Annotated in this window: 211 protein-coding genes (1 of these 211 cut by a window edge); 128 read left to right on the top strand and 83 right to left on the bottom strand. The window is 36.8% G+C overall.

The genetic code is table 11. The annotated features are described in order from the left end of the window. The 3 genes in view from C0T34_RS01060 to C0T34_RS01050 are tightly spaced (at most 10 nt apart) and all read left to right on the top strand, a layout consistent with a single transcriptional unit that may run on beyond the window. A protein-coding gene (locus tag C0T34_RS01060) for a YdbH family protein (protein ID WP_109849571.1) crosses the window boundary here: on the top strand, positions 1–315 show its end. Its footprint begins 2322 nt before the window's first position; the window shows 315 of its 2637 coding nt (coding positions 2323–2637); its start codon lies beyond the left edge, outside the window; it ends in the stop codon at positions 313–315. Beyond that, positions 312–518: a YnbE family lipoprotein gene (locus tag C0T34_RS01055; RefSeq protein WP_098942690.1), complete on the top strand. Its 207-nt coding sequence runs from the start codon at positions 312–314 to the stop codon at positions 516–518. The genes C0T34_RS01060 and C0T34_RS01055 overlap by 4 nt, the downstream gene beginning before the upstream one ends. A gap of 10 nt (positions 519–528) precedes the next feature. After that, entirely contained in the window at positions 529–861 is a 333-nt protein-coding gene (locus tag C0T34_RS01050; RefSeq protein WP_109849570.1) for a YdbL family protein, read from the top strand. 82 nt (positions 862–943) lie between these two features. On the opposite strand, the gene C0T34_RS01045 is transcribed toward C0T34_RS01050, so the two are convergent. The 5 genes from C0T34_RS01045 to C0T34_RS01025 all read right to left on the bottom strand — a co-directional run bounded on the left by C0T34_RS01045 (position 944) and on the right by C0T34_RS01025 (position 6183). Next, positions 944–1495: a type 1 fimbrial protein gene (locus C0T34_RS01045; protein ID WP_098942694.1), complete on the bottom strand. Its 552-nt coding sequence runs from the start codon at positions 1493–1495 to the stop codon at positions 944–946. A gap of 26 nt (positions 1496–1521) precedes the next feature. Continuing rightward, positions 1522–3891: a fimbria/pilus outer membrane usher protein gene (locus C0T34_RS01040; protein WP_109849569.1), complete on the bottom strand. Its 2370-nt coding sequence runs from the start codon at positions 3889–3891 to the stop codon at positions 1522–1524. Further along, complete coding sequence (locus C0T34_RS01035) at positions 3881–4576, bottom strand: molecular chaperone (protein ID WP_109849568.1); 696 nt, start codon at positions 4574–4576, stop codon at positions 3881–3883. The genes C0T34_RS01040 and C0T34_RS01035 overlap by 11 nt, the downstream gene beginning before the upstream one ends. Before the next feature lie 77 nt (positions 4577–4653). Next, complete coding sequence (locus C0T34_RS01030) at positions 4654–5202, bottom strand: fimbrial protein (RefSeq protein WP_162556803.1); 549 nt, start codon at positions 5200–5202, stop codon at positions 4654–4656. Between the two features lie 357 nt (positions 5203–5559). Further along, positions 5560–6183, bottom strand: a complete 624-nt coding sequence (locus C0T34_RS01025; RefSeq protein ID WP_109849567.1) for an FMN-dependent NADH-azoreductase — start codon at positions 6181–6183, stop codon at positions 5560–5562. Between the two features lie 233 nt (positions 6184–6416). Here C0T34_RS01025 and hrpA point away from each other — a divergent pair, with 233 nt between their 5' ends. After that, positions 6417–10313 (top strand): ATP-dependent RNA helicase HrpA, encoded by a 3897-nt coding sequence (gene hrpA / locus C0T34_RS01020; RefSeq protein ID WP_109849566.1) that lies wholly within the window; start codon positions 6417–6419, stop codon positions 10311–10313. 242 nt (positions 10314–10555) lie between these two features. Here hrpA and C0T34_RS01015 read toward each other — a convergent pair whose 3' ends face one another. Together C0T34_RS01015 and ydgH are read right to left on the bottom strand one after the other, a co-directional pair. Continuing rightward, a complete protein-coding gene (locus tag C0T34_RS01015; protein WP_098942706.1) occupies positions 10556–11950 on the bottom strand; it encodes an amino acid permease in 1395 nt (464 codons plus the stop codon). Positions 11951–12216: 266 nt separating this feature from the next. Further along, the gene (gene ydgH, locus C0T34_RS01010) at positions 12217–13170 is read right to left on the bottom strand and encodes a DUF1471 family protein YdgH (RefSeq protein ID WP_098942708.1); all 954 of its coding nucleotides are present in this window, start codon (positions 13168–13170) and stop codon (positions 12217–12219) included. Between the two features lie 386 nt (positions 13171–13556). On the opposite strand from ydgH, the gene pntA reads away from it, so the two are divergent. Both pntA and pntB read left to right on the top strand, forming a co-directional pair. Next, entirely contained in the window at positions 13557–15086 is a 1530-nt protein-coding gene (gene pntA / locus C0T34_RS01005; RefSeq protein WP_098942710.1) for a Re/Si-specific NAD(P)(+) transhydrogenase subunit alpha, read from the top strand. Positions 15087–15097: 11 nt separating this feature from the next. After that, positions 15098–16486 carry a Re/Si-specific NAD(P)(+) transhydrogenase subunit beta gene (gene pntB / locus C0T34_RS01000; RefSeq protein ID WP_098942712.1) on the top strand — a complete coding sequence of 463 codons (1389 nt, stop codon included), beginning with the start codon at positions 15098–15100 and terminating at the stop codon, positions 16484–16486. A 70-nt stretch (positions 16487–16556) separates the two neighbouring features. Here pntB and uspE read toward each other — a convergent pair whose 3' ends face one another. Both uspE and C0T34_RS00990 read right to left on the bottom strand, forming a co-directional pair. Next, positions 16557–17507: a universal stress protein UspE gene (gene uspE, locus C0T34_RS00995; protein ID WP_036912992.1), complete on the bottom strand. Its 951-nt coding sequence runs from the start codon at positions 17505–17507 to the stop codon at positions 16557–16559. Positions 17508–17648: 141 nt separating this feature from the next. Further along, a complete protein-coding gene (locus C0T34_RS00990; RefSeq protein WP_036912995.1) occupies positions 17649–18407 on the bottom strand; it encodes an FNR family transcription factor in 759 nt (252 codons plus the stop codon). Positions 18408–18980: 573 nt separating this feature from the next. Between C0T34_RS00990 and C0T34_RS00985 the strand changes: the two genes are divergently transcribed. The 12 genes from C0T34_RS00985 to ahpF all read left to right on the top strand — a co-directional run bounded on the left by C0T34_RS00985 (position 18981) and on the right by ahpF (position 34304). Next, on the top strand, positions 18981–21371 hold the full coding sequence (locus tag C0T34_RS00985) for a DMSO/selenate family reductase complex A subunit (RefSeq protein ID WP_109849565.1): 2391 nt from the start codon (positions 18981–18983) through the stop codon (positions 21369–21371). After that, a complete protein-coding gene (locus C0T34_RS00980) occupies positions 21368–21997 on the top strand; it encodes a DMSO/selenate family reductase complex B subunit (RefSeq protein WP_098942716.1) in 630 nt (209 codons plus the stop codon). The genes C0T34_RS00985 and C0T34_RS00980 overlap by 4 nt, the downstream gene beginning before the upstream one ends. Beyond that, the gene (locus C0T34_RS00975) at positions 21994–22866 is read left to right on the top strand and encodes a DmsC/YnfH family molybdoenzyme membrane anchor subunit (protein ID WP_098942718.1); all 873 of its coding nucleotides are present in this window, start codon (positions 21994–21996) and stop codon (positions 22864–22866) included. The genes C0T34_RS00980 and C0T34_RS00975 overlap by 4 nt, the downstream gene beginning before the upstream one ends. Positions 22867–22880: 14 nt before the next feature. Continuing rightward, entirely contained in the window at positions 22881–23765 is an 885-nt protein-coding gene (locus C0T34_RS00970) for a 4Fe-4S binding protein (RefSeq protein WP_098942720.1), read from the top strand. A 127-nt stretch (positions 23766–23892) separates the two neighbouring features. Then, positions 23893–24918, top strand: coding sequence for an NAD(P)H-quinone oxidoreductase (locus C0T34_RS00965; RefSeq protein WP_098942722.1), 1026 nt, complete (start codon positions 23893–23895; stop codon positions 24916–24918). A 516-nt stretch (positions 24919–25434) separates the two neighbouring features. After that, the gene (locus C0T34_RS00960; RefSeq protein WP_098942724.1) at positions 25435–27273 is read left to right on the top strand and encodes a tyrosine decarboxylase; all 1839 of its coding nucleotides are present in this window, start codon (positions 25435–25437) and stop codon (positions 27271–27273) included. 425 nt (positions 27274–27698) lie between these two features. Beyond that, positions 27699–28496 carry a PadR family transcriptional regulator gene (locus tag C0T34_RS00955; RefSeq protein WP_109849564.1) on the top strand — a complete coding sequence of 266 codons (798 nt, stop codon included), beginning with the start codon at positions 27699–27701 and terminating at the stop codon, positions 28494–28496. Further along, positions 28489–28644 carry a hypothetical protein gene (locus C0T34_RS18195; protein WP_164530186.1) on the top strand — a complete coding sequence of 52 codons (156 nt, stop codon included), beginning with the start codon at positions 28489–28491 and terminating at the stop codon, positions 28642–28644. The genes C0T34_RS00955 and C0T34_RS18195 overlap by 8 nt, the downstream gene beginning before the upstream one ends. Before the next feature lie 674 nt (positions 28645–29318). Beyond that, positions 29319–30842, top strand: coding sequence for a carbohydrate porin (locus tag C0T34_RS00950; RefSeq protein ID WP_109849563.1), 1524 nt, complete (start codon positions 29319–29321; stop codon positions 30840–30842). Positions 30843–31172: 330 nt separating this feature from the next. Then, on the top strand, positions 31173–31823 hold the full coding sequence (locus C0T34_RS00945) for a hypothetical protein (protein WP_231039347.1): 651 nt from the start codon (positions 31173–31175) through the stop codon (positions 31821–31823). Between the two features lie 282 nt (positions 31824–32105). Continuing rightward, positions 32106–32669 (top strand): alkyl hydroperoxide reductase subunit C, encoded by a 564-nt coding sequence (gene ahpC, locus C0T34_RS00940; protein ID WP_006536680.1) that lies wholly within the window; start codon positions 32106–32108, stop codon positions 32667–32669. A gap of 69 nt (positions 32670–32738) precedes the next feature. Then, positions 32739–34304, top strand: a complete 1566-nt coding sequence (gene ahpF / locus C0T34_RS00935; RefSeq protein WP_109849562.1) for an alkyl hydroperoxide reductase subunit F — start codon at positions 32739–32741, stop codon at positions 34302–34304. 131 nt (positions 34305–34435) lie between these two features. On the opposite strand, the gene C0T34_RS00930 is transcribed toward ahpF, so the two are convergent. Then, complete coding sequence (locus C0T34_RS00930) at positions 34436–35425, bottom strand: tyrosine-type recombinase/integrase (RefSeq protein WP_109849561.1); 990 nt, start codon at positions 35423–35425, stop codon at positions 34436–34438. Between the two features lie 66 nt (positions 35426–35491). Then, the gene (locus tag C0T34_RS00925) at positions 35492–35791 is read right to left on the bottom strand and encodes a helix-turn-helix transcriptional regulator (protein WP_109849560.1); all 300 of its coding nucleotides are present in this window, start codon (positions 35789–35791) and stop codon (positions 35492–35494) included. Positions 35792–35892: 101 nt separating this feature from the next. On the opposite strand from C0T34_RS00925, the gene C0T34_RS00920 reads away from it, so the two are divergent. Genes C0T34_RS00920 through C0T34_RS00910 form a run of 3 tightly spaced genes read left to right on the top strand, consistent with a single transcriptional unit; the run spans position 35893 to position 36639 of the window. Next, entirely contained in the window at positions 35893–36153 is a 261-nt protein-coding gene (locus C0T34_RS00920) for a Cox family DNA-binding protein (protein WP_099432912.1), read from the top strand. Next, on the top strand, positions 36150–36341 hold the full coding sequence (locus C0T34_RS00915; RefSeq protein WP_109849559.1) for a hypothetical protein: 192 nt from the start codon (positions 36150–36152) through the stop codon (positions 36339–36341). Before C0T34_RS00920 ends, C0T34_RS00915 begins: the two co-directional genes overlap by 4 nt. After that, a complete protein-coding gene (locus tag C0T34_RS00910) occupies positions 36331–36639 on the top strand; it encodes a hypothetical protein (RefSeq protein WP_109849558.1) in 309 nt (102 codons plus the stop codon). Before C0T34_RS00915 ends, C0T34_RS00910 begins: the two co-directional genes overlap by 11 nt. Positions 36640–36643: 4 nt before the next feature. On the opposite strand, the gene C0T34_RS00905 is transcribed toward C0T34_RS00910, so the two are convergent. Then, a complete protein-coding gene (locus C0T34_RS00905) occupies positions 36644–37093 on the bottom strand; it encodes a hypothetical protein (RefSeq protein ID WP_109849557.1) in 450 nt (149 codons plus the stop codon). 199 nt (positions 37094–37292) lie between these two features. Between C0T34_RS00905 and C0T34_RS00900 the strand changes: the two genes are divergently transcribed. From C0T34_RS00900 to C0T34_RS00885, 4 genes are all read left to right on the top strand, one after another. After that, positions 37293–37514, top strand: a complete 222-nt coding sequence (locus tag C0T34_RS00900) for a hypothetical protein (RefSeq protein WP_109849556.1) — start codon at positions 37293–37295, stop codon at positions 37512–37514. Further along, entirely contained in the window at positions 37507–37728 is a 222-nt protein-coding gene (locus C0T34_RS00895) for a TraR/DksA family transcriptional regulator (RefSeq protein ID WP_066745392.1), read from the top strand. Before C0T34_RS00900 ends, C0T34_RS00895 begins: the two co-directional genes overlap by 8 nt. 76 nt (positions 37729–37804) lie before the next feature. Then, positions 37805–40465: a toprim domain-containing protein gene (locus C0T34_RS00890; RefSeq protein WP_109849555.1), complete on the top strand. Its 2661-nt coding sequence runs from the start codon at positions 37805–37807 to the stop codon at positions 40463–40465. A 626-nt stretch (positions 40466–41091) separates the two neighbouring features. Then, the gene (locus C0T34_RS00885; protein ID WP_109849554.1) at positions 41092–43842 is read left to right on the top strand and encodes a restriction endonuclease; all 2751 of its coding nucleotides are present in this window, start codon (positions 41092–41094) and stop codon (positions 43840–43842) included. A gap of 497 nt (positions 43843–44339) precedes the next feature. Here C0T34_RS00885 and C0T34_RS00880 read toward each other — a convergent pair whose 3' ends face one another. Together C0T34_RS00880 and C0T34_RS00875 are read right to left on the bottom strand one after the other, a co-directional pair. Next, a complete protein-coding gene (locus C0T34_RS00880; RefSeq protein ID WP_109849553.1) occupies positions 44340–45368 on the bottom strand; it encodes a phage portal protein in 1029 nt (342 codons plus the stop codon). Next, positions 45368–47122 (bottom strand): terminase ATPase subunit family protein, encoded by a 1755-nt coding sequence (locus tag C0T34_RS00875; protein WP_109849552.1) that lies wholly within the window; start codon positions 47120–47122, stop codon positions 45368–45370. The genes C0T34_RS00880 and C0T34_RS00875 overlap by 1 nt, the downstream gene beginning before the upstream one ends. Positions 47123–47291: 169 nt before the next feature. Here C0T34_RS00875 and C0T34_RS00870 point away from each other — a divergent pair, with 169 nt between their 5' ends. The 23 genes from C0T34_RS00870 (at position 47292) to C0T34_RS00760 (ending at position 64278) form a co-directional block, all read left to right on the top strand. Continuing rightward, the gene (locus tag C0T34_RS00870) at positions 47292–48101 is read left to right on the top strand and encodes a GPO family capsid scaffolding protein (protein ID WP_109849551.1); all 810 of its coding nucleotides are present in this window, start codon (positions 47292–47294) and stop codon (positions 48099–48101) included. 15 nt (positions 48102–48116) lie between these two features. After that, positions 48117–49235 carry a phage major capsid protein, P2 family gene (locus C0T34_RS00865; RefSeq protein WP_109849550.1) on the top strand — a complete coding sequence of 373 codons (1119 nt, stop codon included), beginning with the start codon at positions 48117–48119 and terminating at the stop codon, positions 49233–49235. Further along, positions 49235–49906 (top strand): phage terminase small subunit, encoded by a 672-nt coding sequence (gene gpM / locus C0T34_RS00860; RefSeq protein ID WP_109849549.1) that lies wholly within the window; start codon positions 49235–49237, stop codon positions 49904–49906. Before C0T34_RS00865 ends, gpM begins: the two co-directional genes overlap by 1 nt. Positions 49907–49980: 74 nt before the next feature. After that, positions 49981–50436, top strand: coding sequence for a head completion/stabilization protein (locus tag C0T34_RS00855; protein ID WP_071233981.1), 456 nt, complete (start codon positions 49981–49983; stop codon positions 50434–50436). Beyond that, a complete protein-coding gene (locus tag C0T34_RS00850) occupies positions 50436–50642 on the top strand; it encodes a tail protein X (protein WP_109849548.1) in 207 nt (68 codons plus the stop codon). Before C0T34_RS00855 ends, C0T34_RS00850 begins: the two co-directional genes overlap by 1 nt. Positions 50643–50661: 19 nt before the next feature. Beyond that, positions 50662–50976: a phage holin family protein gene (locus C0T34_RS00845; protein WP_109849547.1), complete on the top strand. Its 315-nt coding sequence runs from the start codon at positions 50662–50664 to the stop codon at positions 50974–50976. Next, positions 50963–51373, top strand: a complete 411-nt coding sequence (locus C0T34_RS00840; RefSeq protein ID WP_204100972.1) for a M15 family metallopeptidase — start codon at positions 50963–50965, stop codon at positions 51371–51373. Before C0T34_RS00845 ends, C0T34_RS00840 begins: the two co-directional genes overlap by 14 nt. After that, entirely contained in the window at positions 51370–51873 is a 504-nt protein-coding gene (locus tag C0T34_RS00835; protein WP_109849545.1) for a lysis protein, read from the top strand. Before C0T34_RS00840 ends, C0T34_RS00835 begins: the two co-directional genes overlap by 4 nt. After that, positions 51848–52288, top strand: a complete 441-nt coding sequence (locus tag C0T34_RS00830) for a phage tail protein (RefSeq protein ID WP_071233985.1) — start codon at positions 51848–51850, stop codon at positions 52286–52288. The genes C0T34_RS00835 and C0T34_RS00830 overlap by 26 nt, the downstream gene beginning before the upstream one ends. After that, positions 52275–52913: a phage virion morphogenesis protein gene (locus tag C0T34_RS00825; protein ID WP_109849544.1), complete on the top strand. Its 639-nt coding sequence runs from the start codon at positions 52275–52277 to the stop codon at positions 52911–52913. Before C0T34_RS00830 ends, C0T34_RS00825 begins: the two co-directional genes overlap by 14 nt. A 67-nt stretch (positions 52914–52980) precedes the next feature. After that, entirely contained in the window at positions 52981–53367 is a 387-nt protein-coding gene (locus tag C0T34_RS00820; RefSeq protein WP_109849543.1) for a hypothetical protein, read from the top strand. A gap of 120 nt (positions 53368–53487) precedes the next feature. Further along, entirely contained in the window at positions 53488–54114 is a 627-nt protein-coding gene (locus C0T34_RS00815; RefSeq protein WP_109849542.1) for a phage baseplate assembly protein V, read from the top strand. Further along, positions 54111–54449, top strand: coding sequence for a GPW/gp25 family protein (locus C0T34_RS00810; protein WP_109849541.1), 339 nt, complete (start codon positions 54111–54113; stop codon positions 54447–54449). Before C0T34_RS00815 ends, C0T34_RS00810 begins: the two co-directional genes overlap by 4 nt. A gap of 1 nt (position 54450) precedes the next feature. Continuing rightward, complete coding sequence (locus tag C0T34_RS00805) at positions 54451–55359, top strand: baseplate assembly protein (RefSeq protein WP_109849540.1); 909 nt, start codon at positions 54451–54453, stop codon at positions 55357–55359. Continuing rightward, positions 55352–55963, top strand: a complete 612-nt coding sequence (locus C0T34_RS00800) for a phage tail protein I (protein ID WP_109849539.1) — start codon at positions 55352–55354, stop codon at positions 55961–55963. The genes C0T34_RS00805 and C0T34_RS00800 overlap by 8 nt, the downstream gene beginning before the upstream one ends. Beyond that, positions 55953–57575 (top strand): phage tail protein, encoded by a 1623-nt coding sequence (locus C0T34_RS00795; RefSeq protein ID WP_109849538.1) that lies wholly within the window; start codon positions 55953–55955, stop codon positions 57573–57575. Before C0T34_RS00800 ends, C0T34_RS00795 begins: the two co-directional genes overlap by 11 nt. Before the next feature lie 95 nt (positions 57576–57670). Continuing rightward, positions 57671–58843 carry a phage tail sheath protein gene (locus tag C0T34_RS00790; RefSeq protein ID WP_109849537.1) on the top strand — a complete coding sequence of 391 codons (1173 nt, stop codon included), beginning with the start codon at positions 57671–57673 and terminating at the stop codon, positions 58841–58843. Between the two features lie 3 nt (positions 58844–58846). After that, positions 58847–59362 (top strand): phage major tail tube protein, encoded by a 516-nt coding sequence (locus tag C0T34_RS00785; RefSeq protein ID WP_109849536.1) that lies wholly within the window; start codon positions 58847–58849, stop codon positions 59360–59362. Positions 59363–59366: 4 nt separating this feature from the next. Then, complete coding sequence (locus C0T34_RS00780) at positions 59367–59729, top strand: phage tail assembly protein (RefSeq protein ID WP_239450311.1); 363 nt, start codon at positions 59367–59369, stop codon at positions 59727–59729. Positions 59730–59794: 65 nt separating this feature from the next. After that, positions 59795–59863, top strand: coding sequence for a GpE family phage tail protein (locus C0T34_RS18430; protein ID WP_244212977.1), 69 nt, complete (start codon positions 59795–59797; stop codon positions 59861–59863). Continuing rightward, the gene (locus C0T34_RS00770) at positions 59856–62717 is read left to right on the top strand and encodes a phage tail tape measure protein (protein ID WP_109849535.1); all 2862 of its coding nucleotides are present in this window, start codon (positions 59856–59858) and stop codon (positions 62715–62717) included. Before C0T34_RS18430 ends, C0T34_RS00770 begins: the two co-directional genes overlap by 8 nt. Further along, positions 62717–63181: a phage tail protein gene (locus tag C0T34_RS00765; protein WP_109849534.1), complete on the top strand. Its 465-nt coding sequence runs from the start codon at positions 62717–62719 to the stop codon at positions 63179–63181. Before C0T34_RS00770 ends, C0T34_RS00765 begins: the two co-directional genes overlap by 1 nt. Then, positions 63181–64278, top strand: a complete 1098-nt coding sequence (locus C0T34_RS00760; protein WP_109849533.1) for a phage late control D family protein — start codon at positions 63181–63183, stop codon at positions 64276–64278. Before C0T34_RS00765 ends, C0T34_RS00760 begins: the two co-directional genes overlap by 1 nt. A 29-nt stretch (positions 64279–64307) precedes the next feature. Here C0T34_RS00760 and C0T34_RS00755 read toward each other — a convergent pair whose 3' ends face one another. Beyond that, on the bottom strand, positions 64308–66026 hold the full coding sequence (locus tag C0T34_RS00755; protein ID WP_162556802.1) for an RNA-directed DNA polymerase: 1719 nt from the start codon (positions 66024–66026) through the stop codon (positions 64308–64310). A 111-nt stretch (positions 66027–66137) separates the two neighbouring features. Between C0T34_RS00755 and C0T34_RS00750 the strand changes: the two genes are divergently transcribed. Next, positions 66138–66356, top strand: a complete 219-nt coding sequence (locus C0T34_RS00750) for an ogr/Delta-like zinc finger family protein (protein WP_109849531.1) — start codon at positions 66138–66140, stop codon at positions 66354–66356. 46 nt (positions 66357–66402) lie between these two features. Here C0T34_RS00750 and C0T34_RS00745 read toward each other — a convergent pair whose 3' ends face one another. Next, positions 66403–66606, bottom strand: coding sequence for a hypothetical protein (locus C0T34_RS00745; protein WP_109849530.1), 204 nt, complete (start codon positions 66604–66606; stop codon positions 66403–66405). Between the two features lie 263 nt (positions 66607–66869). Here C0T34_RS00745 and C0T34_RS00740 point away from each other — a divergent pair, with 263 nt between their 5' ends. Then, complete coding sequence (locus C0T34_RS00740) at positions 66870–68009, top strand: MBL fold metallo-hydrolase (protein ID WP_109849529.1); 1140 nt, start codon at positions 66870–66872, stop codon at positions 68007–68009. Between the two features lie 441 nt (positions 68010–68450). Here the strand turns inward: C0T34_RS00740 and catA are convergent, their stop codons facing one another. Next, complete coding sequence (gene catA, locus C0T34_RS00735) at positions 68451–69092, bottom strand: type A chloramphenicol O-acetyltransferase (protein WP_098942732.1); 642 nt, start codon at positions 69090–69092, stop codon at positions 68451–68453. A gap of 276 nt (positions 69093–69368) precedes the next feature. On the opposite strand from catA, the gene C0T34_RS00730 reads away from it, so the two are divergent. Continuing rightward, positions 69369–69860 carry a hypothetical protein gene (locus C0T34_RS00730; RefSeq protein ID WP_109849528.1) on the top strand — a complete coding sequence of 164 codons (492 nt, stop codon included), beginning with the start codon at positions 69369–69371 and terminating at the stop codon, positions 69858–69860. A gap of 75 nt (positions 69861–69935) precedes the next feature. Here the strand turns inward: C0T34_RS00730 and C0T34_RS00725 are convergent, their stop codons facing one another. From C0T34_RS00725 to C0T34_RS00715, 3 genes are read right to left on the bottom strand one after another with little or no spacing between them, the layout of a single operon-like run. Continuing rightward, positions 69936–72449, bottom strand: coding sequence for a PEP/pyruvate-binding domain-containing protein (locus C0T34_RS00725; protein ID WP_109849527.1), 2514 nt, complete (start codon positions 72447–72449; stop codon positions 69936–69938). After that, complete coding sequence (locus C0T34_RS00720) at positions 72433–73314, bottom strand: phosphatase PAP2 family protein (RefSeq protein WP_109849526.1); 882 nt, start codon at positions 73312–73314, stop codon at positions 72433–72435. The genes C0T34_RS00725 and C0T34_RS00720 overlap by 17 nt, the downstream gene beginning before the upstream one ends. After that, entirely contained in the window at positions 73308–74417 is a 1110-nt protein-coding gene (locus C0T34_RS00715; protein ID WP_098942738.1) for a 1-acyl-sn-glycerol-3-phosphate acyltransferase, read from the bottom strand. The genes C0T34_RS00720 and C0T34_RS00715 overlap by 7 nt, the downstream gene beginning before the upstream one ends. A gap of 143 nt (positions 74418–74560) precedes the next feature. Between C0T34_RS00715 and C0T34_RS00710 the strand changes: the two genes are divergently transcribed. The 4 genes from C0T34_RS00710 to C0T34_RS00695 all read left to right on the top strand — a co-directional run bounded on the left by C0T34_RS00710 (position 74561) and on the right by C0T34_RS00695 (position 79052). Beyond that, entirely contained in the window at positions 74561–75046 is a 486-nt protein-coding gene (locus C0T34_RS00710; RefSeq protein WP_098944080.1) for a GNAT family N-acetyltransferase, read from the top strand. Positions 75047–75239: 193 nt separating this feature from the next. Continuing rightward, positions 75240–76148: an AEC family transporter gene (locus C0T34_RS00705; protein WP_109849525.1), complete on the top strand. Its 909-nt coding sequence runs from the start codon at positions 75240–75242 to the stop codon at positions 76146–76148. A gap of 110 nt (positions 76149–76258) precedes the next feature. Continuing rightward, a complete protein-coding gene (locus C0T34_RS00700; protein ID WP_109849524.1) occupies positions 76259–77527 on the top strand; it encodes a hypothetical protein in 1269 nt (422 codons plus the stop codon). Between the two features lie 73 nt (positions 77528–77600). Beyond that, positions 77601–79052 (top strand): AMP nucleosidase, encoded by a 1452-nt coding sequence (locus C0T34_RS00695; protein ID WP_109849830.1) that lies wholly within the window; start codon positions 77601–77603, stop codon positions 79050–79052. Between the two features lie 90 nt (positions 79053–79142). Here the strand turns inward: C0T34_RS00695 and C0T34_RS00690 are convergent, their stop codons facing one another. Then, positions 79143–80135, bottom strand: a complete 993-nt coding sequence (locus C0T34_RS00690) for a tyrosine-type recombinase/integrase (protein WP_098942746.1) — start codon at positions 80133–80135, stop codon at positions 79143–79145. Between the two features lie 339 nt (positions 80136–80474). After that, complete coding sequence (locus tag C0T34_RS00685; protein WP_098942748.1) at positions 80475–81509, bottom strand: isoaspartyl peptidase/L-asparaginase; 1035 nt, start codon at positions 81507–81509, stop codon at positions 80475–80477. Positions 81510–82358: 849 nt separating this feature from the next. Here C0T34_RS00685 and C0T34_RS00680 point away from each other — a divergent pair. The 4 genes from C0T34_RS00680 (at position 82359) to C0T34_RS18090 (ending at position 87966) form a co-directional block, all read left to right on the top strand. Then, positions 82359–83432, top strand: a complete 1074-nt coding sequence (locus C0T34_RS00680) for an HlyD family efflux transporter periplasmic adaptor subunit (RefSeq protein WP_098942750.1) — start codon at positions 82359–82361, stop codon at positions 83430–83432. Between the two features lie 8 nt (positions 83433–83440). Next, positions 83441–86197 (top strand): ribosome-associated ATPase/putative transporter RbbA, encoded by a 2757-nt coding sequence (gene rbbA / locus C0T34_RS00675; RefSeq protein WP_192940925.1) that lies wholly within the window; start codon positions 83441–83443, stop codon positions 86195–86197. Then, positions 86198–87325, top strand: coding sequence for an ABC transporter permease (locus C0T34_RS00670; protein WP_098942754.1), 1128 nt, complete (start codon positions 86198–86200; stop codon positions 87323–87325). It begins immediately after the preceding gene. Between the two features lie 455 nt (positions 87326–87780). Beyond that, the gene (locus C0T34_RS18090; RefSeq protein WP_162556801.1) at positions 87781–87966 is read left to right on the top strand and encodes a hypothetical protein; all 186 of its coding nucleotides are present in this window, start codon (positions 87781–87783) and stop codon (positions 87964–87966) included. 38 nt (positions 87967–88004) lie between these two features. Here C0T34_RS18090 and kdpE read toward each other — a convergent pair whose 3' ends face one another. The 9 genes from kdpE to dmsA form a co-directional block, all read right to left on the bottom strand. Beyond that, a complete protein-coding gene (gene kdpE, locus C0T34_RS00665) occupies positions 88005–88688 on the bottom strand; it encodes a two-component system response regulator KdpE (protein WP_098942760.1) in 684 nt (227 codons plus the stop codon). Beyond that, positions 88685–91423 carry a two-component system sensor histidine kinase KdpD gene (kdpD, locus tag C0T34_RS00660; protein ID WP_098942762.1) on the bottom strand — a complete coding sequence of 913 codons (2739 nt, stop codon included), beginning with the start codon at positions 91421–91423 and terminating at the stop codon, positions 88685–88687. The genes kdpE and kdpD overlap by 4 nt, the downstream gene beginning before the upstream one ends. A gap of 1 nt (position 91424) precedes the next feature. Next, positions 91425–92021 (bottom strand): potassium-transporting ATPase subunit KdpC, encoded by a 597-nt coding sequence (gene kdpC / locus C0T34_RS00655; protein WP_098942764.1) that lies wholly within the window; start codon positions 92019–92021, stop codon positions 91425–91427. Positions 92022–92031: 10 nt separating this feature from the next. Then, positions 92032–94089: a potassium-transporting ATPase subunit KdpB gene (kdpB, locus tag C0T34_RS00650; protein WP_109849523.1), complete on the bottom strand. Its 2058-nt coding sequence runs from the start codon at positions 94087–94089 to the stop codon at positions 92032–92034. Positions 94090–94100: 11 nt separating this feature from the next. Beyond that, positions 94101–95804, bottom strand: coding sequence for a potassium-transporting ATPase subunit KdpA (kdpA, locus tag C0T34_RS00645; protein ID WP_109849522.1), 1704 nt, complete (start codon positions 95802–95804; stop codon positions 94101–94103). A gap of 282 nt (positions 95805–96086) precedes the next feature. Then, positions 96087–96698: a Tat proofreading chaperone DmsD gene (gene dmsD / locus C0T34_RS00635; RefSeq protein WP_109849521.1), complete on the bottom strand. Its 612-nt coding sequence runs from the start codon at positions 96696–96698 to the stop codon at positions 96087–96089. Positions 96699–96869: 171 nt separating this feature from the next. Further along, positions 96870–97727: a DmsC/YnfH family molybdoenzyme membrane anchor subunit gene (locus tag C0T34_RS00630; RefSeq protein ID WP_098942772.1), complete on the bottom strand. Its 858-nt coding sequence runs from the start codon at positions 97725–97727 to the stop codon at positions 96870–96872. Between the two features lies 1 nt (position 97728). Next, entirely contained in the window at positions 97729–98346 is a 618-nt protein-coding gene (locus tag C0T34_RS00625) for a DMSO/selenate family reductase complex B subunit (RefSeq protein WP_023582154.1), read from the bottom strand. A gap of 11 nt (positions 98347–98357) precedes the next feature. After that, positions 98358–100793, bottom strand: a complete 2436-nt coding sequence (dmsA, locus tag C0T34_RS00620; RefSeq protein ID WP_109849520.1) for a dimethylsulfoxide reductase subunit A — start codon at positions 100791–100793, stop codon at positions 98358–98360. A 676-nt stretch (positions 100794–101469) separates the two neighbouring features. Between dmsA and C0T34_RS00615 the strand changes: the two genes are divergently transcribed. The 13 genes from C0T34_RS00615 to C0T34_RS00555 all read left to right on the top strand — a co-directional run bounded on the left by C0T34_RS00615 (position 101470) and on the right by C0T34_RS00555 (position 113992). Continuing rightward, entirely contained in the window at positions 101470–102840 is a 1371-nt protein-coding gene (locus tag C0T34_RS00615) for a sucrose-specific PTS transporter subunit IIBC (protein ID WP_098944081.1), read from the top strand. Then, positions 102841–104247 (top strand): sucrose-6-phosphate hydrolase, encoded by a 1407-nt coding sequence (locus tag C0T34_RS00610; RefSeq protein WP_109849519.1) that lies wholly within the window; start codon positions 102841–102843, stop codon positions 104245–104247. 73 nt (positions 104248–104320) lie between these two features. Then, positions 104321–105331 carry a LacI family DNA-binding transcriptional regulator gene (locus C0T34_RS00605; RefSeq protein WP_109849518.1) on the top strand — a complete coding sequence of 337 codons (1011 nt, stop codon included), beginning with the start codon at positions 104321–104323 and terminating at the stop codon, positions 105329–105331. A gap of 82 nt (positions 105332–105413) precedes the next feature. After that, positions 105414–105680 (top strand): AraC family transcriptional regulator, encoded by a 267-nt coding sequence (locus C0T34_RS00600; RefSeq protein ID WP_098942781.1) that lies wholly within the window; start codon positions 105414–105416, stop codon positions 105678–105680. Positions 105681–105810: 130 nt separating this feature from the next. Beyond that, complete coding sequence (locus tag C0T34_RS00595; RefSeq protein WP_226892290.1) at positions 105811–106524, top strand: AzlC family ABC transporter permease; 714 nt, start codon at positions 105811–105813, stop codon at positions 106522–106524. Next, positions 106521–106835 carry an AzlD domain-containing protein gene (locus C0T34_RS00590; RefSeq protein ID WP_098942783.1) on the top strand — a complete coding sequence of 105 codons (315 nt, stop codon included), beginning with the start codon at positions 106521–106523 and terminating at the stop codon, positions 106833–106835. Before C0T34_RS00595 ends, C0T34_RS00590 begins: the two co-directional genes overlap by 4 nt. 312 nt (positions 106836–107147) lie before the next feature. Further along, positions 107148–108392 carry a ribokinase gene (locus C0T34_RS00585; RefSeq protein WP_109849517.1) on the top strand — a complete coding sequence of 415 codons (1245 nt, stop codon included), beginning with the start codon at positions 107148–107150 and terminating at the stop codon, positions 108390–108392. Then, a complete protein-coding gene (locus tag C0T34_RS00580) occupies positions 108392–109336 on the top strand; it encodes a tripartite tricarboxylate transporter substrate binding protein (RefSeq protein ID WP_072068128.1) in 945 nt (314 codons plus the stop codon). Before C0T34_RS00585 ends, C0T34_RS00580 begins: the two co-directional genes overlap by 1 nt. Positions 109337–109367: 31 nt before the next feature. After that, a complete protein-coding gene (locus C0T34_RS00575) occupies positions 109368–109805 on the top strand; it encodes a tripartite tricarboxylate transporter TctB family protein (RefSeq protein WP_109849516.1) in 438 nt (145 codons plus the stop codon). Between the two features lie 15 nt (positions 109806–109820). Next, on the top strand, positions 109821–111311 hold the full coding sequence (locus C0T34_RS00570; RefSeq protein ID WP_109849515.1) for a tripartite tricarboxylate transporter permease: 1491 nt from the start codon (positions 109821–109823) through the stop codon (positions 111309–111311). A 147-nt stretch (positions 111312–111458) separates the two neighbouring features. Beyond that, complete coding sequence (locus tag C0T34_RS00565; RefSeq protein WP_109849514.1) at positions 111459–112454, top strand: dihydroxyacetone kinase subunit DhaK; 996 nt, start codon at positions 111459–111461, stop codon at positions 112452–112454. 2 nt (positions 112455–112456) lie between these two features. Further along, positions 112457–113062, top strand: coding sequence for a dihydroxyacetone kinase subunit L (locus C0T34_RS00560; RefSeq protein WP_231039351.1), 606 nt, complete (start codon positions 112457–112459; stop codon positions 113060–113062). A gap of 18 nt (positions 113063–113080) precedes the next feature. Then, positions 113081–113992 (top strand): dihydrodipicolinate synthase family protein, encoded by a 912-nt coding sequence (locus tag C0T34_RS00555; protein WP_109849513.1) that lies wholly within the window; start codon positions 113081–113083, stop codon positions 113990–113992. Between the two features lie 121 nt (positions 113993–114113). Here the strand turns inward: C0T34_RS00555 and C0T34_RS00550 are convergent, their stop codons facing one another. From C0T34_RS00550 to C0T34_RS00535, 4 genes are all read right to left on the bottom strand, one after another. Next, positions 114114–115082, bottom strand: a complete 969-nt coding sequence (locus tag C0T34_RS00550; RefSeq protein ID WP_098942793.1) for a threo-3-hydroxy-L-aspartate ammonia-lyase — start codon at positions 115080–115082, stop codon at positions 114114–114116. Beyond that, positions 115075–115476, bottom strand: a complete 402-nt coding sequence (locus C0T34_RS00545; protein WP_109849512.1) for a RidA family protein — start codon at positions 115474–115476, stop codon at positions 115075–115077. Before C0T34_RS00545 ends, C0T34_RS00550 begins: the two co-directional genes overlap by 8 nt. A gap of 78 nt (positions 115477–115554) precedes the next feature. After that, positions 115555–116379: a hypothetical protein gene (locus C0T34_RS00540; protein WP_162556800.1), complete on the bottom strand. Its 825-nt coding sequence runs from the start codon at positions 116377–116379 to the stop codon at positions 115555–115557. 80 nt (positions 116380–116459) lie between these two features. Beyond that, positions 116460–117875: an MFS transporter gene (locus tag C0T34_RS00535; RefSeq protein WP_109849510.1), complete on the bottom strand. Its 1416-nt coding sequence runs from the start codon at positions 117873–117875 to the stop codon at positions 116460–116462. Between the two features lie 93 nt (positions 117876–117968). On the opposite strand from C0T34_RS00535, the gene C0T34_RS00530 reads away from it, so the two are divergent. Next, positions 117969–118619 carry a metalloregulator ArsR/SmtB family transcription factor gene (locus tag C0T34_RS00530; protein ID WP_109849509.1) on the top strand — a complete coding sequence of 217 codons (651 nt, stop codon included), beginning with the start codon at positions 117969–117971 and terminating at the stop codon, positions 118617–118619. A gap of 87 nt (positions 118620–118706) precedes the next feature. Here C0T34_RS00530 and glgP read toward each other — a convergent pair whose 3' ends face one another. The 6 genes from glgP to C0T34_RS00500 all read right to left on the bottom strand — a co-directional run bounded on the left by glgP (position 118707) and on the right by C0T34_RS00500 (position 129502). Beyond that, on the bottom strand, positions 118707–121157 hold the full coding sequence (gene glgP, locus C0T34_RS00525) for a glycogen/starch/alpha-glucan family phosphorylase (RefSeq protein ID WP_109849508.1): 2451 nt from the start codon (positions 121155–121157) through the stop codon (positions 118707–118709). 45 nt (positions 121158–121202) lie between these two features. After that, the gene (gene glgA / locus C0T34_RS00520) at positions 121203–122636 is read right to left on the bottom strand and encodes a glycogen synthase GlgA (RefSeq protein WP_109849507.1); all 1434 of its coding nucleotides are present in this window, start codon (positions 122634–122636) and stop codon (positions 121203–121205) included. Further along, positions 122633–123982 carry a glucose-1-phosphate adenylyltransferase gene (gene glgC, locus C0T34_RS00515; RefSeq protein ID WP_109849506.1) on the bottom strand — a complete coding sequence of 450 codons (1350 nt, stop codon included), beginning with the start codon at positions 123980–123982 and terminating at the stop codon, positions 122633–122635. The genes glgA and glgC overlap by 4 nt, the downstream gene beginning before the upstream one ends. Before the next feature lie 21 nt (positions 123983–124003). Continuing rightward, on the bottom strand, positions 124004–126073 hold the full coding sequence (glgX, locus tag C0T34_RS00510; RefSeq protein ID WP_109849505.1) for a glycogen debranching protein GlgX: 2070 nt from the start codon (positions 126071–126073) through the stop codon (positions 124004–124006). A gap of 1 nt (position 126074) precedes the next feature. After that, positions 126075–128258, bottom strand: a complete 2184-nt coding sequence (glgB, locus tag C0T34_RS00505) for a 1,4-alpha-glucan branching protein GlgB (RefSeq protein WP_109849504.1) — start codon at positions 128256–128258, stop codon at positions 126075–126077. 365 nt (positions 128259–128623) lie between these two features. Further along, positions 128624–129502: a LysR substrate-binding domain-containing protein gene (locus C0T34_RS00500; RefSeq protein WP_204100971.1), complete on the bottom strand. Its 879-nt coding sequence runs from the start codon at positions 129500–129502 to the stop codon at positions 128624–128626. Positions 129503–129649: 147 nt separating this feature from the next. Here C0T34_RS00500 and C0T34_RS00495 point away from each other — a divergent pair, with 147 nt between their 5' ends. Next, positions 129650–130375, top strand: a complete 726-nt coding sequence (locus tag C0T34_RS00495) for a sulfite exporter TauE/SafE family protein (protein ID WP_306423612.1) — start codon at positions 129650–129652, stop codon at positions 130373–130375. A 29-nt stretch (positions 130376–130404) separates the two neighbouring features. On the opposite strand, the gene C0T34_RS00490 is transcribed toward C0T34_RS00495, so the two are convergent. Further along, positions 130405–131022, bottom strand: coding sequence for a TetR/AcrR family transcriptional regulator (locus tag C0T34_RS00490; RefSeq protein ID WP_109849501.1), 618 nt, complete (start codon positions 131020–131022; stop codon positions 130405–130407). Positions 131023–131107: 85 nt separating this feature from the next. On the opposite strand from C0T34_RS00490, the gene C0T34_RS00485 reads away from it, so the two are divergent. Beyond that, positions 131108–131866 carry a DJ-1/PfpI family protein gene (locus tag C0T34_RS00485; protein ID WP_109420030.1) on the top strand — a complete coding sequence of 253 codons (759 nt, stop codon included), beginning with the start codon at positions 131108–131110 and terminating at the stop codon, positions 131864–131866. Positions 131867–131947: 81 nt separating this feature from the next. Beyond that, positions 131948–132547 carry a sugar O-acetyltransferase gene (locus C0T34_RS00480; protein ID WP_098942821.1) on the top strand — a complete coding sequence of 200 codons (600 nt, stop codon included), beginning with the start codon at positions 131948–131950 and terminating at the stop codon, positions 132545–132547. Between the two features lie 52 nt (positions 132548–132599). On the opposite strand, the gene C0T34_RS00475 is transcribed toward C0T34_RS00480, so the two are convergent. Beyond that, positions 132600–133367 carry a GNAT family N-acetyltransferase gene (locus tag C0T34_RS00475; protein ID WP_109849500.1) on the bottom strand — a complete coding sequence of 256 codons (768 nt, stop codon included), beginning with the start codon at positions 133365–133367 and terminating at the stop codon, positions 132600–132602. A 9-nt stretch (positions 133368–133376) separates the two neighbouring features. Then, positions 133377–133844 (bottom strand): FAD-binding oxidoreductase, encoded by a 468-nt coding sequence (locus C0T34_RS18270; protein WP_098942825.1) that lies wholly within the window; start codon positions 133842–133844, stop codon positions 133377–133379. A gap of 504 nt (positions 133845–134348) precedes the next feature. Between C0T34_RS18270 and leuE the strand changes: the two genes are divergently transcribed. After that, positions 134349–134996 (top strand): leucine efflux protein LeuE, encoded by a 648-nt coding sequence (gene leuE / locus C0T34_RS00465; protein ID WP_109393784.1) that lies wholly within the window; start codon positions 134349–134351, stop codon positions 134994–134996. 79 nt (positions 134997–135075) lie between these two features. Here the strand turns inward: leuE and C0T34_RS00460 are convergent, their stop codons facing one another. After that, on the bottom strand, positions 135076–136098 hold the full coding sequence (locus C0T34_RS00460; protein WP_231039352.1) for an ArsR family transcriptional regulator: 1023 nt from the start codon (positions 136096–136098) through the stop codon (positions 135076–135078). A 321-nt stretch (positions 136099–136419) separates the two neighbouring features. Between C0T34_RS00460 and C0T34_RS00455 the strand changes: the two genes are divergently transcribed. From C0T34_RS00455 to yqfB, 3 genes are all read left to right on the top strand, one after another. After that, positions 136420–137028, top strand: coding sequence for a DNA-3-methyladenine glycosylase (locus tag C0T34_RS00455; protein ID WP_098942829.1), 609 nt, complete (start codon positions 136420–136422; stop codon positions 137026–137028). Positions 137029–137105: 77 nt separating this feature from the next. Then, positions 137106–137960 carry a bifunctional DNA-binding transcriptional regulator/O6-methylguanine-DNA methyltransferase Ada gene (ada, locus tag C0T34_RS00450; RefSeq protein ID WP_098942831.1) on the top strand — a complete coding sequence of 285 codons (855 nt, stop codon included), beginning with the start codon at positions 137106–137108 and terminating at the stop codon, positions 137958–137960. A 56-nt stretch (positions 137961–138016) separates the two neighbouring features. Further along, complete coding sequence (gene yqfB, locus C0T34_RS00445) at positions 138017–138337, top strand: N(4)-acetylcytidine aminohydrolase (protein WP_098942833.1); 321 nt, start codon at positions 138017–138019, stop codon at positions 138335–138337. A gap of 58 nt (positions 138338–138395) precedes the next feature. Here the strand turns inward: yqfB and C0T34_RS00440 are convergent, their stop codons facing one another. Next, positions 138396–140141 (bottom strand): ABC-F family ATP-binding cassette domain-containing protein, encoded by a 1746-nt coding sequence (locus C0T34_RS00440; protein ID WP_109849499.1) that lies wholly within the window; start codon positions 140139–140141, stop codon positions 138396–138398. A 730-nt stretch (positions 140142–140871) separates the two neighbouring features. Here C0T34_RS00440 and ddlA point away from each other — a divergent pair. Together ddlA and C0T34_RS00430 are read left to right on the top strand one after the other, a co-directional pair. Further along, complete coding sequence (gene ddlA, locus C0T34_RS00435; RefSeq protein ID WP_098942837.1) at positions 140872–141972, top strand: D-alanine--D-alanine ligase; 1101 nt, start codon at positions 140872–140874, stop codon at positions 141970–141972. Between the two features lie 25 nt (positions 141973–141997). After that, positions 141998–142384, top strand: coding sequence for a VOC family protein (locus tag C0T34_RS00430; RefSeq protein ID WP_098942839.1), 387 nt, complete (start codon positions 141998–142000; stop codon positions 142382–142384). Between the two features lie 229 nt (positions 142385–142613). On the opposite strand, the gene C0T34_RS00425 is transcribed toward C0T34_RS00430, so the two are convergent. After that, positions 142614–143702 carry an alpha/beta hydrolase gene (locus C0T34_RS00425; RefSeq protein WP_162556799.1) on the bottom strand — a complete coding sequence of 363 codons (1089 nt, stop codon included), beginning with the start codon at positions 143700–143702 and terminating at the stop codon, positions 142614–142616. Positions 143703–144254: 552 nt separating this feature from the next. On the opposite strand from C0T34_RS00425, the gene C0T34_RS00420 reads away from it, so the two are divergent. The 4 genes from C0T34_RS00420 to C0T34_RS00405 all read left to right on the top strand — a co-directional run bounded on the left by C0T34_RS00420 (position 144255) and on the right by C0T34_RS00405 (position 147957). Then, positions 144255–144632 carry a lysozyme inhibitor LprI family protein gene (locus tag C0T34_RS00420; RefSeq protein ID WP_226892293.1) on the top strand — a complete coding sequence of 126 codons (378 nt, stop codon included), beginning with the start codon at positions 144255–144257 and terminating at the stop codon, positions 144630–144632. Positions 144633–144840: 208 nt separating this feature from the next. Continuing rightward, complete coding sequence (locus tag C0T34_RS00415; protein WP_109849497.1) at positions 144841–145374, top strand: hypothetical protein; 534 nt, start codon at positions 144841–144843, stop codon at positions 145372–145374. Between the two features lie 216 nt (positions 145375–145590). Then, entirely contained in the window at positions 145591–146391 is an 801-nt protein-coding gene (locus C0T34_RS00410) for a MetQ/NlpA family lipoprotein (RefSeq protein WP_098942845.1), read from the top strand. A gap of 282 nt (positions 146392–146673) precedes the next feature. Next, a complete protein-coding gene (locus C0T34_RS00405) occupies positions 146674–147957 on the top strand; it encodes a cystathionine gamma-synthase family protein (RefSeq protein WP_109849496.1) in 1284 nt (427 codons plus the stop codon). A 65-nt stretch (positions 147958–148022) separates the two neighbouring features. On the opposite strand, the gene C0T34_RS00400 is transcribed toward C0T34_RS00405, so the two are convergent. Continuing rightward, the gene (locus C0T34_RS00400) at positions 148023–148580 is read right to left on the bottom strand and encodes a GNAT family N-acetyltransferase (RefSeq protein ID WP_098942849.1); all 558 of its coding nucleotides are present in this window, start codon (positions 148578–148580) and stop codon (positions 148023–148025) included. Positions 148581–148801: 221 nt separating this feature from the next. Here C0T34_RS00400 and C0T34_RS00395 point away from each other — a divergent pair, with 221 nt between their 5' ends. Both C0T34_RS00395 and C0T34_RS00390 read left to right on the top strand, forming a co-directional pair. Continuing rightward, complete coding sequence (locus tag C0T34_RS00395) at positions 148802–149647, top strand: helix-turn-helix domain-containing protein (RefSeq protein ID WP_098942851.1); 846 nt, start codon at positions 148802–148804, stop codon at positions 149645–149647. 132 nt (positions 149648–149779) lie between these two features. After that, positions 149780–150316: a metallophosphoesterase gene (locus tag C0T34_RS00390; RefSeq protein WP_109849495.1), complete on the top strand. Its 537-nt coding sequence runs from the start codon at positions 149780–149782 to the stop codon at positions 150314–150316. A 98-nt stretch (positions 150317–150414) separates the two neighbouring features. Here C0T34_RS00390 and ydeE read toward each other — a convergent pair whose 3' ends face one another. After that, positions 150415–151602, bottom strand: a complete 1188-nt coding sequence (ydeE, locus tag C0T34_RS00385; protein ID WP_109849494.1) for an efflux MFS transporter YdeE — start codon at positions 151600–151602, stop codon at positions 150415–150417. Between the two features lie 302 nt (positions 151603–151904). On the opposite strand from ydeE, the gene accA reads away from it, so the two are divergent. Both accA and C0T34_RS00375 read left to right on the top strand, forming a co-directional pair. Then, positions 151905–152867 (top strand): acetyl-CoA carboxylase carboxyl transferase subunit alpha, encoded by a 963-nt coding sequence (gene accA / locus C0T34_RS00380; protein WP_088495584.1) that lies wholly within the window; start codon positions 151905–151907, stop codon positions 152865–152867. A 78-nt stretch (positions 152868–152945) separates the two neighbouring features. Then, the gene (locus C0T34_RS00375; protein ID WP_109849827.1) at positions 152946–153833 is read left to right on the top strand and encodes a LysR family transcriptional regulator; all 888 of its coding nucleotides are present in this window, start codon (positions 152946–152948) and stop codon (positions 153831–153833) included. A gap of 3 nt (positions 153834–153836) precedes the next feature. On the opposite strand, the gene C0T34_RS00370 is transcribed toward C0T34_RS00375, so the two are convergent. Next, positions 153837–155339: an MFS transporter gene (locus C0T34_RS00370; RefSeq protein WP_109849493.1), complete on the bottom strand. Its 1503-nt coding sequence runs from the start codon at positions 155337–155339 to the stop codon at positions 153837–153839. Positions 155340–155490: 151 nt separating this feature from the next. Between C0T34_RS00370 and C0T34_RS00365 the strand changes: the two genes are divergently transcribed. Both C0T34_RS00365 and C0T34_RS00360 read left to right on the top strand, forming a co-directional pair. Continuing rightward, complete coding sequence (locus tag C0T34_RS00365) at positions 155491–156087, top strand: TetR/AcrR family transcriptional regulator (RefSeq protein WP_098942861.1); 597 nt, start codon at positions 155491–155493, stop codon at positions 156085–156087. Positions 156088–156100: 13 nt separating this feature from the next. Further along, positions 156101–156760 (top strand): MFS transporter, encoded by a 660-nt coding sequence (locus tag C0T34_RS00360; RefSeq protein ID WP_239450310.1) that lies wholly within the window; start codon positions 156101–156103, stop codon positions 156758–156760. Between the two features lie 64 nt (positions 156761–156824). Here C0T34_RS00360 and fhuB read toward each other — a convergent pair whose 3' ends face one another. The 10 genes from fhuB to C0T34_RS00310 form a co-directional block, all read right to left on the bottom strand. Further along, positions 156825–158792, bottom strand: coding sequence for a Fe(3+)-hydroxamate ABC transporter permease FhuB (gene fhuB / locus C0T34_RS00355; RefSeq protein WP_109849492.1), 1968 nt, complete (start codon positions 158790–158792; stop codon positions 156825–156827). Then, complete coding sequence (locus C0T34_RS00350) at positions 158782–159690, bottom strand: iron-siderophore ABC transporter substrate-binding protein (protein WP_098942865.1); 909 nt, start codon at positions 159688–159690, stop codon at positions 158782–158784. The genes fhuB and C0T34_RS00350 overlap by 11 nt, the downstream gene beginning before the upstream one ends. After that, positions 159681–160463, bottom strand: coding sequence for an ABC transporter ATP-binding protein (locus C0T34_RS00345; RefSeq protein ID WP_109849491.1), 783 nt, complete (start codon positions 160461–160463; stop codon positions 159681–159683). Before C0T34_RS00345 ends, C0T34_RS00350 begins: the two co-directional genes overlap by 10 nt. A 74-nt stretch (positions 160464–160537) precedes the next feature. Further along, positions 160538–162622 carry a TonB-dependent siderophore receptor gene (locus tag C0T34_RS00340; protein WP_109849490.1) on the bottom strand — a complete coding sequence of 695 codons (2085 nt, stop codon included), beginning with the start codon at positions 162620–162622 and terminating at the stop codon, positions 160538–160540. 290 nt (positions 162623–162912) lie between these two features. Further along, the gene (locus C0T34_RS00335) at positions 162913–164511 is read right to left on the bottom strand and encodes an ABC-F family ATPase (RefSeq protein ID WP_088495593.1); all 1599 of its coding nucleotides are present in this window, start codon (positions 164509–164511) and stop codon (positions 162913–162915) included. 260 nt (positions 164512–164771) lie between these two features. Then, the gene (locus tag C0T34_RS00330; RefSeq protein ID WP_109849489.1) at positions 164772–165398 is read right to left on the bottom strand and encodes an NAD(P)H-binding protein; all 627 of its coding nucleotides are present in this window, start codon (positions 165396–165398) and stop codon (positions 164772–164774) included. A gap of 6 nt (positions 165399–165404) precedes the next feature. Continuing rightward, positions 165405–165896 (bottom strand): heme utilization cystosolic carrier protein HutX, encoded by a 492-nt coding sequence (gene hutX, locus C0T34_RS00325; RefSeq protein ID WP_098942873.1) that lies wholly within the window; start codon positions 165894–165896, stop codon positions 165405–165407. Positions 165897–165935: 39 nt separating this feature from the next. Next, a complete protein-coding gene (gene hutW / locus C0T34_RS00320) occupies positions 165936–167255 on the bottom strand; it encodes a heme anaerobic degradation radical SAM methyltransferase ChuW/HutW (RefSeq protein WP_109849825.1) in 1320 nt (439 codons plus the stop codon). 40 nt (positions 167256–167295) lie between these two features. Continuing rightward, a complete protein-coding gene (locus C0T34_RS00315) occupies positions 167296–168123 on the bottom strand; it encodes an ABC transporter substrate-binding protein (RefSeq protein WP_269816359.1) in 828 nt (275 codons plus the stop codon). A gap of 53 nt (positions 168124–168176) precedes the next feature. Further along, positions 168177–170315, bottom strand: a complete 2139-nt coding sequence (locus C0T34_RS00310) for a TonB-dependent receptor (RefSeq protein ID WP_109849488.1) — start codon at positions 170313–170315, stop codon at positions 168177–168179. A 318-nt stretch (positions 170316–170633) separates the two neighbouring features. Here C0T34_RS00310 and C0T34_RS00305 point away from each other — a divergent pair, with 318 nt between their 5' ends. Both C0T34_RS00305 and C0T34_RS00300 read left to right on the top strand, forming a co-directional pair. Then, a complete protein-coding gene (locus C0T34_RS00305; protein WP_109849487.1) occupies positions 170634–170849 on the top strand; it encodes a hypothetical protein in 216 nt (71 codons plus the stop codon). 69 nt (positions 170850–170918) lie between these two features. Next, positions 170919–171389: a YaiI/YqxD family protein gene (locus tag C0T34_RS00300; RefSeq protein ID WP_098942878.1), complete on the top strand. Its 471-nt coding sequence runs from the start codon at positions 170919–170921 to the stop codon at positions 171387–171389. Between the two features lie 88 nt (positions 171390–171477). Here the strand turns inward: C0T34_RS00300 and C0T34_RS00295 are convergent, their stop codons facing one another. Continuing rightward, complete coding sequence (locus C0T34_RS00295; RefSeq protein ID WP_098942880.1) at positions 171478–172716, bottom strand: TerD family protein; 1239 nt, start codon at positions 172714–172716, stop codon at positions 171478–171480. Positions 172717–172888: 172 nt separating this feature from the next. Here C0T34_RS00295 and C0T34_RS00290 point away from each other — a divergent pair, with 172 nt between their 5' ends. Then, positions 172889–174289, top strand: a complete 1401-nt coding sequence (locus tag C0T34_RS00290) for an amidohydrolase (RefSeq protein ID WP_109849824.1) — start codon at positions 172889–172891, stop codon at positions 174287–174289. A 361-nt stretch (positions 174290–174650) separates the two neighbouring features. Beyond that, positions 174651–176303 carry a DUF4139 domain-containing protein gene (locus C0T34_RS00285; protein WP_239450308.1) on the top strand — a complete coding sequence of 551 codons (1653 nt, stop codon included), beginning with the start codon at positions 174651–174653 and terminating at the stop codon, positions 176301–176303. Between the two features lie 90 nt (positions 176304–176393). Here C0T34_RS00285 and C0T34_RS00280 read toward each other — a convergent pair whose 3' ends face one another. Beyond that, on the bottom strand, positions 176394–177011 hold the full coding sequence (locus tag C0T34_RS00280; protein ID WP_235365393.1) for a LysR substrate-binding domain-containing protein: 618 nt from the start codon (positions 177009–177011) through the stop codon (positions 176394–176396). Positions 177012–177069: 58 nt separating this feature from the next. Between C0T34_RS00280 and C0T34_RS18185 the strand changes: the two genes are divergently transcribed. After that, positions 177070–177240: a hypothetical protein gene (locus C0T34_RS18185; protein ID WP_204100970.1), complete on the top strand. Its 171-nt coding sequence runs from the start codon at positions 177070–177072 to the stop codon at positions 177238–177240. A 273-nt stretch (positions 177241–177513) separates the two neighbouring features. Further along, complete coding sequence (locus C0T34_RS00270) at positions 177514–178266, top strand: DUF4184 family protein (RefSeq protein WP_109849484.1); 753 nt, start codon at positions 177514–177516, stop codon at positions 178264–178266. 83 nt (positions 178267–178349) lie between these two features. On the opposite strand, the gene mnmH is transcribed toward C0T34_RS00270, so the two are convergent. Further along, the gene (mnmH, locus tag C0T34_RS00265) at positions 178350–179435 is read right to left on the bottom strand and encodes a tRNA 2-selenouridine(34) synthase MnmH (RefSeq protein ID WP_098942885.1); all 1086 of its coding nucleotides are present in this window, start codon (positions 179433–179435) and stop codon (positions 178350–178352) included. A gap of 317 nt (positions 179436–179752) precedes the next feature. Between mnmH and C0T34_RS18265 the strand changes: the two genes are divergently transcribed. The 4 genes from C0T34_RS18265 to C0T34_RS00245 are packed head-to-tail and all read left to right on the top strand — an operon-like array spanning position 179753 to position 184345. Then, entirely contained in the window at positions 179753–179989 is a 237-nt protein-coding gene (locus C0T34_RS18265) for a YtcA family lipoprotein (RefSeq protein WP_237585704.1), read from the top strand. Between the two features lie 3 nt (positions 179990–179992). Continuing rightward, the gene (gene mdtN / locus C0T34_RS00255) at positions 179993–181033 is read left to right on the top strand and encodes a multidrug transporter subunit MdtN (RefSeq protein ID WP_098942889.1); all 1041 of its coding nucleotides are present in this window, start codon (positions 179993–179995) and stop codon (positions 181031–181033) included. Then, on the top strand, positions 181023–182876 hold the full coding sequence (locus C0T34_RS00250; RefSeq protein ID WP_098942891.1) for an FUSC family protein: 1854 nt from the start codon (positions 181023–181025) through the stop codon (positions 182874–182876). Before mdtN ends, C0T34_RS00250 begins: the two co-directional genes overlap by 11 nt. Then, positions 182876–184345 carry a TolC family protein gene (locus C0T34_RS00245; protein WP_109849483.1) on the top strand — a complete coding sequence of 490 codons (1470 nt, stop codon included), beginning with the start codon at positions 182876–182878 and terminating at the stop codon, positions 184343–184345. The genes C0T34_RS00250 and C0T34_RS00245 overlap by 1 nt, the downstream gene beginning before the upstream one ends. A gap of 81 nt (positions 184346–184426) precedes the next feature. Here the strand turns inward: C0T34_RS00245 and C0T34_RS00240 are convergent, their stop codons facing one another. Beyond that, complete coding sequence (locus tag C0T34_RS00240) at positions 184427–185515, bottom strand: linear amide C-N hydrolase (RefSeq protein ID WP_226892380.1); 1089 nt, start codon at positions 185513–185515, stop codon at positions 184427–184429. Positions 185516–185619: 104 nt separating this feature from the next. Here C0T34_RS00240 and C0T34_RS00235 point away from each other — a divergent pair, with 104 nt between their 5' ends. Then, a complete protein-coding gene (locus tag C0T34_RS00235; RefSeq protein WP_098942897.1) occupies positions 185620–186033 on the top strand; it encodes a DUF6122 family protein in 414 nt (137 codons plus the stop codon). 27 nt (positions 186034–186060) lie between these two features. On the opposite strand, the gene C0T34_RS00230 is transcribed toward C0T34_RS00235, so the two are convergent. After that, positions 186061–186273 (bottom strand): DMT family transporter, encoded by a 213-nt coding sequence (locus tag C0T34_RS00230; protein ID WP_239450318.1) that lies wholly within the window; start codon positions 186271–186273, stop codon positions 186061–186063. Here C0T34_RS00230 and C0T34_RS00225 point away from each other — a divergent pair. The 4 genes from C0T34_RS00225 to C0T34_RS00210 all read left to right on the top strand — a co-directional run bounded on the left by C0T34_RS00225 (position 186251) and on the right by C0T34_RS00210 (position 190315). Further along, a complete protein-coding gene (locus tag C0T34_RS00225; RefSeq protein ID WP_109849481.1) occupies positions 186251–187135 on the top strand; it encodes a LysR family transcriptional regulator in 885 nt (294 codons plus the stop codon). The genes C0T34_RS00230 and C0T34_RS00225 overlap by 23 nt on opposite strands. A 225-nt stretch (positions 187136–187360) precedes the next feature. Then, positions 187361–188713, top strand: coding sequence for a molecular chaperone (gene yegD, locus C0T34_RS00220; RefSeq protein WP_098942903.1), 1353 nt, complete (start codon positions 187361–187363; stop codon positions 188711–188713). Between the two features lie 140 nt (positions 188714–188853). Beyond that, the gene (locus C0T34_RS00215; protein ID WP_098942905.1) at positions 188854–189879 is read left to right on the top strand and encodes an aminotransferase class I/II-fold pyridoxal phosphate-dependent enzyme; all 1026 of its coding nucleotides are present in this window, start codon (positions 188854–188856) and stop codon (positions 189877–189879) included. A 172-nt stretch (positions 189880–190051) separates the two neighbouring features. After that, on the top strand, positions 190052–190315 hold the full coding sequence (locus C0T34_RS00210; RefSeq protein WP_098942907.1) for a DUF3811 domain-containing protein: 264 nt from the start codon (positions 190052–190054) through the stop codon (positions 190313–190315). Positions 190316–190570: 255 nt separating this feature from the next. Here the strand turns inward: C0T34_RS00210 and xylB are convergent, their stop codons facing one another. The 4 genes from xylB to C0T34_RS00190 all read right to left on the bottom strand — a co-directional run bounded on the left by xylB (position 190571) and on the right by C0T34_RS00190 (position 196076). Next, positions 190571–192025, bottom strand: coding sequence for a xylulokinase (gene xylB, locus C0T34_RS00205; RefSeq protein ID WP_109849480.1), 1455 nt, complete (start codon positions 192023–192025; stop codon positions 190571–190573). Between the two features lie 72 nt (positions 192026–192097). Continuing rightward, positions 192098–193414, bottom strand: a complete 1317-nt coding sequence (gene xylA, locus C0T34_RS00200; protein ID WP_109849479.1) for a xylose isomerase — start codon at positions 193412–193414, stop codon at positions 192098–192100. 10 nt (positions 193415–193424) lie between these two features. Then, positions 193425–194900 (bottom strand): Na+/H+ antiporter NhaC, encoded by a 1476-nt coding sequence (gene nhaC, locus C0T34_RS00195; RefSeq protein WP_098942911.1) that lies wholly within the window; start codon positions 194898–194900, stop codon positions 193425–193427. A gap of 6 nt (positions 194901–194906) precedes the next feature. Next, positions 194907–196076 (bottom strand): MalY/PatB family protein, encoded by a 1170-nt coding sequence (locus C0T34_RS00190; RefSeq protein WP_109849478.1) that lies wholly within the window; start codon positions 196074–196076, stop codon positions 194907–194909. Positions 196077–196264: 188 nt separating this feature from the next. Between C0T34_RS00190 and C0T34_RS00185 the strand changes: the two genes are divergently transcribed. Then, complete coding sequence (locus C0T34_RS00185) at positions 196265–197431, top strand: XylR family transcriptional regulator (protein WP_098942914.1); 1167 nt, start codon at positions 196265–196267, stop codon at positions 197429–197431. Positions 197432–197550: 119 nt separating this feature from the next. Next, on the top strand, positions 197551–198249 hold the full coding sequence (locus tag C0T34_RS00180; protein WP_109849477.1) for a hypothetical protein: 699 nt from the start codon (positions 197551–197553) through the stop codon (positions 198247–198249). 60 nt (positions 198250–198309) lie between these two features. On the opposite strand, the gene C0T34_RS00175 is transcribed toward C0T34_RS00180, so the two are convergent. After that, complete coding sequence (locus C0T34_RS00175) at positions 198310–198600, bottom strand: VF530 family protein (RefSeq protein WP_098942917.1); 291 nt, start codon at positions 198598–198600, stop codon at positions 198310–198312. Between the two features lie 749 nt (positions 198601–199349). Here C0T34_RS00175 and C0T34_RS00165 point away from each other — a divergent pair. From C0T34_RS00165 to C0T34_RS00150, 4 genes are all read left to right on the top strand, one after another. Then, positions 199350–199664 carry an antibiotic biosynthesis monooxygenase gene (locus C0T34_RS00165; RefSeq protein WP_109849476.1) on the top strand — a complete coding sequence of 105 codons (315 nt, stop codon included), beginning with the start codon at positions 199350–199352 and terminating at the stop codon, positions 199662–199664. Positions 199665–199741: 77 nt separating this feature from the next. Beyond that, positions 199742–200434, top strand: a complete 693-nt coding sequence (locus tag C0T34_RS00160) for a helix-turn-helix transcriptional regulator (RefSeq protein ID WP_109849475.1) — start codon at positions 199742–199744, stop codon at positions 200432–200434. 206 nt (positions 200435–200640) lie between these two features. Further along, on the top strand, positions 200641–200997 hold the full coding sequence (locus tag C0T34_RS00155) for a DUF4186 domain-containing protein (protein WP_098942923.1): 357 nt from the start codon (positions 200641–200643) through the stop codon (positions 200995–200997). Between the two features lie 633 nt (positions 200998–201630). Then, a complete protein-coding gene (locus C0T34_RS00150; protein WP_109849474.1) occupies positions 201631–202752 on the top strand; it encodes a cupin domain-containing protein in 1122 nt (373 codons plus the stop codon). Between the two features lie 163 nt (positions 202753–202915). On the opposite strand, the gene arsC is transcribed toward C0T34_RS00150, so the two are convergent. The 3 genes from arsC to C0T34_RS00135 form a co-directional block, all read right to left on the bottom strand. Beyond that, complete coding sequence (gene arsC / locus C0T34_RS00145; RefSeq protein WP_098942927.1) at positions 202916–203341, bottom strand: glutaredoxin-dependent arsenate reductase; 426 nt, start codon at positions 203339–203341, stop codon at positions 202916–202918. A gap of 10 nt (positions 203342–203351) precedes the next feature. Then, positions 203352–204641, bottom strand: coding sequence for an arsenic transporter (locus C0T34_RS00140; RefSeq protein ID WP_109849473.1), 1290 nt, complete (start codon positions 204639–204641; stop codon positions 203352–203354). A 73-nt stretch (positions 204642–204714) separates the two neighbouring features. Beyond that, complete coding sequence (locus C0T34_RS00135; protein WP_098942931.1) at positions 204715–205050, bottom strand: metalloregulator ArsR/SmtB family transcription factor; 336 nt, start codon at positions 205048–205050, stop codon at positions 204715–204717. 259 nt (positions 205051–205309) lie between these two features. Here C0T34_RS00135 and dhaT point away from each other — a divergent pair, with 259 nt between their 5' ends. Further along, positions 205310–206473, top strand: coding sequence for a 1,3-propanediol dehydrogenase (gene dhaT, locus C0T34_RS00130; protein WP_098942933.1), 1164 nt, complete (start codon positions 205310–205312; stop codon positions 206471–206473). 77 nt (positions 206474–206550) lie between these two features. On the opposite strand, the gene C0T34_RS00125 is transcribed toward dhaT, so the two are convergent. Further along, a complete protein-coding gene (locus tag C0T34_RS00125; protein ID WP_098942935.1) occupies positions 206551–206853 on the bottom strand; it encodes a hypothetical protein in 303 nt (100 codons plus the stop codon). 61 nt (positions 206854–206914) lie between these two features. Between C0T34_RS00125 and C0T34_RS00120 the strand changes: the two genes are divergently transcribed. Beyond that, positions 206915–207439 carry an AAA family ATPase gene (locus C0T34_RS00120; protein ID WP_109849472.1) on the top strand — a complete coding sequence of 175 codons (525 nt, stop codon included), beginning with the start codon at positions 206915–206917 and terminating at the stop codon, positions 207437–207439. Positions 207440–207461: 22 nt separating this feature from the next. On the opposite strand, the gene tehA is transcribed toward C0T34_RS00120, so the two are convergent. Further along, the gene (gene tehA, locus C0T34_RS00115; protein WP_109849471.1) at positions 207462–208448 is read right to left on the bottom strand and encodes a dicarboxylate transporter/tellurite-resistance protein TehA; all 987 of its coding nucleotides are present in this window, start codon (positions 208446–208448) and stop codon (positions 207462–207464) included. A 229-nt stretch (positions 208449–208677) separates the two neighbouring features. On the opposite strand from tehA, the gene osmB reads away from it, so the two are divergent. The 4 genes from osmB (at position 208678) to C0T34_RS00090 (ending at position 210924) form a co-directional block, all read left to right on the top strand. After that, entirely contained in the window at positions 208678–208899 is a 222-nt protein-coding gene (gene osmB, locus C0T34_RS00110; RefSeq protein WP_006536908.1) for an osmotically-inducible lipoprotein OsmB, read from the top strand. Between the two features lie 528 nt (positions 208900–209427). After that, on the top strand, positions 209428–210177 hold the full coding sequence (gene ydfG, locus C0T34_RS00100) for a bifunctional NADP-dependent 3-hydroxy acid dehydrogenase/3-hydroxypropionate dehydrogenase YdfG (RefSeq protein ID WP_088495659.1): 750 nt from the start codon (positions 209428–209430) through the stop codon (positions 210175–210177). Between the two features lie 100 nt (positions 210178–210277). Next, the gene (locus C0T34_RS00095; RefSeq protein ID WP_088495660.1) at positions 210278–210634 is read left to right on the top strand and encodes a DUF1283 family protein; all 357 of its coding nucleotides are present in this window, start codon (positions 210278–210280) and stop codon (positions 210632–210634) included. A 53-nt stretch (positions 210635–210687) separates the two neighbouring features. Then, complete coding sequence (locus tag C0T34_RS00090) at positions 210688–210924, top strand: DUF1161 domain-containing protein (protein WP_109849469.1); 237 nt, start codon at positions 210688–210690, stop codon at positions 210922–210924. A 281-nt stretch (positions 210925–211205) separates the two neighbouring features. Here C0T34_RS00090 and bioD read toward each other — a convergent pair whose 3' ends face one another. The 3 genes from bioD to C0T34_RS00075 form a co-directional block, all read right to left on the bottom strand. Further along, positions 211206–211877, bottom strand: coding sequence for a dethiobiotin synthase (bioD, locus tag C0T34_RS00085; protein ID WP_075673816.1), 672 nt, complete (start codon positions 211875–211877; stop codon positions 211206–211208). Positions 211878–212072: 195 nt separating this feature from the next. Next, complete coding sequence (locus C0T34_RS00080) at positions 212073–213284, bottom strand: ROK family transcriptional regulator (RefSeq protein ID WP_098942944.1); 1212 nt, start codon at positions 213282–213284, stop codon at positions 212073–212075. Positions 213285–213412: 128 nt separating this feature from the next. Continuing rightward, positions 213413–214327, bottom strand: coding sequence for a LysR family transcriptional regulator (locus C0T34_RS00075; protein WP_088495664.1), 915 nt, complete (start codon positions 214325–214327; stop codon positions 213413–213415). 125 nt (positions 214328–214452) lie between these two features. On the opposite strand from C0T34_RS00075, the gene C0T34_RS00070 reads away from it, so the two are divergent. Next, positions 214453–215736 carry an MFS transporter gene (locus C0T34_RS00070; RefSeq protein ID WP_098942946.1) on the top strand — a complete coding sequence of 428 codons (1284 nt, stop codon included), beginning with the start codon at positions 214453–214455 and terminating at the stop codon, positions 215734–215736. Between the two features lie 450 nt (positions 215737–216186). Further along, complete coding sequence (gene tus / locus C0T34_RS00065) at positions 216187–217116, top strand: DNA replication terminus site-binding protein (protein ID WP_109849468.1); 930 nt, start codon at positions 216187–216189, stop codon at positions 217114–217116. An 8-nt stretch (positions 217117–217124) separates the two neighbouring features. Here tus and C0T34_RS00060 read toward each other — a convergent pair whose 3' ends face one another. Continuing rightward, complete coding sequence (locus C0T34_RS00060; protein WP_098942950.1) at positions 217125–217484, bottom strand: hypothetical protein; 360 nt, start codon at positions 217482–217484, stop codon at positions 217125–217127. 80 nt (positions 217485–217564) lie between these two features. After that, complete coding sequence (fumC, locus tag C0T34_RS00055; protein WP_098942952.1) at positions 217565–218962, bottom strand: class II fumarate hydratase; 1398 nt, start codon at positions 218960–218962, stop codon at positions 217565–217567. 580 nt (positions 218963–219542) lie between these two features. On the opposite strand from fumC, the gene C0T34_RS00050 reads away from it, so the two are divergent. Next, positions 219543–221222 carry a YdgA family protein gene (locus C0T34_RS00050; RefSeq protein WP_109849467.1) on the top strand — a complete coding sequence of 560 codons (1680 nt, stop codon included), beginning with the start codon at positions 219543–219545 and terminating at the stop codon, positions 221220–221222. A gap of 85 nt (positions 221223–221307) precedes the next feature. Here C0T34_RS00050 and C0T34_RS00045 read toward each other — a convergent pair whose 3' ends face one another. Continuing rightward, positions 221308–222276: a hypothetical protein gene (locus tag C0T34_RS00045; RefSeq protein ID WP_109849466.1), complete on the bottom strand. Its 969-nt coding sequence runs from the start codon at positions 222274–222276 to the stop codon at positions 221308–221310. A gap of 675 nt (positions 222277–222951) precedes the next feature. On the opposite strand from C0T34_RS00045, the gene add reads away from it, so the two are divergent. Both add and C0T34_RS00035 read left to right on the top strand, forming a co-directional pair. Further along, positions 222952–223953 (top strand): adenosine deaminase, encoded by a 1002-nt coding sequence (gene add, locus C0T34_RS00040; protein WP_109849465.1) that lies wholly within the window; start codon positions 222952–222954, stop codon positions 223951–223953. A 137-nt stretch (positions 223954–224090) separates the two neighbouring features. Further along, a complete protein-coding gene (locus C0T34_RS00035) occupies positions 224091–224543 on the top strand; it encodes a hypothetical protein (protein ID WP_098942960.1) in 453 nt (150 codons plus the stop codon). 95 nt (positions 224544–224638) lie between these two features. Here C0T34_RS00035 and C0T34_RS00030 read toward each other — a convergent pair whose 3' ends face one another. Further along, positions 224639–225628, bottom strand: a complete 990-nt coding sequence (locus tag C0T34_RS00030; RefSeq protein ID WP_109849464.1) for a bile acid:sodium symporter family protein — start codon at positions 225626–225628, stop codon at positions 224639–224641. Between the two features lie 22 nt (positions 225629–225650). Further along, positions 225651–226694 carry an oxidoreductase gene (locus C0T34_RS00025; RefSeq protein WP_109849463.1) on the bottom strand — a complete coding sequence of 348 codons (1044 nt, stop codon included), beginning with the start codon at positions 226692–226694 and terminating at the stop codon, positions 225651–225653. Positions 226695–226825: 131 nt separating this feature from the next. Between C0T34_RS00025 and C0T34_RS00020 the strand changes: the two genes are divergently transcribed. From C0T34_RS00020 to rsxC, 4 genes are all read left to right on the top strand, one after another. After that, positions 226826–227293 (top strand): DUF2569 domain-containing protein, encoded by a 468-nt coding sequence (locus tag C0T34_RS00020; RefSeq protein ID WP_088495674.1) that lies wholly within the window; start codon positions 226826–226828, stop codon positions 227291–227293. Positions 227294–227387: 94 nt separating this feature from the next. Beyond that, complete coding sequence (gene rsxA / locus C0T34_RS00015; protein ID WP_006536930.1) at positions 227388–227969, top strand: electron transport complex subunit RsxA; 582 nt, start codon at positions 227388–227390, stop codon at positions 227967–227969. Continuing rightward, positions 227969–228595 carry an electron transport complex subunit RsxB gene (gene rsxB, locus C0T34_RS00010; RefSeq protein ID WP_006536931.1) on the top strand — a complete coding sequence of 209 codons (627 nt, stop codon included), beginning with the start codon at positions 227969–227971 and terminating at the stop codon, positions 228593–228595. Before rsxA ends, rsxB begins: the two co-directional genes overlap by 1 nt. Then, the coding region (rsxC, locus tag C0T34_RS00005; protein WP_109849462.1) for an electron transport complex subunit RsxC at positions 228588–230686 on the top strand (2099 nt) is incomplete at its 3' end. The genes rsxB and rsxC, both read left to right, overlap by 8 nt.

Genomic DNA, 230686 nt, shown 5'->3' with positions numbered 1-230686 from the left:
ACATTAAGACTTGATAAAGATTTCGTTGATTCAATTGATGATAACAATATGTCAGCCGGTGTTGCTATGGCATGGTTGCGTTATCTAGAGATCAGTCGTTCTTGGACGCGTGTTAATTTAAGCAATTTGGGTGAGTTAGTGCTAGAGGCTGAAATTCAGGGAACGAATCCTTTAGAGGATAAACGCCGTCAGGTTAATCTAAATTATCGACATGAAGAAAATGTCTTCCAATTATGGCGAAGTTTACGATTTGGTTCACAATTGGAAGAGTGGTTAGAAAAAAGCTTATCAGATTTAGGGAGTGAGTCAGAGTGAAACCATTATTCTTAAAAAAACTATTTTTATTAACGGCCATGGTAATGGGAATATCAATGTTAACAGGATGTATTCGATTAGAAGTCGCGACACCTGATAAACCTATAAATATTAATATGAACGTAAAAATTGAACATGAGATTAATGTAAAAATAGACAGACAAGTTGAAGATCTCTTAAAAAATAACAGCGCCATTTTTTAAAGGGTAAATGATGAATTATAAAAAATATCTCTTAAGTCTTGGGCTAATAATAGCTTTAACTGGTACAAATGCTATCGCATTAACACTTGATGAAGCGAGATCACAAGGGTTAGTAGGGGAAACCTTCAGCGGTTATATTGAACTTGTGCAAATAAATAACAAACAAGCGCAACAACTTGTAGATGAAATCAATCAAGCCAGAAAAGCAAAATATGTTGAAGTTGCTAAAACTAACCAAGTAACACCAGAATCAGTGGCTCGACTTGCGGGTGAAAAATTAGTCGCAAGAGCTAATGAAGGTGAGTTTGTTAAAGGTATTAATGGTAAATGGGTAAAAAAATAGTAACGCCTTAAATAAGCATTTCATTTCGTTAAAAGCACGAACTATTATAAATAGCTATCGTGCTTTTTCATAATTGCAATTACTAACTATCGTCAAATGTAACAACATCATCATTTATTTTTATAGTAAACTGAATATTGGATTGTATATAACCGGGTTTTGGGGATATATCATCTTTTTTTACATAATTAGCAAAAAAATAAAACTCAACTTCTCCATCAATGAGATCCTCAACAAACTCATTCTCTTTATTAAGATCTAGTGGTCTTTGTTCTTCATTATATAATAATTGAAATGCAATATTAGCACTTGCACTATCGTCAGTGATCTGGTTTTTTAAATAACCGGTATTATTATCAATGCTTGAATTTTCAATTTTTAAACGAACTTCGCCATAGCTTTTAGAACAGTCATTTATAGTAATAATAATGATGTGGCTGTCAGTATCGGATAATGTTCCCGCTTCATGTGATGAAAAATCATTTTCATTAATAGAAATCTTATCGCTAATGTTTTCATAGATGTAATCAATATCACAACTTAAAGGAATTTCATGATCACCACGTCTAGGCGCTGATGATAGTGAAAAAGAGATAAGTAGTAACGTAATTATTAAATAGATAGTTTTTTTCATATTTTTCTTAATAGAGATAACTTAGTTTAAATACAATTGATTTCTTTTTTTATTAGTGTGGTGTTCTTTTCATTATCATCAATTTCATAATTAAATTGACACTGTTTATCTTCTCCCCATTTTACTTTTACTAATCCATTCTCTGTAATACCAGAAAGAAAAATAATATTATTTTCCGATACTAACCCATGCGAGATAATATTACCGTTTTTATCGAATGTGGTGACTGTCGATGCAAAGGGAAGTGGGGTTGTTGATTTAAAAATAATACGATAACCAATTTTTATTGGGAAAGTTATTTTAGATACTGCGCCTAATGTGGGAATAATATTTTTACTATAAATCTCGGTTTCTGCTTGTTGCGGTAATGTCGTTGCATTTAATTTAATATTATTTATTCGATAAGGTGTTATGTTATTTAAAATTAGATTTCCAAAAATATCTGTTTTCGCTTTTGTTGAAAATGACGTTTTAATTCCAGATATTCCTTGAGTATTAATCAGTGCAAATGTTCTACCTAAACGAGGCGTAAGAGTAATACCATTAGAATGAAAGACAAATCCTCCATTAATAGAAACATTGTAATTATAACTATCTTCCATTTTGTTCATATTAAATGTGTAATATTGATAGTTGTTTTGATAACGGGCATTGGTAGAAAAATGGTTGGATTTTCTTTTCTCATCATAAGTGTGTTGATAATTTACTGAATATCCTAAATTATAGTTAAGCAGAGTACCTCCAATATTGGTTGTGTTGATATAATGTTTTTTCTTATTTTGATAATTTGTTTGATTATTAAACCAATGATAGTGATCACTATTATTACCTAATGGCATATGGAGATTGAGCGAGAAGGAGTGATCAAAAATAGATTTGTTTTTTTTAAAGTCATATTTAAGGTTATAATTTATTTTATTTATTGAAGATGAAAAATAAGTGCCTAACTCAAAGTTTTTAGATGTATTTTCATATGTTTTTTCGTGATACTGAAAAGAAAGATAACCTAAGTCATTAATGTTTTGTGATACAGAAACAGAATAATTTCTTTTAACGTTGTCTTTTTTTTGAAAATTATTTAAATAATGATAAAAAGATATTCCAGAAGTAAAGTAAGTTTGTGTTTTTGACATGCTTTTTTGATAACGAAATTGATACTTTAATTTATCTCTGCTATTTTCATAACTTAGATCTGTTGCTAAACCACCCAATATACCTAAATCAAGAGATAATCCAGATAGATAATTCATATGGTCATATCGTTTTTTTATTGCGCTATATGAGGTGATCTTTTGACTAAGACCATATGAAAACTCACTTAAAAGGAAAATAGAATTTTCTTTATGGCTATTCTTGGCTAATGTACCGGAAATAAAATTATATTGATAACTACCTTTATTTAGTTGATTAGGCAATGATGTGAAATAATGTGTTGATATTTTTATTCTTCCATCTGCTTCTTTAACTTCTAAACTGAGTTTCTCACTTCCTAAAATAGGTAATGAATTTATAATAAAAGGACCTGGGGGAACGGTACTTTCATAAATAACTTTGTCACCTTGTTTAATCACCACTTGAGCTTCAGTATCAGCAATTCCTTCAATAATAGGTTTGTTAGCATAAAGATTATTACTTGAAATTAAATTATTGGATATTAATTGAAAGCCAATTATTTTATCAGTTGGTAATATTCGTGTTGTGGGTGAAAATTTACCTCCATAAAAAAGAGCAGAAAAAGAATTAATTTGACGATAGGTGTATATTGATGAAAGCTTTGATTGATAACGGTTTTTATTCCAATAAAAGCTGTTCTGACTGCGTATGCGCCAAGCATTAAAATTAAGGCCTGTTTGTAAATTCAGTTTTTGATCTAGCGCTTTATTTTGATGATGTCTAATTGAATAGGAATATTGACTAAATAGTGCAGTGATCCCATTATTCCAATCTTTTTTATCAGTAATATAACTTTCTTTTTTTATTAATGCTTTTTGTGGAATAATTAAATTTAATTTTTGATTTGAAAAAGAGTATTTAAAATTAATTGAATGTTCAATTAAAGGAATTATATCTTGATATTCTTTTTTTATTGAATAAAAATCAATATTAATACCAAGAGAAATTAAATCATTAACAGAGAGACAAGGAGTTAACTTATTGTCTATACTTTTAAAGTAAAGAAGTTTTGTTGTTTTTTTTCTATTGTTGATATGAATTATAGAATGATAAAAACCTTCAGGCTTTTTGTTTTCAAGTAATTGTTTAATCGTTTCTTTATCAATGTTAGAAAATGAATGAGCATAAATAGAGAGTGAGCTATCTTGAGCTATACTATGTTTGTTATAAATAGAAATTAAAATAAAAAATGCTATTTTTATTTTCATATGATTAATAATCATTAATAACTTCCTTATCTACTACCTCTGTTTCTATACCATATTGATTAAATATTTTCCATTTTACGATCCCGTTTCCCGAAATTTCTTTTTTTGTATTATATTTTTTAAAGGGCGGGAGCGTTTTACTTTCAGTAATTGTTAAACTATCATCATAAGAAATTGAAGATAGAGTAATAAAATAAGGTGTAGGATTGTTTATAATAAATTCATTGTTTTTATTTTTTAAAAACTCAATTTTTTTATAAGCATCTTTTGCATCTTTTTCTATTGACACAGGTCTATATATTAAGTTGTATACGGAATTTACAGAAACATGTAACATATTTTTATTGCTGTCGGAGTTTAATAGGATTGGTATTCTTTTAATGTTTATTCTATATAATGCTTCTCTGTCTTCTTCTTTTATTTTATCTATTTTAAATATTTTTAAAGAAAAGTTTTCATCTTTTTCTATTTTAAAAAGAGGTGGGGTTACCATAAAAGGAATTTCATTACTATTTTCTTTATCATAATGTGTAATCCAGCTTTGTATAAAATAATCATTATCTGTTTTATTATTTATTTCAATGATTTCTTGATTGATGCTTTCAATAAAAATAAATTTATCTTTATTTATTTCTATTGATGATTGACTATATGTAGGAAAGATAAAAAATAAGGTGAGAAATTTAAATTTTTTAAACATATTCTTTTGCTAGTTAAAGTAGAAAGTATAAATATTAAAACAAAGCTGGTATACCAGCTTTGTTGATTTATGGAATTTTAATCTACAGCAATATCACTATATATAACATCAAAAGTTAAAGTGGATGATACTAAACCTGGTGTCGCATCTAGCCCATTAGGTTTTATATAGTTAACGTCAAATAAGAATTGTGCGCTGTGATCTTCTTTATTTACATTTGATTTAAATTCTTTAGGTTTTTTATTACTTAATTCAATAATGTTTTTATCAGCATCAAAAATTGCAATATCAACATTGCTACCGTTATCAGCTAAATTTTTTAAAAGTCGTTTAGTTTGTTGAGGTATTTGTAATTGTATACTATTAATGTTTTCGGCACAGTTAGTAAATTGAATCGAAAGGGGTTGAGCTGGAGTGTTGGCAATATGATCATCACCAAAATTATTTGCTTGAACAGGCGGTAACTCAATGGGTTGTATTTCATCTAGTTGACATCTTGGAATTGGCGTAACAGAACCCTTAATTGTAATTGTTCCTACATTTTTTTCTGTATATTCAGCAGCATTTGATTGAATTGATAAAAAAGTCGTAGATAGAATAAATAATGAGAGTATGTTTTTTTTCATCGAAAGTTCCATTTATTGAATTAAGGAAATTATTTAATTACTTCTATATTAATTAAAGCGATTAAATCTTATTAATTTATTTTTTATAAATCAAATCGGTTTTTTATATGAATATTTATTTATAATATGAATAAAAGAATAAACCATAAAATATGGCTATTAAAATAATCTTTATTTTGTTATTAATTTGATAATTTGATTAAATTTGGTTTTTCTTGCTATTAAAGTTTTTAAATTATAAATTAGAAATGATTTTTTTATAAAAGAAGAATTAGCATATCTTTGTATTTGATGAAGTATAAAATTTAGATATAAAAAAAGCACCTAAAGTAGGTGCTTTAAGAAGAATATAAATTATTATTTTACTGTAATGCTTCTTGAGTTAATAACAGCATCAATTTCTTTTTGTGCTTGTAGGTGAGATTGTTGTGCGTATTCTTCACCATATGCGGTACCTTCAGCCATAATAAACTGTACGTCATTGATACCGATAAAAGCTAAAAATTGTTTTAGGAATGGAACAATAAGATCAGAAGGTTGATCTTTATGAACACCACCACGACTGGTTAATACAATCGCTTGTTTATTTTCAAGCAAGCCAACAGAACCCGCTTCAGTATATTTAAACGTTTCACCAGCGCGAGCGATAAAATCAATATAATGTTTTAATTGAGCCGAAATTGAAAAGTTATACATTGGTGCAGTAATCACTATCATATCGTGAGCTTTTAATTCACTAATTAACTCATCTGATAATGCTCTGGCTGCTTTTTGTTCATCCGATAGCATCGCTGTTTCTTTGCCAAAAGCAAATAGCGTTGCTTGGTCTAAAGTAGGCACAGGATTTTTAGCGAGGTCACGTACTGTAATTAAGTCATCTTTATGATTACTTTGCCAATTTTCAATTAAGTAATCGGCCATTTTATTACTGTGCGAATAGCTATCTAAAATACTGGATTTCAGTACAAGGATCTTTTTCATTATTTTCTCGTGGTCTATAACATGTTCTATTTATTTAAATTTATTAGTTGGTAGTAGTTTACCCGATCTTTAAAATATCACATCACAATCCTTTGAATATGCTATTCAAAATTATTGATTATATAAAATTATATACTAATAAATTTAATCAAGCCTTTATGTGCCAATAGTCGGTTGTGATATCATACGGGCATTAGTTTTGATTAGAATAACCTCATAAAGGATAATAAAAGGTGACATTATCATCTGCCACGCTCTATCAAGAAATAGAGCAATTATCGTTGCGGGAGCAGCAACGATTAAGAAAACGTCTACGTGGCGTCGCTAAAATTAATAATGAAGAGTCTAAACAAGCGGTATTAAGTGCAATTAAAGACGATATTACAACAGCACAACAGATGATAATTCGCCGTCGTGCCAATTGTCCTGAAATTACTTACCCAGAAAACCTTCCTGTTAGCCAAAAGAAAGATGCCATCTATAATGCAATAAGAGATAACCAAGTCGTTATTATTGCAGGAGAAACTGGCTCAGGTAAAACAACACAGATCCCTAAAATCTGTCTTGAGTTAGGACGAGGGGTCAAAGGTTTTATTGGTCATACTCAGCCTCGCCGTTTGGCTGCACGGTCAGTAGCTGAACGTATTGCTCATGAGTTAAAAAGTACGTTAGGAGGATCTGTAGGTTATAAGGTTCGCTTTAGTGATCATGTTGGCGATAATACTCTTGTCAAGTTAATGACAGATGGTATTTTATTGGCAGAATTACAGCAAGATAAGCTGTTACTTCAATATGACACTATCATTATTGATGAAGCCCATGAACGCAGTTTAAATATCGATTTTATTCTTGGCTATTTAAAACAGCTATTACCTAAACGCCCTGATTTAAAAGTTATTATTACTTCTGCAACCATCGATCCTGAACGTTTTTCTAAACATTTTAATCAAGCACCTATTATTGAGGTGTCAGGTCGAACTTATCCTGTTGAAGTTAGATATCGTCCTATTGGTGGTGACGAACTTGATAGTGATAAGGATATGACTGATGGTATTGTTGATGCTATTGATGAATTAAGCAGAGAAAGTGCGGGTGATATTCTTATTTTTATGAGTGGTGAGCGCGAAATTCGCGACACTGCTGATGCGTTGAATAAATTACAACTTCGCCATACGGAAGTATTACCTTTATTTGCCCGTTTATCTAACAGTGAACAGAATCGAATATTTCATCCTCATAACGGTAGACGTATTATTTTAGCGACTAACGTCGCCGAAACGTCATTAACTGTACCCGGTATTAAGTACGTTATTGATACCGGCTTTGCGCGTGTTAGCCGTTATAGTTATCGTACTAAAGTACAACGGCTTCCAATTGAACCTATTTCTCAAGCTTCGGCAAATCAAAGAAAAGGGCGTTGTGGTCGTGTTTCTGACGGTATTTGTATTCGTCTTTATTCAGAAGATGATTTTATTTCTCGCTCTGAGTTTACTGATCCTGAAATATTAAGAACTAATCTTGCATCTGTTATTTTACAAATGACGTCGATAGGGTTAGGTGATATTAGTGCTTTCCCATTTGTGCAGCCACCGGATAAACGCAATATTCAAGATGGTGTTCGTTTATTAGAGGAACTAGGCGCGTTACAAAACGAAACTGACCACAATGGTGCTTATCGTTTAACTCCAATGGGGAAACAACTTGCACAACTTCCTATCGATCCTCGTTTAGCGAGAATGGTACTTGAAGCGCGTAAATATGGCGCAGTGAAAGAGTTGATGGTCATTACATCAGCACTTTCGATTCAAGATCCGCGCGAAAGACCAATGGATAAACAGCAAGCCTCTGATGAAAAGCATCGACGCTTCCAAGATAAAGACTCTGACTTCTTATCTTTTTTAAATATGTGGGATTATTTAAAAACTCAGCAAAAAGAGTTGAGTCAATCTCAATTTAGAAAATTGTGTCGCCAAGAATTCTTAAACTTTATGCGAGTAAGGGAATGGCAAGATGTTTATACACAGTTGCGACAAGTTGTTAAAGAGTTAGGGTTCCCTGTTAATAGTGAGCCTGCTGATTTTAGAAGTGTTCATGTTGCGTTATTAAGTGGCTTGTTGTCACATATTGGACAAAAAGATGCAGATAAACAAGAATTCACTGGCGCAAGAAATGCCCGTTTTTCTATTTATCCTGGCTCGGGCTTATTCAAAAAACCACCGAAATGGACAATGGTGGCAGAGCTAGTCGAGACGTCTCGTCTATGGGGAAGAATTGCGGCACGCGTTGAACCTGAATGGATAGAACCTATCGCTGAACATTTGGTGAAACATCAATATAGCGAACCTCATTGGTCAAAAGCGCAAGGCGCTGTAATGGCTAATGAAAAAGTCACCTTGTATGGTTTACCGATTGTTGCTTCTCGACCTATTAATTATAGTCAAATTGATCCACTTTTATGTCGTGAGCTTTTTATTCGCCACGCGTTAGTGGAGGGAGATTGGCAAACTCGCCATGCATTTTTCCGTGACAATTTAAAATTACGCACAGAAGTTGAAGAGTTAGAGCATAAATCTCGTCGTCGAGACATTCTTGTCGATGATGAAACAATGTTTACGTTCTACGATCAACGAATACCTCAGGATGTCGTTTCGTCTCGTCATTTTGATAAATGGTGGAAAGAGGCACAAAAGGCATCACCTGATCTGCTTAACTTTGAAAAAAGTATGCTTATCAAAGATGATGCTAAACGTGTTAGTGCGCTAGATTATCCAAATTATTGGCACCAAGATAATTTAAAATTACGCTTAACCTATCAATTTGAACCGGGTACTGCGGCTGATGGTGTCACTGTTCATATTCCATTACCTATTTTGAATCAGGTAAAAGACGAAGGTTTTGACTGGCAAATTCCAGGTATTCGCCATGAATTGATTGTAGCTTTAATTAAGTCACTACCAAAACCTATCCGTCGTAATTTTGTACCAGCACCTAATTATGCTTCTGCATTTTTAGAGCGTGTACCTCAAGTTGAAGGTGATTTACTCGATAGGCTTGAAAAAGAGTTGCGCCGTATGACAGGAGTGACTGTCGATAGAGAAAGCTGGCAGCTTGACCAAGTCGCTGATCACTTAAAAATGACATTCCGTGTTGTTGGCGAAAAAAATAAAACGCTGGCAGAAAGTAAAGATCTCAATAAATTAAAAGAGAACTTAAAGGAAAAAGTGCAAGAAACATTATCAGCAGTCGCCGATGATGGTATTGAACAACAAGATTTACATATTTGGAGTTTTGGTGATTTGCCTCAGCGTTATGAGCAAAAACGGGGTGGCTATTCAATGAAAGCTTATCCTGCACTCGTGGATGAAAAAAACAGTGTGGGTATTAAGCTTTTTGAAACAGAATCTGAACAGCAAGCTTCAATGTGGGAAGGGATAAGACGATTATTATTATTAAATATTCCGTCACCTATTAAATATCTGCATGAAAAATTACCTAATAAAGCAAAACTTGGTCTTTACTTTAACCCTTATGGCAAAGTGTTGGAGCTGATTGATGATTGTATTGCTTGTGGTGTTGATAAACTGATGTCGTCTTATGGTGGTTTAATTTGGCAAGAAGATGAATATCAAAAACTGCAAGAATATGTCAGAGCTGAGCTAAACGATGCTGTGGTTGAAATAGCAAAACAAGTTGAAGCGATTTTAACTCAAGTATTTGCTATTAATAAGCGTTTAAAAGGGCGGGTGGATATTAGCGTTGCTTTTGCATTATCTGATATTAAAGCTCAACTTGGTCAGTTAGTTTTTCCTGGTTTTGTAACCTCTCATGGATGGAAACGCCTTGCGGATATTCCTCGTTATTTGAGTGCAATTGAAAAACGAATGGAAAAACTAGCTATTGATCCTAATCGCGATCGGGCGCAAATGAGTCGAGTTGAAAATGTTATTCAGCAGTGGCAACAGTGGTTAGGTAAACTAACCGAGAAACAAAAGCAGCAAGAAGAAGTGCAAAATATTCGTTGGATGATAGAAGAGCTAAGAGTAAGCCTATTTGCTCAACAGATAGGGACTCCATATCCAATATCAGATAAACGCATATTGCAAGCGATGGAACAAATTAGTTTTAATTAATCAAACTATTATATATTTAGACCCACGGGAATTTATGCTTCTCGTGGGTTTTTTATTACCTTGCTAATTAATAGTTACCCATATATTAGTTACAACATACTATATGATTCTTGATTTATACACACTTAACCATCCGTGTAAAAAATAACAGCTTGTCAGGGAAATTTTTTGACTTAAGTGGAATTTTCTTGAAGAGAAGAGAGGTTGAGAGGTACTGTTTTTCAGCACCCCTCAGATTATCTTTAGTAAATAGTTAAGTAACCCAATGCTGGAATAGCGCCAAATAAGACAAGAGCTAACAGAATTTTCTCACTTAAGAGTAGCGGTTTTTTATCTTTATACTGTTTGCGTGTATATAAAAACATCAGAATACCTGGTGCATACAGAACAACAGAGAGTAATAAATTAATGACACCTGATGCATAAAGTAACCATAAACCATATAAACTTGCCGGTATGGCAATTAACAATAAAGCACGACTACTGCGAGCAACTGCTACTTTAAATAAAAATGCACCTACGAGGAAGTAAGGAACCAGGATCATCTCTGATGCAATAGTCAGTAATGTGTTGTAGTTACTTCCTGTCAGCCAAATTAAAACTAAAGAGAATTGAACAGCACAATTGGTAAACCATAACGAAGCTGAAGGAGCATCATTTTTATTCTGCTTCCCTAATTGTTTCGGGAAAGAGTGATGTAGTGCGGCAATATATGGTACTTCCGCGGCCATAATTGTCCAGCTTAAATAAGCACCACATACAGAAAGAATAAGGCCTGCTGCAATAATTATCTCGCCCATGTTACCAATAAGTTGAACAAGTAGTGGTGCCATTGATGGGTTTTTCATCGCGGCCAATTCTGCTTGGGTAACTAAACCTTGTGATAACAAAGTCACAAGAATATAGATAATCAATGCGATGACAACGGCAAGTACTGTTGCTAAACCAACATCACGACGGTTTTTAGCTCTTGCGGAAACAACAACTGCGCCTTCAATACCAATAAATACCCACAGCGTGATCAGCATGGTATTTTTGACTTGATCCCAAACTGGGACACCTAGATTTACACCTTTAAAATCAAGGGTAAATATATCCATATTGAAAGCTAATAGGGAGACAATAACAAATAATCCTAAAGGAAGTAGCTTTGCCATTGTTGCCATTAAATTAATACTGGCTGCAGTTTGAACACCCCGTAGAACAAGAAAATGAACAACCCAAAGTAAGATTGACTCACCAATTAATGCTTGCCATGTATTTCCATCACCAAAAATGACGTTCTCTTGTGTGTCTGTAAAAAAACTAAAGGCAGCAAAGACAATAACAAGATAAGAAACGTTAGCAACGACAGCACAAACCCAATAACCCCATGCTGAACAAAAACCAATGAACTCACCAAATCCTTCTTTCGCATAGGTAAAAATACCACCATCAAGATCAGGTCGAAGGCGAGAGAGGAGTAATAAAGATGTAGCAAGAAAGAGGATACCAATGCCTGTTATCACCCAGCCAATAATCAATGCGGCAGGGCTGGCAACTTCGGCCATATTTTGAGGCAAACTGAATACACCTGCACCAACCATTGAGCTTAATACTAATGCGGTGAGTGATATTAAGCCAAGTTTCTTATTCAAGGATAATTACCTACATGATTAAAATTGTAAATAAATAGCGTATTTTCTTGTTTTTTGGTCAGTAAATAGAATAAATATGAATATCTCAAATTTAAATAAAGATAAAAACACTAAAAAACAGCGAGATTTTACGGAGAGTTGACTTGGTTGTCTATGCATTAAATCATAAAAATTATTCACTTTTACAAAAATAATGTCTGATTGATTAAATTTTGCATAAAAAAAACCTTGCATCTGCAAGGTTTTTATCAATAGGAAATTTTTTATTACTTGAATAGGTCTGCCGTAATAGTGACTGTACCGCCATCACTTTGCCATTCATTGGTAATATGGTAATACTTAGCGCCTTTTGCTGCTGCACGCTTAGCAACCTGATACGAGATTTCTGGTGAGTTTACAAAGTATCCACTAAAAGTAATGGTATCAAAAGGATCCATTAATGCAGCAGCTGCTTTGTTAACTTCTTGAATTTCAGTGCCATCTGGTAAAGTTACAGTGTAACGACCGCTTGCACCAGAACTTTGCGTTTCAGCAAAGGTACCTACGCTTCTATCAAAATCAGTGTTTGATGCAAGACCTGGTTTCTCAACTTTATTGGCAGCGGCTCCACCTTCTGCAATAAGTGCGCGACCTGCATCAGAATCATAAGGAACAACCGCTTCTGGTGCTTGAATAGCCCGTTTAGGTGCATCTTTTTTGTAGATATAAGCTGTTACTTCTTGGTTACCACCATCATTCGTTGATACGTTACGAACAATAAAGAATGATGCTGCACCTTTTTTGGCTGCTGCTTTTGCAATTGCGTCGTTAATATCAGGGGTTGTAGGGTAATAACCGCGGATAGAAACTGTATCAAATGGTTGTAGCAGAATTGCTTCAGGTTTTGGTAGCTCTTTTACGCCATGAAAAACGCGATAGCTTTCTTGATCTGCTTTGGGTGCATCTTTATGGTATAGATCAGCAGTAACACTCATGTTGCCGCTATCACTAATATCATCTAGGCCTTGAATATAGAAACTATCAGCGCCGACTTTATCCGCACGACGAGATACCGCATCAGCGGCTTCATAAATAGCGTTAAAACGACCGATAACTGTAATTCTTTCAAATGGTTTTAGTTCTGCAGCTTGTTCGGGTGTTAATTCCTGAGCAGCCTGCGCAACAGTGATATTAGTTAAAGACAACATCGCTGCTGCGATGACTGAAGTTTTCAGCTTCATACAAAATCCTTCCGCCTTGCGCAATTAATATTGGTCATGTGCTGAACGTCGTGGTTTATCACATAGGGATTAATTATTACATGTAATAATAGCATTTGTCGCATTATTTTATTTAGCGAATCACCACAGAGTCAAATGGCCAGTATATGTTACCAGATATTTACCTGAATATAGTGAATAATTCATAAATATGCCTTTTCGACTAAAATGATCCAATTAAGTTCAATTTTAGCTTTACACAGATATAGATTATTGGTTTTATTTTCAGTAGGTTATTAGAGCTCCGATTAATGACATGCATATTATTATTTTTAACATTTTTTTTGCATGAATGTGAAGTTAACGGAGAAATTTTAACAGATCTCTATGGATAAGAAGGGAAAATTATGCGAATTGGTATACCCAAAGAGCGACTTTCTAATGAAACAAGGGTTGCAGCTACACCAGCTACAGTGACTCAACTCATAAAATTAGGATTTACAGTCGCAGTTGAAAATGGTGCAGGTATTGCCTCAAGCTTCGAAGATAAAGCTTATCAGGAAGCCGGTGCCGAGATCCTCGCTCTTCAAAATGTTTGGGAATCAGATATTATTTTGAAGGTAAATGCGCCGCTAGATAATGAAATAGCGTTGCTACAAGATGGTGCAACACTGGTGAGTTTTATTTGGCCAGCTCAAAATGTAGCATTGCTCGAAAAGTTAGCTGAAAAGAATATTAACGTTATGGCAATGGATAGTGTTCCACGTATTTCTCGTGCACAATCCCTTGATGCGTTAAGTTCAATGGCAAACATTGCAGGTTATCGCGCCGTTGTAGAAGCAGCCCATGAATTCGGAAGATTCTTTACTGGGCAAATTACTGCTGCAGGTAAAGTACCACCAGCTAAAGTGATGGTTATTGGCGCGGGTGTTGCAGGTCTTGCTGCAATTGGTGCGGCAGGAAGCCTCGGCGCAATTGTTCGTGCATTTGATACTCGTCCTGAAGTGAAAGAACAAGTTCAAAGCATGGGGGCTGAATTCCTCGAGCTTGATTTTAAAGAAGAAGCAGGCAGTGGTGATGGCTACGCTAAGGTAATGTCAAAAGCATTTATTGATGCTGAAATGGCATTATTTGCAGAACAGGCAAAAGATGTTGATATCATCATTACAACGGCATTAATTCCGGGAAAACCCGCTCCTCGTTTAATTACGAAAGAGATGGTCGATTCGATGAAGCCGGGAAGTGTTGTAGTTGATCTTGCCGCTCAAAATGGTGGTAACTGCGAATATACCGTGCCTAATGAAGTCTTTACGACGGAACATGGCGTAAAAATCATTGGTTACACTGATTTAGCCGCTCGTTTACCTGCACAGTCATCTCAGCTTTATGGTACTAACTTAGTTAACCTACTGAAATTATTGTGTAAAGAAAAAGACGGTAATATCAATATCGATTTTGATGATGTTGTTATTCGTGGGGTGACCGTTATTCGTGCTGGTGAAGTAACATGGCCTGCGCCACCAATTCAAGTTTCAGCGCAACCTAAAGCAGCTCCTGCTGCAAAGCCACAAGAAAAACCCGTTGCTAAACCAGTTTCACCTTGGAAGAAATACAGTTTATTAGCGATAGCTTTCTTATTGTTTGCATGGCTTGCAAATGTTGCACCGAAAGAATTTTTATCACACTTTACGGTATTCGCACTTTCTTGTGTTGTAGGTTATTACGTTGTTTGGAATGTAAGTCATTCATTACATACACCATTAATGTCAGTTACAAACGCAATTTCAGGCATTATCGTCGTCGGTGCTTTACTCCAAATTGGTAGTGGTGGCTGGGTTAGCCTATTTTCGTTTATCGCAATATTGATTGCGAGTATTAATATTTTTGGTGGGTTTACTGTTACTCAACGTATGTTGAAAATGTTCCGTAAAGGATAAGGGAGACAATTATGTCCAGCGGAGTTGTTACAGCGGCATATATTGTCGCCGCAATATTATTTATTTTCAGCCTTGCCGGCTTATCAAAGCATGAAACCTCTAAACAAGGTAACTACTTTGGTATTGCAGGGATGGCAATTGCACTGTTCGCAACCATTTTCGGGCCTTATGCTGGTAATGTGGGTTGGATCATTATTGCAATGGTAATCGGTGCTGTTATTGGTATTCGTTTAGCTAAAAAAGTCGAAATGACTCAGATGCCAGAATTGGTCGCAATTTTACACAGTTTTGTGGGTTTAGCGGCGGTTTTAGTCGGTTTTAACAGTTATCTTGACCACAATACAGCAATGGACCCTGTAATGGTAAATATTCACCTAACAGAAGTCTTTTTAGGGATCTTCATTGGTGCTGTTACATTTACGGGTTCAATTGTCGCTTATGGTAAATTAAGTGGAAAAATGTCATCTAAACCGATGATGTTACCTAATCGCCATAAATTAAATCTTGCAGCTTTAGTTGTTTCTTTCTTATTGATGGTTTGGTTTGTTAAAACTGACAGTGTTGGTTTACAAGTTTTCTTAATCATCGTAATGACTGTGATTGCCTTGGCGTTTGGTTGGCATTTAGTTGCATCAATTGGTGGTGCGGATATGCCAGTTGTTGTTTCGATGCTGAACTCTTACTCCGGATGGGCTGCTGCTGCTGCGGGCTTTATGTTAAGTAATGACCTGTTGATTGTAACAGGTGCATTAGTGGGTTCTTCAGGTGCAATCCTTTCTTATATTATGTGTAAGGCGATGAATCGCTCTTTTATTAGCGTAATAGCTGGCGGATTTGGTACTGATGGCTCAGCTTCAACAGAAGAAGGTGAAATGGGCGAGTACCGCGAAACAACCGCTGAAGAAGTGGCTGATATGCTGAAAAACTCCACATCGGTTATTATCACTCCTGGTTACGGATTGGCGGTTGCTCAAGCACAATATCCTGTACATGATATTACTGAAAAATTACGTCAGCGTGGTGTGAAAGTGCGTTTTGGTATTCACCCAGTAGCAGGGCGTTTACCGGGCCATATGAATGTGTTGTTAGCAGAAGCCAAAGTACCTTATGACGTTGTATTAGAAATGGATGAGATTAATGATGATTTCTCTGACACTGATACGGTTTTAGTTATTGGTGCTAACGATACAGTAAACCCAGCGGCACAAGATGATCCAAACAGCCCAATTGCAGGTATGCCAGTATTAGAAGTGTGGAAAGCGCAGAATGTTATTGTGTTTAAACGCTCAATGAATACAGGTTATGCAGGGGTTCAAAATCCGCTGTTTTTTAAAGAGAATACACAAATGTTGTTTGGTGATGCTAAAGCCAGTGTGGATGCAATTTTAAAAGCGCTGTAATAGATACAAATAGTGAATAGTAAAAAGCCAGTCAAAAATTGACTGGCTTTTTTAATGGATACTTCAACAATTAATCGTGATCACTATCAACAGTAATAGGGCAAGTAAACCCGTCCGGTTTAATAGCTAACAAATCACACTTAATATGATCAATAAGTTGTTCTGCTGTATTTCCTAAGAATGCAGCAGATAGGCCAGTTCTTCCTAATATACCTAAAACAACAATCCCAGCATTTAGCTCTTCACAAACTTGAGGGATCACTTGCTCTGGTAATCCTTCTTTAACATGTGTTTTCTCTTCTGGGATACAGAATTTCTGGCGTAGCTCTTTCATCGCAATAAGATGCTGACCACGTAATGCATTGTTATAAAGATTTGGATCAAAATCAGGCAGCTCAATCGCAATATTAATAGGCGCAACAGGGTAGGCGCTAAGTAAATGGACATCAGGATCTTTTTGTATGCGATGAGATAAGTCGGTTGTTAGCTCAATCAGTTTTAGATTAAGCGCGTCATGATAAGATTCTTCATTTGATAAATTTGCGGCGACAACGATCGTACCGTATTCAGGCCACTCTTTATCTTTGACCATCCAAACAGGGCAAGGGCATTTTCTAAGCAATTGCCAATCAAGCGGGGTAAAAATAAGCGAACCTAATTTATCATGTTGGTGAGCCATTTTAATCAGTAAGTCATGTTGATGTGCAACGACTTCTTCAATAATTGCTTCATAAGGGCGATTATGCCAAATGACTTTGATATCAATCTCTATACCGGCTTCAAGGTAATAGCGTGCTTGTTGTTTGATCCAAGCTGCCTTTTGGCTGATAACACCTTTGCGCATTGCATTGCGTTCATCGGGAGATAAAAGGGTTGTCATGTCATAAGAGAGATCATAAACAGGTAGAAAAGCTTTTATCCGCCCACCATTACGCTGAACGATATAGACAGCACGACGAAGTGCTGGTTGGTCATCTTGGTTAGGATCAATGACAACGAGAAGGTTTTGATATTTTTCCATTGTAATATCCTCTTTAGGGCTGGATTTATCCATCTACAATTTAAAGATAACCCAAGAAGATAAAATGCAATAGCATAAAATAGAAAACGGGGCACAAATTTGTGTGCCCCGTTATAAAATTAGCATGTGAAATGTAACAGATTAAACTTCAACTGATGAAGGAAGCTTGCCTGCAAGTTCACTTAACAATGTACTATCTTCGATAGTAATGTATTTGCCTTTAACGCTTAACATGCCACTTTTTTGGAAGCGACCAAGTAAGCGACTAATCGTTTCAACGGTTAAACCTAAGTAATTACCGATATCACCACGAGTCATGGTTAAACGGAATTCACGAGGAGAAAAACCGCGCTGTGCGAAGCGACGAGAGAGGTTATAAATAAAAGCAGCCAGACGTTCTTCTGCATTCTTTTTCGAGAGCAGTAAGATCATTTCTTGGTCACCTTTGATTTCACCACTCATTAGGCGCATCATTTGTTGACGTAAGTTAGGCATTTTGCCTGACAGGTCATCCAAAGTTTCGAATGGAATTTCACAAACCATAGATGTTTCTAAAGCTTGTGCGAAACTTGGGTGTTCAGTATTAATAATGGCGTCAAAGCCAACCAAATCACCAGCAAGATGAAATCCTGTTATTTGCTCGTCGCCTTCTTCCGTAATGGTATAACTTTTAATTGTACCGGAACGTATGGCATAAAGTGATTTCAGCTCATCACCTGCTTTAAACAAGGTTTGACCTTTTTGGATGGGCTTTTTACGCTCGATAATATTATCGAGTTGATCAAGCTCATGCTCGTTTAAAGTAAACGGGATGCAGAGCTGGCTAATACTGCAATCCTGACAATGGATTGCACAACCGCCAGATTGGATTCGGCGAACGACGCGTTTTTCTGGGATCATAAGCTTGCTCATTACAAATAAAAATATTGATATGCGTCAATTTTAACACATATTGCAGTAATTAGTAAGGGGAATAACGATACGTGTGGAAATAATTCTGAATGTAACAAAACATGTATCTTGATAAAAACAATGTTTTGCTTAAAGGTCTATTTAGAACAATTTGCGCTAACCCTATACTCAATTGGTATATTATTCGATTTTCTAACGAAGTCATAGTGCTATTACTAAATTATCCTTGTCAAAAGCCAAAAATGAAGAGGCGCTTCAATATTTTCTATCTTTATATTGACATTTTATTTACGGCTTTACCTTAAATTCGTGTTTTTTTTTGCATAACTCTTTATTTTTATAACAAAAAATTAGGTAAAGTTAACTAGATGTATTTTTGATACAACTTAATGCTACCTTGAATTAGCTTTTCCTTATAAAAAGTGGGGGATCTGCAAAGAAGTGCGAAATATTGAAACATTCTATTACCTCTTTAGTGGTATTGATGTACATCAATGAGGGTTTACCACTATATCCTATCATTTTTACTTATGAGAGTTGTTATGTGAGAATGATAAGTTAATGAAAAAAATAGAAAAAAGCGAGAAAAACAAAGGAACGATGTCACTAAGTCGCCGCCACTTTGTTCAAACGAGTGCTGCATTAGTTACGGTGCCATTTTTCGCACGAAATGCACAAGCTAATGTAGATGAAAGTTTGCCTATTGCAAAAATGGACGGAAACCCAGCTACCGTTGTAGCAACATGTAGTACTTTTGACTGTGGTGGTAAGTGCGATATTCGCGCCCATATAAAAGAAGGGATTGTCACTCGGATCACAACAAGACCTGATAATGAACTTGATGAATCAATGCCTATTATGAGAGCGTGCGTGCGCGGCAGAGGCTATCGTAAATTTTCTTATCATGCAGACAGACTAAAATACCCAATGAAACGCGTGGGTAAACGTGGTGAAGGTAAATTTGAACGTATTTCATGGGATGAAGCCACAACGCTTATTGCAGAAAATATTACACGTTTAACCGAAAAACATGGTGCAGCAAGCCGTTTCTTAACCGTCAATACCGCTGTAACAGGGGGGATCTTCTCTGGTGATACCATGATGAAGAAACTCTTCAATTTAACAGGTGGATACTTACCTTATTATCACTCTGTTAGTTTAGGGAATACGGTCAAAGTAACCCCTTATACTTACGGTATATCCAAAACAGGCAGTTCACTCGATACACTTGAAGATACGCCACTGGTGATTTTATGGGGTCATAACCCTAATGAAACCATTTTTGGTCACACAAACCATTATTTTCAAAAAATGAAAAATAAAGGGACCAAGTTTATTGTAGTCGATCCTCGTTATTCAGATACGGCTCAATCTCTTGCTGACCAATGGATACCTCTTTTACCAACAACAGATAATGCCTTAATGGATGCAATGATGTATGTCATTGTCACCGAAAACCTTCATGACAAACCTTTTATTGATAAATATGTCGTTGGTTTTGATGAAGAACATATGCCAGAAGGTGTTCCTGCTAATGAGTCCTTAGTGGCTTATTTAACAGGTCAAAAAGATGGAATAGAAAAAACACCTGAATGGGCAGAAAAAATTACTCGAGTACCCGCAAATACCATTCGTCAACTGGCACGCGAATATGCCATGACAAAACCAGCAGCCTTAATTCAAGGTTGGGGCCCTCAACGCCATATTTGTGGTGAGCGTAGTGCTCGTGGTTCAACATTACTCGCTACAATTACTGGAAATGTGGGTAAAAAAGGGGCATGGGCGGCAGGTTACGGCGGTATTGGTAATCGTCAATCTATACGTGGCCCGAATGTTGGGAAGAACCCAATTAAAGCGCAAATTTCCATCATGAATTGGATGCAAGCGGTTGATGATGCAAGCCAAGTACGTGTTGAAGATGGTCTTTTAGGTGTTGATAAACTCGATACCAATATCAAAATGATATTTTCTTTAGCAGGTAACTATTTAGTTAACCAAAACCCAGATGTAAATGCGGCAGCGAAATTATTAGCAGATGATTCAAAAGTTGAATTTATTGTTGCTAGTGACTTATACCTGTCTCCATCTGCAAAATATGCCGATCTAGTTTTACCTGAAACCAGTTTTCTAGAACGTTGGAACATTGGTAATACTTGGGGAACGGGTAACTATTTTCTTCTATCTGAAAAAGTGGTTGAGCCGGCTTTTGAACGTCGTTCTGATTATGAGTGGATAACAGACGTTGCAGAAAAAATGGGAGTAAAAGAGGCGTTTACTGAAGGTCGAAGTGAAAAAGAGTGGATAGCTCATCTTGTTGATACCAATAAAGAGCGTTTCCAAGATAGATCTGACTTCCCTAATTTTGAAGAGCTAATAAAAACACGTCGTTATCTTTTCAAAGATGAACCTTTTGTTGCCTTTGAAAAAAATATCAATGACTTTACGAATAACCCATTCCCAACGCCATCAGGAAAAATTGAGATTTTTTCTAAGCGTCTTTATGACATGAATAATCCAGATATTCCGGCTTTATCTCATTATGTACCTGCTATTGAAGGACCTGAAGATAAGTTAACAGCAAAATATCCATTGCAAATGCTAACTTGGAAAGGAAAAAATCGTGCAAACTCAACACAATATGCAAATCCTTGGTTACAAGAAGCACAACGCCAAGAAGCATGGATAAATCCAATTGATGCTGAAAATAGAGGTATCAAAAATGGCGATATGGTGCGTATCTATAACGACAGGGGAATAACTCAAATCCCAGCATTGGTTACACAACGCATTATTCCAGGTGTGGTGGGATTGCAAGCCGGTGCATGGTGGACACCTGATGAAAATGGTGTTGATCATGGTGGATGTCCTAATGTTTTAACATCAACACGAATGACACCATTAGCCCATGGTAACTCGCATTTAACCGTTTTAGTTGAGGTAGCCAAAGCATGAGTGACTTTAAAGAATATGCACCTGTGAGTGATGAACAGCTCGGTTTCTTTATTGATTCCTCTCGTTGCTCTGGTTGCAAAGCTTGCCAAGTGGCATGCAAAGACAAAAATAACTTGGAAGTAGGACGCCGTTTTCGCCGTATTTATGAAGTAAAAGGCGGTGGCTTTGCACCAACAGGACAAGGCGGTCTGGTTAATAATGTTTTTGCTTATACATTAACCATATCTTGTAACCACTGCGATTCACCTGTCTGTGTGAAAAATTGCCCAACTACCGCAATGCATAAGCGTGAAGACGATGGCATTGTTCGTGTGGATACCTCTAAATGTGTCGGTTGTGGATATTGTGCTTGGTCATGTCCTTACGGCGCACCACAAATGAATGAAGAAACTGGGCAGATGTCAAAATGCGATTTTTGCATCGATTTATTAGCCGAAGGCAAAAATCCAATTTGTGTTGATACCTGTCCGCTAAATGCGATTAAGTTTGGCAAAATTAAAGATCTAAGAGCGAAGTATGGGCATTTAAACCAAGTTCAAGGATTACCCGATTTTACGATGACCAATCCGAATTTAGTTATCAAACCTCATACTGGTGCGACGAAAAAGGAAGGAGTTAAAGCATGAGTGAATGGCCATTAGTTACCTTTACTTTGTTCGTCCAAAGTTCTGTGGGTGTGACAATTTTTACCGCACTTTATTTTTGCTGGCTAGAAAAAGAAATTGGTAATCAAAGAGCAACTGTTGCTATGCGTCCTGTATTATTAACAGCCACTATTTTAGGTTGCTTAGGATTATTAGCTTCAACTTTACACATGGGATATCCATGGAATGCTTTTCATGCATTACGCCATATCTCTTCATCATGGCTAAGTCGTGAAATCATATTTGCTGCAGTTTATCTTGGTGCATTATGCCTTTATACCTTAGTGATTTTGATAAAAGGGCATATGAATAAAACTATTCTGGCAATTATTGGTTTGCTTGGCATCATTGATATATTCTGTATGGCATCATTGTATTACAACACTTCAATGCTGACATGGATGCATGCAAATACCTATTTTATGTTTATAGGGGCATTATTTGCAGCAGGTGCGGTTATTGCACTATCAATAACAGGGTTTCGTGTTAAAGCATTTGTGAATGATGAATTAGCAAAAAAGGTTGTAATAAGTGCATTAGTCGTTGTTTTCCTTGCGGTAACAATACGTATGGCTGTACAGCCGTTCTATTTGGAATGGATGTCAGCAGTCATTTCAACAAATGATGCAATAACATTCCCTCATACGCCTATCATTGCGTATAATGAAACATTCGGATTAAGAATATCTGCATGGCTTATGTCAGTTCTTGGTATTTTAATGATGGGATACAGTGTATGGAAATATCGCAATGCTGTATTTACTTCAGGATTGCGTATGATATTAGCAAGTAGCGCAATAATACTGATTGCAGAAATTCTTAATCGTTTTGCATTCTTTATTGTTAAGTAGTGGAGTAGTGATGTATGAGGCGTTTTATTAAGGTGGATCTTCCTCCTGAACCAATTATTAATGATAAATGTGTTAGAAAACGCCTCAAACAAAGCCTATGTGATAGTTGCTCCAAAGTTTGCCCTGTAGGCGCTATCACTTTTGCTCACTTAGATGTAAAAATAGACAATGAACTCTGTTTTCAATGTGGTAATTGTCTATTTACTTGTCCCGTTGATGCGATAGAAAATATCGCGCCTCATGAAAGAACACATCAAGATAATTACCTTGTTGTTAATCATGATGAACCGTTAGCAAGTACAGAAGAATTATTAGTATGGCATCGCCAATATCAAATTAGAGGCATGAAAATAGCACAGCCTCTAGTGGATAAATGGCTTCCTGTTTTAGCAAACTTAAATCTTCAATTAAAAACGTTACAAGAGCCTATTTGGCAATTGGTTATTACAGAGCCCACTGATATTGATAGTGGGCGTCGCTTTATGCTTTTTCGTCAAAAACTAGATGAAAAACCACTCAATAAAAATCAAGTAAGAACAGGGTTAAATGCAAGAAAGCAACTTTATCCTGAAGACAGTTGGTTCCAAATTCAGCTAGATAAAGACGGTTGTATTCTTTGCTCTGCCTGCGCCAAAGTGTGTGATGAAGGTGCGATTGAACTTGAAAATAATATATTTACACTTGATGAAAAGCGCTGTACAGGTTGCATGAGCTGTGAAGTGGTGTGTTTTCCTAAATCTATTCATATTAATGAACAAGTTGCTAAAAATAACGAACCCATACACTATCATTATTATGATGCTCATTGTGAAAAATGCCGTTTAGCATTTTTATCATGGACGCCAGAAGCAAAATTGTGCCCGATTTGTATACAACATCAGAAGCAAGGTTGGTTATAATCTCTCTTAAATACACTAAGTTATTTATTGCTTCATAAGGCAATACCCTGATTAAAATCAGAAATAGGGTGTTGATTTTGCTTATTTATCATTAAATTTCGAGTGTAGCTAAATAAAATGGGAGTATATGATGAAAACAACTGTTTTACCTGCGAATATGTTAGAAATTGCCATCACAGAGCCAGGTGATATAGATAAATTACAACCTCAATTATCACCGATACCTCCACTTCCCCCACATTATCTTTTGATCAAAGTTGGTGCTTCTGGTGTTAATCGCCCCGATATTTTTCAACGTCAAGGTAGTTATCCGCCACCAGCTGATGCTTCACCTATTCCAGGTCTTGAAGTTGCTGGAGAAGTTGTCGCATTAGGTGAAAACTGCACTAAATGGCAACTGGGAGACAGAGTTTGTGCTTTAGTTGCTGGTGGTGGTTATGCTCAATACTGTATTGCGCATGAAGACATCGCGTTACCGTCAATGAATTTAACGGATATTGAAGCAGCTGCATTGCCTGAGAATTTTTTTACCGTCTGGGCTAATTTATTCCAGTTAGGAAAACTAACACAAGGTGAATCTGTTCTTATTCATGGCGGAACCTCGGGAATTGGTTCAACAGCCATAATGCTGGCTCATACAATAGGTGCGACAGTTTATACAACGGTTGGCTCTGAAGAAAAAGCAGCCGTAGCTCGTGATCTTGGTGCTGATTATGTCATTAACTACAAACAAGTCGATTTTGCTAAAGAAATTCCTATTTTAACTGAAGGAAAAGGCGTTGATGTCATCCTTGATATTATTGGTGGGGATTACGTAGAAAAGAATTATCAAGTTGCCGGGAAATTTGGGCGAGTTATACAAGTGGGCATGATGAAAGGAATGCCTAAAAATTTAAATATGATGCCAATGATGATTAAGCGTTTAATTCACACCGGTTCAACGATGCGATCCCGTTCAATAGAAGAAAAGGCACAAATAGCGCAAGAGCTAAAACAACAAGTGTGGCCACTTATTGCTGAAGGGAAAATTAAGCCAATCATTAATGCTACGTTCCCATTAAAAGAAGTGGGAAAAGCACATCAATTAATGGAGTCTGGTGATTTAATTGGTAAAGTGATGCTTGAAATTTTACCTTATAACAAAAAAGAGTAAAAATAAGAGTAATTAAAACTTATTTGATATAAGAGTAAGAAATAATTTTTCTTCCTAAAAAGCGAATATTCCGAAAAACACATGTTCAATATTTCATGTGTTTTTTTATATATTGAAGAAAAAATGAATTACATTTAAATAAATAAACGCCTATTTTAGATAAGTAACTTGATATCTATTCTTAATAACAGATATTAAGCGACAGAATTATTCGTTGATTCTAATTAGGGTAGGTTTAAGTATTGACCTTAGCAAAAATAATATCATATCTACAGAAATATAACTTAAATCAAAATTGATAATAAGTTAAAGAAACTAACAAATAAAGCTAAATCATTTATCCTCAAAATGTCAGTTACTTAAATTAAATTGGAAAAATATTAACTAATATCAATAAAATAAAGAAGATTCTTACTCATCATGTAGTATATCATTTGAATAAAGGTTAATTATTAACGATCAGTAAACATAATTCTCATTAAAACAGATAATAAAAATTTATATATAGGTGCGATGATGGCAAATTACAAACAAACCTGTCTGAGTGCTACAGAGCGTGTATACCATACCCGAACCGTTGATACCCTTACATGTTATCATCGAGAGATGGCAAAAATATTAATGAATAGTGAGTATTCTTTTCCTAAAGAAAATAAAGTGAAAAGAAATAATAGCGAGTGTTTAGACGCTAAAATAAAAAGTAATACTATTGAAAAAAAAGCAGTAGATAATGCTTATGAATGTATTTTAGAGACTTTAAAACAGCAAAATAGTTATAGTCAATCTGATATTGAACCTTATTTTTCCCATCATCAATCACAAGTGATGCAATTGGCGAAATTCGGCTATCTTTCAGCATTAGTTTACAATTCAGATAATGTTTTTAATAACTATTCACCCTTACTAAAAGAACAAGAAAAGAAAATTACAGATGATCTCTGTAGGTTAATTGGTTTTTCATCCGAAGATGCATTTGGTCATATCACAACAAGTCATACTCTTGCTTGCTATGAAATATTATGGGCGCTTAGAAATTTAAAAACATTACCTATGGCAATTGCTCGTCATCCAAAATCACGAGATTTGGTTGCAGATAAAAAAGCATTTGAGTTATTCAATATGTCTGTCACGGATATTTTAGCAATAAGTGAACAACTCAATGAGCGTGGGATTTTTGATGATGTTAGTCATTTAACATGCCGAGGAACGGGCATGACAAAAACAATGCATTTAGGAAAACTACTTGTTCCTGTTTCTCGGTTTGAATTTTGGAAAAAAGCAATGGATATACTGGGGTTAGGGTATGACAACCTTATTGCATTGCCTATTGATGAAACATTTAAAACTGATATTGAAAAAACACGTAGTATTGTTTTTCGTCTGATTGAACAAGGTGAGCCAATTCTTGGTGTTATAGGAATATTAGGTGCACCGTCTTATGGTTGTGTTGATAAGTTAAAGCCTCTTTTCGAACTAAGAAAAGAGTGCGAAGAAAAATACAACAATTCATTTTATATCCATATTGATGCATCTCAATTTGGTTATATGAAAAGCTTATTTCTTGATGATAACTACGATCTTATCCCTTATCAGATTCTGTGTAAGAAATTAAAAAAAGAAGCCCCATTACTTGAGTTGACACCCGAAATATATGAAAGTATCACACAACTTTCTCTCGCTGATTCAGTCTCTTTTGAACCGTTTCAAGCTGGATTTTCACCATATCCTACGGGTGTAGTATGTATTAAAGATGCGCGTATTAGTCGTTTTTTAACAAATCCCCCTAGATTATGCCCAGAGCAAGCGGATGATGCTCCTAAAATTGATGGTATTCAATCCGCACCAGCAGTAGCGTCGATGTGGAGTGTGCATCAACTCTATCCTTTTACTTCATCTGGATATGGAAAATATGCACAAATTCAATGGGAAACGCGCGTCAAACTTGAGCAATTTTTTAATCAAGCAACGGCTTTCGAAAAAGAAGGTGAGCACTATTATATTCGTGTTTTATCTGCATCTGACTTTAATAAACTAAATTTTGCGATTGTAAGAAAAGGAAATAAGGATTTAGAAACGCAAAATGACCTTAATAAAACAATCTATGAAAACTTGGTTATAAAAAGTCATCATAAACAAGATTTAAGTTTGTTAACGCTTTGTGCTCGCAATAGTGATAATGCACCAGCACAGTTTTGTTCTGAGTGCGATTTTGATAACAATGAGTGGGAAACTATCAAACACTTAAATTTGTTACAGTTGACTATAAAAAGTACTGAAACCTGTGATGAACAACAGATTGAGGCTGGATATCAATATATTAAGAACGTGGTTTTATCAGCATTAGATAATAAGTAGTGATATCTCGTTTTTGTTATATTTCCTACAATTAAAATAAATTTTATTAAAAAGTGAAGTAGTGGGTTATTACTCATTATCTTCGCTTTTTTTTAAATAGCAACAGGTGACAGTGTCACTTATGTTGTTCTAAAAATGGTTGGCTATTTCATGTGATTTTTAAGCTGACAATACCTATTTTTTATTCTTCTCTATTAATTTCCTTCTTTTATTTTCACTGATAGCACATAAAAGCAAGCTAGAGAATGAGAATCATTCATAATTAAACTAATGCTTTAAAAATTTAATCATAAATAAATCATATTGTTAATGATGGAACTGATTTAGATGTACATTTAGATATATCTAAAGCTTGATCATTTAGATATATCGGATTATATTGCACTACATGAATTCGATATATCTAAAACAATGAGGGAATATTTATGATGATTCGAGCATTAAACTCACTTTATCAACAGCGTGCTGAAAATGGTAGTCATGGACATGGTCACGGAAAAGGGCGTTGTGGTAGTAAAGGTAAACATAGCCAACACCAAGAACATCACAGTGAACATTGTTGTCATGGTGAACACGGTCATGGACATGAAGGTCGTGGTGAACATGGTCATGGACACGAGGGACGAGGTGAATGCTGCCATGGAGAACATGGTTCTGAAGGGCGGGGAAAACAACGTGGTCGTGGATGTGGTAGCAGAGGGAAAGGTCAAGGTCGCCAATTAAAACGTATGTTTGATCATGGTGATTTACGAGTTCTGTTACTTAGCATGATCTCAAAAAAACCAAGTCATGGCTATGAAATTATAAAAGAAATAGATGAGGCTTCTTCAGGATTATATGTACCTAGCCCAGGTGTTATTTATCCAACGCTAACACTACTTGAAGAGCAAGATCTATTACTTGCTACGATTGCTGAAAAAGGTCGTAAAAACTACAGCATTACACCTGAGGGTGCTGCATTTTTAGCAGAACATCAGGAAATAGATGCCAATATTCAAAGAAAACTGGCTTATGCTAGAGATTTATCTCAAAACGCAGGTGGTGTTTCTGAGGAGATTGAATCTGCTGTTGGTAAATTAAAAGCAGTTTTACGCCATAAATTAGTGTTAAAAGAGCTCTCTGTGGAAAGAGCTGGACGTATTGCTTCTATTCTTAATGAAGCAGTTGAGAAAATTGAAGCTATTAATGAGGCATTGATCTCAGAGGAAAGGGAAGATGAATAAAACAGATACTCAGCTACAAAATTCAAGAAGAAATAATGAAATAGACAAAGAAGATTTGGAAAATAATCCAGCAGTAAAAGAACAAATTTGCCCTAAAATGCCAGTTTCTTACTTTCGTAGAGCGTTACGTAAACCTGGTAGAATATGATAATGATGGACAGAGGTTATAATGATATGACCTCTGTCAGTTCTTCTCCTTCCACCATATTAGCTTACCTTTATAGTAAGGTGTCTAAATAATAGAAGCTAATAACACCGTTATAAAATTACTCTCTTCAGATCTTAACTATCTTTTGCTTAGTTTAAACCTTACTTAATAAATCACTTTATTTTCTTTCTATACTCCTATTTTTGATGGTTATTTGTGTCTTTTTTCTTAGGTTATTGTACCAACCTCAAAAAAATCACAAATGATTATGGAAATGTTCCATATTAACGATTATTTTATGTAGGCTAGTGAACCCATTAAAAAATTTGAAAACTTAAACCAGAAATATGCTGAAATAACAATAAATTAAATACCAAATCAAAATAATAAATGTTTGTAAGTACTTAAACGAGAATAAGTACCTCAGTTCAAACATAGTCTTACTTATGATACTGGAAGTTAATCAGTAAAAATAATGGCAAGGTAATGAAGATATTGGTTTATTTATTGTTAAGAATAGAATTAACGATGCGAATAACCGATTGATATTTATATAATATTATCGAATAAAAATAACAATACGCTTATTAGATAGAACGATCGATTAACCAAATTGATTATTCTGTATTTGCCGTACCTGTTAAACCAACATTTGCTAACTTAGGAATATTCGAATGAAAGTAAAAGCATTATCTGTTGCGATAAGTTTAATACTCGCTACGCCATTATGTGCAAACGCACAAACTGACATAAGTGCAATTGAAGCAAGGTTAAATACTCTTGAACAACGTGCAACCGCCGCGGAAGCTAGAGCCACCGCAGCAGAACAAAAAGTGGCTCGCCTTGAGCAATTAATTAATTCCAACAGCTTATCTCAAGAAAAGAAAGCAATGAATCATGTTACAACCGTCAACATGGAGCAACGCATTGCTATATTAGAAAAGCAATCTGATGAGGCTCAAACAAAAGTAAATATTGCACAAACCCAACTTAATGAAATCCAACAAAAACAATCCTCTCAGCTTGCTAGTACAAAAAATAAAGAAGGTACAGGCTTTTTCTCTACCAATACAAATTGGGGGGATCTCAAATTGTACGGTGACGTGGAATATAATATCGATGCTACTAGTAAGAAAGGGCAACTAACATCGATGAGAATGATGCCCGGCAATCAAAAAGATTTTGATGATAATGAAAAATGGTCACTTAATGGGCGTATTTTAATCGGTGTGGATGGTGAGCGAGAATTGAAGAACGGTAATTATGCTGGTTTTCGTGTTCAGCCAATGGCTGACATGACGGGTAAAATGAATCTAGATGATGCTGTTTTCTACTTTGGTCAACGTGATAAATGGCAATACAAAATTGGTCGTTATGAAGCTTACGACATGTTCCCACTAAATCAAGACACATTTGTTGAGTATTCAGGTAATACAGCAAATGATTTATATGGTGATGGTTTTGGCTATATCTATATGATGAAAGAAGGGCGAGGTCGTAGTAGTGATGGTGGCAGCATGATGGTTAATACACACTATAACGACTGGTATTTTGAGCTAAATGCTTTAGTTGAAGATGGAACTTCTGTTTTTAAAGATAATGAATATCATGGGCGTAAACTTGATAACCGCAAAAATGTTATTTATATGCGTCCTGTTGTTGCATGGCAGAAAGACAAATTAACTATTGCGGGAGCAATAGATGCGAACGTGATAAGTAAAGCTTATGGCTATGATGATGAAAATGGAAAATTCCAAGATCAATCGCGACGTACAGGTTATGGCTTAACTGTAAAATGGGACACTTTAGCTGATGATCCTATTAACGGCATTGTTGCAAATTTAAGTGCTGCTTATCTTGATGCTAAAGGTGAAAATGATTTTTCTATTGGTAGTAATGTCTTATGGCACAAATTTCAACTTGGTTATATTTATGCTCATAATGATATTAAAGCTTATTATCAAAAAAGCGGAAATAGCAGTGGTCAAAATGACACCTATTTAACGCTCAATCCTGGAAAGTACAATATCAACACTGTATTTACTTCTTATGAACTACCAAATATTTTAGATATGGATAATTTTAAAACCTATTTAGGTGCTTATTATTCGCGTATAGATGGTAAAGGCGATATTAATGTACATAGCAGTGATAAAGATCGTTACGGTGCCCGTATCCGCTTTAAATATCTATTTTAACCTTACTTTTATACTCAAAGTTAGCGATTAGCTTCATATATAAAGACTTCAAAACACAACGTACTGTTGGTTAGTTGGAGTCTTTTTTCTTATATAATGTATAGAGTCATTAAATCTATTCACTAGATTATTTTTTCGAACTTACCACTCTTTATTTTCTGAACCTTGGTTATTTCTAGTTGTGAGACCTCTCGAATTTTTGAATTTTTCTTTATTAGGTAACTGATTTTACGGGTGCTTTTGTTTTATTTCCTGCCATAATCGGTTTAACGTTTACAGACGCTTAAATAGCGTATTAAGTACGGATGATATTTATCAGGAAATAATTCAATGTCTTTCTATATACAAAACAGTAATTCAAATAACGATAAAACCTATAAGAAAAGTAGAACAAAAATACTATTAATAGGCTTAGCCTTAATTCCTTCATTTGTATTTGCTAATGACCTTTCTCAATTGCCACAAAAAGAACGCGTAGCTTATTTTACTCAGGCCCAGCAAGCAGGGATCACAGGTGTTGCAATTAAAACCAAGCCTGTATTAGCAAGGCCAGCCAAAGAAAGTGAGATTATCACCACAATAATTAAAGGTGAAGGGGTTGAAACCGTTTCAGAACCAGCAAAAGTCGGTGATTGGGTAGTACAAAATATTTGCCCAGAAACAGGTAATGAGGAGATCTTGGTAAGAAAAGCAAAATTTGCTCAGCGTTACAATCCCGCAGAGAAAAGTGAAATTAATCTAGCATCTTATCCTAGTGGTTATCAGCCTTTTATCCCCAAAGGCATTGAGATGAATTACTTTATCGTTCCTGAATCTACACCTCCATTTGCAATGAAGGCACCTTGGGGAGAATTGCAACGTTTCCAATCGGGCGATGCGGTTGTGCAATCCACAAAGGATAACCAAGATATTTATCGTATTCAAAAGGCAGCATTTGAGTGTACTTACACTATTCTAAAACCTGCAAAATTAGCACAGTAATATTAAATTTATCTACGAGAGCTTGAATATTAATTTTATAATTCATGTAGTTATAACTGTATTGTTACTGAAGGTAAGGATATTAAATAGAAAGAGTGGTTAATAGAAAGTAGGCGAAATTTGATTGTTGTGCATTTGCTTTAATAGCTACATTTCGTTAACCTATCTCTATCAATTTCTTCAACTCATTAGGTAAAACCTATTGAACTGATAGCAGGAATGTATTAGCTATTCTCAAGTGGAATAGGTACATTAGACCCATACCAAACAGGAGGAAATACAATGTCTTTAATTAATACCCCAATCAAACCATTCAAAAACATGGCATTTAAAGACGGTCAATTCGTAGAAGTGACTGAAAAGGACGTCGAAGGCAAATGGAGCGTTTTCTTCTTTTACCCTGCAGACTTCACTTTCGTGTGCCCAACTGAATTAGGTGACTTAGCTGATCATTATGCTGAGTTCCAAAAAATGGGCGTAGAAATTTACTCAGTTTCTACTGACACGCATTTTACCCATAAAGCATGGCACAGTAGCTCAGAAACTATCGGTAAAATCAAATATGGCATGATTGGCGACCCAACTGGCGCATTAACTCGTAACTTCGAAAATATGCGTGAGAATGAAGGCCTTGCTGACCGTGGTACTTTTGTTGTTGACCCACAAGGTATTATCCAAGCAATTGAAATCACAGCTGAAGGTATTGGCCGTGATGCATCAGACCTGCTGCGTAAAGTTAAAGCTGCTCAGTATGTAGCTAGCCACCCAGGCGAAGTTTGCCCAGCAAAATGGAAAGAAGGTGATGCAACTTTAGCTCCATCACTGGATTTAGTTGGCAAAATCTAAATAAGAATTAAGCCACTAAAAAGTTATTTATCGGGTGTTTCGGCACCCGATTTTATTGAGGGTGCAAAAATGTTAGATAATAATTTAAAAGCTCAATTGAAAGCTTATTTAGAACGATTAACCCAGCCAGTTGAGTTAGTAGCAACATTAGACGACAGCAAACATTCTGCTGATATCCAAGCGCTATTAAAAGAAATCGAACCATTATCCGATAAAGTCACTTATCGTGAAGATAATAACGCTAATGTACGTAAACCATCTTTTCTTATTACCAACCCAGGGAAAGAAACAGGTGTTCGCTTTGCAGGCTCGCCATTAGGTCATGAATTTACTTCATTGGTTTTAGCATTATTGCAAACCGGTGGTCACCCATCAAAAGAAGCACAAGAATTACTTGAACAAATTCGTCAGTTAGACGGTGAGTTTCATTTCGAAACCTATTATTCGCTCTCTTGTCATAACTGCCCTGATGTTGTTCAGGCATTAAACTTAATGGCGATTTTAAATCCGAAGATCACACATACTGCGATTGACGGAGGCATGTTCCAAAATGAAATTCAGGAACGTAATATCATGGGCGTTCCTGCTGTATTCTTAAATGGTAACGAATTTGGTCAAGGTCGCATGACCTTAGCTGAAATTGTTAATAAAGTAGACAGCAATGCAGAAAAACGTACTGCAGAATTGTTAAATCAAAAAGATGCATTTGATGTATTGATTGTGGGTAGTGGCCCTGCTGGTGCATCAGCTGCTGTTTATTCTGCTCGTAAAGGTTTAAATACAGGTCTTATTGGTGAACGTTTTGGTGGCCAAGTTCTTGATACTGTTGATATTGAAAACTATATCTCAGTACCGAAAACCGAAGGTGCAAAACTTGCTGGTGCATTAAAAGCCCATGTTGATGATTACCAAGTGGATGTGATTGATAGCCAAACTGTTAGTCGTTTAATTCCGGGAGCATCAGAAGGGGAATTACACAAAATTGAAACGGCGTCAGGTGCAATTTTAAAAACTCGTAGCTTAATTATTGCGACAGGTGCTCGCTGGAGAAATATGAATGTTCCCGGTGAAAATGAGTACCGTACTCGTGGTGTAACTTATTGCCCACACTGTGACGGCCCACTGTTTAAAGGTAAAAGAGTTGCTGTTATTGGTGGTGGTAACTCAGGTGTTGAAGCTGCAATTGACTTAGCTGGCTTAGTTGAACACGTAACAGTATTAGAATTTGCTTCAGAAATGAGAGCAGATGCGGTATTACAGAAAAAATTACGTAGCTTAGGCAATGTAGAAGTTATCTTAAATGCGCAAACCACAGAAGTGTATGGCGATGGCACTAAGTTAACTGGCCTAAAATACAAAGATCGTACTAATGATTCTATGCACGATATTGCATTAGCAGGTATTTTCGTTCAAATCGGTTTATTACCTAATACACAGTGGTTAGAAGGTACTGTTGAGCGTAATAAGATGGGTGAAATTGTTGTTGATGCCCGTGGTGAAACTAATATCAAAGGTGTATTTGCTGCTGGTGACTGTACAATAGTTCCTTATAAGCAAATCATTATCGCAGCTGGTGAAGGTGCTAAAGCCTCACTTAGCGCTTTTGATTACTTAATTCGCACAACGGCAAAATAAGAAAATCAAAGATAATCAATAAGTTATAGAGAAAGGCATCTTTTTTAAGATGCCTTTTTTTGTACATAAAATCATCAAAAAGGGCTGAAAAGTGCCCCTAAGTGTTCAAGTGTGGACAATATGTGGACACTCTAAACCAGTAATTCTGTACTACCTTTCAAGGGGTTATATTGAATGGCATCTTGTAAGAAGTCTGGCGCAAAGTGTGCATAGGTCAACGTTTGTTGCAAATTAGTGTGTCCTAAGATGCGTTGTAACGTAATAATACTTCCGCCGTTCATCATAAAATGGGTGGCGAATGTATGGCGCAATGCGTGGGTTGCTTGACCTAATGCCATACTGGGCTTCACTTTTTTAATTGCTCTACGAAACATGTGATAAGACGTTTCAGTAAAGAGCAATCCTGATTTCTTTGTACAAATCATGTCAGCAACAGCTTGAGAAATTGGCACAATTCTTGGCTTATTGGTTTTGGTGTACGTAAATCTCACCTTATTTTGGATCACATGTTCACGTTTTAGTTTGAGCGCTTCACCCCAACGGGCGCCAGTGCTTAAACAGAGAACGGCAACTTTTAGGTTGTCACCTTCCAATAATGCTAATAATTGCTGAATTTCATTATCTGTTAGATATGACATTTCAGTCGTTTGCTGTTTTAACCGTGATATTCCTTGAACGGGATGTTTACTTAAAAAGAAATCCGTTTTTTTAAGCGCCGTAAACATACCGCTGAGTGCTGAGATATCCCTATTTATCGTTGAGGCTTTTACGCCAGAAGCGAGTCTAAGCTCACGATAGAGTACCAATTGCTTATCGGTTAATTGGCAAACAGGGGGATTATTCAGTGATTCAGCAATACGCCTCACTCTTAGGTGTGTCATTCTTCCATAAGGTGTATTTTTGCCGAACACTTCCCACCAAATATCAATTAAATCGCTAAGAGGGCGAATATCGGTTGATGTTTCTACCCAATCTTTTGTTTGCTGATTAGCTAGTGAATAACGTTCAAATAAAATAGCTTCTTGCTTCTTTTCAAAGCGTCGTCTGATCCGTTTTCCGTGACGGCCAGCCGGTCTAATGTCCACTTCATATTGACCATTTTCGAGTTTCTTAATTGTCATAAGAAAGCCCTCCAATGGAACAAATGCTTTGCGAATCAATAAATTCACAAAATGCTTGATGTATTGTTATCCAATTTTCTTGTCTGAGCGGGATGATTGCGTGCTGTCTTGCCCACTGTGTGCGAGTGCCGGTGCGATTTGCCCAGCATCAGGATTAACTTCATCGAACATAAACCAGTCTCGATACTTTCTAAATTGTGGGTGCTTAAAGAATTTCATTGCCGATTCTAAAGACATTTTAGCTTTTCCACTTTCATAACCATGATAAGTAACATAATTAATACCAACCAAATCAGCCGCTTGTTTAACATTTAGTCTTTCTGATTCACGTATCAGTTTTAGTTTTTCGTTATCGTACATTGACATTATATAAGAGATCTCTTATTTTATAAGAAAGTTGATACCTCCTTGCCGTGAGGCAAAGAGTCCGAAAGCGCTATAAAGCGCCTGACATAAGAGGGTAGCAGATGAGAGAGAAAATCGTAAGTCTGTCAGATGGCGTGACTGAGGAAAAATTTGCTGAATTAATCGGTAAGCCGGCGAGTGCAGTTGCTGATATGCGCAAAGCAGGAAAGTTACCCATTATTCAAATGAAAAGACCAGGTTCAAGTAGAGCCGAAAACTATGTCTATCTGCCTGCATGGAATAACGGTTTAAAGATGGCTTATGAATCTTTACCAAAAGAGATGCGTGACGGTTGGTTAGTGTGGTTAGGGCTGAAATCATGATACGACAAATAACTGAGCATAGTTTTCTGTATCGTGGCTTTACGATTATTAAGTTACCACGAAAAGCAATGAATCCAGTTACTCGTTATCACGTTTGGTTAGATGATCAGTCATTCGGTAAGTTTGATGCAATGGCTGAGGCGGTTAAATATATTGATGGGTTAAGGAAAGCTAAAAATGAAAAATAATTCAATCGTTAAGAATACACAAAATGGGGTATATATTTGTATTGAAGATAAATATTCACCAATAAATAGTATTGTTTTTGAATTATCACAACTGATACATTTCATTCCAGTTAATAATATTGGTAATACAGTTTTAATTTCTGTAAGTGGAATGGCTGACTTTAGTCCAAGTATTCCGTTTGCAAAATTTTTAAGTTTTTTTCGTTATATCATTGAGCAAAGTCAGAAACTAAATAGCCACTCACATTTATTTACGATAACAATAAATAAAGATTTGTCTTGTGAATGGCAATGTTAGTTAATTAAAAATATTTACGGCGTGCAGATGGATGTAAATCACCAATATCAAATTTAGAAGAGAATTCTTTTGAAAAATGCATATTGGGAATTAATACGCCAGCAGAATCGACAATAGGGGATGAAATGATTTCATTTTTAAATATTTCAGCTTTTAAGCGAGCTGTCTCATATGAAGGAAGATGCGTTTCTTGCTTTATAACTAAGTTAGTTATGCCGTTGAAATCAGAGAGTGCGATCCAGTGCCAACCATTGGATGTTTCTTCAAATTTAAAATATATCAGGCTCTTATCGTCACAGACATCTAAATCAGCTTGCTCAGTATATAAAATAGTTTCTTCTAAATTATCAATGGATTCCATTCTAGAAGAAAAAGCTGGACTAGCTATTTTTAAATCATTATATACCAGCTCCCAATAAGAGCTTTGTTTAATTGCATTAACATAAAATTTCATTGGATTTCCTTTTTTGCAATGGTTTTTATGCCTGTTTCCTGTCAAGAAATTGCAGGCATAAAAAATATACCATACACCATGTTTCCGATCATGGATAAAAAATCGGTTCAAACGATTTAATTAGATTATCAATATTTAGAAATTAAATAATGACCTTTATCGGTCAGGGCTTTTTATTACCTAAAAATGAGGTTTTAAAATGAGAAATATTCCAGAACCTATATTTACACCTGTGGCTGAAAATATAAAAGCAAATAGAGAAGATGAACGTAAATCATTAATAAATCATTTTGCCGATCGCCAGCGTCAATTAGCCGACAAAGTATTAATAGATAAATTAGATTACGCGCAGGTTCATCAGTTATTAATTGATGAGGCAGATAAATTGGAGTCAGAAGCAGGAGAACTTAATTATGTCTGATGCAGTTGATCGTGCCAATGAATATGCAGAGCTAGTGCTGGAACAGAATATTCAAGCAACGAGAAAGGCAATAAAGAGTGTATCGGCGTTTGAATGTGAGAATTGTGATCATCCAATACCTCAAGCCCGTCGCCAAGCAGTCATAGGCTGCACATTATGTATTGATTGCCAAATATTGCTTGAGCTAAAAGAAAAACATTATCACAGCATATGAGAATCATTTTCTATAAGTAAATAAAAAGCACACAACCTGCGGGATAGGCAGTTATTGTGTGCTCTAAGGTTATCTCATGAAATCATACCATATTCAGGCGTTATTGCCTCGTCTTATACACGACTTTCAATTCAAAGAGCAAAATGGTTATTTGCGTCAAGGTATTTGCCCAAGCTGTAAGAAAAAAGAGTTATTTACTTCCATTGAAATGCCGTTTGTATTGCGTTGTGGCCGTGAGAATAAATGTGGTGCTGAATTGATCGTAAAAGAAATTTATCCCGATATATTTGACGATTGGTCAACTCATTACCCTAAGACACAGCAAGCACCCAATGCGGCAGCAGATGCCTATTTACAGCACGCTAGAGGGTTGAATATTGAGCCATTAAAGGGGCTTTATTCCGAGTCTAGTTATCATGCTAATGGTTTAGGTGCTGCAACAGTTAAATTTGCGTTACCAGAGGGCGCATATTGGGAACGTATTATTGATAGACCATCAAGATTTGATCGTAAAGCTAACTTTTTTGGTTCTTATAAAGGGCATTGGTGGTCATTACCTCAACAAGATTTAACACAAGCTAAAGAGATTTGGCTTACTGAAGGTATTTTTGATGCGCTAAGTCTTATTCAAAATGGTATGGCAGCGGTTTCACTGATGACTTGCCATAATTATCCTGAAATTGCTTTGGCCAAGTTAAAAATAGAAATTGGTAGCAATAAAAAACCGTTATTGATTTGGGCATTAGATAATGGCGCAGCTGGCGAACGGGCTATGAGAAAGTTTGTGGCGCGTAGTCATGAGGAAGGTTGGAAAGCCACTGCCGCCAGACCAGCAGAAGTTGATAATGGGAACGATTGGAATGACTTGCACATGAAAGGCAAGTTAACTGAACGAGATATGGCTCGTTATCGTTATTATGGGAAGTTGCTGTTAGCTTCTACTGCGTTTGAAAAAGCACGTTTAATGTTTAATTGGACGGAGCGTTCAGAGTTTGATTTTCAACATGATAACCGTTTGTTTTGGTTTAAGTTAGATATCGACAAAATGATGAAGACGATTGAGCGTATTCATGATGCAGAGCCTGATTTAGATGAAGATGAAGCCAGACAAAAAGCCGTTAAAGAGTCTGGCACCGTAATTGAAATAGCCAACTGTTACCCCACGCCATTATATTTCCAAAAATCGGTAGAGACCGATGAATCATGGTATTACATCCGTGTTGATTTTCCTCGACAGCCACAAGTTAAAGCGACTTTTACCGCCTCACAATTAACAAGTGCCAGTGAATTTAAAAAGCGTTTATTACATGTGGCAAAAGGGGCGGTTTATACAGGTACAACTTTACAATTAGATCGTATTTGCAAACAGGCATTGCCTGATATCAAAGAGGTGATCACTCAAAATTATGTGGGATATAACAAAGAATATGGTGTATATGTATTTAATGATGTGGCAATACAAGATGGTAAGTGTTTTACGCTGAATGAGGAAGATTATTTTTCTTTAAATAAACTCGATATTAAGACGTTAAGCCTTAGTCCATCATTATCTATTAATACGGATTTTAGTGAATTTGATACCAGTTGGTTAGGCTCTCTTTGGGAGGCTTTTGGTGTAAAAGGCTATGTCGTATTAGCGTTTTGGGTGGGTTCTCTTTTTGCTGAACAAATACGAAAAACACATAAGAGCTATCCTTTTTTAGAGATTTGCGGTGAACCAGGTTCAGGTAAAAGTACATTAATTGAATTTTTATGGCGCTTATGTGGTCGTGCTGATTATGAGGGGTTTGATGCATCAAAATCGAGTGTTGCAGCTCGAGGGCGTAATTTTTCACAAATTAGTAATTTACCGGTGTGCTTAATTGAAAGTGATCGCGTACAAGATAACGCAAAACTAAAAGCGTTTGATTGGGAAGAGTTGAAATCTTTGTACAACGGACGTGCGACTCGTTCATTAGGCGTAAAAAACAGTGGTAATGAGACTTACGAGCCGTTATTTAAAGGCAGTATTGTGATTGCACAGAATGCCGAGATTAATGCCTCACGAGCTATTTTAGAGAGGATTATTCATCTTTATACTGATAAGGCTGAGCAAAGCGTAGAAACCCGTTATGCTGCCATTGCTCTTGAGCGTTATCCTATTGAGAAACTTTCAGGTTTTTTACCTAAAGTATTAATGAAAGAAGCTGCAATATTAAAACAATACAATGAGCGTGTAGATGATTTGCAGGCGCAGTTATTTGCGGATAAGACGATTAACCATGAGCGGATAGCCAAGAACCATGCACAGTTAATCGCATTATTGGAAACATTAGCATTGGTATTGCCAGTAAAAGACGCACATATCCGACAAACGCGTAACTTTATTATTGAGTTAGCTAAACAACGTGTTCAAGCCATTCAGTTGGATCAACCGCCAGTTATGGAATTTTGGGATATGTTTGATTATCTACAAGATAATGAGCCATTTGGTGTTAATCATAGTATTGAACAGGGCGTTTATGCAGTGAATTTCAACCATATTGCGCAGGTTGCCAGTGAACACAGGCAATCAATGTTATTAAATACGGATATTAAAAACTTACTAAAAGCAGGACGTATGCGTAAGTTTGTGGGTATTAAGACCGTGAGGAGTGTAGTAAACAGTCAATTTAATAATTCACTTGCGATAGGGAGTGCGCTAAAAAGACCTGAAGTAATTAAGTGTTGGGTATTTCAGGAAAACAGCGAGAGTTAGTTTCTCCTTTCATTCATCTAAAGGCTGCCGATGTGCAGCCTTTCTTTTATCTATAGAGAATCATCAAGTAATTATCATAATTACCAAGAACAACAAAATAGAGAAGATATAAATATTTGTACAATAAATATGCATTGTTTAATCTCTTTTATATAAATAGAGAATTTGTGGGAGGGGTTCGGAAAGCGGTTACAATGGTTACAAAATTAAAGTTGGTTTATATCATATTGATTAAACGTAGAAATATAGAGATTAGGAAAGGTTACAAATGGGTTACTTTGTAGTTACGTGTAACCGTTTAAAGAGGTTACAAATTAAAAATATAACTTATTGTTTTATAAGGATGTAACTTTTTAACCTTTGTTTTGTAACCCGTTGTAACCTGTAAAAAGTTACAACGGGGTTGTTTATAATCAGTGGGTTAGATGTTGTTTTGGTAGTGTGTAACCGATGTAACCGGTTTCCGAGAGGGGGACTAAAGTAATATAAAAATTTTTGTTAATACTATGTATTAGTAGATTAGTAAAAATATTTTATATGAAGTTAGTATAGTGATTTATTTTAATTTAAATACTTTATAATGCTGCGATAACTAGCCGACTATTGACAGAGGTATTGAGAACTATATGAAAGTAGAAGTTGCTTTACAAAAGTCATCTTCAGCAAAGGAAAGAGGTGATCTACTTGAGTCTCTAGCTGAAACATTACTTATGGCACAGTCATATGAAGTGATAAAGGAAATCAGGTTTACGGCAGTAGAACTTGATTTACTATGTCGACATAAAATTAGTGGGAAAGAAATATATGTGGAATGTAAAGCGTATAGAGATAAAAATATTGATGCTAATATTTTAAAAAATCTTGCTGGAACTCTTGTTTTTAAAGATTATGATGAAGCATGGTTAATATGTACAAGTGAGTATGGTAAAGAAGCTAAGGGTTTTATCGAAGAATGGAAAAAAAAGCCTAAAGAACAATCAACAAAGCTTAGTTTTTATGAACCAAATCACATAGTAAATTCACTTGTAAGTTCTGGAGTTATAAAAAAACAACCTGATGATTTAGCTACAAATTACATGGGAAGCCCAAACTTAATCGGAGAATGGGTATTACTTATAACAAAATATGGGCTTTTCTGGGTTACAGCTATTTTAGCCGGGGGACTTCCTTCAGGTGTATTATGTTACTACGCTAAAAACAATGAACTAGTTGAAGATTTGGAGCTTTTAAATGAATTAGCTGATACAGATACATCTTTAAATAACTTAGATTTTAAATTACCTAAAAGTCCCAAATCAAAAGTTTATGACGTAGAGGCTAATAAGTTAGTAAGCGTTGTTGAAGTTCAAACTGGTGAAGCATGGAGTGATTATCGTCCTGCAAGACCAGAAGACTTTGTTGGTAGAATAAAAGAAATTAATGAAATTTTTGAATTTTTTAAAAAAGTAAAAGAAGAAAAAACGAATACTAGAATTTTTGCTATTACAGGAAATTCTGGTATGGGAAAAAGTTCACTAATTGCAAAATTGAAAAATAAAGCGAGTAATTATCAAAATAAAAATAAGTATTATATATTTCCTGTTGATATTAGAGCCGCTACAGGTTCAGAGTATATATATTCGTCTCTGCTAACTGCATTGAAAAGTGCACAAAATAAAGGTTTTGGAGACCAAAGTATTCAATTAGTACTTTCCGATGTTAGCAATCCATTAAATTCAGAATCAATTCAATCTTATTTAGAGTCATTAAAATTAAAAAATCAATTAATCACACTAGTATTTGATCAATTTGAAGAGTTATATTCTAAACCAGAGCTTTATGAAGTGTTTGATAAGGCTAAAGCATTATTGCTGAATGCGGCTGCAATTAAATTAAATTTTTGTTTAGGTTTTGCTTGGAAAACAGATAGTAATACTCAGAGTGAACATCCTGCATATTTCTTTTGGCATCAGTTATCTGATTATCGCATAACAAAAAAATTAGCTCCATTTTCTGATCGTGAGTCAAACTCAGTAATAAACTTACTTGAAAAAGAAATAAAAGATAAACTACATAATGATTTACGGCATAATCTTGTAGCTAGTAGCCAAGGCTATCCATGGTTATTAAAAAAACTCTGTATTCACTTATATGATAAAATCCAAAATGGTATAAATCAAACAGAACTATTAGAAAATAAGCTTGATGTTGCTAGTTTATTTAAAGAAGATATGGAATCATTAAATCCAGCAGAATATAGTTGTTTGAAATTGATCGCCCAACGAGCCCCTGTTGATTGGTTTGAGATTATTGAAATTTCAGGTCCTGATACTATAAGCTCTTTGATAAATAGACGATTGATTATAAAAAGTGGGGATCGATTGAATGTGTATTGGGATATTTTTAGAGAGTATATTTTAACGGGAACTGTTCCTATCATATCACTCAGATATCTTCCATCCACAGATTTTTCTTCTTTGTATAAAGTTTTAAAATGTTTAAATCATAATTCAAAATTATCTGTGCAAGATTTAGTGGCTAAAACAAAATGGTCGGAAGGGACAATTCAAAATATTGGTTCAGATATGATCATGTTTGGAGTGGCCATTAGAGAAAGTGGTTTATATTCATTGAGTGAAGATGTGACCGTTTGCAATGAAATAGATATTTTAAAGATCATAAGAGATAAGTTTTCTAGGCATGCTTTTACCCTTGCTATGAAAGATAAAGCTACGCACTCAGTTGCTAATGCAAATGCTTTGATTGAGTTATTAAAACAGTTATATCCTGATAATAAATATGCTGAAAAAACATGGCGAGCTTATACTATTAGACTTTGTAGATGGTTAGAATTATGCGGTTTTATTGAACCATCTAGTTATGGTTGGTTTTATAAAGATCAAGGTAAAGTCGTTACAGAACGAATAAATTCAGAACGAAAACGTAGAAAAGGTAATATATTTACGGCTCCAGCATCTCCAGAACTTACATTGGAAGCTTTAAACTGGCTTATTGAAAAAGGTTCAATAAATAGAAATAGTGAGAAACCGAAAGGGTATCGAAACGCACTAATGGTATTAAAACGATTTGAGTTAATTTATGTTGAGAATGGTAAATATCAAGTTGACAATGAGAGGCTTGAAAAATTTTCTGAAAAAAGAGAAGTACTTTGGGTTAGCGCCAGTACTGAGCAAACACTTTTAGATGTAATAAAATTATTTGAAATAGCCCCTCAATTGTCAGGAAAAGAAATTGGTCAGTTTATTTCTGATAAATATGATCTATATTGGACTGAAGCATCAAAAATTAGAAACGGAGGCGCCCTTAGAAAATGGGCTTTATGGTTATCTAAAGGTAAGAATAATGCTGATGTTCCTATATTTACAAGTAAAAAATAAACATTAGAACGGACTAGTGTACGTTTAACACGAACATTGTGTTAAACGTATCTTTATAAAAATACTTAGTGAGTAAAAAGGAATAAATTTGCACAATTTCCTTTCAAATAGATTCCTTACCTAAGCCCATACCTAGCTTATATTCAACCAACCGCACGCCTGCATAAAAACCGATACATTTAGTGCGCGGGCGTGGCGGGGTCACGATTGCGTTTTGAGGGGGTTAAAAACATTATCCCTCGCAAATTTCCAGCTCGCAGAGCGATTAAAACAAGAAAAAGACATCTGAATACCAAATAAATTACATGCGCTTAAAATGGATTGTAGGCGCATTTAATACAGGTTTGAGAGGGTGAAAATTAGGCGGATTCGCCTTATCAGGGTGTAAACGGTATAATAGAATTGGGTCACTATTATTATTAGTCAGACCGATACTTATACCTTACAGGTAAAAAAATACCGCCAGTGTCGGCGGTATTGTTCTTTGTGCGGTGATGTTACTCATCATCCAATGTGTACTTATCAAACTTAATCACTTCTTCACCTAGCCAATCATTAATCTGTAATATCTTGCTTTGCAGTGGCGCCAACTCATTACGAAAGAAAACCTTTGCCGCTTTTTCTACGTCACCAAAGCCACCGGTATTCTGTGGAATGATCCCCATCATTTGAGGCGGTACGCGGTGTGCTGCTAACATATCGTCACGGCTAACATTCTTGATATTAAGAAATTCATCTTTGGCCGCAATCTCACTTAGCGGAATAACTTGTACGCCGTCTTTCTTGCCATTCGGTGCGTGGATAAACAAGTTACGGAAATTGCCGGGACCTTTTGAGTTTTGCATTGCTTTACGGATTTTATCAATATCACTTTGGTTTTGTGATGCGTCACTGACGTATAAAATAAATCCGGCATGGCTACCATTGCGATAATACTTAAGGCGGAACAGAGTAGCCGCTTCATTAAGTAACACTGACATGGTGGACGCCAGATATTCCGGCAAGCCGTATAACTCTTGATTTAAATCGGGTTCATATAACTGAAACACGCTACCGGGTTTAAACTCATAAGGTTGTGAGTCATAGCCGTAACGCACAAACCAATAACTATCATCGGCAACACCACGGCGGGTATATTTGGCAAGGGAGGGTGTGAGCTTTAATAAATTACCCGCCATGTTATTACGACGTTCAAGATAGGCATTACCAAAAGTTAAGAAGTCGAGCGCAAACCGGCTAAAGTCTAACTTAGAGAGAAAACGGTTAGGTTGGAAGGTACTCACTAAGATATTACGTTTCACATAAATCGCACTGCTATGATGAGTCGCCGCACGAAACAGTTTTGATAACCCATCAAAGCTAATCGGTGGCTCATACCAATTATCAATTTGCGCACACTCCAGATAATCAAAAATTTCTCGTTTATCTAATACCGGAACGGGATCACCAAAGGTAAAGGCTTCCATGCTGTTATTGGCGGTTGCCGTTTGTTGTGCTTTAAAACTTTTTTTATTTTTACGGCTCATCAATAAATCTCCACAATGTTATTACTGTTCTCGGTGGTGCCAGTTAATGGTTCGTTGAATAGGGCGTGCATCGTTGCCCATGCAAGGTCAGCATGTCCGCTTTCTTCACTGCGTGAGGCTTCATAAGTAGGGCGGTTACCGCTTCCGGTGGTGGTACGACGAATGGAAGTAAAAGACTGAATGATATCAACGCACTGTGCGTCGAACTCTAAACGCCCGTGACTAATCACATCATAGGCTTTAATGACTAAGGCATTTTTGACATTCGGGTTATAAATAAACTCACGCGCAGCAGGAAAAAACTGAATGACATTCTGATAAACACCATGACCCAAACCAGTGGTATCAATGCCCATATATTCAACATAGAAACGTTCAGTGATTTTTTTAATGGCGTCAGCTTGCGCGCGAAAATCCATACCACGCCATTGATGGCGTTCTAATATGCGGAATTTCCCTCCTGGTACTTTAGGCGGAGCGATAACCACACAACCGGCACTATCACCATTTTCACCACCTTTGCTTGGGTCATAACCTACCCAAACCGGATCATAACCGTAAGGGCGTAGCGCTAATGGTTGAATGTCATCCCACACCTCCCAACTGTCCACCATGCAATTTTGCATCATGTTAAAGTTGAATAGGGATTCGATATCATCCATAAAGTGACACATTAACAGGTTGTTATATTCGTCTGGGCTATACTCTTTTTTGAGTTGCTCTAAATCGAATAAATCACAACCGCCCCGTAACGCATCTTCAATATTGACGATTTGTCGCCATTGTCCATCCTCACATAAACGCCCATTCACTAACGCTTCATGTGAGATATCAATATCAACTCTGTCTTCTTTTTTGCGTCCGCGGTTATACAGTTTGCCCGACCAAAAGGGGTACGCTTCATGGCTCATGGTTGACGGTGTTGAAAAGTAGGTTTGTCGCCAATGTTTTTGTATGGCCATACCCGAAGTGACTTTGCGTAACTCCTGAAATTTAGGTATCCAAAAGGTTTCATCAAGATATAAATTACCATGATAACTTTGTGCTGTGCGGGCATTGGTGCCAAGAAAATAGAGCGTTGCACCGTTACTTAACATCAGCGGGTCACCTTTTAACTCAACATCAACCTCCAATGCCATTTTGATAATGTATTCACGGAACATATAGGCTTGCGCTTTACTGGCGGAGAGGAAAACCTGATTACGTCCGGTGGTCAGGGCATCAATAAAGGCTTCTCGCGCAAAGTAGAATGTTGCGCCGATTTGACGGGATTTTAAAATATTGCGGATGCGGTGATGACCGGCGCGATACCACACCTTTTGATATTCAAACAACGTATCACGAAAGATATCTTCCAGTTTTTCAACTTGTTCTTCTGAAAAGAAATTTTTCTCTGGCTGACGGCGTTCGCCTTTGTTTCGGTTAGCAATCTTAGGGTTAAGGTCTGTTTCATTACCGCCGTTTTGATATTTTCTGATCCGCGCCATGCGTTCAAGTTGACGCCCTAACAAGTCGATTTCTTTAAAATCTTTGCCTTCTTTGCTCTCTTTTAAAATCAGATTGCAATAACGTGCTTCAACGGTTAACTCTGCGCGCTCGGTAGGGTTAATTTCATCCCAATTATCACGACGTTTCCAACTGTGAATAGTGGACGCCTTTTCGCCGAGCGATTCCGCTATGCGAGCAATGCGATAACCTGAAAAATACAGGTGCATTGCTTTTTTTCGGTTATCAAATGTTTCTGTAATAGCCATTGCACAATCACTGTTTCTTGCTTAAGTTACGGCGAGTCTATCAACCGTCTGGAACGGATCCGCTGGCTTCCTTTTGTGCCATTCCTCAAACAAGCCTTATTCATTGTTTAACGCCCCTTTTAACCGACAACATACAGACCAACGAATAAACGGCAGTCTGGAGTAGTGCATGTCGAAGAAATCAAAACCGGTTCGTCTTTGTGTTGAAGGGGCGACAACGGACGGGCGTCGAGTTGACCGTGAATGGTTAACCCAAATTGCGAAAAACTTTGATCCCGCGGTTTATGGTGCGCGAGTTAATATCGATCACTATAACTATTCATGGGCACCACGCTTTGGTGATGTGGAATCGGTGTATACCGAGGAAATCAAAGAAGGGGCGCTGGCGGGTAAGTTGGCATTATATGGTGTGATCAATCCGACACCTGATTTAATTGAACTCAATAAAAAACGTCAAAAAGTTTATACCTCTGTCGAAATTAATCCGAGTTTTTCAGATACCGGCGAAGCCTATCTGGTCGGTCTTGCTGTGACCGATAACCCTGCCAGTTTAGGCACTGAAATGTTGCAATTTAGTGCCAATGCACAAAGTAGCCCGCTTTCAGAGCGCAAACAAAGCAAAGATAACGTCTTTACTGCTGCAGAAGAAACGCATCTTGAATTTACTGACGAAAAACCTGAAAACGATAAGCCGGGTCTTTTTAGCGTTATTAAAGAGATGTTTTCTAAAAAGCAACACAGTGATGATGCGCGATTTACCGATGTGCATCAGGCGGTAGAGTTGTGCGCGCAAGAAGTACAAACCCTTTCAACAGAAGTGACCGCATTAAAAAACGCAGACCAAAGCGAAGCGGTAAAAGCACTTACGCAACAACTCACGGAATTAAAAAACCAATTTGAAAATACAGACGCCTCGTTCTCACATCGCCCGCCGGCAACGGGTGGCGAAAATAACGGCGAAGTGCTGACGGATTGCTAAGGTAACTAACAAACCATGAAAAAAGAAACTCGTTTTAAATTTAATGCGTATATGACGCAACTCGGTAAAATTTACGGTGTTAGCGCCCAAGAGTTTAGTGATACCAAAGTACCGATTGAACCGTCTGCTGCTCAAAAATTAGAAACTACGATCCAACAATCGGCGGAGTTTTTAACGCACATTAATATTGTGCCAGTTGATGACCAAGTGGGTGAAGCTATTGGTTTAGGTATCGGTTCGACTATTGCAGGAACCACTGACACAACAGCAAAAGACCGTGAAACAAGCGATCCGATTAAGCTGACAAAGAACAGCTATCTTTGCCAGAAAACCAATTACGACACCCATCTGGATTATTCAAAAATTGATATGTGGGCGAAGTTTACCGACTTTCAAACCCGTATCCGTGATGCGATTATCCGCCGTCAGGCATTAGACCGCATTATGATTGGTTTTAATGGTACGCACCGTGCCGATAACTCTGATCGTAAAAAATATCCCTTACTGCAAGATGTGAATTCAGGTTGGTTACAGAAAGTCCGTGAGCGTGCGCCTGAACATGTGATGGGCAGTATTACGAAAGACGGTACAACAACAGCTGAACCGGTTTATGTTGGTGAAGGGCGTGCGTATCAAAATTTCGATGCGTTAGTCCAAGACACCATTGATAAGGCAATTGATCCAGAATATCAGGACGATACGGGGCTTGTTGTAATTTGCGGGCGTAAATTGTTAGCAGATAAATACTTCCCATTGGTCAATAAAGACCAAAACAACAGCGAAAAACTGGCGGCGGATACCATTATCAGTCAGAAACGTATCGGTGGTTTACCAGCTGTACGTGCGCCGTTCTTCCCTGATAATGCCTTTTTTATTACTCGTCTTGATAACTTGTCGATTTATTTCCTTGAGGATTCTCGTCGTCGCCAAGTGCTGGATAATGCAAAACGCGATCGCATCGAAAACTACGAGTCAGTGAATGAAGATTTCGTGGTTGAAGATTTCCGCGGTGTGGCATTGGTTGAAAATATTGTTTGCAAAGATGCCGAAGAAACACCACCCGAAACCACTGACGGTACAGACAACAGCGCAGTAACAGAAGAAGCATCGGCTGAAAATAAAAAGGCGAAATAATGGCGTTATCTCCGTGGGAAAAACACCGCATGAGCCTAAGCGCGCAACAGTCCACCCAATTGGGTGGGCATGTGAGTCGCAACACGAAAGGCTATCACATGATGCTGTTACGTCTTGCGACAGATAAAAAAGAGCTAAAACATTTTCAGTCACGCGAACGCAAAGAAGCTTATAAACGCAAGATATTAGCCAATTATCAACCGTGGGTTGATGGGGCGCTGTCCGGTGGCAGTGGTGTGCAAGATGATGTCTTAATGACCATCTTGCTTTGGAAAATTGATGCGGGTGATTATGAGGGGGCGTTAGATATTGCCGTTTATGCATTAGCTAATCGTTTAGTGATCCCCGGTGTTAACCGCACCACGGGCACCGTGATTGCAGAAGAAATTGCCGATTCAGCCATGCGAGCGTATGCCGTGAAATCACCGGTATCTTTAGCAACGTTAGAGCGTACACGCGCCCTTACTGATGATGAAGATATGCCCGATGAAGTGAGAGCAAAACTCTATAAAATCTTAGGGTTAGTGCTACGCGATAATAATCGACCACAAGAAAGCTACTGCGTATTAAGTCGAGCCTTAGAGTTAAATATTAATGTCGGAATAAAAACCGAATTAAAACAACTTGATAAAGTGCTAAAAGCCCAGCGTGACGCTGAAAAAGCATTGTGACACCACGTCAGGGCGGCACGGAAAAAGCCACTCGCTTTCTTTCGTCCACCGCCCACCTATTTTAAGGTTTTCTTATGGATTATGTTTCTGCTAACCCTGTGCCACAAAAAGACGAAACCATTAAAAATAATGGCTTTTTTCCTGATATTCAAACTCGTGATTTTCAATTGCAAACTCGCGTCGATGGCACAGTGACTCCAGAACGACTGAAAAGCACGTTACTGAACGCCATGATTGAAGTGAATCGCGAGTTGTATCAGTGGCGCATTGGTCAATCTGCGAAAACATTAAAAGACGTGCCCGCTGAACAAATTAATGGTGAAAGTGAACTGATGATTTTATATCAGCGCGCGGTGTTCTGTTTTGCAAAAGCCAGTTTAATCGAACGTTATCGCGATATTGATACTACCGCACAAGGTAATAAAAAAGCCGACACCATGACGCCAGTAATTGATGAAGTGTGGCGTGATGGTCAATGGGCTTTACAACGTATCAAAGGGGAAACCCATAACACGGTGGAGCTTATCTAATGCGGATCTACACCCAACAAGGGGATACCGTAGATGATATTTGTTGGCGTTACTTTGGTCAGTCATCCGGCATGATTGAGCAATTGTTAGAAGCTAATCCGGGGCTGGTTGAATGGGGGGCAATATTACCCACCGGCACCGCGATTGAGTTACCTGATACGCCCAAACAACACAGCACCACACCGATTTTACAACTTTGGGATTAACCCCTTTAAGGGGGAAGGTATGAAGAAGATGCCCTATAAAGATCCAAGTAATATTAATTGGTTTACCGCCTTAATAATTGCCGGCATGGCGGTTTTTGGTGGTATTGCCAGTTATGCCAATAAAATAGTGAAAGGGGAGCCGTTCCGCTTTGCCATTTTACTTGCACAAATCGTTGTCTCCATGTTTTCAGGGGCATTGATTTTATTCGGTGCAAGTTATTTTCAGTGGCAACCTGAGATTGCCGGCGGTATAGCGGGCATGGCGGGTTGGATGGGGTCTGCATTTATTAGCGCAGTCGGAAAGTTATTCTTAAGGAAGGTTGCCGGTGAGTAAATTTATCTTCAGTCAGCGCAGTGAAAATAACCTTATTGGTGTTAACCCGCTATTAGTAAAAATTGCTTATCGTGCATTAGCCATTTCTACGGTGGACTTTGCGGTGACAGAAGGTGTCCGCACACTTAAAAAGCAAAAAGAAAACGTTAAAAAGGGCGTTTCCAAAACATTAAACAGCCGTCATTTAACAGGGGATGCGATTGATATTTTACCTTCTGCGATTAAACCGGGGATGGAATGGCAAGCACATTTTTTTGAGCCGGTCTTAATGGCGTTTAAACAAGCCGCAGAGGAAGAAGGGGTGATATTACGTTTTGGTAAAAACTGGAAAAGTGATCCCAGCTTACCCATTGAAACTCGTTTCCCTGATTACCCTCATATCGAGATCCCACGATGAAAATGAACGTACTGCTTATTATTGTCGCGGGTGTGATGGGCTTGCTACTGATATTTAAGTTTGATGCCTTGCTCACTGAGAATAGCCAGCTTAAGGGTGACAACCTCGCCCTTAAACAAAATGTTATCAGTCATCAAGACGCTATTGAACGCTATCAGAAAGAACTTACCCGTTTATCCGAACTGGATAAACAACACACAAAGGCGCTAACCGATGAAAAAAATAATATTAGCCGGCTTAATGATGAGTTGCACAATAATACTAAGCGGGTGTACATCAAAGCCGATTGCCCCAACCCCGATAATCACACCACCGCCACCGCCGGCATGGGTGATGCAACCTCCGCACGACTTACCGAAACAGCTCAACAAGATTATTTACGTCTCCTCGAAATGATGGCGGAGAATAAGGCACAAACAGAATATTTAATTGATTATACAAACCGATTATTACAATACATCAATGAGTTAAACCATGAAAAAGCCTGCAAACCTACGTGATACTTTAATTAAAAAGGTCGCTTATTTAGGCGAAAATCCCGATAGGCTATACACCTTTATTGATGGTGGGGCGATTGTGGCAACGGGTGCAAGCAGTCAATCTTATGAGTATCAATACAATCTCAATATTATTATTGATGATTATCCCGGAGACCAAGATGTGTTAATGGCGGTGATCATTGGTTGGATTGAACAACACCAGCCTGATATTTTCCTCAATCCCGATAAACGCCAAAGCCATTTTACCTTTGATGCCTTTATTGATAGCAACCAAACCGCCAGTATTAGCATTGATTTAAAGCTGACTGAGCGTGTCCTCGTTAATGTGCAAGCGGGTAAATTGGTTGTCGGTGCAGTTGAAGAGCCGACTGATCCGTTTGAGAGTTGGGAGAGTGTGGCTCATGAACGCCGATGATTTCAGCCCGTTAACCCAAGCATTAGCCGCCATGTTGGCAAAAGCATCACCCAATGAACGTAAAAAATTAGCCCGTGAAATTGCCCGTGATTTACGCAAAAGCAATTTACAACGTATTCGTGCGCAAAAAAATCCCGATGGAACCGCATTCACCAAACGCAAAGCCTCAACGGTTACCGTATTGCGAGGAATGAAATTTGTCTGGAAAGGACAACCCCGCAGTTTAAAAAATTGGCGATTGCGTAAAACGAAAAAAGGTGAGGTGATCACCGGTTACGATTTGGAAAAGAAAGCCGAACGCAGTTTTTATAAGCGCGATATTCTGCGTTTTATTGAAGTAAAAAAAGACAAAATCAGCACCGCAAAACCCAATAAACAGACTCGCATGTTTAAGCGTCTAGCCACCGCCCGTTATTTGCGAATGTCAGCAAATGATAAAGGTGTGGATCTCTTCTTTGCCCCTCAAGTTGCGGGCATTGCTGCCGTGCATCATTACGGTTTAAAAGAGCGTGTGCGGGGTAAGTCATTAGAAATTCAATACCCTGAACGAAAGCTATTAGGCTTTTCACCGGCGGATATTAAACATATCGAAAATCAATTACTGACATTCCTCACAAATCACTAAGTCAAACTGGAATAAATTTTTCTTATCCTTATATTGATAAATGTTTCTAATTAATAAAGGGTGATAAATGATGTCTATTGAAAAATTTAATGCTAATGTTCAATACGATGATTACAAAGGTACAACGGCTGCTGATAAACAAGATATTAATGATGTTTATAAATACTTGGAAAAGAAGCAACAAAGAAATAAAAATGAGTTTATCGTGGGTATTTCTTTATACGCACATGATCTAGCTTTAAATCCTGCCTATGAGTTATCTGTTAGATTTTTTTTATCCGATTTACAAGGTGAAAGTGATGTTCCAACACTAATAAAATCAAAAAATCCATTGAGTGTAAAAGAAGTAAAGATTGATATGTCATATAGGGAGTTTTTCCAATTATTTAAACGATTTAATTTAACCTTATCTCCTAAAGCTTTATTAGAAAATAAAGAGATTGATATTATTTAATACAAAAATGGCTCTTTAATAATAAGAGCCATTTTTTGTATTCCTTTCCCGTTAATTGTCCTGTCTTTGAAACAATCCCAACCCCGTGAATTTTTTTATTTCCCGTTGCACATTGCGAGTATGAATATCGCAGAACTTATCCGAAAAATACAAAACTTGATCCGTACTGGCGTTGTGATTGATGTCAGCGCAGAAAAAGGGTGTCGAGTTAAAACGGGCGACAATGAAACCGACTGGCGCCCGTGGCTTACTGCACGTGCTGGTAATTCGCGTTCATGGTGGGCGCCCAGTATTGGCGAACAAGTGTTATTACTTTCTATTGGTGGTGACTTAACTACCTCGTTTGTGTTACCGGCAATATTTAGTGACGATTTTTCAGAGCCATCAAGCTCATTAACCGCCCATCGTCATGAGTATGAAGATTGTGCCGTGATTGAATATGAGCCAGCAACCGGGGCGCTAACGGTTACAGGAATTAAAACTGCCGTGATTGAAGCCAACGAGTCGGTCACGGTCACATCCCCCGACATTACGTGTGTCGCGACAAGCAAAATCACCCTTGATACACCTACTGTTATTTGCACCAACAACTTAACCACGGGATCACTGACAGTACAAAAAGGTGGCACGATGACTGGCAATATTACCCATAGTGGCGGACAAATGTCCTCTAATGGCGTGGTGGTCTCAACCCACACACACGGTGGTGTGCGTACCGGTGACGGTAATTCAGGACTACCGCAATGAACTATCTCGGCATGAATGCACAAACCGGTGAACGCATTACCGATATTGAGCACGTTCGCCAGTCGGTGAGAGATATTTTTAACACCCCCATTGGTAGCCGATTGATGCGCCGTGAATATGGCAGTTTGCTTGCCGATTTAATTGACGGCCCTGTTAACGCCAAGATGCGATTGCAATTAATGTCGGCGTGTTACACCGCAGTTTATCGTTGGGAGCCACGTATTGTGATGACTGCCATTGATATTCATAGCCAACACGAACAGGTGATTGTGGATATCACCGGCTATTACGCCCATAACCAACAACCGATTAATTTCTCTCTACCGGTGAAATAACATGCCTACGATTAACTTAAGCCAATTAACACCGCCCGATGTGATTGAGTCATTAGATGCAGAACAATTATTACGTGAACGCAAAACGGCGTTGATTGCCTCGATGCCCGTCCATTTACGTGATGCGGTGGCTAACACGTTATCGTTAGAGTCTGAACCGTTAACCAAACTGTTAGAAGAAAACGTCTATCGTGAGTTGCTATTACGCCAGCGTATCAATGAGTCCGCGCGTGCGGTGATGGTGGCGTATGCGAAAGGGGCAGATTTAGACCAATTAGCCGCAAATTATAATTTATCGCGTTTAGAGTTACGTCCCGCCAATAACAACACTATTCCGCCCACACCGGCAATTTTAGAGTCTGATGATGATTTGCGTTTACGCATTCCCGCCGCTTTTGAGGGGCTAAGTGTTGCGGGGCCGGTGGGCAGTTATGAATTTCATGCCCGTAGTGCCGATGGTCGGGTGTCGGATGTGTCCGCGATCAGTCCAACACCGGCAAATGTCACTATTTCCGTGTTATCTCGTGAGGGTGACGGCACTGCATCGGAAGAATTACTGCGCATTGTTGAACACGCGTTAAATGATGAAGATGTGCGACCGGTTGCTGACCGCATCAAAGTGCAATCCGCCAAAATTATTCCCTATCAAATTGATGCGACGTTATTTCTCTTTCCGGGGCCTGAGTCGGAGCCGATACGCAAAGAAGCTAATCGACGTCTGACGCAATACATCACAGAGCAACACCGCTTAGGGCGTGATATACGTCTGTCAGCGATTTATGCCGCGTTGCATGTGGAAGGAGTACAACGTGTGGAATTAAAACAACCCACTAAAGACGTGGTACTGGATAAAACTCAAGCCTCGTATTGCACCCAAAGCACCTTAACGATAGGTGGCTCGGATGAATAGTTTATTACCGTCAGGCAGTAGCCCATTAGAAAAGGCGGCCGCCATTGCCTGCCAATCCTTGCAAACGTTGCCCGTGCCTTTACGCCAATTATGGAATGCCAGCACATGCCCCGTTGATTTATTGCCGTATCTGGCATGGGCATGGTCGGTTGATCGATGGGATGAAAACTGGTCAGAGCCTGTTAAGCGTCAAGTAGTACGGGATTCGATGTTTATTCACCGCCACAAGGGCACCATTGGCGCACTTAAGCGTGTGGTTGAGCCATTAGGTTACATCATCAAAGTCACTGAATGGTGGCAAACCGGCGATCCGCCGGGCACATTTCGCCTTGATGTGGGCGTGCAAGAAAACGGTATTACCCAAGAAATCTATGATGAATTAGAGCGTTTGATTGCCGATGCACGCCCTGTTAGTCGGCATCTCTTAGGGTTATCCATCAACCTTGATTCACAAGGTGAGTTTTATCTTTCTGCCGCGACGTTTAGCGGTGATGAGTTAACGGTTTACCCGTATTTTGCAGAAGAAATTACCGTGTCTGGTGCGCCATTAACGGCGGTCGGAGTACATATTATTGATAAAGTTGAGGTCGCACATGAGCGCTAAATTTTTCGCCTTATTAACGGTGATTGGTGCCAATAAATTGGCAAAAGCCACCGCATTAGGCACCACCTTAAAAATTACCCAAATGGCCGTGGGTGACGGTGGCGGAATATTACCAACACCCGATACACAACAAACTAAACTCGTCGGTGAAAAACGCCGTGCGGGATTAAATACCTTATTTGTTGATCCGAAAAACAACAGTCAGATTATTGCTGAACAAGTGATCCCTGAAAATGAGGGGGGTTACTGGATACGTGAGATTGGTTTATTTGATGATGAGGGCAGTTTAATTGCCGTAGGTAATTGTCCTGAAACCTATAAGCCACAATTGCAAGAGGGAAGCGGGCGAACACAGACTATCCGAATGATATTAACCGTTAGTCATACCGAATCCGTTGAGTTAAAGGTTGATCCCTCGGTGATATTGGCGACTCGTGAATTTGTTAATGATGCCATTGAAAGTGCCTCAAAACAGACAATGGCAGAGGTAGCTAAGATTTATGCCACTAAAACCGAATTAAGTACGGGTTTAAGTAAGGTACAAGGATCAGCGGATGATGCTAACACGAACGCTAATAGTCGCGTACCTAGTACCCGTAAAGTTAATAATAAACCCCTGAGTGCAGACATTACTTTAACGGCGGGTGATGTAGGTGCTGCAACACCGGCACAAGTGAATGAAGCAAAGACGGCCGCAGGCAATGCACAGACTGCGGCTAATAATGCTAACACTAATGCCAATAGTCGAGTGCCTAATTCGCGTAAAGTGAACAATAAACCATTGAGTGCAGACATTACTTTAACGGCGGGTGATGTGGGCGCAGCGACGCCAGCACAAGTTAACGAAGCCAAAACCGCCGCAGGCAATGCACAGACTGCGGCTAATAATGCTAACACTAATGCCAATAGTCGAGTGCCTAATTCGCGTAAAGTGAACAATAAACCATTGAGTGCAGACATTATTTTAACGGCGGGCGATGTGGGTGCTGCGACGCCAGCACAAGTTAACGAAGCCAAAACCGCCGCAAGCAATGCACAGACTGTGGCTAATAATGCCAACACTAACGCTAATGGTCGAGTGCCTAACACGCGTAAAGTGAATGGCAAACCACTAAGTGCTGATATTAGTTTAACTGCCGGTGATGTAGGTGCTGCAACACCGGCACAAGTGAATGAGGCAAAGGCTGCCGCCAATAATGCCAACACTAATGCCAATGGGCGAGTGCCTAACACGCGTAAAGTGAATGGTAAACCACTAAGTGCTGATATTAATTTAACTGCGGGTGATGTGGGGGCTTTAACACAAACACAGGGTGATGTGCGATATCAAAAAAAAGGAACAGGTCAGAACTTTAGAAAAATTTGGTCTGGGGATAATTGGACAAAAGGTGGCACAATCACTGTTTCGGAAGATGTACGAGGAAAAACTATTTATATTAAGGGTACAGGTTATCTTGGCGGGGGAATACAAGTACCGAATCAAATTAATATAGGTATTGTTATTAATTGGTATAAAGAATTCCATCTCTTTGTCGTGACGTCTTCAGATGGGAAAAATTTACGTTGTGATGATTCATCGTGGGGAATAAAGGAGATCTGGTTACAAGATTGAGTCGTGTTGTATCACCCCTCAAACAATCCCGCTTTCGTGCAATTTTCTCACTAATTTTTCATGCTACACGGACACAGTTATAGGAGTCCGTGAGCATGGCACAAGATTATCATCACGGTGCGCGCGTTATTGAAATTAACGAAGGCACCCGCACAATTCGCACTATCAGCACCGCTATTGTTGGCGTGGTTTGCACCGCTGATGATGCGGACGAAAAAACCTTTCCTTTAAACAAACCCGTCTTACTCACCGATGTGTCACAGGCTATCGGTAAAGCAGGGAAAACCGGCACCTTAGCCAGCACGTTAAAGGCGATTACAGATCAGGCTGAACCCATCACTGTTGTGGTGCGTGTAGAACAAGGTGAAAGTGAAGCGGAAACCACCACTAATATTATCGGTGGCACCACCGAAGAAGGGCTAAAAACAGGGTTGCAAGCGCTGTTAGCATCACAAACCCAACACGGTATTAAGCCTCGCATTATTGGCGTGCCCGGTCACGATACTTTAGCCGTTGCCAATGAGATTGCGGTGATTTGTCAAAAACTCCGCGCCTTTGGCTATGTGTCTGCTTATGACTGTAAAAATATCAGCGAAGCAATCAAGTACCGTGACAACTTTGGTCAGCGTGAATTGATGGTGATTTTCCCTGATTTTACGTCATGGGATAGCACAACTAATAGCGAGACGACGGCTTACGCCACGGCGCGTGCGTTAGGTCTGCGTGCCAAGTTAGACAATGATATTGGCTGGCATAAAACGCTGTCCAATATCACCGTTAACGGTGTGACGGGCATTTCTAAGGATATCTATTGGGATTTACAAGACCCCGCTACTGATGCCGGTTTGCTGAATGAAAAAGGGGTGACGACACTTATCCGCCGTGATGGTTTTCGTTTTTGGGGTTCGCGTACCTGTTCGGATGATCCGCTGTTTGCCTTTGAATCTTATACCCGTAGCGCACAAGTCCTTGCTGACACCATGGCTGAAGGGCAAATGTGGGCGATTGATAAACCGTTAACGCCATCTTTAGCGCGGGATATCGTTGAAACCATCAACGCAAAATTACGTTCACTGGTCAGTCAGGGCTATTTGTTAGGCGGTGAATGTTGGTATGACCCGACATCAAATAGCAAAGAAGAACTTAAAGCCGGCAAGCTCACACTGGATTATGACTATACGCCAGTGCCACCAATGGAAAATCTGATGTTACGTCAGCGTATTACCGATAAATACCTGATGGATTTCGGTAACAAAATCAAGGGGTAAATCATGGCGTTACCACGCAAGCTAAAGAATTTTAATTTATTTATGAATGGTGCCAATTATGTGGGCGTTGCAGAAGAACTCACATTACCCAAAATCACCCGCAAGTTAGAAGCCTATCGCGGGGGCGGTATGAATGGTTCGGTGCAAATTGATATGGGCCTTGATGACGGTGCGCTTGATAGTGAGTTTACTCTCGGTGGTGCTGATATTGACGTTTACCGCCAATGGGGCGCATCCACTATTGATGCGGTTCAATTGCGTTTATGTGGTGCTTATCAGCGTGATGATACGGGGGAAATATTAGCCGTTGAAGTGGTTCTGCGTGGTCGTTATAGCGAAATCGATCCGGGTAACTGGAAATCGGGCGATAACACACAAACCAAAGTCACCGTAAAACCCACTTACTACAAGTTAGTGATGGACGGTCAAGAAATCATTGAGATTGATATCGTCAATATGGTGGAAAAAGTGGACGGTAAAGACCTGTTACAAGCACAGCGTGATGCGCTGGGGCTTTAATTAAATGCGGAAAGAGAACATGAAAGAGCCAATCGAAGAACAAAACAAAGAGCAAATTGAGTGGGTTGTTGTGAATGGTGACCAAGCCACGGTGACATTAGAACAACCGATTATGCGCGGTGAAACCAAAATCGACAAAGTGACCGTACTTAAACCCAATTCAGGGGCATTACGCGGTGTGCGATTACAGCCGTTAATGGATATGGATGTTGATAGCATGATGCAGGTGCTACCGCGTATCACCATGCCGACGCTGACAAAGCAAGATGTGCTGTCTTTAGCCGCGGGCGACTTGGTAAACCTGAGTGTGCAGGTGGTCAATTTTTTATTACCGAAGTCGGTTATGCCCGATTCCCAAGCGAATTAACCACCGATGAACTGGCGGCAGATATTGCCGTCATTTTTCATTGGTCACCGGCAGACACCGGCAAAATGAGCCTTTCAGAATTATTGTCATGGCGCTATCAAGCGGCGAAACGTAGCGGACAACAGGATGAGTAATAACTTAAAATTACAAGTTGTACTGAGTGCGGTTGATAAATTAACCGCACCGTTTCGCAGTGCGCAAGAAAGCAATAAACGACTGGCGTCCGCTGTGCGCCAGTCGCGTGACTCGTTAAAAACACTGAATCAACAAGCCTCACAAATTGACGGCTTTCGCAAAATTAAACAGCAATTAACCTCTACACAGCAAGCGTACCAATCCGCCACACAACGTGTTGCCACCCTCGTCAAAGAAATTGCCAACAGTGAAAACCCTACTAAAAAACAGTTAGAGGCGTTTAAAAAAGCGCAACGGGAAGCGGGGCAACTCAAAACCAAGTATGAGCAATTACAGCAGTCGGCACAGCGACAGCGCTCAGCATTACAAGCCAATGGCATTTCGACTAATCAACTCGGTCAAGCACAACGGCGACTTAATGGTGATATTGAACGCACCACGCAACAGCTCCGCCGGCAAGAAAACCAGTTAAGGCGCAGTGCTGAACAAGAACGGCGCATGGCGGCGGCTAAATCGCAGTATCAAAAGACGCTTGATGTGCGTAATAAAATGGCGGGTGCTGGTGCCACCATGACGGCAACCGGTGCCGGTATGTTGTATTCCGCGAAACAAACCTTAATGCCGGGGTACGAGTTTAATGTCGGTATGTCAAAAGTGCAGGCATTAACACGCTTAGATAAAAACTCTGATGAATTTAAGATGTTACGTGAACAAGCGCGAGAGCTAGGCGCAACCACAGCATTTACCGCCAACCAAGTGGCACAAGGTCAAGCATTCTATGCCATGGCGGGTTTTAAGCCTGAGCAAATTAAAAATGCTATGCCGGGCACACTGGCAATGTCACTGGCGGGTGATATTGATTTAGGTACTACGGCGGATATTGGTTCCAATATTTTAACCGGCTTTAAACTCGATTCGGATCAGATGGGGCGAGTGAGTGATGTGTTAGTCGGTGCCTTTACCCGTTCAAATACCAGCTTAACCATGCTTGGCGACACCATGAAATATGTTGCACCGGTGGCGTCAGGCTTAGGGGTTGACTTAGAAACGGCAGCCGCCGCAACGGGTAAGTTAGGGGATGCAGGTATTCAAGGCTCAATGGCGGGTACCTCATTACGCGCGATTTTAGGGCGTCTTGCCGAACCGCCGAAAATGGCCGCTAAAGCATTAGAAGAACTGGGTATTAAAACCCGTGATGCCAAAGGCAACTTACGTGATTTCCCTGAATTATTAGCCGAGTTGGATAAGAAAACCGCCAATATGGGTAATGCGCAACGGGCGGGATTCTTTAAACATATTGCCGGTGAAGAAGCTTTCTCGGCGTTATCGGTGCTTGCCGAACAGGCGGGTAAAGGGGAGTTGCAAACCCTTGTTGCTGATTTGAAGAAAGCCAAAGGCGAAGCCCAAAAAGTCGCGGGTACCATGACGGACAACTTAAGCGGGGATATGAAAAACCTGCAATCTGCATGGGAAGATTTAGGCATTCAGATTTTTGACGGCATTGATAGCCCGTTGCGTCAGATATCACAAAGTATTACCCGTGTGATTTCTAATGTCGGTGTGTGGATGAAAGAAAACCCTGAGTTGGCTAAAACACTGACTATGGTTGGCTTAGCCATTGCAGGCATTATTACCACACTTGGTGTGCTCTCGTTATCCATTGCTGCCATGTTGGGGCCATTAGCTGCTGCGAAATTAAGCCTATCAATTTTAGGCATTAAAGGCGGTGGCGCGTTAACACTGTTATTAAAACCAATTAAATTATTAGGCAGTGCATTTTTATGGTTGGGTAAGGCCATGTTAGCTAACCCTATCTTGTTAGCTATTGCCGCTATTGCCGGCGCATTTTATCTGATTTATAAAAACTGGGATAAGATTGAGCCGTATGTCACCAAGGTGTGGGAGTCTGTTAAACAGCGTACCGCTATCGCATGGCAAGCATTAAAAGAGACCATTTTAAAAGTATGGGAAGGGATTAAATATATCTTCTTTAACTGGACAATACCGGGCTTAATTGCAAAACATTGGGATAGTATTGTCGGCTATACCAAAACTGCATGGGCGTCTGTTAAATCTGTAATTTCAGGTATTTGGGAAGGCATTAAAACCTTTTTCATGACACAAACTTTACCGGGGATTATTTATAGCAATTGGGATCAAATCGTTAAGTACACCCAAGAAAAATGGGAATTCCTTAAAACAACGATATCGACTAAATGGGATGAGATTGTCGAAGACACCAAAGCGTTACCAGCTAAATTTTTACAGTTTGGTAGCGACCTGATTGATTCCATTATTCAGGGAATAAAAAATAAATGGACGGACTTTAAAAATAGCATTGGAGAATTGGCAACCGCCGCCAAAGAAGCATTGACACCGGAGTTTGCTAAAACCTCCGATCCGAAAGTGCAGTCTGCGTTAGATTCTTACAACAGTAATTTTGCCGGTATGTATGATTCAGGCGGTTATATTCCCCGTGGTCAGTTTGGTATTGCCGGTGAAAATGGCCCTGAAATTGTCGAAGGCCCTGCAAATATCACCAGTCGTAAACACACCGCGATGTTAGCGACAGCCGCATTATCGCTAGGCAGTGCCTTTTCATTACAGGCACAAAATGCGCCATTGCATCCGCACAGTTTGCCAGTTGAAAACTATCGCCCGGCACCGGCTAATGTGAATATTCAACATCAACGTTATCAAGGTGCGCCGGCACATTATGAAATTAATATTCATCCTCAATCAAACCAATCCGCGCAAGATATTGCACAGCTTGTTATTGCTGAAATAGAACGCCGTGAGCGTGACAAGCAAGCACGATTAAATAGCCGTTATCAAGACAGTGAGGTGTGGTAATGATGGCAGCACTTGGGGTATTTGTGTTTGAGTTACGCACTGTACCTTATCAATCCCTACAAAAACAACAAACATGGCGACATGGTTTTACTCAACGTGTCGCGCGCCGACCGGCACAACAATTTATTGGCCCTGATACCGATGTGATCACTTTATCGGGGGCGCTTTATCCCTCATTAACCGGCGGTAAAGTGTCGTTGTTGGCATTGGAATTAATGGCGGATAGCGGTAAAGCGTGGTCGTTTATTGATGGTACGGGCACCATTCACGGCATGTTTGTGATCACCGATTTACAACGCACTCACACCGAATTTTTCCAAGACGGTGCCGCCAGAAAAATTGATTTCTCGCTGACATTAAAGCGTGTTGATGACTCTATCAGTCAGATGTTGGGAGATTTAAGCGACCAATTAGGCATGATGGCGAACGGTGCCGGTGAAGCGATGAATGGGGTTTTATCATAATGTTGCCAGAAATGATCACCGGTAAAAGTAGCACACCGGCTTTCGTGTTAATTGCCGGTGATGAAGATATCAGTGCCAAAATTCAAGGGCGATTAATTTCGCTTTCATTAACGGACAATCGGGGCTTTGAAGCTGACCGGCTTGATATTGAGTTAGATGATTCTGACGGCGCATTAATGATGCCAAAACGGGGTGAGGTATTAACCTTACATCTTGGTTGGCAGGGTGAAAATCTTATTCATAAAGGCTCGTTTACGGTCGATGAGATAGAGCATTCAGGTGTACCCGATAAAATGACATTGCGCGCTCGTAGTGCGGATTTTAGGGCAACACTCAATGTTCGCCGTGAAATGTCTTACCATCAAAAAACATTAGGCGATATCGTCAGAACCATTGCAGGGCGTAATAATGTCATGGCGGTGGTTGATCCTGGTCTTGATACAGTGAAGATTGAACATATCGACCAGACCAATGAGTCAGACGGCAGTTTTTTAACGCGCTTAGGGCAATTAAACGGTGCCACCGCCTGTGTTAAAAACGGCAATTTGCTGTTTATGGTGCAAGGGGGAAACACCACCGCCAGTGGTCAAGCATTACCTTTAGTGCAAATCACCCGGAGTGTGGGGGATGGGCACCGTTTTTCATTAGTAGATAGGGGCGCTTATACTGGCGTGACTGCCAATTATTTAAATACCCGTAAACCGCAAGAAAAAACACAATCACAAATTCGACGCAGAAAACCCACTACCGATAAACCGAAAAAAGAAGAAGAGAAACAAGGGGAATATCTTGTTGGTGAAGAGGGTAACGTGATGGTGTTATCTCATACTTACGCGAGTAAAACCAATGCTGAACGTGCCGCGAAAGCCGCGTGGGAAAAAATACAGCGAGGCGTTGCTTCATTTAGTATTACCCTTGCGAAAGGGCGTGCGGATCTCTTTCCAGAATTGCCGGTACAAGTGAGAGGGTTTAAGCCTGAGATTGATGAAGCCTATTGGACATTGGTCACGGTGAGTCATTCATTGAACAATAGCGGATTTACTACCTCGTTAGAATTAGAAGTTAAAAGCAGTGATATAGATATGGATAAGGAGTGATCCAAATAGCACTCCTTATTTAGGATCAACTATTCATCATATAATGGACTATCATTATCGCCAAAAATATTTTCACTGTTATCAAAATACTCTTCATCAAGTTCATTAAATTCAAATTCTTCTGATATATCATGATCACTATTTAATAATAAGCTTATATCTTCAATAGGGAGAGGCGTTTCAGAACTATTAAGAACTTCATATTCTTTTCTATTAAATAATAAGGGAGGGGGGGTATTTTCATCATAAAAAGATACTCCATTTTCTAATAGTAACTTAAATCCTTTATCTTTTTTTATAAAATCTAAATTCTCATTTCCTAACCAATTTCTTTTTCCTGCTTCATAACTTACTAACCAACCGGAATTATTTAGCTCGTCAGTAGATATAAACTTACTCAATAATTCATCTGGGATGTGTTTTTTGTTTATTAATTCTTTATTTACCATATCCAACAAAATAATAAGAGATATATTATTATCCATATCTAAAACTTGATTGATAGTTCTTTGATATGGTTTTATAGTTAGCTCTTTAGTTAACCAGAGCAACCAACATACTTCATTATGATGAGATGAATTAGAATGCTCCTCAAGTAAACTCGTGATAAATCTTTTTATGTTACGCTTGTCTAATTTATAATTAAAATAATTATAGGTTACCAAAAACCTAGAGACAATTTCTATGGTATTCGGAAATGCATAAGCAATTTTTAATAAATATGACTCTAAAATATCCCAGTTATCTTTCTTAATTATATTTGATGAAAGTTGTTTCATTGAATATTTAGCAATGCTTTCATCTTTATATTTCTTTTCTAAAGTAAATATAGATGAGAAAAAATTATGAATATCATTTCTTTGGCTCTTTATCTCAGGTGATATTTTTAATTTTTTTATTCCATATCTCCAAGATTCCTCAATTAAATCTTTTGTTTCCATTATTTTTGTTTTTGATGCATTTATATTTAATTCATAGTTATTAAAAATTGATGTTAATATAGCTAGTGTTTTTTCTGCTTCTGCTTTATTAGTAAAGAATAAACAAAAGTCATCTACATACCTAAAACCTTTAGGGTAAGTGCTTAATCGTTTAATTAACTCTAAATCAATAGCCGTACCTATTATTTCAGAGATAATATGTGATGTATCACTACCAATAGGTAACCCAACAGTTTGCCCATCTTGGGCGTTACGGCAATATAGGTCTATTTTATCACCTAATAGAAGGGGTCCTTTTATGTTACTTTTTGATACCTCTTTACTATGTAATGCCCATGGAATTGAATGAGTATAAATGGAAGGGAAATAGCTTGATATATCAGTTATTAATGCATATTTATAACCTGATGAATCAAGGATTTTTTTTTCGTATAATTGACTAAATTTTGTTAAGGTTATTGCTCTTATGGATTTTTCACCAATAATAGGTTTACTTAAACTTAAATCACTTTTTTTAAAATGAATATTAATCTCATTCCAGTTATCAGCTATTAATTTAGCAATAATAAAATAACTCAATGGATTTAAAATATTAGTAGTTCGCCTATAATAAGATGATCTAGCAACACTATATTTATCGGTTCTTGTCCATTCTTTGTATGGATTTTTTTTATTATCAGCAGAAAAAATTTTGTTGATACCTACATTTATTTTCTCATGATTTTTACCAAAAGAATTTGAATTAAAATTAGGAGGGAGTTGTATTGGGAAAAAACCTTTGGTTAGTAATTCTTCTAAAATATTCACAATCGAATCTCATTATTAAAAATAATGTATTAGATGTTATTCTAATTACCAAGTTAAGAAAACTGTGTATAATTACAGGTAATTTCCACATCATAAAGAGGTAAACCGTTTATGATGATTTGTCCTGTTTGTGGTCACGCCGCGCATACTCGCAGTAGTCAGCAAATATCTTCCGATACCAAAGAACGTTATAATCAGTGCCAGAATATCAATTGTGGTGCGACGTTCGTCAGCCATGAAACCGTAACGAGGTTTATTTCAAAGCCTCAATTGATTGAACGGGTAGAGCCGCATATTGATAAGTATTGCCAACAGGCATTAGCGATTTGATGAAAATGCCCGGAGTGTTCCGGGCGTTGTTTATATCTGAAATGTTCTATTTTTTCTTTGTCTCACTTTCATCAGTACAAACTCGTTTTGATTTACTTGTGCTTCCATCATTACAAATAAATTTACCATTCTCACAGTGAGATACACCGCCTTTTTTACCAGAACAAGGGTAGTTTTGAGCTGATACAGTATTTATTGAAAACAAGCTGAGAAGTGTAATTATTAGGGTGGAAATAATAACTTTGTTCATTACAAATATTCCTGTCAGTAAGGTTATTTGAGATAAGTTGAAGAATTATTATTGTAGTATAAATTTTGCATGTTGGAGATGGAGTGTTATCAATATACTTGTACGAAATTACTTTTAACATTAAATTTTTCTAATTTTATTTTGTTACTATTAGATACAAATACTAATAATAAAATTTAAATATCTTGATAGGAGTCTATTAATTTTCATTAAAATCCATGTACGCTAAATAGATATTAATATCTTATTTGGAACAGAAAAATATGATGATAAGAACATTTCACCCTATTGGGCAAGGTGCATTTTATACAGAGGAATTTGATAATTTTACCTTTGTTTATGATTGTGGCACAGATACAGATGGTAAAAAGAGAATAGGAAAATATGTAAGTAATCATTTTGATATAAATGAGGAAATAAATTTTTTATTTATATCCCATTTTCATAGAGATCATATTAATGGACTGGAATATTTACTTTCAAAATATACTGTCAAACGTATTTTTATTCCTCAGTATGATATTTATGAGCGAGTAATTGAGCTTTTTAATACAAGTAATGAAGGCGATTATGAAAAAATAGACATTAACTTATTCGATAATAAATTAATTTTAGATCCTATTGAAACAATAAAATCTATATCAATAGATACAGAAGTAACTTTAGTTAGACATGACTATGGTGATAGTATCATTGAAGATGATATCAATGATTATGAAGTATCTCCAGATAACTATCTGAATAGTGGTGAAATATTGTCTTCTCCAATTCCTAATTGGATATTTATTCCTATTAATTATAAGGATAAATCTCGATCACATGTATTTAGTGAAGAGCTTAAGAAGTTAAATATTGAATTTAGAAATACTGATGATTTTGTTAAGGTCTGGAGTAGAAAAGATAAAAGAAAGAATGTCATTAACACATTCAGAGATTTATCATATAGTCCAAATGAAAACTCAATGGTGGTGTATTCTGGCTCTAGTATAAATAATTATTCATTTAGTAAAATTAATCATATTTCTCTCACTGAAAAAGAAATCGAAGAAGATGAAATTAATTTTGAAAGAAATGTTTTGGGAATGAATGAAAGTAGTTGTATATATTTTGGTGATTATGAGGCTAAAAATAAAGGTGCATTGGAATTAATTAAGAATAGATTGAAAGAGTATTATAACTCTGTTTGTACTATTCAAATACCTCATCATGGTTCATTTGAAAATTATAGTAAAGACATAAACGAAAGACATAACATCTATTCTGTTATCTCGTATGGAGAAAAAAATAGGCATGGCCATCCTAGCCCATGTACAAGAAAGCTTATTGAAAAAAATGCTGGTATTTTGTTCGAAGTTACAGAAAAACCATCAACAATATTACGTTTTTTTATAGATGAAAGATAACTTAAATCACAATTACATATTGAAAAGCATTCAAAATAAAAAAGCCTCTCTTGCAAGAGGCTTTCCGAAATGTGGTCAATATGTGGACATTGACGTTGATTAAATCCTTTTATATCAATCTATTAAATCGGTTTTAAAAGCCTCACTTAGCGCCTTTGATTACTTGATTCGTACGAGTGCAAAATAAGTAAATCAAAGATAATCAATAGGTTATAGGGAAAGGCATCTTTTTTAAGATGCCTTTTTTTGTACATAAGTTATTAGCTAATTAGATACTGATACAATTAAACAAAGTAATATTCGATTCACCAATGAAGAAATTAAATGGATCAATAAACAAGTTAGATAATTATTGGTTTTCAAGTGAGTTGCTTTAATAATAATCCGCTCTTTTATTTAATTGATAAAAGAGTGGTGTTTTTTATTTAAAAATCAATATAGTTAACCTGAAAATTCATCACATAATTCTTGGAGTTTATTAACCATTCTAGCTATATGAAAACCATCACATGTAGCATGATGCACTTGGATAGATATTGGTAATAAAAATTCGTCATTTTGTTGAGTATATTTTCCCATAGTAAAAATAGGGGGAAAATAATCTTTGGCATTAGCTATATTTAAATTAAATCCGTCAAAACTTACCCATGGGATCATCGAAATGCAGAAATGATTTTCTGGTAAATTACCTTTAGCGGATAGACTTAGATTATCTTTATATTTTTGATAGTCTTGATTATATCCTTCTAGAAAAGAACGCCAATCCTCAACGTATTCGCTCCATAACTCTGAAAAAGTCTCAGTCTCTGGATGAAAAATTGTGTATGCGGGATTGATATAATCCCAAATAACTAATTCATCATCTTTGATTGTCATTCTAGACTCAGAGTAGTTATTAACTGTTTTCGCAATTAAATAGATCATTGCAGGGTAAAGCTTAAGATTATTTTTAGCTAATACTGTCTTCAAGATAGTAATATCTATTTTAGTTGTTAAGCTAAAACCACACTGTAGGTTATGTCGATAATGTAAGAAATGTTCTTTTCTATTCCATTGTTCTAATTTGATTTTTTCATAATTCATTTTTAAAGCCCTTCTTGTTAAGTAATAAGGTTGTTTTTAACGAAGAAGGGCAAAACGGGTTGTTTGAATAGGTAGCATAGTAGCTCCTTATATATTTAATATTTTAGTTAGATCAAAAAAAGCAAAATAATAAGAGCCAATTGTTACACTAAATATCAAAATTTGAAGGTATTTTTGTGCTGTTATCAGATTGTTATACCATTATTTTGGAGATAAATATTAAGTGTATTATGATAAAAAAGATAGAGATACACTTTAAAAATGAAGGGATTTATTATGCAAGCTAAACTTGCTTATCAATGGAAACAACAAAGACGTGGAAGACTCTCTTTTTTAGGCCTAGAAATTGCTTGGACAATTTTCTTCTCTATTGCAGAGAACTTAGCAGACCGATGGTTTATATCACTTTATCCCGAAAAAGCAGAGTTGGTTACTGAAAATTATTTTTACTACCAATTCTCTTTCACATCTTATGGCCTAATGGAATTAGTGTTTTTAATAATACAAGTCTACATATTTACGCTTATTTTATCTCAACGAATAAGAGATATAGGTATAGGTTATCCTATTGTTATTTCAATTATTTTAACGGTTAGTCCTATCTTGTTAACACCATATTTACTCTTTAATGCACCATCTATGTTAACGATATTATATGCTATTTTATTAATAACTGGGTTGGTCGCTTTACTTGCACCATCTGCTTATAAAGTTGATATTAATAAGGTCTCAAAAGAGAAAGATAACAACAGTAAAATGGATAGTTAAAAAGTCAGTAAAATAAAAAAAGAAAAGCATCGTTTAGATGCTTTTCCTGATCTAGCGGTGATAATTTTCAAGTTATTAGGATAAAATCTCAATTATGCCTTTTTGTCCATCGACTTTCACTTTTTGCCCATTTTTTAAAATATTTAAGATATTGCGAACCCCCATTACTGCAGGTAATCCCAATTCTCTAGCAGTAACCGCACCATGAGATAATGGCCCACCGCTTTCTGTAATAATGCCAGATGCGCGATAAAAGAGAGCTGTCCATGCAGGATTAGTTGTTCTTGCAACTAAAATGGCATTCTGTGGAAATTCGGCAAAATTCTCTGGGCCATAAACAAGATAAACTTCGCCTTCAATAATACCTGCACTACCAGCTAAGCCTTTTAATTGATGCTTATTTGTATTCAGTTCATTACAACTATCTTCACCATAGATCCATTGTGGTGTGACTGATTTTGCTTTTAGATATCCTGCTTTGTTTTGGTAGATATGATGACGTAACTGATTCCACTCAGTAGGATTATCTGCAAGAATTGCATCAGCTAAAGGTTGTTCATTAGCAAAATAAATATCCATTGGGCAATCTAAAACACTACGGATAACTAATCGCTCTCCTAACGCTTTTAATCCGCGACGCATAGGTAAGGCTAATCGAGTTGTTTGATAATGTTCTAAGTCATCAAGTGCAGTATAGACACGAGCTAATCGAATAATCTCTTGTAAGAAAAAGCGCAACTCTTCTGGGGCGTCAGAGATAATTGAAAATTCAGTTTCTGACTGTAGGATTTTTTTGCCTAACGGATCATCTGTTTGTTTATCATTTGTTAAATCTGCCATTGCTTTAATTTGAGTTAATACAATATGTGGGGCATCTAACCAAGTAGGATGATATGCATCAAAATCTAATTCTCTATGACCATGATTAGCTAAGAATAAGATAAATTGCTGGTAAAAATGAGGATCACATACCTCAATTTCTTGCATAATACTTTCAGGAATAATGGATGTTATAAGTTTGAGAAGTTGAGGGTGCTGTCGAACATAACGAGAAAGAGCCCAGAGTTCCGTATTCACTTGTCCAGTTTTAGTTTCAGACATAGCAATTAAATTGTCGAATGCTGTATGTGCATATTTTTCTTCTTTAAAGAAGAGTTTTAGCAATGCCATCAATGCAGAATAGAGTGAGCGCTGAGTCAAGGATATGGCAATGTTAGGTAAAAAGTAATCAGCACCTAATTTATTAACTCTTTGCACATAATCCCATAGTTGAGGCAAACTTTTATCCTGCAATGGTTCATTCATCAATGCGCCAATAGAGATTAAATATTTATCTAAATCACGCATCCAAGTGATAGGTAATTCCTGTACCCAACTGAATTTTTGTGCAATTTCAGGCAAAGATTTTAACAGGGTAGGCAAATCATTCATCATCGATGTAGGGAGACGATTACTATACAAGGAAACCGCATTTTGGTTGCCGTAAATATAATAATCTTGCATCCCGAACCATTTGCCATTAAATGAAGGAAGTCCCATAAGATTAAGGCTAAAGTTTAATGATGAATGAAAACCCGCTTCACACATATCCCATGTTAATGGCGTGATAGGATTAGGAAATCTTTCGGCTGATTCTTCTCTTGTCCAAATTGGGGCAATTTGTGTCACATTACGTGATTGCAAAAGCCATAATTTTCCATCATGAAATGCCCATTCTATATCTTGTGGGAAATCAAAATATTTTTCTGCTGAGATAGCAAGTTCTGCCACTTGTCTACACTGGTCTGCTGTCAGCGAGGATATGGATTGTTGAGCAGATTTAAGTGGTAAGATTTTAGTACCATTATCAACCATAACAATGGCATTTATTTTTTGAGCAATTGTTTTTTGTTTTAATGTGAAACTCTCTCTATCAATAAGAAATTCATCAACAGGATCTTCACCAGCAACAACAGTTTCACCTAATCCAAACGCAGCATTAATTAATACAGTAGAAAGAGAGCCTTGAACTGGATCAACAGAAAAAGCCACACCTGCAGCTTCATTTTCTTGGACGTTAATCATTCTTTGTAGCACAACTGCCATTGATGCTTGAGTATGGGGTAAATTTAAATGTTGGCGATAGAGCATAACGTGCGTGTGCCATAAAGATGCATAACATTGGCGAATTGCGTCCAGTAAATTAGGCAAAGTTTTAATACCTAATACCGTATCGTGTTGCCCTGCAAAGGCGGCTCCAGGCATATCTTCCAATGTTCCGGAAGATCTTACGGCTAAAGCGGTATTATTTAATTGGAGTTCATTTAATCTTGAACTTAAAGAATGAATTAAGCTCTCTGGCATGGATGCTTGTAAAATTAAATGACGAATGTTTTTACTAACGACTTCAATTTCTTGCTTTTTTTCTGATAATAAGCGATTAATTTCAGGTAGTAAGGGGGTGATAAATAACTGGTAAGCTTGGCAAGAGAGGATTAAGCCATCAGGGACGGGCAGTGATTGAATTGTTTTTGCTAAACTCGCGCCTTTACCCCCACTAATAGATACTTCAGAAGCAATAGGCTCGTTAATTTTATAAATGAGTTCCATATTCGACCTTATTATTTTTACAAGCGATGTAAAGCACCAATGATGCAAGCAAAGCACCGACAATAACATCAATGCCATAGTGATAATGTAAATAGACAGTTGCTAAAACAAGTCCCATTAAGATAGGAGATAAGCAATACGCTGTTTTTCGGTAACCTGAAAAATAGAAAAAACCAACAATATAAAGAGTGATCCCAGTATGCAATGAAGGAAAGACATCCATTCCTGTAATTCCTTTATTAACAAGATCAGTCAGAAATAATGTCATGGCACCAGAGTAAACTGGATAGTTAAAATCAGAAGGAAAAGCAGAGTAAGGGCCGGCTGCGGGGATAGAAAAGTAACCAATAAAGCCGAAAAAATACATTAGCATTAAGCCGAAAAAATAGTTTTTAGTCAGTATATTATTTCGGCTAAAAAAGAAGAAAAGGGCACTGCCAATAATCAAGAAGTAGAAACTAAAATAGCAAAAAGAAAGAAATTCACTTAGCCAGCCTGACTGTAAATAAATTGTCCATTCTGGCAAGCTTTTTCCAACCCATAGGAATTTATCTAACTTATATAAAATATCATCAAAACTCCATTGATATAAACCATAGCGAATCGATTTAAACAGAGGAAAAATAGTCCAACAAGCAATCAGTTGTAATAAACCAAACCAATAGAATCGAGAATAAGAGGTTGCTTGTTGTGTTTTGTACCCAACAAAAACGAGTGTTACCCATAAAAAAGAGCCTAAAAATATGGGGGGCAACATTTCTGTTGCATTCGTTAACCAACTTCCGTAAGTTCCTAATGCCCAAATAATAAACAGTTGTAGAGAAAATAAATGGTTAAAAAGCACTCTGGTTTTCATGGTTAACATATTTGAGCGCCTTTCTTCCTTATTAAGATAAAACCGAATAGCGCACTAGCTAAACTTATACCAATAAATATAGGGAAAAAGAATAGGAGCATGATTAAGATTGGGATCCAAATTGCAGCCGCTATTGCGCCTCCTAATATTTTGAAAAAGCTAATGGTATTACGGGCATCAGCAAAACGAGATGCAATAAATGACGATAATAATATTGGAAATAAAATATACATAAATAAAAATGAAGTATAACGCCAAAGTAATATAGAAGATTGAGAATTTTTTTCTATATTTTGATTGTCATTATTTGATTGATATAGGTTATTTTGATAGTCAGTAAAGGATTCAGCATAAGAATGACCGTCCTTATTTTTATTAAAAGCATAGGCTGATGCCTTCTCAAAAATATCAATGTTTGGACAATTAACGGAAATTTTATTTAGTGCTGTAGAAACTTCAGTATGAATATTTTGTTCCCACTCTCTGGTTGACAAATTATCTTTTTGTGAATTTATAAAAATATTTTCGCCAATATAAACTTCAACTTTTGAACTGAATTTATCAGGGGCTATATAAAACAAGCCCATAGGGATAATATCAAAAACTACTCCCTCACTGATTAGTGTTCTAATAATTCTTGCTGCCCCTCGTTGATAAGGTAATGGCTGGAAACCCCACTCACTACTGCCCTCAGGGAATAAGAGTAAGTTTCCACCTGCTTTTATATGCGCAATTGCAGCATCTGAAGGACTTGAAAATGTATTTGCATTTACACCTAAACGTTGTCTATCCTTTTTTCTAACTACAGGAATACCTGTAAAAAAAGTTCTCATTAAACGACTATTTAATAATTGAATTGATGCTAAAGCTTGAGCTTGAGGAAATGCCTTTAATGCAATGTAGCCATCAAAAGCACTGTTCCGATGACTACATAGAATTAACTTTGGATGTGTATTTTCAGCTTGATATCCATTATGGTGAATAAGTGAAATTTTGGAAAAGTAGATTTCTCTAATTGCACTTGAGATGCATTGATAATAAAAAGGGAGCGGAGAACCCGCAACAAACGAGGAGGTTTTTTTTATTGAAGAAGGTAATATTGAATTAGGCATAAGATTTCCTTACATTATTCCTTCTGCAAAAACATATCACGCTCTTAAAAAAAGTAACACTAAAAAATTAAAATTTAAAATACATTGTTAGAATAAATCATTTTACTAATTTGAGGCTCTTAATTCTAATGAATAAGATGGAAATGAGTATGATTCAACTTAGACTCGCTGAACCACAGGAAGCCAAAAGGTTGTGGTATTTACGAAATCAAGCACTGCGATTTGGTTGTGAGAATGTTTATCCATCAGAGATTTTAGCCGCTTGGACTCCTGATGAGATGCCTGAAGGATATCGGCAGGCTATTATTGATAATCCATTTTATGTGATTGATTATCAAGAATACAATATTCCTGTTGCTTCGGGTTTTTTAGATGTTAAAACGGGTTTTGCTGAAGCCATTTTTACATTACCTGAATACATGGGAAAAGGATTTGCAGGATTAATTTTAAAGCAACTGAAGCATGAGGCAATTAAAAGAGGACAATCCAAATTATTTTTAGATGCAACACCTAATGCAGTATTATTTTATTTAAAACAGGGTTTTAAAGCATTAGAAGAGCATGATTATTATTCTGATTTAGCGAAAGCAAGTTTACATTGTTACCGCATGTACATTGATTTAGATTAGTTGCTTGTATTTCGACGATCTTAAAAGGATGGTTTTTTTATAATGGACTAATAATAAAAAAGCTTTTCTTAAAATGCGGTATAAATTTATTTTTATCATTTTTTGAATTAGCTTTTATATTAATAAGATAAAATAGCAATCCTCATGATGTTGCGATATTGTAAAGTATCACGGTATCTTTGGGATAAATATTATGCAAAATGTGTTATTAACGTTATGGCCGTTATTTGCGTTAATTGCGCTAGGTGCAATTTTAAGAAGAAATAAAACGTTTGAACCTGCATTTTGGGTTGGGGCTGAAAAACTTAACTATTTTTTACTTTTTCCAGCCTTATTGATTAATAGCTTGGCAAATGCTCCTTTATCTGATCCACAATTACCTCACCTTGCTGGTACTATTTTTTCTGTCGTTTTAATTGTCACTATATTATGCATTATCTTGAAAAAAATAACAGGGTGGTCTGCTGGTCGCTTTGGTGCTATTGTTCAAGGCAATATTCGGTTTAACACATATCTAGGCTTAGCTATTGTTGCTGATTTATTTGGAGTTGAAGGTTTGGGAATAGCGGCTTTGATTCTAGCAACACTAGTTCCCCTATCAAATGTGACCTCGGTACTTTGTTTAACAGCAGGGCAAAATGTGACTTCGCGTCAGCTGATACTGCCTATCATAAAAAACCCTTTAATTATCTCTTGTGTTATTGGCATCATAATAAATTTGTCAGGGATTGGGCTTCCTTTTGGTAGTGATCAATTCTTGAAATTGTTAGCTGCAACGAGTTTACCTTTAGGCCTTATTTGTATTGGTGCAGCATTGCATCTATCAACACTAAAAGCAGAAAGCAAAATGATTGGTATTAACACTGTTACCCGTTTGCTTATAGTACCGATAATCGCGTATAGCGTTGCTTATTTTCTAGGTCTATCTTCATTAGTTATGATGCTTTTAGTTATTTTCTTCTCTATTCCAACAGCACCAACTTCTTATATTTTAACTCGTCAATTAGGGGGGGACTCTGAGTTAATGGCGGGAATTATTACATCTCAGACAATGTTTGCTGCAATTACATTGCCTATCGTATTAAGTTTTTTAATCCCATAACTTCAAGGAAATACGACTTGTTTAATTTATATTGGATGATTTTTTATAGAATAATTTCAATAAAAATGTTCTTCTCTTAATATAATTTAATTATTTGAGAGGAATTTTCTATGAATATGAAAATTAATAAAAATGATATTTCTACTTCACAAATATTAAGAATATCACAAGGAAAAAAAATAAAAGATGTTATGTCTTTGTGGGATAAAATAAAAGATTGGTTCCAATCAAACAAAAGAGAAAAAGCACTAAAAATAGTTGAAAATATTGTGTCTAAAGAACAATCGAATGATAAGAACTATTTTAAAATGGCATATGACTTTTTAATGTTAAAAGCTATGTCCTCAGATGCATATAAAGAAAAGATAGGAATTAGGATTGATAATGGTTTAGATAATAAGAAAAATATTACAATTTTAATTGATGATTATAATATTTTTATAAAGGATGTAGATGATAAACAAATTAGTAAAATATTAAAAATAATTAATATATTTAATCGACATTCATCAATTTTTTCCAATGAAGTTGCACTAAAATGTCTATATGAAAAATTAGAACAAAATGAGAGAGAAAGTAAGAATGATGAACTGATTTTTGCTGAGTTATATCTTGAGCTAGATAAGAAAATAAGTTCTGGCGAAATAGATTTAGAGCTTAATAAAATTAATTTTAATCAAGTTGATTTTTATGCAATAAGCAGGCTCATAAACGTAAACGAAACAATAGATAAGAATGATCCTAATTTAGATATAAAAAAGGCACTCAGAAACGATATAAATAGAGATACTTATATTGTCAATGGTGAAAAAATAAAAAGCAAAAATCAAGATGAGGCAATGCAACAATTTGAATCTTTAATACAAAATTTATCAGAGAAAAATAAAAAGGCAATCTACTATTTACTAAATCAAGAAGGTATCACCTTAATTAAGTCATATAATACTGATCTTGATTACTACACATTGACAACATCTTTTTCAGGCGATGATATTATTAAGCAAGAAAAAGTTTATAGTATAAAGAGTCTTTCTGATAATCGAATAGAACTAAAAATAAAATATTTAAAAAAAAGTAGCGATAAAGAAAATAATAATATTATCTTGGCTAAACCATTTGAAAGTAAGTTATATAATTTTATGTATGATATGGTGGCTATTAATAATAACCTAGAGCCAAATAATGATAAAGGCTTAGATAACAAGATCCAAGAGATAAAAAATCAACTAAATGAAAAAGAACCAAACCTAGGTAAGAAATTCCTAGATCTATTGTATCGAAATAAAATAATTAATGAAGATAGTATTGACATCTCGCTACAATTAAATAATGGAGAGCTATTCTCTTTAGATGGAGAATGCACATATAGATTTTATTAATCTTATTCTTTGGCAAATCTGGGCTTCTTGCTATTATGGTTATAAATTAATAATAAGTAAGAGGCTCTTTTTTATGTCGCAACCTCATCACCTTGAAATCCAAGCAGTTATTACCAAACTAAAAGAACAATATCAAAATGCTGTTGATGCATTACGTAATGCAATTGTTGATTACGCACAAGATGGAAAATTACCCGATGTAAAACAAAGAGCTGAAGGATTATTTGCTTATCCTCAATTAACGGTATATTGGTTTGGTAAAACAAAAACAGAAGATAAAACGAGAGCTTATGGACGTTTATCTCGCTCAGGAACTTATTCTACCACTATTACTAATCCCGCTTTATTTGAGAATTATTTGTCAGAACAATTGCAACTTATTGCTGATGCTTACTATACAACTTTTGAAGTCAGCGCCTCAAAACAAGAAATTCCTTATCCTTTTGTCATTGATGGAACAGGCATTGGCTTTGATAGAAAAATGAGTGCTTCTTTAGCTAAATATTTCCCGACAACTGACTTATCTAAAATTGGTGACGAAATTACTGATGGATTAATTTGTGATAGGGATGTTTTACCACTTTCTCATTTTGATGCTTTGCGTACAGATTTTTCATTGGCTCGTTTAAAACATTACACAGGTACATTGCCTGAAGATGTTCAACCTTATATTTTATTCACTAACTATAACCGCTATGTTGATGAATTTGTTCGTTGGGCTTGTGAACAAGTCGCAGACAAAAATAGTCCATATTGCGCGCTTTCTTGTGCTGGCTTTCAGCAAATTACGGCTGAAACTGTTGATCCTGAAAAGTTAATATCCGATTTAACTTGGAAAAAATATCAAATGCCAGCCTACCATTTAATTGCAAAAGAAGGTCCAGGAATAACATTAGTTAATATTGGTGTAGGGCCTTCAAATGCAAAAACAATTTGCGATCATTTAGCTGTTTTACGCCCTCATGTTTGGTTAATGATTGGCCATTGTGGTGGTTTACGTGAAAGCCAACAACTTGGCGATTATGTATTAGCGCATGCATATTTACGTGATGATCATATTTTAGATGACGTATTACCACCTGATATTCCAATTCCTAATATTGCTGAAGTGCAGCGCGCGCTTTACGATGCAACAAAAATAATTAGTGGAAAACCGGGGCATGAAATAAAACAAAGATTAAGAACAGGAACTGTTGTAACAACAGACGATCGTAACTGGGAATTACGTTTTTCTGTCTCAGCTAGACGATTTAATTTAAGTCGCGCCGTTGCTGTTGATATGGAAAGTGCAACAATCGCAGCACAAGGTTATCGTTTTAGAGTTCCTTACGGCACATTATTATGTGTATCTGATAAACCTTTACATGGTGAAATTAAATTACCCGGTCAGGCTAATCATTTTTATGAAGGTGCAGTATCAGAGCATTTACAAATTGGTATTGAATCTATTGAATTGCTTAAACAAGAGGAGGGTAGCTTACATTCTCGTAAATTGAGAACTTTTAATGAACCGCCTTTCAGATAAATTTTAAGTAAAAACAAATCCCAAATTATCATTAATTCAATGGCTTGGGATTATTATTAAATTTTATCAAAAGTAAGTTATTTAAAAAACTTAAAAACGTAAATGTCTAGCTGCTTTTCTTAGTCGATCATCGCCACGCCTATCGTAACGTTGAGTCGTCATAATACTGGCATGTCCCATGGCATCTTTTACAGTGACAATATCTTCACCATTATCAAGCATTGCAGAAGCAAATGTTCTTCGTAGATCATGAGGAGCAAATTTATCAATACCACTTTCTTGTTGTCGAGTTTCTAAAATATAGTAAATAGCTTGATCGGTGATCCGCTCATCGGTGACATCATCAAATCGGCGAATACGAGTGAAAAGAGGACCATCTTGTGTGCCTCTTATTTCATCAATCCATAGTTGAACGCGATCCCAAGTATCATCGGGCATATAAGATATACGTTCTTTATTACCTTTACCTCTAACAAGAAAAGCTTGATCTCGAAATTGAATGTGCTCGTAATTGATAGCCACTATTTCTGAACGACGTAATCCACAGCCTAATAACACACTTAATATTGCAGCATCTCTTAAACCTTTCGATGAATTGTCTTTTTCACAACTTCTGAATAAAGCGCGAATTTCACTGCTAGTGAGTGCTCGGCCTTTAGGTAATCGACTTCCTCTTACCGATTTAACTTGGCGGATATGCTGATAACTTTCAGTATCCATTTGTTTCATTGCCCAAGCTTCTAAAGCGACACCTTTTAACGCAGCAAGATAAGTATTGATAGTGGCAGGGGCCTTATTGGCATCAGATAACATATCAATAATAGCTTGAATATGATGACGACGAAGTGCTCCCCATTGGCAATTTTTAAGAGAAGAAAAACCGATCATCTTAGCAACAATAGTTAAAAACGATCCCATTGTTTGACGACTACGTTTTGAACCCAAACTCATTAAATATGCCATTGCAGGATTGGTATGAGCAGGCGAGGTGAATGTTGCATTCAGATCCAATAATGCTTGTTTTTCAGACAAAACTAGCGATGTTTCAGGTGTTAACTCCTGATCGTCGTGGTGAAATTCCACTGTGATTTCCTTATTCAATCAACATAACCATAATGAATATTCTAACAGATCCAAAAAAGAAAAAAGCTACTTTTTCAAAGGATCATTTTAATAAGTAGAAACGATCTTGTTTGTTTTGCCATCAATTTGATTGTTTGGTGAGCGCCTTTGGGGTAAATAACCATCAAGTTAAGTTAAGGAAAAAATAGCGTTAAATAACGTTAAGAAAAAAAGTAAGGAATAATAGGAGGAAAAGGGAGATTATGCCATTTTCGCACCCAAATTTTCACTTTTTATCGACTTGAAAATAATGAAGATAGCAGTAAAAATTGGGTGCAAAATAATCAATAGATGTTTAAATCACTCTTTATAAATTGCGACGACAGGTTTTCCGTCATTACCAATTGTGCCACGATACATACCTTCAGAATTAAAACTCATTGTGTAGTTACCTGTTTTATCTAATACGATAACACCACCACTACCATTAATGGCTTTAACTTCATCAAGTGCATTTTGAGCGGCTTCTTTTAAAGGTAAATTTTTATATTTAACTTGGGCTGCAATATTGAAGGCAGTCAATGTTCTGATAAACATTTCACCAGATCCTGTAGCAGATACAGCAACGGTTTCATTATCAGCATAGTTACCCGCACCAATAATTGGGGAATCGCCAACTCGGCCATAACGCTTGTTTGTCATTCCTCCCGTAGAAGTTCCCGCAGCCAAATTACCATGTTGGTCAAGAGCGACTGCACCTACGGTGCCATATTTATAATCGTACATCATAGGATCAATAAAAAGGGCGGCTGTTTTACCATCATGGTCTAAGACAACTTGTTCTTTTTCTATCGCTTTTTGAAGTTGTTGCCAACGATGTTCAGTCCTAAAATAGGAAGGATCAACAATAGTAAGTCCTTGTTCTTTAGCAAAAAGGTCAGCGCCATTTGATACCATCATAACGTGTGGACTTTTTTCCATCACCGCAATGGCCGCGTTAATTGGGTTTTTAACCGTAGTTACACTCGCAACAGCGCCAGCTTTACGGGTTTTACCATCCATAATAGAAGCATCAAGTTCATTACGACCATCATGGGTAAAAACGGCACCTTTTCCTGCATTAAATAATGGTGAATCTTCCATAACATTAATGGATTTTTGGACGGCTTCTATGCTAGTGCCTCCACTATTTAAAACAGCATATCCAGCATTTAATGCTTCGGTTAGTTTCTCTTTGTACTCTTTTTCTTGTTCTGGCGTGATGGTGTCTTTAGTGATTGTTCCTGCACCACCATGAATAACAAGGCGAATTGGTGTATCGGTATTTGCAAAAACAGAGGTAGCAAATAGAGTGCAAAGTGTCATTGTGGCGAGTTTATACTTTATATTATTCATATAATCCTTCTTGTTTTTAATTAAAATTGATTTGATGTCATCATCTGGATTTTACGATCTTGATCTTAAATTCTAATTAATTGCATCAACGTACTTTGATAACTAACTGCAATAATCACTATATAAAAAGTTTAAGACATAAGTGGTCTGAACACTCAAATTTCTTTTTAATTTGTCGATCTTCATCATGTAATAGTTTGCTTTTATTTTTTAATTAAAGAAAATCAATACTTTGTATTTTTTAGTGTTTTTTTTCTTAATAAAGGGAATAAAGATAAATTGCAGCTAATAATATTTTTTTAAAAACAAAAATAATAATGTCATTTTTACTTTTTGTTTTTATTTTATATGATGAGATTTAAAATATAAAATTTATTAAATTATATGATAAATACAGTTTATGATAATTTTAAATTAGAAAATAACTCAATTTAAAATTGAATTCTTATGAAAAAATTAAGTAATATTTTAATATTAACGAGCAATTGATAACGATTTGTTACTATTTCATTTGTATTTGAATGTAACGAGAATAGATTTTCTATATACAATTTGTGTGTTTCCTCGAATAATCAAAAATAGATGGTGGATTATGTGATAAAAGTACTACATTAATTTGAGTTAAAGCTCTATTATAATGACATAACATTTATAATTCATAAGGTTAGGATTTAAAATTTTATTTTTTTATAGTGAGTGAGTTAGCTTTATCAACACAAATGAACTATTTTTAAATAGATATAAAATAAAAAAACTAATACGTCTCATTGTTTAACTATTTTCTTACATACAGCGGATAAACATATTTTTGGTATTCTTTTATGGCTAAAGGAAGGTTAAATAATTTATATGAAAAATCAAAAAAAGAGTCGTTTTTTTGTTTATAGCATCATTCTCGTCGCAGTTGTTGCTGCGGGAATTTTTTGGTGGAAATCTCAAGCGCCAACACTTCCTTCAGGATTTGCTCAAAGTAATGGGAGAATAGAAGCAACAGAAATTGATATTTCAACGAAAAGTCCGGGAAGAATAGACTCTATTTTAGTTCAAGAAGGTGATTTTGTTAAAGCGGGTGAAGTGCTAGCAAACATGGATACTCGAACACTTAAAGAACAACTTCATGAAGTTCAAGCTCAATTAAACCAAGCAAAAAGTAGTGTGGTCACTGCGCAATCTGCATTATCACAACGTAAAAGTGAACAACTTGCAGCCCAAGCTGTCGTTCGTCAACGTATTGCTGAGCTTGATGCTGCACAAAAAAGACTTAACCGTTCTCGTGCATTAGTAAAAACGAATGCCATTTCTATTCAACAATTAGATGATGATATTGCAAGAACAGAAGGAGCAAGAGCAGCGGTTGAAGCCGCTAAGGCTCAAGAAACCGCGACTATTGCCGCAATAGAATCGGCTAAAGCGGGGATCATTCAAGCCAATACAAAAGTGGATGCAGCAACAGCAACCGAAAGACGTATTCTGGCGGAATTGGATGACAGTATTTTAAAAGCACCGCGTAACGGTCGTGTTCAGTATCGCGTAGCAGAGCCTGGTGAAGTTTTAGGTGCTGGCGGTCGTGTATTAAATATGGTCGATCTAAGTGATGTGTATATGACTTTCTTTTTACCAACAGAAGCCGCAGGTAAAGCTGCATTAGGAAGTGAAGTTCACATTATTTTAGATGCCGCACCTCATATCGTTATTCCTGCTAAAACAACCTATGTTGCCAGTGTCGCTCAATTTACACCCAAAACTGTTGAAACGGATAATGAGCGATTAAAACTCATGTTCCGTGTAAGAGCTCGTATTGCACCTGAATTACTTGAAAAACACCTTGAATATGTCAAAACTGGTTTACCTGGTCGAGCTTATATTCGCTTAGATAACAACCAATCTTGGCCAACTGATTTAGAGGTGAAATTACCACAATGAGTCAAACAATGAGAACGCAAAGTCATTCTCATATCATTGAATTGACTCATGTATCCCAACATTATGGCGATACCAAAGCGCTTGATGATGTGACATTGGCTATTCCTGCGGGAAAAATGGTCGGGTTAATTGGCCCTGATGGCGTAGGAAAATCGAGTTTGATCTCTCTTATTTCTGGTGCGAGAGAGATTCAAACAGGACAAGTAATTGTTTTAAAAGGCGATATGAATGATGTTGAACATCGAAGAGCCGTTTGTCCTCGCATTGCTTATATGCCTCAAGGGTTAGGTAAAAACCTTTATCACACACTTTCTGTTTTTGAAAACGTTGATTTCTTTGGCCGTTTATTTGGTCAATCAAAACAAGAACGGGCAGAACGCATAAATGACTTACTTGAAAGTACCGGTTTAGCGCCATTTAGAGATAGGCCTGCGGGTAAACTTTCTGGAGGAATGAAACAGAAACTAGGTTTATGTTGTGCGCTTATTCATGATCCGGAATTGTTGATCCTTGATGAACCTACTACAGGGGTTGACCCATTATCACGGGCACAATTTTGGGAATTAATTAATCGTATACGTAAGCGTCAAAAAAATATGAGCGTATTAGTTGCGACCGCTTATATGGAAGAAGCTGAACGTTTTGATTGGTTGGTGGCTATGGATGCCGGAAAAGTTTTAGCTACGGGTCATGCCAATGAATTAAAAGCACAAACTCAGACGGATGAATTAGAAGCAGCTTTTATCGAGTTGTTACCTGAAGAAAAGAAAAAGGATCATCAAAAAGTTATTATCCCGCCAAGAGATAAAAGTGACGATGATGTGATTGCCATTGAAGCTAAAGATCTAACCATGCGTTTTGGTCAGTTTGTTGCCGTAGACCATGTTAGCTTTCGTATTCCTAAAGGAGAAATTTTTGGTTTCTTAGGATCGAATGGTTGTGGTAAATCAACCACCATGAAAATGCTAACCGGTTTACTAGAAGCAAGTGAAGGGCGAGCATGGTTATTTGGTCAAGAAGTTGATCCTAAAGATATCGAAACTCGTCGTCGTGTTGGTTATATGTCACAAGCATTTTCACTTTATAGTGAATTGACTGTACGACAAAACCTTGAGTTACACGCCAAGCTCTTTCATATTCCAGAAGAAGAAATTCCTCTACAAGTTAAGGCAATGAGTGAGCGTTTTAATTTAACCGATGTTGAAGATGTTCTTCCTGATGGTTTGCCATTAGGTATTCGTCAACGTTTGTCGCTTGCTGTCGCTGTTATTCATAAACCTGAAATGCTGATCCTTGACGAACCCACTTCAGGAGTTGACCCCATTGCGCGAGATATGTTCTGGAACTTGATGGTTGATCTATCTAGACGTGACGGTGTCACTATTTTTATATCAACTCACTTTATGAATGAAGCAGCGCGTTGTGACCGAATGTCATTGATGCATGCTGGTAAAGTATTAGTGACAGATACACCTGCAAACTTAGTTAAAAATAGTCAATTTGATACGCTTGAAGAAGTCTTTATTGATTACCTTAAAAAGGCATCAGGTGAACAAGAAGCACCTGAACTTGATGAAAAAAGCCTGCAACTTCCTGCATCTAGTGATGAAAGTGCAGAAAAAGCATTAAAGCAGCGATTTAGCTTACGACGCTTATTTAGCTACAGTATTCGTGAAGGTATGGAGTTACGCCGAGATCCTGTGCGTCTTACTTTAGCATTATTAGGTACGGTGATCCTGATGTTTATTATGGGTTACGGTATTAGTTTGGACGTTGAAAACTTACGTTTTGGTATCATGGATAGAGATAAAACAGGGCTAAGTCAGGCATATAGTCAAAACCTTTCAGGCTCTCGTTATTTTATTGAAAAAGCGCCAATCACAGATTATGACCAACTAGAAAAGCGACTACGTAGTGGTGATATTACAGTTGCGATTGAAATTCCACCCAACTTTGCACGAGATGTTGCTAAAGGTCATACGGTAAAAATAGGTGTTTGGATTGATGGTGCAATGCCTAATCGGGCTGAAACTGTTCGTGGTTATATTCAGGCAATGCATTCAACATGGATGCTCGATATGGCTATGCGTCAACCCACTAATGTGGTTGATAAGTTGGCACCTATTAATATAGAAACTCGCTATCGCTATAACCCGGATGTAAAAAGTTTACCCGCAATTGTACCCGCAGTTATTCCACTTTTATTAATGATGATCCCTGCGATGTTAAGTGCGTTGAGCGTCGTTCGTGAAAAAGAGCTTGGTTCTATTATTAATCTTTATGTTACCCCCATCACCAAAGCAGAGTTTTTATTAGGTAAACAATTTCCTTATATCTTATTGGGCATGTTTAACTTTTTTATGCTCTGTGCGCTTTCGGTCTTTGTATTTGGGGTGAGTTTTAAAGGGAGTATGTTAACGCTTTCTTTAGGGGCATTACTCTATATCACTATTGCCACAGGAATGGGATTACTTATTTCTTGTTTTATGAAAAGTCAGATTGCTGCAATTTTTGGTACTTCAATTATTACCTTAATTCCAGCAACACAATTTTCAGGAATGATTGATCCTGTTTCGTCACTGGAAGGTATCGGTAAATGGATAGGGCATATTTATCCTACATCTCACTTTTTAACTATCTCAAGAGGGACATTCTCTAAAGGATTAAATCTTTTTGATTTACCTTGGTCTTTTATTCCTTTGCTTATCACCATCCCAATTGTTATTGGGTTGAGTATCTTTTTCTTGAAAAAGCAGGAGGCTTAAATGTGGCACACAATTCAAAATGTGTTTAATTTAGGTGTAAAAGAGCTACTCAGTCTCACTCGTGATAAAGCGATGCTGGCATTAATTGTATTTGCTTTTACGGTATCAATTTATTCATCAGCAACTGTTACGCCTGGCTCATTACATCACGCGCCAATAGCTGTTGCTGATCAGGATAAATCACAGCTATCTGCACGTATTGTAAATAGTTTTTATATGCCTTATTTCTTGCCTCCAGCTGATATTACGCCTGAACAAATTGATGGTTTGTTAGATAGAGGGGCTTATACCTTTGCGCTCGATATTCCACCTAATTTTCAGCGTGATCTTTTAGCCGGTCGTAAACCTGAAATACAAGTTAATATCGATGCAACGAGAATGAGCCAAGCTTTCCTAGGTAATAGCTATATTCAAAACATTGTCATGGGTGAAGCAAAAACCTTTTTAGCGAAAAATAGAACCAACGATCCTCTGCCTGTTGATTTGGAAGTTAGAATGAGTTTTAACCCAAACCTAACACAATCTTGGTTTGGTTCTGTTATGGCAATTATCAATAATATCACTATGTTATCGATAGTATTAACAGGGGCTGCATTAATAAGAGAGCGAGAGCACGGCACCATTGAACACTTATTGGTTATGCCTGTAACTCCTTTTGAAATTATGCTTTCTAAGATATGGTCAATGGGATTGGTTGTATTATTGGCATCAGCCATTTCTTTGGTATTAGTCGTGAAATCTTTACTTCATGTTCCTATTGAAGGCTCTGTTTTACTGTTTATGTGTGGTGTTGCTTTAAGCTTATTTGCGACAACCTCAATAGGTATTTTTTTAGGAACCATGGCACGCTCAATGCCTCAATTTGGTTTATTGATGATTATGGTATTATTGCCATTAAATATGTTATCTGGAGGGATGACATCACGAGAAAGTATGCCTCAATTTGTACAGGATGTAATGCAAACAATGCCAACCACACACTTTGTTAGCTTAGCTCAAGCTATTTTATATCGTGGTGCTGACTTCTCTATTGTGTGGCCACAATTTATTATCTTAATTGTTATTGGCTCGGTGTTTTTCTCATTAGCATTATTACGTTTTAGAAAAACCATTTCGGCGATGGCCTAATAAATTTAAATATTAATCGATAAATTAACCTATTTTCTTCTATTATTAAATATAGAAGGGAATAGGTTTTTTATTAATTTAATTATCTAATATTGGTGTTTTTACTTAACGATGAGATTTCATAAATAATATTCACGAAGGTAAATAATACATTTAAGATAAGATATTAAGTAAAATCCAGTAATAAACAACCTTATCCATCATTAGAGTAATGAGATTAATATATTTTTATTGATTATCTTAAATATACTTTAAATAAGGCTAATTTTATGAAAATAATGAAAATATTAAAAAAAGTAATAGGATAAAGGAAATTTAATAAAGAATAAAAAATTGGCATAGATATAATGGAGATATAATGGATGTTAAACCAATTAGAGATAATTTGTTATTTGGGCATCAACGTTTTTTAGATAATAATACTGGTTTAACAATAGATAGAAGTAAACAGCATTTTGTTTTTAATCCTGATGGTGTTTTATCAAATAATAGACGAATATACACAACCTAATGGTGATGCAACAACTGAAGGTCAATCTGTGATACTCAAAGAGAACAGTAAAATGATGGTGGGTTTTTGGCTAACCAACAGCGCCCCTGATGACACCTTCATGAAAACAGACTGCCTAAACGAAGCATAGACTATTTTTAGGAAAAGTCACTGAAACATAAGAATCAGTTACGGCATAAATCGATAACCGATCCCCGTTTCTGTAATTAAATGTACAGGACATGCGGGATCGGTTTCTAGTTTTTGGCGTAAATGGCCCATATAAATGCGTAAATAGTGGCTATGTTCAACGAAATTAGGCCCCCAAACATGTTGCATTAAATGCCGTTGAGTAAGCACTTTTCCACTGTTATTAACCAATTCACTTAGCAAACGAAATTCAGTCGGTGTTAAATGAATAGGTTCATTTTGACGAGTAACAATACGATTAACCCAATCAATCGTAATATCGCCAAAAGTAAATTGTGTGTTTTCGTTTTCTTGTTTAACAAAACGGCGTAGTGATGCTCTAACTCTAGCTAATAACTCACTAATACCAAAAGGTTTAGTTAGATAATCGTCCGCTCCTGCATCAAGTGCTTTCACTTTATCTTGTTCCGAATCTCGGGCTGAAAGGACGATAACGGGTGTACTACTCCATTGACGAAAGTCTTGAATAAAACAGAGTCCATCTTTATCAGGCAAGCCAAGATCAAGAATAACTAAATCAGGCTTTCTTGATGCAGCTTCAATTAATCCTCGTTGGCATTCACTGGCTTCATAAACACGAAATCCTTCGTTCTCTAAAGCAAGCCGAACAAAGCGTAAGATCTCTTTTTCATCTTCAATAATTAAAATGTTATATGGAGTCACTGTTTTATTTCAATCTCATCAATATCAGGGAGTGATTTTAAAGGTAAAACAAAGTGGAAACTTGCTCCACCTTTTTTATTGTTTTCAGAAAAATTATTGTTTTCAGAAAAATTATTGTTTTCAGCCCAAATTTCACCCTCATGTAAGCGAATAATCGCGCTACATATCGCTAAACCTAAGCCAACACCAGGAATTGCGGATTCTTTTACTGCGCGTGAAAATTTATTAAAAATAAGTTGTAGTTGGTCAGTCGGAATGCCATTGCCTTCATCCCACACCTCAACATGAATTTTAGAGGCTTCAATATAGGCTCTTACTCCGAGCTTTGTGTTTGGAGTCGTATATTTTACTGCATTTTCAAGTAAATTCGTGATAACCCGTTCAATTAAATTACCATCACAATAAAGCAGTAAATCAGCAGGAATATCAATTTGTAATGGATGTTTATCAAGTAAATAAGAGAGTGACCGAATGGCACTGCCTGTAATTTCTTGAAGTGAATTCCATTGTAAATTCACTTCAATACCACCGGATTGAATACGTGCCATATCAAGTAGATTATTGACTAACCGCGAGGTTGTGAGGATCTGCTGTCGAATTTGGTTAACTTGTTCTGTATGGGATGAACCTTCAGCACTTAAATCGAGAAGCAAAATTTCTGATTGCCCAAACAGCACAGTAAGCGGTGTTTTTAAATCATGAGAAAGCGCCGCTAATAATGCATTTCTTAATTGCTCCCGTTCGATATTAATTCGAGATTGTTCTGCAATTTCAGCTTGTTGTAATCGTTCGAGTGCATTAGCAATCAAACCATTAAAGGTTTGCAATAGTTGCTGTTGTTCTGGAATAAGCAATTGGCGAAGATTATTAGGTTCAATAGCTAAAATAGCTAAAACTTGTTGAGATGCGGTAATAGGATGTAATTGGTAAGGTACACTTGGTAACGTATCTGTACCAGCACCTGCAATTTGATCTTTATCACAACACCAGCGCGCAATGCCATTATCAATAGGTAAATGCCCCATACCTTCGGCATGAAAAGGCATTAATTCACCTTGTTTGTTGGGGAGCAATAAGCAAACTTTTGCATCAAACGCACTCGATAAAAAATGGTAACTGGTACGAACAACGTCTTGTAATGTTACCGCGCGTCCCAGCTCTCTTGTCATTTCAAATAAGTGACGAGTGCGTTGCTCTCTATAACGAGCAACGCGTGTTTGATAACGCATACCCGCAGTTAAATTACCGACTACCAATCCTACAATAAGCATGACTGTAAAAGTGATCAAATACTGCATATCGAGTACAGCAAGTGAAAAGTGAGGCTGTACAAAGAACAAATCAAAACTAATGACATTGATTAATGCTGCAAAAATAGAAGGGCGACGACCAAAAAAGAGAGCAATTAATACTACACCCAATAAATAGAGTGTCACTAAATTGGCTTTATCAAGTGCTAATAGAAATGTGCGAGAGAACAAGGTGATCGCTAAACATATTCCTATTGCTGTAAGATAGCCTTTTATCTCTTGTCGCCATTTTTCATTTTGCAGTGGTGCTGTTTTGGTTTTATAACGGATATCCTCATCATTAAGAGCAACGCTAATAACATGAAGATCGGGTGCATAGCGAGCTAGTTTTTCTGCAAACCGCATCCGTATCCAGCGTTTTAACCATTGCCATTTTTGATAAGCACGCTGACCAATAATCACTTTTCCAAGATTATGTTCTCTGGCGTAACGGATCACTGCTTTTTCAGCTTGGTTATCAGAAAGGATCGCGGTTCTTGCACCTAGATGTTGTGCCAGTTTTAAAGAGTGCAAAATTGCTCGGCGTTTGTGCTCACCAATTTGATGAAGTTTAGGGGTTTCAACATAAATAGCATGCCATTGGCAACCAAAGGCGGCAGCATAACGAGCTGCCGTGCGAACTAATTTGTCGTTACCACCATGAGCACCGAGACACACCATTAGACTATCTGTGGTGTGCCAAACAGGGGATGCTCCTTGGCTATCTCGAAACTCTTTAACTTGTGTATCAACTCTATCTGCCATACGACGTAAAGCTAATTCTCGTAGTGCGATTAAGTTACCTTTACGAAAAAAGTGTTCGATGGCTCGTTCTGCTTGTCCGGCTAGATATACCTTGCCTTCATGCAAACGTTGTTGTAAATCATCAGGCGGTAAATCCACCATAACCACTTCATCAGCACTATCAAAAATATAGTCAGGGATCGTCTCTTGAACACGAATTCCTGTAATGCTTCCCACAATATCATTAAGACTTTCAATGTGTTGTACGTTTATTGTGGCAAGTACATCAATACCGGCATCCAATAGTTCTTCCACATCTTGCCAGCGTTTAGGATGTCGGCATTTGTGTGGATTACTAAATGCCAGTTCATCCATTAAGATCACCGCCGGATGTCTGGCTAATGCGGCATCTAAATCAAATGCTACAAGCTTTCTTCCATGATGATGAATACGCTGTAGTGGTAATAAAGGCAATCCATGAAGTAGCGCGGCCGTTTCTTGCCGTTGGTGCGTTTCAACAACACCAGCAAGCACATCAATACCTTGCTGGTGGAGGCGTTGAGCCTCTTGTAACATGGCGTAAGTTTTCCCTACGCCAGCACAAGCGCCAAAAAATATTTTTAGGCGTCCACGAGTTGTTGTTCGCGTTGAAGCGAGTAAATCATCGGGTGAGGGTCGTTGCCACTGTTTTTCGAGTTCCATTTTATTGAGTACTCACTTTCTGCTGTTTTTCTGCACTTAATTTATCTAGTGCCTGATTTAGCATAAACACATTCACAACAGGTTCACCCATAAACGACAGTAATGGTGATGTTGTATTGTTTTTTATTAATTGCTCAATTTCATTTTTAGTGAGTTGGCGAGAATATGCAATATTTTCAATTTGATAATAAGCTGCTTGTAATGAAATATGAGGATCAAGCCCACTTCCTGATGCTGTGACTAAATCAACAGGAACAACATCTTGATTATCCGTTGTTTTTTTCCATGTTTGGATACGTTTAGTTATCTCATTAAGAAGTAATGGATTTGATGTTGCTAGCTGGCTAGCTCCTGATGCCAGGCTGTTATAGGGCATTTCTGACGTCATTGATGGACGACTCTTAAAATAATCATCCCGCGTAAATTGTTGCCCAATCAATTCAGAGCCAATAAGTTTATTATCTTGATACACGAGAGAGCCGTTTGCTTGCCATGGAAAAATAAGGTTGGCTAATCCTGTAACAAGTAAAGGATAGGCGAGCCCAGTTATTAGTGTGAGTAATAATAACATCACTAAAGATGAACGAAATAGATGCATATAAAACTCCTTAAAACCCAATAAACGCTAAGATCATATCGATGATTTTAATGCCAATAAAAGGGACTAATAACCCGCTGATCCCATATAAAGAGAGGTTACGGCGCAATAATGAGTGCGCAGAAACAGGGCGATAGTGAACACCTTTAAGGGCTAGGGGGATCAAAAAGACTATAATTAAGGCATTGAAAATAACGGCAGATAACATTGCAGATGCGGGTGAATGTAAGTTCATGACATTAAGCATATTGAGTTGTGGGTAAGTGACTGCAAAAGCCGCAGGAATAATGGCAAAGTATTTTGCGATATCGTTGGAAATACTAAATGTAGTTAAAGCACCTCGTGTCATTAGCATTTGTTTACCAATGTGCACCACTTCGATTAATTTTGTTGGATTAGAATCTAAATCAACCATATTTCCCGCTTCTTTGGCGGCTTGAGTACCCGAATTCATCGCAACAGCGACATCAGCTTGTGCCAATGCAGGAGCATCATTAGTACCATCGCCGGTCATTGCGACTAATCGACCTTCAGATTGATATTGACGAATTAATGCCAATTTTGCCTCAGGTGTTGCTTCAGCCAGAAAATCATCAACACCCGATTCTGCTGCGATAGCCGCTGCCGTAAGATGATTATCGCCAGTGATCATGACCGTTTTTATACCCATTTGGCGAAGTTGAGCAAAACGCTCTTTAATTCCACCTTTCACAATATCTTTAAGCTCAACAACACCTAAGATTTTCTGATTTTCGACCACCACCAGCGGTGTTCCACCCGTTCTTGCCACTTGTTCGACTATTGTGGTTACTTCATCAGGAAAATGACCGTGACTGACTTCAATATGGCGACGAATAGCATCAACAGAACCCTTGCGGATCAAACGTTCACCTAAATTAACGCCACTCATTCTTGTCATTGCAGAGAAGGGAATAAAAGAAGCGCCAATTGACGCTAAATCGCGTTCGCGCAAATTGAAACGCTGTTTAGCGAGGATCACAATGCTTCTGCCTTCAGGTGTTTCATCTGCAAGCGAACTTAGCTGCGCGGCATCCGCAAGCTGTTTTTCACTAATACCTGAAAGAGGAATAAAACGAGATGCTTGGCGATTACCCAGTGTAATGGTACCCGTTTTATCAAGAAGCAAGACATCAACATCACCTGCAGCTTCCACAGCGCGTCCACTGGTTGCAATTACATTGGCATCAAGCATTCGGCTCATACCCGCCACACCAATCGATGAAAGCAATCCACCGATCGTGGTAGGGATCAAACATACTAACAAAGCAATCAAAGTTACTACTGAAATAACAGCGCCATGTCCTTGAAACTCGACAGCAAAAACACTAAATGGATAAAGGGTAATGCAAGCCAACAAGAAAATCAGTGTCAGAGCGGTTAATAGGATAGTTAAAGCCACTTCATTTGGCGTTTTTCTACGTTTAGCGCCTTCCACCATCCCAATCATGCGATCGAGAAATGAATTACCAGCTTCCGCAGTGCAACGAATAATCAGCCAATCTGACAATACTCGAGTTCCTCCCGTTACAGAAGAAAAGTCACCGCCTGACTCACGGATCACAGGCGCTGATTCCCCTGTAATCGCACTTTCATCAACAGAAGCACCACCTTCAATCACTTCACCATCACAAGGAATTACTTCACCAGCATTGACTAAAACGATATCACCTTTATGCAGTGAGAATGAGTCCACGGTTTCTTTCGAGGCATTAATATCTGCATGATGTAAACGTACTGCTTTGGATTGTTGTTTGGCGCCACGTAAGCTCGCTGCTTGCGCTTTACTTCGACTTTCTGCTAATGACTCAGCAAAATTGGCAAATAGCAATGTCACCCATAACCAAATCATTACTTGTGAAGTAAAGTGATTATCATTAGGGAGATAACCTAACAGTGAAGCAATCCAAATTCCGCTAGTTAAAAGCGCACCAACATAAACAATAAACATAACAGGGTTACGCCATTGTGCTTGAGGTGTGCATTTTTTTATTGCATCAAAGAAAGCCGACATCACGGTTTTTCTGTCAAAAAGTTGCGTTGTTTTCATGATACGTTTCCTTATTTAGCCCAAAACAGTTGTAAATGTTCTGCTATAGGGCCAAGTGCTAATGCCGGAACAAAGGTCAGAGCGCCGATCATTAATACAGTGAGGATCAATAACAAAATAAATAGCGGTGAAGTGGTAGAGAGAGTTGCCAAGCTTTCTGGCTGACGTTTTTTCACGGCTAAACTACCTGCAATAGCTAAAACCGGTAACATGACACCGAAGCGACCAATCAACATGGCGAGCCCTAATAATAGATTGTAAAAAGGTGAGCTGGCATTAAGTCCAGCAAAGGCACTGCCGTTATTATTCGCAGCAGAAGTAAAGGCATATAGCACTTCACTAAAACCATGAGGACCTGGATTTAAAATGGCCTCGCGACCAATATCAGTAAATAAGGCGAGGGTTGTACCTAATAAAACCACGGCTGGAGAGATTAAAATAGCAACCGCTACCCATTTCATTTCAGCAACACCAATCTTTTTACCGAGGTATTCAGGTGCTCGCCCAACCATTAATCCCGCGATAAATACAGCTAATAATACATAGAGGATCATGCCGTAAAATCCTGATCCCACACCGCCAAAGACCACTTCTCCGGTTTGCATTAACCACATTGGCACCATGCCACCTAAAGCTGTTAATGAATCATGCATGGCATTGACTGCACCACAAGATGCCGCGGTTGTGACAGCAACAAAAATCGCGCTACCGATTATGCCAAAGCGTGTTTCTTTGCCTTCCATATTCAGTGAGCTATCTGTACCAGCAAAGATAAGCTCTGGATTTCCTTGCCATTCAGCCCAAGTGATCACAGCAACAGCAACAATGAAAATTAACGTCATAGCCCAAAGTAAGGTATAGCCTTGGCGTTGCATCCCACTTAAACGACCAAAGGCAAAACATAAGGCAGTAGGAATAAGAAATATGGCAAGGATCTGCAAGAAGTTGCTGAATGACGTTGGATTTTCGTAAGGATGTGCAGAGTTTGCTGCAAAATAACCACCACCATTTGTACCCAAGAGTTTAATTGCTTCTTGAGATGCAACAGGCCCCATTGGTAACCATTGTTGGTGTCCATCAAGACCTTGACTTAATACCGCAGGATGAAAATTTTGTATAACGCCTTGGCTAACAAATAACAGCGACCAAATAACTGCTAAAGGCAATAAAACATATAACGTAATACGCCCAATATCGATCCAAGCATTCCCTAATGAGGCACAAGAAGATTGAGTTAATGCTCTAATTAAAACGAAGGCAACAGCAATACCTGTTGTTGCAGATAAAAAATTTTGTACGGCAAGCCCCGTCATTTGACTTAAATAACTGACAGCCGTTTCACCGCTGTAAGCTTGCCAATTCGTATTTGTGATAAAGCTAATTGTGGTATTTAACGCTAAATCCCAACTCATATTAGGGGCAAATTGAGGATTTAAAGGTAAATAGCCTTGGTTAAGCAATATGACAAATAATAGAATTGCGCCCATTAAATTAAAAATAAGTAGGGCGATCATATAGTGATACCAGCTCATCGGCTGGATTGTTTTTCCTGCGGGTTTAAAACCACAACAACGCCAAATAACATGTTCAGTTTGAGTAACCCAATGAGGTAAGTCACCTTCAATAAGGCGAGCTAAGTAATGTCCAAGCATTTTCCCCATCACAAATAATGTGATCAGAAAAACAGCAAGATATATCCACATCGTTGTTGCCATTTTTAAAATGCCTCTGCGTTAAATAACACATAGATAAGATAAGCAGTGAGCAAAACAACTAATGCCACAGCACCAAATATCAGCATCAGAACAATCCTTTTACTATTTAGATTGAATGAGCGTACTTAATGGGCTGTAAAGATGTTGATAAAAAAGGGATGGGCGGTGTAAAAATAGTATAAAAATGATAAAAAAAGATGAACGTTCAATATGTTATCTAAAAATAAAATGATAAAAAAAACCAGCCATTAAGGCTGGTCTATTAATAACACTATTTTGTTATTAGCAAAATAATTGCTTTTCAGCAGGGGTGACATTTAACTGAGATTGCCAGTTTTTTAGTGTTAATGTCGCCAGCATGGCTAGGCCTTCATAATAAGGGAATGCGCCTTGTAGAGATAATTTCTCTAAATAACGATAAGCCCATGGCAGAAGATGTTCAGCTAATAGCTCATTTAATTTTTCAGGGCGAGTTTCTGCAATCCATGCCACCATCATCACCATTAAACCAAAGTGATCTTCTGGCTCATTTTGAGTTAACGCAATATCAATGCCGTTTTCTAGCATCCATTCGCGTAAATCTAATGTTGAGTTACCGAATAATACATTTTCGTGATCAAGATAAACAGAGCCCCAAGGTGGCGCAGGTAGTGCGTAAGGGCCGACAAATAAACGTTGATATGCCTGTGCTAAAGTTTCTTCTGCTAATGTGGTTTGTGAAAGAAGGTTAGCAATGCATTGATTTTCTTCATCACTGCCATAAGGCCATTCTTCAACCCACTTTTGACTAGACAGCAGCTCGACAATGTCACTTTTCTCTGTAGGTGCGTAATAAAACGCAGCGCCTAAAATACGGGCAGTGAGAGAAATATCAGTAATAAGTTGTTGTTCCATAATATTTTTATAATCCGCTTAGATTTATTGTCTTTACTATATGCGATTTTCTATCTAAACATAATGACGAAGATTAAAAAAGAGCGATACCGTAATATAAAAGGAAAACCGCCATAACAGGTAAAAAGAGAGTGCTTTTTAACTATTACAGCGGTTTAAATGGGGAAGGAATTAACCAACCACCGCCATACCGACAGTCATATGTAAACCATAGAACACACCGCGTCCTATAAACTCACCGGCAAACACTAAAATAAAGCCCAATGCTAACAAAGCAACAGAAGGGTTATTTTTACGTAACAGTGGAGCAATCCAGCAACTTAGGCCTAAAACTAAAGCCACTAATTTAATGCCCATTAAAGCACCATAGTTAGGAACTAAATCTACCGCTTTTTGCACAGAAGTTTGAATAGAACCTAATTCAAAACCTTGTGATGTTGCCACAATGGCACTCACAACAATCGCGATAACACTTAATAATGGCAATGCACTGACACAATTGAGGTTAAAACCCGCAATGCGTAGTAAAAGTGCCGCTAAAATAGGGCCACCAATAAAGGCAGTCAGCACAAAATTAAATGTGGTGTAGCTGTTATACCACGTTGGAACAGTATCAATTTGGTATACACGAGAGATCGCCATAATAAATAATGCGGCTAATACCATAACCAGTGCGACCCATAATTTACCTAATGTAGCTGGCATTTTATTAAGTACAGCTAGTAACCAGTAAATACCACCTAGTGCAAAGAAAATTGAACCGCTGGCAATTTCATTACTTAATGATGAGTGACCTAGACGAAGTAATGAGTTAAATGCACGTAGTGGCGTTCCCATATGCATCATGGAGAGCAAGAAACCAATTCCCATTAATGCCCAGAGTCCAAACATGCTGTAATGCACTTTTCGGTTCATTTCTGCAGAGAGCTTACCCGAAAGAATAGCGCATCCCATAATAATAAAAGCACCAGCAACACTTTGACCGATAACGGTAAAAAACATTAGTGGCCATTCATGCAATCCCACCATCTTACACCTCCTCTGGGTTTGCCAGATGACCAGTGGTATCACCCACAGGACGGCTATTGGCATTTAATTTAAGGACAATATTTGGCTTGGTGTATTTTGCTGAAGGAAGTGGGGCGATTTCAGCTAAATCACCATATTTAGCGCGTAACTCTTCAATCGGTGCCATATCTAATGCACGTAGTGGGCAAGATTCGACACAAATCGGTTTTTTACCTTCCGCTACACGTTCATAGCAACCATCACATTTGGTCATATGACCTTTGACTTCATCAAATTGCGGTGCGCCGTAAGGGCAAGCCATGTGACAATAGCGACAACCAATACAAATATCTTCGTTAACGACAACAAAGCCGTCTTCACGTTTATGCATCGCACCACTTGGGCAAACTTTGGCACAAGCGGGATCGTCACAGTGGTTACACGAAATAGATAAGTAATAAGCAAAAACGTTCTGTGTATAAACGCCATCTTGCTCTGTCCAATCACCACCCGCATATTCATAGATACGGCGGAAATTAACTTCTGGGGATAAATTTTTAAAATCCTTGCACGCCAGTTCACAGGTTTTACAGCCGGTGCAACGACTTGAATCAATATAAAAACCATATTGCGTTGACATAACCAGACTCCTTACGCCTTGACGACTTCAACAAGATTACTGTGAGAAGGATTACCCTTAGCGAGAGGTGAAGGGCGTTGTGTCGTTAACACGTTAATGCTACCCGCGTGATCGATACGGTTGCTATCTGGGTTATACCAAGCACCTTCACTTAAACCGACAACTCCCGGTAAAATACGAGGTGTGACTTTCGCATTGATTCGAACCTCACCACGATCGTTATAAATACGCACTAAATCACCGTGTTTGATACCGCGTTTAGAAGCATCAACAGGGTTGATCCACATCTCTTGAGGGCAAGCAGCTTTTAAAACATCAACGTTGCCATAAGTTGAGTGAGTGCGTGATTTATAGTGGAATCCTGTCATTTGTAATGGATATTTCTCCATTGCCGGATCGCCATAACTTTCAAAGCCAGCGGAATAGATAGGCAGTGGATCAATCACATCGTCAGACGCCAGTTCCCATGTCGCTTTAATGTTGGCAAGCTGAGAAGAATAAATCTCAATTTTGCCTGATGGTGTGGTTAATGGGTTACTTTCAGGATCTTCACGGAATTTGCGATAAGCAACGTGATGGCCTTCAGGATCGCGTTTTTTAAAGATACCTTGAGCACGGAATTCTTCAAAAGTCGGCAGTTCAGGTAAGTTTTGACGAGATTGCTCGTAAAGATGACGTAACCACTCTTCTTGAGTGCGGTTTTCAGTGAATTTTTCACCTACACCCATACGTTTTGCAATTTCGCTTGTCATTTCATAGATATTACGGCTTTCAAAGCGCGGTTTGATTGCCTGATCAGCGAAAATAACATAAGCCATATTACCTGCTGAAGCATCCATACAGAAATCCATCTGTTCTGATGCAGTGCAATCAGGAAGTAGAATATCGGCATATTTAGCAGATGCTGTCATATGGTTATCGATCACCACAATCATTTCGCATTTTTTATCGTCTTGCAAAATGTCATGAGTACGATTGATTTCAGAATGTTGGTTAACTAGGCAGTTACCCGCGTAGTTCCATACCATTTTGATAGGTACATCAAGCTTGTCTTTACCACGAACACCATCACGGGTCGCGGTCATTTCAGGGCCACGTAAAATGGCATCCGTCCACATAAACATGGAAATGCTGGTGGTGACTGGATTAGTCAGCGTTGGCATACGAACAAAAGGAATACTGTAAGAGCCTTCACGAGCACCAGTATTACCGCCGTTGATCCCCACATTACCTGTTAAAATAGAGAGCATCGCAATAGCGCGAGAAGTAAGTTCGCCATTAGAACGGCGTTGAGGTCCCCAACCTTGTGTAATATAAGCCGGTTTTGCTGTTGCAATTTCACGCGCTAATTTAACAATACGTGAAGCGGGGATACCGGTGATCTGCGCTGCCCATTCTGGAGTTTTTGGCTGACCATCTGCGCCATCACCTAAAATATAGGCTTTATAGTGACCATTTTTGGGCGCACCTTCTGGCATAGTGGTTTCATCGTAACCAACACAATATTTATCTAAGAAAGGCTTATCAACTAAGTCTTCTTTGATCATGACATAAGCTAATGCATTGACTAATGCCGCATCTGTTCCCGGACGAATAGGGATCCATTCATCTTCACGGCCTGCACCTGTATCGGTATAGCGTGGGTCGATAATAATCATTCGTGCATCAGATTTTTCACGCGCTTGCTCAACATAATAGGTGACACCGCCACCACTCATACGTGTTTCACCCGGATTATTACCGAACATCACGACAAGTTTGGTGTTTTCAATATCTGAAGGGCTATTACCATCTGCCCAACCACCATAGGTATAGTTTAAGCCAGCTGCGATTTGCGCCGTACTATAGTCACCATAGTGATTAAGATAACCACCACAACAATTCATTAAACGTGCAATTAATGTTGCACCTGGTGGCCAAGACTTCGTCATGGTGCCACCTAAAGTACCTGTACCGTAGTTTAGATAAATAGATTCATTACCATAATCTTTGATTAAACGTTTCATGGTATCTGAAATAGTATCAAAGGCTTCATCCCATGAAATACGTTCAAATTTACCTTCACCCCGTTTACCTACACGTTTCATTGGGTAACGTAAACGGTCTGGATTATAAACACGACGACGCATAGAACGACCACGTAAACAGGCACGAACTTGGTGTAATTCTTCGTAGACATCATTGCCAGTGTTATCAGTTTCGACGTACTTAATTTCGCCATCAACCACATGCATACGTAATGGGCAACGGCTACCGCAGTTTACAGTACAGGCGCTCCACACCACTTTTTCGCTATTGGTTGTTGTTGTTTCTGAGGCAACGGCTTGATTAAAGGGGAGTGATAATCCCCCAGCAGTCATTGCTAAACCACCCGCTGCACCTGTTTTGACAAAACGACGGCGAGATAAAGGAGTGGAAAGTAACGCCATCTCTTTGATGTTTTTCATACATTACTCACTTGATTATTTACATTTTTAAGAAAAGCAGAAGCTAACAAGCTTATAAAGAAATAATTATTGTTATTGTTGTTAAAAAATAAGCATTTTAACGTAGGCAATAAAACCCAACTGTTAATGTGGATACTACGTATTTTCTAAAAGTTGTAGTTGCTTTACATCAAAGAAAAGTGATTTATTACAAGCGTTACCAGTTTTTGAGGTTAAGTTAAGTTTTTGTATTAATTAAATTTAATCATTTGATTAAGTTCAATATATAATAAAGTATATAGCGATTGGTGAGGTATTGTAATGTTACGGATAACAGAAAATAGCAGAATAATAATGTGCTATCTATTAGATTTAAATGGATTATTTACCAATAAAACTAATGAATGGAATATATTTTTCTAAAATTAAATTATTTAACATTATATTAATTTATTTAGCTAAACAAAAAATAAATCGTTTAGCTTTTCGTTTATTTTCATTTCTCTTTTACTGTCTAAATAAGACTAATTATCTGCTTTTTTGTCGTTTAGATCACAAATAAAACGCTTTTATACGCATATTTATTGCCATCTAAGATAGGTTTTTATTTAATCAAGTCATTAGCTAAACCGTTTTAGTTTTTTATATTTGCTATTAATGATCGTTTATAAACGAAGTAAGAGTTACTGAGGCTATGATGAATATTGAAAATATTGCTCGCCAACTAGTGCCTTTATTGGGAGGTGCTGAAAATATCGCAAGTGCAGCGCATTGTGCTACGCGCTTAAGACTTGTTCTCGTGGATGACTCAAAAGCAGACAAAGAAGCAATAAACAAATTAGAGGGTGTGAAAGGGTGTTTTAGTAATGCAGGGCAAATTCAAGTGATTTTTGGTACTGGTTTAGTCAATAAAGTACATGCTGCATTTATTGCGGCTGCTGGCATTGGTGAATCAAGCAAATCTGAAGCCGCCAATATTGCGGCTAAAAAGCTCAATCCATTTCAACGAATAGCAAGACTGCTTTCTAATATCTTTGTTCCCATTATTCCCGCCATTGTGGCGTCAGGCTTATTAATGGGATTACTGGGATTAATGAAAACTAACCAATGGGTAAGTCCTGATAATGCACTCTATATCATGCTTGATATGTGTAGCTCTGCGGCATTTATTATTTTACCTATTTTAATTGGTTTTACAGCCGCAAAGGAGTTTGGCGGAAATCCATATCTTGGTGCAACACTCGGTGGAATTCTAACGCATCCCGCCTTAACTAATGCATGGGGTGTTGCTGCGGGTTTTAACACCATGAATTTCTTTGGATTAGAAGTCGCCATGATTGGTTATCAAGGCACTGTTTTCCCTGTATTACTTGCCGTTTGGTTTATGAGTGTATTGGAAAAACAATTACGTAAAGTTGTTCCTAATGCCCTCGATTTAATTATCACTCCATTTTTAACCGTTATTATTTCGGGATTTGTCGCGTTATTAGTCATTGGCCCAGTCGGTCGTCTTTTAGGTGATGGTATTTCATTATTATTAAGTACCTTAATTACACAAGCGGGTTGGATTGCGGGGCTGATTTTTGGTGGACTCTACTCTGTGATTGTTATTACAGGTATTCACCATAGTTTTCATGCCGTTGAGGCAGGTTTATTAGGCAATCCTAATATTGGGGTTAATTTTTTATTGCCAATTTGGGCGATGGCAAATATTGCTCAAGGGGGGGCGTGTATTGCTGTTTGGTTTAAAACCAATGATGCAAAAATTAAAGCTATTACGATCCCTTCAGGCTTCTCTGCTATGTTAGGCATTACTGAAGCTGCTATTTTCGGGATCAATTTACGTTATGGAAAACCATTTATTGCGGCTTTAATTGGGGGTGCAACTGGAGGCGCTTGGGTTGTAGGCTCGCATGTTTATATGACAGCCGTAGGGTTGACTGCCATTCCAGGTATTGCAATCGTGCAAGCAGGTTCAATTATGAACTATATTATTGGCCTTGTGATTGCCTTTGTGACTGCGTTTGTTATCTCTCTTTTGCTGAAATACAAAGTGGAGTCTGCATAAATGAACACAAACGAAGGGCTATCTGCGATTTTACAAGCGGTTATGCGTAATAATGCTAAAGCTGTAAAAGATAAATACTACCCATGTTGGCATTTAGCGCCAGTAACTGGGTTGTTAAATGATCCCAATGGATTTTGTTTTGATGGTGAATGCTATCATCTGTTTTATCAATGGAACCCTTTGTCTTGTGAGCATAAACATAAATGTTGGGGGCACTGGCGCTCAAAGGATTTGATTACTTGGCAACATCAACCTATTGCTTTATTACCTGATGAATTTTATGACAAAGATGGCTGTTATTCTGGTAGTGCGGTGATCCATCAAGGGCAATTAACCCTTTGTTATACTGGTAATGTCAAATTTGAGGATGGCTCTCGTACGGCATGGCAATGTTTAGCCGTTGAAAATCAACAGGGAGGGTTTGATAAGTTAGGGCCTGTATTAGGGCTTCCTGATGGCTATAGTGGTCATGTCCGTGATCCGAAGATTTGGCAATATAATGATGTCTGGTACATGGTATTAGGCGCACAAAACTTAGATAAACAGGGTAAAGTTTTACTCTATCGTGCATCTCACTTATATCAATGGCAATTAGTCGGCGAGTTAGCGGGAAGTTATTTAGGCGGATTAGCTGATGCGGGTTATATGTGGGAATGCCCAGATCTCTTTGAATTAGATGATCGCTTTATTTTATTAACATGTCCTCAAGGTATAAAAAGAGAGCAACAACGATTTTTAAATTCGCATTCTAGTGCCTATTTAATAGGGGATTTTGATTATTCAACATTGCAATTTCAGCATGGTGATTTAATCGAACTAGATGCAGGTTTTGAGTTTTACGCACCTCAAACAACATTAGCGAATGGTAGGCGTTTATTATTTGGTTGGATGGGAGTTCCTGATGGTGAAGAGATGTATCAACCGACCATTGCTAATGGCTGGTTACACCAAATGACTTGCCCTCGCGAATTACATATAAAAGAAGGGAAGCTTTATCAGCAACCCGTAAAAGAGTTACAGCAACTCAGACAAAAGTCATCATATTGGCAAGGTATTGCTGATGATGCACCAGATATCAGCGGATTTTTATTTGAACTTGAAGTAGAACTCTTCGGCTCTCTTACTATTCATTTTTCTGATACTCTTGTTTTACTTATTGAAAATAATCAAGCCGTACTAAAACGCTGTAGTGTTAAAAACGGGGAATGGCAATCACGTTTCTGGTCTGGTGAGATAAAAGATCTTCAAATATTATGTGATAGCTCAAGTGTAGAGATTTTCTTTAATGGTGGTGCTGGCGTAATGAGTAGTCGTTTTTTTCCTTCAGAAAAACGGACTATTTGTTTTTTGGGAAAAGACACCATAAATCTTACAACTTGGCAATTAAAGAATACATTACTCAATTAAATACAATTAAATACAATTATATAAACAATAAAACAGTTTAAGTTTAGAGAACGGAGCATTAAGTAGAATAATAGTGAAAAAACAAAAACGTATCACGATCACCGACATTGCAAAATTAGCGGGTGTTTCAAAAACAACGGCAAGTTTAGTATTAAATGGCCGTGGTAAAGAGATGCGTGTATCTGATGATACTATCGCGCGTATTACGACTATTGCTGAACAATATCAATATCAGCCTAATATACATGCTCGCTCTTTACGTGATAATCGTAGTTATGCATTAGGATTGGTTATTCCTGATATTACTAACTATGGTTTTGCTTCCATGGCGTATGAGCTAGAAATATTGTGCAGAGACGCGGGTATTCAATTACTTATTTCCTGTGCTGATGAAAATGCAGCTCAAGAAACACTGGCGATAGAACATCTGTTATCACGACAAATTGACGGTTTGATTGTGGCTTCTTGTTTACAAAGTGATGTTGAATATCAGCGTTTGAGTAAACGAATACCTGTTGTGCTATTTGACCGGTATTTTGAAGGAACAACATTACCTTTTGTTGTCACCGATTCAATAACGGCAACACAACAACTTATTGCAGAAATTGCTTCGACAAAAGGCATTGATGAATTTTATTTTCTAGGTGGGCAGTCAACACTTTCACCGACTAAGGATCGTCTTTTAGGTTTTGTGCAAGGGCTTTCACAAGCACAAATCAATCTAAAATCAGAATGGGTCATTCATGGGCATTATCACCCAAGTTCTGGTTATGAAATGTTTGGCTCTTTGTGTGCATCACTAGGGCGAGCGCCTAAGTTTGTTTTTACTTCTGCTTGTGGCTTATTAGATGGAGTGTTGCGCTATCTAAGTCAAAATAAACAGATGCAAAATGAAGTCTATTTAGCCGGTTTTGATGATCACTACCTTTATAATTCATTATCAATACCCATAGATACTATTGCTCAAAATAATCCTGAATTAGCCTCACACTGTTTCCGACTGATTATGGGATTAATTAACCAGACAAATTTAGGATCTCATCAAATTTTTGTTCCAGCAAAAATTCATCAACGACATGAGTAAGACTGAGCAATTTTATGCAATCATCAGTATAGTGTTTATGATAAAAGCTGATGATTTTTACTGTTGATGGAGTCAATATTCAATGTGGCAAGAGCAGGCTAAACTCATTCACCTTCCTGAGCTTAATAGCCTTGCTTATCTGCAAGCTGAATATTTACATCAAACTTTCTCTCGCCATACCCATGAAGGCTTCTGTATTGGTGTAATTGATAATGTTACACAACTTTGTGGTTTTTCAGATCAAAGCCATTTTCATCGCCATTTTAAAAATGCCATTGGTGTCACTCCGGGTAATTATTTAAAAGGGCTTCGATTGTCATCCTCTTTAAAATCTCCTTTATTGTCGTAAAAAATAAATGACAGTAAAAAAGTACAGCGTAATAAAAAAACAAAATAGCAATTTTATACAATCCCATTTATCTTTACTGATTGATAATCATTCTCCATAGAATTAATGCATTAGAAGTGAAGACAGGTAAATGGAAAAAATCAAAAATAATAATGAAGATAGGCAAGTAATGCGTGCTTTCGGCCTTGGTGCCTTGCATGTTTTGCCTTTATGCCTTGCAGTTATTCCTTGGGGAATATTAGCGGGATCAATGGCAGTTGATGCAGGGTTAACCTTTGCTCAAAGTGTCGGAATGTCTGCAATTATATTTGCAGGGGCAGCACAACTAGTCACGTTAGGATTAGTGGTTTCTGGTGCAGGAATGCTGACTATTATTGTTTCTGTCTTTTTTATTACAGCACAACATCTTTTATACGGATTGACCTTACGTCCACATGTTGCCCATTTAAAATGGTATCAACGTATCACGATAGGTTTTTTATTAACGGATGAGCTTTTTGCAGTTTCAGCACAACCGAAAGTAAAGCTCACACCTGCTTATATGATAGGTGCGGGATTATGTTTTTATTTAGCGTGGGTAGCTGTCAGTATTGTTGGCATTATTATGGCAAGTCAAGTTTCTGACTTATCTCGTTATCATCTTGATTTTTCTATTGTTGCTACTTTATTAGCGATTGTTATTCCGTTAATAAAAACATTTAGTACATTAGTCGGCGTTATTGTCTCTTTTTGTCTCTCGATTATTTTTAGTTGGTTGAATATAGAAGGTGGCGTAGTTATTGGTGGATTAACAGGCATGTTTATTGCTGTTTGTGTCGCTAGAGCAAGAGGAGAACAAAAATGACATGGTCATTATTATTAATTTTGGCACTGGTCATTTTCATGTTGCGTTATTTTTTTCTAGAACCAGCGATCCCCATTAAATTACCGTCAGTGATCAGACAAGCATTAGGATATGCTGCACCTTGTTTATTAACAGCAATCTGTGCGCCAATCGTGCTGTTAGAAAAGGGCGAATTTAAAGGTATTTTAGATAATCCTTATCTTTGGGGAACCTTATTATGTGTAGGATTAGCGCTTAAAATACGTAATACCTTAGTAGTGGTTTTACTCACATTAGTGGGTTTTTATCTGCTAAATGCCTTGTTAAACTAAATACCAAAGTGATTTATTTAACATGATATTTACATTTTAAAATTATCATTTCTGTAATAATATAAGTTGTTATTTTATCAGCCGTCTTTGAACGGCTGATTCTACCTCTCTTTTCTTAATCACCATTCTTTATTCGACTCGTTTCACCTCTCACTTTTAACGTATACCAATTGATGTTGTGTTAAAAAAATGTGATCTAAATTGCTTTGATTTGGTTTTGCTTTTGCTTTTGGTTTTTTGTTTTGAATACCATCGCAGAATCACTGACCTAATCTCCTTATTCTCGTTATCAATGATACGGAGGCACTTTATATGTTTTCAGAAGAACGGCGGCAGGAAATTTACACCATCATCAGGGAACAAAAGAAAGTTAAAGTGGCTCAGCTTGCGGAAAGATTCAGTGTCACATTGGAAACTATTCGCAGTGATTTGAAATACCTTGAAGGAGAAGGGTTGATCAAACGTTGTCATGGTGGCGCCATACTAGGGAAACAAGAAATTAAAAAAATAAGTAAATTTAGTGATAGTTTTGATATTTCATGTTTATTGCACGACTTATTGATCGTGAGAGAACGTAAAGATAGAAAGCCTGAAGGCAAAGTCTGTGTGCTTGGGTCGTTTGTGGTAGATATTATTGCCAATGTTGATTCTTTTCCAAAAGTTGGTGAGTTAATTAACTCTAAAAGTAATTCGATAGGCCCTGGTGGAAAAGGAACAAATCAGGCAATGGCTGCCAGTTTTTCTGATGCGAAAGTACACTTAATAACGAAAGTGGGTGAAGATCATTTTAGTAAATACGCTTATAAATATTTACAAGAAAGTGGGATTGATTCTTTTACTATTTTTCAAACAGAAATAGAACCGACAGGTAGTTCAATTAGTTATTTAGCAGATAAAACACAAAATAATATTACAGCGACTTATTTAGGTGCGAACAATACATTTTCAGATCAAGAGATTGATATTTCTTTACCTTATGTAAGTGAAGCGGATGTGTTATTGCTCCAAGGTGAAATTAATATAGAAGCCAATATTAAAGCCGCACTATTTGCAAAATCAGTTAATAAAACAGTCGTACTTAATGTTGCACCTTATAACGAAAACCTAAAGCAACTTTATTCAAACCTTGATTTTATTACCTTAAATGCAAATCAAGCATCACATTGGGCTGATCTTGAAATAAACGATATTAATGACGCTAAACAGGCTATTGATGTTATTTCAGGTGATGAAAACAAGAAAGTCATTATCTATATGGATGAGCTTGGTGTGGTTTATTTTGATGGACGGGCCACATTTCATATACCCCCTATGCCATCGTTGCGAGTGGATACGATGGCAGCCACGGATGCTTTTAATGGCGCATTTGCTTCAAAAATAGCGGCGGGAGGCACAATGCATGAGAGTGTATTATTTGCCAGTGCTTTCCTCTCTGCGTTTATAGAACAAAAAGGCGTAACAGCAATGCCTGTGCTTTCTCAAGTTCAGGCTCGCCTTAAATCAAGGCTCGAAGATATTCGACCACACATAATCTGCAATGAGAAAAGGTGCATATAATGAAAAAAACACTTCTGGCATTTACCCTATGCAGTTCCATTTTTACACTTCCGGCTTTTGCTCAATACCCTGAAAAGCCGATTACTATTGTTGTTCCTTGGGCTGCTGGAGGTAATACTGATACAGTTGCACGCCTAGCAGCTAAAGGGCTACAAGAAGAATTGGGCGTGACTGTTAATGTGGTAAATAAAACTGGCGGTAGTGGAGTTGTAGGTCACGACGCAATTAAAAATGCAAAACCCGATGGCTACACGCTGGGGATTGCAACAGTTGAAATTACCATGATGCATCATCAGGGAATGACGAATTTAACTTATCAAGATTACACACCGATTACACGTCTTGCCGTTATTTATGGTGGATTACAAGTTGGAAAATCTTCGCCATTTAAAAATGCACAGGAAATTATTGATTACGCGAAAGCAAATCCGGGCAAGTTAAAAGCATCGGGTAGTGGCTTAAATTCAATCTGGCATCTCAATACGATTGGTATGTTGCGTGCCGCAGGGTTACCTGATAACGCCATTCGCTTTATTCCATCACAAGGTGCAAGTGCTGCATTACAAGAGCTTGCTTCTGGTGGTGTTGATATTGTGACTTCTTCATTAGGTGAAGCGGACAGCATGGTAAAAGCTGGATTAGTGAAACATATGGCAATTATGTCAAATGAGAAATCGGCTTTTTATCCTGATGTACCGTTATTCAAAGAAGCCACACCTTATAATTGGGATCTGCAAGCGTGGAATATGCTAGTTGCGCCAAAAGGGCTAGATAAAGAAGTACAAGATAAACTCACTGCGGCAATGAAAAAAGTGTATGCCTCTGGTGAATTAGCCGAGTTTGCAAATAAACAAGGTTTTGAAGTTATCGAATTATATGGCGATGATGCCACTCAATTTATGGCCAATGAAGATAAAAAGTTTGGTGAAATTATAAAGAAATAACTGAGGAAACGGCTGAACAACAGCCGTTTTTATGCCTATGCTAAATCGTCATATTATATCGCTAATATTTTGTTGCTTTGGTTTATCTCTTATTGTTTATAGTGCGTATTCATTAGGTGATTTTAGTAAATATGGTGCCGCATTTATGCCTTCCATTATTGGCGGTGGCATGATTATATTTTCATTAATCGATATATTTTCACGTGATCAAGAAAGTGATATTCCATTAGTTTCATGGCATGAAATCAAATTTGTTTTATTAATTATTGGCATTATTCTTTTTTATGTTTTTGCATCAGATTATCTAGGTTTTATTTTAACAGGTTTAATTATTACAGCACCGCTAATGATGAAGTATGCAATAACAAAACCTATATACAGTTTTATTATTTCAGCCAGTGTGGTGTTAGGTGTGTATTACTTATTTACCGCTGTACTGTTAGTACCGCTACCTCAGCTATTTTCATAAATAGAGAACAACAGTATGGATATATTAATTAGCGCCCTTGCTTATATTGATTACACAACAATACTTGTTATTATTGGTGCTTGTTTATTTGGCTTATTTGTTGGTGCAATTCCTGGGTTAACATCAACAATGGCCATCGCATTAATGGTGCCATTTACTTTTTTTCTTGATCCCATACCTGCATTAGCCTTAATGATTTCTGTCGGAGCCTCTTCTATATTTGCAGGCGATATTCCTGGTGCCTTATTAAATATTCCGGGTACGCCAGCATCGGCAGCCTATACCAATGATGCGCACTCTTTAGTTAAAGAGGGCAAAACAAACCGCGTACTGGGCATGTCATTAACAAGCTCTGTCATTGGTGGCGTTATTGGTACGATTATATTAGCGTCCACAGCACCAATTTTAGCTGAGTTTGCTTTAAAATTTAGCTCTTATGAATATATGTGGCTCTCTTTAATTGGGCTTAGCTGTGCAACCATAGTTTCAGGTTCACATATTCGAAAAAGCTTATTAGCGCTGTTCTTTGGTATTGCATTATCCACCATTGGTTACGATGAATTTACCGGACAAGCTCGCTTTACTTTTGGTGAAGTCTCTTTAATGCAAGGAGTAAGCTTTATTCCAGCAATGATAGGATTATTTGCAATTTCGGGTGCAATTAAATATTACGTTGAACGTTGGAAAAAAAAGCAAATTACGCTAAACGAAGCGAATGCCGAAAATAACTCTTACAATATTTTTAAAGGAGTTGGTGGCGTTGTTCGCCAACGTAAAGGCGGTATTTTCCGTAGCGGAATAATAGGAACATTAATTGGTGCTTTACCGGGTGCTGGCGCCGATATTGCGGCATGGATCTCGTATGCTGTTTCAAAGAAGCTTTCTAAAAAACCAGAGAAATATGGTCATGGCTCTGAGGAAGGTATTGTTGATGCTTCAGCGAGTAATAATGCAAGCTTAGCAGGAAGTTGGATCCCATCTTTAGTCTTTGGTATTCCCGGCGATTCTGCGGCCGCAATTATTATCGGTGTATTGTATATGAAAGATATGCAACCAGGGCCAACACTGTTTTTATTCAACCCTGATAAGTTGTATGCCGTTTTTATTATTTTCTTTATCGCTAACCTAATTTTATTACCAATTGCATTTATTGTTGTCAATTTATTGAAAAAGATTGTTGCTATTGATAATGCGATTATCTATCCAGCAATTATCTTATTTAGCCTTGTCGGCTCTTATGCAATCACAAATACGATGTCTTCTATTGTTGTTATGTTGGTAATGGGCGTTATCGGCTATTTCCTTCAAGAACGAAAATTTCCAATATCACCGATTATTTTGGGCATGATCTTAGGGCCAATGTTAGAAAAGAATTTACTCTCATCATTAATGAAATCTGATGGTGACTTAATTAATTTCGTTAACAGACCTATTTCGATGGTATTAGCAAGTGTATTTCTACTCATTGTAGTAATGCAAATTAGAGGTGCTTTTAAAGCTAAATAAATAACCTATTTAATACTCATATTTATTATTAAACATTTAATCATAGAGAGATACTTTTTTAAGTATCAGAGAAAGCTCACCTTAAATAAAGTCAGTTTATTTAAGGTGTCAGAAATCAGCAGATAAATAAAAATATCGGGTGATCACATGAAAAAAATATTAAATAAGCCAGAAAATTATGTCGATGAAACATTAGCGGGTTTATGCCTCGCCCACAGTGATATTTATCGCCAACCACAGCCAAGATTGATTACTCGTTCTAAAAAAGCAGATAAGCCCAAAGTGGGTATTGTAACTGGCGGTGGTTCAGGCCACTTACCTGTATTTACAGGATATGTCGGTGAGGGATTACTCGATGCCGCCGCTGTAGGTGATGTTTTTGCTTCACCTTCAGCAGATTTAATGGCAGATGCCATTCGTGAAGCCAACAACGGGTTAGGCGTATTGCTACTTTATGGCAACTATGGTGGCGATATTATGAATTTTGATATGGCGACTGAAACGGTTGATTTTGAAGATGATATTCGTTGTACAACTGTTCTAGCCGCTGATGATGTGGCTTCAGCAAAGCCAGAAGAAGCGCACAAACGCCGTGGTGTTGCTGGGATGATCTATGGTTTTAAAATGGCAGGCGCCAAAGCAGAAGAAGGGGCAACGCTTGATGAAGTCACGCGTATTGCTCAAAAAACCATGGAAAATACCCGAACTATTGGCTGTGCGTTGACATCTTGCACCTTACCCGCAGTAGGTCATCCTACTTTTGAAATTGGTGAAGATGAAATGGAAATGGGGATGGGTATTCACGGAGAGCCGGGAATTTGGCGTGATAAATTACGTAGTGCAGATGATATTGCACAAGAGATGTTTGAGCGTCTACAAACGGAATTATCATTAAAAACAGGGGATAAAGTCTCTGTATTAGTTAACTCTTTAGGCGCAACGCCATTAGAAGAGCTTTATATTCTGTACAATAAAATTGCACAACTGATTAATAAAATAGGTGCGACTATTGTGCATCCATTGGTTGGTCGTTATGCCACATCTATGGAAATGACAGGGGCAAGCTTAACATTGTGCAAATTAGATGATGAGCTAGAAGCCTTGATGAATGCACCAGCTCATTGTGCATTCTGGAGAGTATAACGATGAATATTACACTTGAAATGCTCAAACAAGCGGTTGTGCGTATCGCCATCGCTTGTGAGCAATCTCAATCTATGCTTTGTGAAGCAGATAGTCGCCTAGGTGATGGGGATTTAGGGATCACCATGCAAAAAGGCTGGCGACAAATTGTCGACGATTCACTAGATTGGCCAGATGATCTCAGCAAATCACTTTTTCAATGCAGTAAATCATTACAAAAAGCCTGTGCTTCTTCTTTTGGTACATTGCAAGCAACGGCTTTTATGGCAATGGCAAAATATTGCAAAGAAAACCAGCTTCAAGAAATATCGCCCTCCGACATTTCACCGCTATTAACCGTTGCCTATCAAAGCATGATGGCGAGAGGAAAAGGGGAATTAGGGCAAAAATCTGTACTCGATATTCTCTACCATTTATCTGAAGCGTTAAAACCCATTTTAGCTATCGATAATCTAAAAGCAGTAGCCTTACAAAGCGTCGATAGTACGCTTAATGAATACCGCCAAAAACCTAATTTATTAGGTCGAGCTCGTATGTTCCCAGAAAAATCTATTGGTTTAGATGATCCGGGTATGTTGGCAATTAAAGTTATTGTTGAAGCAATCTGATTTAATAAAGGTCTTTATATGAAAAAATTATTTGGCGTTACAGTGGCAATGGTTACTCCGTTTGATTTGAACAATCAAGTGGATATTAAAGCGTTATCTGCATTAACTGAAATGTTAGTAACCAAGGGTGTTGATTGCCTTTATCCTTGTGGTACAACAGGTGAGATGTTGCGTTTATCTGCGTCAGAACGTAAAAATGTTGCGAAAACCGTTGTCGATACAGCGAATAAACGTTTACCTGTCTTTATTCATGTTGGTGCAATGACATTAAATGAAACCATTGAATTAGCCAAACATGCCGTTGAAATTGGTGCTGATGGTATTGGTGTGGTGACACCACAATTTTTTGGTGCAACGGACAGAGAATTAGAAAACTATTTTGTGACAGTGGCAAACAGCGTACCAGATAATTTCCCTGTTTATCTGTATAACATTCCACAATGTGCCGCAAATAATATCAAGCCTGAATTAGCGGCAAAAGTACAACAACAGTGTAAAAATGTAATTGGCATTAAATACAGTTTTGCTGATAACAATACAACATTAAGTTATCTTGCGGTTGCAGAAGGTTTTTCAGTTCTTCACGGCTACGACAAATTATTCTTAGGGTTATTAGATGCAGGTTGTGATGGTACAGTTTCAGGTTGTGCTTGTGTGTTCCCTGAGCCATTTGTGAATATGTATAAAGCCTATATTGCAGGTAACTATCAAGAAGCGAAACATTGGCAACAATTTTGTGTGAAATTTAGTGATGCACTTAAGTCTGGTGCAAATATGGCAATATTTAAATCAGCATTAACTATGCGTGGTTTAGAAGGTGGTCATATGCGTTTGCCACAACTGGATTTATTATCTGAAGAAAATCAACAATTAAAAGAAAATCTAACTCAACTATGTAAAGAAGCAGGTATCACTTTTTCACTTAGTTAAACAGTGATCAAATAAACGTCCCCGTTATTTTAGTTGATTGGTTGTATGTTGATCCTTTTAAGCAGTATAGGCTTTTCTATACTGCTTTTTTAATATCAGGACATACATAAGGCGCAATGGTTTATTGAGCTAAAAAGTGGCCATATTGCGCGATATCGACATTACCGCCACTGATAATAATACCGATTTTTTTACCTTTTAATTTATCACCAAATTGACGCGCAGCCGCTAAACTTAAACAGCCTGTTGGCTCTACAATTATTTTCATTCGCTGTGCGTAAAACTGCATAGCCGAAATTAACTCTTCATCTGTTGCAGTTAAAATATCGTCCACATTGTTGCGAATAATCTCAAAAGTATAATTGCCTAGGTGCTGAGTTTGCGCGCCATCTGCAATTGTTTTCGGGGTATCAATATGAATGATTTCTCCTTTACGTAATGATTGTTGTCCGTCATTTCCAGCTAAAGGCTCAACACCGTATATTTTACATTGCGGTGAGAGGGCTTTGGTTGATAATAAAGAGCCAGAAAGTAAACCACCACCACCTAATGGAACAAATAGCATATCTAATTCACCGACTTCATCGAACAGTTCTTTTGCAGCAGTACCTTGCCCCGCAATAATATGAGGGTGATCGTAAGGTGGAATTAATGTTAGGCTTTCTTTTTGTGCTAATTGTTGCCCAATATCTTCGCGATCTTCCGTATAACGATTATACGTGATCACGCGACCACCATAGCCTTTTGTTGCTTCCATTTTTGCCTTTGGTGCATCTTCAGGCATGATAATTGTTGCAGGAATACCTAATAGCTTTGCCGATAAGGCAATTGCCTGAGCATGATTACCTGATGAGAAAGTCACAACACCATTTTTACGTTGTTGATCATTAAATTGAGATAACGCATTCATCGCACCGCGAAATTTAAACGCCCCCATTCGTTGAAAGTTTTCACACTTAAAATAAAACTGTGCTCCTGTTAGCTCATTAATCGTGCGAGAGGTTAAAACAGGTGTTTTATTAAGATAAGGCAGAATGCGTTGATGGGCTTCTGCAACATCTTTATAGCTAGGAATAGACAACTTATTCATAAGATTGCTCCTTGATCACCACGGCTTCAATTTCAATTTTGCTTTCAAAATGTAATTCTTTTACGCCAGCGACTAATCTTGCGGGTCTATGTTCGCCAATCCATTTTGCATATAACTCATTAACAACGGGCCATTCATTAATATCAGTCACATAGACTTTTATTTGAGCAATATCGGTTTTCTTTGCATTTATTCCGAGAAGACAAGCATTTAAATTTTCAAGTACTTGTGTGATTTGGGCTTCAACCGGCTTGTTTGCCAATGGATTTCCTTGTTTATCTAAAGGCAATAGTCCAGAAATAAACGACATATTATTTGCAGTAACAACATGAGAGTAATGCCCACCAGGGGAAGAGAGGGCATCAATATTTTGTAGTGTAAGATGTGATGTCATTGTATTATCCTATTTTCACTTAAATTAGACGTTATGTATACCTTTGTTATACACAACGTCTAGTTTTAGATCAATAGTTTATTTTTCACAAAAAGTTAAGGTAAGAGCAGGATAAAAAGAAGAGTGAACAGATGTATTTTCAGATGTTTTAAACAGTCGTTGAGCAACTTCTTTAATGGCGTATTTTATTCCTAAAAAACCAACTTCATTTTCATTACCGGATAAAAAATTGTAGATATTTTCAGCTAATAAACAATAGACTTCATATTTTAAATATGAATTATCAGAAATTCTCAAATCATCTATTACTTTTACTACTTCAGGAATATCTTGTAATTGCTGGATCAGCGTACTTTGAGCAACGTTACTATCTAGTTCTAGATTAAATTCATGAGATATTAAAGAAAATAAACGTTGCTTAATCTCTTTATTCAAAATAATCTTTTCATCACGATATAAATTGTCAATCGTCCGATTAATTATTGAAGAAGGGAGAACTTTCTTTTCACTTTTCCACCAATCTAAAATATCGCTATCTATTTTTTTATAAGCCTTATTTAATAATTCTATTGATTTTGCTTTGTTTTTTACATCAACTCTATAAGAGGATATTTCTTCTGGTGTATAAAGTTCTCGTATTTTTGATATTAATTTATTACTAAGATTTGCAATATCTACAGTAACCTCTTTTCCTTTATTATCACCCTCTATGGAGAGATCTAAATAGGTGTTTTTAATATTTTTTATATTATTTAAAAAATTACCATAATTATTTAACGATTCTTTATTAAAAACTTTATTCGAGTCGTTATTTACAATTGAAGGCTTTGAGAAAATATTTATCATAAAAACTCCTTTATCATTAAAAGGTATTTTGACAGAATGAAAAATAAGATCTTTCACAAATAAAACCAACGATTCCAATAAAAAAGAGGTGAAAATATATCACCTCTTTTGTTTTTATATCACCTTAAAAATAAGATTCAATAAGAACAACGCGTTATTTTCCATGCAGTGTAAATCGCCATTAACGGTGCTAATGCTAAAAATAAGAATAGGGCTGATGCCGAAGTAGAGAGCCCTTCAGAAGTACCACTATTAAAGCCATTTAAATTAACTATCATACCTGCAAATGCAGAGCCTAACGCGGTTGCAAATAGTTGTACAGTTGTGATAGAGGCACCTGCAATATCTTTATCTTGCGTGGAAGCCGCTTGTAATATACGTGTTAATAGGTGGGGCCAACCAAAACCAATGCCATAACCCACTAAGAACAAAGCAAATAAAATAATAAAAAGACTAACCACGTTTTCCGATTGCAGTAATGGGTTTGGAATAACAAAAGCCAACACAAGCAAACCGATAAAAACAATAATAGGGCCGCTTAAAATACTAAAACGCATTTTAGCACCTTGCCAACTTGCGCTAATTACTTCAGCAACTGTCCAGCCTAATGCCATTAATGCACTCATATAACCTGAAGCTAAAGGCGTTTGCATATGTAAACTTTGTAGATAATAAGGGACAAAGATCTCACAAGTCATGCCAATGGCTAATAACGAAATAGTTAAATACAAAAGGGCATGTAAAGAGAGACTTGTAAACGTATTAGTGGGTAGCAACCGAACAGTAAGGCGTTTCTCACAAAAAATAAGTACACCAATTAAACCAAACACAACCACGATACTCAGTAAATTAATGGTAAGTGAGGAAGAAAGACTACCAGATGAAATAAGCAGAACGGCGGCTGTTAAAATTATTAACTGAAGATAAGGCAAGCTTTGTGATGTTGATTTTAGAGCGTCATTGTCATTCTTGGGCAAGATAAACCACAGATAAATGCCATAAAAAAGCATGATAGGTAACATAATACCAAAGGCATAACGCCAAGCATCTAATTGAGCAAAAATACCGCCAATAGCAGGGCCAATTAGTGTAGCAACGCCCCACATACCTGAAATTAATGCCATTGCTCTTGGCCATAATGCTTGATCGTAAACGATATTTACCATGGCGTAAGAAAGCGCAAATAAAAGTCCACCACCAAGTCCCTGAACAAATCGACCAATTAGCATCACTTCCATTTTAGGCGCAATTGCACACAACAAACTACCAATAAAAAATAATACTGTACCGGCTAAATAGGCACCTTTAGCGCCCAATAAACTGAGTAAGCGAGCCGATAATACCGAGCCAATAATTGATGCGGCTACAAATAGCGTGGTATTCCATGCATATAATCCCATTCCACCAATATCAGTTACAACAGAAGGCAAAATAGTGGTTGCCATTAAAATATTAATCGCGTGGATCACAACACCAAAAGAGAGGGCAAAGGAGATTGCACCATTCCGCCCTGAAAAGAGATCACGCCATTGGCTATTATTATTTGGGTGCATTAGAAAAAATATCCTTCTTTTATTGCTATTACGACATAGCTTCGTTAAATTACCAAGATAAAACTTGGATAAATAAATACTGAGACGTTTAATATGTCAAGAAAAAACTTGGAATATAATTATCCTGCACAACGTACTGTTGGCGATAAAATTCTATTTTTAATTAAAAAACATGGGCCTATGCAAGCAAATAAGGTTGGGCAACTTCTTGGTACAAGTGGTGAAGCCGCAAGACAACAATTTGTAAAACTTGCTAATACAGGACTTGTTGAAGCGATAACTGAACCAAAAGGTGTTGGAAGACCTATTCAATATTGGCATTTAACCGAATTAGGACAGAAACAATTTCCTGATACACATGCTGAATTAACCGCTCAGATTTTACTGACTATTCGTGAAGAATTGGGTGAAAGTGCTATCGAAAAAATTATTTTAGCACGAAAGAAACAGAGTTATCAGCGCTACACACAAGCAATAAAAGACGCGGATGAACTAACAGACCGTTTAGATATTTTAGCCACACTGCGTAGCCAAGAGGGCTATATGGCACACTGGGAGCAAGTAAAAGATAACGAGTATCTTTTTATTGAAGATCATTGCCCAATTTGTGCAGCAGCTAAAGTGTGCCAAGGTTTTTGTAATACAGAGAAAGAGCTATTTTCTGAAACACTAGGGGTAGAACTACAACGTGTTGAATATATCTTAGAAGGTGCAAGACGTTGTGCCTACCGTATTAAAATCTAATTTTATTAAACTGCCTTAAACAATAAAAGCAAAAACCGCGCAATAAAGCGCGGTTACTGTTCTGTCCTTAGAAATTTAGCTTAGTTTTTACAATGTAATCGCAGAAGCTTTCCAAATTCGTTGCATATATTCTGTCACCGCACGATCCGCAGAAAAATAGCCCATTTGGCAGATATTTAACGCAGATTTTTTCAACCAAGCATCTTCATCTTGATAAAGCACATCAACATTATCTTGCGTATCGATATAGCTACGATAATCGGCTAATACCTGATAATGATCACCAAATTCAATTAAGCTATCGAAAATTGATTTGTATTTATCAGGGCAAGCTGGATTAAAGAACCCATTAGCGATTTGATTAAGCGCAGTGTGTAATTCGATATCTTCATCGTAATAACGACGAGGGGAATAACGTTGCCTTAACTCTGCCACTTCTTGTGCATTGTGACCAAAGATAAACATATTATCAAAACCAACATGCTCACCAATTTCAATATTAGCACCATCAAGCGTACCGATGGTTAATGCACCATTTAGGGCAAATTTCATATTCCCTGTACCAGAAGCTTCTGTTCCTGCTAATGATATTTGCTCCGATAAATCTGCTGCGGGGATAATGTGTTGCGCTAAACTTACGCCGTAGTTAGGAATAAAGATCACTTTTAGTTTATCTTTAATACGCTCGTCATTATTAATCTTATTGGCAATATCGTTGATAAGATTGATAATTTTCTTCGCATTATAATAAGCTGATGCAGCCTTACCTCCAAAAATAAATACGCGAGGTACCCAGTTTTTCTCTGGATTTTCTAAAATGCGATTATAGCGAGTGATAATGCCTAACACATTGAGAAGTTGGCGTTTATATTCATGAATACGCTTGATTTGTACATCAAACAGCGCATCAGGGTTAATATCAATATTTAAATCTTCCTTAATGATCTGCGCAAGATTTTGTTTATTGATACGTTTTGAATCTTTTAATTGGCGCAAGAAATTTTTATCTTTCACCAATGGCATTAATTCACCCAACTGCTCTAAATTGGTTCGCCAATTAGTACCAATATGGCTATCAATTGCTTGAGAGAGAGATGGATTTGCTAATGCCAGCCAACGACGTGGTGTGATCCCATTGGTAATATTGCAGAATTTCTTAGGATAGATCATCGCAAAATCAGCAAATAAAGATTGCACCATTAATTGGCTATGAAGCTCAGAAACACCATTAACCTGATGACTAATAATAACCGCTAACCATGCCATACGAACATTACGGCCATTTTCTTCATCAATAATAGAAACACGACGTAATAAGTCGTTATCGTTAGGGAATTGCTCTCTAACTTGTTTCAAAAATTTATCATTGATTTGGAAAATGATTTGTAAATGACGAGGAAGCGAACGACCAAGCATATCAACAGGCCAAGTCTCTAATGCTTCACCCATTAATGTATGGTTGGTGTATGAGAATATATGAATAGTTTGTTCCCATGCTTCATCCCAACTAAATCCATGATTATCAATTAGCTGACGCATTAGTTCAGGAATAGCAAGAACAGGGTGAGTATCATTAAGATGAATTGCAATAAAATCTTTTAGATTATCAAAGCGTTGATGCAGATGATAATGGCGTTGCAAAATATCTTGAACAGAAGCACTGACTAAGAAATATTCTTGTTGTAAACGCAACATTTTACCTGATGTTGTTGAATCATCAGGGTAAAGAATACGAGAGATATTTTCAGAACGATCTTTAGCCTCTGTTGCCTCTAGATATTCACCTTTATTAAATTTACCTAAGTTAAACGCCACATTTGATTTAGCTGACCATAAACGAATGGTATCTGTCGCTTGTGTGTTATAACCCGGAACAATAGAGTCATAAGGTTGTGCCATTACGTTGAAAGTATCAACCCAATAATTTTTCTCACCTTCTTGCTGTAAACGCCCGCCAAAATCTACTTCAAATTGCAGATCATGACGAGGGAATTCCCAGGGGTTACCTTTTTCAAGCCAGTTATCCGCAATTTCATGTTGTTCGCCATTCTGAATTTGTTGGCGGAACATTCCGTATTCATAACGAATACCATAACCCGTAACGGGATAACCTAATGTGGCACAAGAATCAAGGAAACAAGCAGCCAAACGACCTAAACCACCATTACCTAAACCTGGATCGGGCTCAAGTTCAATTTGTTTTTCAAGATCAAGACCTAACTCTTTTAATGCCTCTTTAACTTCGTGATAAACACCTAAAGAGAGCATGGCATTGGTTAAAAAACGCCCCATAAGAAATTCCATCGAAATGTAATAAACCTGTTTTACTTTCGGTGAAAGCTCTGCTTTGGTTGATTTTAACCAGCGTTCAACTAAACGGTCTCTAATGGCATAAGAGGTTGCATTTAACCAATCTGTTGGTGTTGCATATTTTGGCGACGTACCAACAATAAACATTAGTTTATAAACAATAGAACGTTTTAATGATTCAATATCCTTATCAGGTGATAAATAATCAAACTCACATAAATTTTTCATTATAAATCTCTTTTTGTTATCCACTGGCTCAAATAGACTTCATGTCTATAAATGTTGATACAGTGTTGCATACGTTTTTGCAGCGGTTTCCCAACTAAAAATAGTTTGATTCATGCCGTCAGTTTGAGCTTGTTGCCACTGTTTAGGCATACTCCATAAGGTAAAGGCACGATTAATAGCCTGACGCAGAGAGCCTGGTGTCGCTTCATAGAAAACAAAACCAGTAGCTTGGTGATGTGCTAAATTTTCTAATGAACAATCATTAACCGTATCGGCTAATCCGCCCGTGTGTCTCACTAAAGGTAGGGCTCCATATTTCAAGCCATATAACTGAGTTAATCCACAAGGTTCAAAACGACTAGGCACCATAATCACATCAGCACCGGCGACAACTTGGTGTGAAAAACTTTCGTCATAACCAATATGAACCGCTACATTTTGAGGATACTGTTGTTGTGCGTGTAAAAATGCCGCTTCAAGGTGACTATCGCCAGTACCTAATAAAACAAACTGACCACCTTGTTCAACGATATCAGGAAGCGTTTCAATAACTAAATCGAGCCCTTTTTGCGAAGTTAAACGACTGACAGCCGCAAAAAGAGGAGCATTATTTTTGACAGGTAAACCACATTTTTTCTGTAATGCAGTTTTGTTTTCTAAACGCTTATTCAGGTTTTTAACATCATAACGACGTGTAATTAAGCTATCTGTTGCAGGATCCCAAATCGCCTCATCAACGCCATTTAAGATGCCACTTAATCGCTGTTCATAAGCACGTTGACGCAATAATCCCTCTAAACCGTAGCCAAATTCTTGAGTGGTTATCTCTTTGGCATAAGTTGGGCTGACTGTCGTAATGTGGTTAGCATAAAAAAGACCTGCTTTTAGGAATGAAATTTGTCCGTAATATTCCAGTCCATTAATTAAAAAACTGTAATCAGGTAATTCAAGTTGATGCAGATGATAAGGTGAGAATTCACCTTTATAAGCCAGATTATGAACAGTAAAAACAGATTTTGCTGAATAATGTTTAAATGCTAAATAGGCACAAGCAAGTCCTGCATGCCAATCATGGGCGTGAACAATATCAGCTCGCCATAAAGGATCTAATCCCGCTGATAATTCGCTTGCCACCCAACCTAATAAAGCAAAACGAAAGACATTATCACCATAAGGATGTTGATGTTGATCGTGATAAGGACTACCAGTACGTTGATAAAGATGAGGTGCATCAATAAGATAAATATCAACACCTTGGTATTGTCCATAAAGCAGAGAAATATTACCTGCAAAGGTATCGATATTAGTCACTAATTTGAGATCGGGGATATTATCTTTGATAGCAGGAAACGCGGGTATAACAACCCGCGCATCTAAACCTATCTTTTTTTGAGCTAAAGGCAAAGAACCCATAACATCCGCTAATCCCCCTGTTTTTAGCAGAGGGAATAGTTCAGAACAACAATGAAGGACATTCACGAAAATGCCTCCTCATTTTGAGGTTTTTGTTCTGCATTTGTTTCAGTTGGGTTTTCTTTTTCATTACGTGCGAGTTGCTCAAGCATTTCTCTTGTTACAAGCACAATACCTTCTTCAGTACGGTGGAAACGTGCAGCATCTTCTTCGGCATTCATCCCAATAACAGTACCTTCTGGAATAGTACAGCTACGCTCAATAATGCAGCGTTTTAAGTAGCAATGATGGCTCACCGTCACATCAGGTAAAATCACGGAATCTTCGATATGGCAGAAAGACTCAACGCGAACTAATGGGAATAAGATAGATGAATAGAGTGTTGATCCATTGATAATACAACCGTCAGCAATCAACGAGTTCATCATTTGTCCATGTTCACCGTGATTATCTTGGACAAATTTAGCTGGTGGTAATGGTGTCATAAAGGTGCGGATTGGCCAGTCTTTCGCATACATATCAAGCTCTGGTGTTACAGAGGCTAAATCAAGGTTAGCAGACCAATATGCTTCAATGGTTCCTACATCGCGCCAGTACGGTGGTACTGAAGGATCTGAACTGACACAAGAAAGTTCAAATGGGTGAGCAAGAACATCGCCACGTTCAGTGATTTTAGGAATGATATCTTGGCCAAAATCATGGTGTGAATTTGGATCACGACTATCTTCTTCTAATAAATCAAAGAGGTAATCTCTATCAACCACATAAATACCCATACTTGCTAATGAATGTTCAGGATCATTAGGAATACAAGGTGGGTTTGATGGTTTTTCTAAGAAATTGAGTACTCGACGATTTTCATCGATATCCATAATACCAAATTGGAATGCATCTTCTTTAGGAACACGAATACAAGCCACGGTGAATTTTGATTTGTTTTCAACGTGATCAAGTAATAAACGGGCGTAGTTCATTTTATAAATATGGTCACCAGCTAAAATAACGACATATTTTGCTTTGTAGCTACGAAGAATATCGAGGTTTTGATAGATAGCATCAGCGGTACCCATATACCAATGTTCGGTATTACAACGTTGCTGAGCCGGTAATAAATCAACAAACTCATTCATATCTTCGTTGAAGAATGACCAACCACGCTGAATATGTTGAACTAAAGAGTGTGACTGATATTGGGTAATTACACCAATACGACGGATCCCTGAGTTAAGACAGTTTGATAGCGTAAAGTCGATAATTCGAAATTTCCCACCAAAGAAAACCGCCGGTTTGGCACGTTTTGAAGTCAATGCTTTTAAGCGTGTACCACGACCTCCCGCTAAAATGAGTGCAATTGCCTCTTTAGGAAGTTGTTGTGCCAACATTAATTTTTGGCCTTGTTCTGTTGTCATCATAGTTATAGCACTCCAATCAAATTACTTAACTTGGGAGGAAATAATGGGTAATTTTTCAGTAGAAGACTGATTATAAAAAACGCTATTTCGCCAAAGGGTGATACTGTTAGGTTGTACTTCACAATGCTGAGATTGTGTTGGGTGACAATCAGGCCAGCTAGTCGTATCAAGCAAGCAAGACCAAGCCCCTTCAGGTAAAGAAAAAACAGCGCTGTTTCTTAATGGGTTAAACATTAAGATCCATTGTTGCGCTAAAAGAAGTTGTAATGGTGAGGGGGGAAGTTGTTGCCAATCTTCATGACTCATAGGTTGAGCATTCTGATTGAACCAAATGACATTTTGGCTATCTTCTTCCCACCATTTAAGCGAACTTAAAGGTGTAATTTGGTGACGTAATTCAATAAGGTGGCGAATGTAATCAGTTAAGTTGTAAGGCTGTTGAAACCATTTTATCCAACTGACTTTATTATCCTGACAATAAGCGTTGTTATTACCATATTGCGTATTACCCACTTCATCACCGGCGAGTAAATGAGGTGTTCCTCTAGAAAGCAGTAGCGTTGCCAGCATGTTCCTTGTTGCAAGCAATCTGTATTGATTTATTTTTTCGTCAACTATCAAACCTTCTTCACCAAAATTCACACTGTAATTGGTGTTGTGTCCATCTAGGTTTGATTCTCCATTCTCCTCGTTATGTTTATTCTGATAACTCACTAAATCCCGTAGTGTAAAGCCGTCGTGGCTAGTTATCATATTGACGCTAGAATAGGGCGGTCTGCCATTTTTGTGATACAGCTTTGCTGAGCCTGTAATATTGTCTGCAAATGTCGCAATAGAGACATCACGCCATAACCAAAAACGACGAATAACATCACGATAACTATCATTCCATTCTGTAAATGGAACAGGAAAATTACCGACTTGATAACCATCAGAGCCTAAGTCCCAAGGCTCTGCGATAAGTTTAATGCGTGACAATAGCGGATCTTGTCGAATAGCCGTCAATAGAGGTGATTGAGTATCAAAATAGGGAACCCGGCCAAGACTTGTCGCCAAATCAAAACGAAAACCATCAATATGAAATTCTGTCACCCAATAACGCAGGCAATCCATAACCCACTGCACCGTTTCTGGGCGACTTAAGTTGAGCGTATTACCACAACCCGTCCAATTTTGAGCTTTGTTTTCGTCGTTTAGCCAATAATAGCTTTGGTTATCAATACCACGTTGCGAAACAATATAACCTTCGAATTGATCACTTAATTCCGCTGTATGGTTAAATACCACATCTAAAATTACTTCAATATTGGCTTTATGTAGGCATCTTACGGCTTCTCGAAATTCATCAATAATATTGCGACCTGAATTAGAATAATACTGTGTCGATAAAGCGAAAGGCGCTAATACGTTATAACCCCAATAGTTTTTTAAACCGATTTTATGAAGATGAGGCTCTGTTAAATGATATTGAACCGGCAATAATTCTAATGCTGTAATACCCAATTTTTTTAGATGTGAAATAAAAGCAGGATGCCCTAATGCCGCATAAGTACCCTGCAATTTCTCAGGTATTTCTGGATGCAGTTTTGTCAGTCCTTTTACATGTCCTTCGTAAATAATGGTTTCTGACCACGGTGTATTTAAACGCTGATAAGTGCCTTTTTCTTTATAAGAATGGCAAAAACAGCCGCTATCATCTGTGATAACTGCTTTAGGTGTAATCGCACTATCATCATGCTCTAATGCATTAAAAACAGGAGAGGTGTAAGGTAATGTATTATCAACAATACCCGTCACCTGTTTTGCATAAGGATCTAATAATAGTTGCTGAGGTTGATAGAACAATCCTTGCTCAGGTTCCCATTCACCTTCTACACGATAACCATAATGTAAACCGGGCCCTGCACCGGGCAAATACCCATGCCAAATTGAACCAGTTTTACCCGGTAATGGGTAGCGGATCTCTTTGCCTGCTTTATCAAACAGGCAAAGAATGACTTTAGTGGCATTTTCACTAAAGAGTGTAAAATTTACTCCATAGGCATCATAATGACTGCCCATAGGAAAAGGGCGACCATAATCTAAAGACATATTAATCCTTCAATCTTAAATACAGCGTCGCAAGTGGGGGTAATGACAATGACAAGGAGTGAGGCTTGCCATTAAATGCACTTGCGGTTGTCTCTATTTCACCTAAATTTCCTACATTACTGCCGTTATAAAATTCAGAATCACTGTTGAGAATCTCTTGATAAGCGCCGGCTTTATTTACACCGACAACGTAGTTGTGATGAACAACTGGAGTGAAATTACTGATAACAATAATTTCATTGCCTTGTGCATCTTTACGGCAAAAAGCAAAGACGGAGTTATTGTGATCATCAACGATAAGCCACTCAAAGCCTTCACGTTCAAAATCACATTCATAAAGCGGAGCATTAGCTTGATAGGAAAAATTCAGATCTCGGACAAAGTGTTGAACACCTTGGTGCGGACTATTAGGCTCTTCAAGAAGATGCCAATCTAAGCTACTGTCGTGGTTCCATTCACGCCACTGTGCAAACTCACATCCCATAAATAGTAGTTTTTTGCCGGGATAAGCCCACATAAAGCCAAGATATGCACGTAAATTGGCAAATTTTTGCCAATCATCGCCCACCATGCGACCAATTAACGAACCTTTACCATGCACAAATTCATCGTGAGAAAGAGGTAGAACAAAGTTTTCGTTATAGGCATAGAGCATGCCAAAGGTCATTTGGTTGTGATGATATTTACGATAGATAGGATCACGTTGCATATAAGCTAACGTGTCATGCATCCAACCCATATTCCATTTGTAATTAAAACCTAAACCACCATCATCAGGCGGTAATGTCACACCTGGAAAATCGGTAGACTCTTCTGCAATTGTGATAGTACCTGGGCAAGTTGTACCCAGTAATTTATTAGTATGACGAATAAAATCAATGGCTTCTAAATTTTCACGTCCACCATGTTTATTGGGGATCCATTCGCCTTCTTTTCGGCTGTAATCACGATAAAGCATTGAAGCAACAGCATCGAAGCGAAAACCATCAAGCGCAAAATGCTCATGCCAATACAATAAATTACCAGAAAGGTAATTCAGCACTTCATTGCGGCCATAGTTATAAATCAAAGTATTCCAATCAGGATGAAAGCCTTCACGTCTATCTGCATATTCATAGAGTGATGTGCCATCAAAATTACGTAAACCGTAATCATCCTCAGGGAAATGACCAGGAACCCAATCTAATATGACTTTAATTTCTGCTTGATGCGCCGCTTCAATAAAGTCACGGAAATCCATAGGAGAGCCAAAGCGACGAGTTGGTGAATATAACCCTAACGGTTGATATCCCCATGAGCCATCAAAAGGATGCTCATTAATAGGGAGCAGTTCAATATGAGTAAAGCCCATCTCTTTAACATATGGAATTAACTGTTCAGCTAATTCGCGGTAACTTAACCAGCTTTGATTGTCAGTATGTCTACGCCATGAACCTAGATGAACTTCATAAATAGACATAGGTGCATTGCGTTGATTCGCTTGCTGACGCGATAGTGGCATCGGTTTGATTGGGGGTAATGTATTGATAATTGATGCAGTTTCAGGGCGTATTTGTGTTTCAAAAGCATAAGGATCAGCTTTTAATCGACGTTCACCATTCGCATCAAGAATAGAATATTTATAGCAATCACCAAGATGAGCCTGTGGAAGGAAAAGCTCCCATATTCCACTTTCACGACGTAATCGCATTGGAAAACGTCTTTCATCCCAGAATGAGAAATCGCCTACAACGCTTACACTTTTTGCGTTGGGTGCCCATACAGCAAAAGTAATACCATCAATATCCCCCAGTTTTGTAGGATGCGCGCCTAAACATTGGTAAGGGCGGGAGTGATGGCCTTGTGCTAAAAACCAAATATCCATTTCTTGCAATAAAATGCCAAATTGATAGGGATCATCAACGACACCTTGTGCATTTTCCCACGTTACATCTAAACAGTAACTAAAACGACGTTTACGTCGAGGGATAGCGCCACAGAAAAAGCCACTAGGATGCTTACGCTCTAGTGTTGCTACATTTCGACCGTTTTTTCTATCAATGACACTGACTGCAACTGCATCTGGTAAAAAAGCACGAACTTCTAAACCTGCCGAAGTTTCATGCATACCAAGAAGTGCAAAAGGATCAGACTCATATCCATTAATTAGTTTTTCTATTGCTTTTTTTGTCACAGCTACAGACATCTTATCGTCCTTCGTTGCCAGCAAATAAATTAATAAATTTTATATATAAATATCAGCATAGAACGTTAATTTAAGTTAAACAATAAGTGTTTATAACAGATTATTTAAAATCAAAATAATTTACATAGGTTAATGTACTTATTTATTGATTTTAATAGCTTGAATTTAAATAAATTTAATGGAGGAGGTAGAGGAAGATCGCGAATTATTAAAACAGCACGATTAGCGTTTTCACCTATTCATAAAAAGAATATTATCATTAGATATTTTTAATTAAATAGCTAGAAACTAGTTTTAAAAAATGTAATTAATAAGATTAGAATTGCTGTTTTTATGAAAAACAATCGCTTATTTCATTAGTAAAATTAACTTTTCTGTTGGGTAAGCCATTGTTCAAAATCAAGATGTGTTTTGGTTTTTTGTACACCTAATGGCGTTAAAGCGTAGTAACTCATCGGTGCAATTTGGATATCTGGAAATAACACTTTTAAATTACCGCTATTTATTTCATTCGATAAAATCGAAATAGGGCCAATGCCGAGACCTAATCCTTCAATAATTGCTTGCAGAGAAATATGAAAGTGATCAAAGCGATAGTGGCGTGAGAATGAGCGCTGAGTATTGAGATGAGTCGCGTTTAACCATTGTTGCCAATGTCCGGGACGAGTAAGTGTATCGATAACAGGGCAGCCAAAAACATCCTCAGGCTCGGTGACGCTGTAACGTTTTAAGAGTTTTTCAGAAGCAATTAAACAATGTTTATCCTCTAAAAAAACAATAGATGAATACTCTTGTTGCTGAGATTGAGGACGAATTATCAGATCATCATGACTAATCAAATGAAATCGCTCGCTATTTGCAGAAGCAATTTGGATATTTGCATTAGGATATTGAAGATAAAAATCCTCCATTCGCGGAATAAGCCATTTTAAACAAAGTGTTGTCGGAACACTGATATTTAAAATATCGTTTTTTCCGCCATTACCATACCGAAAACCAATATCATTTAATTTATCAAAAACTTCACTCAATTCTTGCGCCAACGTCAATGCATAGGGGGTGGGCACTCGACGTAAACCTTGTTTATTAAATAAAGTAACGCCAAACCATTTTTCTATAACTTGAATATGACGACTAATTGCACCATGAGTGACACATAATGTTTGTGCGGCTTCAGTATAACTTTGGCTATGGCAAGCGACTAAGAAAGCTCGTAATGAAGGCAATGGAGGAAGATTTCTCATTATAATTTTCTCACTATGGTTTACGCATCATAAATAAAACGGGCTTTCTGATTAAAACTCACAATATCGTGACATTTTATCACAGGTAAAAATAAAGAAGGTGGGTATGATACAGCATCTTTAACTTATTGAACTTAAAGGATGATAATGAGTTTTATCGCGGTTATTTTGCTGGCAGTATTTTCTGGTGTGATCAGTGGCGTTGTAGGTACGGGCTCTTCTATTTTATTAATCCCAGCGTTGACCTATGTTTTTGGTGCTAAAGAAGCTGTACCTATTATGGCGTTAGCTTCAGTGATGGGAAATTTATCGCGTATTTATTTATGGCGTCACAGCATTCGCTTTAAACCACTATTTTATTACCTATTACCGGGTATTCCTGCCGTGGTTCTTGGCGCTAATACATTATGGATAATGCCAGAGAAATGGCTAAATATTGGTATAGGAATGTTTTTCATATTGATGATCCCCGTGATCCACTTATTACGCAAACATCAAATCAAAATGAAAACTTACCAAGTTATTATTGCTGGCGCGGTTATTGGCTATTTAACGGGGGTTGTATTTTCTACAGGACCATTAACTATTCCTATATTTTCTGCATATGGTCTGACACTAGGACCATTACTTGCGACGGAAGCTGCTGCTTCATTTGTTATTTATCTCACTAAAGCCTTAACTTTTAGCCAACTAGGTGCGGTTAATAGCTTTATCTTAATTAGTGGTGCATTAGTGGGCTGTGGTTTAACTGTAGGAAACTATCTTGGTAAAAAACTGGTCTTAAAACTAACACCAAAACTTTTCCAATGGCTGTTAGATGCTATGCTGATTTTTGCTGGTGGCTCACTGCTTTTTAATGGCATTTATTCTTAATAAAAATGGCTGTATTAACAGCCTTTACTTTAGTTATTATCTGATAAATAAGGTATTAATAAAGTTTGTGAAATATCAGCAAATGGCATCAATTCATTAACGCTGGCTCCCGCTCTTGCTCTCAAAGAAATTGAATGTAAAAGAGCAACTACACCCAATGCAATGGTGTGAACATCCGTTCCTTCTTTTAATTCACCTGCTTCTAACGCTTCTTGTAAGGCATCTTCAACTTGCTGAGTTTGCGCGTTAATGACTTGATTTAACATCATTCTTATTGCCGGATCTTCAACTTCAGTCACCGCTGTTGAAAGCACCATACAGCCTGTTAATCCTTCACTATCCGTATAAAAATGGATAGCTGAAATCAGATAGCGCTTTACTCTTTCTGTCACTTTATCTCGAGCTGATTGTTTTTCAAGTTCATGTCGATAACGCGTGGAAGCAATATGATTAAAGCGCTCAATCGCTTTTTCATATAATGCCGCTTTATTGCCAAATGCAGCATAAAGGCTAGGCTTATTCATTTGTGTTTCAATGACTAAGTCATCCATAGATGTTGCTGTAAATCCTTTACGCCAAAATAATGCCATTATTTTTTCAAGTGCAGCATCACTATCATAACGGCGAGGGCGACCTTTCTTTTTCATTTTGTACCATTTAGTAAGAAATATATTTACTCAGTATAAAACAAATGCCATTATTTTACTAATCAGTACAAAATAGGAAAATCAAATGAGTCATAATGAAATGCTGTATGGAAAGAATATGCCTTCAATCATTAAGCTTGTTGAAGAAGGGCGTGAGCAACAAGTCAAACCTCTTAAAGTTGGTATCTTTGTTTGTCCTGGCTTTATGCCTATGGATATTAATGGTGCTCAATCAGTATTTACTATTGCAAGTGCAGAAATCTATTTTATTTGGAAAAAGAAAGAGTTAGTTGAAGGCTATATTGGTTGGCCGACAATGCCAACCATGACTTTTGAGGAGTGCCCAGACGATCTTGATGTATTAGTGGTTGGAATGGTACCACCAGAAATTGTTGAGGATGAACAAACATTGGCATTCTTTGCCAAAATGGGTAATAAAACTCGTTATGTCATTGGTACATGTTATGGCTCTTTAGTTTTGGGTGCGGCTGGATTATTAAAAGGTAAGAGAGCAACCAGTAATTCGAATGTCGTTCCGATGTTACCGGATATGGGTGCCATCGCAGTAGAGGGAAGCGAGGTTGTTATTGATGGCAATATTTATACCTCGGGGCCAGCAACTGGCTCATTCGACGCTTCATTATTAGTATTAGAACAACTGTTAGGTACCTCTTTTGCTCAATTAGTTGAATTAGCAATTGAGTATGATCCTCATCCTCCTTTTGGTACAGGCTCACCTACTTTAGCGGGGCCAGAAATGACTGCTATTTCACAAAGCCTAACCGCTAATTTAAATGCTCAATTTCATCAAGCCGCACTTAATGGACTTAAAAAACACCGCTAATTTAAGTTAATTAACGTTAGAATAAGGAAATAAATATTGATGTTTACCTAAACTGTTTTATTTCAATTTCGGAGTATTACAATGACAGAATACGAAAAAATGGTATCAGGTCATCTTTATCATGCCAGTAAAGATGATAGTTTAGAACCACTTAGAGTAAAAGCGCGTGAAATTATTTATGATTTTAATATGACGCGTCCTTCTGACGTTGAAAAGAGAAAGGTATATTTAAAACAGCTTTTAGGAAAAACAGGAAATAATTTTACTATTGAGCCACCATTTCATTGTGACTATGGCCAGTTAATTGAAATTGGCGAAGCGTTTTACGCTAATTTTAATTTAACGATATTAGATTGTGCATCTGTAAAAATTGGACACAATGTGATGTGTGCACCTAATGTCAGCATTTTAACTGCAACTCATCCTATTGATCCTGAAATACGCAGTAGTGAACTTGAATATGCATTACCTATTACTATCGGCAATTCGGTATGGTTAGGTGCAGGATGTATTATTTTACCTGGTGTAACTATTGGGGATAACTGCGTTATTGGTGCGGGCAGTGTAGTAACAAAATCTATTCCCGCTAATTGTGTTGCCGTTGGCAATCCTTGTCGTGTAATAAGGCAAATTAGTGATAAGGATAAACAAGACGCTGAAAAAAGACTTAGCCTTTATTAATATTTAAAAAATAGGCTCAAGAAACACGATGAGCCTATTCATACAATTGCTTTTATTCTTTAATAAAGCTGAGATAGTTAAAGAGCGATTTAAAGCCAAATTTACGGTATAGCGCTAAACCATCTGCTGATGCATCTAAGAAGCAACGTTCAACGCCTTGTTCGCGGCAAAACTCTAAAACATGCTTAATCAAATGTGTCGCATAACCATTACCTTGATAGGCAATATCTGTCCCAATATCATCAAAACGCGCTAATTTATCGTGCAGTGTTAACGTTAATGAAGAAACTGGCTGACCATCAACTAATAACGCGTAATGGAAGATAGCAGCGCCATTATCTAATGCTTTCTGGTGATAACGAATATACTCATTAACAATCGTATCATCACTATCATCTCCCACAGGGAACGCCGTTTTTAATGGATGAGCCCACTGTTCAAGGTTGTGATTAGTTAAAATAATATCGCAAGGATTATTTTTATAAGAAGGGAATACTGCTTCAGATAATGTTAAATACATTGCGGTTGTCATACCATCACCGGTATAACCTGCATTTTTTATTATCTCTTCAAATTCAGGTAATAATGACTCAGGTAATACCAAAATATGATTTTTTTTCTGCGAAGTAAAAAGGGTACTGGCTTGCTGGAATGAGCTTTCTGTTGCACCTTGGCGCAAATAAATAAAGTTAAAAATGGCAGCATCCATTGGTGTCATAAAGCAGTGAGTATGATCACCAATACGAATATTATTTTCACAAATTTCTGACCAAAAGGCTTTTTCTACTATTTTAAATTCTTTATACAGTTGTGCATCCATAATGGTTCTCTAGCTGAATCGTGATACGCGATAAGGCGTTAATAGAGGTTCTGCTTTTTCGTAAATAAGCTCTTGTGCAACTAATTCACATAATAAAGGTGACAATGTCACGATAGCGTGCATAGTAACAAGATATAATCCCTGATAAGGAGATACTTCTCCAATAATTGGCATTTCATCTTTAGGCATAGGTCTTTCACCAACAGCAACCTGTTTTATTATTAGTTTACCTGTTTGTGTAAAATTATCATAAAAAGTCGCTTGTGCATGACATGCAATACGCTCAGGGTGATGTTCATCACTATTATCAATGTAATCTTCAGCTGCAATAATCTCATTTTGAGCAAAGTGGCGTAACTCCATTTCTGGTGTGGAGATGATGCAAGGTAAAAAAGGGCGTTCTGCATCCGTCGTTAGTTTGAGTAAAATACTTGGCGATGAATATAAAGGTAAATCAATATCTTTTTCAGATAACAACGCTAAAGCACCAACACCTATAGAATAATGGTTTTGATAAATATAATCTTTTTTATCCTCTCGCTTTTCGTGCTAATCAACTTATTAAATACGAATAAAAACACTTATTTTTCATAAAATTAATGAGTGAGGCAGTTTTAATTTTAAAAGTAACATATCGCTCAAGAACACAAAAAGAATAATGAACCATAACACAAAATAAACAATAGGCTATTGCATCTGAATTTAAATCATAATGCAGTTTATAGTTCCATAAAAAGTATATTTTTTAGATATTAAGTTTGTATAAATTTTAATTTCAGCATCAAACTATAACGCGCAATCGAAACAGTTTTTCAATCTAAAATTTAACATTAAAAAGGACTTATAAACTGCTTTTAACACTAAAAAGCAGAACAATTTACTTATCTTTTGTTTGTGTAAAGATTATTGTTTTACAAAAAAATTATTATGGATATGATAGCTCACATATTCAGCATGTTATTTTTTTAAAAAAGGCGTCGTATGTTAGAAAGTATCGGTATTTCAAATATTTGGACATACCTTTTAGGCGTTATTTTTATTACTTTAGTACCAGGTCCAAACTCGATTTTCGTCCTTACTTCCAGCGCGAAGCATGGCGTAAAAGGGGGGTATAAAGCCGCTCTTGGTGTTTTTACGGGTGATGCATTATTAATCTTTTTGGCATTTTTGGGGGTTGCTTCATTAGTCAAGACTTCACCCGTCTTCTTTATTGTCATTAAATATGCTGGTGCTCTTTACTTAACCTATTTAGGGTTGAAAACGTTATATGCAACGTTTCAAAAGAAAAAAGAAACACCAGAGCAAGTAGCTGAAGTAACAGTAAAAGCAAAAGATGGTCTTTATGTTAAGGCGTTATTTTTAAGTATGCTTAACCCAAAAATGATCATTTTTTATGTTTCTTTCTTTATTCAGTTTATCGATCCTAAATATGAAAATGCAGGTGTTCCATTCTTTGTATTAGGTGCGATTTTAGAAACATGCAGTATGCTTTATTTATCAGTTCTTATTTTTGGCGGTGTTGCTATTACTAATAAGGTAAAACATAACAAACGGTTAGCTTCATTATCAAATAGTTGTATTGGTGCAGTGTTCTTACTTTTTGGCGCCAAACTGGCATTAACTGCATAGTCTTTATTTAAACTAAAAAGCCACTTTCGAAAGTGGCTTTTTTTTGCGACAAATAAATGACTATCTCTATCCCAATAGATTATTTAATAACGATCTCTAATATTGAGTTGTAGGTTTCTGTTTTAATCACTTTATTAATTTTTAAATCCGCTTGATCGAGTAAAGCAATAAATTCTGCCTCTGTACGTTCACCTGATTCAGGAAAAGCACACATACAGAGAAGATCCATATATTTCGCCATATCAGGTACATTCTTTTTAAAAATAACCGGTTCAATAATAAGTATTTTTGAGTTGGGTTTCATTGCGTTGCGGAAATTTTTAAAAATTTTAATAACACTTTCATCATCCCAGTCATGAATAATATATTTTATTAAATAAATATCAGATTCGGGGTACTCTCCAAATAAATCTCCTGATATTAAACTCCATCGACTATCATTATTTAATTCAGTCAACAACGTTCTTTCCAACACATGAGGCCTATCAAATAATTGGCCCTTTAAAGTCGGATTTTCTTTTAATACGTTTAATAACAGTCCTCCCAATCCGCCAGCAATATCTGTAATGGTTACATTTTCAGGAAATTCATAATGTTTTATAATAAAATAATTTTCTATCTTGGAAAGTGAGCTCATGCCTGATTGAAAATCATGATCTTTTCTTACATTATCTTGCCAATATTGATAAAAGCTTATGCCATAAAGATTTTCAAAGGCTGGATTACCTTGCACGGACTCAGTGATATCACCGACAGGGCCCCACAGTGTCTCATTTGTCAGCATTAAAATGGCATCACGTAAGCTATATTCATGATCACTTAATAAAAAAGCGCCCATAGGAGTAAGTGAGTAACTTTGATTTTCTAATTCATAAAATATTTTCTCAGAGGCTAACATTCTTAATATTCTATTTAATGCAGATGGTGATGAATTTGTTTTTTCTGCTAATTCACCCACATTTTTAGAACCGTTTTTTAATAAATCCGCGATATTTAATTTTACTGCAACTCTTAATGCAGCAGGAATAGTAAAGCTCATTGCTTTCTTCATTACTGCCAGTGCATCGGCTTTGTTTTGTAAATTGAGTGTATAATTTTTCATATTAAATCCTGTAATTACAGAATAATTAAGAATTGACCTAAGTAAAAACTCAAATAAAGTATAGGTGGAAATTTCAATTTGGTATTTTTATATTTCTATAATCTTTAATATTAAATATAAAATTATAGTTTTTAAATGTGATGATATTTTTAATTAACTACCTTTTGCTAAAAAAGACAATTAATCTATTTTGCTAAACATAACCTTTGTTACCTATGATAAAAAACAGAAAGTTCAGAAATAAAGCAAGAAATGGAGTGCGTGGTACACTTGTTTTCACGTTATACTGACATAAATATTCTATTTAATTTAAGTTAACTTATGCACTTTCAGTATGGCGAAACAGAGATAAACACATTAAAAAAATGTGATAAACGTTTAGCGGAACTCATTGAAAGAATGGGAAAAATTAAACGTTTATTAACACCTGATCTATTTACAGCATTAGTTAAAAACATTATTGAACAACAAATTTCGGTTTCTGCGGCCATAACCGTTAATCAGCGGTTGCTCGAATTATGTGAAGGTATTTACACGCCAGAACGCATTGCAAAACTATCGGAGCAAGAGATACAACAGTGTGGCATGACAATGCGTAAAGCAGGTTATATTATCGGTATTGCTGAAGCCGTCATTTCAGGAAAATTAAATTTAAATAAAATCCCTAATATGACAGATAAAGAGGTTATTGATACTTTAATTCAATTAAAAGGTATTGGGGTTTGGACTGCCGAAATGTTATTAATTTCCTCACTTAATCGCCCAGATATTTTAAGTTGGGGAGATTTGGCTATTCAACGCGGGATCATGCGCCTTTATCGTCATAAAACATTAGATAAAACACGCTTCGAACGTTACCGAAAACGTTATTCACCTTATGGTTCTACCGCGTCGCTTTATCTATGGGCATTATCGAAAGAGACAGAGTAATTAAGCAATAAACGGAGTTCTTTGTTCATTATGTTTTTCAATAATAGCCATAATTCCGCATTCAAAGGACTACCATAATGGAAAATAAACATAATCAACTTATTGAGCAAGCTTGCCGTTTTATTGAAAAAAATAACGGTGATGTGTCGCTTACCTGCATTGCAGAGCATGTTATGGCAAGTCCGTATTATTTTCATCGCTTATTTAAATCAACGATGGGGATCACGCCAAAAGATTATGCTAATGCTTATCGCCAAAAATTAATAAAAAAAGCATTAGCTCAAGATGGCAGTATTACAGATGCGATTTATCAATCAGGCTTCAATGCCAATAGCCGTTTCTATGAGAATGCAACAGCAATATTAGGAATGACGCCAACAAATTGGCGTACAGGTGCTAAGAATATTGCTATCTTTTTTGCTATTGCTCAGTGCTCTTTGGGCAGTATTCTCGTGGCGCAAAGTGAAAAAGGAATTTGCGCCATTATGTTAGGGGATGATGCCGAGCTGTTATTAGAAGACTTACAAAAACAATTCCCTCTGGCTGAATTAATTGGCGCAAATGAAGAATTTGAGCAAGTCATAGCACAAGTCATCGGTTTTATTGAATTACCCAAACAACCCTTATCTTTACCTCTTGATATCCAAGGTACTGTATTTCAACAAAAAGTTTGGCGGGCATTATTAGATATTCCTTTTGGTAGCACAATGACTTACCAAGAAATAGCAGAAAAAATTGGAGCACCTAAGGCATATCGCGCAGTCGCTAATGCCTGTGCAGCTAATAAACTTGCAGTTGCTATTCCATGCCATCGTGTTATTCGACAAAATGGTGAATTATCTGGCTACCGTTGGGGGATTGAGCGTAAGGCTAAGTTGCTTCAGACGGAGGCATTAAATAACTCACCAACGGACAAAAAAAATAAAAAGTAGTTTTATTGCATGATAAGATAATCAGCAAGTTATTAATAAATTTATGAGTCAATATTATGTCGGTAGTACCAACAGAAATTACTTTTTTTGAACGTTTAATTCCTTCCATTCTTGAAGAAAAAAAAGTGATTACTATCCGAGATGAAAGTGAAAGTGATTACAAGCCAGGAAGCATTGTTGAATTATTTGCTAATGAACATCGTACTCATTATGGAAAATTGAAAATCATAGCGGTGTCGCCTTTACATTATGATGATATCAATGAGTATCATGCACAGCAGGAAGGTATGACACTTCCAGTTCTGAAAGCACTTATCAAAGATATTTACCCGGCAACGCAATCTTTATATCTGATTGAATATCAGTTGGTAAAATAAGAACAAATAAAAAAGGATCACATTGTGATCCTTTTACTTAAACAAAATCTCACCTATCTTAAATTAACTTAAGTAATTGCTTTAGCTGGTTAATTTCTAATTTCCATTGCACCTGCAAAGCAGGTTTTTGATGATTAGTTTTACGCGCTAAATCAGCCTCTAATTTCTCTTCTAGCTCAATTAACTTAAAGAGTTTTTCATCATCATCATGTGAAATCAATGGAGCTGATGGGATATCCTGCAAATTATTAAATTTATTCATTAGCAAAGTTTCAGGCATTTCTTTTTCTGAAATAAGCTGATAAATGGCTTCTATATCATGATGTTCTGTTAAAACACCGTTGTGAATATACCAAAAACGATTACAGCTGTTTTCAATCAACTCCCTATCATGGCTAACTAATAGAACACCACCAGGAAATTGACTAATTTGCTCAGCTAATGCCTTTTTACCTTCCATATCAATATGGTTTGTAGGTTCATCCAACATTAATAAAGAATAGTTTGCTAAACTCAAACCAACGAATAATAAACGTGCTCGTTCACCACCGCTTAAAGTACTCACTTTCTGCCCATGACGCGTATAAACAAAGCCAGCACTAATAAGTGCCATTTTTCTCTGTTCATCCGTTAATGGTGCAAACGGTTTTAATGCATCAGAAAGGGTATCATTATCAATTAATTGCGCAATTTTTTGATCGTAATAACCCAGTTCAACTCGGGGGTGTAGCTTTATTGCATTTTGTTCACTTATTTCAGCTAAACTTAATGACCAAATCATCTTTAATAATGATGATTTGCCTGTTCCATTGGCACCAATTATTGCTACTCGATCACCACTTTTTATACGCTGATTTTCAACAGTATATAAAATAGGGGCATTTTCAGCAGGAATAACAGCAAGTTGATTTAATTCGCAGAGCCTATCAGCTCGTAATGCCGTTCCAGAAAACTGTAGTACCCATTGATTTCCAACCGTCACTTCAGTTTGTTCATCTTTTAAACGAACAATATGTTTTTCCATCTGTTTGGCTTTACGAGATAAATTCTCGTTATCATAAACGTGCCCCCATATTGCGAGTTGCTTCGCACTTTGGGCTATTCTATCTATCTCTTTTTGTTGCGCATCATGACGGTGTTGCGCACTAATATCTTGCTCTTCTTGTGCAATTCGAGCTTGAGAGCAGGGTAATCGAAAGATAGATAGCGATTTATCACGAATGATCCATGTACAATTCGTCACGTTGTCTAATAACGTATTATCATGTGAAACCAAAATGAAGCTACCACGCCACTGCTTTAAAAATGTTTCCAACCATAAAATAGTGGGTAAATCGAGGTGGTTACTTGGTTCATCAAGTAATAATAAATCAGGCTCAATAATTAACGCTCTCGCTAATAATAAACGAGTATGTTGACCACCACTTAATTGCGAAACGAGTAGATCTTTTTCGTGAAGTTTAAATCCCATTTCATTCAGCAATAACTCAGCTCGCCAACCTTCAGATAATCTGTATTCTTCTGGTAATTTATGAAGTACAGCATCCATTAAAGTCATTGACTGTAATTTAGCGGGTAAGTGCTGTTCTATATATGCCATAACCGTTTGATTAGCGACGGAAATAGCACCTGAACTTGGTGATAATTGATGTGAAAGTAATTTTAATAAAGTACTTTTTCCACAACCGTTATAACCAATTAAACCAATCTTCTCGCCTTTAATCAGTGCTAAAGAAATATCGTTTAATAATAAACCGTGATTATTATGGAAAGAGAGATTTTGTGTAGATAATAATGTGCTCATAGCTTACTCATTTTTTAGGCATAATAATGCCTTGGGTAATATCAAGCGATAACCCTGTAAGCTGAGGAGAGGTAATAGTTAACGTCGCTCAGGCAGGTTAACGCAGTAAAATACTGTGAGAGCCTGAGCTGTGGCGATTACCAAAGAAGTGTGAGTATTCAATAAGATCACACAAAAACATAATTAGCCTCCTTCTCTAAGTTTAAAAGTTAATCGGTAATAAAATTCTATCAAGATATAATTCCGATATGCAATCCTGTAAGAAAAACAAAAGGTGTCATTTTGTGTGAAAGCCCGCAATTTAAGCGGGCTTAAGATAATTATGAATAAATAAAGAACACATTTATTGGTCATAAATCTATAAGATTGCTCTATTGTGCCGAAACAGGTAAATACTTCCGCAGTTTAATTGCTGTCAACAACACTCCCGTTGCAACAGCAATACCAACAATATTAGTGCTTTGCCAACCGATTAAATAGAAAGCAACACCACCAGTAATACTTCCTTTCAGGCTTAAGGCTAAGATCTTTTTCTACCTTATGACAATAGAATTGTTATCGTTATTGAGCCGTTATATATTGAAATAGTGACGTTTTAACACTCTAAATCATAGAATTTCATCATTTTATCGTAATTTTTCCCAGATAAGAACTATCTACCTACATTGGGGGTTTTTATCATGATATATTGCTACCTATTCGCTATAGCTGTCCTATAAAAGGTTAGAAAATGAGTAAATTAAGAGTCGCTATTATTTTTGGTGGTAAATCCACAGAACATCAAGTTTCATTACAGTCAGCAAAAAACATTATTAATGAATTAGATCGAACGAAATTCGACCTTTGCTTAATCGGTATTAATGAACAAGGTCAGTGGCATGAATATTCAGAAACTGACTATTTACTAAATAGCGATAATCCTAAAACCATTTCATTAAGCAATCCTTTAAGAGCAGTTGCTATTATTCCTGGTAGTGTAAAAGGCCAATTTATTTCACTTGAAGATGGTCAAGCGTTACCTCAAATCGATGTTGTATTCCCAATTGTTCATGGTGCGTACGGTGAAGATGGTACACTTCAAGGCTTGTTACATATGATTGATATGCCTTATGTAGGACCAAATATCATGAGTTCAGCAGCTTGTATGGATAAAGATATTACTAAACGTCTGCTTGATGGTGCAGGATTAGCTATTGCTCCATTTATTACCATTATGGCGCATCAAGTTAATGACATTCCTTACAACGAAATGGTTCGTCAATTAGGACTTCCTTTATTTATTAAACCAGCGAACTTAGGTTCTTCTGTAGGAATTAGCAAAGTTAATAATGAAGAAGAGTTTAACGCGGCATTAGAAATGGCCTTTGAGTACGATCTTAAAGTGATTGTTGAAAGTGCGATTGTGGGCCGTGAAATAGAGTGTGCTGTTTTAGGTAATGAAGCTCCAGAAGTTAGCCCTTGTGGTGAAATCGTGTTAAACGATTCTTTCTATGCTTATAACACAAAATATATTGATGAAGATGGTGCTAAAGTCGTTGTTCCAGCAGTAATGGATGAAAATACGAGTTTGCATATTCGCCAAGTTGCTTTAAAAGCATACCGTGTTCTTAATTGCTTAGGTATGGCTCGTGTTGATGTGTTCTTAACACAAGATAATCGTGTTGTGATTAATGAAATAAACACACTACCTGGTTTTACCAATATCAGTATGTATCCAAAATTATGGCAAAGTGCAGGTTTAGGTTATCAATCATTAATTACTAAATTAATTGAGTTAGCACTAGATCACCATAGAAAGACGGCAGTTTTAAAAACAAAGTGTGAGCTTTAATTAATATATAAAAAGTGAGAGCCTGATGAAAATTACACACCTTGACCATCTGGTATTAACTGTTGCTGATATTCAGATAACCTGTGATTTTTATCACCGTGTATTAGGCTTTAGCATTATTACGTTTAAAGAAGGGCGCAAAGCTCTCACTTTTGGTTCTCAAAAAATAAATCTTCATCAAATGGGAAAAGAGTTTCTTCCCAAAGCGGCAAAACCAACCGCAGGTTCGGCTGATTTATGTTTTCTAACACAAACACCATTATCAGAGATTATTGAGCATTTAAATCAACAGGGTGTAAAAATAGAAGAAGGGCCCGTTCCTAGAACGGGTGCAACTGGCGCAATTATGTCGGTTTATTTTCGTGATCCTGATAATAACTTGCTCGAAGTTGCCAATTTAATTGAAGAGTAAAACACGCTAAATATGGTTATTTAGCGTGTTTTTAGTTTTAAATATTTGATTTTAATTAGGCATATTTTCTTGAACCAGCAACACAAGAAATAACGCCAATAAAGAGCTATGTAAAAAGAGGGCGATACGTGCACTTTATTGTATTCCTACACTGCATAATCCAATGGGATGGGTATTAACATTAAAACAGCGACAACAATTAATTACTTTGGCGAGAAAATACCATTTTTTATCTTAAACTTGTATTGTCAGTTTCACATTTAAAATCAACATAATCAGAAGGTATTGCTACATCCTCAGTGATCCACGCTGTTAAGTAATTTAGAGCACCAGAAAAATAGCTATCTCGTCCCTGATAAATAAAAAGCATCTGTTTCCACCAAGGCCATTGATTCTCTAATTGATAATTAAAGAACGGTGCTTTTAATAAGCTATGTGAGGCATTAGGGAATAGGGCAACGGTTTTATCTACATGTTTTCCTAATAGGGTTTTATATAAACATGCATTTTTTGATGCATCGACATTAAGATCTAACTCACCAAACAGAGCCAGTACTCGTCCATTCATATGAGGTAAATCTTTAGATGAATCACTTAAATAGTTTTGGATGACAAAATAGAAGCGATCATCAGACATATCTCCCTGAGCTGAAATATCATGGCTGCCATTAATGCCAAATACACGATCATTTTGTTGCAGTTGCTCTGAGACTCTTCGAGTAATTTCCTTATCATCAACATCGTCGGCTTTTAAACGCACTTGGTGATAGTAAGCACCTTGAGCTCGCCAGTTTACAGCACCACCAATAATAACGGAAAAATCAGGTTTAGATTGTGTCGCTGCAATAGGGATAACCCATCCAGCCTGCGAAAACCCTAAATAACCTACTTTAATATCAGTATGGATAAATTTCTTTTGAATAAGCTGTAAGGCTATTTGTGCTTCATCTGCTCTATCTTGCATAGATTGAAGCAACCAATTTCCTTGGCTTTCGCCCACACCAGCTTTATCCCATGTATACACACCAATGCCTGCATCCAACAAACTATTAACTAATGGTAAATATCCACTATTAGAAAAGCGATCTTGAGCGCCATCGCCATGAATAAAAATAGCAACAGCTTTTATGTTGTTCTGATCCGGTAAAATTAATGTTCCAGATAAAGTATCTGTTTTAGAAACAAAACTAATCGGTGTTATCACTGATGCATGATCATCCAATTCAAAATCAGAATACTGACCACCACTAATGATAATTACAAAAATAAGTGTGATAAGCCCCGAATAAAACCAAATTGATTTGAAACATTTTTTCATAGCTTGAAAAATCCATGATGGGTATAGCCCTGTAAGTATTATAAATAAATCATTTATGACCATATTTATATAATATGTATTAATTAGACTCATTAGTCTAATTAATTGAAGTGATTTTATTAAAATTTGCTTAAATAGAAACTGGTAAGAGGAGTTTCTTATTAAAGTGAAATTAATTAGACATTTTTAATAAAAATGCCTCAGTACGAAAAAAAACAAATAATAGAATACGACCACTATTTTACTTAATTTTTTTGTAAATGATATTTATTGTTAAAGAAAAAAGATATTGAGTTATCACTTTTTTAAATTTGTATTAAATAAATATTTTCTCTAAACAAAGTACAAGTATAATTACTAAAGGTTAAACATTTCAATCCAAATTGGACTATCTGAAATAGAGCTATTTTGAGTTGTCTTCACGTAATTGTCATATAAGAAATTTTGCTAAACTGATAAAGAACTTACTTTGTTTTTATCTTTTAAATTAAGTAGTAAAGGAATGAAGTAAATATCTTTAGCGATATTTTTAATCAAAAAATGGACGGTGTGATGAAAAAACTTATCCTATTCGGTGCAATATCTGGCGGTATACTATTTTGGTCTATACATTTACAAGCAGATAATTTCGATTGTCGGAATGCTGCGACTCAGACTGAAATTAACCAATGTGTATATCAAGATTTTCAGCAAAAAGATGAAGAACTTAACCATATTTATCAACAATATTATGCCAAATTAGAAGGTGATCGAAAGGATCAACTTAAACAAGCCCAGTTAGTTTGGATTAACTTTAGAGACCTCTCTTGTCAATATGAAGCTGACTATTATCAAGGTGGTAGTTTAGCCCCAATGGTATATAGCAGTTGTTTAAAAGATAAAACAAAAGAAAGAATTAGCGATCTTAAAAATTACATTGCTCTATATTAAAGCGAAACATTAAATCTAAAAAATATGAATATTAAAGATATATTCTTTTTATAATAGTCAAATAAGTATAGTGATTAGCATAAAAATAATTTATAAGTGATATAATTGTAATTTTTGTATTATTTTGAAACATAAAATGCCTTGACTAATCACTGCTACAAAGTAGTCTGATGCACAAGTAATAAGCAAAAAAAAAGAAGTGAATACAATGAATAAGATATTAAAACTTGGGCTAGGATTACTTTTTTTATCGCTACCATTGGCTTCAACATCAGCAGATATTAAACTCAAATATGGAGTAAATCTTATCGATTTTAATGGTGACGGTGTTCCTGATGTTGTTGTTAAGTCTAGACGACCATTAAATGATTCAACATCTGTTGATATGGTAACTGTTTATATCAAAGGAAGTGATCAAAAGGTTTATATTGTTCCGTCCATATACGCTAATGCTTTGAGCCTTTACAACAATAAGATTAAAGGTACAGATATCACTATCTCTGATTTCAAATTCATTGAGAAAAAAGACCACGTTGTTTTGTTAAGTGCGGAAAAAGTAGGAAACAACTTACAAAAAATCACTCAAATCCGTTTCTCTAGTTATTCTATTTTAGAAAATAAGAAAGGTGATGAAATTCAGTTTAAATGGCAATTTAATAGCTATTGTGTAACTGAATTATCCTATCTTAGCGTAGAAGATGCATATTCTGATAATTGTATAAACAAAATTATTAATGAATAAATCTACAATTAAATAACAAACACATCATATTATGATGAGTTTGTTTTTGTTTTATAAAACAATGCATTGTAAAAATATAAACAATAATCTTTTCTTTATATGCATTGGGTACTTGTATCATTTCTTGTTCCTTGTTATTAATCTATTGTTAGGATATTTCTTAATCAAAATGATTTTTATGGCGCTGTTTTATCAAGATCTGTTTAAGAGGGAGATATGAAGGAAATTATTACAGGTTTACTTCTAGCCTCAATATCACTATTTACTGTATCTTGCTCACAAGAAGATACGCATAGAGTAAAAGTGGCAATTAATACAGGGCCTGATCAAGTGATTTGGGATGAAGTTATTCGTTTAGCGAAATTAACTGAAGGGTTAGATGTTGAGATTGTTGCATTCAATGATTATGTTCAACCTAATAAGGCATTGAACGATAAAGAAGTTGATGCAAATGCGTTTCAATCCATTCCTTATCTTCAATCTCAAATGAAAGAGCATGGCTACCAATTTCATATTGCCAGTAAAACGTATATCTTTCCTTTAGCCGCATACTCTAAAAAAATTAGCGATATAAATGAATTAAAGCCCGGTGATGTTGTTGCAATTTCAAATGAAGTTAGCATGAAAGGGCGTGCACTTTTATTACTAGCAGAAAATCATCTCATTACTCTTAATGATAATGTTGGTTTCACACCAACAGTAGACGATATTATCTATAACCCAAAAGAAATTACTTTTATTGAAGTTGAAACACCTAAACTTACCGAAGCATTAAATGATCCAAATGTCACAATGGCTATAATCAACAATAATTTCTCATCCCAAGTTGGACTAATTGCGACTCGTGATGGATTGATCTTAGAAAATAAAAATTCACCTTATGCTAATGTTATTGTTACGCGTGAAGATAACAAAAATGATGAAAACATAAAAAAACTGGTTTCAGTTCTGCATTCAAGACAAATCGAGTTAAAATTCAAAGAAATGTATAAAGGTGATGCGGTAAGAGCTTGGTAACATCTTTTAACTTAAAGGTAAAAAGAGGTGTTCATTCTTTTTATCTTTAAGTTTGTCCTACTTTTTCCTTTCTTTTTAACTAGAATAATCAACTTTTATTTAGTTGAATCGCCTTAATTAAACACCACTGAATGGATAGAACCTTTTATTTCAAGTTATCTTTATTGTTAGAGCTCGTTATTTTTATATAACTACTGGTTTTTATTCTATATAAAACATTCTAACAACATGAATTTTTTTCAGTATGATAAAGATCCTTCATTAAACATAAGAAATAAAAAAATGACTGACTCTCAACTGAAAAAACAATATATCGGTGAACATAAATTATCACCAGAAACGCTAATGATGAGCTATGGCTATGATCCATTACTCTCTGAAGGCTCAGTTAAACCACCTGTCTTTTTAACATCTACCTTTATTTTTAAAAGTGCTGAAGAGGGTAAAGCTTTTTTTGATACCGTAAGTGGTAGAAAACCTTTACCTGAAGGCGAAAAAGCAGGTTTAGTTTATTCTCGCTTTAATCAGCCTAATAGTGAAATTGTTGAAGACAGACTGGCTATTTATGAAAATACACAATCTTGTGTATTATTTTCATCAGGAATGTCTGCAATCACTACAACATTAATGGCATTAACGCAGCCCGGTGATGTTATTTTACACTCACAGCCACTTTATGGCGGAACTGAGACATTAATTGCCAAAACACTGGCTAAATTTGGTATTCAAGCAACGCCATTTACTGATGGACTTAACCGTTCACTTATTCAAGAACAAGCAGATAAAGCCAATCAAAAAGGGCGTGTCTCCGTTATTTTTGCAGAAACTCCTGCAAACCCAACTAATTCCTTAGTAGATATTGCAGCATTAAAAAATGTTGCTGTTCAATTAGAAAAAACACAAGGCTATCGTCCTATTATTGTTTGTGATAACACATTACTTGGCCCTGTATATCAACACCCAATAGAACAAGGCGCTGATATTTCAGTTTACTCTTTAACTAAATATGTTGGCGGGCATTCAGATTTAGTTGCCGGTGCAGCTATGGGCTCTCGTGAACTGATTAATCAAATCAGATTACTAAGAGGCGCAATAGGAACACAACTTGATCCACATTCTTGCTGGATGCTAGGCCGTTCTTTAGAAACGTTACAAATTAGAATGGAAAAAGCCAATCAGAATGCGTTATTAGTTGCAGAATTTCTGCGTGGACATGAAAAAGTAAAAGCAATTCATTATTTACCTTTTGCTGATACAAATTCTGTTGAAGCTCAGGTTTTTGCCAAACAATGTACAGGTGCAGGATCAACGTTCTCTTTTGATATTGTAGGCGGAGAAAGTGAAGCTTTCCGTTTTCTTAATGCAATGAAAATTTTTAAACTTGCAGTAAGTCTGGGGGGAACAGAATCTCTAGCTTGTCATCCGGGTTCAACAACACATTCGGGTGTACCTATGACATTACGACATAGCATTGGCATTCAAGATACGACAATTCGTTTATCGATTGGTATAGAAAATCCACAAGACTTAATTGCTGATTTATCCCAAGCATTAGCAAGTGCTTAATTAAATAGCCGTGTTAATGTAAAAAACACCAGATAATGTGAATTTCACAGTCTGGTGTTTTTGTTTTAATCGGTCTGTTTTTGGATCTCAACCCATTCATCTTTAGTTAAGCGACAAATATTTTCAACTTTCACTTCATCTAAAAATTCTGCGTATTGTTCTTCAATAACATGATGAAATTTAAATCCGCATTTCTCTTGTGCTTTTTGTGACCTCTCATTATCAGCGAAGTAACCACACCATAAATTATCCAACTCCAATGTTTCAAAACTATGTCGACTAATTTCTTTTACAGCTTCAGGTATTAAACCTTTACCCCAAAATGGTACTCCAATCCAATAAGAGACTTCAGCATCATTATCTCCAATTGGGAAATTACTCTCATTTGCGAAAGATAATCCGACCAAGCCGATAGCTTGGTCATCATTAATTAACGTAACGGCATAAACTTCGTCGCGCATAAATATAGCGCGAATAATTTCGGCACTTTCTTCAACACTTTTATGTACTGGCCAACCTGCAATTGGGCCAACACGCTCATCTTTTGCATATTGATACAAACTTGACGCATCAGAAAGTTTCCAAGGGCGCAATACAAGTCTTTCTGTTTTTAATGTTTTCATTTCAATGACTTCTCTTAATTTTTAAATATTTTGCAATTTATCTTACGTCTTTAAGATGTGTGTATTCTAAAGAAAAAGAATAAAAAAACGAATGTCATAAAAGAGGCAAAATCGGTACTTTTGACAACTAAATAAAGGGAAATACTTGTTATTAAGTTCAATATCGTCAAATATAAAAACAGCAAATGGGCTAGATAAAATTAAAAGAGGGTAATTGATTTATGTTGAGTCAAGTGTTGCCACAACTTAATGCATCATCACAACATGTCATAATAGGTGAAAGTGATATGACGAATGAAATCGGTTACCCTCTACCACTATCTTATATTGTGGTTATGATTTGTTTAGAAGGCAGGGCTATAATCAATATAGGCTTTCAAAAGCAAGCAATCAAAGCGAATGATATTCTTATATTAGGCGATGATATGATGACAATTTTGAGTCAAAAATCAGCAAACTTTCGCTTATTTTATTGCTTTCTTGATAAATCTTTTGCCTCAGAAATTGCTTATTCTCTTTCTAATACTTTATTTGCTTTTCTCCATGAAAATCCTGTTTGCCACCCACAAAAAGAGCAATATGAAGCCTTAAATAGATGGACTCAACAACTAAAATATATAGATAACCGTTATTCTGAACACAGAAAATTGATGTTAAAAAATCACTTACAAAATCTCTTTTTTGCTATTACTGAATTAATACCTGCTCATTTTTCTATTGCTAAAAAAGAATTCAGCCGTAAAGAAAAGCTTTGTTGGCAATTTTGGGAATTGATTGGAAAACACTGTTTAGAGCATAGAGAGGTGGCTTTTTATGCAAATAAGCTTAATATTACACCCTTTTATTTATCACAAATAACAAAGCAATTTTTTAATGATGCACCTAAGACCTTGATTAACCGTCAAGTTACTCTTGAAATAAAAGCATTATTAATGCACACTTCGCTTTCGGTAAATGAGTTATCAATAAAACTTCATTTTGATGATCCCTCTTATTTATGCCGATACTTTAAAAGAGAAACAGGTAATTCTCTATCTGGTTACCGTAAACAACATCAACGACAATAAGACAGATAATATTGTGCTTATCGTTTAATTTTTAACTAAAGGAGGAAATTATTTTGAAAAAATATCACTATACAGACCGAGGGAAAATATTTTCTTAAGGTTGAGAATTCTATTACTTATTAAGAAATTACTATGATTTATTTTACTTCTGATACACATTTTTGCCATTCAAACATCCTCAATCTTTGTGATCGCCCATTCAATAGTGTTAGTCATATGAATGATACTCTAATTCATAATTGGAATGCTTACGTCTCTGATAATGACGAAATCTACATTTTAGGTGATTTTCTTTATCGAGGAACAGGGCGAGATGCCAATCAAATCTTGCGTCGATTAAAAGGTAAAAAGTACCTTATCCGTGGAAATCACGACAAATTTCTAGACGATCCGGAATTTGATGCATCAGCATTTGAATGGGTAAAAGATTATTTTGAGTTGGATTATAAAAAAAGAAAAATTGTGATGTTTCATTACCCTATATTGGAGTGGACAGGTTTTTTCCGTGATTCTATTCATTTATATGGCCATGTTCATAATTCACAAAAAGATCCCTCTCAACGTAAACGTTTAGATGTTTTAGGAAAAAATGCAATTAATGTCGGTGTCGATGTGAATGACTTTTTCCCCATTAGCATTGAAACCATACTAAGAAGAACATCTAAATAACCTTATTATTAGTAGCCGTGGTTTACTCGCAAAGAATTCCATATAAAAAAGACATCCATCAGGATGTCTTTTTTATTTATGCTAATTAACCATCCAAACTACAGTGCAATGGCTCTTTTTTGACTTACATTCATTCCTTGGATCATACAAAACCAAGCAAGACCACAAATCGCCATTAAAATCGCAAATAAAGAGACAGGAGGAAATGAAGTCAAAATAAAACCACTGGCTAATGGATTAAGTGCGGCACCTAACCAACCTAATGACTGAGCCGAAAAATAACTTGCTTTCATTCCTAATGGGGCAATGTTGTCAATCATCATATACTCACCAGGTGCATAAATTAATTCACCCAAGGTAAATACAGCGATAGCTAATGCCCAAAAGACTAAATTGTTGCCCGCAAACATAAAACCAAGTAAGCCCATCATAAAAAATAGCGTACCAAGCGTCATTAATTTACGTAGCCTTTCGGCTGTAACATGTTTACCGACAATATATTGTAGAGAGACGACAATGGCTGCGTTTACAGGTAATACAACCGCAATAACAGACTCTGCCAACTTTGCATCGTAAACTACTAAAATATATTGTGAAATACATGACGCAAAAGAGCCAAATGTTAATGTACCGAAAAAAGTTGAGAGTACAAACCAACTTAATGCTCTGTCTTTTAGCATTATTTTCGGGTCCCACTTCACACTATTTTCTTCACCCGCATTTATTGCTTTAGAACGCTGAACAAATAACTGGATCATAAAAAGTGGAACACTAGCAGAAATAGCCGCAAGCCAGAAGGGTAATTGAGTTCCATACATTAATAATAAAGTGCCAATCGGAGGACCAACCGTCCATCCCATATTAATAAAGGTATAGTTTAAAGAGAATATTTTAGGTTTCGCTGAAACCGATAAAATTTCAGAAAAATAGGCCTTTAACACAGTTGAGAATACTAAATAAGAGCAGTTAATCACCGAGAAAAAGATAACCACTAAAACAGTGCTATGAACCATCGGTATTGCGGCAAAACCAAAGATAAACGTTATAATAGATAGTAGCATATAACGTTTTTTCTCAAATTTATCAGCAAGCATTCCAAAGCCAAGGCTGAAAAAAATACCTGTTGTTAATGCAATAGACATAGCAATACCAATATCATCGACAGGTAATTGATACTCCCGCGATAAATAGATCGCCATAAACGGTAATGTTGCACCTCTTCCTATTGTGAGAAGAAGTGATGAAAATAGTAATGCAGTTGTTGATCGTGTTTTTTTTGAGAACATATTATTTTTTTCTAATTATTTGTATTTTATGGAGTGTTTTATAATTTATGCGTTTTCTACGGGTGAAAAAAGAACAAATTCACACTGTATATTAATACATGACTTACTAATTACTGTATAGCTTTAAGTCAGCAAAAAAGCTCTTTTTGATCTTGTATTTTTTCTTGCTGATCTTGTAGTAATATTTAATTATCCCATTTTTGATAATAGTATTTATCAAATTCCTCTCTATCACCACATTATTATTTTTTCTAAACTAACCTAATTACTGTTTTATTTGTTGCACTAAATCTGAGGTCATTATGTCTTTTATTCATCTTGAATTTGAAAAACCTATTGTGGAATTAGACGAAAAAATAGATGCATTGCTCACCTTTAAGCAATCTCAAGATGAACCAACAGGTATTAATTTAGATGAAGAGATTGCACGTTTAAGGCAGAAAAGCCTTTCGCTAACAAAATCTATTTTTACTGATTTAGGTGCTTGGGAAATTGTACAACTCGCTCGTCATCCTATGCGCCCATATACTCTTGACTATCTTAAAGCGATTTTTACTGATTTTCAGGAGTTGGCGGGTGATAGAGCTTATGCCGATGATAAAGCGATTGTTGCGGGTTTAGCGCGTTTAGACAAAATGCCAGTCATGGTAATTGGGCAACAAAAAGGCCGTGATACAAAAGAAAAAATTCTTCGTAATTTTGGTATGCCATCGCCAGAAGGTTACAGAAAAGCATTACGTTTAATGAAAATGGCAGAGCGTTTTCATCTACCTGTCATTATTTTTATTGATTCTGCAGGCGCTTATCCTGGTGTCGGTGCTGAAGAGCGCGGACAAGCAGAAGCTATTGCTCGCAATATTCTTGAAATGTCACGATTAAAAACACCGATTATTTGTACTATTACGGGTGAAGGATTCTCCGGTGGTGCATTAGCCATTGGTGTTGGTGATAAAGTTAATATGTTGCAATACAGCACTTATGCAGCAATTTCACCAGAAGGGTGTGCTTCTATTTTATGGAAAAGTTCTGATAAAGCACCAATTGCAGCAGAAACGATGGGAATGACTGCTCCTAAATTACAAGCATTAGGCATTATCGATGCCATTATTCCCGAACCATTAGGTGGAGCCCATCGTGATCACCAACAAGCTGCAGAATTTCTTAAGCAACAGTTATTAACTGATTTAGCATTATTAAAAAGCTACTCAACCGAAGAACTTTTAGATAAACGCTATCAAAAACTCATGTCTCATGGTTACTGTTAATTATTAACGAGAGAAAAGAGAATGAATGATACACTGCCTATATTGAGTAATAGAAATACCGTAGACAGTGAATTATTTATGCAAATCGATCTTAATTTATTACGTATTTTTTCTGCTGTAGCAGATCAAGGGCAATTTGCAGCCGCTGCTCGGCTATTATCTATGCCTACCTCAAATATCAGTCGTGCAATTAAACAGCTTGAACAGCAACTCAATTGTAAACTTATTGATAGAACAACTCGAAAGATGCGCCTTACTGAACAAGGCAGAACACTCTATCAACAAGGAAAGAAAACCTTAACCGAGTTGGATAATGTTGTCAGCAATATCACTAGTGATGGGCCATTAACGGGCACTTTTCGTTTAACTATTCCTAGCGAATATGGTAGTGAGCTACTTGGTGATATTTTAGCTGACTTTGCTGTGCTTCATCCTAATTTACTTATTCAATGTGATACCCAATTAATGCCAAGAAATATCATCGATGATGATATTGATTTATTATTAACTTTTCATCGTGGAAATTTAGCAGATAGTAGCTATCACTCTCGCTTAATTAAATCATGGCGCAGTATTGTTGTGGCATCTAATGAATTATTAGAAAAAACAGGAATACCCACACATATAGAACAATTAAGCAAATTGCCTTGTATTTCTAGTTTAAGCGCACTAGAAGGGCAACCTTGGATATTTATGGATGGAGATAAAAAACCGATCAAAATAACCATTAACAGCAATTACCGAGTAAATAGTGCCATATTGGCAAAATCAGCGGTATTAAAAGGGTTGGGATTTGCTATTTTAGCCGAACATTGCTGTCTTGATATGATTGAAGCGGGAAAATTACGGGCTATTGAGTTTCCTCAACAACCCGCAACAATTAATTTAGTGGCAATATATGCAACTCGTAGCTCTCTTTCACGTAATATTGAGTCTTTTCTTGAGTTTCTCGCTCAGCGTTTATAAATATTAATCTGTGATTTCTTGAGTAAGTGCAGTATGTTTTGCTTTAACAGGAAAAAGCACAATAAATAGTGTCACAAAACATGAGATCCCGGCGGTTGCAATCGCATAAGCAAATCCAGAATTAAATGCCTCTGGTAACAAAGTGACAAATCCTTTGTCTAAATTATTTATCGTATTTTCAGTCACTAAACTGACAATATCGATATAATTTACAGATATTCCCAATACTTGGCTTTGAATAACCATATAATGGATTGCTTGTTGCACCATCAATGTACCTAATAAAGCAATTCCCATTGTCATACCGGTTTGTCTTAATGTATTCATAGTTGCCGACGCCATACCAGAGCGAGATGGTGGCACACTTTTCATCACTAAAGCACCTATTGCTGGCGTTGATAATCCCATTCCGGCACCTAATAAAAAGAGGTAGCTTCCTGTTATTCCATAGTAGCTATTAGTTGCTAATGTCGCTAATAAACAAGAAGAAATGGCGATAAATAAGAAACCACAAATCATCAATTTTCTGACTGAGAAATAAGAAGAGAGTCTCCCAAAAGACATAGAGAATAGCGCCATTGCAATAAACTCTGGCGCCATTCTCCAACCTGTTTCTAATGCACTCCAGCCTTGTGCTTTTTGCAAAAAGAAAGCGATAAAAAATACATTACTATATGTGGCAAAACCCAAGGTAAAAGAAGAAAGATTATATTGAAAGAACGTGCGATCTTTAAATAAAGCCAGTGGTAATAATGGACGTTCAACACGTTTTTCTATTATTAAGAAAAGGGTAAGAAGTATAACACCTACAATCAGTGTTGATAGGGTTCTATAATGTATCCACCCAACAGAGCCAGCTTCAATTAAGCCATAAGTCAGCAATCCTAATCCCAACATACTGGTTAATTGACCGAAGGGGTCTAAAGCAACATTTTCAGGATCAGCACTCTCACTTAATCCATACCAACCTAACAATACGGTAATAATGCCAATAGGAATATTAATAAGAAATATACTCGCCCAACCACTAGTATGAACTAAAACCCCACCTAAAATAGGGCCAATGATGAGTGATAACGCACTAGCGGAAGACCAAATTCCGATGATACGAACGCGTTCAATATCAATAGGAAAAGCGTGAGTAATTAAAGACAATGCGCCTGGAATAAGTGCAGCGGCGGCAATACCTTGAATAATACGTCCAAGGATTAGTATTTCATGTTGCTGTGCAATCGCACAAATTATTGAACCTAATGTAAAAATAATCACACCCCATAGCCACACTTTTTTTCGTCCAAAACGATCACTTAAAGGGCCAGATGACAAAATACAGGCTGATAGACAAAGCGCATAAGCATCAACAATCCACTGTAAGGTTGCCATATCAGCATGAATATCATTTTGAATAGTTGGTAGAGCCACATTGACGATACTAATATCAAGAGTTGCCATAAAAGTGCCTAAACAAATGGCACAGATAAGTGACAGTCGTTTTAAATAAGTCATAAGTTTTATTGCCTTAATGATGAATAATATTGGCATAATAATACTCGACTGACCGTCGGTCAACTGTTAATGATAATGAGTTTCATTTATCATCATTGTGAGTAGTTTTAATATAGAGTACTCTTTACACGCGACTTTGAGGGAGATAAGCATGTCATTAGAAGAACAAACAACAGATAAACCAAGAACAAAACCCGCAGAGGTTCGTTTAGAAGAATTAATGAATTCAGCAGAAGCGTTATTTCTTGATAAAGGTTTTGATGCCACAACCGTTAGCGATATCGTAAAAAAAGCAGGGGTAGCAAAAGGGACGTATTATCACTATTTTTCTGCTAAAACAGACGTTCTTGATGCGCTCAGAACACGCTATATGGATTGGTATTTAAATAAAATAGATAACGCAATGAATGCCTGCTCACAACAAGATCATCATGAAAAATTAAAACAATGGTGTGAAATCAGCGTTATTGCTTATGTTGAAAAACAAGAATTACACGATATGCTTTTTCATCAAGTTTTTCATCAAAGCAGTAATATTCATGAAAATAGAGCATTACAGCAAATTCAATCACTGTTAATTTCAGGTACAGAAAATAAAACCTGGCACGTTACACAACCAGAATTAACCAGCACATTGATTTATCATGGTATGCATGCAGCTGTTGATAATTTAGGTCATAGTGAAGAATATACCGCAAAAACATTAGGTAATATGCTATATCAGCAATTTACTCAGCTACTAAAATAGACCAAAGCTTATCGTGACAACGTCACATTATTGTGTATCTAAAAGAGAAAAGGGTTCTTCAAAATTAACACCTTATAAAACACAATCTGTGATCCGTTTTTCTCTCGTAAAAATCTTAACTGTTATTATGATTTTTATGGGCGTAATTGTAGGTACCATTGATATTTTTAGTGTGGCTTTTGCTAATGCTCAAAAAACACCCGCAGGTGCAAGCCTTATATTATCAGCCTATGCAATAGGCTCTTGTTTTGCCGGTTTATTCTTTGGCACATTAAAATTATCCACACCATTACACCGTTTATTATACTTAGGTGGCATCGCAACATTCCTTACTATTTTGCCTCTTGTTTTTGTAGGCTCTATTTATAGCTTAAGTTTAGTCGTATTAATTTCAGGGATCTTCTTTGCACCTATGATAATCGTGACAATGTCACTTATTGAGAAGAGTGTGCCCGAAAATCGGCTTACAGAGGGAATGACATGGTTACTTGCAGGATTAAATGTAGGTACAGCAATTGGTGCAATATTAACAGGACAACTTGTTGATTACTCTGGAGTTCAATCTGGTGTTTGGGTTGCAATTGGAGCGAGTGCCTTAGTGATGCTAACTGCATTTTTAGGCTTTCAACGCATTAATCATAAAAGCAATAAAAACAGTAAAAGTTATGCCTAGTTAATAATAATCAAAGCCTAAGAATATCAGTAAAAATTAGTGTAGATATCTTAGGCTTTTCAAATCAACGGCTACGATTTAACAACATTAAACATAGGAAATAACTACCGCCTAAAATCGCCACTAAAGTTCCTGCTGCAATTTGTGCAGGATAAATAAATATTTGCCCAAGCCAATCAGCCCAAACCATTAAGGTTCCACCGATTAACCCCGAAACAATCAATTGTGATTTAATTTTTTGAGCACCAAGTAATATCGCCATATGAGGAGCAACTAAGCCAATAAAAGCGATAGGACCTACTGTTGAAGTCACTAAGGCACATAACAAGGACACAATGATTAATAAAATAATACTGGCACGCTCTATGTGTAATCCACGAGCTGAGGCAAAACCTCGACCAATTGATATTAAGGCAAGCCAGCGCGTTAATAAAAAAACGCTTCCCACAATCAATGTGACCGCAAATGCAAAATAGAGAGCCTGTTCACTGTTAACGCGATAAGTCGAGCCAGATAACCACAACAGTATTTTATAGCTACTTAAAGAGCCTTTAGCTAAGAAGAATTGAATAAAGGCTTCTAAACTCGCAGTTAATGTAATACCCGTTAATATTAAGCTAGCAGGTGCATATTGGTGCCTTCTACCTAGGACTAATAAAATAATCATAACAACACAGCTACCTAATAGTGCAACTCCCCACTGTGATGTTTGTAAGGTACTCCCTAAAATTAAGCTCGAAAAAACCAATGCGAAAGTAGCGCCTGATGAAACACCTAAAATATCTGGGCTAGCTAATGGGTTATAAATTAAACGCTGTAAAATAACACCAGCAATAGACAAAGCAATACCCGCAAATAACGCAGTCAATAAACGAGGAGATCGTAATGCCCATTGATAAACAGAAGGCATTTCCCAAAACCACTGTTGCTCATTAATATGAATAAAAAGCGTAAGAGCCAATCCGATTATTAATAATGCAAATATTCCTAGCACCGTATATTTTGATACTGTTTTAGTCTGAAAATTAATAGAAATCGAAAGCTGATCTTGAGCCCGCATTTTTTTACGACTAAACCAAATTAATGCAGGTGCGCCAATTGCGGCCGCGGTAACACCACTTGGAATAACGGTATTAATCCACTGACCAACCCATATCGCCAAGCTATCCGTAATAAGTAATAAACATATTCCCATTAGGCCACTTGCAATAAGCTCTTGGCGAGCAGTTCTTGCGCCTAATGTTCTAACAATATTAGGTGCAAGTAATCCGATAAAACTAATCACCCCAACAACGGTAATAGAGACAGAAACTAGCCAAGTACTTAATATAATAAAAAAGGCAAATGCAGGTAAAACAGACAGCCCTCGAGCTGTTGCGCCTTCATGACCTAAACGTAATAGTGTGAGAATGCGAGGCGCAAAAATAAAAATAAGTAAAATAGGTGTAATTCGAGGTAATAACCAAAAAAAAGTATCCCAACCATCTTGAGCTAAATCTCCAGCTCCCCACATAAATATATTTTGAGCGAATTGAGAATTTAACGTCACTAATGCGGTTGCAATAGCACCTAATAATATATTCACAACCATACCGGAAACAACGAGAGGTAAGCCGGTCATATTGCGAATACTGGCAATAATAATCACGAGACCAAACGCGAATAAAGCGCCCATTGTCGCAGCTAATGCACTGTGATCCGCAACCCAATCGGTGAACCAGATATTAACAATAACTAAAGCTAACCAAGCTCCTGATGAAGTTCCTAATGTTAATGGCGATGTCAGGTTATTTTGCGTTAATTGCTGCATTAAACTACCGACAACACCGAAGATCCCCCCAATAAGCAATGTCATTGCTAAACGTGGTAATTGTGCATGAATAAAAAAAACATCAGCAAATGGAGCGTGTATTTCTGAGTTTCCCAATAAATACCATTGGCGAAATAATGAAAGAGAATTATCAATTTGTAAGCTGATAATGCTTAATAAGATGATTGCCAAAAAATAGAAAGTATATTGCTTAATTTTCATTATTCGGTGCCATATCTAATAAGCTTTCGGTAATTGCTTCTGCCATTAACGTTAACGATGTTACTCCACCATAATTCCATACAGGTTTCACTGAATGAAAATGTCCATTCTGAACAAATGGCATGGCTTGCCATAACACAGATTTTTGCAGTTTACTTTCATCGGGGAATGGCAACATATAAAGGACATAGCCTTGTTTAACCTGCTGTAATACATTCATTCTTCGCTGATCAATTCCCCAAGGTTGAGGAGATAAAGATATTGCCGATTTCAATCCCAGCTTATTAACTACATATTCAGTTGTTGAGTTTTCTGTGTATAAAAAGACGGATGTTAATGTAGAAAAACGGATCACTTCTACTTCTGGCAACGTAATAAATGACTGTTGTATTTTTTCTTTTAATTGCGCAAAAGTACTCTCCATCTCAGCTAATTTTTGTTGGGCAATCGCTTCTTTTCCCAAAAGGGTAGCGAGGGTATTAAAATGCGCTAAAGCAACCAGAGCTGCATTATCTTGACGAGAAAAATTAGGTAAATACATAACGGGAGCGATAGTTTGTAATACAGGTAATAAATCTTGTTGTGAGCTAGACGCTAAAATAAGATCCGGCTTTAACGATGCTATTTTTTCTAAATTAGGCTCTGCCCGCATACCCACTTCTTCAATAGAATTTGGGGCTATAGGGTGAGCTACCCATTGGTTATACCCAGCAATTTCCGTTGCACCTACGGGAATAACATCCAGCGTTAATATTTGTTCCAGTAAATCCCAATCTAAAACAATAATACGTTGTGGTATTTTGTTGTTATTTGGCGCAGCATTAACAATGGGAGTAATAAATAAAATAGCCAGATAAAAAAACAGTGATTTAACTATTTTTTGTAATATTACACGCATACCACTGCCACCTTATGTTGTTGTGAACCTTGATTATCAGGGTGCTCAATCAGCTTTATTGGTGTTTCATAAAGAGCAGAAAGTCGCTCATCATCAAAAAGTAATGAGGCCTCACCTTCAAACGCAATTTCGCCTTTTTTAAGTGCGATAATATGAGTGGCATAACGCAAGGCGAGGTTAAGATCATGCAAAATAATGATAATACCAACATGCTGAGTCTGGTTTAACTCACTCAACAATTCCATTAGTTGATATTGATGATGTATATCTAGTGCTGATGTTGGTTCATCTAAAATTAAAATAGGTGATTGCTGAGCGAGTAACATTGCAACCCAAGCTCGTTGACGTTCACCACCCGATAAATCATCGGCGAGTGTGTCCGCAAAAGGAAGAACTCCCGCTTTTTCCATTGCTATAGTGATAATTTCATCATCTTTTTTATTCCAACGACCTAATGTTCCACGCCAAGGAAATCGTCCTAAACGCACTAATTCTCTGACAGTTAATCCAGCTGAAGCGGGAAGCTTTTGGGGGAGAAAGGCTATCTGTTTAGCCAGATCGCGGGGCTTATAATGTGAGATATTGCTGTTATTTAGTGTAATAGATCCACTATCTGGAGCTTGCTGACCTGATAATAAACTGACCAAAGTCGATTTACCTGAGCCATTATGACCAAGCACAATGGTTAATCCTAGATCTGAAATACGCAGTGAGGGAATTGATAGAATAGTGCGTCCACCGCGATCCATTTGAATATTTGAGAGTTCAAACATGGTCACTCATTTATAAAATGATATTCCGCCTTTTATTGTATGGTTAACAACAAAAGACGGAATAATAAAGAAAATTACCAACGATATTTAGCATTCAATAAAACAGAGCGAGATTGCCCGTAATAACAGTAATAATCACAACCAGAAAGATATTCTTTATCTAGAATATTGTTGATATTTAACTGTAATTGCAACTGTTTATTGAAATTATAGATTGCAGCCATATCCCATAATGTTGCACTAGGTACGGTTAAATCACTGTTCTTAGGATTATCTTTAGATTTACCTAAATAACGCACACCCGTTCCTAAAGTTAAATCTTGGGTTCCCGTAATTGGAATAGTGTAACTACCCCAAGCAGATGCAGTATGTTTAGGAATTAAACCGGCTTGTTGTTTACCTCTATTTCCAGTGTCATCGGTTTGCATATCGGTATAGGTGTAATTGGTTTTTAATGCTAAACGTTCCGTTAATTGCATTTCACTTGTTACTTCAACACCTCTTGATGTCACTTTACCAGCTTGTGTTGAAACAGAAGTCATTGGATTTGCAACTAGTGCATTCTTCTGTGTGATATCAAACCAAGCAATATTAAAATAACCATCCATAAAATCAGGTGTATATTTTACCCCGGCTTCAATTTGATCACCTTTTAATGGTTTATACAGATCTTTAGTTGCAGGATCGATAGTACTCATCACCTCAAAAGATTCGGAATAACTCACATAAGGAGATAGACCGTTATCTGCTAGGTACATTAATCCTGCATTGAGGCTAAATTCACTATCAGTGCGTGATTTATCCTCATTTTTTGCTTGAGCTTTATTTTCTGTTTTCACCCAATCTTGACGTATACCCGCCATTGCAACCCAGCGGCTATCAAATTTAGTTTGATACTGTGAGTAAAGGCTATATTGAGTTTTATCAATGGTACGATTGATATTATCAGCAGGGTTAAGTGGGGTATATTTGCCGTAAATAGGATTCCACGGATTAATCGTACCAAAGCTGTAATTATCTTGCTCATCACCTTTGGTTTGGTGATACTGCAATTCAGCACCCGCTAATAAGGTATGTTCGAAATTATCCGTATCCCATTCACCAACAACGTTATTATCAAAAGAGATACTTTGGTTTTTACCATCACGGAAAACGATGCCACGACCAAGTTCTGTTGCCGTAATATCTGAATTAGGGAATGCATAGACACTACGCAATAACAGATCGTTATAGCCATAGTTTAGACGTTGAGAAAAACACCAAACATCGTTGATGTTACTTTCTAATAAATAACCTGCTGAAATTTGAGTACGTTTATATTTATCGTATCCCGGTTCACCTAAGTTAGTTGACGGTTTAATTTTACCAAAAGGAGATGAAATTAATGTACCGGCAGCCGGGAAAAAAGGATTAGTCGGTGTACCATCATCATGCAAGTAGGTTGCCATAAAGGTCAGTGATGTATCGTCAGTTAGATTAATCGCAACACTTGGCGCAAGATAAATCCGCTCACTATCAGTGTGAGATAATTCCCCATCTGATTTTTTCATTAAGCCAACAAGACGATAACGCACACGTTTATCATCAGTTGTACTTGAAACATCAAAGCCTAACCCACGCTGATCATTATTTCCGACCTCAAGAAATACTTCATTTTGAGGCTTAAAGCTGGGTTTCTTTTGTACGACGTTAATCGCACCACCGGGTGTCGATTCACCAAATAATACAGCTGATGCACCTTTTACCACTTCAATCTGTTCAAAACCATAAGGCTCAAGTAGCCATGTGTAATAACCATCACGAAAAAGGCGACTGTTATCTAAATAAGTTGCAGCTTCAAACCCTCGCACACGAAGCCAGTCAGTATCGTTATCGGCACCAAAGGGCTGAGAAACAACACCAGAGGTATAACGTAAGGCTTCATCAAGTTTTTGAGGGGCATGTGTTTCGAGATCTTTTTGGGAAATGACAGAAACGGATTTAGGCGTTTCTTGCAAGCTGGTATTTACTTTTAGCGCTTGAGCACTAACGACAAGCTTCTCAACTTGTTCCGTTTTTGCTTTTTCTTCTGCAAAAGCCTGTGTAGTCAAAATAAAAGGAAGGGTGGCAGAGCAGAGTAATGCCACCGGTTTCAATTTAAATGCATAAAAATCAATCACAATAAGTCACCGAATAATAATGATTACTATTAACACTATTATTCATATAATCGATACTAAGGTAAATTAATTTATGCAAAAATGTCTATAAATGATAACTTCTTGGGTTAATTAACTATTTCGTAACGGAAGGTGTTTTTCTTGGTATAACCCTTGAATGCCACCTGCAAAGCAGGTGGTTTTATGTTTAAGACGCTGACGCGACTTAAACTGGCTAAAGCCAAAATAAAAAAGCTCGATAAATAATATCGAGCCTTTTTACTATTTATTACTTTAATTTGGTTATGAAATTAAAGTGTGACACCTTTCTTCGCAAGGAACTCATCGTAAGTTCCTTGGAAATTAGTCACTTTTTCAGGTGTAATTTCAATAATACGGTTTGCTAATGAACTTACGAATTCACGGTCATGAGAAACAAAAATCAAAGTACCTTGATAAAGCTCTAATGCCATATTCAGTGATTCGATAGATTCCATATCCAAGTGGTTGGTTGGTTCATCCATAATCAGAATATTTGGTTTTTGCATCATAAGCTTACCAAATAACATTCTGCCTTTTTCGCCACCCGATAAAACTTGAACTGATTTTTTCAAGTCATCTTGAGAGAACAGTAAACGACCTAATACGCTACGTACAGATTGCTCGTCATCTTCTGGTTTCATCCATAAGCTCATCCAATCAAACACCGTCATATTGACTTCAAAATCAGTTGCATGATCTTGTGCGTAATAACCAATGTTTGAGTTTTCAGACCATTTTAAACGACCAGTATCCGGTGTTAATTCACCAACTAATGTTTTGATCATTGTCGATTTACCCACACCGTTGTTACCTAAAATGGCAACTTTTTCGCCCACTTCAAGCATCATATTGACGTCTTTAAACAGTGGGGCATTATCATCATAGCCTTTGGAGATATTTTCCACTTCAAGCGCATTACGGAATAATTTTTTCTCTTGCTCAAAGCGGATGAATGGGTTTTGGCGGCTAGATGCTTTAACTTCAGCTAATTGAATTTTCTCAATTTGCTTAGCGCGAGAGGTTGCTTGGCGTGATTTAGAAGCATTAGCACTAAAGCGACTTACGAAAGATTGTAACTCACTAATTTGTGCTTTTTTCTTTGCATTATCGGCTAATAAACGTTCACGCGCTTGAGTTGCAGCAAACATATATTCATCATAGTTACCCGGATGAACAGCAAGCGCACCATAGTCTAAGTCAGCCATGTGCGTACATACCATATTTAGGAAGTGACGGTCATGGGAAATAATGATCATGGTACTATTACGTTCATTTAGCGTTTGCTCAAGCCAACGAATGGTATCAATATCCAAGTTGTTCGTCGGTTCATCCAGTAACAAAATATCCGGATCAGCAAACAGAGCTTGTGCAAGTAACACACGTAATTTCCAACCCGGAGCCACTTCACTCATAGGGCCATTATGTTGTTCTAATGGAATACCTACGTTTAGCAATAATTCGCCAGCACGAGACTCAACAGTGTAACCGTCCATTTCACCAAATTTCACTTCAAGATCGGCAACACGTAAACCATCCTCTTCGCTCATTTCAGGTAAGCTATAGATGCGTTCACGCTCTTGCTTCACTTCCCAAAGTTCAGTGTGCCCCATAATCACGGTATCAAGCACAGTAAACTCTTCATAAGCGAACTGGTCTTGTTTTAGTTTACCAAGACGTTCATTAGGATCGAGGAATACGTTGCCACTACTTGGCACTAAATCGCCACCTAAAATTTTCATAAAGGTTGATTTACCGCTACCGTTGGCACCGATTAAACCATAGCGATTTCCGCCACCAAATTTGACAGAAATGTTTTCAAACAGTGGCTTTGAGCCAAACTGCATAGTGATATTATTGCTGATTAACAAGACGAATACTCATTATTAGTGAATGACAAAAGGTAATGGGGCGGCATTATGCCACAAGTTACCCCTATTAAGACAGTAAAGTGACGAATGTCTGTTAAGGAATTTTGGCTGTAAGAGAAAAACTCATCGTATTGTGAGTTATTGCCCATAATAAAAGTAAAAAAAAGAGATAACGCAAATACGTTATCTCTTAATGGTGAGCTTAACTTGAAACGTAATATATTCACCACGCACGCAACGACTTGGTAACCACTTAGTAACTATTTAGAAGGTACTAAACCCGGTTCAACCACAGCATAAACTTGGTCATCTAGAAGCTCAGCCTCAAGAAGCTGAGTCACTAAACGCGCAACATCTCGGCGATTCACTAAACCATGAGTCTCTTCATATTGATAAAGCTGAGCCTTGCCCGTTTCTTCACCATTAAGTAATCCACCCGGTCTTACTATTGCATAATCAAAACGGCTGGTTTGCAACCACACTTCAGCCAATGATTTTTCTCTTACGGCTTGACCAAATGCTGCTTTTGCTCTGTCAGATAAGGCAACCCAACTATCACCACATCCTAAAGATGAAACCATTAACATACGTTGAAAACCCATTTTTTCCGCAATATCAATGACTGTTCGATGAGCCAGATAATCATTTTCACCACCCATTGTGGAAATAATATCTGCTTCTTTTCCTGCTAATGTTAAAACAGCTTCAACAGCTTTAGCATCAATCGCATCACCGATAACGGTTTTTATCCCTTTGTCTTCTAAACGATTAACCGCTTCCTCGGAACGGACTAAAGCCACAATAGGGCGTTGTTGTGTAACACCAATATCTGCAATATATGCGCCAATACCTTTACCGCCAGCGCCAAAAATAACCCATGTTTTCACGCGCAATTATTCCTTATTTAATTGTTGTGCTAATTGACGGAAGGCTGATAATTGCTGTGGCAATAATTGACGATGTTCATCTCTACCGAGGAAGATTTTAAACATTGCAACGCCTTCTTGATTGAAAAATAAGATAGAGGCGGTATCCATTCCCATAAATTTACGCTCGATCATTGCAATATATTGGCAATTTTCGGCTTTAATATGGCCTGTCATTCCTTTTTTGCCACGTAAGTTAAAATAGCCATGACGATGAAAACCACTCGGTAATTCGCCACTAAATTCTAAGATAACATCTTGAGTATGCACAAGTGTGGTGACATTACCCCATTTCATCACGTTATCCCACACTGTATCGAATTGCTCACCACTCATTAATGAGCGTGATGGCAAATGTCTCACAACTTCCAACAAGGTTGTATCAAATTGCGTAGCGATAGTTTCCAGCGTTCCATCAGGCTCAGTCATTAAAAATTGTTGTAGTTCTATATTCATGATGTTGTTTCCATCTTTTAATTAATATTTAGGGTAATAAAATTAGCGAGGTGTATTTAATTGCAAAATTAATTGCTGTAAGGATGTCAGCAAATTACTTGCCCAAAACCGACCTTCATTAGTGAGTTTCATACAAAGAAAATCATCTTCGATAAGACCAGCTTGATACCATTGATTTAATAAAGGGGAGAGCAGAGTCGCTTGCGGACTTAATTTTGCTAAATCAACACGCCCGCACTCAATGCCAGCTTGTAATTCATGGCGCCAACGAAAACCACTGTCAGTTGTACGACTCATCATCATTAAAGGCTTTTGGTTATTTGTAATTTTTTGATAATAGCTATCCAGTGAACGCTCAATCATCCATGAATAGCCATTAACCGAACCACCAGCACCAGAGCCAAAGGCAAGGCAATCCGCGCCTTGTTTAATTAATAAATTATAGAGATTGCGCTCACGAGTTGTTCTAGCCCAATGGCTATTACTTATCTGACGCCAACCCACATTCTCCATAAAATCACAGCCTTGAAGATATAACGCACGCCGTTCTATCGGCGTTGGCACAGTGACTCGCTGATTTTCAACCGCTTTACCTAATGGTGTATTGGGTAGCAAATTTAATGCGTACAGATCGACACCATCTAAACCAATATCGTGAGCAATAGTGAGATCTTCTTGCCAATTCACCGCATTTTGTCCCGGCAATCCGAATAACAGATCGCACACCACGGCAGCTCTATCACGTAAGCAAAGCCCTTTCATAAACTTAGCGGCTTCTTCACCCGTTGATGTTCTTGCCATTCGTTTACGAATTTTGCTGTTAAAGGTTTGAATACCAATAGAAAAACGGTTTGCACCTACATCTAAACAAGCATCAATTCGATTATCATCAAAATTTAAAACACGGCCTTCAATCGTAATTTCACAATCTGGTGCTAAAGGAAGTGATTGGCGCAAATGCGTGATCACTCGATAGAGATCTTTTGCTGATAATGCAGAAGGGGTTCCGCCACCAAAGTAAACAGCATGAATTGGTGCTGACTGATAAAGTAAGCTATCTGATTCAGCCGATATCTCACGCAATAATGCGTCGGTATAGCGCGTGCAGGCTTCTTCATGGTAGTTATTTTGATAAAAGCCACAAAACGTACAATGAGTTGCACAAAAAGGAATGTGGATATATAACAAACGTTTACACGCAGGGGTTTTGCTTTCTAATAAAGCTTGCCATGTTGATTGGTGCTCTTCTTTTGCAATAGGTACAGAGCCTCTCCATGGCATTGTGGCATGTCTATCGCGAAAAGGGCTATCACCCTCAAGTGCAAAATGGGGAGTAAGATCGATTTCAGTCGAAGATTGCATGCTATGTGTTGCGACTAACTCTTTCATTATTAAATCATTCCTACTTATTATCATTAACAGGATCAGCGGGATAAAACTGTTGATGCAATAACTCCACGGCATCCACAATACGAGGTCCCATTCCCAAAATAAGGGATTGATCAATTTCAATAATGCGTTGGTTTTTCCATGCTTGGGTCATTGAAACACCAGGTACAGAAGCAAGCCCTTCAAAGGCTCTTAATCCATCGGCTTGGGTTTTCTGACTTTGTGTTGTAATAACAATTAATTCTGGATTAGCAGCAATAATCGCCTCAGCACTATAAATACGATAGTTCTCGTGCGTGGCAATATTTTCTCCGCCGGCTAAATGAAGAATGGCATCAGCGACACTGGTTTTCCCTGCAACTTGAGGAATTCCACCTCCAGGTGAAAGAAAGAACATCACTTTTACTTTTTGCTTAATTTGATTATTTTTAGCGTTGATCTCGGCTAAACGAGATTGAAGAGAATCAATTAATGCTTCTGCTTCCTTTTGTTTATCTAATGAAATCGCTAGTGTACGAATATTTTTAAGCATCAATTCAAATGTGGCGGGTGTTCTTGGTAAGGAAATCACCTTTACGTTATGCTGTGCCAGTTGGCGTAATACCATTTTAGGTTCAGCATCATCCCAAGTTACAAAAGTAGAAGGGCGTAAAGACAAAATTCCTTCTGTACTTAGCTGTTTCCAGTATCCGATATGAGGCAATGCTTGCGTTTGTTCAGGATAAGACGTCGTTTCATCAACGCCAACAACCTTATTGCCAGCACCTATGGCATAAACTAATTCTGTGATAGAGCCACCGGCAATAACCCAACGCTCACTATTATTGTTATCTTTTGCCATTAAGTTAAAAGGTAACAATAATAAGCTGAATGCGATCACTATTTTTTTCATAATTAAAATGCCCATGTCAGACCAACTGCAGCATTAATACCCGTAGCAGGGATAGATTCATGAGCCGTTTGATAACGTTTATTTAAAATATTATTTAAATCAAAGTTGATACGGTATTGATCGTTATTGCCAAATTCCGTACTCAATGAAAGATTAACCGTTGTCCAACCGGCATAATGCTGTTTGTTTTCGGGGTTGCTATGATCTTTCGCTTTTGTTGCTGCTCTTAAATACAAATCTGACATTAAATTCATATTATCGAGCAATAATAAATGTTTAGCGCCAAAGCGAGTCGTTAATGTAGGTTCGCCGGTATCCCATGTTTTCAATGTTGAACCAATAAATTGGCGGCGCATCACATTGGCAGAAACATAAGGCGTAATTGACCAACCTTGGTATTGGGCCATCACTTCCATCCCATAGGTTTTAGCGCGGTCGATATTGTCATAATAGAAATAATCTGCTCGTCCTGTTTTGCTATTTCCTTCGCAAATTGATTCGCCTGCACAGGCAAGAGATGTGATGTAATCTTTGGCTTCAGAATAATAAATCGCGCTATCGATATACCAATTATTCCCTTTATAACGCGCACCAAATTCCACATTATTAGAGTGTTCAGCGTCAAGATCTCGATTACCGTAAGTCACCGCACCGCCAGCAGTCGTGTTCATAAATTGCTGGACAAGCGTTGGGAAAACATAACCTTGTGCAAACGCGAGACGTAATTCTGTATCTTTGAATCCAGAATAACGTAAATTAGATGACACAATAAATGCGTTATCTCTTACAGGATCAGAACCCAATGTCTTATAACTTGTTCCTGTTCTATTATGATGAACAGTTTCATCACCATCTTGTAATTCTGATTTCAACCAATATTGCCTGGCGCCCATTGTCCATGACCAATCCTCTGTTATTTTCCAATCATTTTGGGCAAAAACAGACACATTAGTTTGCTGACTACGATTATGTAACAGAGATTTTTTTTCGTAATTTACGGCTGGAGGGAAGCCTGTTGTACTATTTGAAGATGTTTGACCAACAGAGGTTTGTTTTACTTTATCTTGTTGATATTGAACGCCTAAAATTAATTCATTATTTGCAGGTAACGTAAAGTTTGCCTGCATATTCATGCCATAAGTATTCTGTGTATCTTCCGATTGGGTTCTGTTTTTAACCGTCAGGTTCCCAATCTTTGGGCTACCTGTTGGTGTAACAATACCCACGCTGTTTTCAAATTTTCGCTCTATACGCTGTGTGTAAGCATCAATATGAAGTTTTTTGAAATAATCAGCATCCACATCATAGTCATAAAATAAACCTACTTTTTCACGCTCAAGTTTAGGCACTTTAACGCTAAACTCTTGATACTTTCCTTCATCCGCGTAATAAGATTGTGTCGATAAATTATAACGATCGAGTGAAAGGCCAAACTTATGTTTATCCACTTTATAGCCTAACCATGCACCTTGACCGTTATTTCTAAAATGCGTATTAGGTAAACGCCCATCAGGCGTATATCTGTCGCCATGGTCGGCATAACTTCCATTAAGGCGATATTCAAAATCACCGATAGTACCTGAAATTAACGCAGACTCTCGCCATCCCATTGTGGCTGAGTCATAAACAACTTTCACATTTCCGCCAAAAGGCTTATCGCCACCTTTTTGAGTAATTAAATTCACTACACCGCCAATAGCTTGTGAGCCATAAAGCACAGAATAGGGGCCTTTAACCACTTCAATTCGCTCTAGTGCAGATTCATCAATTAAAATACCGGCACCAAAGTTTTGACCACCTCGCTGATAGGTCACTTCTTGCCCATCGACCAACAAAAGCACGCGTGATGAGGCTTCTCCACGAATGCGGATCTGTTTACGGCCAGCAAGGCTATTATCCGTGACTTCAACACCTGGGATATCACGTAATTGGTCTGCAATAGAAGAAGATGTCGATTGAGTTAATGTTTCTTTATCGATAACTTGAATGGTAGCTGGGCTATTCCATAACGAAGATGCGCTACGTGTTGTAGTAACAACCAGTGTTTCTTCTTTAGGTGAAACATTATCAGCAATAGCATATTGAGAGAGTGAGAGTGTTAAAGCAGATAATACGAAGCAAGACTTAAATTGAATACACATAATTGCGGATCCTAATGAGATCAATAATGATTATCATTCGCTTTATAATTTAAGTTTTGGTATTCATCAACCACAAAATAGCAAATAGAATATACCTTTGATTTAAATCAAAGTAAAAGTGTGATTTCATGCATATTAGATGCTTAAATAAACAAAAATAACACAAATAGAAGGGTTTTTAAGCAAGTAAAGAAAAGAAGGTAAGTAAAGACACTCAGTCTATATTCTTACCTTCATTATCGAGAAAGTTAGGTTAAATGAGAGAAAATAAAAACGGATAAAATACTATTCTAATGTTTTAAGAAAAACTTTAAGCAATTGGTTTTTAGAGGGCTTGCATTATTAGGACTAAGTTCTGTGGCTTCATTAGGCTTTTTAAGTCCACTAAGCGCGGTTATTTTAGGCTGGTGGACATTGTTAGGGCAACAATTAACGAGCTTACAAATTCTAGGCATGATCGTAATATTACTCAGTATCTGGGCTAATCAACAGTCAGAAAAACGAGAAAGAGCAAAGCTTCAATCACTTAGTTAGGATTAATGTGTTATTTTAAACACCATAAATACAGACCATTTAATACCGAATAATCAAGAGAGTGTTGTTATGCCTATATGGGTTGATGCTGATGCATGTCCAAAAGTAATCAAAGAAGTGTTATATCGTGCAGCAGATAGAGAAAAAGTGATTATTACTTTTGTTGCTAATCAACGATTAATCGTACCCGCATCACCTTTCTTACGTACATTACAAGTTTCTGCTGGGTTTGACGTTGCTGATAACGAAATTGTTCGCCGTACTAATAAAGATGATTTGGTTATTACCGCTGATATTCCATTAGCAGCCGAAGTCATAGAAAAGGGCGCAGTCGCTCTAAATCCAAGGGGCGAACGTTATACTGAGGCAACTATTCGGGAACGTCTAAATATACGTGATTTTATGGATACGATGAGAGCAAGCGGTATTCAAACTGGAGGTCCCGCAAGTTTAAGTCAACGTGACCGCCAACTTTTTGCCAATGAATTAGATAAGTGGCTTTTGCAACAAAAAAAGCGCGCTCAATTTAATCAGCAATAAATGCTTTTAATAAATAAAAACGGGCATAGATATTATTGCCCGTTTTTATTTAAGATAAATTTTAGATTATTTCTTTTTTATAATGAGATCAGACATAACGCTTAGTGCCTAAAATACTCGGTTTCTTCCCTTTAAAAACATGAGGGCCGTCCATTGTTAATTTAAGCTCATTGCCGTTGCGCGTTAACCAAGGTGTCGCTTCACTACCAGCTCTTGATGTTACACCTGATGGTTTTAATGTAATACTATCTTGATCAATTTCAATAATACCAATCACATAGGTATAAATCATATTATTGAAAAATCCTTTCTTATACTCACAAGAACATTCAACCACTTGATTGCCATATTCCATACGCATTGTTGGTTTTAATGAAGCAACAGAAACACAACCGTTACTAATCGCAGAGTAAACACTACAAACCAATGCCACTTTACCGCCCATTAATTGGGAAATGGCGGGGTTTATCTCAACGGTTTCGCAACCGGGTTGTTCTTGACTCACACTCACCACATCACCGGTGTGGAAAACAAAAGGATCAGAATTAAAAGCACCGCTTTTATCTGGCGCTTGAATAAGTGACATTTGACCATTCGGGCGTAAAATTCCCACACGGAGATCTAAATCATCATTATCTTTTCCATCACCATTATCTATCCATGTTGCACTGACTAAAATACGTTTAGGTGCATCATTACCTTTTAGTAATGAAACACGATGACTACTATCGGGTTTAGTCAGTTTCACTACACTTTTTTGTATATTTACAGGAGCAGATGGTGGTGTAACAACTGGAGTTGGCTCTTCAACTTCAACACCATAAAGGTTACATAAGCCTGCAAGTCCAGAAGCAAAACCTTGCCAAACCGAACGGACTTTATTCTGACCATTTCGAACATAAAGTTCTAAAACGATGATACCTGTTTCTTGTGAAAATTGGCTTGGTGCTAACTCAATAATTTCATTATTTATCAGCACTTGTGCTTTTAATTGATTAACAACAGCAAAACCGCCAGCACTGCCATCTTGCGTTAATGTAATTGCTATTTTAGTAATATTTGTGGGTAAACGAGAAAAGTCAAAATCAATACTATGAATAACTGTTGAGCCTTGAGTTATCGGTGAAATAAACGAAGCTGCACCAGAAGCATGATGAGGAGCATTAAAAAAAACCATATCGTCATCATTAACGACTTTGCCTGATCCTGTTACTAAAAATGCAGTCAGATTAATATCAAGATTATCGCCTACTGCATGAGAGACTTTAACTTGTCCTTTATTTTCGCTGAGTGATGTATTTTCACCCGGTTGCAACGTTTTACTCATTAAACCGCTCCTTGATTGATAAGACTAACTGCAAAAAATTTAGACAGCGAGTGTGATAATAACTTTAATTAATTATTTATTCGGTGATCTCATTCACTTTCGGTTGATATCAAAAGCCGATGAATTTATTTATAATCTTAAGAAAATTTTCCCATCAAGACGAGAGGTAATGATGTCATTTTCTAAATCTATGCTTGCTTTGGCTGTTATGGCGGTCTCCTTTTCTAGTTATGCGGCAAAACAGGCTGATTTGATGATAGTTGACGGTACTGTTCTAACTATGGATCAGCAAAATAAAATCATTGAACAAGGCACTGTTGTCGTAAAAGAAAATAAAATTATTGCCGTTGGTGGCCCTGAGCTTTCTAAAGAATATCAAGCCAATAAAGTGTTAGATGTTGATGGTGATATTGTGATGCCGGGTTTAATTAATACCCATACGCATGGTTCGATGACTGTATTTCGTTCATTAGCTGATGATGTACCAGACAGACTTCACCGTTATATTTTCCCACTCGAAAGCAAAATGGTTTCTCGCGAAATGGTCAGAGTGGGTGCTGAACTTGCAAATATCGAAATGGTAAAAGGTGGCGTAACAACTTACGTTGATATGTATTACTTCGAAGATGAAGTAGCTAAAACTGTTGATAAAATGGGTAATCGCGCAGTATTAGGAGAATCTGTTATTAATTTCCCTGTTGCAGATGCGAAAACACCAGAAGAGGGCATCCAATACGCAGTAAACTTTATTAAAGAATATAAAGATCACCCTCGTATTATCCCTGCATTTGCACCACATGCTCCTTACACAAATACCACAGAAAACCTTCAGAAAATTGCTAAATTATCAATAGAACTTGATGTTCCTGTCATGATCCATTTAGCTGAAACTGACCGTGAACAAGAAGAAATTGCTAAACGTACTGGCGGTAAAAGTCCAGTTCAATATATGGCAGATATCGGAGCGCTAAATAATAAAGTTATCGCAGCTCACGCAATTATGGTCGATGATAAAGATATTGATTTACTGAAAAAATATGATGTTGGTGTCGCTCATAATATCAGTGCAAATACTAAATCAGCAAAAGGTGTATCGCCTGTCGTCGCGATGTTAGAAAAGGGTGTTCGTGTGGGCTTAGGGACTGATGGTCCAATGTCGAGTAACACGCTAACGACCATGAATGAGCTAAATCTTGTGGGTAAAATCCATAAATTAGAGAATAAAGATCGTGCTGCTATGCCACCATTAACCGTGGTAGAACTGGCAACAATAGGTTCGGCGAAAGTATTACATATGGAAGATAAACTAGGATCTTTAGAATCAGGCAAACTTGCTGATATTATCGTTGTTGATACTAAATCGCCTAATATGGTGCCAATGTATAGTCCTTATGCAGCATTAGTGTATGGCGCAAATGGCAGTAATGTTCGCCACACCATTGTTGATGGAAAGATCTTAATGGAAGATCGCCAACTATTAACCGTTGATGAAAAAGCCATTATTAAAGAAGCACAAGATTTCTCAGATAAAGTTCGTAAAACCGTTATCGACAGCGGTGAAGTTGTTAAATAAGAATCGATAAAAATATCTTTATTCTAGGCAGTTTGTTTTTAAACTGCCTTTTTTATTGTTATTGCTAGAGTTCATTGATCTTTTCTGCTTATTTTTATCTAAACAAGACTATATAAAGCTAATAAAAGCTAAATATTGCACCATCATTAAGATAATCCTTATCATTTAAATACTCATTTAATTTAAAACACTAACACACTGTTTTATCTGTTTTTTCTCCTTCACAACCATTAGATCTTTAAGTTTATTCTGTTATCTAATTTATTAGAGATGCAATACTATCTAAATATACTTGTGCAACAGTGCATCTCTATTTTGCAGTTCTCACTAATACTGCTCATCAACTATGGATAGAATGAAAATGATGATTAAACCCAATAAATTAACGCTATCACTTATTACATTATCTATCATTAGCGCAACTAGTGCTTTTGCTAATGAAATCAATTCAGTAGATCTTACTAAATCACTTAATTATGATATAAAACTCAATCAAGCAACGATTTTTTTACGGGGTGCTGAACTTGAAAATAACGTCACTCTCAACTTACCTGCAGGGCAGAGTGAAGTTGTTTTATCTAATGTTGCAAACAATATTGATCCTAGAAGCTTATCAATTAGCATTGATAATGAAGATGTGATTATTAACACCATTAACGTTAAAAAAATTCCTATTGCCCCTAGTTACCCTTCTGACATTGCAGTATTAATGGAAAAACAGAAAGACATTAATAAGCGAATTGAAGTATTAAACATCAATATTAATGTGGGTGATGAACAAATTACTTTATTAAAAGACCAATCATTTTTTGGTTATGGTGAAACTCAGTCATTAGAGCACTCATCACAAAAATTTGATTTTATTAGCCAAAAAATGACATCAATTCTAAATCAGCAAAAAATAGCGCGTGAAGAAATTGCTGAATTAACAGAACAATTAGAAGAGTTAAGTCGACAATTAGAAATTGATATGCCAATTATTGCGCAAGAGAAAACGCAAATTGTTTTATCTTTAGGCACATCAAAAGATCTAACCAGTAAAATGCGTATTTCTTATATAACACCAGATGCTGGATGGTCACCTGCTTATGATATTCGAAGTCAAGGAATGGATAAGCCAATATTACTCACCTACAAGGCAGATGTTATTCAAAATACAGGCTTAAATTGGGATAAAGTAAAACTGATTTTAACATCCACAAATCCATCTTTAAATATTACTGCACCAACCTTATCACCATGGTATCTCGCTCTTTACAATGATAATGCTAAATTTAGAAGTAAAAGTATGAGTATGGAAATGACTTCTCCAGTAGCACCATCTCCTGCGATAACAATAGAAGAAAGTCATGAAAAACAATTAAATAAAGGTGTAACACGATATGTAACAACCAATAATAATGGGATTAATTTAAGCCATGCTATCGCATTACCTTACACCTTAAAAAATAGCACGAAGCCTAATACATTAGTGATTAATCAAAAAGAAGTTGTTGCGGATTATCGCTATTTAACGACGCCTAAATTAGTTGAAGAAGTTTATTTACAAGCTGAAGTTAAAGATTGGGAAAACTTAAATTTACTTAATGGCCGTACGAATATTTACTATATGAATAGCTTTGTTGGTAATAGTTATATTAATACTAACGAATTAACAGAGTTACTTAGTATTCCATTTGGAATAGATAAAAATATTCAGATTAGCCGTATTAACAATGAGAAAATAAGAAAAGAGCCTATCTTTATTGGTACAACGATTGAACAAAAAGAGAGTTATACTATTAAAGTAAGAAATACTTATAATTCTCCTGTAAAAGTCACTATTTACGATCAACTACCACTTAGTCAGGAAAACAATATCAATGTAACAGATGCAGTTTATAAAGATGGTGTACTTGATAAAGATACTGGCGAAATTAAATGGGATATCACATTAGGTGCCAAAGAGGAAAAATCACTACCATTAAATTATACCCTTTCTTATCCTAAGAATAGACAAATTATGGGATTATAATTTCTCTTATCTAAATTTAAAAAATAGAATAGGGTGCAATAGCACCTTTTTCTATTCACAGAAGAAACTAAATAAATAGCAGTAAAATTTTTAATGGCCATTTTTCTGCATAAATTGATTAACATTATTTTTGATAGTTTCTCTTAACCACAACACTTTAGAGTTATACACATGGCGTTTATGCCACAGTAAAATAAATGAAATATCAAGCTGTTCAGAAACACTATGTGGCAGTGGTAGAGGTAATGTTACTAAATTAGGTAAAGCCCTAGAGATATAATGTACACAATATCCGGGCAAACAAGTAATAAGTTCATGATTAGGTTGAGATATCATGAATAAAGTTTGCTCAAATGACGTGTAAGTCATGGCAATATTACGTAAACGTCCATGCTCTGCCAAAATATCATCTAATGCCCAATGAGGGCGTTTATCATATTCTGTTGAGATGTGAGAATAGCGCAAAAATGTCTCTAAATTCCAAGGCTCTTTTAATAACGGGTGATCTTTTCGCAAATAAACTAATGGTGTATCGCGAAAAAGCTCTTCACAATCGATGACTTCAGGTAATAAATGTAATGCTTCTTTAGAGCCTGAATAATATTCACGACCTAAAAAAGCAATATCAGCATCACCATCAATAATGCTCGAGAGTGAATTATATTCCCAATTTCGTATTTGCACCATTGATTGCGGATAATAATTCAATAATAGCTCTCTTGTGATCCCATTCCTATTCTTAGTTGGGTTTACACAAGGTATGATAATGACCCCCATGCTTAATTTAGCATTAGCTAAAGTTAAATCCGAATTTGTTGGTATTGCTTTAGGATTAACTGCAACATTGCAACAAGTTGGTGCCGCTATAGGGGCAACTTGTGTTTCAATTATTTTGCAATTTAGTCTTAATCATACACTTACAACAAATATGATTTAACAATATAAGATTGCATTTAGTTTTAGTATGATTTTCAATCTTATTATGGCTATATGTGCCACTTTGCTATTAAGAAAGATAGTTATTAAAAATAAATAGATATATTGTTATACATAAAAACGCCATTAATGTTCTCACCATTAGTGGCGTTTTTGTATTAATGACAATGAGCTATTTTAATCTTAAAAATCGTTGTGATATCAGATAAAGCTTAGCTAATCTACTGATATACTCATTTTTTGTTATTCATCTTTATATTATAGAGATATTCTTATGCCGTGGACTTTTTCACATCCTTCTATTGTTTTCCCCATAAAGCAGTCCCGAATAGGAAAAAACCTTAATTTACCTGCATTAATTGTGGGAAGTACTTCACCTGATTTACTCTATTCTTTTGGTTTATATCAATCAGCGACAACGGCACATGATTTATTGGGCTGGTTTTATACTGCATTTCCTTTTTGCTTACTGGTTTTTATTCTAAATTATTTACTACGAGATCCATTAAAGTGCGTATCGCCAATCCCTTTATATAAGCCAATAAAACCCAATATTCGAGCATTAAGCTTATTTGTTTTATCTCTGTATATTGGTGCAATAACTCATATTATATGGGATTCTTTTACCCACGAAACAGGAACTGCTGTCAGATTATTTTCTGTACTACAAGCACAGTTATTACAAGGAATGACCGATAGTCAAGAGATTGCTATCTATAAATTATTACAACACTTAGGCTCTGTATTAGGGTTGCTTTATTTGTGTTGGAAATACATTCAATACCAACGCAAACAAGATGTGCCAACACAAAAAGAAAATCGTACTAAGTTATATCGCTTAATTAGGGTCGGTTTTCTGTCTGGATTATGTGCTTTGCCTTTAGCTTTACAATTCTCAAATAAAGGGCAGGGAATTAACATTAATCGGTTTATTTTCCTTGAGCTCTCTTTGGCAGTACCTTTTTTCTTTGCTTTAATAATAATCTTAGGAGTTTGGTTATACCGAACTAAAATTTTAGTAAAATAAACCCAAAAAAGCCCCGCAACATATATTTACGGGGCTCTTCTTTAATATACACTGTATTTAATACAGAAAATCCTAGCTATTTATTAGTTTTTAAACCACTGCATGACTTCTTCATAGCTTCCTTGGTAAATAATCTTATCTTCCTTTTTACTTAATTGATAACGATACATCGGATCGTAATATTCTTTAAGTAAGGGAGTTAACCAAGAAAAATGTGCTTCTGTATTAGACTCTTTTTTCTGAATTTCTAGAGCATCATCTAGCAACTGCGTTAATTCCATTGCTCTTTGAGAGCCCAATCGACGGCGGATAGCAAATAAACCATGATGTAAATAATCACTGTAAGCTTGCCAACCTTTTTCTTCGCCATACGCTTCCAGATAATCGTGCGTCATACGATCAAAATATTCTGCTTTCAAACGTTCTATCCGTCGCTCTAAGGGATCATCCACAACAACTATTGAAGCACCAACCATTTTTGCTCGCAAACATTCAGGTAATCCATTAGCTCCAATAGCACGACCTTCATCCTCAAGCACCCATCGTGTATATTTCGGTGATTTTTTCAACATTTCAACACCAAGATGGTTTTCAAATGTGGCCTGAGGAAATTGCTCTTCTACTGTACGACCAAAAGATGAACCTCGATGGTGTGCAATACCTTCGAGATCAATACCTTCTGGTAATGAACGCACTAAAGTCGTTTTTCCATTACCAGTACATCCACCAATTAAGATTATAGGGCGTTGAACTAATTCATTTGTCATTTCAATAACAGTCTGTCTTAATGCCTTATATCCACCTTCAATTAATGGATAATCTATACCGTTTTCTTTAAGCCATTGCTGAACAATATGAGAACGCATTCCTCCACGAGCACAGCAAATATAACCATTTGGAAATTGCTCACAAGCATCACGCCAAGCTGCAATACGGTTATCACGAGTTTCACCACTTACCAATTGATGTCCTAAATCAACCGCTTTTTGTGAGCCTTGTTGTTTATAACAAGTTCCTACAGCAGCGCGTTCTTCATCATTCATTAAAGGCAAATTAATCGCATTAGGGATTGAGCCTTGATTAAATTCAATAGGTGCACGCACATCAATAATAGGTGTGTTATTAGCAAGAATATGTCGAATATTTTGAGCAGAAAACGCTGATTCCATAATAAAAATTGTAATATCTAGTCGGGCTGAAAGATTAGCTACTATACTCTTAAAATCATGTAACGCCCATAATTACAGTCATATTTAAAAATGGAGTCCTTCTTTCAATAAAAAAAATTTAAGATAAGGATGTAGATTGATAGATAAAAAACATCTAACATCTGTTTGATGGGATGTTTTAGATTAATTCATTGATTAAATACTATAAATAAAAACACTATCGTGTTGAAAACGAACCATAAAATTCATCGTAAAATGACGAGTGCATTACCTTGGACATAATAAAAAAATATTATCGTATTACTAGCTTGAGCATAATGATGTTGCTGTTATCAGGTTGTTCTCGAGGCCATTCTCCTTTTATTAGTATGTTAGGCGCCTATTTCCCATATTGGATGTTATGTACATTTATCGGCTTATTAGGGGCTTTTGTCATACGTGTGTTACTTATCTATTGGGGTATTGATGATAAATTGCCACTTCCTTTAATCTTTTATTTTGCAATATTGTTATCAATTTCTTTAACCATCTCTTTATTTTATTTTTCTTATTAAATTATGGATAAAAAAATCAAAAAAAAGCTGGCGCTTATAATCACTGTGATCGTTTTTGTGATTACACTCATCTTATTGTGGAAAAATATTCAATTGTCAGCGTTAAATCCACTCAGTGAAGATGCAATAATTGATGCTAACAAAATTAACATATCATCAACTGTGCCGGGCCGAATTAGTGCTATTTACGTCAAAGAAAATAGCAAAGTTAATAAAGGGGATTTACTGTTTACTATCGATCCCACTATGTACGCATTAAGAGTTCAGCAAGCAAAAGAACAGCTCATGATTGCTGAAGCAACATTAAGTAACAAACAACGTATTATTATTGCAGAAACATCAAATTCAGAAGTTGCAGAAGCACAAATAAAACGTGCTCAAGTCAATTTGTTATTAGCGACTCAATCACTCAATAGATTAGAACCATTATTAGCAAAAGGATTTGTGACCGCACAACAAGTTGATGATGCGAGAACATTAAAACATGATGCAGAAGTCACATTAAAACAGGCACAAAAACAAAATGTCGCCTCAGAAGCCCTAATTAATAATACAGATTCAGAAGTAGCATTAGTGAAATCGTTAAAAACCTCATTGGAAATGGCTGAATGGGAATTAAGTAATACTGAAGTAAAAGCGCCAAGCAATGGTTACGTTGCTGGATTAGTGCTATCACCAGGTGAATTTATTATTTCTGGACAGTCTGTATTTACCTTAATTAATACTGATACTTGGTATGCTTCAGCTTATTTTAAAGAGACCGATTTAAATAATATAAAAATAGGTAACTGCGTCGTTATTTATTCAATGATTGATAATAAGCACCCCATTAAAGGCAAAGTAGAAGGTATTAGCCGAGGGATCATGTCGACTGATCTTATTAATATTCCAAGAGACTTACCTTATGTACCTAAATCATTAAATTGGGTTAGAGTTCAACAACGGTTTCCTGTTAAAGTCACTATCACCAATCCACCAGAAGATCTTATGCGGGTTGGCGCTACAGCAACTGTCAATATAATAGCTAACGACGATGATTGTTAAACCCTCTCTAATAGTGAAACAAGTCAAAAAAGACTTGTTACCCTTTGATTTTCGTTTAGCAACTACTTGGCGCATTGCATTACTTTGTGCCTTAATGGCTGCTATTGCGATGATTTATGAAATTCCCGAATCTGCAATAAGTTGCTATTTAATTATCTATTTAATCAAAGCTGATGCTGTACAAAATATATTATTATCTGTTGGCGTAATTATTTTATGTTCTATTGTCGTGTGTATTATCTTTGTTCTTTTTAACCTCACGATACAAAACATTATTTTACGATTCTTCTTTATGGCTTTGTTTTCAGCTGTTTTTATGTATTTAGCATCGGCCAGTAGCCTTGGTGACATTGGTAATTTAGTAGCTTTAGTTATCGCCTTTTTAATGACTTTAATTGATGACATCCCTGTAGGAGATGTTGCAACAAGAGCATTACTTTATGCATTACTGATGGCAGTATCTCCAATGTTATTGGTTATTTTATTTAATTTCTTTGTTGGCATTAGCCCAAGAAAATTACTGTTAAACAGGATCGCCACACGCTTTTCTATTGCAAGTGATTTCTTTTTAGGAAGAAAAGAAAGCCAACTAGAAATTAGTGAATTACTGAGTACACAAACAGAATGTAAACGTTATTTAATGTTTATTAAAATGTTTTATTTACGGGGAAGAGAAGACATTAAATGGTTAGAAAATATTATTGATAACTCTTATCAAATATTAATTATGTCATTAACTTTTGATAAAAACACACCAACTTCTATACGTTTTCTTCTTTCTAAAAGATGTTTAGAAATTGCCGATTGTTTTACACACCATCAAATAGATAAAATAAAAGATAAACAACAAGCTCAATATACAATAAGTAAAATTCACTTATTAAATACTTTTAATAAGATTTTATCTAATAAAAGAGAAATTAAACCGGTACAGAAAAAAACACCTTTTTTTGTTAGTGATGCATTTACAAACCCTAACCATAAGTACTTCGCTTTAAAAACCACTATAGCCGCTATTCTATGTTATATCTTTTATGATTATTTTAAATGGCAGGGCATTCATACTGCAATGATCACTTGTTATGTTGTGGCATTAACATCTGTCGGTGAAACAGTTCATAAATTAACATTGCGGATCACCGGATGCCTAATTGGGGCACTAATTGGCATGATTTCATTGCTTTATATTATCCCTAACTTATCTGATGTTTTTGAATTAATGGTGCTGATCTTTTTCTGCTTATTACCTGCAGCTTGGGTTGCTGTTGGCAATGAACGTATCTCTTATGCCGGTGTACAAGTCGGTTTAGCATTTTTATTAACAACATTACATGGATTTAAACCTAGTTTTGATATGGACGTAGTCTCTGATCGCATTTTAGGCATTTTGTTAGGTAATATTGTGATGTACATTATTTTCACAAAAGTATGGCCTTCAAGTATTGTTAATACGATATACAAACAAATCACTTCTATTTTAGATAATTATATAGACCTAAGATATTCGACAAATAAAAACGATATGTTAATTTTAGTTTCATCCGTAAATGAAGCTATTACACAATCAAAAGACAATATAAACTTACTCATTTTTGAAAAAAAAGATAGAGAAAGAAATAAAAATCTAATGCTTTTTTTTAAGGAGTCATTAAATAAAATTTCTTATATTAGTTATCATAATTACGCTCATAAATTTATTTTTGAATATAATCTTGCTTATTCAAATGTCGATGAAAATTCAAAATATGAATTTAAAAAAAACATCCTTAATGAAGAAATGAAAATATTACCGGCAGATGAAAGAGAACTTGTATTTAAACATTTAATAAGAGAAAAACTATAATGATAAATTTAGTCATTAATAATAAGAAAAACATTCTGTCATCTCTGTTAAGCCTATTACTTGTTGGTTGTGTTGACACAAACAGTTCATTTAAGCAGTATTCTCAAGAGCCTATCGCTTATGATAATACTCAATATCTTTCCTCATCGGCTGAGCAATACTTATCGCTTCCTCAAGAACAAACGGTTAAATCTCGCTATGCTTTAGCTGACCTGATAGATTTAGGACAACAAAATAACCCAGACACTCGTATTGCATGGGAATTAGCAAAAAAATCAGCCACTGATATTGGTATGGTAGAAAGCACATATTTGCCAATTATCACAGCAACAGCACTCGCAGGATATCAACATGGGAAAATTGATTTACCTAAAAATCCTATTGTTGATGATATAAAAACATCTAGTAGCGCTTTTATTCCAGCTCTCACATTTAGATGGCTTATTTTTGATTTTGGTAAACGAGGGGCATTAGTTGATGCTGCCAAACATACTTCATTAGCAATAAATCTTAATTTTAATCTGATGCATCAAAAAATTATTCATGATGTTTCGGTTGCCTATTTTAGCTATGGTGCAGCACAAAAAAAGGTGAATATTACTCAAAAAGCCCTTCAAAGAAGTAAAGATATTTTATATGCCGTTGAGCAAAAACGAGTGAAGGGATTAGCGACCGTATTGGACGTGGCATTAGCAAAACAACAAGTTGCACAAATTGAATTACAAAACGTGTTAGCTAAAGGTCATGAAAAAGATCAATATCAAATCTTATTGTCTGCTATTGGCGTTTCACCTTTTGAAAAAATAACCATTAATTATGCCGATGATAATTTTCTTCCTGATGATATTTCGCCGTTAACTCATGATGTAATAAAAAAAGCACTTGCACAACGTCCTGATGTTTTAGCGCAATATGAATTACAACAAGCCGCAATTAAGGCTGCTAATTCTGTCGAATCTGATTATTTCCCTAAAGTATATCTTGCTGGTGCACTTGCAGGAGGAACAGGTAGCTTTGATGTTCAGGGACTTCCTGATATTAGCCAAAGAACGTCATCTTCTAATATCTTGATTGGAGTCAGTATTCCATTATATGAAGGCGGAATACGTCAATCTAGAATGGCAAATGCACAATCAGAAATTAGGCTAGCTCAAGAAAATTTACGCAAAAGCCAAGATCTTGCAATAAAAGAGATTTCAATTAGCGAAAATGCTCTCAAATCAGCACTTGAGGCAAATAAAGCGTCTAAAAATTTAGTAGAGACAACACAATTAACATATACCGCCAGTGTAGAATTTTATCGCAACGGACTGGGAACAGTAACCGAAATTAATACCGCAGAGGTTGCATTATTAAATGCACAAATGTCTCAGATTGATGCCTATACAGGATCACAGATTGCAGCCGTTGATTTAGCATTTGCATTAGGTGAAATAGGTAGGGTGTTGCCTAATTCAGCACCACATTAGAAATATTTCTTTTGTATATTGTTATTTTAGTAGAGGTGGCGTTAATAATAAATCGCCAGCCTCTAACGCAACGATGAAAGATTATTTATTCAAGTTAATCTGTTCAAAAGCAGGTTTATTTATATCTTTAAACTGTGAAAGAGAATATTCGGTATAGTTGATATCGTTATAGCCTCTTATTTTCATTGTACCATTCGTCAAATCAGATAACGTTGTCCAAACAGTGTATTCCGTTTGCAGTTGATTACTAGTGCTTTGACTTTCGCCCATGATATCAGCCGTGATATTTTTTGTTCTATCAAAGCGATTCATAATGTGCGCTAGGGTATTCATCGCTTCGGGTGTTGATTCGGCTGTTGGTGCGTAGGTTGAAAAATAAACCGCGCGGATAAAACGGCCGACAGACGTATCTGATGAAGGTAATTGAGATGTTGCAATGCCACTATCAGGCTGTACGACATTGATATTAGCCAATTTACCTGAAGATTTATCAATATTAGTTAATTGGCTATAATTATTGAGGTTAGTTAAATGCCAAGGAAAGTCTGGACCATTTGTCATTACACGGGTTGGATTTTGATAAACGTGTAATTTACCGTTTGTAGCTTCAACGACAATACTTCCACCTTTTTTATCATAAAAAGCATAGTGAAAAGGCGATTTTAGATTGCCAAAGTTTTTTAACACGGGAGCCCAAAAATAACCTGACTCAACCGCTTTTTGCACTTCTTCAACTGTTGAAAAATTAGCTAAAGCCCATTCACCTATAGAAGTAACGGGAATGGCTTTATCATAATCCTTTTTATCAAGCGGTGATAATTCAGCTTCTGTTATCATATTGGCGCTAAATGACAAACCCGCACTATTTAAACCTTGTAATAGGTTATGATCATCACCATCAAAAAAGATATCTGTTGTAACGGCTAATATGTCATATTTATTGCTATAACTTAGGCTATTTTCACCATTAGGAGCTTTTTTTGTGAATTGTGTATTTTTAGGATAAAAAGTAACCCATGAAGGTAAATCTGCCGTCAGTTCAAGTGTTCTACCTTGGTAAACGTTATTATTTTTATCAAGTATAGCCAAACTAGAACAGGCTTCACTCGCTACTGAAACAGCGAGTAATGAGGATAATAAACCAACCAATATTTTATTGCGTTTCATTATGAATTCCTTAATTAAAAAAAACTCCTTTAAAGTTAGTTCAAATAAAGAATACGACAACTATTTGGTAATTAAATAACAAATATTTTTAGAACATTGGAGATCTTGTGATACTTGAAATTGTTAGAACATTTTTACACTATAGCTTGCATTTTCTGGCACCCATTTTATTAGGCTATCTTTTCTGGCGTAAGAATTGGAAGATAGCCTCACTTCTTATGATAGGAACAATGGCCATCGATATTGACCATTTGTTAGCAACACCTATATTTGATCCCAACCGCTGTAGCGTAGGCTTTCATCCATTACATACTGTTTGGGCTGCCTTGATTTATTTAGGGATATGGTTTTTACCCTCATGGAAAGTAAAAGCCATTGCAGTAGGGTGTTTATTTCATTTATTTACCGACTCAGTTGACTGCTATTTAGGTGGATTAAAACCCGATCTAACAATAACGATGAGTTGTGATAAAAATTACTTTATGTCTACTTTCAATAATAAATTTATTGCACCCAAATAGTAGGGATTTTAATTATTCCTTTATTTTTTATTTAGATTGCTTAGTAAATTTTATTAACACACCACCAATAATCAGCAAAACACCTATTATTTGCAATAGTAGGTTATTACTTTCAATACCACTGAATATATCAATAACTAGACTTGAGATCATTTGTCCGCAAATGGCTAAAACAGACGTTAACATAACCCCCAATAACGGTAGAACATAACTATTAATGACAACGAAGAATGCACCAATAATACCACCAGCAAAGGCAATTAAAGGGATCGTAGTTAGTAAGGAAATCCAAGGTGTTGAAGAGAAGTTAGGTATACGCCTATTTCATAGAACAACAAGAAGTGTCAGTTTAACCGAAGAAGGCATTGTTTATATTGGCTATATTCGAGAGTCTTATAAGTTAGCGGTAATGGCAGAAGAGGCTGTTTCACAATTTAGCGATAAAGCCAAAGGTAGGATTAAAATTTCAGCGCCCATGTCATTTGGTACGTTACATCTTGCTAAAATAATGCCTTTATTTATGCAGAAGTACCCAGAGCTTGATGTGCAACTTTTATTTGATGACAAAGTAACGGATTTAGTCACAGAAGGATACGATCTTGCAATTAGAATTGGTGAATTACCCGATTCCTCATTGATAGCACGTCAATTATCACCTTGTCATAGCCAGCTTTATGCTTCTTCAGAATATCTTGATAAATATGGTGAACCCATGCAAGTTTCTGAGTTAAAAAACCACAATTGTTTATCGTATTCATTATATCAAGCTGGCATGGAGTGGGTTTTTTATCAAAGAGGTAAAAAATATAGTCACATTCCTAAAGGTAGTTATCGTGCCAATAATAGTGAAGCATTATTACAAGCCGTTTTACAGGGAATAGGTATTGCTTTACTCCCTCATTTCATTACTCAAACAGCCTTATCAAATACAGATAAAAAGCTTATCCCTATATTGACGCACTTCGATTTACCTGAGCACTTTATTTATGCGGTTTATCCTGACAAAAAAAATCTTCCGCGCAAGATAACGCTATTTGTTGATTTCTTAAAAGAGCAATTCGGTGTTAATAGCGACTATCAACACAATATCGAAAAAGAATAATCACAATAAACGGTTATCATCGCCGAAAAAGTCATCTGCTAACCACTGCGTTACGATTTTAGCATTAATTTGAAATGTGCTAAAAAATAGCAACTAATCCAATCATTTTTATTGTCGCTTTAAGGGATTTTTCTCTCTTTTAAACCTTATAATCTGGTGGTAATTGCAAAAAGCTTGATGTAGAGTGCTCAGTCTTTTTTTAATGAAGTCTATTGGGGAGGCTGAATGTTTATTGGCTTTGACTACGGAACATCAAACTGTTCTGTTGCAATTATGAAAGAGGGGAAACCCACTCTTTTGCCTTTAGAAGGTAATGATGTGTATATTCCATCAACCCTTTGTGCGCCAACCCGTGAATCTGTTTCTGAGCACTTATTTCGCCACTTAAATATTAAACCTTCCAGTGAAGTTGGCGAACAATTACTAAGAAAGTCGATTGCGTTTAATCGAGAAGAAGATATTGAATTAGTTCCTGAAGATATTCTTTTCGGACAATCTGCACTAAGTTTATACCTACGTGACCCTCGTGATGTCTATTACGTTAAATCACCTAAATCCTTTTTAGGTGCTTCTGGCCTACATGATATACAAATTAGCTTCTTTGAAGATTTAGTTTGCGCCATGATGGCAAATATTAAGCACCAAGCAGAAAAAAGCACACAAGAAGCGATCACTGATACCGTTATTGGCAAACCGATTAACTTTAATGGGTTAGGTGGCGAGGCTTCAAATAGACAAGCTGAAAGTATTCTTATCCGTGCAGCTAAAAGGGCCGGCTTTAAGAATATTATGTTTGAATTTGAACCTGTTGCTGCTGGGCTTGAATATGAGTCAACGTTAACTAAAGACCAAACTGTATTAGTCGTTGATATTGGTGGCGGTACCACTGACTGCTCATTAATTCAAATGGGGCCAAGCTACCAAGGTAAAACTGACCGTTCAAATACATTACTTGCCCATAGTGGACAACGTGTTGGTGGTAACGATCTTGATATTTACCTTGCTTTTAAACAGCTTATGCCATTATTTGGTATGACAGGATTAACGTCTTCAGGTATTAAATTACCTCTGAAACAGTTCTGGGATCCTATTGCAATTAATAATGTCGAAGCACAAAAAGATTTTTATTCTCGTCAAAATCTTGCTGCATTAAATCAGCTAAGACGAGACGCTAAAGAGCCTGAAAAAATAGCGCGTCTTATTGAAGTCTATAATGAAACATTGGGCTATAGCATTGTTAGACGTGCTGAAGAAGCTAAAATCGCTTTATCAGATTCCCCTGAATATATTGCTAATATCGCACTATTAAGTGAAACCTTAGAATTAACTATCGAACGCGATCAGATGGTTGAAGCTATTGAATCACCAAAAAGTAAAATGATTGAATTAGTTAATGATGCCGTTTTGCAAGGGGGAATAAAACCCGATGCTATCTTTATGACGGGAGGCTCTGCGCGTTCACCTATTTTATGTCAAGCCATTGAACAGCAATTGCCTAATATTCCGATTGTTAAAGGTAATGACTTTGGATCGGTTACCGCAGGTTTGGCGCGTTGGGGCGAGGTCTGCTTTAAATAATGAGTATTAAATAATCGGTTTTAAATAACTGATGTTTTCAATATATTAAAGCGCTTTACATTCAATCTTTGTATTGATTAGATGTAGAGCGTTTTGCTTTATAAAACACGATAAAAACACAACATTCGACAGGAGAACACATGTACCGCTTCCAAAATGATTATAATGAAATTGCACATCCTGCGGTCATGAAGGCAATCACTGATACAGTGGGGCAACGCTATGATGGATATGGTATGGATAAGCTTTGTCATCAAGCTGCTCAATCAATAAAACAGCGTATTCAACAACCTGATGCAGATATTCACTTTTTTAATGGTGGTACCATTACTAATTTAACCGCTATCTCTCATTTTTTACGTCCACACCAAGCCGTTATTTCTATCAGTACTGGGCATATTGCTACACATGAAACAGGGGCTATTGAAGCAACAGGGCATAAAGTTATCACAACATTTTCCGCTGATGGCAAATTAACACCAGAGTTATTAAAACCTATTCTTGCTGAGCATAATGATGAACACTGGGTTCAACCCAAACTTGTTTATATAACGAATGCCACAGAAATTGGTACGGTTTACCGCAAAGCGGAGTTGCAAGCGCTACGTAACTACTGTAACGAACATAATTTATGGTTGTACCTTGATGGTGCTCGTTTAGCAGCAGGATTAATGTCCGCACAAAGTGATCTGACTATTGAAGATATCGCCAGTTTAACGGATGCGTTTTATATTGGTGGTACTAAAATCGGTGCAATGTCAGCTGAAACGCTCGTGATTTGTCATCCTGCACTAAAATCTGATTTCCGTTTTAGCTTAAAACAAAAGGGCGGGTTACAAGCGAAAGGTTGGTTATTAGGTGCGCAGTTTGAAGCTTTATTTAAAGATGATCTCTATTTTAAATTAGGCAAACACATTAATGAAATGGCATCACAATTAACCGAATTCTTTACTGAACAAGGCTTTGAATTTTTAGCTCCGCCTGAATCCAACCAAGTTTTTGTTATTTTACCAAACACAATTGCGGAAAAATTAACACAACAATTTGTTTTTCATCGTGTATTACTTGAAGATCCTAACTTGAGTTGCTTACGTCTTTGTACTTCTTGGGCAACAACACAACAAGATATCGATGGATTTAAAACGGCATTTCTGCAATTAGTTTAAATTTTCCGTTTAAACTTATCTCTTATTGTTATGCATTACACGCTTATTACGTGTGTAATGCATTTTCAATATAATCAGAATTTAATTACCTTAAATCTAAATATAATGCTGGAGAGGTGCATTAATAATGTTATATTGATTACTCCTCTCTCAACATAGGTAGGGTAAAAGAATGAAGAAATTGACACTCCAAGAGATGACCGATGCCCAAAAAATGCGAGTAAAAACCAGGATAGGTCAAGAGAGAAAGAAATTAGGGCGCGAATTAACCAATGCCGAAATGAATAAAGTCAAAGACTCCATTATTACTGAAATCTCCCTCGAAGTTGAAAAAGCCACCAAAAAAGCACAAGCCCTCAAGAAAAAACAAAAATTAGCCCCTAGCAATGAAACCTATAGTTGGTCAGCTAAAAACCATCGTAGCGGGTATCGTTAATTTTTTAATTCGCCCTGATATATTTATTTATCAGGGCTAAGCAATTAATTTCCTGCACTCTGAACAACTACACCCAATAAAGCACCTAATGGTGCCAGTAATACATCACCAATTTTTTCATTTTGCCTTCTTATCTATTATGTTTTACCAATATAGAGATCTCATAGTGCATCTCATCTTACAGCTATAAGTGAAAAATAAAACCACCCTTAATTGAGTGGTTTTAAATAATACCCTGATATTGACGCAATATAGTTATATTTCCATCTTATCAATCAATGAATATAACTTTTTAAAGGCATGATATTTTTTTTCGTATGTTTTATGTTTTTCTAAATCTGGTGTATGGCGTTTTTCAAGCTTAGGTTGAGAAAGAATAACGTGTGATGAATGAGCAGGATTTACTGCTAATTGTGCCAGTCTTGCTGCACCAAGAGCTGGGCCAACATCGCCACCTTGGCGATAATCGAGTTTTTTTCCTGTAATATCTGCAAGCAATTGTCTCCAATATTCACTCCTTGCACCACCACCAATTAACGTAATGTTATTAGCTAATTGACCTGCATTTTCAGCAACTTCAATCCCTTGTCGTAACGCAAAGCTTACACCTTCAAGAACAGCTTGGCATAAGTCAGCACGTTGATGTTCATGGGTTAATCCCCAAAAGACACCTTTCGCATTAGGGTTGTTATAAGGCGTCCGTTCGCCTGAAAGATAAGGTAAAAATAGGAGAGGGCTATCAGTAAAAATTGCGTGTTCAATCTCTTCAAACATCGCACCCACACTCTCAATTCCTGTCAATTGACACACCCAATCAAGGCACGATGCGGCACTTAGCATCACAGACATTAAATGCCAAGTATTGGGTAATGCATGACAAAAACTGTGTACTGCATTGTCACTATTTTGGAGAAACTTTTCGCTAACAACAAAATAAACACCTGAAGTACCTAGAGAGAGCATCGCTTGACCGGGTTGATAAACGCCGACACCAATTGCACCCGCTGCATTATCGCCACCACCAGCAATAATAGGCACTTGTTTCATCTGCCATTTTTTAGCGATATCAGCCAATAGATAGCCGGTTATTTGATTGCCTTCAAACAACGTCGGCATTTGACGACGCGTTAATCCTGTGGCATTTAAAAGCTCATCACTCCAATCTCGCTTTTGCATATCTAGCCAAAGCGTACCTGCTGAATCCGACATATCACTGGCGAAATTACCGCTCATCTTCCAACGTAAAAAATCTTTAGGTAATAAAACATGCGCAATGCGTTGAAAAATTTCAGGCTCATTTTCAGCAACCCATTGTAGTTTTGGTGCAGTAAAACCGGGCATAACTAAGTTACCCGTAATTTTTTTAAACTGAGGATATTGCGCATCAAGTGCCTGACACTGTTTAAAACTACGGCCATCGTTCCATAAGATAGCAGGACGCAACACCGCTTGTTGAGCATCAAGCAAAACGGCACCATGCATTTGCCCGCTTAGCCCAATCGCCTCGATTTGATCCATTGGATAACTGCGTCCAAGCTGAAGAATGGCTTCTTCTGTTGCTTGCCACCATTGCAGGGGATCTTGTTCTGACCATTGAGGGTGAGGGCGTGATATTGCTAAAGAAACGGAATGACTGGCGATAACGTCACCTTGCTCATTCATAATGATCGCTTTAACGCTTGAAGTGCCTAAATCTAGCCCTAAATACATAAAGTTATCCCATGACCTGTATCTAATTAATAAACACAGCGGAAAACCCGCTGTGCTATTACATTTATGCCATTAGCCAAAAATATAGCGATTCACTAAACTTTCTAGCATTTCTTGGCGTCCACTTTGTAATTGTGGCGCTAAGGTGTTGCTTTGTGCATATTTTGCCACTTCTTCAAGGCTTAATTTACCTTGTAAGATATTTTGACCAAACTCTGCACTCCAGCCTGAATAACGCTGCGCTGTAAATTTATCAAGACCACCATCTTGGATCATTCTTGCTGCAATGCGTAATGCCATTGCCATTGTATCCATTCCTGAAATATGTCCGTAGAAAAGGTCATATTTATCATTACTTTGACGACGAACTTTAGCATCAAAGTTTAAACCGCCTGTTGTAAATCCACCTGATTTAAGAATTTCATACATTACTAGTGCATTTTCTTCTACGCTATTTGGGAATTGATCTGTATCCCAACCTAATTGTGGATCACCACGGTTAGCATCAACAGAGCCTAAAATACCTAACGCAATGGCAGTCGCAATTTCATGATGGAAGCTATGTCCTGCTAACGTTGCGTGGTTGGCTTCAATGTTTACTTTGACTTCTTTTTCAAGACCAAACTGTTTTAAGAAACCATAAACAGTCGAAGTATCGTAATCGTATTGATGTTTTGTCGGCTCTTGTGGTTTTGGCTCAATCAGTAATGTGCCTTGGAAACCAATTTTATGTTTATGCTCAACAACCATCTGCATAAAGCGACCAATTTGCTCTCTTTCTTGGCGTAAATCTGTATTTAACAGCGTTTCATAGCCTTCGCGTCCGCCCCATAATACATAGTTTTCACCACCCAGCGCTTTTGTCGCTTTCATCGCTTCACAAACTTGTGTCGCAGCCCATGCAAAAACATCAGGATCAGGGTTAGTCGCTGCACCCGCACCATAACGAGGATTGGTGAAGCAGTTTGCGGTTCCCCATAATAGCTTAACGTTGGTTTCTTCTTGTTTTTTCGCTAATACATCGGTTATCGCCGCCATATTAGAGATATATTCATTGATGTTATTGCCTTCAGAAATAACATCGACATCATGAAAACAGTAGAAAGGAACATTGAGCTTATGAAAGAACTCAAAGGCAACATCTGCTTTGCGTTTTGCTTGCTCTAATGCTTCACCTGGCGTTTGCCACGGTCTATCAAAAGTACCGATACCGAACATATCAGAACCATTCCAGCAGAAGTTATGCCAGTAGCAAGCGGCAAATCTTAGGTGATCTTCCATGCGTTTACCTAAAATAATCTCATCTGGATTATAGTAACGAAACGCTAGTGGGTTATCGCTTGTTGTGCCTTCATATTGAATTTGTTCAATTTTATCGAAGTAAGACATGGAACCGTCCTTATTTAGTATCAAGTTGTAATTCTGAATGTGATTCAAGCTCAGCAGTCATCTCTTCCTGCTCTTCTGGTGTTAGTTTGGCAATGCCAAAGCCCGTGAAACCCCACAGCATGGCGAAGAAGATGCCACTCCAGCACAATACAGCCCAAGGTAAGTAACTTAAGGTTGCAACACCTAACGTACCTGCCATATAAGCGCCTGCGGCTGTCCACGGTAAAATGGGTTCAAAGATTGTGGCGGAATCTTCTACAGTACGAGCTAAGTTTTTAGGGTGTAAGCCTCGTTCGATATAGGCACCGCGCAACATTTCGATAGGAATAAGGATTGAGATTTGTCCATTACAGGTCACACCAATCATGGTTAGTCCGCAAGCAATTGTGGCTAAGATCATTGAACCGGTTGAGTGAACCATTTTTAACAATGCATGGACAATTACTTCTAATGCGCCACTTAACGATAAAGTACCGGCAAAAGAGAGGGCGCAGAAGCAGATAAGCAGGGTACTCATCATTGAGTTCATGCCACCACGATTTAATAAGTTACCTAATAATTCAGGAACTTCTTTCCCTTGGATCATTGAGACATTGAAGCCATCAACCGCGCTTTTTACGATGTCATGTAATCCAAAACCTTGAATAAGATAAGCATTAAACATCGCAATGGCGGCAGAGGCTAACATCACTGGAATAGTCGGTTTTTTCGTTACTGAACCATATAAAATCACTAATACAGGAATGAGAAGGATTAGATTGAAGTTATAAACATTCTCAAGACCATTGGTAATTAATGTCACTTTTTCTGGCACACCTTGTCCTGCTAAATCACCGTTCATTCCATAAACAGTCATCACAATCGCGGTTAAAATCAGCGAAGGCAGTGTGGTGTAAAGTAAGTGCCAGATATGTTGATAGAGGTCGATCCTTGCAGCCATTGCTGCAAGATTAGTATCACCTGATAGCGGTGAAAGTTTGTCACCGAAATAGGCACCCGCAACTACGGCACCGGCTGTTGCAGCGAGGTTTGCATCCATACCGACAGCAACCCCCATAAAGGCAACACCGATGGTTCCTGCTGAGCCCCATGAAGTTCCTGTACAAACTGACACTAATGATGTCACCAATAATGCCGTAACATAAAGCATTTCTGGGCTGATCATTTTTAAGCCGTAATAGATCATCAATGGAATGGTACCACCAATCATCCATGTGCCGATTAACAAGCCTACGCTGATTAAAATCAGCAAGGCTGGCATGGTTTTAGCAATTTTTTGTGAGATTGCCGTTAAGATCTCGTCATAGCGATACCCTAATCGCTTGACCAATAGTGCAGCTACAACTGTAGACAGCACCATTAAAGGCTCTGGTGGTAAATCAAAAGCGGCGTAGCCTCCTCCTAATAGCACCACCATGGTGAATATAGGAAAGAGTGATTCGAGTAATGTAGGTGTTCTCGGGCTGTTTATCGTTTGCGTTTTCATTGTAATTTATTCCAAACTGGCGTGAGGTAAGGTACGAATAAGCCGAGTGAAAACGGTTTCTAATATTGAACGAGGTGTCGCGATATTAATGCGGAAAAAACCATCCCCAACCGCACCAAAACCACGCCCCCAACTCATTTCCACTTCGGCTAATGAAACAAACCAATGTTTTAGTTGTTCTTCAGATAACTGCATTTTTTGGTAGTTAATCCATAGCATGTAGGTGCCATGACTTTGAGTGATAACCCAATCAGGAAAGTAACGTTCACATTGTTCTTTTACCCATTGTCGGTTATCAGCAAGATACGTTTTTAATTCACCAACCCATTGTTGGCCCTGTAAGGTGTAAGCTTGTAAAAAAGCGGGAACTGAGAAATAACCCGGATTATGAATACCCGCAGCAATTAAGCATTGTTTGAATTTTTCACGATATTCAGGATTGGCAATAACGATATTGGCAACTTCGAGTCCGGCTAAATTGAATGTTTTAGCGGGAGAAGTACAAATAAAAGAGTGTTGTTTTACATAACTATTTACTGATGAAATAGGGTGATAAGTTGCTCCATCAAAAACAAAATCAGCATGTACATCATCAGAAATAATAAAAACCTGATATTTCTGTGCGAGTTCCGCTATTTTTAATAGCTCACTTTTTTGCCATACCGTTCCTGTTGGATTATGTGGTGATAGTAAAATAAAGCAGACAGACTGTTTAAACTTACTTTCTAAGTCATCAAAATTAATTTCATAATAACCGTCACGATACATCAACGGGCTTTCTAATAGCTCACGTTGATTGACACAAACCGCATTACTAATAGGATGATAAGCAGGTGATAAGGTTGTGACTTTATCACCAACGCGTGTGAAGTTTTGAATATAAAGCGAGACTGCTTGAATAATGCGAGGGCAAAAAACAATAGATTCAGGCTCAACAACCCACTGATATTGCGTTTTAAACCAATTTACAGCAACGTTATTCCAGTCATGGCTAAGGTCGGTATAGCCATAAATTCCTTTGAGATTAAATTCAGTCAATGCATTAATAATAAAATCAGGCGCAGGAATATCCATATCTGCAACAGATAACGGAATAACATTGGCGTTACTATTACACCATTTTGCGCTATAGGTATTTTGCCTAGAAATTAATTTATTAAAGTTATTCTGATACATGAAAAATCTCCTCGGCAACCGTGTTTAAAAACAAAATACTCGTTGTTATTAACATTGGTTATTCCTATTTTTTACTTTGCTATTACGAAATTTGGCTTGTGTGATAGTAATCACATAGCGATGAAAGCAAGTTCTAGCAAAATTAAAGCTGTGGTTTAATGCCTAGCAGGGTAATTAGGTAGAATAAAATGAAAAAAGATAAATACTTTCGTATTGTGCTGTTATTCAACGCTAATAAAGTCTATGACCGACAAGTGGTTGAGGGTGTTGGAGAGTATCTTCAGGCATCACAATGCCATTGGGATGTATTTATTGAAGAAGATTTTCGCACTCGGCTTGATAATATAAACCATTGGATTTGTGATGGTATTATTGCTGATTTTGATGATCCGATTATTGCTAAGCATTTAAGCCAATCACCATTAACGGTTATTGGTGTCGGAGGCTCTTATCATCAAGAAGAAAATTATCCTCCCGTTCCTTATATCGCTACTGATAATTATGAATTAGTTCAACAAGCCTTTTTGCATTTAAAACAGAAAGGACTTAAGCATTTTGCTTTTTATGGTTTACCGGCAAAAGATCATCCCCATTGGTCTAATGAACGAGAGCATGCATTTCGACAATTAGTTACCAGCGAAAAATATCCAGGTATTGTTTATAACGGCATGGATATTACACAAGAGAATTGGCAACACGCACAAAATCGTTTATCCGATTGGATACAAACTTTACCACCACAAACTGGAATTATTGCGGTCACCGATGCAAGAGCACGACACTTACTGCAAGTTTGCGACAATTTAAATATTAATGTGCCTGAAGAAATAAGCATTATCGGTATTGATGATGAAGATATGACACGTTATTTATCTCGCATTGCATTATCTTCTGTTGTGCAAGGTTCACGACAAATGGGGTATTTAGCAGCCAAGCTATTACATCAAACGCTGGAAGGGTATCCAACCAATAAACAACAAAGAGTGTTGGTTCCACCTGTTAAAATAGTCGAACGCCGCTCAACCGATTTTCACTCATTTAACGATCCTACCGTTGTGCAAGCTATGCATTATATTTATTACAATGCCTGTAAAGGGATAAAAACAGAGCAAGTTTTAGATGCGGTTAATATGTCGCGTTCTAATTTAGAGCAACGGTTTAAAAAAGAGATCGGTAAGACAATTCATACCGTTATTTATGAAGAGAAACTCAAACGCGCTCAAAATTTATTAGCCACCACAACACTCGCAATCCAAGAAATATCCGTGATGTGTGGCTATCCTTCATTGCAATATTTTTACTCTATTTTTAAAAAAGAATTTGGTATGACGCCGAAAGAGTTTAGGGATGAGTAAAGAATTATATTAAATATAATTAGTTTACTTTCGAAATAATTTAAAAAATTAATATTTGATTTTAAATTAAGAATATATAACATTCATAATTATAATAAATAAACGTTAAGGAATGTGATATGTTTAAAGCCTTTCATCCAGAAAAGGATATCTTAATTAATGATAAAGAATATATTGAATTCACTCTAGAAAGAGGATATCAAATAGTTAAGGATGCACCTAAAGCACGTTGTCCGATCTGTAATCAAGAAATGAACCTAATAGCAGGAAAAAATAAAGATAATGGCCATTTTCGTCACAGAGAAAATTCCTGCTGTCCTACTATAGAAATAAATAATGAACGATATCTTTACCTTTTCAGAGGCGATAGAAATGATGAAGTCCAAATAGAAAACAAAGATTTCACTAAAAGAAACATTCGCAATATATATAGTAAGGTTAAAGAAATCACACCGTTTTTAGATTATCAAGAATTTATGGAAATTCTAAAAGAAGCAAGAAGAATTAATATATATGGATATGCAAAATTAAATCCTGCATATCTTCCATATATTTTTGTCACTTTAATAAACTTCTTACCTAATAAAAGCTATAAAAAGCAAAGAAAACTGAAATTTATATTTTTTTATAAATCGGGAATTAATAGTATTGATGAATTATGGATTAATAGAGGAGATTTATCTAAATTATTCAGGATTTCATACCAAAATAACACCGCAAAAAAAATAACTAGAATAAACATTAATACTGATTATTTAAATGAAAATAATGAATTCCTAACTGACAAACAAATAGAGTATTTAAATAAATTTATTTAATAAAAACTAACGCTTCATATTTTTTAATATCAAATGAAGCGTTCTAAAAAAACCAATCCCTCAATTTCTACGGCTATTCGCCCAAGGATCACAATCAGGGTGATCGATAATTTCAATCAAATCATCAATATCAGCTTCGAGAGAATCAAGATAGAGCGCCTCCACTTCAGCGCGTGCCCAAGGGGTTCTGCGCAAAAATTTTAAACTTGATTTCACGCTAGGATCACTTCTAAAGCAGTTAATTTTGATAAGTTGACCTAATTTAGCCCAACCATATTTAGCCACCAGTGCATTGACTTGCATTTCGAGAGTAACGCCATGCAAAGGATCTTTAGAAACGTGTCCGGTCATTACTATTACCTACAATGAAATAGAAGAAGCAGTGCAGAGTACAAGAAAGCCGTGAGAGTGGCAATAAAATCAGCTGAATAAAATAGAGATGATGTGTTGTCATCCAGTATGACTCGTAATATAAAAGATTTCCCATTTGTTTGTTTTGGAAAACTATAAGCAAACAGATAGCCAGAAGCGGGGATTTCTTTTATTAATTAAAAATCATAAAATAGTGAACGTTGGGAATTTATAGGTCGAAAAGCACCTCAAGATATTCGCGATCGCTATGTTGGAAAAATAATCAATTATAACCGTAGTTATAGTAGTCCATTTGTCAGAATTGGAAAAAACAACTAATTTCAGATAAAGAATAAAATAGAAATATAAATAGCAATTTATATTTCTATTTTGATCACCAGTCAACATCAGCTTATTGTGTTAGGGCTACTTAGTGGTTAGAAATTGCCTATCAAGCTGGTGGAGAATTAAGCCTACGCAGTCTTGTGAAATTCGAAGTGAATTTAATCAATGGTATTTTTTCGATAACGCCACATATGGGCAAGTGCAATATCGCTGTTAATCAGTATTGTGGTTTTAATTCCACTTTTATTCACTTTTAAAGTGCCTAACCCTAATTTCAGTATCAAAAATAAGCAGGCTATACGCTATTTTTTTAAAATAGATAATTGCACTCATTTCAATGATTATCGAAGTGTTTTACCTTTTTTATCAATACACTCATAATCACCCAATAAAGGAGAATACTAATGATTGCAGTAATATTTGAAGTAAACATTAAACCGGGAAAGCACGATCGTTATTTATCTTTAGCGGCTGATTTAAAGCCATTACTAAAGGATATTGAGGGATTTATTTCAATAGAGCGTTTTCAAAGTTTATCAACCGAAGGAAAATTATTATCACTTTCTTGGTGGGAAAATGAAGAGGCTGTTTTGCAATGGAAGAAAAATATTTTACATAAAAGAGCGCAACAAGAAGGACGAGAGTCTATTTTCGATTTTTACAAAATTAGCATTGTTTCTTTGGTGCGTGAATATTCATTTGATGCAGAAAGTCTGTAATTAAATAGACTTATGAGCTTACTACAATCACATTATGACACCATTAATAACATGCTATCAAAGGGCTTAAATTTAAAATGGCTAAATCAGAATATCAACACACTGTAGAGTCAGCAATCGCTGCTGTGGGTACTGCGATTGCTGATATTTCCAGAGTCAAAATACTCTGTGCATTAATGGACGGAAGGGCGTGGACAGCGACTGAGCTGGGTATTGTGGCTGATATTTCTGCCTCTACAGCAAGTAGCCATTTATCAAAACTACTCAGTAGTAACCTTATTTCTGTCATATCCCAAGGTAAATACCGTTATTTCCGATTAGCTAACGATGAAATTGCCAACGTTATTGAAAACTTAATGAGTTTTTCAACCGACCATATTTCACAAGCCAAAATCACAACACCTAAAAACTTAAGAAAGGCACGAACTTGCTATAATCATTTAGCAGGTGAAGTTGCTGTCGATATTTACCATTCACTTTGTCAGCAAAAATGGATAACAGAAGATGGCTACGCTATTACAACACTAGGTCTTGAGCGATTTAAAAATATGGGGATTGAATTTCAAGCAAAGCATTCTCGTAATATTTGCTGCCCATGTTTAGATTGGAGTGAACGTCGTTTTCATTTAGGTGGACAAATTGGTACTTCTTTTCTTAATTATGCAGAAACGCAGGTATGGTTAACACGACATCAAGGATATAGAGAAGTGACTATCAGCGAGAAAGGTTATAAAGCGTTGGCTCAACACTTTAATATAGAAAAGAGATAGACTGTATTTGAAAAATAAAAAAACCGGTGACTCAAATCAGGTAAGGGTACTTATCCAATGAAGCATTTGATTCTCTTCATGGTGATAGGAGATAACCACATTTAGTAATTTTATCTACCATCAATGTTTGGGTAATAAACTAAAATATATGTGATTGTAAGCTATGTACTATAAGCGTACGATCATTGATTTAGGTGGCAAATTTAATGAATAATGTAGATCTTTTATTTAACAGATTATCCAAATCAACTTTTCGACAAAAGTTTAAATTAGGGCCAAAAGAACGACAATACTGTATTGATAAAGGCTCTGATACCATCGATCAACACGCTTTAGATTTTATTCAAGAACGCTTAGCTGCTAAAGAACCCAAAAATGATGGTAAGCAAACTCCAATGCGAGGACATCCTGTGTTTATTGCTCAGCATGCCACGGCGACTTGTTGTCGTGGATGTTTAAAAACCTGGCATGGTATAGAAAAACATCGTCAATTAACGGAAGAAGAGCAAACATATATTGTTCAAATAATTCATCGTTGGCTAGTTAATCAAATGAATTCTTAAATTAATCAATAGAGTTAGATAATACGTTTCTTAACACGTATCGGAGGCAAGAGGGCTTTAAAAGCTAAATCCTTGAAAAGAACCATCTCATGATGGTTGTTTTATTGGCTATTATATTCAATTTAACATAATATACATTATGCGAACCTTGGTATCTAAATATGGATAGGCACTGAAATCTCTATTTTAGGCTGGTTGATTATGTTGGTTGATTCTTAACTTAAAGCTTATTCATCAATGCTTTTGTTACAAACGAACTTAGACTGGTTATTTTATTTGATAAACAACGAGAGATTTTAAATTTAAGACGAGATATCAAATATGACCGAGAAAGACCGTATTTTGATCATTGGCGCGAACATATAACAGATGGTAAAAATGTAACAAAAGATAAACTAAGCTCTATTAACTTTATAATAAATAAGAAAAAGAAGAAAATCAAAAAATTAAAAAATTAAAAAGAGATAGAAAAGCACTAAAACCTCTGTGAGAGAAGTAAAATCCCCTCCCCATATCCCTTTATATTGTCATATTCCTATCCGTGTTATTGATGGGCATTTGACACCAAACAAAAATATTGCAGTGCATTACTTCTATAATTACCCACTTATTTATTTACACAGATGTGGTCACATGGTTAACAAACTGAATCTTAACTGGCCTGAATTTTTAGAAAAATACTGGCAAAAGAAACCTGTTGTATTGAAAAATGCATTTCCTAATTTTGTCGATCCTATCACACCAGATGAACTGGCAGGTCTGGCAATGGAGCCAGAAATCGACAGCCGTCTTGTCAGCTTAACTGACAACAAATGGCAGGCAAGTCATGGTCCGTTTGAAGATTATAGCGGATTAGGCGAAGAAGGATGGTCGCTACTAGTACAGGCCGTCAACCATTGGCATATGCCGTCAGCTGAGTTAGTGAAACCGTTCCGTGTATTGCCTGAATGGCGTCTTGATGATCTGATGATCTCCTATTCAGTACCCGGAGGCGGTGTCGGACCACATATTGATAACTATGATGTTTTTATCATTCAAGGAATGGGACGCCGTCGCTGGCGTGTCGGTGATGCCCTGCCAATGCGTCAGTTCTGCCCACATCCGGCATTACTACATGTTGATCCGTTTGAGCCAATTATTGATGTGGAAATGGCGCCGGGAGATATTCTGTATATTCCACCTGGATTCCCTCACGATGGCTTCACTTTCGAAGATACCATGAACTATTCTGTCGGCTTTCGTGGACCAAATGGCCGTGATTTACTGAGTAGTTTTGCAGACTATGCGCTGGAGCAAGATCTGGGCGGGATAAATTATGGCGATCCTAACCTAACTGTACGTGACAATGCAGGAAGAATGGAAACTTATGAAGTTGAACGCCTGCGTGCCATGATGATTGAAATGATCAACAAGCCCGGTGATTTTGAACAATGGTTAGGCCGTTTTGCCACTACACCACGTCATGAACTGGATATCGCTCCAGCAGAACCACCATATCAGCCTGAAGAAGTATTGAGTGCTCTGAATGATGGTGAAAAACTGATCCGATTGAGCGGACTGCGCGTCCTACGTATCGAAGATAATTTCTTTGTAAATACAGAATCTTGGACTACCAAAGAAATGAAGGGAGCAAATGCACTATGCCAGTTTACAGAAGTTGGAAAAGATGAACTCGGTGAAGCACTGATGGACTCAGCCTTTGTTGCGGAATTAACTGAATTTATCAATCAAGGGTATTGGTACTTCGAAGAATAGGCCTTATCTGCGGAATATGATAAAACACCTGCTTGCGGGTGTTTTCTTTTATCGTTTCCGCCCTTCTTCTTTCTCAAATCAGATGGTATTGGCTTAATTGCAACAAGAAAACCTCGCTTTAACGAGGTTTTTATTACCGTAAAAATAGAGTTAATAGACTCTTTTATACCAGCCTATTTCCTTTTTCATCGACAACATTTTGCCCATCTTCTTTTGAAAAGGCACCTTTCTGTGCTTGTGAAAGAATATCTAAAACAACTTCAGAAGGTCGACATAATCGCGTTCCCAATGGTGTCACAACAATAGGTCTATTGATTAATATTGGATATTGCAGCATATAATCAATAAGTTGCTCATCAGTCGCATTAATATTATCAAGATCTAATTTATCATAGGGTTCAACATTCTTTCGTAGTAATGCCCTAACCGAAATTCCCATATCAGTGATAAGTTTCTCTAAAACATGCTTAGAGGGTGGCGTATCAAGATAAAGGATAATTTCAGGCTCTACACCACTGTTGCGTATCATTTCAAGCGTATTTCGTGAAGTACCACAATTGGGATTGTGATAAATTACAATGCGATTCATATTGTCACCACTAATTCATTAATGTCAGTCTAAGCACTAATGCAACCAATGTTACTGTTAGCACTGGGATGGTCATAACAATGCCCGTTTTAAAATAATATCCCCATGTAATGGTCATATTTTTTTGCGACAAAACATGCAGCCACAATAATGTCGCTAAACTTCCTATTGGCGTAATTTTGGGGCCCAAATCTGCACCAATTACATTGGCATAAATCATTGCCTCTTTAATTAAACCCGTAGCATTACTGCCTTCAATGGATAAGGCACCAACAAGAACCGTTGGCATATTGTTCATAATTGATGATAGAAATGCGGTGATATATCCCGTTCCTAAAGTTGCAACCCATACACCTTTGCTTGATAGGAAATCGAGAATTTCTGACAGATATTGAGTCAAACCCGCATTACGTAATCCATAAACAACAAGGTACATGCCAAGGGAAAAAATCACGATTTGCCAAGGCGCTCCTCGTAAAACTTTTCGAGTATTAATCGTCTTTCCTTGTGCTGCAATAAACCACAAAATTACGGCACCACCTGTAGCAATGGCACTAATTGGAATACCCAAAGGTTCCAATATAAAAAAGCCAAATAATAAAAGAAGTAATACCAACCAACCTGCTTTAAATGTTTTTACATCTTTAATTACTGTCGCAGGTACCGCTAATTTAGAGATGTCATATCGCTGAGGAATATCTTTGCGGAAAAACCAATGCAACATAATTAATGTCGCGATAATAGCGGCAATATCAACGGGGATCATCACAGAAGCATATTCTGTAAACCCGATATTAAAGAAATCAGCAGAGACGATATTGACTAAATTTGAAACAATTAAAGGTAAGCTTGCTGTATCTGCAATAAATCCTGCAGCCATAACAAAAGCTAGTGTTGTACCTTTACTAAACCCAAGCGCTAACAACATTGCGATCACAATAGGTGTTAAAATAAGTGCAGCACCATCATTGGCAAAAAGTGCCGCAACGGATGCCCCTAGCAGGATAATATAGCTAAATAAAAGACGACCTTTTCCGCCGCCCCATTTTGCAACATGAAGCGCAGCCCATTCAAAAAAACCACTTTCATCAAGAATAAGGCTAATGATAATAACAGCAACAAATGTCGCGGTTGCATTCCAGACAATATTCCAAACCACAGGAATATCTTGGAGATTAATGACACCTAGTAATAGTGCGATTAATGCTCCTATTGTTGCACTCCAACCGATCCCCAATCCTTTAGGCTGCCAAATAACAAAAGTAATTGTTAGAACAAATATTAATACTGCAATAAGCATAAAAACCTCTCACAGAAGACCTATCATACAGATATGTCATATCTGTTTTTTCATATATGTTTAATTAAAAAATTTATTCAGAACAACAGATAGCCGTTTCTTTCTTTTCTATAGATTGAAGCAAACCTGCTATTTTATTTTTCTCTGTCTCATAGGTGACTTCAATAATATTTTTCACCCAAGGTAATAATGTTGGAGACAAACGATAGTGAACCCATTTCCCATGCTTAGAATCAAGTAATAGTCCGCTTTCCCGTAACATAGCTAGGTGACGAGACGTTTTTGGTTGGGATAAATTTAGGGCAGTATAGATGTCACAAACACACAACTCACCAGATGCTTTTAGTAGCAACACAATATCTAGCCTTGTTTGATCACTTAATACCTTAAACAATTGCAACGGTTCCATATTTGCTCCTTTTTTTGATAAGCTCCAACCTACACCTGAAATATATATCTGTCAAACCGTATGTGTTTTGTTCGTTATTTTTACTTAACTCCCCCTCTTAAAGAAAGCACATCCTGTTGACTTATATCAAACTAACCAAAGTTAAACGAATCGATTCACCTTATTGATTCGTTACATCCTTGACTTAATAACCTATGGAGGGAAAATGCACTAATACTTTAATTTATCTAAATAATAATCTGATATTGGAAGGTTTATCATGAGCTATCGTATGTTTGATTACTTGGTACCGAATGTTAACTTTTTTGGTCCAGGTGCTATCTCTGTTGTTGGCGAACGTTGCAAATTATTGGGTGGTAAAAAAGCCCTGCTGGTAACGGATAAAGGTCTACGAGCAATAAAAGATGGCGCCGTAGATAAAACTATCGGTTATCTAAAAGAAGCGGGTATTGATGTTGTCGTATTTGATGGCACTGAACCTAATCCCAAAGACACTAATGTGCTTGAAGGTCTCGCAATGTTCCGCAAAGAACAATGCGACATGATAATTACTGTGGGTGGCGGTAGCCCACATGACTGTGGTAAAGGTATCGGTATCGCTGCGACTCATGAGGGCGATCTTTACAATTATGCAGGTATTGAAACACTAACAAATCCACTTCCACCGATTATTGCAGTGAATACAACTGCCGGTACAGCAAGTGAAGTCACCCGCCACTGTGTTCTGACCAATACCAAAACTAAAGTTAAATTTGTTATTGTAAGCTGGCGTAACCTCCCTTCTGTTTCTATTAACGACCCACTGTTAATGCTTGGCAAACCAGCAGGACTGACTGCTGCAACGGGTATGGATGCATTAACTCACGCAGTTGAAGCTTATATTTCTAAAGATGCAAACCCTGTCACTGATGCTTCAGCGATCCAAGCAATTCGTTTAATTTCTCGTAACTTGCGTCAAGCTGTAGCCTTAGGGACAAATCTAAAAGCTCGTGAAAATATGGCTTATGCTTCACTTTTAGCAGGAATGGCATTTAATAACGCTAACCTTGGTTACGTTCATGCAATGGCTCACCAATTAGGTGGTTTATATGATATGCCACATGGCGTAGCTAATGCGGTGCTATTACCACATGTACTGCGTTATAACCTGATTGCTAACCCAGAAAAATTTGCAGATATTGCTGAGTTTATGGGTGAAAACATCACAGGGTTATCAGTGATGGATGCGGCTGAACGCGCTATTGCAGCTATCGCTCGTCTATCTGCAGATATTGGTATTCCACAACATTTAGGTGAATTAGGTGTGAAAGAGTCTGATTTCCCATATATGGCAGAAATGGCACTTAAAGACGGTAATGCATTCTCTAATCCTCGTAAAGGTAATGAAAAAGAGATCATTGAAATTTTTCGTCAAGCATTTTAAGGTTTCAGTATATGACCCGTTAATAATATTGTGTTAACGGGTTTTTTAACAATTTATACATCACAAATCCTATCCGTTTAAAATTCTTTCCATTTTATTTTATATTCTAATGGCACTAATTCTTTGTTAAAAACTCTCTCGTGATAAATAACCCTTCCATCAAGTCGCCGTTGAGGCACTGTTGCAACATCGGTATCAAAAGTGGCGTGACTCCAATCTTCTTTGATTAAGCCTCGCCGCCATAAGCGGTAATATCGATTTGCTTGTGACTCTAATTTATTCTCTTTTAAAATAACTGATAGTGGTGCAAATAGTTGTTGTGAAAGATGATATTTTTCCATCAACCAGCGTTTATTTCTTTTAATTAACTTTCTTTTCATCGTTATTAGCTCTGTTTCCCTTTATACTATTCTTATCTTAAAATAACTTATTGAAAAAGAAATGAAGATTTGTATTATGGGCCCTTCTGGAGCAGGAAAAACAACATTATCTAAGCAACTTGCAACCGCGTTGTCTTTACCTGTATATCCGTTTGATGCCATTTATTGGGATATGACTGGAGATGAATTTCATAAAAATAGTGAGGACTTTATAACATCTCAAGTAAGTGCCATTAAAGAAACAGATAAATGGATCGTTGAAGGTGCTTACGACAAACGTTTATTACCCTTTCTTAATGACTGTGCTGTTATTTTTAGAATAGACATTCCTTATTGGAGACGTGTTAATTACTTAATGAAGCGTTTATTTATTAATAGAATTAAGCGCCAATTACCTAAAGAAACGTTAGTAAATACGTGGAAACTTCTTCGCTTTTCAAAGCAATATAATAAACGCTTAGATGCTTTTTTTAATAATCATCCTGAATTATCTTCAAAAGTGATTGTTATTCATGATATTTCTTTATGTGTGGAAATATGTAATAAGCAACTTGAAAATAAAAAGAGCCTAAATAATTTTGTTTAGGCTCTCTTTGTTTTTATGTTTATTAAAGTGCTTTAGATGGACAACATAATTGTTTTAGTCCTTTAAAAACCCATAATAATGAGTGCCAAATCAGTAATAAGATAATTAAATTAGCAAAGATAAATAGTGCTGTTGAGAGTAACTGCATAAAATGACTATTAGATGTCATACTCATATTTAATGAAGCTTTTGCCAATGCAGATACACCGAAAGAGAAACTCCAAAAAGGTAATGAAAAAGGCTGTTTAACAAACCAAGGAATTAATCTCACCATAAATAGAAGCTGTAAAAGGCCATAGCCTAATAACATTTTAGCGAAGAAATCGATATGATTGTCATTGATAGCCAAATAAGCGCTACAAGCAACTAAAGCTGGTGCTAATTGAATACCAAATGATAGCCGTGATTTTTCATCCATTAGCCCTTCACTGCGTATTCTTTTTAAAATAGCAGGTTCTAAACTTAACCAAGAAAATACACCGGCACCGAAAAATAAAACACCCAGATCATTAAAACCCAATGCACCACATGCCATAGTGCAAATAAAATTATTCGCAACTGTGGGTAAATATAAGACCGGTGTCGTCGCCATTTTAGGATATTCACCCTTCCATTGATAACCAATTAACCAACTGGAATACCCTAACTGAGCAATTGCTCCGATGCTAAACAGTATCAGAGAAAATAACGGTAAATATGGGCTTAGTCCTATCGAGACTAAGACTGTCGTTGCGGGAAATAAGCTAGTAAATCCACTGGCAACAGGATGTTTAATTTCATCAAGAATTGCTTGTCGATGAAATAGCCATTTACTCAGTAAAAATAGTGTAAGTGTTAACCAAACCAAGCAACCTACGCCAATAAATATTTCTCCAATATAAGACGGATAGCTGTGCTCCTTTGCTGCATAGCGCCATGCCATCCCAGTACCAATCATCCCTAATACAACACCAAAATAACCCGATGCAAATTGTGAAGAGAGTATTTTTAATTTATTTATCAATATCATATTGTTAAGTTAACTCATATAAATGACATAATACATTGATGCTTTTCTTCTGAGCATCAAATAATAATATAGATAATAAAATTTATTTTGATTAAATGCATTTAAAATATATGTTATGAGTATTCACTCATTTTAAGAGTTTTCTCCCCGTTGTTCCCGAATATTCCGATCCTAGTATAAATACGATAGGTTTATTTTTATATTGTCCTTTATATCGGAGTTTATAAAAATGAATATCACGTTAAAAAAGATTGGAACACTGTGTGTCGCTTCTGTTCTGCTTTTTTCACTTGCGGGCTGTTCTAGCATGACAAAACGCGACCGTAATACCGCAATTGGTGCCGGTGCAGGTGCTATCGGGGGCGCTATTTTAACTGATGGTAGCGCATTGGGCACCATTGGCGGCGGTGTCTTAGGTGGCGTTATTGGCCATCAAGTTGGTAAAAAATAACCATTCTTTTCTTATTCTGCTAGACTGAGTTTACATTTTTTCGACTCAGTCTAGCAACGAGTCACAATAAGATAATCTGTATTTATTTTGGTGTGATATGGACAAATCGTTTCTCTCTCAATAAAAAAACCATCGTAGTTTTATATACGTCGTTTAGCGATTTGATTCATATCGTAGTGACCTTTATTTTGTGTTACTTCTGTTTTCTTTTATCACCCACACTGGCGATTGCTGTAATTGGTAGCATCATTATTATTATCACTATGTTCTGACTGAGTTTATTTGTTTTACCGTGATACCACGGCTTGAGCTTTATCTTCCTTATTTTTAATAGAAAACAACGAAATAACCACCTCTTGTTCTGTCAGTTAAAAACAAAACTACAGGTTACTATTAAAGAGAAAAATCTTTCGTATAGGAAAAGCATCTTGTTTTTAGCCTGATTTATCACAAAGCCGATTTTTAAACTTGACTCTTTCTAGTGATAGCCTTTTACTTTCAATTATTATAACTATCGAGGGTAATTACATGATTATTTTTATCACGGGTGCATCCGCTGGCTTTGGTGAAGCCATTGCTCGTCATTTTATCAGCCATGGACACAAAGTTATTGGTACTGCTCGTCGTTTGGATAAACTTAATAACTTGCATAAGGAGCTGGGTGAGCAATTTTATCCATTACAGTTAGATGTTACAGATAAAAAAGCAGTCAGTGAGATTTACACTCAATTACCTGAGAAATGGCGTGAAATTGACGTGTTAGTCAATAATGCAGGCTTAGCCCTAGGTTTAAATACCGCCGATAAAGCTAACCTTGATGACTGGGATACGATGATCGAGACAAATAATAAAGGTCTGGTTCATGTCACTCGCGCTATTCTTCCTTTTATGGTTGAAAGAAATAAAGGTCATGTTATTAATATCAGCTCAACAGCCGCCTCTTGGCCTTATATGGGCGGTAATGTTTATGGCGCCACTAAAGCGTTTGTTAAGCAATTTAGTTTAGGATTGCGTGCAGATCTCCAAGGTAAAAAAGTGCGTGTGACCGATATTGAACCGGGTCTTGTTGGTGGTACAGAGTTTTCATTAGTTCGTTTTAAAGGTGATAGTGATAAAGTTGAGCAAACTTATGCCAATGCAAATGCATTAACGCCTGAAGATGTCGCAGAAGCGGTATATTGGACAGCGACATTACCTGCTCATGTGAATATTAATACCTTAGAAATGATGCCTGTGAGTCAGTCATTTGCAGGGTTAAGTGTTCATCGTCAAAACTAAACGCACTGAAAACACATTTTTTATTAAGGTATCAGCTATAATTATTAAGATATAATAGTCATTGAGAGTAATAGCTACATAACTTTAGAGGATAGCAACCATGATAAACACACTAACTAAGAAACAAGTCATCAGAACCATGGTGTTCTCCTTATTTCTTGGTTTATCAGTGTCTTCTTTTTCTTCTGTTGCCGCTTCAACTAATGTAACCATTAATGGCGATGGCTATGACAATGTCTTAGATAAAGAACAAGCTCGACAAATGAAAGAAGACTGGGATCAAAAGCGCGAGCTTCGTACCCAAGTTAATCAGCGAGAAAAAATCGAATTTAATAAAGTAGATAAAGCCATTGATGAGCGAGATGCTTGTCTAAAAAGTGCGAATGTCTATGCATATTGGGAGCCTGAAACGCGTCGTTGTTTAGACAGCAATACTGGCCGCCCCGTTAACCCGTAAGAAAGTTGTGTAAAACAGTGATGTTTTACTCCGTAAAACAAGGAGAGAATGATATGAAAAAATATATATTTGCAGTAATGGCCACTCTGGTTGCGTTTGCACCTTTAGCCGCGAATGCGGGATGTGATGAAGTTGTTGAGTCTATTCAACAAAAAATCGTTAATAATGGTGTGCCAGCCGCTAACTTTACGTTAACTGTCGTTGAAAACGACCAAGTTGCACAAGCTGATGGTAAAGTTGTCGGAACTTGTGAAAATGATAGTAAGAAAATCATCTATACTCGTCATTAATCTATAGTTGATAAAATCTTGTGATTAAAAAAGGGCGCAATATAAGCGCCCTTTTCTTTTCCACTGTTTATCAATAACTATTTATCTGCATTTTATCTGATTCGTTTTATCTTATTTAGCTTCAATTTTGTGTGCTATTCTTATCATTAGTTATACTTGAGGCAAAATCAGAAAAAACAAAAACACCCAATGAATTTACTCATCAGGCGTTTAAAAGTAACAAGTTTGGTATCGTTTAAAAACAGATAGCAATCCACTTCGTTACTTATTTATATTCTCTCTTAAGCAGGTACAGCGATTTCCAACTGACTTAAATCGAGGTAACAAGAGAGATCACGTTCTTCAGGACGTAACAAATACGGGATTTCACCAATCAGCGGTGCAGGAATATGCTGAGACAGCCTTTCCACAATTTTCGCGTAATAAGGTAATCCTGGATTTATTCTGTTCGCAACCCAACCTACTAATTTTACACCATCGTTGATAATAGATTGTGCTGTTAATATTGAGTGATTAACACAGCCTGGTTGAATACCGACAACCAAAACAACTGGAATTTGTTCTTTTACCACCCAATCAGAATAAAAGGTATTATCATCGAGCAAATAACGCCAACCGCCATTACCCTCGATAACAACACACTCTGCTTTTTTACTTAAACTGTCGAGCTCATTTGAAATCTTATTAAAATCAATTTCATTTTCGCTAACATAACAATTATCAAGCAAAATAGGATTAATTTCGTCGTAGCGAACTTCAACTGGCGATGAATTATGAATAATCATAGCATCACGATTACGTTCACCATCAGCCGTTTCATGTAATTCTGTTGCAATAGGCTTATAACCCACTGCCGTTGACCCGCCACGATTTAATGACTGAAGAAGTGCTCGGGTTACAACAGTTTTACCCACGTTGGTATCTGTCCCCGTAACAAAAAAGCGTGTTAACATATAATTTACTTCCGTTATGACAGATAAATCAGGTTCATAAAAAATGACAGAGATTAGAGTTTAGGGTAACACTGTTTCTGGTGGCTTGAGATAGCTCAATTTTTTAGTTAATTGGTCGAAAATAGAGAATTCGTTAATGATCAATTGACAGATTTACGCTTGAAAAACACTTTTGTTACGATTTTTTCACTTAATCTAGCCTTGCATCAACTCAATTAACAAAGAGCCATTGTAGAGAGCTTCTTTTACAAGCGAAGCCGCAGGCAATGTTCCTTTGTTTCTTAACTCTGTTTCTTCAATAATTAAAGACTGCGCATAACGTGGCATAACGTGATGTTGAACTTGGTTCAAGATTAAAGGAAAAAGAATGGACTTGGCTCGACAAAGCGGTGAGCCAATTAATATTTTTTGCGGATTAAAGACATTAATCATGACCGCCAAAATAAAACCTAATCGTTGAGCAACTAAATTAACAATTTCAAGTGCTGGTTTATCGCCAACTAATATTGCATCACACAATGTTTCTACAGTAATAGGATATTTGTTCAGCAACGAAGTCGGATCTTCTTGAGCTAGTAATTGAGCTTTCTTAATTAATTGAGGAATAGCAATTTCTGTTTCTAAACACCCTTTTGCCCCGCAATAACAGCTATTTTGAGAGTCGATAACTTTAGTATGTCCAATTTCAACGGCGCTATGGCTGTTAGAGTGTAATGTTTTTCCATTGCTTATCACCCCAGCACCGACAATATCATCGATAACAATTTGCAGAACGTCTGAATTGTTTTTTGCCGCACCATATAACGATTCGGCCATTGTCCATGCAGTTACACTATGTTGTAAAAATACAGAAACACCTGTTTTTTCATGGATTTTATCGGCAAGTGGAATGTCTTTAATATTATAATAAGGTGAGCTATAAATAACGCCACTAATGGGATCAACAATGGCATTCATGGTAATGCTAATTGCCGTCAATCTTTCAACACGAGATTGATAACGTTCGAAGAATTTATCAATTGCAACTAAAAAGTGATTAAGAAAATCATCGCTATATTCTTTAGGGAAATCGAATGTATCCTCAGTAACCAATTTGCTATCTAATTCTCTTAAACTAAAAAGCAAGCTACCTTTATTGACACGGATACAGAGAAATTGCCAGCCTTGGCTTTCTAATTTTAATCCGACCGCTGGTCTACCACGAAATCCCACATCTGGGAACTCTGTTTCATGAATAAGGTGTGCTTCAACTAATTCTCGTGTGATCTTAGTAATACTTGCTGGCGCAAGCTCTGCCTTTTTTGACAGTGAAATACGAGAAATGGGGCCATGTTCATCAATCAAGCGAAAGACTGTGCCAAGATTAAATTGTTTTACGTGATCGATGTGGCTAGGTTGGTTCCCCATTAAATGCATCCTTAATTAAGGAGCCATAATTAATTCGAGGCTCCAAATAATTCATTACCGATTATGTCGTCAATTTGTGATAATTGTACAATACTTACATAAAAAGCGTGATCAAAAACACAGATAAATCAAGATTTTTGGTGATCTAAGATATTTTTTAATAGTAATTGCGTTAATCGATTCGCCGCCGCTGGAATGGCTCGCTTATTATGAGAAACTAACCAAACCTCAGAAAACGCCTGAGAATTTGCAAAGTGTAGATAATGCACGCCATCGACTTTCATTCGCGTAAATGATTTTGTTACGATCGAAATACCAAGCCCTGCGGCAACCAGTCCTAAAATCGTCATGGCTTCACCCGCTTCTTGTGCAATAGTTGGCGTAATTCCTGACAAACTAAGCAATTGAATAATCTCATCATAAAGAGCCGTACCAACATCCCTTTCAAAGAAAACAAAAGGATATTGCCCAATGTCTTGAATATTGACGCCCGTTTCTTTGTAAGCAAGTAAAGGATGCCCTTCATAAACCGCTAAAATAAAAGGCTCACGAAACAATAGCTGGTGGTGCAAATTTTCGGGTAACGTCGTGTTTCGCATGATCCCCAGATCAATACGTCCTGTCAGTAACGGCGATATCTGTTGTTTTGTATTCATTTGATGCATATGAATACCGACTTCAGGATAGTTCTCTCTAAATTGTCGCAAACTCAAGGTGACTAAATGCATAAAAGGTGTCGTTGAGGTAAAACCAATTGAAATTTCACCTAACTCACCTTTTTCCATTCTAGCGGCACGTGTTGCGGCTGCGTTGACCTGCGCCATAATTTGATACGACTCTTTTAAAAACATTTGTCCTGCAGGTGTTAACGAAACAGAACGGTTAGTTCGTTCTAATAGCCTAGCGCCTATTTCACCTTCAAGCGCTTGTATTTGTTGGCTTAAAGGAGGCTGAGAAATATTTAATCTTTCTGCGGCTTTACCAAAATGAAGCTCTTCTGCTACGGCAATAAAGTAACGTAAATGCCTAAGTTCAATATTCATATTTCTCTCATATTGTCATTGATACTTTAAAAGTCTTATTTCTAATGATTAATATATTAGACAAAAAAATCAAATATTTCTAACATTGACATAAATCAAATTTAAGTAATGGAAGTTTAATCAATATGGATACTCACGAAATAGACAGTAAAAGTATGAGCTTAGGCACTGATATTTCAGACAATACATCAAGTATAGAAAAGCCTGCTCATCGCCAATCTAACCCTAAGCACTATATTCAGCGTGATGATGCGCTGTATATAAAAGTGACAGTGTCATTTTTTATGGTCGGTTTAGCGACATTTGCCTTACTCTATTTTGTGCAACCCATATTGCCGGTGTTATCTAACGAATTTTCCGTTAGCCCTGCGACCAGTAGTCTAGCACTCTCCCTTTCAACCGCTTTAATGGCATGTGGATTATTGATTACAGGCCCACTGTCAGACGCTTTTGGGCGTAAAAATGTCATGGTCATTGCATTGTTTTGCGCTGCATTTTTTACATTATTAAGTGCAACTATGAATAGCTGGACAGGTATTTTAATTACACGGGCTTTAGTTGGACTTTCATTAAGTGGTGTAGCCGCAGTGGCAATGACGTACTTAAGTGAAGAAATTCATCCTGCTTATCTCGCATTATCAATGGGTTTATATATTAGTGGTAACTCTATTGGAGGAATGAGCGGACGCGTTATTACAGGGGTATTGAGCGATTATTATTCTTGGCGTTTATCCGTTGTTATTCTCGGCATTTTTGCCCTTTTTGCTGCGATTACTTTCTGGAAGATATTACCTGCTTCACAGCACTTTAGACCAACAGCATTAAAACCTCGTAATCTTCTTATTACCACTAAATTGCATTTTAGAGATAAAGGACTGCCTTTGTTATTTATTGAAGGTGGTTTATTGATGGGCGGTTTTGTCACTTTATTTAACTATATTGGCTATCGTTTATTAGATGCTCCCTATTCATTAAGCCAAACCACAGTAGGACTGATTTCTATCGTCTATTTAAGTGGTACTTATAGCGCATCCAAAGCAGGCTTATTAACGACTAAATATGGATTAGGTAAAGTCTTTATTGCTGGGATTTCAATGATGTTAATCGGTATATTGATTACCTTGATTGAATCACTTCCCGTTATTTTTATTGGGATGCTTATCTTAACGACAGGTTTCTTTGCTGCACATGCTGTTGCAAGTAGTTGGGTTGGTCGTCGCGCTAAACGAGGACGCGCCCAAGCCTCTTCACTTTATCTCTTTACTTACTATGCGGGCTCTAGCCTTGCAGGTACAGTAGGTGGATTATTCTGGGTGAGTTTCGGTTGGCTGGGTGTAGGATTATTTATTGCCCTTTTAATGTTAACGGCCTTATTAATCGCATTACACTTAAACAAAGTTGCCCAGTAACGTTATTAATAATTGATTTTATTGATAATTGGTAAAGTGCAAAAGCGGATTAACGCGGTTTAATATTGTCGATTTTGCACTCCTTTCTTAAGGTATAGACTTATTCTTTAAGAAGGAACAACAATTATGCCTATCATAAACTTATCTATTACTCTGCTGTTTCTCTTTTTTAGAACACAGCCCACCAACAAAACCAGATTGTGATGTTATTCATAGTTCATTAGTACAGCTGAATGAAAAACAGACCAAAGTTGATTTAAAAACCATCAAATAATTCTCTTTTAGGAAAAACATCATCCAAATATACCCTTTTCACGGTATACTGTATAAATAAACAGTGTGTCGTGTTTTTGGCATTTTCCCCTGTTAAGCAATGTACTTTTCACTGAAGTTAATGTATTGTTTTAAACAAAGGCTAGTTGTATGTTGTAACTAAATAAGGATATTAAGATGAGTCGATATGATTTAATTGAGCAATTCAATCTCTGTTTTCAGCAATTAGAAGCTGAGATTAAAACGCTAACTGATGTGTTGAAAAATCTAACCTTATTGCCATCAGCCGTCTTTGAATTACCTGAAGTGAGTAAAGAAGAAGAACATGATGAGGTTGTTCGCGTTACAGTGTCACCCTGTTATGATGAAGAAGCTAGAGATCTCACTTTAAAGCTAATAACAAATCTCTTTATTTATGACAATGCCCCACACATCAGTAGTAAACGCGCTATCCGTTTACCCGGTGTACTCTGTTTTAGTACGGATAATAAAAATTTTAAGTCTGTAAAAGAACACGTTGAGAAAATTAATTTATTAAAAAAACAGCTTTCAGATATTGTCACTAAAGAGTCTGGTATATCGAAGGAAGAGCGTTTTGATTTTGTCCATAATCAGCTAAAAGGTTTAATTACGCTGAATGCTTATCGTACCCTCACCCTTTTGTCTGATCCGGATACTGTGCGTTTTGGTTGGGCGAATAAGAATATTATTAAGAATTTAACACGTAACGATGTTTTGGCTCAATTAGAAAAAAGTCGCGAAGCCAATCGCGCTGTGCCACCTTATACTAGTGAACAATGGGCTGAGCGTATTGATAAAGAGATCATTACCCTTTCACAATTACCCGAAAATGCAAAACTAAAAATAAAGCGTCCTGTCAAAGTGCAACCTATTGCTCGAGTTTGGTATTCAGAACTTCAAAAACAAGTGCAATATGCGTGTCCCTTGCCTTTATTAGCTTTCTATATTGATAAAGAGAGCAACTTTAAACCTGTTATTGGCGAGCTTCCTGATTATGATGCCGATAATATTCAAATTCGCCATCGCCCTAAAGCTAAAAAACTGCAATTAATTATTCCAAGAATGCATTTGTATATTGAAAAATAGATAATATCTTATTTTTCAATGAGTTTAATTGAACTGCATTGAAGGATTTGGAGAAGATAATCATTAAGCTGAGCAAAGTGATTGTCTTCAATATCTAAATAGATCGTTATCACCACATTGTTTTTTAGTGCAAGGACAATATTTTTTCGATCAAGAGTGATTTTTTCAAGCGTATTAATAGCTTCAACATCAGATAAATGAGTCATTAAACCAATCGAATTATCAATATCTTCATCTTCTTCGTCAAACCTTGAAAGAATAATGAAATGATCAGGAGAAACTGCATCATCTCCTATTCCAATAATGGTGACATCATCTTCGACATAGCAATTAACTTCTGTCGCAGTAAACGTAATTTCTTCAATCATTATTTTTTCCTATAAGATCTAAAAATCCCGCCATGAAAAATGGCGGGATTTAATATCGGCTAACTAAGTGTATTTAACACTTATTTTTTCATGCTACCAACCATATCTTCTGGACGTACCCAGCTATCGAACTCTTCCGATGTAAGGTAGTTCAGTTTCAGTGCGGATTCTTTTAGCGTTAAGCCTTCTTTATGCGCTTTTTTCGCGATTTCAGCGGCTTTATCGTAACCGATATGAGTATTTAACGCAGTAACTAGCATTAATGATTCATGCAGTAGTTTATTGATACGCTCACGGTTTGGTTCAATACCAATTGCACAATGCTCATTGAAACTACGCATACCATCAGACAGTAAACGGACTGATTGTAAGAAGTTATCAATAATCATTGGACGATAAACGTTCAGTTCAAAGTTACCTGATGCACCACCAATATTAATAGCAACATCGTTACCCATTACTTGAGCACATAACATCGTTAATGCTTCACATTGTGTTGGGTTAACTTTACCAGGCATGATTGAACTACCTGGTTCGTTTTCTGGAATAGCGATTTCGCCAATACCACAACGAGGACCAGAAGCTAACCAACGCACGTCGTTAGCAATCTTCATTAATGAAGCTGCTAAACCTTTTAATGCACCATGTGAATGAACTAATGCATCACAGGTTGCTAATGCTTCAAATTTATTAGGAGCCGTTACAAAAGGCTGGCCTGATAATTCAGCAATACGCTTAGCAACACGAACAGCATATTCTGGATGGGTATTTAATCCCGTACCCACTGCTGTACCACCTAGCGCTAATTCACAAACATGAGGAACGGAATCATCGATATGTTTGATGCTGTGCTCAAGCATAGCAGCCCAACCGGAGATTTCTTGACCTAATGTCAGTGGTGTCGCATCTTGCAGGTGAGTACGACCAATTTTAACGATGTCATGGAAAGCTTCTGCTTTCTCTTTGAATACTTTCAGTAGTGATTTTAATTCTGGCAGTAAATCCTGACGTAATGCAATAACAGCAGCGACATGCATGGCAGTTGGGAACACATCATTTGAACTCTGACTTTTGTTAACATCATCATTCGGATGGATTTTGCGCTCCATGCCACGGATACCACCAAGTATCTCACTACCACGGTTAGCTAACACTTCATTCATATTCATGTTTGATTGAGTGCCAGAACCGGTCTGCCAGATTGCTAATGGGAATTCAGTTGGGTGCTTACCTGCAAGCACTTCATCTGCAGCTGCGATAATTGCATCAGCGCGCTCTTTTGGTAATAAACCTAAATCCATGTTAACACCAGCGGCTGCTTTCTTCGTGATAGCAAGCGCGTGGATAAGTGCAACAGGCATTTTTTCAACTGAAATACGGAAGTGTTCAAGAGAACGCTGCGTTTGAGCTCCCCATAACTGGTCAGCTGGTACTTCGATTTGTCCCATTGAGTCTTTTTCAATGCGAGTGGCTGCCATTTCAATCTCCTTAAGTACACAGAATAATTGATTAATTCCGAATCACTTTCTAGTAAATAACTCGGATTCCAGTATCATGCCATAAACAGAATAATAAATATGAGAGCTAAAGCGAGCTTATGAAATTTATAACAGAATGAAATCTGTTGATTTTTTGGGAAAAGTACGATTAGCAATCTTATTTTATTGCCAATGTTATTATTTAAGCTTTCATATTTATATCCACACTTATTATGAGCCTTTATTATTCATCATAAATAGAATTACATCACAATTAAATATTGTCTAAATCTAAAAATGAGTAAAAAAAGCGTGTTTTAATGGTTATTTAAATTATCTTATAAATCATATCCATTTTGCTTTAAACTCATTATGTTAGCGATTAACTCAGTAAGTTCTGATTGCGATTTTATTCCACTAAATCTATATTTACGGTTAATATAGATGGCGATGTATATATGTGGATTATCTATATTTAAATTTAGTAAAATTTATCACCAATTTATCGGGTTGTTTAAGGGTTACAAAACAGCCTTTATAACGTACATCGCCAGATGTACACAGAGGATGGACTAGAATTATGAAGAAATCGCTTGTCGCTGTTGGTGTTATCGTCGCACTCGGTGTTGTTTGGACTGGTGCGTCATGGTACATGGGCAGCAAAATTGAAAGTCGCTTACAGGAAGAAACGAAACTAGCTAATGTCCAATTGGCGCAACTTGCTAAAAATGCACAATTTGGTGCTGATGTTAAACTTGAAATTCGTGACTATAAGAAAGGGGTTTTTACCTCTAATGCAGACTTTGCTGTCGTGATTTCACAAGATGCTAGTGATGCAGACCAAGAGAAAAAAGTAGAAGAAGTTGTCTTCTCTACTGATATTGACCACGGTCCATTCCCTCTTTCTGATCTGGCTAAATTTAATTTAGCGCCAAAATTAGCTGCAATGAATAATACGTTGGTTAATAACAACACAACAAAAGATTTATTCAAGCTAACTAAAGAAAAATCTATTTTTAACGTTCACACCTCTTTAGCTTTCGATGGCTCTGTATCTGGTGATGCAATATTAAATCCTATCGATTTTGCTGAAAATGGTGGCACAGTTAAAACAACACCATTAACTGTTGAGTTCTCATCAGATAAAAATGCAACAAACTTTTCAACCAAAATTAAAGGTGATCAAGTTGTTGTGACTAAAGATGGTGAAGAAACTTTCACAATCAAGAATATTTCTGGTGCTATTGCTGGAACAAAAGTTAATAACGATCAATACCTATTTAATGAACAGCTATTAAGTTTTGCTGAAATTGCGCATACCAGCAAAGACAAAGCATCTGATTTCTCACTGAAAGATTTTTCTCTTACAACAAAAAGTGATATCAAAGATAAGCTCTTTAATATCTCTCAAACTTATTACTTTAAGTCACTGAATGTTGCTGGACTCGAATTTGGTGCAGGTAAATTTGGCTATTCGATTGATAAAGCTGATCCTGATGCAATGTTGTTATTAACCAAAGTTTATAACAACTCATTGTTACCATGGAATAAAAACCATTTTGATAATTCAGAAATGGTTGAACAAGCCGTTCGTGATGTTCTGGAGAAAGGCTTAGTTTTCCGTATCGATGAAGCTTCTTTAACCAATAAAAGCGGTGCAAGTAAGTTAACCTTTAACTTAGATTTAAATGCTTTTAACGTTAAAGTATTAGAAAGCCAAGAGAAATCACCAGCCGAGTTATTTAACTATCTGTTTAAAAACATTGATTTCAATGTTGATTTATCTCTTCCAATGTTAGCTGAATTCCGTAACACCACTCAATATCTTGATGCGGCTCGTTACCAAGAAACCGCATTAACCGATGCTGAGAAAAAAGAGATCGAAGTAGCAACAGCTGCTGACGTTGAGCAGTTAAAAATTGAATTACAACAAAATATCAATCAAATCTCTCAAGATGAGAAAGATGCATTACCACTGATGTTACTTGCACAAGACGGTAATGCATTAAGCATGAAACTGAACTATGCTGCTGATAAATTTACCATGAATGGTAAAACCTATACTTTTGATGAGTTTATGGATGTCACTCAAGCTCCTCAAATGTTAGGTTTAGCTGCAATGTTATTCGGTATGGGCGCATCATCTTACGATTACGATGACTCTGATTATTCAGAGGATAGTTATCAAGAAGAGATTACTGAAGATCCTGCTATCATCGAAGAACAAGAAATCTTAATTCCTGAGCAACAACCAGAATAAGCTCACGAATTACATTTCTATTAGAAGCGTAAATAGAACACCCCATTGTAAATAGCACTGGGGTGTTTTTTATATTACCGTTTAATTAACAATCACAATCTTTAGCGGGAATATGGTGATTTTTCCATTCATCCTTACAACATGAATCAATGGTTTTGTTAATTATTCCAGCAAGCGTATTTACTGTTGAAATAATAGAGGTTAATTGCTCACAGACATGGCTACAATTGGTCTCTTTCTCATGGGGTTTAGGAATATTAGGCGGTGTTAAGCTATCACAGAGGATCTCTTGCAATACTAATGAAAACTTAGCAATACCTGTTGTGTAGATATAAGAACGCCCTCCTGTTTGCTTCGCTAAGCGTACATACTCTTTTGTGATACTGTCTCTATCAGCAATACTTGGGAAACGATCTAAATTAGTCATTCTATCGTCAGGCGTACCTTGATAGGTATACACTTTAACTTTCTCGTGCTGAGCAACAGCAATCGCTTCATTATTTTTTATCTTCGCCGCATTGGTAAGAACACCGCCTCCACCTTCCATCCCCTCATCACCCAACACAAAAATGGCACGACGCGCACCATCACGCCAATCAAAATACTTACTTAAATCAATCACAGCACGGCATAAATCCTCTTTATTACCCGCATGATCACGACCGTCAGCCTCTTTAAACGGTTTTCTTGCCTGTAAACGATTTTCAGGAACACCCAATGCTTTTAAATAATCACTGGCTGATTGATCAAATTTAGTGTCATCCCATGTGCCTTCTATACCTAAAAATGTGACCCGAAGTTTTGATGGGCATTTTTCTGATGCTTCTTGTATTGCTGCATCAACTTCTTTGCTCAAATCCGTGGATTCATCAGACATCGAACCACTGGTATCAATAACAACAACCAAATCCAATGCAATCGCACCATCGCCAGTAACGACTTGAGAGCCATAAGTAAGATTATTTTCTGATGAAGGAGGAAGTAAGGTTGAAGCCAACAGATTTTTGATTTTATTATTTTTTTTTTCAATATTTAAATCAGAATTCTCATTCATAATTATTATCCTTAAATTTAAATAATAAATTAATATTAAAAAGTCATAATGAAATGACTCCATTCAATTAAATAATTCTATTTAACGAAGAAGTATTATGGCTTTAATTTGTTTTCCTTTATAACTTATTTAATAATATGGACATTTCATTATTTATTTTATTTTTATTTTATTAAAACCGAATAAATTTAAATATTACTAAATTTTGATATTATACTTTTATGAAAAACATCTTAAATATTTCAGCTAATAAAAAATACAAAAAATAGGTAATTCATTGAATAACAAAATAAAAAAATAACATCTTGACTATTTTTTCTGTCCGTTTATCCCTGAGTAACCTATCAAAATAATTGACAGGATATTTCAATTATAATGACAGCCCTATTTTTAGATCAAAAACCAATGTATCAGTTAGTTTGATAATACACGTCAATTACATTGAATATTCTAGCTAATAAATAGGCAGTCCTATTTTTCATTTTTTACTTTTTAACTTAAAACTGAGAAAAATAGTCATTTTTAGCTTCAGAAATAACCAATTTATGTTTATTTGTTAGTGAATAAAATAAAAATAAGCCATAATAACCCGCAACTATTTTATAACTTACCGATTATAAGAAAATCACTATAAACGATAGATTTTCATTATTTCTATTAAAAGGAAAATAACACGTGATTGACACACAGTTGCCTTTAACCGATTTACATCGCCATTTAGATGGTAATATTCGTCCTCAAACAATTCTAGAGTTAGCAAAACAGCATAATATTGCGCTACCAGCTTATGAATTAGAAGCATTGCGCCCTCATGTGCAAATCACAAAGAATGAGCCAAGTCTTGTTAGCTTTTTACAAAAATTGGATTGGGGTGTGGCGGTTTTAGCCGACTTAGATGCATGTCATCGTGTTGCTTATGAAAACGTGGTGGATGTGGTTAATGCAGGTATTGATTACGCTGAACTGCGTTTTTCTCCTTACTATATGGCAATGAAACATCAACTTCCTGTCGAAGGTGTAGTGGAAGCTATTGTTGATGGCGTACAGAGTGCATTGCAATCTCACGATGTAGACATTCGTTTAATCGGTATTTTAAGCCGTACCTTTGGTGAAAACGCCTGCCAACAAGAACTCAATGGCTTGCTAAAACATCAAGATAAAATTACTGCGCTTGATTTAGCGGGTGATGAATTAGGTTTCCCTGGTCATTTATTCCAACCTCATTTTAATCGTGCTCGTGACACTGAATGGAATATTACTGTTCACGCAGGTGAAGCTGCGGGTGCAGAAAGCATTTGGCATGCTATTAAAGAATTAGGTGCAAGTCGTATTGGTCATGGTGTTAAAGCTATTGAAGATCCACATTTAATGGACTACCTCGCAGAGCATCAAATTGGGATTGAGTCTTGCTTAACGTCGAATATTCAAACCAGTACTATCAATTCGTTAGCAGAGCATCCTTTAAAAACATTTTTAGAGCATGGCATTATCGCCTCTCTTAATACCGACGATCCTGCGGTTGAAGGTATTGAGCTAAAACACGAATATACCGTTGCGGCACCGGCTGCTGGATTAACGCCAGAGCAAATCCGCCAGACTCAGATTAATGGCTTAAAAATGGCATTTATTAGCCAAGCAGAGCGTGACGCATTAATTAAGAAAGTCAGCTCACGTTGATATTTTAATAGCATATTGATTAAAACCATCTGTTAATCAGATGGTTTTTTTATATTTATTGAAAACAGATGGAGTTATTAATGACTCTTAGACTAAAATTAATTTTCAAGGGGTTACTTATTATGTAAGGAAAATCTATGTGGAATATTCATCCGACAAGAGGTCAATATAGATTATTAGCACAGTATCTATCACCACTTGATGCCTCTATTGAAGTGGGCTTTCTTCAGTCAGAAGGCATTGATGCTATTCTTTTAGATGAAAATATTGTTTGGAATAACCAAGTATATGCTCAAGCTACTGGTGGCGTAAAACTACTGGTTAACTATAAAGAATTTGAGCAAGCGCAAGCAATACTTAATGAGCTTTACCAAGGTAAATATAATATTAACGACCAGCTAGAACCCATTGATTGTGAATTAAAAGTTGATGTGAAAAATAATAAATCCGACTATTTAAATATGGGTTTTGTTTTCTTAATTTATCTTGTATTCGGCTTACCACTTCCCTTTAAATCTCAACAGTATTCATTAACAGATGAAAAAGAAAATAGTAACCATAACAAGAATGATGATCTTTATAACAAATAAAAAAGCACCGATAAAAAACTAAGTCGATGCTTTTTTTATTTATCTAATTATCAATATTTGATTAATATTATTGATTATCCACCAGCTTAAATACATTATTTCTTTTTAGCTTCTTTAGATTGATTAGCATAGCGCTGTGCTAACACAGCACAAACCATTAATTGGATCTGATGGAATATCATTAATGGTAATAACATTATCCCAACCGTCGCTGCAGGAAATAACACATTCGCCATAGGTACACCATTTGCTAAGCTCTTTTTAGAACCACAAAAAACAATGGTGATTTCATCTTCTTTATTAAAACCAAGCAGTCTAGCACTGTATACGTTCACGAAAATGACAATCGCTAACAAAATACAGCTCACTACTGCAATCGTTAGTAGCGACCAACCGTCAATTTTATGCCAAATCCCTTCAACAACTGCCTCACTAAACGCAACATAAACCACCAGCAAAATAGAAGAGCGATCCGTTCTATTAACTAATTTTTTATGTTTATCAACCCAACGCCCAATTAAAGGTCGTGATAAATGACCAATAATAAAAGGTACCATCAGTTGCAGTAAGATTGATTGAATAGCCCCTGCCGTGTCGAAATCATCCGCAGAGCCTTGTGTTTGCATTAAAAAACCGACTAATACCGGCGAAAGAAAAACACCAAGAATACTGGATGCAGATGCACTACAAATAGCAGCAGCTACATTTCCCCCAGCCACAGAAGTAAAGGCAATGGCAGATTGAACCGTTGCAGGTAACGCACAAAGGTATAAAAAACCCATATAAACTGTTGGTGACATCCATTCAGGGACAATAACTTGTAATCCTAGCCCCAAAATAGGGAAAAGAATAAAGGTACTAGCAAATACTGTAAGATGTAAACGCCAATGCCCAAGCCCTGCCAGTATCGCCTCTCTAGAAAGCTTGGCACCATGCAAGAAGAACAGCAGAGCTATCGCACCGGTCGTAAGATATTGGAACAGGACTTTAATATCGCCTTGTGCGGGTAGTAGCGTTGCTAGCGTCACCACACAAATCATAATCATGAGAAAAGGATCAAGTTTTAGTTTTTGCCACCAAGACATTAGATTTAACGCTCCCTTTTGCTTATAGCGTAATAGTTTGTTTTAAACGATTAGAAATTTCGCCAGCTTCAATCAAACGCATAATGGCTGTTGCTTGTATTGGCGTAACGGGGTTTTCTTCACCCAATGTAATTGCACGATAAATTTGTTGATAGTAAGCGGGATAATCACCAGAAAGTGTAGTGAGTGTGGTTGTCTCTAACTCACCAGATTCTGATAGCGTTGTTAATTCACCATCTTGACTATCCATTCCCCAATTATAAGTTTGATTAGGAAGATAACCGGCTTTTAAGGCGTCTTCTTGGGTATCTAGACCATATTTAACATAACTGCCTTTTGTTCCATGAATAGCAAAAATAGGTGTTGGAGACGCAACTAACATAGACGCATGAAGAACGACTCTAAGATTGTCATATGCTAGTAATGCATGAAAGTAATCGGCATTTTTTGCATTAGGACGTAATTGAGCAATATCTGCAGTAATTGCTTTAGGTTCACCAAATAGGCAAATCGCTTGGTCAAGAACATGAGGTGCGAGATCGTACCAAAGCCCACCACCAATTCCTGCATCTTCTCGCCAACGTTGACGTACTGTTGGACGGAAACGATCAAAATGCGCTTCATATGCACTGATATCGCCCAGTGTTTTATCCGCTAAAAGTTTTTTAACGGTTAAGAAACCGGAATCCCAACGACGATTATGAAAAACAGAAAGGAGTTTACCGGCATTTGTTGCTTGCTGAGTTAATTTTTCAGCTTCTTCCAGTGTCAGTGTAAACGGTTTATCAACAATAACATGTTTACCTTTTTCTAGAGCCTGTGAAGCCAGTGAATAGTGAGTATTATTCGGCGTTGGAATAATGATTAAGTCTATTGAGGGATCATTAATAAGTGCTTGAGGGTCTGCATAAACGGTAATGTGGGGAAAATCTTGTTTAACTTTATTTTCATCAGAGCTTGAAATTGCACTAAGATTTAAACCTTCGGTTGTTGTTATTAGCGGAGCATGAAAGGTTTTACTTGCATAACCATATCCGATAATCCCAACATTGAGTTTAATTGCCATAACCCTATCCTATTTTTATATGCTTTTTTATTAACAAAAATCACTTTCACTTTTGTAGCTAAATAAATAATAACAAAGTTTGTGATAATATCCCGTTTAGTTCTATACATACGAGTAGGAATAATTAATTAATGAAATTTGACCTCAAAGCAAACACGCAGAATAACCTTTCAGGAAAAGCGCCTATTACAGGGTGGTTACTTGCGCCACTGGCTTATATGATCTTGTCAGTGATTGGTTCTGGGTTGATGTCTGTTTTGTATATTATTAAATATTTTTCAGACTTTTCGATCCTCCACCAGCTTCCTTTTCATTTGATCTCAAGTTGGTATCTCTCCGCGTTAACAACGTGGGTAATGTTTAGTTTTACACTTTATCTACTAAGACAATTTTTTTATCGCGCTAAAAACTTCCCACGTCTATTTATTTTTTGGTTGCTTATCAACTTACTATTAGCAATCAAGAGCTTTGGTTTTGCACCTGTTGACGACCAAACAGCATTGCAATCCCTTCTATGGTCTGTTTTCTCGACCGTCTGCTTTGTGCCTTATATCAAGTACTCTAAACGTGTTCGTGAAACTTTCACACAAGTTCGATAACTTCACGCCTTTACCCTTGATATTATATACGCTTGTTTAGCCTCTTTATTTCAGGAGGCTTTTTGTTTCTCTGTTTAACAATTTTGGCATAACAATGACTGATTACTTGCTTCTATTCGTCGGCACCGTATTGGTGAATAACTTTGTACTCGTCAAATTCCTTGGTTTATGCCCATTTATGGGTGTATCAAAAAAATTAGAAACCGCGATTGGTATGGGATTTGCGACAACCTTTGTTATGACTCTCGCCTCGATTAGTTCTTGGCTGATGGATAATTTTATTTTAGTTCCTTTGGACTTACTTTATTTACGCACACTGAGCTTTATTTTAGTTATTGCAGTAGTTGTACAATTCACGGAAATGGTCGTAAGAAAAACAAGTCCGACACTCTATCGTTTATTAGGGATCTTCTTGCCTTTAATCACTACAAACTGCGCTGTATTAGGTGTGGCATTATTAAATATCAATCAAGCCCACACATTTATGCAATCTGCCGTTTATGGTTTTGGTGCAGCCGTCGGTTTCTCTCTTGTAATGGTCTTATTTGCTGCTATTAGAGAACGCTTAGCCGTCGCCAATGTACCCGCACCATTTAAAGGTGCTTCAATTGGTTTAATTACCGCAGGTTTAATGTCTCTCGCCTTTATGGGTTTTAGTGGTTTGGTGAAACTGTAATGAATTCTTTATGGATAGCAATTGGCGTACTTGGTGCGCTAGGTCTTATCTTTGGGCTAATTTTGGGATATTCCGCACGCCGTTTTAAAGTGGAAGAAGATCCTATTGTCGAAAAAATTGACGCAATCTTACCGCAAAGCCAATGCGGACAATGTGGTCATCCTGGGTGTCGTCCTTATGCAGATGCTGTTGCAAACAATGGGGAGATGATTAACCGTTGTGCGCCAGGTGGCGAACAAGTGATGTTAAAAATAGCTGAATTGATGGGTGTTGATCCTCAACCACTTGATGGTGACGAAGAAGCATTAAATCCAATTAGAAAAGTCGCCTTAATTGATGAAGACAATTGCATAGGATGTACTAAGTGTATTCAAGCGTGCCCCGTTGATGCCATTGTGGGTGCCACACGTGCTATGCACACCGTTATTGAAGACTTATGTACTGGATGTGACTTATGTGTGCCTCCTTGCCCTACTGATTGCATAACTTTGGTTCCTGTCAAAGTCACAACCTCAAATTGGAAATGGGATTTAAATACAATCCCTGTAAAAAACATTCCAGCAGAGCCAGAAGAAACACCTGAAGATGAACCGTCATTAAAGACGGAGGATAACGCTCATGTTTAATCTCTTTTCACTATTTAAAAAAGATAAAATCTGGGATTTTAAAGGCGGTATTCATCCTCCTGAAATGAAATTACAATCAAGTCGTACACCAATGCGTATCGCGCAATTACCTGATGAAGTGATTATTCCTATTCATCAGCACTTAGGTGTACCGGGTCAACTTTGTGTCAGCGTAGGCGAGCATGTTTTAAAAGGCCAACCGTTAACAAAAGGGGTTGGTAGAACATTACCTGTTCATGCATCTATCTCTGGTACAGTTACAGCAATAGAACCATTTCCAAGTGCCCACCCTTCTGGATTACCTGAAATTGCGGTAAGAATTCAATCTGATGGTAAAGATGAATGGCGAGAGAAATCCCCTATCATCGATTACCAATTAGAAAATAGAGATACATTACTTAATCGTATCCATGAAGCTGGTATTGCAGGATTAGGGGGCGCAGGATTCCCAACTGCATCAAAATTAAAAGGTGGTGGTGACCTCGTTAAAACACTCATCATCAATGCAGCGGAGTGTGAACCTTATATCACAGCAGACGATCGCTTAATGCAAGAACATGCTGATGAAGTGATTGCTGGATGTCAGGTCTTAATTCACATTCTCTCTCCAGATGAAGTATTAATTGGTATTGAAGATAATAAGCCAGAAGCCATTGAGTCATTAAAACACGCTTTAAGTGCTGTACCTGATGAGAAACGTATTTTCATTCGTGTCATCCCAACTAAATACCCATCAGGTGGTGCTAAACAACTTACTAAGATCTTAACCGGTAAAGAAGTCCCATCAGGAGGACGTTCGTCTGATATTGGCGTCTTGATGCAAAACGTAGGTACAGTTGTTGCCATCAAACGTGCCATTATTGATGATGAGCCATTAATTGAACGTGTTGTCACGGTCACAGGTAATGGCGCTAAAACACCGGGTAACTTTTGGGCTCGTTTAGGTACACCTATTTACTCATTACTAAAACAAGCTGGTTTTGTTGCAGGATCTGAGCAGATGGTGATTATGGGTGGACCATTAATGGGATTTACCTTACCAGACTTAAATGCTCCTGTTGTTAAGATAACTAACTGCTTACTTATTCCTTCAGTCGAAGAGATGGATACAGATAACCTTGAAGAAGCCTGTATCCGTTGTGGTCATTGTGTTGATGCTTGTCCTAGTGGTTTATTACCTCAACAACTTTACTGGTTTAGTAAAGGTAAAGAGCATGAGAAAGCGCAACAACATAATTTATTTGATTGTATTGAATGCGGTGCTTGTGCGTTTGTTTGTCCAAGTAATATTCCGTTAGTTCAATACTATCGCCAAGAAAAAGCAGAAATACGTGAAATTGATGCAGAAGCAAAACGCGCGGCTGAGGCCAAAGCACGTTTTGAAGCGAAAAAAATACGTATGGAGCGTGAAAAACTGGAGCGTGAAGCTAGACATCAACGTGCCGCAGTTAAACTTGATGATGAAGCTTACGGTGAAGTTCAATCTGCACTTTCTCGCGTAAAAGCAAAACAAAGTATTGGCAAAATTATTTCTGTTAAAGCGGGTGAAGAGCCAGATAATGCAGCCGCTATTGCTGCACGTAAAAAACGTAAAGAGGAAGTTAGAGCAAAACAAGCTGCTAAATTAGCACAGCAAAAAGCCCTAGAAGCTTCGAGTGAGAATATAGCGAGTGAAAGCGAAGAAGTCGATCCGCGCAAAGCTGCCGTTGCCGCTGCATTAGCGCGTGTTAAAGCCAAGAAAGCACAGCAAGCTACTGAAACATCTTCAGCCGTAGAAGCGCCTGTTCAAAATACTGAAGCGGAAGAAGTCGATCCGCGCAAAGCAGCTGTCGCTGCCGCTATTGCTAGAGTAAAAGCCAAAAAAGAAGCTCAACAAGCTCCAGCAGAAACAACAATTGATGAAGCCCCTACTCAAAATGCTAAAGCGGAAGAAGTCGATCCGCGCAAAGCAGCTGTCGCTGCCGCTATTGCCAGAGTAAAAGCCAAAAAAGAAGCTCAACAAGCTCCAGCAGAAACAATTGATGAAGCCCCTACTCAAAATGCTAAAGCGGAAGAAGTCGATCCGCGTAAAGCAGCTGTCGCTGCCGCTAT

Origin of the sequence: Proteus sp. CA142267, from assembly GCF_003336825.1 — a bacterium.
In the GTDB taxonomy this organism is placed as follows: domain Bacteria; phylum Pseudomonadota; class Gammaproteobacteria; order Enterobacterales; family Enterobacteriaceae; genus Proteus; species Proteus terrae.
This window is presented reverse-complemented; position numbering and strand designations above follow the sequence as displayed.

Excerpts from the sequence above, each read along its gene's own strand:
- C0T34_RS00180 (WP_109849477.1), top strand. The coding sequence starts at position 197,551 with ATGTTTAAAGCCTTTCATCCAGAAAAGGATATCTTAATTAATGATAAA.
- C0T34_RS00185 (WP_098942914.1), top strand. The coding sequence starts at position 196,265 with ATGAAAAAAGATAAATACTTTCGTATTGTGCTGTTATTCAACGCTAAT.
- C0T34_RS00710 (WP_098944080.1), top strand. The coding sequence starts at position 74,561 with ATGAGTATGATTCAACTTAGACTCGCTGAACCACAGGAAGCCAAAAGG.
- C0T34_RS00150 (WP_109849474.1), top strand. The coding sequence starts at position 201,631 with ATGGTTAACAAACTGAATCTTAACTGGCCTGAATTTTTAGAAAAATAC.
- C0T34_RS01030 (WP_162556803.1), bottom strand. The coding sequence starts at position 5,202 with ATGAAAAAAAACATACTCTCATTATTTATTCTATCTACGACTTTTTTA.
- dmsA (WP_109849520.1), bottom strand. The coding sequence starts at position 100,793 with ATGAAAAACATCAAAGAGATGGCGTTACTTTCCACTCCTTTATCTCGC.
- C0T34_RS00770 (WP_109849535.1), top strand. The coding sequence starts at position 59,856 with ATGAGTAATAACTTAAAATTACAAGTTGTACTGAGTGCGGTTGATAAA.
- C0T34_RS00175 (WP_098942917.1), bottom strand. The coding sequence starts at position 198,600 with ATGACCGGACACGTTTCTAAAGATCCTTTGCATGGCGTTACTCTCGAA.
- dhaT (WP_098942933.1), top strand. The coding sequence starts at position 205,310 with ATGAGCTATCGTATGTTTGATTACTTGGTACCGAATGTTAACTTTTTT.
- C0T34_RS00900 (WP_109849556.1), top strand. The coding sequence starts at position 37,293 with ATGAGAAATATTCCAGAACCTATATTTACACCTGTGGCTGAAAATATA.
- kdpB (WP_109849523.1), bottom strand. The coding sequence starts at position 94,089 with ATGAAAACAACGCAACTTTTTGACAGAAAAACCGTGATGTCGGCTTTC.
- C0T34_RS00315 (WP_269816359.1), bottom strand. The coding sequence starts at position 168,123 with ATGGCAAAAGATAACAATAATAGTGAGCGTTGGGTTATTGCCGGTGGC.
- C0T34_RS00035 (WP_098942960.1), top strand. The coding sequence starts at position 224,091 with ATGTGGAATATTCATCCGACAAGAGGTCAATATAGATTATTAGCACAG.
- C0T34_RS00430 (WP_098942839.1), top strand. The coding sequence starts at position 141,998 with ATGAAAATTACACACCTTGACCATCTGGTATTAACTGTTGCTGATATT.
- C0T34_RS00535 (WP_109849510.1), bottom strand. The coding sequence starts at position 117,875 with ATGCACCCAAATAATAATAGCCAATGGCGTGATCTCTTTTCAGGGCGG.
- C0T34_RS00830 (WP_071233985.1), top strand. The coding sequence starts at position 51,848 with ATGAAAAAGCCTGCAAACCTACGTGATACTTTAATTAAAAAGGTCGCT.
- C0T34_RS00250 (WP_098942891.1), top strand. The coding sequence starts at position 181,023 with ATGATTGTTAAACCCTCTCTAATAGTGAAACAAGTCAAAAAAGACTTG.
- yegD (WP_098942903.1), top strand. The coding sequence starts at position 187,361 with ATGTTTATTGGCTTTGACTACGGAACATCAAACTGTTCTGTTGCAATT.
- pntB (WP_098942712.1), top strand. The coding sequence starts at position 15,098 with ATGTCCAGCGGAGTTGTTACAGCGGCATATATTGTCGCCGCAATATTA.
- C0T34_RS00685 (WP_098942748.1), bottom strand. The coding sequence starts at position 81,509 with ATGAATAATATAAAGTATAAACTCGCCACAATGACACTTTGCACTCTA.
- hutW (WP_109849825.1), bottom strand. The coding sequence starts at position 167,255 with ATGCAATCTTCGACTGAAATCGATCTTACTCCCCATTTTGCACTTGAG.
- C0T34_RS00765 (WP_109849534.1), top strand. The coding sequence starts at position 62,717 with ATGATGGCAGCACTTGGGGTATTTGTGTTTGAGTTACGCACTGTACCT.
- yqfB (WP_098942833.1), top strand. The coding sequence starts at position 138,017 with ATGTCGGTAGTACCAACAGAAATTACTTTTTTTGAACGTTTAATTCCT.
- C0T34_RS00615 (WP_098944081.1), top strand. The coding sequence starts at position 101,470 with ATGAATATTGAAAATATTGCTCGCCAACTAGTGCCTTTATTGGGAGGT.
- C0T34_RS01025 (WP_109849567.1), bottom strand. The coding sequence starts at position 6,183 with ATGAAAAAGATCCTTGTACTGAAATCCAGTATTTTAGATAGCTATTCG.
- C0T34_RS00825 (WP_109849544.1), top strand. The coding sequence starts at position 52,275 with ATGAACGCCGATGATTTCAGCCCGTTAACCCAAGCATTAGCCGCCATG.
- pntA (WP_098942710.1), top strand. The coding sequence starts at position 13,557 with ATGCGAATTGGTATACCCAAAGAGCGACTTTCTAATGAAACAAGGGTT.
- C0T34_RS00575 (WP_109849516.1), top strand. The coding sequence starts at position 109,368 with ATGCCTATGCTAAATCGTCATATTATATCGCTAATATTTTGTTGCTTT.
- C0T34_RS00875 (WP_109849552.1), bottom strand. The coding sequence starts at position 47,122 with ATGGCTATTACAGAAACATTTGATAACCGAAAAAAAGCAATGCACCTG.
- C0T34_RS00920 (WP_099432912.1), top strand. The coding sequence starts at position 35,893 with ATGAGAGAGAAAATCGTAAGTCTGTCAGATGGCGTGACTGAGGAAAAA.
- rsxB (WP_006536931.1), top strand. The coding sequence starts at position 227,969 with ATGAATTCTTTATGGATAGCAATTGGCGTACTTGGTGCGCTAGGTCTT.
- C0T34_RS00795 (WP_109849538.1), top strand. The coding sequence starts at position 55,953 with ATGAGCGCTAAATTTTTCGCCTTATTAACGGTGATTGGTGCCAATAAA.
- C0T34_RS00125 (WP_098942935.1), bottom strand. The coding sequence starts at position 206,853 with ATGAAAAGAAAGTTAATTAAAAGAAATAAACGCTGGTTGATGGAAAAA.
- C0T34_RS00500 (WP_204100971.1), bottom strand. The coding sequence starts at position 129,502 with ATGAGAAATCTTCCTCCATTGCCTTCATTACGAGCTTTCTTAGTCGCT.
- C0T34_RS00290 (WP_109849824.1), top strand. The coding sequence starts at position 172,889 with ATGTCATTTTCTAAATCTATGCTTGCTTTGGCTGTTATGGCGGTCTCC.
- tehA (WP_109849471.1), bottom strand. The coding sequence starts at position 208,448 with ATGATATTGATAAATAAATTAAAAATACTCTCTTCACAATTTGCATCG.
- C0T34_RS00440 (WP_109849499.1), bottom strand. The coding sequence starts at position 140,141 with ATGAGCACATTATTATCTACACAAAATCTCTCTTTCCATAATAATCAC.
- C0T34_RS00155 (WP_098942923.1), top strand. The coding sequence starts at position 200,641 with ATGAATAATGTAGATCTTTTATTTAACAGATTATCCAAATCAACTTTT.
- C0T34_RS00850 (WP_109849548.1), top strand. The coding sequence starts at position 50,436 with ATGCGGATCTACACCCAACAAGGGGATACCGTAGATGATATTTGTTGG.
- uspE (WP_036912992.1), bottom strand. The coding sequence starts at position 17,507 with ATGGAAAAATATCAAAACCTTCTCGTTGTCATTGATCCTAACCAAGAT.
- C0T34_RS00800 (WP_109849539.1), top strand. The coding sequence starts at position 55,352 with ATGAATAGTTTATTACCGTCAGGCAGTAGCCCATTAGAAAAGGCGGCC.
- C0T34_RS00885 (WP_109849554.1), top strand. The coding sequence starts at position 41,092 with ATGAAAGTAGAAGTTGCTTTACAAAAGTCATCTTCAGCAAAGGAAAGA.
- C0T34_RS00400 (WP_098942849.1), bottom strand. The coding sequence starts at position 148,580 with ATGAAAACATTAAAAACAGAAAGACTTGTATTGCGCCCTTGGAAACTT.
- C0T34_RS00390 (WP_109849495.1), top strand. The coding sequence starts at position 149,780 with ATGATTTATTTTACTTCTGATACACATTTTTGCCATTCAAACATCCTC.
- C0T34_RS00680 (WP_098942750.1), top strand. The coding sequence starts at position 82,359 with ATGAAAAATCAAAAAAAGAGTCGTTTTTTTGTTTATAGCATCATTCTC.
- C0T34_RS00550 (WP_098942793.1), bottom strand. The coding sequence starts at position 115,082 with ATGAATAAGTTGTCTATTCCTAGCTATAAAGATGTTGCAGAAGCCCAT.
- C0T34_RS00990 (WP_036912995.1), bottom strand. The coding sequence starts at position 18,407 with ATGATCCCAGAAAAACGCGTCGTTCGCCGAATCCAATCTGGCGGTTGT.
- C0T34_RS01050 (WP_109849570.1), top strand. The coding sequence starts at position 529 with ATGAATTATAAAAAATATCTCTTAAGTCTTGGGCTAATAATAGCTTTA.
- C0T34_RS00980 (WP_098942716.1), top strand. The coding sequence starts at position 21,368 with ATGAGTGACTTTAAAGAATATGCACCTGTGAGTGATGAACAGCTCGGT.
- ahpF (WP_109849562.1), top strand. The coding sequence starts at position 32,739 with ATGTTAGATAATAATTTAAAAGCTCAATTGAAAGCTTATTTAGAACGA.
- C0T34_RS00030 (WP_109849464.1), bottom strand. The coding sequence starts at position 225,628 with ATGTCTTGGTGGCAAAAACTAAAACTTGATCCTTTTCTCATGATTATG.
- C0T34_RS00345 (WP_109849491.1), bottom strand. The coding sequence starts at position 160,463 with ATGTTTGAACTCTCAAATATTCAAATGGATCGCGGTGGACGCACTATT.
- C0T34_RS00460 (WP_231039352.1), bottom strand. The coding sequence starts at position 136,098 with ATGAAAAATTATACACTCAATTTACAAAACAAAGCCGATGCACTGGCA.
- ydeE (WP_109849494.1), bottom strand. The coding sequence starts at position 151,602 with ATGTTCTCAAAAAAAACACGATCAACAACTGCATTACTATTTTCATCA.
- ada (WP_098942831.1), top strand. The coding sequence starts at position 137,106 with ATGGAAAATAAACATAATCAACTTATTGAGCAAGCTTGCCGTTTTATT.
- C0T34_RS00720 (WP_109849526.1), bottom strand. The coding sequence starts at position 73,314 with ATGTTAACCATGAAAACCAGAGTGCTTTTTAACCATTTATTTTCTCTA.
- C0T34_RS00210 (WP_098942907.1), top strand. The coding sequence starts at position 190,052 with ATGAAGAAATTGACACTCCAAGAGATGACCGATGCCCAAAAAATGCGA.
- C0T34_RS18265 (WP_237585704.1), top strand. The coding sequence starts at position 179,753 with ATGATGTTGCTGTTATCAGGTTGTTCTCGAGGCCATTCTCCTTTTATT.
- ydgH (WP_098942708.1), bottom strand. The coding sequence starts at position 13,170 with ATGAAGCTGAAAACTTCAGTCATCGCAGCAGCGATGTTGTCTTTAACT.
- C0T34_RS00075 (WP_088495664.1), bottom strand. The coding sequence starts at position 214,327 with ATGAATATTGAACTTAGGCATTTACGTTACTTTATTGCCGTAGCAGAA.
- C0T34_RS00295 (WP_098942880.1), bottom strand. The coding sequence starts at position 172,716 with ATGAGTAAAACGTTGCAACCGGGTGAAAATACATCACTCAGCGAAAAT.
- C0T34_RS00700 (WP_109849524.1), top strand. The coding sequence starts at position 76,259 with ATGAATATGAAAATTAATAAAAATGATATTTCTACTTCACAAATATTA.
- C0T34_RS00805 (WP_109849540.1), top strand. The coding sequence starts at position 54,451 with ATGCCTACGATTAACTTAAGCCAATTAACACCGCCCGATGTGATTGAG.
- C0T34_RS00135 (WP_098942931.1), bottom strand. The coding sequence starts at position 205,050 with ATGGAACCGTTGCAATTGTTTAAGGTATTAAGTGATCAAACAAGGCTA.
- C0T34_RS00120 (WP_109849472.1), top strand. The coding sequence starts at position 206,915 with ATGAAGATTTGTATTATGGGCCCTTCTGGAGCAGGAAAAACAACATTA.
- C0T34_RS00630 (WP_098942772.1), bottom strand. The coding sequence starts at position 97,727 with ATGGTGGGATTGCATGAATGGCCACTAATGTTTTTTACCGTTATCGGT.
- C0T34_RS00905 (WP_109849557.1), bottom strand. The coding sequence starts at position 37,093 with ATGAAATTTTATGTTAATGCAATTAAACAAAGCTCTTATTGGGAGCTG.
- mdtN (WP_098942889.1), top strand. The coding sequence starts at position 179,993 with ATGGATAAAAAAATCAAAAAAAAGCTGGCGCTTATAATCACTGTGATC.
- C0T34_RS00960 (WP_098942724.1), top strand. The coding sequence starts at position 25,435 with ATGGCAAATTACAAACAAACCTGTCTGAGTGCTACAGAGCGTGTATAC.
- C0T34_RS00410 (WP_098942845.1), top strand. The coding sequence starts at position 145,591 with ATGAAGGAAATTATTACAGGTTTACTTCTAGCCTCAATATCACTATTT.
- ahpC (WP_006536680.1), top strand. The coding sequence starts at position 32,106 with ATGTCTTTAATTAATACCCCAATCAAACCATTCAAAAACATGGCATTT.
- C0T34_RS00985 (WP_109849565.1), top strand. The coding sequence starts at position 18,981 with ATGAAAAAAATAGAAAAAAGCGAGAAAAACAAAGGAACGATGTCACTA.
- C0T34_RS00565 (WP_109849514.1), top strand. The coding sequence starts at position 111,459 with ATGAAAAAAATATTAAATAAGCCAGAAAATTATGTCGATGAAACATTA.
- catA (WP_098942732.1), bottom strand. The coding sequence starts at position 69,092 with ATGAATTATGAAAAAATCAAATTAGAACAATGGAATAGAAAAGAACAT.
- C0T34_RS00560 (WP_231039351.1), top strand. The coding sequence starts at position 112,457 with ATGAATATTACACTTGAAATGCTCAAACAAGCGGTTGTGCGTATCGCC.
- C0T34_RS00890 (WP_109849555.1), top strand. The coding sequence starts at position 37,805 with ATGAAATCATACCATATTCAGGCGTTATTGCCTCGTCTTATACACGAC.
- C0T34_RS00810 (WP_109849541.1), top strand. The coding sequence starts at position 54,111 with ATGAACTATCTCGGCATGAATGCACAAACCGGTGAACGCATTACCGAT.
- C0T34_RS00740 (WP_109849529.1), top strand. The coding sequence starts at position 66,870 with ATGATGATAAGAACATTTCACCCTATTGGGCAAGGTGCATTTTATACA.
- nhaC (WP_098942911.1), bottom strand. The coding sequence starts at position 194,900 with ATGAAAACGCAAACGATAAACAGCCCGAGAACACCTACATTACTCGAA.
- C0T34_RS00570 (WP_109849515.1), top strand. The coding sequence starts at position 109,821 with ATGGATATATTAATTAGCGCCCTTGCTTATATTGATTACACAACAATA.
- glgC (WP_109849506.1), bottom strand. The coding sequence starts at position 123,982 with ATGATGACAACAGAACAAGGCCAAAAATTAATGTTGGCACAACAACTT.
- arsC (WP_098942927.1), bottom strand. The coding sequence starts at position 203,341 with ATGAATCGCATTGTAATTTATCACAATCCCAATTGTGGTACTTCACGA.
- C0T34_RS00590 (WP_098942783.1), top strand. The coding sequence starts at position 106,521 with ATGACATGGTCATTATTATTAATTTTGGCACTGGTCATTTTCATGTTG.
- C0T34_RS00705 (WP_109849525.1), top strand. The coding sequence starts at position 75,240 with ATGCAAAATGTGTTATTAACGTTATGGCCGTTATTTGCGTTAATTGCG.
- C0T34_RS00365 (WP_098942861.1), top strand. The coding sequence starts at position 155,491 with ATGTCATTAGAAGAACAAACAACAGATAAACCAAGAACAAAACCCGCA.
- C0T34_RS00715 (WP_098942738.1), bottom strand. The coding sequence starts at position 74,417 with ATGCCTAATTCAATATTACCTTCTTCAATAAAAAAAACCTCCTCGTTT.
- C0T34_RS00845 (WP_109849547.1), top strand. The coding sequence starts at position 50,662 with ATGAAGAAGATGCCCTATAAAGATCCAAGTAATATTAATTGGTTTACC.
- gpM (WP_109849549.1), top strand. The coding sequence starts at position 49,235 with ATGGCGTTATCTCCGTGGGAAAAACACCGCATGAGCCTAAGCGCGCAA.
- C0T34_RS18195 (WP_164530186.1), top strand. The coding sequence starts at position 28,489 with ATGAATAAAACAGATACTCAGCTACAAAATTCAAGAAGAAATAATGAA.
- C0T34_RS00790 (WP_109849537.1), top strand. The coding sequence starts at position 57,671 with ATGGCACAAGATTATCATCACGGTGCGCGCGTTATTGAAATTAACGAA.
- C0T34_RS00820 (WP_109849543.1), top strand. The coding sequence starts at position 52,981 with ATGATGTCTATTGAAAAATTTAATGCTAATGTTCAATACGATGATTAC.
- C0T34_RS00855 (WP_071233981.1), top strand. The coding sequence starts at position 49,981 with ATGGATTATGTTTCTGCTAACCCTGTGCCACAAAAAGACGAAACCATT.
- C0T34_RS00625 (WP_023582154.1), bottom strand. The coding sequence starts at position 98,346 with ATGTCAACGCAATATGGTTTTTATATTGATTCAAGTCGTTGCACCGGC.
- kdpC (WP_098942764.1), bottom strand. The coding sequence starts at position 92,021 with ATGCATCTATTTCGTTCATCTTTAGTGATGTTATTATTACTCACACTA.
- C0T34_RS00165 (WP_109849476.1), top strand. The coding sequence starts at position 199,350 with ATGATTGCAGTAATATTTGAAGTAAACATTAAACCGGGAAAGCACGAT.
- C0T34_RS00095 (WP_088495660.1), top strand. The coding sequence starts at position 210,278 with ATGATAAACACACTAACTAAGAAACAAGTCATCAGAACCATGGTGTTC.
- C0T34_RS00350 (WP_098942865.1), bottom strand. The coding sequence starts at position 159,690 with ATGCGTGTAATATTACAAAAAATAGTTAAATCACTGTTTTTTTATCTG.
- rsxA (WP_006536930.1), top strand. The coding sequence starts at position 227,388 with ATGACTGATTACTTGCTTCTATTCGTCGGCACCGTATTGGTGAATAAC.
- C0T34_RS00955 (WP_109849564.1), top strand. The coding sequence starts at position 27,699 with ATGATGATTCGAGCATTAAACTCACTTTATCAACAGCGTGCTGAAAAT.
- C0T34_RS00405 (WP_109849496.1), top strand. The coding sequence starts at position 146,674 with ATGACTGACTCTCAACTGAAAAAACAATATATCGGTGAACATAAATTA.
- C0T34_RS00970 (WP_098942720.1), top strand. The coding sequence starts at position 22,881 with ATGAGGCGTTTTATTAAGGTGGATCTTCCTCCTGAACCAATTATTAAT.
- leuE (WP_109393784.1), top strand. The coding sequence starts at position 134,349 with ATGTTAGAAAGTATCGGTATTTCAAATATTTGGACATACCTTTTAGGC.
- C0T34_RS01040 (WP_109849569.1), bottom strand. The coding sequence starts at position 3,891 with ATGATTATTAATCATATGAAAATAAAAATAGCATTTTTTATTTTAATT.
- C0T34_RS00025 (WP_109849463.1), bottom strand. The coding sequence starts at position 226,694 with ATGGCAATTAAACTCAATGTTGGGATTATCGGATATGGTTATGCAAGT.
- C0T34_RS00975 (WP_098942718.1), top strand. The coding sequence starts at position 21,994 with ATGAGTGAATGGCCATTAGTTACCTTTACTTTGTTCGTCCAAAGTTCT.
- C0T34_RS00300 (WP_098942878.1), top strand. The coding sequence starts at position 170,919 with ATGCCTATATGGGTTGATGCTGATGCATGTCCAAAAGTAATCAAAGAA.
- C0T34_RS00950 (WP_109849563.1), top strand. The coding sequence starts at position 29,319 with ATGAAAGTAAAAGCATTATCTGTTGCGATAAGTTTAATACTCGCTACG.
- C0T34_RS00370 (WP_109849493.1), bottom strand. The coding sequence starts at position 155,339 with ATGACTTATTTAAAACGACTGTCACTTATCTGTGCCATTTGTTTAGGC.
- C0T34_RS00050 (WP_109849467.1), top strand. The coding sequence starts at position 219,543 with ATGAAGAAATCGCTTGTCGCTGTTGGTGTTATCGTCGCACTCGGTGTT.
- C0T34_RS00285 (WP_239450308.1), top strand. The coding sequence starts at position 174,651 with ATGATGATTAAACCCAATAAATTAACGCTATCACTTATTACATTATCT.
- C0T34_RS00090 (WP_109849469.1), top strand. The coding sequence starts at position 210,688 with ATGAAAAAATATATATTTGCAGTAATGGCCACTCTGGTTGCGTTTGCA.
- bioD (WP_075673816.1), bottom strand. The coding sequence starts at position 211,877 with ATGTTAACACGCTTTTTTGTTACGGGGACAGATACCAACGTGGGTAAA.
- C0T34_RS00310 (WP_109849488.1), bottom strand. The coding sequence starts at position 170,315 with ATGTGTATTCAATTTAAGTCTTGCTTCGTATTATCTGCTTTAACACTC.
- accA (WP_088495584.1), top strand. The coding sequence starts at position 151,905 with ATGTCTTTTATTCATCTTGAATTTGAAAAACCTATTGTGGAATTAGAC.
- C0T34_RS00045 (WP_109849466.1), bottom strand. The coding sequence starts at position 222,276 with ATGAATGAGAATTCTGATTTAAATATTGAAAAAAAAAATAATAAAATC.
- C0T34_RS00895 (WP_066745392.1), top strand. The coding sequence starts at position 37,507 with ATGTCTGATGCAGTTGATCGTGCCAATGAATATGCAGAGCTAGTGCTG.
- C0T34_RS00530 (WP_109849509.1), top strand. The coding sequence starts at position 117,969 with ATGTCAAGAAAAAACTTGGAATATAATTATCCTGCACAACGTACTGTT.
- fhuB (WP_109849492.1), bottom strand. The coding sequence starts at position 158,792 with ATGAAAATTAAGCAATATACTTTCTATTTTTTGGCAATCATCTTATTA.
- C0T34_RS00695 (WP_109849830.1), top strand. The coding sequence starts at position 77,601 with ATGTCGCAACCTCATCACCTTGAAATCCAAGCAGTTATTACCAAACTA.
- C0T34_RS00670 (WP_098942754.1), top strand. The coding sequence starts at position 86,198 with ATGTGGCACACAATTCAAAATGTGTTTAATTTAGGTGTAAAAGAGCTA.
- kdpA (WP_109849522.1), bottom strand. The coding sequence starts at position 95,804 with ATGGCAACAACGATGTGGATATATCTTGCTGTTTTTCTGATCACATTA.
- C0T34_RS00880 (WP_109849553.1), bottom strand. The coding sequence starts at position 45,368 with ATGAGCCGTAAAAATAAAAAAAGTTTTAAAGCACAACAAACGGCAACC.
- C0T34_RS00760 (WP_109849533.1), top strand. The coding sequence starts at position 63,181 with ATGTTGCCAGAAATGATCACCGGTAAAAGTAGCACACCGGCTTTCGTG.
- C0T34_RS00745 (WP_109849530.1), bottom strand. The coding sequence starts at position 66,606 with ATGAACAAAGTTATTATTTCCACCCTAATAATTACACTTCTCAGCTTG.
- C0T34_RS00930 (WP_109849561.1), bottom strand. The coding sequence starts at position 35,425 with ATGACAATTAAGAAACTCGAAAATGGTCAATATGAAGTGGACATTAGA.
- C0T34_RS00925 (WP_109849560.1), bottom strand. The coding sequence starts at position 35,791 with ATGTCAATGTACGATAACGAAAAACTAAAACTGATACGTGAATCAGAA.
- C0T34_RS00870 (WP_109849551.1), top strand. The coding sequence starts at position 47,292 with ATGTCGAAGAAATCAAAACCGGTTCGTCTTTGTGTTGAAGGGGCGACA.
- C0T34_RS00070 (WP_098942946.1), top strand. The coding sequence starts at position 214,453 with ATGGATACTCACGAAATAGACAGTAAAAGTATGAGCTTAGGCACTGAT.
- C0T34_RS00060 (WP_098942950.1), bottom strand. The coding sequence starts at position 217,484 with ATGATTGAAGAAATTACGTTTACTGCGACAGAAGTTAATTGCTATGTC.
- C0T34_RS00865 (WP_109849550.1), top strand. The coding sequence starts at position 48,117 with ATGAAAAAAGAAACTCGTTTTAAATTTAATGCGTATATGACGCAACTC.
- C0T34_RS00915 (WP_109849559.1), top strand. The coding sequence starts at position 36,150 with ATGATACGACAAATAACTGAGCATAGTTTTCTGTATCGTGGCTTTACG.
- C0T34_RS00490 (WP_109849501.1), bottom strand. The coding sequence starts at position 131,022 with ATGAAAAAGAAAGGTCGCCCTCGCCGTTATGATAGTGATGCTGCACTT.
- C0T34_RS00780 (WP_239450311.1), top strand. The coding sequence starts at position 59,367 with ATGCGGAAAGAGAACATGAAAGAGCCAATCGAAGAACAAAACAAAGAG.
- glgX (WP_109849505.1), bottom strand. The coding sequence starts at position 126,073 with ATGTCTTTAGATTATGGTCGCCCTTTTCCTATGGGCAGTCATTATGAT.
- C0T34_RS01035 (WP_109849568.1), bottom strand. The coding sequence starts at position 4,576 with ATGTTTAAAAAATTTAAATTTCTCACCTTATTTTTTATCTTTCCTACA.
- kdpD (WP_098942762.1), bottom strand. The coding sequence starts at position 91,423 with ATGGAACTCGAAAAACAGTGGCAACGACCCTCACCCGATGATTTACTC.
- C0T34_RS00750 (WP_109849531.1), top strand. The coding sequence starts at position 66,138 with ATGATGATTTGTCCTGTTTGTGGTCACGCCGCGCATACTCGCAGTAGT.
- C0T34_RS00245 (WP_109849483.1), top strand. The coding sequence starts at position 182,876 with ATGATAAATTTAGTCATTAATAATAAGAAAAACATTCTGTCATCTCTG.
- C0T34_RS00420 (WP_226892293.1), top strand. The coding sequence starts at position 144,255 with ATGAAAAAACTTATCCTATTCGGTGCAATATCTGGCGGTATACTATTT.
- C0T34_RS00215 (WP_098942905.1), top strand. The coding sequence starts at position 188,854 with ATGTACCGCTTCCAAAATGATTATAATGAAATTGCACATCCTGCGGTC.
- glgP (WP_109849508.1), bottom strand. The coding sequence starts at position 121,157 with ATGAAAAATTTATGTGAGTTTGATTATTTATCACCTGATAAGGATATT.
- C0T34_RS00555 (WP_109849513.1), top strand. The coding sequence starts at position 113,081 with ATGAAAAAATTATTTGGCGTTACAGTGGCAATGGTTACTCCGTTTGAT.
- C0T34_RS00495 (WP_306423612.1), top strand. The coding sequence starts at position 129,650 with ATGAGTTTTATCGCGGTTATTTTGCTGGCAGTATTTTCTGGTGTGATC.
- C0T34_RS00835 (WP_109849545.1), top strand. The coding sequence starts at position 51,370 with ATGAAAATGAACGTACTGCTTATTATTGTCGCGGGTGTGATGGGCTTG.
- xylB (WP_109849480.1), bottom strand. The coding sequence starts at position 192,025 with ATGTATTTAGGGCTAGATTTAGGCACTTCAAGCGTTAAAGCGATCATT.
- C0T34_RS00595 (WP_226892290.1), top strand. The coding sequence starts at position 105,811 with ATGGAAAAAATCAAAAATAATAATGAAGATAGGCAAGTAATGCGTGCT.
- C0T34_RS00730 (WP_109849528.1), top strand. The coding sequence starts at position 69,369 with ATGCAAGCTAAACTTGCTTATCAATGGAAACAACAAAGACGTGGAAGA.
- C0T34_RS00910 (WP_109849558.1), top strand. The coding sequence starts at position 36,331 with ATGAAAAATAATTCAATCGTTAAGAATACACAAAATGGGGTATATATT.
- C0T34_RS01045 (WP_098942694.1), bottom strand. The coding sequence starts at position 1,495 with ATGAAAAAAACTATCTATTTAATAATTACGTTACTACTTATCTCTTTT.
- C0T34_RS00270 (WP_109849484.1), top strand. The coding sequence starts at position 177,514 with ATGCCGTGGACTTTTTCACATCCTTCTATTGTTTTCCCCATAAAGCAG.
- tus (WP_109849468.1), top strand. The coding sequence starts at position 216,187 with ATGAGTCGATATGATTTAATTGAGCAATTCAATCTCTGTTTTCAGCAA.
- C0T34_RS00785 (WP_109849536.1), top strand. The coding sequence starts at position 58,847 with ATGGCGTTACCACGCAAGCTAAAGAATTTTAATTTATTTATGAATGGT.
- C0T34_RS18185 (WP_204100970.1), top strand. The coding sequence starts at position 177,070 with ATGACCCCCATGCTTAATTTAGCATTAGCTAAAGTTAAATCCGAATTT.
- C0T34_RS00225 (WP_109849481.1), top strand. The coding sequence starts at position 186,251 with ATGACAACGAAGAATGCACCAATAATACCACCAGCAAAGGCAATTAAA.
- glgB (WP_109849504.1), bottom strand. The coding sequence starts at position 128,258 with ATGTCTGTAGCTGTGACAAAAAAAGCAATAGAAAAACTAATTAATGGA.
- C0T34_RS00190 (WP_109849478.1), bottom strand. The coding sequence starts at position 196,076 with ATGTATCAGAATAACTTTAATAAATTAATTTCTAGGCAAAATACCTAT.
- C0T34_RS00160 (WP_109849475.1), top strand. The coding sequence starts at position 199,742 with ATGGCTAAATCAGAATATCAACACACTGTAGAGTCAGCAATCGCTGCT.
- C0T34_RS00140 (WP_109849473.1), bottom strand. The coding sequence starts at position 204,641 with ATGCTTATTGCAGTATTAATATTTGTTCTAACAATTACTTTTGTTATT.
- C0T34_RS00455 (WP_098942829.1), top strand. The coding sequence starts at position 136,420 with ATGCACTTTCAGTATGGCGAAACAGAGATAAACACATTAAAAAAATGT.
- osmB (WP_006536908.1), top strand. The coding sequence starts at position 208,678 with ATGAATATCACGTTAAAAAAGATTGGAACACTGTGTGTCGCTTCTGTT.
- ydfG (WP_088495659.1), top strand. The coding sequence starts at position 209,428 with ATGATTATTTTTATCACGGGTGCATCCGCTGGCTTTGGTGAAGCCATT.
- C0T34_RS00585 (WP_109849517.1), top strand. The coding sequence starts at position 107,148 with ATGTTTTCAGAAGAACGGCGGCAGGAAATTTACACCATCATCAGGGAA.
- C0T34_RS00545 (WP_109849512.1), bottom strand. The coding sequence starts at position 115,476 with ATGACATCACATCTTACACTACAAAATATTGATGCCCTCTCTTCCCCT.
- C0T34_RS00725 (WP_109849527.1), bottom strand. The coding sequence starts at position 72,449 with ATGGAACTCATTTATAAAATTAACGAGCCTATTGCTTCTGAAGTATCT.
- ddlA (WP_098942837.1), top strand. The coding sequence starts at position 140,872 with ATGAGTAAATTAAGAGTCGCTATTATTTTTGGTGGTAAATCCACAGAA.
- C0T34_RS00600 (WP_098942781.1), top strand. The coding sequence starts at position 105,414 with ATGTGGCAAGAGCAGGCTAAACTCATTCACCTTCCTGAGCTTAATAGC.
- C0T34_RS00580 (WP_072068128.1), top strand. The coding sequence starts at position 108,392 with ATGAAAAAAACACTTCTGGCATTTACCCTATGCAGTTCCATTTTTACA.
- rbbA (WP_192940925.1), top strand. The coding sequence starts at position 83,441 with ATGAGAACGCAAAGTCATTCTCATATCATTGAATTGACTCATGTATCC.
- C0T34_RS00485 (WP_109420030.1), top strand. The coding sequence starts at position 131,108 with ATGAGTCATAATGAAATGCTGTATGGAAAGAATATGCCTTCAATCATT.
- C0T34_RS00375 (WP_109849827.1), top strand. The coding sequence starts at position 152,946 with ATGCAAATCGATCTTAATTTATTACGTATTTTTTCTGCTGTAGCAGAT.
- C0T34_RS00945 (WP_231039347.1), top strand. The coding sequence starts at position 31,173 with ATGTCTTTCTATATACAAAACAGTAATTCAAATAACGATAAAACCTAT.
- C0T34_RS00415 (WP_109849497.1), top strand. The coding sequence starts at position 144,841 with ATGAATAAGATATTAAAACTTGGGCTAGGATTACTTTTTTTATCGCTA.
- C0T34_RS00020 (WP_088495674.1), top strand. The coding sequence starts at position 226,826 with ATGAAATTTGACCTCAAAGCAAACACGCAGAATAACCTTTCAGGAAAA.
- dmsD (WP_109849521.1), bottom strand. The coding sequence starts at position 96,698 with ATGGAACAACAACTTATTACTGATATTTCTCTCACTGCCCGTATTTTA.
- mnmH (WP_098942885.1), bottom strand. The coding sequence starts at position 179,435 with ATGGAATCAGCGTTTTCTGCTCAAAATATTCGACATATTCTTGCTAAT.
- C0T34_RS00475 (WP_109849500.1), bottom strand. The coding sequence starts at position 133,367 with ATGGATGCACAACTGTATAAAGAATTTAAAATAGTAGAAAAAGCCTTT.
- C0T34_RS00480 (WP_098942821.1), top strand. The coding sequence starts at position 131,948 with ATGACAGAATACGAAAAAATGGTATCAGGTCATCTTTATCATGCCAGT.
- C0T34_RS00080 (WP_098942944.1), bottom strand. The coding sequence starts at position 213,284 with ATGGGGAACCAACCTAGCCACATCGATCACGTAAAACAATTTAATCTT.
- C0T34_RS00815 (WP_109849542.1), top strand. The coding sequence starts at position 53,488 with ATGAATATCGCAGAACTTATCCGAAAAATACAAAACTTGATCCGTACT.
- C0T34_RS00610 (WP_109849519.1), top strand. The coding sequence starts at position 102,841 with ATGAACACAAACGAAGGGCTATCTGCGATTTTACAAGCGGTTATGCGT.
- C0T34_RS00425 (WP_162556799.1), bottom strand. The coding sequence starts at position 143,702 with ATGAAAAAATGTTTCAAATCAATTTGGTTTTATTCGGGGCTTATCACA.
- fumC (WP_098942952.1), bottom strand. The coding sequence starts at position 218,962 with ATGGCAGCCACTCGCATTGAAAAAGACTCAATGGGACAAATCGAAGTA.
- C0T34_RS00965 (WP_098942722.1), top strand. The coding sequence starts at position 23,893 with ATGATGAAAACAACTGTTTTACCTGCGAATATGTTAGAAATTGCCATC.
- C0T34_RS00395 (WP_098942851.1), top strand. The coding sequence starts at position 148,802 with ATGTTGAGTCAAGTGTTGCCACAACTTAATGCATCATCACAACATGTC.
- xylA (WP_109849479.1), bottom strand. The coding sequence starts at position 193,414 with ATGTCTTACTTCGATAAAATTGAACAAATTCAATATGAAGGCACAACA.